This window comes from Streptomyces sp. SD15, assembly GCF_054462255.1.
The window spans coordinates 1-210,903 of sequence record NZ_JBTLMO010000011.1 but is presented as its reverse complement, the minus strand read 5'-3'; the positions used below and the strand labels follow the sequence as shown (position 1 = coordinate 210,903).

Genomic DNA, 210,903 nt, shown 5'->3' with positions numbered 1-210,903 from the left:
CAGGGGACGATGGGGGTCCCCCCTGCTCGAGCGAAGCCGAGAGCTTGGGGGAGGGTAGGGGCGGCGGGGGCGAGGAACATGGACATCGCTTCCGTGCAGGTCCCGTGGAAGGATGGCGCAACCGTCACATAACGAGGAGATGACCGCGTGCCTGGCACAAACCTGACCCGCGAAGAGGCGCAGCAGCGGGCGAACCTGCTCACCGTTGACTCGTACGAGATCGACCTCGACCTCACGGGCGCGCAGGAGGGCGGCACCTACCGGTCCGTGACCACGGTGCGCTTCGACGTCGCCGAGAACGGCACGGAGTCCTTCATCGACCTGGTGGCCCCGACCGTCCACGAGGTGACCCTCAACGGAGACCCGCTGGACGCGGCCGCGGTCTTCAAGGACTCCCGGATCGCACTCCAGGGTCTGCTGGAGGGACGCAACGTGCTGCGCGTGGTCGCGGACTGCGCGTACACCAACACCGGCGAGGGCCTGCACCGGTTCGTCGACCCCGTCGACCAGCAGGCGTACCTCTACACCCAGTTCGAGGTCCCGGACGCCCGCCGCGTCTTCGCGTCCTTCGAACAGCCCGACCTGAAGGCCACCTTCCAGTTCACCGTGAAGGCGCCCACCGGCTGGACGGTGATCTCCAACTCGCCGACGCCCGAGCCCAAGGACGACATCTGGGCCTTCGAGCCGACGCCGCGGATCTCCACGTACATCACCGCGCTCATCGTGGGCCCGTACCACTCCGTGCACAGCGTCTACGAGAAGGGCGGGCAGTCCGTCCCGCTCGGCATCTACTGCCGGCCCTCGCTCGCCGAGTTCCTCGACTCGGACGCGATCTTCGAGGTGACGCGGCAGGGCTTCGACTGGTTCCAGGAGAAGTTCGACTACGCGTACCCCTTCAAGAAGTACGACCAGCTCTTCGTGCCGGAGTTCAACGCGGGCGCGATGGAGAACGCGGGCGCGGTGACGATCCGCGACCAGTACGTGTTCCGGTCCAAGGTCACCGACGCCGCGTACGAGGTGCGCGCGGAGACGATCCTGCACGAGCTGGCCCACATGTGGTTCGGCGACCTCGTGACCATGGAGTGGTGGAACGACCTGTGGCTGAACGAGTCGTTCGCCACCTACACGTCCATCGCCTGCCAGGCATACGCGCCCGACTCGCGCTGGCCGCACTCCTGGACCACCTTCGCCAACTCCATGAAGACATGGGCGTACCGGCAGGACCAGCTGCCCTCCACCCACCCGATCATGGCCGAGATCCGTGACCTGGACGACGTCCTCGTCAACTTCGACGGCATCACGTACGCGAAGGGTGCGAGCGTCCTCAAGCAGCTCGTCGCGTACGTCGGCATGGACGAGTTCTTCAGCGGCGTACAGGCGTACTTCAAGGCACACGCGTACGGCAACACGCGCCTGTCCGACCTGCTGGGCGCCCTGGAGGAGACCTCCGGGCGCGACCTGAAGAACTGGTCGGAGAAATGGCTCCAGACCGCGGGCATCAACATCCTGCGCCCCGAGGTCGAGACGGACGCGAACGGCGTCATCACCTCCTTCGCCATCCGCCAGGAGGCCCCCGCCCTGCCCGCCGGTGCGAAGGGCGAGCCGACCCTCCGCCCGCACCGCATCGCGATCGGCCTCTACAACCTGGACGACGGCAGCGGCAAGCTGCTGCGCGACGAGCGCATCGAGCTGGACGTCGACGGCGACCTGACCGCCGTACCGGGACTGGTCGGCAAGCCCCGCCCGGCCGTCTTCCTGCTCAACGACGACGACCTGTCGTACGCGAAGGTCCGCCTGGACGAGCAGTCCCTCGCCTTCGTGACGGAGCACCTGGGCGACTTCGAGGCGTCTCTCCCGCGCGCTCTGTGCTGGGCGTCGGCGTGGGACATGACGCGCGACGCGGAGCTCGCGACCCGCGACTACCTGTCCCTGGTGCTGTCGGGCATCGGCAAGGAGTCCGACATCGGTGTCGTGCAGTCGCTGCAGCGCCAGGTCAAGCTGGCGATCGAGCTGTACGCCGACCCGACGGCCCGCGAGGCGCTGCTGACCCGCTGGACCGACGCGACGCTCGCGCACCTGCGCGCGACCGAGCCGGGCAGCGACCACCAGCTGGCCTGGGCGCGCGCCTTCGCTGCGACCGCGCGTACGCCGGAGCAGCTGGACCTCCTGGAGGCCCTGCTCGAGGGCCGGGAGGTCATCGAGGGCCTCGCCGTCGACACCGAGCTGCGCTGGGCGTTCGTGGAGCGGCTCGCGGCGGTCGGGCGTTACGACGAGGCGGAGATCGCCGGCGAGTACGAGCGCGACAAGACGGCGGCGGGTGAGCGTCACGCGGCCACCGCCCGTGCCGCGCGTCCCACCGAGGAGGCGAAGGCGGAGGCCTGGGCCTCGGTCATCGAGTCCGACAAGCTCCCGAACGCCGTGCAGGAGGCGGTGATCGGCGGCTTCGTGCAGACCGACCAGCGCGAGCTGCTCGCCCCGTACACGGACAAGTTCTTCGCCGTGGTCAAGGAGATCTGGGACGCCCGTTCGCACGAGATCGCCCAGCAGATCGCGATCGGCCTCTACCCGTCGATCCAGGTCTCCGAGGAGACCCTCGCCAAGACGGACGCGTGGCTGGCCTCCGCCGAGCCCAACGCGGCCCTGCGGCGGCTCGTCTCGGAGTCCCGCTCGGGCGTCGAGCGCGCGCTGAAGGCCCAGGCGGCGGACGCGGCGGCAGCGTCGTTGTAGTACCGGTTCCCGGTTGTACGGGAGTGGGGGCGTCCGGCGCTGTTGCCGGGCGCCCCCACTTAGGGCCTGTCCGGCGGATCATGCCGGAGACGCGGGGTGTGGCACGCCGATCTGCGGCGTTGTCGTCGGTTGCCGACTCCCCCAAGTTCTCGGCTTCGCTCGAACAGGGGGGACCCCCATCGCGTCGACGCCCTCCTCCGCCTTGCAGCTCGACGCCCCACACCCCGCTCACCTGCGCTGACAAGGCGCCGCTGCTTCCCTCCGACCTGATCCGCCGGACAGGCCCCAGCTCCTCACAGCAGCGCGCGGGCGAGCGCGAGCATGGTGCGGGCCTGGAGTTCGGTCTGGTCGGCGACCGGCACCCAGCGGGCGTCGAACGTGCTCTCCAACTCGCGGGACCACGCGCCCACGAGCGTGTCCAGCGCGGGTGCGCCGCCCAGGGCCTGGCGCATCATCGCCGCCGCGCGCAGCGGGATGCGCCGGGCGGCGATGCCGAGGGAGAGGGAGTTGCCGACAGTGGTGGCGAGTTCGGCGGCGGTCCAGGTGTCCACGACTCCGGAGCCGATGTCCATGAGTTCGCGGGCGGCGGTGAAGTGGGCGAGCCCGTCGGGCGTTTCCGGCGTACGCGGATCCAACTCCCCCACGATCTCCTCCAGTTGCTTGGCGCGGGTGAGCAGCATCTCGCTCGCCTCGGCGACCTCGCGGCGCGGCTCGGCCACGGGCCGCGGATCGCCGACGCCCGCCACGCTCCAGAAGGGCGCCTCGACGACGGCCGACACGGTGCCGTGCCGCATCGCATAGAGCCAGGTCGCCTGCGAGGTGAAGCCCGAGGGGTCCCGTTCCTCGGTCGGGCTCCCGTCCGGCAGGACGAGCACGCCCGGCCCCTCCGCGAGCCACCCCGTACCGTCGAACGGCCGGTGTTCCAGCGGGATGCCGAGGCCCGCCGCGATCCGGCGATAGACGGGCGGCACCCCAGGCACCGCACGCGTCAACTGCAGGAAGGTTCCGCCCACTTCGACACCATGCAGCGAGAACTGCACGACGGGGCGCAGTTCGTCGATGAGCCGAACGAGGGCCTCGGACTCCGGCATCGGCGGGCGCGGATCGCTGACGACGGGCGGGAACTCGGGCTGTGCGGCGAAGGCGGGGCGATAGAACCCCAGGTAGTAGCCCTCGACGGTCGGCGTTGCCGCGGTCAGCCGCGCCTCGGTCATCCACCGCTCGGCGAGGCTCGCCCCGTCGGGGTCGAGGCAGAGCAGGAAGTGCCAGGTGCAGTTCAGCTCACCGTCGCCCCGGCCCAATACGCCCGGCTCGCGAGCGATCCGCTCGGCCAGCCGAAGTGAAGTGGCCCCGCCCACCGGCTCGTTGGCGTGCGCACCGGCGACCGTGAGGACATGACGCGGACCGTGCCCGGCCGACAGCAGCCACAGCGGCCGGCCGGCGCGCGAGGCCCCGACATCACGCAGACGCAGCACTCCAGGCCACGCCGCCACCATCGCGCGAGCGCGTCGCAGCAGCTCGTCGAGGGTGGGATACGGGGTTCGCCACATGCCGGACCCCGGTCAGCCGCCGTTCGCGTCGCGGCCGCCGGTGGTCTCCTTCTCCCCGAACGGGCGGATCACCATAGTGACGGTCACGCCAACTCCTTACCGTCGTACGGATATTGAGCGACGCCGAGCGCCTGCACGCGATCCCCGACCGCGTCCCGTCAAGGCTCGACTCGGGGGGCCAGAGTGTCAAGGCATGTTCCTGTCACGGGGAGGGGGCCTGGTGGCAGTGGCAGTCGCGGGTGCCGGTGATGCGTCGATCCCCGGCGGGGGTCCAGGGGCGCAGCGCCCCGGCGGGGGTCTGGGGGCGGAGCCCCCAGGGATGATGGGGGTCCCCCCTGCTCGAGCGAAGCCGAGAGCTTGGGGGAGGGTAGGGGCGGCGGGGGCGACCCCCTCCACCCCACCCCCTACCTCCGCAAAGCCGGAGCCGCCACACGCGCCGAACCCGCGGCAGCGCCCCGCCCGGACGACCCGGGCGTCCCAAGCTGTCCGACCACCGTCGCCCCGAACGCCACCACCATCCCCGCCATCTGAACCGGCGTCAGCGCCTGCCCCAGCGCGGCCCACCCGATGACGGCCGCGGTCAGCGGCGACAGCGGGCCGAGGAAGGTGACCTGCGTCGCGGCGAGCTGCCCGATACCGCGGAACCAGAGCCAGTACGCGACCGCCGTGTTCGCCAGCGCGAGGTACAGATACCCGCCGACCGCCCGGCCGTCCAGCGCAGGCGGCGCGCCCTCGACGAGGACGGCGACCGGCACGATCAGCAGCCCACCGGCCGTCAGCTGCCAGGCGGTCAGCCCCAGCGGACCGACCCCGTCCGGCCGCCCCCACCGTTTGGTGAGCACCGTACCGGCGGACATCGACGCGGTCGCGGCGAGCGCGGCGAGGACACCCACCGGATCGAGCGCGCCCGCCGCCTTCAGAACGACGAGGCTGACGCCGAGGGCCGCGGCGATGCCGGTGAGGAGGGTACGGCGGGTCGGGCGGTCGCCGAGCAGCAGCGCCGCGAGCCCTGCGACGAACAGCGGCCCGACCGAGCCGACGACCGCCGCCAGGCCGCCGGGCAGCCGGTACGCGGAAAGGAACAGCAGCGGAAAGAAGGCGCCGATGTTCAGCGCGCCCAGCGCCGCCGCCTTCCACCACCAGGCGCCGCGCGGCAGCACCCGGGCCAGCGCGAGGAGCAGCAGCCCGGCGGGCAGGGCGCGCATCACCCCGGTGAACAGGGGCCGGTCGGCGGGGAGGAACTCGCTGGTGACGGCGTAGGTGCTGCCCCAGGAGATGGGGGCCAGCGCGGTGAGGGCTATGAGGGTGGGGCGATTGACAGCCATGAAACTAACTTAGCAGCAAGCTACTTACCATTAAGCCACTTATCACTCACCCACTTCCCATCAAGCTACTTTCTTGCGAGCTACCCGACCACGGCGGATACTCACCCCATGAGCACGAGCACGAGCACCCCGAAGGACCCCGTCGACGCGATCATCGAGCAGTGGGCCACCGTGCGGCCGGATCTCGACACCGCCGCGATGGAGGTCTTCGGACGGATCTACCGGCTCGCCCGCACGATGGGCGACCGGATGGACAAGGCGTACGCGCCGTACGGCATCTCGCGCGGGGAGTTCGACGTGCTGGCGACCCTGCGCCGCTCGGACGCCCCGTACACGCTCTCGCCCCGGCAGCTCTCGGCGACACTGATGCTCACCACCGGCGGGATGACCGGGCGCCTGGACAAGCTGGAGCGCGCGGGGCTGCTGCGGCGGTCCCCCGACCCGCACGACCGGCGCGGACTCCAGGTGACGCTCACCGACAAGGGGCTGCGGCTCATCGACGAGGCGGTCGCTGCGGGGCTGGCCGTCCAGACGGCGGCCCTGGCCCACCTGGACAAGAAACAGGCCGGCCAGCTGGCTGACCTGTTGCGCGAGTTGCTCGTCGGAACCGGAGCCGACGCCGGCTCCTGACGCCGGCTCCGACGTCGACCGGAGCCCTGACGCCGACCGTCCCTCAGCTCCCCAGCGCGGCCACCACCGCCGCCTCGATCGCCGCCGCGTCGGGGGACTCAGCGGCCCAGGCCACGTATCCATCGGGCCGCACCAGCAGCGCCGTAGCCGTAGCCGAAGGGGGCGACGAAGGCGTCACCGACGGCGTTGGCGGTCAGGATGGACTCCGGCTTCTCGTCGAGCAGGACGACCGCGAGGACGACGGACCGGATGAGGCCGCGGGCGTCGAGCTGCTCCAGGGTGCGGGCCTGGACGGTGAAGGCGCGGGAGAGGTTGCTGATCTTACGCAGAGACGCGGCGCCGTCGCTTCCCTCCGACCTGATCCGCCGGACAGGCCCTGACGGAGGCACCCCGGAAAACACGTCGAGGGAGCCCGCGCACCCGGTGGATGCGCGGACTCCCTCGACGGAGCGATGGAGGAGAGGGCCGGAACCAGCCCCCGGAACCAGTCCCCGGAATCAGCCCCGCTTCTGGCCGAGCTGCTTGTCGGACTTGTCGAGGACCATCACGAGACCCGCGATGACCAGGAACAGCACGATCGGCGCGGCGACGTAGAGACCGAGCGTGTCGATCACGCTCAGGCCCGGACCGGGGTCGTCACCGTCGTCGGGGGTCACCGCTAGCGCGGGGGACGACATGAGCAGCATCATCAGCGTCGTACCGGAAGCCAGGGCGCCGGCGCGCAGGGCGTTCTTCTTGTCCACGGTGCAAACGTAGCGAACACCTAAATGAGTCGCGCGCCCGGGGTGCCGTACGGAGGCATCACGAGGTGCCCAACGAAGACGTCAGCGCGCCGCGCGACCACCGCCCCCGCCCCCGCCATCACCCGCACGCGCCCGCGCCCGCGCCCGCAGCACCTCGATCAGCGCATGCAGCCGTGGCGACGCGGCCAGTTCCTCCAGCGTCACCGGGCGACCGTCCGCGTCGGCGATGGGCAGCCGCCAGTTCGGATACTGGTCCCAGGTGCCGGGCAGGTTCTGCGGGCGGCGGTCGCCGACCGCGTCCGGGAGCCAGACGCCGATCATGCGGGCGGGCGTACGCAGCAGGAACCGGTGCACGGCCTGGATCTCGGCCTCCTCCAACACCGCCGAGCCACCACCGCCCCCGCGGCCCGCGCCGTGCAGCAGCCCGAGCCGGGCGAACACCGCCAGCCACTCCCCCGTCTCCGCCGCGGCCGCGGCCCGCTCCTCCTCCAGGGAGCCGGTCAACAGGCCGAGCCGGTCGCGGAGTTCGACGTGGTCGCCGCTGAACCGGGACGCGGTGGGCGGCAGGTCGTGGGTGGTGGCGGTGGCCAGGCAGTCGGCACGCCAGCGCTCGGGGGGAAGGGGCAGTCCGTCGCCGTCCCAGTCACGTTCGAACCACAGCACCGACGTGCCGAGCACCCCGCGCTCGTGCAGCGTCTCGCGCACCCCCGGCTCTACGGTGCCGAGGTCCTCGCCGATCACCAGGGCCCCGGCCCGCGAGGCCTCCAAGGTCAGGATCGCGAGCATCGCCTCGGCGTCGTAACGGACGTACGTCCCCTCCGTGGGCGGCTGCCCCTGCGGGACCCACCAGAGCCGGAACAGGCCCATGACGTGGTCGATGCGCAGGGCGCCCGCGTAGCGGAAGAGGGCGCGCAGGAGGTGGCGGTAGGGCGCGTAGCCCGAGGCGGCCAGCCGGTCCGGGCGCCAGGGCGGCAGGCCCCAGTCCTGACCGCGCGCGTTGAAGGCGTCCGGGGGCGCGCCCACCGACATGCCCGCCGCGAAGTACTCCTGCTGCGCCCAGGCGTCGGCCCCGCCCGGATGGACCCCGACCGCGAGATCGTGCACGAGCCCCACCGCCATCCCCGCGTCGCGCGCGGATCTCTGCGCGGTGGCGAGCTGGGCGTCAGTGAGCCAGGCGAGCCGGCTGTGGAGTTCGACGCGGTCCATCAACTCGCCCCGGGCGCGGGCGGTTGCGGGCGAGCGGGGATCGCGCAGGCCCGCGGGCCAGCGCTGCCACTCGGAGCCGTACACCTCGGCGAGCGCGCACCAGGTGACATGGTCCTCCAGCGCCTCGCCCTCCTGGGCGAGGAAATCGGCGTACGCGGCCCGCCGCCCCGGCCCGAGCGGCACCGCGCGCACCAGTTCCAACGCCTCGCGCTTGAGCTCCCACACGGCGTCGCGGTCGATCAACGCGCCCTTGTGCAGCACGGATTCACGCAGTCGCTCGGCACGCTCCAGCAGCGCCCGCATTCGGCCCGGATCGTCGACGTGGGCGAACTCGGGAATGTCCTCGACCCTCAGATGCACCGGGTCGGGGAAGCGCCGGGAGGAGGGCCGGTACGGGGAGGGGTCGGTGGGGACGCCGAGTACGGCCGCGTGCAAGGGGTTGACCTGCACGAATCCGGCGCCGAGCGCGCGGCCCGCCCAGGCGGTCAGCTCGGCGAGGTCACCGAGGTCGCCCATGCCCCAGGAGCGGTGGGACAGGAGCGAGTAGAGCTGGACGAGGAGTCCGTACGTGCGTCCGGGCGGCGCGGGCAGTCGGGCGGGGGCGGCGACGAGGTGGACGTCGGCGGTGCGGCCGTCGGGCGCGGTGGCGTGCAACGCGTGTACGCCGGGCGGGAGTTGTTCGGCGGAGGCGCGGGTCTCGCCCTGTTCGGTCGTGATGCGCAGGCGGGTGCCGTCCGGCAGCGCGGCCAGTGCGGCGGGCGTGTGGCCGCCCCAGCACACCACCGTCGGCGGCAGCAGCCGCTCCCGCGTCTCGCTCTCCCGGGCGGCGAGGGCCACGCGGACGGCGTCCGGCGTGCTCGCGTCGACGCCGAGCGCCGCCAGGGCCGCGACGACCGCGCCGTCGGCGGCCGCGACCGTACGGTCCGGGGAGGGGCTGTAGGAGGTGGCGACGCCGTGCAGCTCGGCGAGCCGGGACAGCGGTGTGTCCCGAGGACCGTCGGACGGGCGAGGCGCCATCTAGACCCCCGACGCGTCCGCGCCGGCACCGGCGGAGCTGGGCTCGCTGGTCAGGTGCGCGGCGTCGGCCAGCGGTGGCTCGCTGGTCAGCGGCTCGGCGTCGGGGAGAGGAGGTTCGCTGGTCAGCGGCGGCTCGGCGCAGGCGCCCTCCGCGCTGTAGCTGCCGAAGATACAGACATCGGGCGTGGCGGACGGCTCCGCCGGGGGTTTGGAAAGGGCCGAGAGCAGAAGGTGTGCCGATGCGGCCACGGGGGTCTCCTTGTCGTCGTACGGCTGGAAGCGGGTTACCGCAGCCCTACCCAACGGGCGCGACGGCAGACGTACACGGACGAACAACGTGCTTGTGGTCACACTTCCGGTCGCCTTCCGTTCCGGCTCGACGCCTCCCCACGCGGACGACAACAGCTCCGACGCGGGGAACCGGTCGCCCCCCGGCGCAGTGAACCGATCGCCATTCAATGATCGATAGACGGGGTGTGAGACTGTTCCGCCCCATGAGGGGCCACCCGGAGGAAGCTACGGACGCGGCACTGCTGCGGGCCGTCGCGGACGGGGACTCGGCGGCGTTGGCCGCGCTGTACGACCGGCATGCCGGGTGGCTGCACACGCGGCTGACCCGGCGGTGCGCCGATCCCGAAGTCGTACGAGAAGTACTGCAGGACACCTTCGTGACGGTGTGGCGGTCCGCGACCTCGCACAAGGGCGCGGAGGCAGGCGGCTGGCTGTGGACGATCGCGGCGCGTCGGCTCGTCGACGCGCGGCGCGTGCAGGAACGGGCCGATCGGGTCGAGCGCGTCGAGTACACGGCGCCCGTGCCAGCGCCCTCCGCGGAGGAGAGGGTGCTGGCGGGCCTGGAGTACGGGGACGTGGGCACGGCCCTGGACCGCATCTCGCCCGAGCTGCGCGAGGTGCTGCGCGCGACGGTCGTCGACGGGCTGACCACGCGGGAGACGGCCCGGCTGCTCGGGATCCCGGAGGGCACGGTCAAGACACGCGCGATGCGGGCCCGCGCGGAACTCCGGGCGGCGCTCGCCCACCTCAACCCGACTCTGGATCCGTCTCCGCTGGGAGGTTCGGCATGACCGGCTGGCACGCACCCGACGACCTCGTCGCCCGTTACGCGGACGGCTCCCTTCCGGAGACGGAAGCCTGGTCCCTGGAGAAACACCTGGAGCGCTGCGGGGACTGCGCCGCACGGGCCTCGGGCGCGGCGCGCGCGGGGGCGGCCGGGGTGGTGCTGGCGGAGGTGCGGGACGCGATCCTCGCATCGGCGGTGGCGGATGCACCGGCTCCGGCACCGGCTCCCGCACCGCCCCCCGTGCCGAAGCGCGCCCGCGCCGTCGGGGGGCGGCTCGGGCGGATCCTCTGGGCCGCCGGGCCCGCCTTGCGCGGGGCCTGGGCCGGGGCGGTGGTGCTGGTGGCCGTCGGGGCGCTCGCGCTCGCGTACGGGGGTGGCTTCGACAGCGTGCGCTCCCTGCTGCTGGCCGTCGCGCCGATCGTCCCCGTCGCCGGGGTCGCCCTGTCGTACGGACGGCACGCCGATCCACTGCACGAGATCGTCACGGCATCGCCGTCCGGCGGCCTGCGCCTGATGCTCATGCGGACGGCGGCCGTACTGGCGGTGAGTCTGCCGCTGCTGACGGCGGCGGGGTTGCTGCTCCCGGCCGCCACCGATCCGCGCCTGCCGCAGGCACCCGTGGCGGCCGCCTGGCTGCTGCCCGGGCTCGCCCTCACGCTGGCCACGCTGGCGCTGTCCGGGTACGTGGGTTGCCATATCGCGTCCGCGGTGGTCGGCGGAGGCTGGCTGCTCGCGCTGGCGGCGCCGGTCCTCATGGCCACCGACCCGGTCCTGACGGTCCGTCTCACGGACCAGCTCTCCGTCTACTTCACCGGCGCCTCACCGCAGTGGGGCTGGGCCGCGGCGTCCGCGCTCTGCGCCCTCCTGCTCGCCGCGCGCCGCACCGCGTACGACCGTCTGGAGACGATGTGAACACCCTTGATACGAACGCCGATCCCGGCCCCGGGTCCGCCGCCATCCAAGTCTCCGGACTGACCGTCCGGCACCGCAGAACCACCGCCCTGGACGCCGTCGACCTGGACTTCGGCCCCGGCGTCCACGGACTGCTCGGGCCCAACGGCGCCGGCAAGACCTCCCTCGTCCGCGTCCTCGCGACGGTCGCGGAGCCCGCCGAGGGCCGTGTGGAGATGCTCGGCAGCGACCTGAGCCGACGACGGGAGCGCGGTGCGGTCCGCCGCGAACTGGGCTATCTGCCGCAGGACTTCGGTTACTACCCGGGGTTCACCGTGCGGGAGTTCGTGGCATACGTGGCCTGGTTGAAGGAACTGCCGGCCGCCGCCGCCCCGGCCGCGGTCGAGCGGGCCGTGGCCCGGGTCGGGCTCGCCGACCGCATCGACGCCAAGGTCCGCACGCTGTCCGGCGGCATGATCCGCCGCGTCGGCATCGCCCAGGCCATCGTGAACGACCCCCGCGTCCTGCTCCTCGACGAGCCCACCGCGGGCCTGGACCCGGAGCAGCGCGTCGATTTCCGCGCGCTGCTGCGGGAGCTGGGCCGGGTCTCCACCGTCATCGTCTCCACCCACCTGGTGGAGGACGTGGCCGCGGCCTGCACCGACGTCACCCTGATCGAGGCCGGCCAGGTCGCCTACCGCGGCACGCCCCACTCCCTCGCCACCCTCGGCGCAGACGGCGACGAGTCCGACGGCAACGCCCTCGAGCGCGGCTACACCACTGCTCTGCGCGGCCACCGCGCTTCGACGGGGGCCGGCCGATGACCATCAGCACCCAGCCGAACGGCGACCGCTCGGCAGACACGCACACCCCGACCGACGAAAACCCGCAGCTCACCACGCTGCCGCCCCGGGCACCCCGAACGCCCCTCGCCGCGAAGCCCGGCTCCGCTCCCCATCCCCTCCGCACGGAGTCCCTGCGCGGCATCGGCCCCTGGTCCGCCGCCGCCCTGCTGATCACCTTGGTGTGGATCCTCGCCGCCAAGGCGGGCCAGTGGCAGGGCAGCTGGGGAGAGACGACCAGCCTGCTGAACACGGCGGCCGGCCTGATCGGTGTGCCGCTCGCGCTCGCCGCGGGCGCCTGGCAGGGCGGCCGGGACCGCCGACTGCGGCTGACCGAACTGCGCGCCTCGACCGCTCGGACGCCGCTCGCCCAGCTCCTGACGGCCGCGCTGCCGCTCGCCTGCTGGCTGGCGGCGGCCTACGCGCTGGCGGCGGCCGGAGCACTGCTCGCCTGCGCCCCGTACGCGTCGGCCGGCGGCCCGGCTCCGCTGGTCTACGCCGGAGCCGCGGTCTCGATCGGCGCGGCCTCGGTGCTCGGCCAGGTGGCCGGACGGCTGCTGCCCTGGCGGCTGACCGCTCCCGCACTCGCGATCGCCTGCTACGTCGTCTTCGTCCTGGTCGGCGAGAGGCACTCGGGCCTGCGCTACCTCACGCCTGCCGCGTCGCTCGAGTTCGACGACGAGGACCTGCTGGTCTGGTGGCACCCCCTCGCATCGGCCCTGTGGGTGGCCGGGCTCGCCACCGCCGCCGTCCTGGCCCATACCGCGTACCGCCGCGCCACCGCCCTGCTGCCGCTCGCCGCCGCGCTCGGCGCCGCCGTTCTGCTGGTCCAGACGGGCGACGGGCTGCTGCGCGACAACCCACTCGTCCACCGTCAGGTGTGCGACGAGTCCACCACCCCGCAGATCTGCGTCAACGCCACCTACCCGGGCATGCTGCCGGAGGTGACCCGCGCGCTGTCCGGTCTCACCGGCCGGCTACGGGGCGTGCAGAACCTGCCGGTCCGCTTCGAGGACCTCGGGCGCCGCTCGCGCGAGGACGAGGCAGAGCTGCCGATGCTCACCCCGTTCGGCTGGAACACCGTACGGGGGAAGGTGACCGATCCGGAGCGGTACGCCTGGGAGGCCGCCCGGGCGCTGGTCCGCTGGGATTGCGGCGCGGCGCCGTCGGCGCAGCGGGTCCGGGTCGCGGACGAGGCCGTGCTGAAGTGGCTGGCTCCGGATTCCCTGTACGAGGACATGCGCGAGCAGTTCGTGGCGCGGGCCCGGGAGCAGGGCGACGAGAAGGAACTCGCCCGGTACCGCGCCGAGAACGAGGCGTACGCCCGTCTCACCGCCATGACCGCCGACGAGCGCCGCTCCTGGCTGAGCCGCTACTTCAGTACGGCCGGACAGTGCGACCCGAACCCGAGCGAGGTCCCGTCACTGTGAAATCCGTTCCCGGATCGAACTCCGTCCCCGGACCGACCACCGTCCCCGGATCGAACCCCGTCCCCGGATTCAAGCCCCTTGCCCTCTACAGCCGCTCCCGGCGAATCCCGACGGCCCTGGCCGCCCTGGCCTGCGCCGCGCTGCTCACCCTGGGGGCGGCGAGCCGCCCGGACGCCTTCCTCCCGTACCGCGGCGCCCCGCTCCTCTGGCTCACCCCGCTGCTGGCCGCCGCGGCGATCGGCATGAGCCTGCACTCGTACACCCGTGACCTGGACGAGACCGCCGTACGCCCCTGGTGGCCGCGGCGCCTGGCCCATCTGCTGGTTCTCACCGCGGCCACCACGGCAGCCCTGGCCCTCGCCGTGCCCGGGGATGCGCAGTCGCTCGGGGCGGCGGGGACGGTCCGCAACACACTGGGCGCCATCGGGATCACGGCGGCCGGGGCGGTGATCTTCGGCGCCCGGGCGAGCTGGCTGCCGACGGCGCTGTATTTCGGCGCGGTGCAGCTGTCGACCACCTCGCCGGGTATGAGAAGCCAGACATTTCTCACCTGGCCCCTGCAGCCGGGCTCCCAGCCTGGCGCCTGGACCCCCGCCCTCACACTCTTCGTACTGGGCACGGCACTGTACGCGACGCGCGGCGCCCGCCCCGAGGGACCCCGCGTCTGACGCGAGGCCGCACGGGGCGGACCACGGGGTACGGACCGAGGGGTACGCAAAAGCCCGGATCGTCAGGCAGAAATGCCGTCGATCCGGGCCATCGCATCCTCCGCGCCGTACGGCTGCAAGTACGGCAGCCAGCGCGGGTCCCTATGTCCCGTTCCGATGATGCGCCAGGCGAGCCCCGTCGGCGGGGCGGGTTTATGGCGCAGGCGCCAGCCGATCTCGACCAGGTGACGGTCGGCCTTGGTGTGGTTGCAGCGGCGGCATGACGCCACCACGTTGTCCCAGGCGTGCTGACCCCCGCGACTGCGCGGGATGACGTGGTCGACGCTGGTTGCGACGCCACCGCAATACATGCACCGGCCGCCGTCGCGGGCGAAGAGTGCCCGTCGGGTCAGCGGAACGGGCCCCCGATAAGGGACCCGTACGAACCTCTTCAGCCGGACCACGCTGGGTGCGGGGACAGTAACGGTCGCGCTATGCATGAAGGCGCCGGATTCCTCCAAGGAGACAGCCTTGTTCTCCAGGACGAGGACGAGCGCGCGGCGGAGCGGTACGACGCCGAGTGGCTCGTACGACGCATTGAGGACCAGGACATGCGGCACGGATGCCTCCTTGTACGCCGGCGGCGCGTGGCTCGCGCCGGGACGATCTGCAGCCAGTCTCTCCTCTTGCCTGGTGGAAGCGCCACCATGTCCCGGTAACGGGCTGGGAGTGTTTTCGACCACACCCCCTTCATCCCCACGTGAGTACGGTCTCTCCCTCGAACATTGCAACGATCCACACACGATGCCCCGTTAGTGTGGTGGTTCTGCCCGTTGGTGCCCTCACATGTCCCCATGCCTCGGGCGGACCGCTACGCCTGGAGGTACCTGCCGTGTTCTCGACCGTCCTGCGGGCCGCAGGGTCAACCCCGTCGCCCTCCCCCTCGGCGACCGACCCTTCGGTCCCCTCGCTTCAGGACGCCCAGGAAAGCGCGACCAACGCCGCGAGCTGGGTCGAGCAGAACTGGTCCACGTGGCTGGCGATCGGCCTGCGCGTGCTGCTGATCCTGGTGATCGCGGCGGTACTGAGAGTGGCGGTCCGGCGGGCGATCACCAAGCTCATAGAACGGATGAACCGCACGGCCCAGGCGGTCGACGGCACCGCGCTCGGCGGCCTGCTGGTGAACGTCGAGCGCCGCCGCCAGCGCTCCCAGGCCATCGGTTCGGTCCTCCGCTCGGTCGCCTCCTTCCTGATCATGGGCACGGCCGCGCTGATGGTCCTCGGCACGTTCGAGATCAACCTGGCCCCGCTGCTGGCCTCCGCCGGTGTCGCGGGCGTCGCGATCGGTTTCGGCGCCCGCAACCTGGTCACGGACTTCCTCTCCGGCGTCTTCATGATCCTTGAGGACCAGTACGGCGTCGGCGACACGATCGACGCGGGCGTCGCCTCCGGCGAGGTGATCGAGGTGGGCCTGCGCGTCACCAAGCTCCGCGGCGACAACGGCGAGATCTGGTACGTCCGCAACGGCGAGGTCAAGCGCATCGGCAACCTCTCCCAGGGCTGGTCCACCGCCGGGGTGGACGTGACCGTCCGCCCGTCCGAGGACCTGGACAAGGTGAAGGCCACCATCAACGAGGTCGCCGGGCGGATGAGCAAGGAGGAGCCCTGGAACGAGCGCCTCTGGGGCCCGATCGAGATCCTCGGCCTGGACAGCGTCCTCCTCGACTCGATGGTCGTGCGCGTCTCGGCGAAGACGATGCCCGGCAAGTCCCTGTTGGTCGAGCGCGAACTGCGCTGGCGCATCAAGTACGCCTTCGACGCGGAGGGCATCCGCATCGTCGGCGGAATCCCGGCCCAGCCGGTGGAGGAGCCGACCGCGGACCCGACAGCGGGCATGTCGGCCCCATCGGCCTTCGCCAACACGTCCTCACCGCAGTCGGCAGCGGCTTCACCCCTTACTCCGCCGAGTACGACGAAGTAGGAGCGCTTACGAGGGAGGCGGCACCCCGGGATTCCGGGGTGCCGCCTCTTGGCGTGTTGCGGGTGCGGGGAGGAGCGGAACGGTTCAGCACGCTCGTTCGAGTGAGAACTCCGGCCTTCGGGCCAGGCGCACCGTCCGATCGCCCCATGGTTCTTCCGAGGCGAGCGCCTCGCACCAGCAGACGAGGAGAACCTTGATGAGCACCATCGTCATCGCGAAACCGGGCACGGATCCCCTGCAAGACCCCATCGACCTGCTGATCGCCTTCGAGGAAGCGAGCGCGGCACCGATTCGACCCGAGTACGTCGAGGAGACGGTCGTCGTGCCGCGACTGCCGGATGACGGACACAACCACGGAGCCGGCGAACTGAGCTACCAGCTTCACGCCGCAGGATGCGTCCACACGGGGACGGGCAACGGCTACCGAGCCGCCGATGAGGACGCCGACACCACGGCTCTGCTCATCCCGGACTTCTACGTCCTCCACCGCGACCCGACCGAAGCCGACAAGTCGTACCGCAAGACCTACAAGGGTTGGTATCCCATCGACATGATCGCCTTGGTCGGCGAGGTCACCTCCACCCACCACTGGACGGACACCGGCCCCAAGCTCCGCACCTACGCCGCCGCCGGCGTCCCCGTCTACGTCCTGATCAACCGCCGCGCGAAGACGGCCCACTGCTACACCGAACCGATCGCCCCCGGCGACGACCCGACCGAGGCGTACTACGACTCCGACATCAAGGTCGACCTGGGCGAACCGCTGCCACTGCCCGCCCCGTACCCGACGCTCGACACGGCTTCCTTCCTGGAGACCGGGGATTGAATCCTCCCCTCCCTGAAGGGAGGGGATTCCTGGCTCAGGCAGCCATCCGGGGCGGCGCCCCGGATGGTCTTATGCCCTCGACACCAGCCGGGTTGAGACCAGCCCGGACAAGCATCACGCGTGCGGAGTTCTTGTCCCGTGGGGACACGGTGTTGCACACGGTGCAGGTGTAGATGCGCTCTCCCAGCGGCAGTGCGTGCTTGGCTCTCGCTCCGCAGTGCGCGCAGTCCATCGTGGTGTGCGCGGGGTGTACCAGGTGCACGATGCGTCCGTGCTTGCGGCCCATCTCGATCAGGGCCTGTTTGGTGGCGCCGATGGCTGCGTCGGCGGCCTTCTTGGCCATGGTGGTCCTGGCGAGGAACTTCGGCTTGAAGTCCTCGACAGCGATCGCGTCGTGGTCGGTCACGACCTTCTTCGCCCACTTGCGCCCGGTGTCCTGCCGCCGGCGGGCGATCTTCTGGTACGTCTTCGCCCGCCACTTCCTGGCCTCGCGGTAACCCTTGGAGGCCGCTTGCCCCTTGGCGGGCTTGCGGCGGGCCATCATCCGGTCGTACCGGGACAGCTTCTCCTTGGCCCTGCGCCCGTGCTGGGCGTGGGGGAGGTCATGGGCGTCGCTGGTGGTGGTCGCAGTCTCCTTCACACCCCAGTCGATGCCGATCACGCGGCCGGTCCCGGCAAGCGGCCGCACCTCGGCGGGGACGACGAAGCTGGCGTACCAGTGCCCAAGGCCGTCCTGATATACGCGCACCGATGACGGGTCGGCCGGAAGGTCTCGCGACCACACCACCGTCAAGGTGATGCCGCCCGCCAGACGCAGCCTGCCGTCTTTGAGACGGAAGCCGCGCCGGGTGTGGTTCAGCGTTGGCAGTGTCTCGCGCTTCTTCTTCCACTTCGGCATCCCGGCCCGGCGATGCCGCGTAACTCGACCGCGGATGTCCTTGTGAGCCTTGGCCTTGGACCTGCCGAAATCCCGGATGAGTTGCTGCTGCGGAACGCTGGAGCCCTCACGCAGCCACGGCGTGCGAGCACGGGCATCGGTCAGCATCTTGTCGAGCTGCGCCGGGCCGCAGGTGCGCTTGCCGGTGCCCTCGGGACGGTTCTTGTTCCAAGCGTGGGCCTGCTTCGACTTGGCCACGCACTCGTTCCACACCCACCGGCACCGGTCCCACTCCGCCATCAGCAGCATGTGGGCGGTGGACGACACGCGAAGCCGGAACGTGTACCGGGCATGCCCCGCTCCGTCGGCCCCTGCCGCTTCCGCCACACCCTCACCCCCGCCCGAAGTTCCGGTCACCCACCCCTGCCGGACGACCATACGTACGAGATCCACACGCCCGCGCCCCTCTCCCGTCACGATCACACCCATCAGCGAACATGAGCACATGCGTTCGCCCACACTCGGCTCCGCCGAGCAAGTCGCAGCGGCGCTCCGCGCCCGCGAAGCAGAATGCGGCGACGCTCCGCGCCGCTGTCACGGGATGCGATTCCTCCCCGGCGTAAACGCCGGGGCCTCCTCGCAAGAGACCAGGTGAAGGTGACGGAAAAGCTGCCCGGCACCGTCACGCGGCGCGGCCACGCCACCGTCCCCACCAGGACGGATCGTCACAAAGCCTGCCCCGCTGACCCACCCGCACGCCGACCGATCGTGACGAAGCCGTGATGGGAGTGGACCGGGCTTCTGGCGCACCGCCACCCCGGCGGCAGAATTAATCCTCTTCACAGGCCCCCCGCATTCCGGCCACATCCGCAACCGTCTACTGTCGCCCCAACAGCGGGCCCTTGTTCTGGAGCTCAACGCCCAGGGGCCCGCTTCGAATGTGGGGAATTCATGCGCAAGTTCGCCATAGGCACCGCCGTGTCCGGTGCCCTGGCTCTGTCCGCCCTGGCCGTGCCGTCCGCGTCGGCCACCACGCCGGACCTCACCTTCTCCAACGTGGTGGTGAACAGCGGCAAGGCGATCGTTGTCGGCACCACCGCCACGGTGAACATCCCGATCACGTACACCCTGACCCGCCCGGCCGACCTCGTCGTCGACTACAAGACGACGGCCGTGGGCATCGCCCTCTACCGCGGTGCCTCCCTCTCGAAGATGCAGAACGAGATGGAGCCCGTGGACGCCCCGACCTGCACCGCGACGGCGACGACCGACACCACGGTGACGGAGTCCTGCACGGAGGTCATCGCCCTCGACCCGCAGGACTACCTGTACGAGGCGGCGGACGCCACGACCTGGAAGGCCGCCGGCTTCTACGGTCGTATGGAGCAGGACCTCGACGACTCCGACGACCACATCAGCTTCGACTACGGCTACGACCTGTGGGGCGGCCTCGGCACCGCCCAGATCAAGCGCGCCGCCAAGCTCACGGTCAACGCCACCCCGGAGCCGGTGAAGAAGGGCCAGACCCTCACCGTCAAGGGCACCCTGACCCGCGCCAACTGGGCGACGGGCACCTACTCCGGCTACAAGGACCAGAAGGTCACGCTCCAGTTCAAGGCCAAGAACGCCACGGCGTACACCACGGTCAAGACGGTGACCTCCGGCACCTCAGGCGCCCTCTCCACCACGGTCAAGGCCTCGGCCGACGGCTCCTACCGCTACAACTTCGCGGGTACGTCCACCACGGGCGCGAAGGCGGCCACGGGCGACTACGTCGACGTGAAGTAAACATTCCCGAGGCCGCTCTCAGGCCTCAAGTGGCCCCCGCAGCAGACACATTCGTCGCTGCGGGGGCCGAGTTCTTCCCTCACCACCCGACCGGGCGCCCCGGCACGAAGCCGGCCGCCAGGGCTTGACCGGCCCTCGCGCGCGCCCAGGTTACGAGTTGATTGCCTGCCCCGCCTCCCATTGACGCCCCCGCCACCCCCGGCCTACGTTCCTCCATCAATAGGAAACCTTCCTAACAGTGATCGGTGGACTCCCCGGCAGCCACACTGAAAAGCTGGGCAGTCGAGAGGCAGGTGCAGACACCCATGGCAGGATCCGCCGGAACGCCGGGAACCGGCACTCCGGGAACCGGCAGCACTCCAGGAGCCGGCACACCCGGCACCCCCCGTGTCCTGCGCGCCATGAACGACCGCGCCGCCCTGGACCTCCTCCTCGCGCACGGCCCCCTCTCAAGGACCCGGATCGGGAAGCTCACCGGGCTGTCCAAGCCCACCGCGTCACAGCTCCTCGCCCGCCTGGAAGCCGCCGGGCTCGTGCTCGCGACCGGCACCAGCGAGGGCCGCCCCGGCCCCAACGCCCAGCTGTACGAGGTCAATCCGGGCGCCGCCCACGCGGCCGGCCTGGACGTCACCCCCGAGCGCATCCTCGCCGCCGTCGCCGATGTGACGGGGCGGACCGTGGGTGAGTACGAGATACCCACACCCGGGCGACGCCCCGCGCAGCCCGTCGTACGCCAGGTCACCGACGCCCTCGACGGCGCGGTGAAGGCGGCAGGGCTGACCCGGGGCGACATCCATCGGCTCGTCGTCGGGACGCCCGGCGCCTTCGACCCCAACACCGGACGGCTGCGCTACGCCTCGCACCTGCCCGGCTGGCACTCCCCGAGCCTCCTCGACGAGCTCGCGGCGGCCCTGCCCATGCCGGTCGAGTACGAGAACGACGTCAACCTCGTGGCCATCGCCGAGCAGCGGCTCGGCGCGGCGCGCGGGCACGACGACTTCGTGCTGCTGTGGAACGAGGGCGGTCTCGGTGCCGCCCTCGTGCTCGGCGGACGCCTGCACCGCGGCTGGACCGGCGGCGCCGGCGAGGTCGGATTCCTGCCGGTGCCCGGAACGCCCCTCGTACGGCAGGTGACCCGGGCCAACAGCGGTGGCTACCAGGAGCTCGCCGGCTCCCAGGCGATCCCCAAACTCGCCCGCGAACTGGGCATCCAGCCCCTGCCCACCGGGCCTCACGCCGAGGTCGCCGCCGCCCTCGTCGCCCAGGCCGCCGCCCGCAACGAAGGCCCGCACCGCAAGCTCCTGGAGACCTACGCGACCGGCCTCGCCACCGGTCTCGCCTCCCTCGTCTCGGTGCTCGACCCCGAACTCGTCGTACTCAGCGGCACCTCGCTCACCGCGGGCGGCGAACCGTTGCGCGCCCTGGTCCAGGCCGAGTTGGAGGAGCTGGCCGCGTCCCGGCCGCGCCTCGTGGTCGGCGACGTACACGAAAACCCCGTGCTGCGCGGCGCGTTGGAGAGCGCGCTGGCTGCCACCCGCGACGAGGTCTTCGACACCTCCCGCTGAAGTCCACCCTCGCCCCTTCTCCTGAATCCACCCTCCCCCCTTCTCCTGAATCCGTTCTCACCCCCCTTCGCCTGAATCCGTTCTCACCCCCCTTCGCCTGAGTCCGCCTGCCCAAGGGAGACCCCGTCATGCCCGGAATGCCCCAGAAGGTGGCAACAGCGCTCGCCGCCTCCGCCTCCATAGCCCTCCTCGCCACCGCCTGTACCGGCCAGTCCTCCTCCGGCGCGAACGACGACGCCTCCAAGGACACGACGATCAACTTCTGGCACGCCTGGAGCGCGCCCAGCGAGACCAAAGCCGTGAAGTCACTGGTCGCCGGCTTCGAGAAGGCCCACCCCAACATTCACGTCAACATCGTCGCCAACATGACCGACGACAAGATCAATCAGGCGTTGCGCGCGGGCGGCGACAAGGCACCCGATGTCATCTCCTCGTTCACCACCAACAACGTGGGCAAGTTCTGCTCCTCCGGCGCCTTCGTCGATCTCAACCCCTTCTTCGAGAAGGCGGGTATCGACCCGGCGACGACCTTCCCGAAGGCGATGAACGAATACACCCAGTTCGACGGCGACCGCTGCTCGGTGCCGCTGCTCGGTGACGCGTACGGGCTCTACTACAACAAGACCGCCTTCAAGAAGGCCGGGATCACCAGCCCGCCGAAGACGTGGTCCGCATTCGAGGCCGACGCGAAGAAGTTGACGATCACCAAGGGCGACAGCTACTCCCAGCTCGGATTCATGCCGAACTACCACGGCTGGGAGTCCACCACCGAGCACTACTTCGGCCAGTTCTCACCGACGTACTTCGACAAGAGCGGCAAGTCGAACCTCGCCGACGACCCCGCTTTCGAAGCGGGATTCACCCTCCAGAAGAAGCTCGTCGACGAACTCGGCGGCTACCGCAAGCTGGAGACGTACCGCTCCAAGCTCGGTGACGAATGGGGTCCCAAGCACCCCTTCCACACCGGTCAGGTCGCCATGCAACTGGACGGCGAGTGGAGGCTCGGCATGGCCGAGGAGGCGGGGACCGACTTCGAGATCGGCGTCGCCCCGCTGCCCGTGCCCGACGACCAGGCGGACCAGTACGGCAAGGGCTACATCACCGGCACCATCGCGGGCATCGCGGCCACCAGCAAGAAGCAGAACGCGGCCTGGGAACTGGTGAAATACATGACGACGGACACCGATGCCGTCGTCGGATTCGCCAACGCCATTCACAATGTCCCGTCCACCCTCGCGGCGCTCAAGTCACCGAAGCTGACGTACGACCCGCGCTTCAAGACCTTCCTGGACATCGCCTCCGACCCGAATTCGACGACGACTCCCGCGTCGGTCAACGGCGGTACGTACCTCGTGACGATCCAGCAGCTCGGATACGACTACGAGAGCGGCAAGGAAAAGGATCTGAAGGCGGGGCTGAAGAAAGCCGCCGCGCAGATCGACACGGACATCGCCCAGGCGAAGTAGCCCACCGCCATGAGCACCACATACACACTGCGCGCCAAGCGCCGCCGCTCGGCGCTTCGGACGCTCGCCTTCATGTCGCCCTGGCTGATCGGATTCGCGGTCTTCTTCGCCTACCCGCTGCTCTCGACCGTCTATTTCTCCTTCATGCACTACGACGGTTTCCAGCCGCCGACCTGGAGCGGAACAAGGAACTGGACGTACGTCTTCGAGCACTACCCACTGTTCTGGCCGGCGCTGCGCAACACCCTGTGGCTGGTTCTGGTGACGGTGAGCCTGCGGGTCGTCTTCGGACTCGGCGTGGGCCTGCTGATCACGAAGATAAAGACGGGCACGGGGGTCTTCCGCACCCTCTTCTATCTCCCCTACCTCGCCCCGCCCGTCGCCGCGACGATGGCCTTCGCCTTCCTCCTCAACCCCGGTACAGGACCCGTCAATTCGATCCTGGAGAAGGTCGGCGTCCCGGCGCCCGGCTGGTTCAACGACCCCACCTGGTCCAAGCCGGCGCTGACCCTGCTGGCGCTGTGGGGCATCGGCGACCTGATGGTCATCTTCATGGCCGCGCTGCTCGACGTACCGACCGAGCAGTACGAGGCCGCGGAGCTGGACGGCGCCTCGGCCTGGCAACGCTTCCGGTACGTCACGCTGCCGAACATCTCGCCGATCGTGATGTTCGCCGTGGTCACCGGCGTGATCCAGACCATGCAGTACTACACCCAGTCACTGATCGCCGGGAAAGTCGCGTCGGGCGTCATCCAGGGCGCCGGTACGCAGTTCGAGCCCGGCTACCCCGACAAGTCCACCCTCACCCTCCCCCAACTCGTCTACAACCTCGGCTTCCAGCGCTTCGACTACGGCTCCGCCTGTGTGGTCGCGCTCGTGCTGTTCGCCCTGTCCATGGTGTTCACCGCGTTCCTGATGCGGCGCCGGGGCGGTCTCATCCAGGCAGGTGACTGACGATGACTCAAGTACTCGACAAGCCGGTACAGGTGCGGACCTCCTCGGACAGCGCACGCGCCGCCCACCGCAAAGCCCTCCTGGAGTGGGTCGCGATCCACGCCCTCGGTGTCGCGGCCGCCCTCTTCTTCGTCCTCCCCTTCGTGTTCGTCCTCCTGACCTCCCTGATGAGCGACTCGCAGGCACTCAGCCGCGATCTGATCCCGCACACCTGGGAGTGGGCCAACTATCGGAAGGTCTTCGACACACCCGGCTTCCTGACCTGGTGGAAGAACACACTGCTGTACGCCGGCGCGGGCACCGCCCTGACGGTCGTGTCGTCGATCCCCGTCGCCTACGCGCTCGCCAAGTTCCGCTTCCGCGGCCGGAACCTGTCACTCATGCTGGTCATCTCGATGATGATGCTGCCGCCCCAGGTCGTGATCATCCCGATGTACCTCTTCTGGGCGAAGCAGCTCGACCTGTCCGGCACTCTCTGGCCACTGATCATCCCGATGGCGTTCGGCGACGCCTTCTCCATCTTCCTGCTCCGCCAGTTCCTGATGACCATCCCGAACGAGTACCTGGACGCGGCGAAGGTCGACGGCTGCGGGGACCTGCGGACACTGCTGAAGGTCGTACTCCCGATGGCGAAGCCCGGCATCGCGGCCGTGGCCCTCTTCCAGTTCTTCTACGCCTGGAACGACTACTTCGGACCCCAGATCTACGCCTCGGAGAATCCCGGCGCCTGGACCCTCTCCTACGGCCTGGAGTCGTTCAAGGGCGCGCACCACACCGACTGGAATCTCACCATGGCCGCGACCGTGCTGGTCATGGCCCCCGTGATCCTCGTGTTCTTCTTCGCGCAGAAGGCGTTCGTCGAGGGCGTCACACTCACCGGAGTGAAGGGTTGACCCACATGCTGTGTTTCCCCGGGGGACAACCCCCGGACCCCCGGCCGAACGACCTCGACGTCCCCAGCACCTGGAAGCGAGGAAACCTACAGTGAAACTCACCGTGGTCGGCGGAGGGTCGACCTACACCCCCGAACTCATCGACGGATTCGCCCGGTTGCGGGACACCCTGTCCATCGAGGAACTGGTCCTCGTCGATCCGGCCGCCGAACGCCTGGAGTTGGTGGGCGGGCTGGCCCGGCGGATCTTCGCCCGGCAGGGGCACCCCGGGCGGATCGTCACCACCGACGACCTGGACGCGGGCGTCGAGGGCGCCGACGCCGTACTGCTCCAGCTGCGCGTCGGCGGCCAGGCGGCCCGGCAGCAGGACGAGACCTGGCCGCTGGAGTGCGGCTGCGTCGGGCAGGAGACCACGGGCGCGGGCGGCCTCGCCAAGGCGCTGCGCACGGTACCGGTGGTGCTGGACATCGCCGAACGCGTCCGCCGCACAAACCCTCACGCTTGGATCATCGACTTCACCAACCCGGTCGGCATCGTCACCCGCGCCCTGCTCCAGGCCGGACACAAGGCCGTCGGGCTGTGCAACGTGGCGATCGGCTTCCAACGGAAGTTCGCCGCGCTGCTCGGGGTCGTGCCCGCCGACGTCCACCTGGACCACATCGGCCTCAACCACCTCAGCTGGGAGACCGGCGTACGACTCGGCGGCCCCGAGGGCGAGAACGTCCTGCCGAAGCTGCTCGCCGAGCACGGGGACGCCATCGCCGACGACGTGCGCCTGCCGCGCGCCGTCATCGACCGCCTCGGAGTGGTCCCCTCCTACTACCTGCGGTACTTCTACGCGCACGACGAGGTCGTACGAGAGCTGGGGACCAAGCCGTCCCGGGCCGCCGAGGTCGCCGCGATGGAACGGGAACTGCTGAGGATGTACGGCGACCCCGCCCTCGACGAGAAGCCGGAACTGCTCGCCAAGCGCGGCGGCGCCTACTACTCGGAAGCGGCCGTCGATCTCGCGGCCGCGCTGCTCGGCGGGGGCGGGAGCCCCTACCAGGTGGTCAACACGTACAACAGGGGCACGTTGCCGTTCCTGCCGGACGACGCCGTGATCGAGGTGCAGGCGGCAGTCGGTTCGCACGAGCCGACGCCCCTGCCGGTGCCGCCCGTGGACCCGCTGTACGCGGGGCTGATGGCAGGCGTGACGGCGTACGAGGACCTGGCGCTGGAGGCCGCGCTGCGGGGCGGCCGCGAACGGGTGTTCCGCGCCCTCCTCTCCCACCCCCTGATCGGCCAGCACGCCTACGCCGACGCCCTCGCCGACCAGCTGATCGCGCACAACCGGGAGCACCTCGCGTGGGCATGACCTCATCGGGATCCGGCGCCGGGACGGCCGCCGGGTCCGGCCCCGCGGGTTTGGTGCTCGCCATCGACGCGGGGAACAGCAAGACCGACGTGGCGGTCGTGGCGGCCGACGGCGAAGTGACCGGTACGGCGCGCGGCGGGGGCTTCCGGCCGCCGGTGGTCGGCGTCGAGACGGCCGTGGACACGTTGGCCGAGGCGGTCGCCCGGGCCTTCGCGGAGGCGGGGGTCGGCTCGGTCTCCCATGTCTCGGCCTGTCTCTCCAACGCCGATTTCCCCGTGGAGGAGGAACAGTTGGCGGCGGCGCTGCACGCGCGCGCGTGGGGCGCGAGTGTCGAGGTGCGCAACGACACGTTCGCGATCCTGCGCGCCGGGATCGCGGAGCCGCGTGGGGTCGCCGTCGTCTGCGGCGCCGGCATCAACTGCGTCGGCATGCGCCCCGACGGACGCACCGCCCGCTTCCCCGCGCTCGGCCGTATCTCCGGGGACTGGGGCGGTGGTTGGGGCCTGGCGGAGGAGGCGCTGTGGCACGCCGCGCGGGCCGAGGACGGACGGGGCGGCCCTACAGCCCTGGCCCGCACCCTCCCCGCCCACTTCGGCCTCACCTCCATGTACGCGCTGATCGAGGCGCTGCACCTGGAGCACATCGAGCAGGCCCGGCGGCACGAGTTGGCGCCGGTGCTGTTCGCCACGGCGTCGGACGGTGACCCGGTGGCCCGCGCCCTCGTCGACCGGCTCGCGGACGAGGTGGTCGCGATGGCCACGGTCGCCCTGACGCGGCTGGATCTGTTGGACCAGGAGACCCCGGTTCTCCTCGGCGGTGGCGTCCTGGCCGCGCGCCATCCCCAACTCGACGACCGCATCCGCGAGCTCCTCGCCGGCCGTGCGCCGAAAGCGGTCCCTCAAGTGGTCTCCGCCCGTCCCGTCCTTGGGGCCGCGCTGCTGGGCCTGGACCACGTCCGCGCCCCGGCCGACGTCCACGCGCGCGTGCGCGCGTTCCACGAGGGGGGCTGAGCAGATTTCCCTCGCCCCCGCCGCCCCTACCCTCCCCCAAGCTCTCGGCTTCGCTCGAGCAGGGGGACCCCCATCGTCCCCTGGGGGCTGCCGCCCCCAGACCCCCGCTTCGGCCTGGACGGCCTCGTCCTCAAACGCCGGACGGGCTGAGATGCCTGGCGGAGCCCCCAAGGGACGGGAACGGGTAGGGGCGGCGGGGGCGAAATCTCAGCCGGCCGTGAGACGCACCGGCTCGATCCCCGACAGCAACGTCGTCAGCGCCGAGTCGATGTCCGAACCCAGATACCAGTCCCCGGTGTGATCCAGCGTATAAACGCGCCCCTCCGCATCGATGGCCAGCAACGCCCGCGAGTCGGACTCCTCGCCCAGCGGGCAGACCTCGGTGTCCAGGGCGCGCCCGAGGTCACCGAGGGTGCGGGCCATGTGCAGACCGTGCAGCGGGTCGAAGTGGAGCGCGGCCGGCGCGAGCTGCCGCCCCGGCCCCGTCGCCGCGACGCGCAACCCGCCGAACTCGGCCCACGCCTCCACCGCCGCGGGGAACACGACGTGCCGGTGCCCCGCGGGCGACTCGTGTCCCCGCAGCGCGTCGGCCCAGTACTCGGCCTGCTTTATGTCCCAGCGCCCGGGCTGCCAGCCCGCGGAGCGCAGCGCGGCGTCCACGGGGACGGAGAAGCGTGTGGTGGAGGTGCGGTCGGGGTGCATCTGCCCTTCGATCGTCGAGTGACATGGAGTTGAGCGGCGTGGCCCGGCGTTGCCGCCGTGGTGAGCGAGCCAGGCTGAGGGGTGGGGGAGTTCAGACGCCCGGTGTCTCGGCCGGGTCGACGACGAGGACGCCGAAGTGGTCGCTGAGTGCGACGCAGGCGCGGCAGGGCGCGGCGAAGCTGCCGTGCAGCGGGTCGCCGTCCTCGCGGATGCGGCGGGCGGTGAGTTTGGCCTGCTTGAGCGCCCTGCGGGCCTCGCCGTTGGTCATCGGCTTGCGCGCGGCGCGTTTGCTGCGGGTGGCGTCGACGGAGGCGATGTGCCGGGAGATGAGGATGGCCTCCGCGCAGCGGCCGGTGAAGCGGTCGCGCTGGGCGCTGGTGAGGGTGTCGAGGAAGTCCTGCACGAGGGGGTGAAGGGCGGGGGGCTGGTCGCCGCGCGCCGCCGTGCCGGTGAGGGTCGCGCCGCGTACGGAGAGGGCGGCGGCGACGGTGGGAAGTATGCCGTCGCGACGGTGCAGGAGGGTGGGGGCGTGGGGCGCCTCGGCGCTGCTCCAGCCGACGCGCGGGTCCCCGGACGTGCCTGTATCTGTCTCTGTATGCGTCGCGTTCATGATCGTGCTTCCCTCCCGTGCATCCCCCGATGCGGAGACAGACTGCCAAATGGCGTGGCGGATGCGGAAGCTGGGGCGGTGCGACACGCCCGGGCTTAGTCGCACCGTCACGGCGGGGTGACGGCAGGTCACGGAACCGGAGGCCCGGTGACCGGTGTCTTCCCACCACATAGGCTGTCGACATCCGCGATCCATACAGCTATTGAGAACGCCGCAGGGGGCAACCGCCATGACGACAGGTCGGCTCGGGCAGCAAGCCGCGCCGCCGAACGCGGCCTACGCCGGGCAGGTCGTGCACTTCCCGGACCCGGTCCGGGCGGCTCGCCATCCCAGGGGCGTACGGGTCGACGCGCACGGCTACCCCGACTTCTCGGCGTACGCGCGCGGTGCCGCGGAGATCGCCGAGCCTCCGGAGGGCTTCGGCGTGGACGAACTGCGGCTCACGGACTACGTTTCCGCGAACGCCGCGCTCGCCGCGTCCGGCCACGACCTGTGGGACACGATCCCGCCGGTGGCGACCCCGCACGGCTGGACCTGGCACCACGTGCCGGGCACCCGGCGGCTGGAGCTCGTTCCGGTCGAGGTCAAGGCGCTGTTGCGGCACCACGGCGGTATAGCGACGGCTGCGGTCGACCAGAACAAGCGGGGGACGCGGCCGTTGCAGGAGACGCGGCCCGCGCACTTCGGGCTGCCGAAGTCGTCGGTCGCGGTGACCGAGCAGCAGGTGCAGGGTGTGGAGGAGGATCTCGGCTACCGCCTTCCGGGTGCGTACCGGTCCTTCCTCAAGGCGGCCGGCGGTTGCGCGCCGATCGGTGCCGCGCTCGACGCGGAGCTCGGACTCCTGGTCGACCAGCCGTTCTTCACGGTGCGTGAAGAGGCCGCCGTCAACGACCTCGTCTACATCAACAAGTGTCTGCGCGACCATCTGACCAAGGATTACCTGTGTGTCGGGTTCGTGCAGGGCGGTCTGCTCGCCGTGAAGGTGAAGGGCGACGCGATCGGGTCGGTCTGGTTCTGCGCGTACGACGACGCCCGTGACCAGGATGCCTGGCAGCCGGCCGAGCGGGTGCAGCGGCTGTTGCTGCCCTGCGGCGCCGACTTCGACCAGTTCCTGTCCCGGCTCGCGGGCAATCCGCCGGAGCTGGAGACGGTGGCGAACCTGATGGTGGACGGCGGCTTCGCGCGCGCCGTGCCCGTCTCTCCGATGTCTTCGGCGTCTTCGGTGGGGGAGTGAACGTCCGATGGTGACCTTCGCGCAGGCGCAGGAGCGCGCGGAAGAGTGGATCAACGGCGATGTGGCCGGGTACCAGCACCGTGAGGTGCGGGTGCGGGAGTTCGAACTCGGCTTCGTCGTCTGGGCGGAGGACCGCGCCGACGGCCCGCGTTCCGACGGGGGCGCGCAGCGGCTCGTCATCGCGCGGGACAGCGGCGAGGCGACGCTCTGGCCCGGGTTGCCGGTGGGTGAGGTGATTCGCCGGTACGAGGAGGAGTACGGGGTCCGGGACACGTCCCCGGAACCGGCGCCGGCGCCTCCGGCTCGGGTCGACCTGAACCAGACGTCGTTCTTGCTGACCCCCCCGGAGTGGTTGCAGGAGGCCGCGGACAAGCTGGGGATTCCGGACCGGCGGGCGGGGGCGTCCGGCGGTACGCCCGGTGGTACGTCGGGTGGTCCGGGGTCTGGCGCGACGCCGTCCGACGGGGGTTGGATTCGCCCGGCTCCGGCTACGGCGGCTGGGGCCGCCGGTCCGGCTTCCTTGGGCGGCGGCTCCGCCAACGGGGTTTCCGGGAGCGGCGGTTCGACGGCTCCGTCGTCGGGGTCGCACACCGCCCCTCCGCCTTCTCCCGCGGTTCCCGGCGGAGCCACACCGTGGCCCGCCGCAGCCGCGGCCGGTGACGAACAGGACTCGGGTCCGCGGGACGCCGTAGGAGCGCCGGGCGTGCCGAGCGATGTGACGCCGTGGGCGGGGACGGACACCACCGCGGACGCGGGCGATGACCGTTCCGTACCGCTTCCGGCGACGGTGTTCGCACCGCCGCTGACCGACGTGGACGACGACGGTATGCCGCCGCCCGGTGCGATCCCGGACGCCAAGACGGCCCTGATGTCCGGCGGCAGCCAACTCCCGCGCACGGCGCAGACCCCCGCGATCGAGGACGCCGACCCGGCATCCCCGTCCGGTTTCCCGCAGGATGCGGCCGCCGCCGGCCCCGGCGCACCGCAGACGCCCGGCGCACCGCAGGCGCCCGGCGCACCGCAGGCTCCCGTCGCGCCGCCCGCGGACGCGCCGTGGGGCCCCGGCGCCCCCCAGGGCCCGCCGTCGTACGGCTACCCGCAGGGTCCGGGCGCGCCTGGTACTCCGCCCCCCGCTGCACCTGCTCCCGCCGGCCCGCAGGGCGCGCCTCCTTCGGGTGCGTCGGGGTACGGCTTCCCGCAGGGTCCGGGTGGCGTTCCGGCGGCTCCGCCTCCGCCTCCGGGCACTCCTGCTCCCGCTGGCCCGCAGGGCACGCCTGCTTCGGGTGGGTCGGGGTACGGCTTCCCGCAGGGTCCGGGGGGCGTTTCCGCGACTCCGCCGCCCGGTGTGCCAGGTACTCTGCCTCCCGGTGCGCCTGCGTATGGGTTCCCGCAGGTGCCCGGTGGCGTTTCCGCGGCTCCGCCTCCGCCCCCGGGCACTCCTGCTCCCGCCGGCCCGCAGGGCACGCCTCCTCCGGGGTACGGCTACCCGCAGGGGCCGGGCGGCGTTCCGAACTCCCCGCAGCCGCCCGCAGGTTCGGGTGCTCCTGGCGCGCCCCCGCGGCGGCTGCCCCCGAACGCCGGTGACATCGCCGACGCCGCGACGAGCAAGGCGCAGGCGCCTCCGCGGGGCGCGCGGGGCGGTGGCCCGAGCGCGCCGCCTCCGCCGAGCGCCCCGGGCGTGCCGGGTGCGCGGCCGGGGAGTACGCCTCCGTCGTCCGGGCCCGGTGCTCCGGGCACCCCGGCGGGCGGGTACGTACCGACGCAGCTCGTCTCGCAGCTCGGTTCGGACGGGCCCGAGGGCCCGGCAGCGCCTGGTGGGCCTGGCGCGCCCGGCGCTCCGAACTCTCCGGGCACGCCGCCCCCCGGTGGTGTCCATCACGCCGCGACGATGCTGTCCGGCCCGCCGGTCGGCGTCCCCGGCCCACCCCAGCCCCCGGCGGCCCCGGGCGCCCCGGGAACTCCGGGCGCCCCCAAGCCCCCCGGCGCGCCCGGTGCTCCAGGCACGCCGCCCCCCGGTGGTGTCCATCACGCCGCGACGATGCTGTCCGGCCCGCCGGTCGGTGCCCCGGTCGGCGCCCCCGGCGCACCGCCGCCCCCACAGGCCCCCGGTGCCCCCCATGGCGCCCCGCAGCCGATGCCGGGTCAGCTGCCCATGCCGGGTCAGCCCATGCCCCCCGGTCAGCCGATGCCCCCGGGTCAGCCCATGCCCCCCGGCGCGCAGCCCCCGGCGTACGGCTACCCCCCGACCGGTCAGCCGACCGTCGGCCCCGGCTACCAGGCCGTACTGCGCTACCGCGCGCAGGACGGCTCGGAGCAGCAGCTGATCCGGCGTTCGGCGCCGGGCACCCCGCACCCGGAGTGGCAGATCCTGCACGAGCTGCGCGCGATGAACGTGCCGCCGCAGCAAGTGCTGGAGCTGCACACGGAGTTGGAGTCGTGCGAGCTGCCGGGTGCGTACTGCGCCCGGATGATCCGGGAGACGTGGCCGCAGGCGCGGATCACGAGCATCGCCCCGTACGGCACGGATCACGCGAGCCGGCAGCAGGGAATGCACCAACTCCTCGCGCATCAGGGCGAGTTGCACCAGGTGGCGGACGGCCCGGCGCGCCCGGCGCCGGTGCGTGCGCCGATTCCGCCGGTGCAGCCGGCGCCGCCGATCCCGCCGGAGGCGATCGGGCAGGAGCTGGCGGCGGCGTTCGGGCCGGGCCTGTTCCGGTTCGACCAGGCCGCGGTCTCCCGGCAGGGGGTGCCCAACATCGTGGCGCACACCCTGGTGGTGGCCGGGCTCCCGGTGGACATGGGCCCGTTCTTCTGGGCGCAGGCCCAGCCGGGCCGCCCGGTTCCGACGCTCGCCGAACTGGCGCAGGAGCGCGGGGTGAAGCCTGCCCCCGACGCGGGCTCGTACCTCGTCATGGGCAGCGACTTCGGCAAGGCGATCTGTGTCCAGTACGGCACGGCGAACATCGTGGCCGTGCCGGTGGAGGCGGGTCCCGGCGGTGCCGTGGTGCCGCCGCAGTTCGTCAACTCGGGCCTGCCCGAGTTCGCCCGCTGCCTGGCCCTGCTCGGCCGGATGTGGCGGCTGCGCTACGGGCTGAACCAGGAGCAGGCGGGCCGCTGGACCGTCGACTTCCAGGCCCAGCTCGCCTCCCTCGACCCGGCGGCGCTCGGCTCCCCGGAAAGCTGGTGGTCGGTGCTGCTGGAGCAGATGTGGGACGGACTGCTCTGATCCGACGGTAAATCTGACTGCGAGAGGGCCGGGCCCGGTCGATCGACCGGGCCCGGCCCTTTTGTGTCCCAACGTCGACTGAACGAATGGGCGGAGTGTCGCGTTATGAACACTTCAGTCCGATCCGCCAAGATGTGCGCCAAATCATGTTGTACGTCGCATGTCGGAGCAAGTCGAGCATGTCGAAGAGGGGTTCGAGGATGAGCAACGCATCGGTGTCGCCGCACGGCTTCGTGGCCGTACGGGGACGCGGGTACCGTCCCGAGCAGGCCGACGCGTACGCCGCGGCCCTCTCGCGGGACCGCGACGCCGCCTGGGAACGGGCGGCCCGGCTGACCGTCCTGGCCAAGGAGATGGACGCGGAGGCGCAGCAACTGCGCGAGGTCGTGACGCGGCTCGCCCCGCAGACGTACGAGACGCTCGGCGAGCGCGCCCGCCGGATCTTCGAACTCGGCGAGGAGGAGGCCGCGTCCGTACGGGACACCGCGCGCCGCGAGGCCCAGCGCGTCGTCGACGAGGCCCGGGCCGCGGGGCGCCAGGTGTGCGAGGCCGCCCAGGCGTACGCCGACGAAGTGCGCGCCGAGGCCGAGGAACGCGCCCGGCAGCGGCTCCTCGCCGCCCGCGCCGAGGCCGACGAGATGCGGATCTCGGCCCGCCGTGACATCAAGGAGAACCGCGGGGAGGCGCTGGCCGCGCTGCGCGAGGTGCGGCAGCGCACGGAAGGGCTCCTCGCCGAGCAGGAGAAGGAGAACGCCGAGCGCTGGGAAGAGGAGGAGCGCGCGGCGGTCGAGCGGGAGGCGGCGCTCGACGCGCATCACGTGGAGCGCGCGGCGCACGCCGAGGCGGCCCTCGCCGAGGCCGAGCGCGCCTTCGCCGAGGCCGAGGAGGCGACCCGGCACGGGCAGGAGGACGCGGTGGCCCGTGCCGCGGAGGTGCTTGCCGAGGCTCGCGTCCGTGAGGACCGCATCGCCCGCGAGACCGAGCGGGTGCTGCGCGAACACGGGGAGCGGTGGGACGACGTACAGGAGCACATGGACCACGTACGCACGAGCCTCACGACCCTGACGGGGCGGGCCCCGGTGGAGTGACATGCGCCGGGGGCTGCTGAGTGTGGTCCAGGTCTCACCGGCGCCCGCCGACGTCACACTCGCCGCCGCCTCGCCCCTCTTGGTGGCAGAACCGTCATGCACGACGTACCAGACGTGCCAGACGCACCTGACGCACCAGAGGGGCATACCAGTGAATATCGTCATCTTCGGGGCGAACGGACCGACCGGGCGGCAGACCGCCGAGCAGGCGAGCGCCGCGGGACACACGGTCACCGCCGTCACCCGCCACCCCGAGACCTTTCCGCTGAGCGGTCGTCCGCGACTGCGTGTGGTCGCGGCGGACGTACTCGATCCCGCCGCGGTCGAACGTGCCGTGGCCGGGCAGGACGCGGTGATCTCGGCGCTCGGCGTTCCCTACAGCCGAAGCCCCGTCACCGTGTACTCCGCCGGGATCACGCACATCACCCAGGCCATGACCAAGCACGGCGTCCGGCGCCTGGTCGCGGTGACCTCGACCGTGCTGTTCGGGACGGCGGCGCCCGGCGAGAGCTTCTTCTTCCGGAAGGTGCTGGAGCCGTCCATCGCGCGTTTCATGGGGCGCACCGTCTACGACGACATGCGGCGCATGGAGGACATCGTCCGCGAGAGCGACCGCGACTGGACGGTCATACGCCCCGGCGGTCTGTTCGACACGGACGTGGTCAGCGACTACCAGGTCGGCACGGCGCGACTCCCGGGCCGGTACACCGCGCGGGCCGACCTCGCGCGCGAACTGCTGCGCCAGGCCGTCGGCGACGACCGCCACGTGCGCGCCTTCGTCGACGTGCGCACCACCCAGAACACGCCGAGTTTCCTCGACCTCATCCGCCGGGAGGCGTTCAACGGAAAGGCCGGCAACGGTGCCTGAGGATCGGGCCGGTGGGGGCAGACGCTGACCTGGAGCACGTGCACTCGTGGCGGCTGACGGGCTGACGGGCTGGTGCTACGGCCTGGCTCCCGCCCGGGCGGTGACGGACGCCGTCAGGGGGCGTCGTTGTTCGAGGCAGTCAGTGGTGCGCTTTTTCTGTGAATAAACCGTGAGGAGCGCCTCACGAAACCCACTTGGTCACGGAAGTACCGCTGGTTACTCTCCCCTGGACCAAGAAACGTGACACCGGCCGTCGTCGACTTACCTCGGCAAGGACCCCGAGGCGCCCGATTGGCGCGCCACGTTGGAGTTCCTGGAGCGGCAGCTGGGACACGGGATCCCCGACGTCACCGAAGTGATCGTGACGTCGTTCCTGTGCCAACTGCCCTACAAGCACGAACCGGGACACGGAGTCGTCGAACACCTCGGCCCGCTGCTGTCCGCGAAGTACCGCGAGCTGCGGCCCTCGGGCTGACTCGCACGACCAGTGCCGACTGCGTTCCGAGGGCGCCGCGTGAATTCCTCGAATTCTGCGGGGCCTCCGGGCTTACTTTGGAACGGAAGAAATGAGTGAGACTCGTGAGGACGTGATGCCCCGCCAGGTGCGCGCGGCCCAAGTGCTGGTGTTCGCGCTGGCGGTAGCAGGGCTGGTGGTCATGCTCGCGCTGGAGAACGGACTGACGTCCTACGGCATGGGACAGCTGATGGCGCCGTGGATCCTGGTCTGGGTGTGCGCGCTGTTCGCCCTGACGTACGACGGCAGCGCGCGGGGTGGGGTTCGGATCACGACCATCGTGGTGATGGTGTTTGTGGTCTTGCCGTCGTTCGGCAAGGCACTCGGCGCGGCGGCGCCCGCGGAGTTCGTGGACGCCGCGCTGCGGATCGTGCTCGGGCTGCCCGTGGTCGTCCTGCTGTTCCTGCCGGAGGCCACGGCCTGGTTCGACCGAGAGAAGTGACGAAGGCCGACCAGGCGGGGCCGCGATGAGGAGGGCGGGGCCCAGGAAGACGCTAGGTCAGCGATCGGACGACCCGGAAGAATCTGGAAGAAACGGTCTGGTGGGCTTGCTCATCGGCGTTTTCAAGTGGCCGTCGGGGCCGCCCGCTTCTTGGTCAGTGTCGTGCTTCCGCGACCCGAGTAAAGGGCGCTGCGCTGCGCTCCGCGTCGGCTTCGCCGATCGGCCTGCGGCCGACCCTTGACTCAGCTCGCTCCAGCACGTGGGAGAAGCGAGCGGGCGGCCCGGAGAGACGGGTGGCCCAGGTTGGCTTGCGGGTGAGGTGGGTTGGGTTGCGGGCCGGGGTGGACGGGGGACGCGGTCGCGTCTCGCCTGCACGCCGGGCCGGATCGGCGGCTTGCGGCGAGTGGGGGGTGCGCGTCAGCGGGGTGGCGGCACGCCGGGTGGGCCTGGCGGCTTGCGGCCGGTTGACCCGGGGGCGGAGCGGCGGCGTGCAAGCGGAAGGAAGGCAGGAGCAGCAAGGACACACCCCGCCTGTCACACCAGGCGCACTCGGCACTCCCACCACACTTGAAGAGGTAATTGGGGAGTTTGGGCCACGACGGGCCCCGAACTGGCAGGTTCTTCTCCCGCAGGCTGGCCCATTCGTGCCAATTACTCGGTCCTGCCCCGCTACCCGCTGCCCGCATCCTGGAGGCGCCGTTCTCTGCCGTCCAGGGGCCCGGGCATCCCCTGTCCCCCACTCGCCGCCCGTCGCCGATCGGGCCCGGCGTGCCGCCACCTTGCTGGTGCGCACCCTCCCACTCGCCGCAAGCCGCTGAGCCGACCCGGCGTGCAGGCGAGGAGGGAGCGCGCCCGTCGGCACCGGCTCATCTCTGAACCCACCCGAGACGCGAACCGACCTGGGCCACCCGTCTTTCGGGGCCGTCCGCTCGCTTCTCACCCGTGCTGGAGCGAGCCGTGTCAAGGGTCGGCCGGAGGCCGATCGGCGTAGCCGACGCGTAGCGGAGCGGAGCGCCCTTTACTCGGTTCGCGGAAGCATGACACTGACCAAGAAGCGGGCGGCCCAACGGCAACCTCACCCACAGGCGCCCACAGCGCCAACCTCCAGTCCCGACCGGCGAGCAGCTGATTCGCAAGATGGGCTTAGCGCGTGGTCGCGGTGAGTGCGGTGATGAACGCAGTCCAGGCGGGCGCCGAGAAGACGAGGGCGGGGCCGGTGGGGTTCTTGCTGTCGCGGACGGGGACGTGGGCGGGGCGAACCGCGTCGTCCACTTCGAGGCATTCGCCGCTGTTGCCGCCGCTGTAGCTGGACTTGCGCCAGGAGGTCAGTACCGATGCGTCAGGGACGGTGTGCTTGCTGCGCTTCATGCTCGTAATCCTCCGCGACCGACCTGATCAGATCCAGGGACTTGCGGTGCGACAGCGCGTCGCCCAGCGCATGATCGTAGACGTCCTCGCATTGGCGCACCACGGACGGTGTTTCCCAAATCCGGCCCGACTTCAAGCCCTCCGCGTAGGCGACGGGAGGGAGGTCCTCGAACCACATGAGCTTGACCGGGCCTTCGAGCAGGGCGTGGGCACCGGCCCGGAAGGGGAGCACGTGCACGCGGATGCGACGGCTCTCCCCCAACTTCATGATGTGCTGAAGCTGTTCGCACATGGCCGACGGGCTGCCGATCACCTGGCGCAGCACCGCCTCGCTGAAGAGCACCCACACCAGCGGTGAGCCGAAGGTGTCGAGGATGTGGGTTCGTTCGAGGCGTGTGGCGAGCAGTCTGTCCCGTTGCTCGTCGCTCTTGGGCGGATAGCCGGAGCTGAGCACCTCGTACGCGTACGTCTCCGTCTGCAGAAACCCTGGGACGAGCGTGCTGGCGTACTCCTTGATGAGGGTGGCCTGTCGCTCCAGCTCCGCGGCCTCCGCAAAGTGTTCCGCCACCCTCTTGCCGTCCAGCGTCGGCAGGAACCGTACGAAGAACCCTCCCGCGTCCAGCACTTGGTCCAGCCGCTCCGCGTCCCGTACGTCCGGTCTTCTCCGCCCCGCCTCGATGTGGGCGATGTGCGTGCGTGACATCACCGCACGCTGGCTCAGCTCCTCCTGGGTGAGCCCGGCGGCCTCCCGGCGTCGCTTCAGTTCCTCGCCGTACTTCTCCCGTGAGCGCGGGTTGTCCTCGATCGCCATGTGTGCAGCTCCCCCTGGTGCGGCTTCCGTTGTCACGCTCAGCTACCTGTTGAGGCTATCCATGGTGACGCCACTCTGTGTTCGTATCGACACGGAGAGTGGAAGGCGATGTGATGGAAGCTCAGGACATGGACCCGCCCGGTGCGTACCTCACCCTGAGGGTGTCCCGCGACGGCGGGCGGACCTGGGGGCCGCGGACGACGTACCAGCCTGTCAGGGAAGCCGCCCCCATCGAGTCGCCCTGCCGTTTTCCGCCCTGTGAGTGTCCGAGGTGCCGAGCGGACCAGTGACCGTCCTGCTCGGCGCGGCGAACTCCTCAGTCCCCAGGGCTGTCGAGCACCGGAAAGCGTCGCGGTGCCACGAGCAGCAGGGCCAGGAAGGCGAGCGCGGCGGCGCCGGCCGCGCCCAGGTACACGGCGTGGACGGCGTCGGCGACCGCGTGCCGCACATGCTCGGTCGGCGTGCCCGCGTCCAGTGTCCGGGTCACCGCGTCCAGGTCGCCGGCGCCGCCGAGCCGCGCGGCCAGCACCCCGTTGGCGACCGCGCCGAACAGTGCCGCGCCCACCGTCTGGCCGGTCTGGCGGCAGAAGAGTATCGACGCCGTCGCAGTGCCGCGTTCGTCCCAGTCGACGGTCGACTGGACGCCGATGATCAGCGGGAGTTGGAAGAGGCCGAGGGCGCCGCCCAGCAACAGCATCAGCAGGGCCGGTTGCCAGGGGGAGCCCGGGTAGGGGAGGAACGGGAAGGCCAGCAGGATCAGGGTCGCCGCGCCGATGCCGATCAGCGCGGTGTTGCGGAAGCCGATCCGGCGGTAGACGTGCTGGCTGAGCGCCGCCGACACCGGCCAGCTCAACGTCCATACGGAGAGGACGAATCCGGCGGCGACGGGGGCCAGTCCGAGGACCGCCTGCGCGTAGGTGGGGAGGAAGACCGTGGGGGCGACCATCAACAGGCCCAGCGCGCCCAGCGCCAGGTTCACCGCCGCGATCGTGCGGCGCCGCCACACCCACCCGGGGATGATCGGCTCGGCCGCCCGGCGCTCGATCACCACGACGACGCCGACCAGCGCGAGTCCCGTACCGAACAGGGCGAGGGAGGGGGCGGACAGCCACTCCCACGCCACCCCGCCCTGCACCAGCGCGGTCAGCAGGACGCCGCCGCAGGCGAACACGGCGAGCGCGCCCGCCCAGTCGATGCGGGGGCCTTTCCTCCGTGGGGCGCGTTCCGGTTCGTGCAGATGGCGGACGATCAGCCACAACGCCACCGCCCCGATAGGCAGGTTGATCAGGAAGATCCAGCGCCAGTCGGCGTACGCCGCCAGGACCCCGCCGAGTGCCGGGCCCGCGACCGCCGAAGTCGCCCACACGGTGGACAGCTTGGCCTGGATCTTCGGGCGCTCCTTGAGTGGGTAGAGGTCGGCGGCGAGTGTCTGCACCGTGCCTTGGAGGGCGCCGCCGCCCAGGCCCTGGACGATGCGGAAGGCGATGAGCGCGGCCATGTTCCAGGCGGTGGCGCAGAGGAGGGAGCCGAGGAGGAAGAGGACCGCGCCCGCGACGAGGACCGGTTTGCGGCCGAAGGTGTCGGAGAGCTTGCCGTACACCGGGAGTGTGACCGTCACGGCCAGTAGGTATCCCGAGAACAGCCAGGAGAAGACCGAGAAGCCGCCGAGGTCGCCGACGATCTGCGGTACGGCCGTCGACACGATGGTGGAGTCGAGCACGGCCAGCGCCATGGAGAGCATCAGGGCGGCGACGACGGCGCGGCGTCGTCGGATGTCGGTGCGCTTCGCGGTGAGCGCGTCCTCCTGCGCGCCCGGTATCTCCGTGTCTTCCTGGCTGTCTCCCTGGCCCACTGGATTCCTTCCCCCTGCACCTATCTGCCGCACGACAGCCTCCCACTTGACCCTCACGTCGGGGGAGGGTGGACGCTGACTGGGCTTGCGGGGGGAGGTGACCCCGAGGCGGGCTCCCCCTAAGGGTGGAGAGCCCCTAGGGGTTCCTCCGTACTACGGCTCGGGGAGGGTTCGTACCGCCGGAGGAGGAGACGGGGCGGTGACCGTCCTTAACCTGGCTTTACGCCGCGGGGGTGGGGTTTTCCCCAGCAAAAGACTGCGCTGAGCACCAGCGCGCCGGAACACCCCCCGACGCCAGACTTATCGACGTAGCCAAGCACGCAGAAGTACATGCGGAAGCGCACGCACAAGCCATCAACCGGCATAGGAGATATACCGTGACATCGGCTGTGACCATTCCCAGGCACGGGGGCACTGGAGGGCGTACGGCCGTTGCCGCGCGGGCGCGGCAGGTCGTGAAGGCGTACGGGTCCGGTGAGACCCGCGTCGTCGCCCTCGATCACATCGACGTGGACATCGCGCGGGGCCAGTTCACCGCGATCATGGGCCCCTCCGGGTCCGGCAAGTCCACGCTGATGCACTGCCTCGCCGGGCTCGACACCGTGACGAGCGGTCAGATTCACCTCGACGAGACCGAGATCACCGGCCTCAAGGACAAGAAGCTCACGCAGCTGCGCCGGGACCGGATCGGCTTCATCTTCCAGGCGTTCAACCTGCTGCCGACGCTGAACGCGATAGAGAACATCACGCTGCCGATGGACATCGCGGGGCGGAAGCCGGACAAGGGCTGGCTGGACCAGGTCGTCGAGACCGTCGGCCTCGCCGACCGGCTCAAGCACCGGCCCGCCCAGCTCTCCGGCGGACAGCAGCAGCGCGTCGCCGTGGCCCGTGCGCTGGCTGCCCGGCCCGAGATCATCTTCGGTGACGAGCCGACCGGAAACCTGGACTCCCGTGCGGGCGCGGAGGTGTTGGGCTTCCTGCGGCGGTCCGTGACCGAGCTCGGTCAGACCATCGTGATGGTCACGCACGACCCGAACGCCGCCTCGTACGCGGACCGTGTGCTGTATCTCGCCGACGGCCGGATCGTCGACGAGATGTACCAGCCGACGGCCGATCAGGTCCTGGACCGCATGAAGGACTTCGACGCCCGGGGGCGTACGTCATGACTGTCCTGAAGACCTCGATGCGCAACTTCTTCGCGCACAAGGGGCGGATGGCTCTGTCGGCGGTGGCGGTGATGCTGTCGGTGGCCTTCGTCTGCGGCACGCTGGTGTTCACGGACACCATGAACACGACGTTCGACAAGCTCTTCGCCGCCACCTCGTCCGACGTCACGGTCAGCACGAAGGACGCGTCGGACACCGGTGAGACGCAGGCCGACAACGGCAAGCCGCCGGTCATGCCCGCCTCCGTGCTCGGCCGGGTGCGGGGGGCCGACGGGGTCAAGTCGGCCGAGGGCACTGTCTTCTCGACCTCGGTGACCGTCATCGACGCCGACAAGGACAGCCTCTCGCCCACCAGCGGCGCACCGACCATCGTCGGCAACTGGAACGCCAACGAAGCCCGGACGATGAAGATCTCCTCCGGGAACGCGCCGCGAGGCCCGGACCAGATCATGGTCGACGCGGACACCGCCGACAAGCACGACCTCGAGCTCGGCGACGAGATCGGTGTCATCACGGCGGTCGGTACGCACAAGGCGAAGGTCTCCGGCATCGCCGACTTCACCGTCACCAACCCCGGTGCCGCGATCTTCTACCTCGACACGAAGACCGCCCAGCAGGCCCTGGTCGGCGAGTCCGACGTCTACACCAACATCAACGTCACCGCGACGGCCGGGGTCAGCGACGCGCAGCTGAAGAAGAACGTCGCGGCCGGCCTCGACGGTGCCTACAAGGTGCAGACCGCCAAGGAGGTCGCGGACGCCAACTCCGAGGACGTCCAGGACCTCATGGGCGTCTTGAAGTACGCGATGCTCGGTTTCGCCGGGATCGCCTTCCTCGTCGGCATCTTCCTCATCATCAACACCTTCTCGATGCTGGTCGCCCAGCGCACCCGCGAGATCGGCCTGATGCGGGCCATCGGGTCCAGCCGCAGGCAGGTCAACCGTTCGGTCCTGGTCGAGGCGCTGCTGCTCGGTGTCCTCGGCTCGGTGCTCGGCGTGGGCGCCGGTGTGGGGATCGCGATCGGGCTGATGAAGCTCATGGGTGCCATGGGGATGAATCTGTCCACGGACGACCTGACCGTCGTCTGGTCCACCCCGGTGGCCGGCCTGGTGCTCGGCGTCGTGGTCACCGTGCTCGCCGCGTACCTGCCCGCCCGCCGCGCGGGCAAGGTCCCGCCGATGGCCGCCCTGCGCGACGCCGGCGCTCCGGCGGACGCCAAGGCCGGCGTCGTACGGGCCGTGCTGGGCCTCGTCCTCACGGGCGCCGGCGGCTACGCCCTGTACCTGGCGGCTGCGGCCGACAAGGCGAGCGAGGGCGCGATGTGGCTGGGCGGCGGCGTGGTGCTGAGCCTGATCGGCTTCGTCGTCATCGGCCCGCTGCTCGCGGCCGGCGTGGTCCGCGTCCTGAGCGCCGTACTCCTGCGGATCTTCGGCCCGGTCGGGCGAATGGCCGAGCGCAACGCGCTGCGCAACCCGCGCCGCACGGGTGCCACGGGGGCGGCCCTGATGATCGGTCTCGCGCTCGTCGCCTGCCTGTCCGTGGTGGGCTCCTCGATGGTCGCCTCGGCGACGGACCAGCTGGACAAAACCGTCGGCACCGACTTCATCATCCAGTCCGACAGCGGCCAGTTGATCACCCCGCAGGCGGTCGAGGCCGCGAAGTCGGCGGAGGGCATGGAGCGGTTCACCGAGTACAAGGTGCTGGACGCCGCGCTGTCCACGCCGGACGGCAAGACGTCCAAGGACGAGACCATCAACGCCGCCGACCCGTCGTACGCGACGGACCTGCGCACCAAGACGGTCGCCGGGAACCTCGCGGACGCCTACCGGCCCAACTCGATGTCGGTCTTCGAGGGCTTCGCGAAGGAGCACGGGCTCGAGCTCGGCTCGAAGGTCGAGGTCGACTTCAAGGACGGTACGACGGCCGCGCTGACGGTCCGCGCGATCACCAGCGACGACGTCGTCATCGACAAGGGCGCGATGTACGTGTCGATCGCGACGGTGGCCAAGTACGTCCCCGCCGACAAGATGCCGCTCGACGTCCTGCTCTTCGGCTCGGCGAAGGACGGCCAGGAGGCGGCCGCGTACAAGTCGCTGAAGGCGGCACTGGACGACTACCCGCAGTACGCCGTCCGTGACCAGACCGACTACAAGGAAGCCCTGAAGGACCAGATCGGCCAGCTCCTGAACATGATCTACGGGCTGCTGGCCCTCGCGATCATCGTGGCGATCCTGGGTGTGGTGAACACCCTGGCCCTGTCGGTCGTCGAGCGGACCCGGGAGATCGGCCTCATGCGGGCCATCGGTCTGTCGCGCCGCCAGATGCGCCGCATGATCCGCCTGGAGTCGGTCGTCATCGCCCTCTTCGGCGCCCTGCTGGGCCTCGGCCTGGGCATGGGCTGGGGCGCCACCGCCCAGCAGCTGCTCGCCCTGGAGGGGCTGAAGGTGCTGGAGATCCCCTGGCCGACCATCATCGGCGTCTTCATCGGGTCCGCGTTCGTGGGCCTGTTCGCCGCCCTGATCCCGGCGTTCCGGGCGGGCCGGATGAACGTACTGAACGCGATCGCCACCGAATAGCCACCGCGCACGGGGGTCGTGGGGGCGGGCCCGGTAGGGGAGGTGATCACCTCCCCTACCGGGCCCGACGTCGTCATGCGGCTCCCGGTACGTGATCACGTGTCGAGGGGTGTACGCCGGGGGCGCGGGGTGCGGTCGACAGCCGGAGGTGAAGTGTGGGGTGGGTCACTTCGGGCGACTTCCGGCGGCCGTCCGGGGCGGGGCCCCGGTACCCCGAGACCTCTTGCGCCCCACAGGGAGCGCGCCGCCGACGTACGCTGGAAACCCCCGGCCCGTTCCACGTGTCGGGCGGTTCGCGTTGCCCACTCCCCGGGATGGAAGCCCTTCATGAGCCTGCACGGTCTGCTCGACGCCGTCGTCAAGGACGCCGCCCTCGCGGAGGCGGTGAGGGCCGCCACCGACGGCAACCGGATGCACGTCGACCTGGTCGGCCCGCCCGCCGCCCGCCCCTTCGCCGTGGCGGCGCTGGCCCGCGAGGCGCGTCGCACCGTACTGGCGGTGACGGCGACCGGCCGTGAGGCCGAGGACCTGGCCGCGGCGCTCAGGTCTCTCCTGCCGCCCGACACCGTCGCGGAGTACCCCTCCTGGGAGACGCTCCCGCATGAGCGGCTGTCGCCCCGGTCGGACACGGTCGGCCGCCGCCTCGCCGTCCTGCGCCGCCTGGCCCACCCGCGCCCCGACGACCCCGAGACCGGCCCGGTCTCCGTCGTCGTGGCCCCTGTACGCTCCGTGCTTCAGCCGCAGGTCAAGGGCCTGGGCGACCTGGAGCCGGTGGCGCTGCGCACGGGGCAGACGGCCGACCTGGGTGAGATCGTCGAGGCGCTCGCGGCAGCCGCGTACTCCCGGGTCGAGCTGGTCGAGAAGCGCGGCGAGTTCGCGGTCCGCGGTGGCATCCTCGACGTCTTCCCGCCCACCGAGGAGCACCCCCTTCGGGTGGAGTTCTGGGGCGACGACGTCGAGGAGATCCGTTACTTCAAGGTCGCCGACCAGCGGTCCCTGGAGGTCGCCGAGCACGGGGTGTGGGCGCCGCCGTGCCGTGAACTGCTGCTCACGGACGAGGTACGGGAGCGGGCGGCCCGGCTGGCCGAGGCCCACCCCGAGCTGGGCGAACTGCTCGGAAAGATCGCCGAGGGGATCGCCGTAGAGGGAATGGAATCCCTGGCTCCGGTCCTGGTCGACGACATGGAGCTGCTGCTCGACGTGCTGCCCAAGGGCTCGATGGCCGTCGTGTGCGACCCGGAGCGGGTGCGGACGCGGGCCGCGGACCTGGTGGCTACGTCGCAGGAGTTCCTGCAGGCGTCCTGGGCGGCGACGGCCGGGGGCGGCGAGGCCCCGATCGACGTGGGCGCGGCGTCCCTGTGGTCCATCGCGGACGTACGGGACCGGGCGCGCGAGCTGGACATGATGTGGTGGTCGGTGTCGCCGTTCGCGGCGGACGAGACGTTCACAGCTGCCGCTGACGCGGCGGGGATCGCGGACACGTTGAAGCTCGGCATGCACGCCCCCGAGACCTACCGCGGCGACACGGCCAGGGCTCTGGCGGACACCAAGGGGTGGCTGGCCGACGGCTGGCGCACGGTGTACGTCACCGAGGCGCACGGCCCGGCCGCCCGTACGGTGGAGGTGCTGGGCGGCGAGGGCATCGCGGCGCGCCTCGACACGGACCTCGCCGGGATCGGTCCCTCCGTCGTCCATGTGGCGTGCGGTTCCATCGACTACGGCTTCGTGGACCCTTCGTTGAAGCTCGCGGTCCTGACGGAGACCGACCTCTCCGGCCAGAAGGCGGCCGGCAAGGACGGCGCGCGCATGCCGGCCCGCCGCCGCAAGACCATCGATCCGCTGACCCTCGAAGCGGGCGACTACATCGTGCACGAGCAGCACGGCGTCGGCCGCTACATCGAGATGGTGCAGCGGACCGTGCAGGGCGCGACCCGCGAGTACCTGGTGGTGGAGTACGCGCCGGCCAAGCGCGGCCAGCCCGGCGACCGCCTCTACATCCCCACCGACCAGCTGGAACAGATCACCAAGTACGTGGGCGGCGAGGCGCCGACCCTGCACCGCCTCGGCGGCGCCGACTGGACGAAGACCAAGGCGCGCGCCAAGAAGGCGGTCAAGGAGATCGCGGCGGATCTGATCAAGCTGTACTCGGCCCGGATGGCGGCCCCCGGACACGCGTTCGGCTCCGACACCCCGTGGCAGCGCGAGCTGGAGGACGCGTTCCCGTACGCGGAGACCCCCGACCAGCTCACCACCATCGCCGAGGTCAAGGACGACATGGAGAAGACGGTCCCGATGGACCGCCTGATCTGCGGCGACGTGGGCTACGGCAAGACGGAGATCGCGGTGCGCGCGGCCTTCAAGGCGGTGCAGGACGGCAAGCAGGTGGCGGTGCTGGTGCCGACCACACTGCTGGTGCAGCAGCACTTCGGGACGTTCGGCGAGCGCTACTCGCAGTTCCCGGTGAACGTCCGCGCCCTGTCCCGCTTCCAGACCGACACGGAGGCGAAGGCGGTCCTGGAGGGCTTGCGGGAAGGCGCCGTGGACGTCGTCATCGGCACCCACCGCCTGTTCTCCTCCGAAACGAAGTTCAAGGACCTGGGCCTGGTCATCGTCGACGAGGAGCAGCGCTTCGGAGTCGAGCACAAGGAGCAGCTGAAGAAGCTGCGGGCGAATGTGGATGTGCTGACGATGTCCGCGACACCCATCCCCAGGACGCTGGAGATGGCGGTGACGGGCATCCGCGAGATGTCGACGATCACCACCCCGCCGGAGGAGCGGCACCCGGTGCTGACCTTCGTCGGCCCGTACGAGGAGAAGCAGATCGGCGCGGCCATCCGCCGCGAACTGCTGCGTGAGGGCCAGGTCTTCTACATCCACAACCGGGTCGAGTCGATCGACCGGGCGGCGGCGCGGCTGCGTGAGATCGTCCCCGAGGCGCGTATCGCGACGGCGCACGGCCAGATGGGGGAGCAGGCTCTGGAGCAGGTGGTCGTCGACTTCTGGGAGAAGAGGTTCGACGTGCTCGTGTCGACCACGATCGTCGAATCCGGCATCGACATCTCCAACGCCAACACGCTGATCGTGGAGCGCGGCGACAACTTCGGCCTCTCGCAGCTGCATCAGCTGCGGGGCCGGGTGGGGCGAGGCAGGGAGCGCGGCTACGCGTACTTCCTCTACCCGCCGGAGAAGCCCCTGACCGAGACCGCTCACGAGCGGCTCGCGACCATCGCCCAGCACACGGAGATGGGCGCGGGCATGTACGTGGCGATGAAGGACCTGGAGATCCGCGGCGCGGGCAACCTGCTCGGCGGCGAGCAGTCGGGTCACATCGCGGGTGTCGGCTTCGATCTGTACGTGCGCATGGTGGGCGAGGCGGTCGCCGACTACCGGGCGTCGCTGGAGGGCGGGGTGGAGGAGGAGCCGCCGCTCGAGGTCAAGATCGAGCTTCCGGTCGACGCCCACGTCCCGCACGACTACGCCCCCGGCGAGCGGCTGCGCCTGCAGGCCTACCGCGCCATCGCCTCCGCCAACACGGAGGAGGACGTCAAGGCGGTACGGGAGGAACTCGTCGACCGCTACGGCAAGCTCCCGGAGCCGGTCGAGAACCTGCTCCTGGTGGCGGGCCTGCGGATGCTCGCGCGGGCGTGCGGCGTCGGCGAGATCGTGCTCCAGGGCAACAACATCCGCTTCGCGCCGGTGGAGTTGCGGGAGTCGCAGGAGCTGCGCCTGAAGCGGCTGTACCCGGGGACGGTCATCAAGCCGGCCGCCCACCAGCTCCTGGTCCCCCGCCCGAAGACGGCGAAGGTGGGCGGGAAGCCATTGGTGGGGCGGGAGTTGCTGGGCTGGACGGGGGAGTTCCTGGCGACGATCCTTGGGTCGTAGCCGGTTGCTGTCGGGCCGACGGTGACGGGAACGGCGGGTCGGGTGTGCCATGTCGAAGAGCGCCAGCGGGATCAGTGAGGTCGACGAGATGGTTCAGGGTGGCGGCGATATCGAGGGGGGCGGCGACATCGAGGCGGGCGGCGATACCGAGGGTGGCGGCGATGTCGAGGCGGGCGTCGAGCTCGGCGAAGTGCGCCGGCTGTGGCACCTGCTGGAGCCTCTGCACGCGGTGCTCTACTACGCGCCGGAGGTCTTCGAGCAGGCGTCCGCGCTCGGGTACGGGACGGGGGAGCGCTGGCCGACGTACTTCCCGTTGCGCGCCGCTCCGTTGGGGGCGGTCGGGAGCGGGCGCGTGACGTCCGCCTTCTACAGCTTCAGCCCGCGGATGGTCGCCGAGCACATCGACTCCGCGTGGCAGAAGGCGAGCCCCGCGGACGTACTGAGGGCGAGGGAACGGGGCATCGACGGGGCGTACCGCGCGATATTCGGCGACCGGGTGACGAGCCCCGAGCTGGTCGAGGCCGCCGGACTGCTGCGCCGGGCCGCCGAGGCCGCGAACACCGCCGGTCGTCCCCTGGCCGCCGCCAACGCGGAGTTGGCGTGGCCCGAGGCTCCACACCTCCGGTTGTGGCACGCGGCGACGATCCTGCGTGAGCACCGCGGCGACGGTCATCTCGCTGCGCTGCTCGTCGCCGGGCTCGACCCGGTGGAGGCCCTCGTCTCGTTCGCGGCGATCGGTGCGGCCTCCGTCGAGCGCTTCGAGAGCCGCGGCTGGAGCCCGGAGGAGTGGAGCGCCGCCCGTCAACGCCTCGTCGCGCGCGGCCTCGTGACCGAATCCGGCACCGCCACACCCGCCGGCCGCGCCCTCCGCGCCGAGATCGAACACCACACGGACCAACTGGCCGCAGCCCCCTGGCGCGCCCTCACCCCGGCCGACCGCACCCGCCTCACCGAACTGCTCGGTGAGTTCTGGGTCGCGGTACTGGGCTCGGGACTTCTGCCCTCGGAAACGACGCTGGGGATCGGGAAGGTTTGACACGCGGGCCCATGACATGGGCCGGCGCGGAACACAGGTGAAGCCGCCCGCGGGAGTTGCGCTGCGCGGACGGCCTCTGCATTCACGTTCTGTGGGTCTGCCGACCCTCCGTGCGTCTCCGGGTCACGGCTGTTCGCGTCTCCGGGTTACGGCTGGTCGGGCCGGCCGGGTCGGTCGGGCCGGTCGCGGTCCATGCCCATCGCGCCTTCGACCTTCTGCTGCGCGTCGTCGACCTTGTCGGTGTACTTCCCGCCCGTCCTCTCGTTGGTCTCCCGTTCCGCGGCGTCGGACATGTTCTTGCCCTTGGACTTCGCATGGCTCTTGAATTTGTCGAAGATGCCCATCCAGGAGCTCCTTCCGGAGGTGTGTCACCCCCGACGATACGCCCGGTGTGCACCTATTGCCCGTTGGATGCGGGTATGGACGGCGCCCTCCGCCCACTACCGTGAGGACCGGGGAAACACGCCCGCACAGGGCGGACCCGGGGAGGCAAGGGAGGGGCGTGCTGTGCTTTCTGAGACGCACGTGAGGCACAAGGGCGCGGCGCGGGGCTCACTTCTCCGCAGGGTGTTGGCGTTGGCGGCTGCTCTAGCTCTTGTCTCCGGGTGTGACGGACTCGACGACGGTAGTTCTTCGACGGGAGCCGGAGCAGGGGCGCCGGACGGGCGCGCGGTCAGCCCGCTGAAGAACCCGGACGGAACGAAGCCGGGCCTCGCGTCCGTGACGTCCGATGCCGACAAGGCTGCTGCCCGGAAGCTCATCGAGACCCTCTCCACCAAGGGCCGGGGTCCTCAAACCGGCTACGCCCGCTCCGAGTTCGGCTACGCCTGGATGGACACGGCAGACGGGGTGCCCCTCGCACGGAATGGTTGTGACACCCGAAACGATCTGATCCATCGCGATGGCAAGGACCTTCAATTCCGATCGGGTTCTGACTGTGTCGTCATATCCATGACGCTGCATGATCCGTACACGGGAAAGACCATCGAGTGGCGCAAGCAGGAGGCTTCCGAGGTGCAGATAGACCACGTGGTGCCGCTGTCGTACAGCTGGCAGATGGGCTCCTCTCGCTGGCCCCTGAGCAAGCGCAAGCAGCTTGCGAACGACGTGCTCAATTTGATCCCGGTCGACGGCCGTACCAACTCGGCCAAGGGCGACTCCGGCCCCGCCTCCTGGCTTCCGCCGAACAAACAGATCCGGTGTGCCTACGCGGCCCGTTTCGCCCAGGTCGCCATCAAGTACGAGATGCCGGTGACCACGCCGGACAAGCAGATGATGCTGAAGCAGTGCGGTGGATGACCCGGAGCTGAGGCCTCAGGCGCGAGCGATCACCAGGAACTCTCCGTCCCCGGCGCCCACGGGCTCGCGGTTCCAGCCTCCGTAGATGTGCTCGATGCGGAAGCCTGCGTTGTGGAGTGAGGAGCGGATGTCCGCTTCCGCGCGAAAGCGGAGCGTGGCAGTGCTCAGCAGTTCCTGACCGTCGGGGAACGTGTAGCTACGGGTGAAGCTGACTGCGCCGTCCCGGACGGCTGTGACCTCGGACCACACGGTTACCGCCCCGCCGTCCGGCAACGTGATCTGCCGTCGGGAGTCGACCGGATTCCACTGCTCCCACCGGCGGTCCCGCGGGTCGCGAGTGTCGAAGACGAGCCGGCCGCCCGGCAAGATGGAGCGCTTGAGATCGGTGAGAGTCCGTGTCCAATCGTCGTCCTCGACGAAGAACTGTGCGACGTGACTGGTCATGACTGCAACGCCGAACGACGCATCCGGGAGGTTCGACGAGGTGCCCTCCACCCAGATGACCCGCCCGGCACCCGGCTTGGCACGCGCTGCATCGAGTGATGCCCGTGCCGGGTCGACCCCCGTCACCGCGTGGCCCGCAGCCGCGATGCCGAGGGTGAGCCGACCTGTGCCACAGCCCAGGTCGAGCACCTGTGAGCCGGGGGTCTCGTTGACAACGGACAGAAAGAAGTCGTCCTCTCGTGACCACGGGCATTCAGCGTCGTAGACGGTCACGAGGGACGGGTCGCGGAACTCGGCGTGCAGCACCGGCGGATGGTAGCCAGAGCCGTGCAGGAGGGTCCACACGTTTCCATGTCCGTGCGGGCGGCGCCATCGAGGCGGTGGCCCCGGCCTCCATGACCGTGGCCGCCTCGGTGGAGGAGTGGCGCGACTGGACCGGCCTGCCTTTCACCGCGCAGGGCCCCGTCGAGGTGCCCGGCGCCCTGAGCCCGGTGCACTGCGAACCGGAGCGCGGTTACGCGGTGTACGTCGAGCCCAACGTGTGGGTGCGACACCGGCTCTGAGTCCGTGCTGCGCCAGCGACTCGACTCCGAGCCCGGCCCGGTCGTACGGCGATCGGCTCCAGTGCCCTGGGGCATCCTGGAGCCGATGGTCGTGGTGAGACGTCGTCGTCAATGCACGTGGCGTCAGCCCGTCTTCTTCCAGTCCTTGCAGCCGACGGTCTTGAAGTAGCCGTCGCCGGCGCTGATGGTGACGACGGCCGTGCCGGTCACGTTGTTGTTGGCGATGATCGAGTCCATCGACCGGGTGGCGTCCTTGGTGCGCTCCCAGTAGCACATGTCGTCAGTGTTGCCGGTGGACTTGTAGGTGCCGGGGGCGATGTCGACGCCGACTCTGTGCATGCCGCCGTCGCCCTTCATCTGCGTGGCCGGGGTACCGGACGCCTTGGCGTCGACGGCCTCCCAGTCCTTGCAGCCGCTCGACTTGAAGAGCTTGTCGCCCGCCGCGATCGTCACGTAACTGGTGCCGCTGACGTTGTCGTTGGCGAGGATCGATTCCATGTCGCCCGAGGCGTCCTTGGCACGCTCCCAGTAGCACATGTCGTCGGTGTTGCCCGTCGTGCGGTAGGTGCCGGGCTTGACGTCCGTGCCGACCTCGAAGTCGCCGTCCCCCTCGAACGCGGCCTTCTTCTCGGTCTTCTCCGCGTTGGAATCCGCCTTCTTGGCGGACCCCGAACCGGACCCCGAACCGGACCCCGAACCGGACCCCGAACCGGACCCGGAACCAGTCCCCGAGCCCGACTCGCGCTCGGCGGAGGCGGACGTGTCCTTGCCCTTGTCGCCCGAGCCCCCGTCGCCGCTGCCCGCGTTGGCCGACACCACACCGATGACGACGATGCCCACGACGGCCCCCAGCGCGACCTTGCCCTTCGTGCCCATGACAGTTCCCTCCCCAGGGTGGCAACCGCCTCTTTCCGGCGACTGCTCGTTCGGTGGGTCAATAACAACAGAGCTTGTGAACCGAGTCAACACTGTTCACGGGGAAGGTTATGTACACGCCTGTGAAGGGGGAGATCTTGCATACGTCGGTATGCTCGACGTCACAGACCAGCGCCCGGGCCGGAGTCATGGCCGGAGTCATGGCCGAGGCCAGGGTCAGGCGCAGGCCAGCACGAGGGGAGCCGGGCAGGTGCAGGACAACGCGACAGAGGTGACCTCCGCCGGGATCGCACGGCTCGCCGGAGTCGGCCGCGCGGCCGTCAGTAACTGGCGCCGCCGCCATGCCGACTTCCCCAAGCCGGTCGGCGGCACCGAGACCAGCCCGGCCTTCGCCCTCGCCGAAGTCGAGACATGGCTACGTGACCAGGGAAAACTCGCCGAAGTTCCGCTGCGTGAACGCGTCTGGCAGCAGCTCGCCGGAAACCCCGAGGGCCCGGTCACCGCCCTCGTGCACGCCGGCTGCGCGCTCCTGCTCATCCACGACCGCCCCACCGTGTGGCTGGAGCTGAGCGCCGGCTCCGACGAACGCCTCGCCGCGAGGTTGCCCGCCGCGCTCGACGAGGTGCTCACCCCCCGCTTCGGCCCACCCCGCGAGCGCCCTGTGAACACCCCCTCGGCCCCCGACTGGGCTGTGAACACCCCCTCAGCTCCCGGACCGGCTGTGAACACCCCCTCAGCCCCCGCCCGGGCTGTGAACGCCCCGACCGGCCCCCAGCTGCTCCCCTCCGCCCCGCTCCTGCGCGGCGCCGCCGCACTCGCCGCAGAGCTGGGCGCCCGGCAGACGTACGAGTTCCTGCTCGGCCGGCACCTCGACGCCAACCCGCGTCAGTACACGCTCACCCCGGCCGGTCTCGCCGCGCTGATGGCCGACCTCGCCGGCCCCGCCCGGACGATCCTCGACCCGGCGTGCGGCACCGGCGCTCTGCTGCGCGCCGTGACTCCCAAGCCCGCCCAGGAGCTGTACGCCCAGGACAGCGCCCCCGAACTGGCCGCGCTCAGCGGGCTGCGGCTCGCCCTGAACGCCAAGGCCACCACCGTCCGCACCGCCGCCGGGGACAGCCTGCGCGCCGACGCCTACGACGGCGTCAGGGCGGACGCCGTGCTGTGCCACCCGCCGTTCAACGAGCGCAACTGGGGCCACGACGAACTCGCCTACGACGCCCGCTGGGAGTACGGCTTCCCGGCCCGCACCGAGTCCGAACTGGCCTGGGTGCAACACTCGCTGGCCCACGTCAAGGAAGGCGGCAGCGCCGTCGTCCTCATGCCGCCCGCCGCCGCCTCCCGCCGCTCGGGCCGCCGCATCCGCGCCGACCTGCTGCGCCGCGGTGCCCTGCGGGCCGTGATCGCCCTGCCCGTCGGCGCGGCACCCCCGTACAACATCCCGCTCCACCTCTGGGTGCTGCGTCGCCCCGAGAAGGCCCCGGCGCAGCCCGAGTTGCTGCTCGTGGACACCGGTGAGGCGGCCACCGAAGGCCGCGGCGGTCTCGACTGGCAGGCCGTGCGGACCGCGGTGCTGGACGCCTGGCGGCCCTTCGAACGCACCGGCACGGCAACGGAGCAGCCGGGGCGCAGCCGGGCGGTGCCGGTCATCGAGCTCCTCGACGACGACGTCGACCTGGCCCCCGCCCGCCATCTGCCGCCGGCCGCCGCGGGCTCCGGCTCCGAGGAGCTGGGGACCGTACGCGAACGCCTCGGCGAGACCCTCCGGCTGACGGCCGCCCTCACACCTCCGGCGACCGATCACACACAACCCGCCCGCTGGCCGCTGATCACGGTCGGCGAACTCGCGCGCGGGGGCGCGCTGGTGCTGCGTACGGGCACACATGCGGCTCCCGCGCGCGTGCCCGTGCTCACCGACCACGACGTGCTCGCCGGAACCGCTCCGTCCGGCACCCTCCCCGAAGGGGACGAGGAGCCGGTGCTCGTCGAGCCGGGCGATGTCGTCGTCCCCGTGGTCGGCGGCGGCTCCATCGCGCGCGTGGTCGACGAGAGGACCGCGGGCGCCGCGCTCGGCCGCAACCTCACGCTCCTGCGACCCGATCCGGCGTCCCTGGACCCGTGGTTCCTCGCCGGTTTCCTGCGCGGCACCGCCAACAACCGCCAGGCCAGCAGTTACGCGTCCACCGCCACCCGGCTCGACGTGCGCCGCCTCCAACTGCCCCGACTGCCGCTCGACCAACAGCGCCACTACGGGGAACGGTTCCGCGCACTCGCCGAGTTCGAGGAGGCCCTCCGACGTGCGGGGCGCCTCGGCGAGCAGTTGGTGCGCGGCATGTACGACGGCCTCACGGACGGGACGGTCGCGCCCGGCTGAGCCACGGTTGAGTCCCTGCTGAATCCACTGCTGGGCCGCTGTTGGGCAGGGGAAGTGATCAGTATGACAACCATTCGGTACAACCGGTGACCGGTTGTCCTTGTCGGCCTATACGCTCGGACTTCGAACGCGACCGTCTCACCCGTCGGTCTCAACCGTCCGTCCTCATCAGGCCTCCAGGAGCAGCCATGCAAGGCCACGGCTACGCGCAGCCGGTGAAGCAGCCGCCCCCGACCGGGTGGCTGGTCTTCGTGCGCGTGTTCTTCGTGGTGATCTCGGTGTTCAGCATCGGCCTCCTCTCCTGGACGATGCTGTTGCGCCTGGCCATCGTGACCCGCAAGACGCTGGACTGGAGTCTGATGGTGGCCGCGCTCGCGGCCGAGGTGCTCGGCCTCGTCCTGCTCGGTTCGGAGCCGGGCGACGAGATCCACACCGTGGGTGGCTGGACGGGCCTGGCCCTGCTCCTGGGCACGCTCGTGATCGTGATCTCGTACTACCTGGCGGCGGACGTACGGCACTTCCACCAGCTCCGCTTCGCGGCGTACGCACCGCGGCAGCAGCCCCCGGCGCCCGCGTACGGCTACCCGCAGCCCCAGCAGCCGCCGTACACCGCCACGACGGTCCCGCAGACCATGGCGCCCGCGCCCCCAATACCCCAGCCCCAGCCCCGGATGCCTCAGCCCCCGGTGCCCGCCGAGCCGCCGCAGCAGCGTCCCGCGCCCGCGCGGATCGACCAGGTGCGCGCCGAACTCGACGAGCTCAGTGACTATCTGCGCAAGCGCGAGAGCAACCATGAGGGCAACCCCGAGGGCGGCAGGTGACCGGGTCGACGGGGGCGACGGGGGTGACAGGGCGCATGATCGCCGACCGCTACGAACTGTCCACGCTCATCGGGCAGGGCGGCATGGGTCAGGTCTGGACGGCGTACGACCAGCGCCTCGACCGGCGCGTGGCTGTCAAGCTCCTGCGCCCCGACAAGGTCGCGGGCCAGGAGGCCGACGAGCTGCGCCGCCGCTTCGTGCGCGAGTGCCGCGTCACCGCGCAGGTCGACCACCCCGGCCTGGTCACGGTCCATGACGCGGGCAGCGAGGGCGAGGAGCTGTTCCTCGTCATGCAGTACGTCGACGGGGCCGACCTCTCCGACCACCTCGCCGAGCACGACCCCTACCCCTGGCAGTGGGCCGTCGCCGTGGCCGCCCAGCTGTGTGCCGTGCTCTCCGCGGTGCACGCCGTCCCGATCGTGCACCGCGACCTGAAACCGCGGAACGTGATGGTCAAGCAGGACGGCACGGTCACCGTCCTGGACCTGGGTGTCGCGTCGGTGATGGACACGGACACCACCCGTCTCACGCACACCGGCTCACCCATCGGCAGCCCCGCCTACATGGCCCCCGAGCAGGCGATGGGCGGCGCGGTCGGCCCGTACACGGACCTGTACGCACTCGGCGTACTGCTCCATGAACTCCTCAGCGGAGACGTGCCGTTCTCGGGCTCGACGGCCCTAGGCGTCCTCCACCGCCACCTCTACGAACCGCCGCTCCCTGTGCGCCGGCTGCGCCCCGAGGTGCCGCCGGCGCTGGAGAGCCTGGTCCTGCGGCTGCTCTCCAAGGACCCGCAGCACCGCCCGGCCTCCGCGCAGGAGACGTACGAGGAGCTGCTCCCGCTGCTGCCCGCGCGCGGTATGCCCTCCGGCGCCCCACTCGACCCCACGCGCCCCTTCCTGCGCCCGCACGCCCCTTGGCCGGACCGGGCCCGCACGCCCGCGCCCCAGCCGCAGGCCGCCCCGGCCGTGGCGAAGCCCGATGTCGCGGGCGCGGTCGACGAGGTCAAGCGGCTGCTCGGCGAGGGCCGCATCACGCAGGCCGTCGACATCCTCGGCTCGATCCTCCCGGCGGCGGCAGCCGAGCACGGCGAGCACTCACCCGTCGTACGCACCTTGCGCAAGCAGTACGCGGCCACGCTCATGGACGACGGCCAGTACCGGCGCGCGCTGCCCGAACTGCGCCGCCTGGCCGACGAGCGCGCCGCCGAGGCCGGCCAGTCCGACCCGCAGTCCCTGCGCTTCCGCTACGAGGCCGCGCAGTGCCTGGAGCAGCTCGGCGAAGCCGCCGCCGCGCTCGCGGAGTACCGCGCACTGCTGCCGTACTACGAGAACCAGTACGTCGCCGGGGACCCCGAGCTCTCCCTCGAAGTCCGGCGGCGCATGGGCCACTTGCTGCTCGCCCTCGGCGACCGCGGCGCCGCCCACGACACGCTGGGCCGGCTGCTGCACGACGTGGAGCGGCTGCGCGGGCCCGGCCACCCGATGGCGGGGGAGATCCGACGGACGCTGCAGTGGCTGGGGCAGGTGCGGGGCTAGGGGGTGTCTGAACAGCAAGGAGACCCGCGGCGGCTACACGATCACCGTGGACCGCAACGCCTGGGACGCGCCGGTGGCGATCACGGGCTGACGCCCAGGTGACCCGTGTGCCCCATGCGGCCGGGCCCCATGTGACCCGTGTGCCGCCGATGTGATGGTGCGACGGTGCCTGAAGGCGGAGCGAATCGTTGGTCGAAAGGGTGGCCGAGAGCTGGGCCACTGCCTACCATCGATCACCGCAAGACTTTGTGCACCGTCGCACAATCTCCTCGGGAGGTTTCCTTGCACCGCCGCCGTCGCACCGCGCTAGTCCTCTCCGCCGCGATCGTCGCCGCGGGCCCCCTCCTCACCGCGTGCGGCAACCAAGCGCACCCGGGTGCCGCGGCCGTCGTCGGCGGCCAGCGGATCACGGTCGCGCAGCTGGAGAGCCGGGTGAACGAGGTGCGGTCGGCGCAACTGGCCGCCACCACGGACCAGGCCCAGTACGAGCAGGCCGTCGCCAAGACCGCCGGCCTCACCCGCGACACCCTGCACACCATGGTCCTCGAGCGGGTCCTGGAGCGGGCGGCCAAGGACGCGGGCGTGACCGTCACCCGCAACGACACCCAGCAGATGCGGGCCGCACTGGAACAGCAGGCTGGAAGCGCGAAGGCGCTGGAGGCGGCCTGGCTGCAGCAGTACGGGGTGGCGCCGGGGCGTCTCGACGAAAACCTTCACACCGAGATCGAGGCCCAGAAGCTGGCCGCCGTGCTCGGCGCCGACATGAACACCACCGAGGGCAAGGCCACGTTCTGGAAGGCCATGTCCGAGGCGTCCAAGAAGCTGAACGTCGATCTGAACCCGCGCTACGGCGCCTGGGACGTCCAGAAGAGCAGCCGGGTCGATGTGAAGACGCCGTGGCTGCGGGAGATCACGTCGGCGGGGGCCCAGCAGACGGCGTAGTGGGTGGGGTGCGGTGCGCGGGTGTGGCGCCCGGGCGCGGTGCGCGCGTGCCGTGCGAGCCGACGGCTGTGGATAAGTCGTGGGATAAACCGCTGGATAAATCGTTGGATAAACGGTTCAGCCGACCGGCCTGTGGATATTCGACGGCCAGGCCTGTGGATAACTGCTGGGCTGTCGGCGGCGTGGGTTACGTTCGATGGGTGAACGCAACCAGCTTCGACGACGCCCCTGAGGCGGCCGGCTCCGACGCCACCGGCCCCGGCTCTGAACCCGACCTCGCCCCCGGCCGAATCGTCCTGCTCACCACCAGCCACCGTGTCGCGCCCGGGCTGCTGTCCTGGCCCGCCTGGCAGGCACTGCGCGGCGCCGACCAGGTGCTGTGCGCGGACGGCGCGCACCCGCAGCTGCCGTATCTGCGCGAGGCCGGCATCACCGTCGATGAGCTGTCTCCCAGCGCCCAGGACCTGGTCGACGCCTGCGCCGGCGGTCGCACCGTGGTCGTCGTCGCCACCGGCGAGGGAGAGCCACGCCTCACCGACGGCCTGGCCCGGCTCGCCGGCACCGGCCGCATACAGATGCCGGAGCTGGAGCTGCTCCCCGCCTCGTACGACCTACCGGGTGCCCGCCTCCTCGACCTCGTCCAGGTCATGGACCGCATCCGCGTCGAGTGCCCGTGGTCGTCCCAGCAGACCCACAAGGGCCTGGCCAAGTACGGGATCGAGGAGGCGTACGAGCTCGTCGAGGCGATCGAGGAGGGCGACCGGGACGAGCTCAGGGAAGAGCTCGGCGACGTCCTGCTTCAGGTCGTCTTCCACGCCCGGATCGCCGAGGAAGGCAGCGAGGAGGACGGCGCCGCCCCCTTCTCGATCGACGACGTGGCGGGCGGCATCGTCGCCAAGCTGATCCACCGCCACCCGCACGTGTTCGGCGACGAGACGGCCACGACCCCCGACGAGGTCAAGGAGCACTGGCTGCGCACGAAGGCCGTGGAGAAGCAGCGGACGTCGGTGACGGAGGGGATACCGCTGGGCCAGCCGGGCCTTGCGCTCGCGGCGAAGCTGTCGTCGCGGGTGCGCACGGCGGGCCTCGAGGTGCCGCTGCCGCAGGGCGAAGGCGTCGGGTACGAATTGCTGGCCATGGCCGCGCACGCCGAGGCCGAGGGCGTGGACCCGGAGGCGGCGCTGCGGGCCGCGGCCCGGGCGTATCGGGACGCGATCCGTGCGACGGAGGGGAGCCGAGCTTGATCTTTATCTTCGGGTTGCCCGAAGTTCGGCAAGGGTTTCGGCGCCTTCGGCGCGTTCGGCGCGTCTGATGGTCCTTCCCTCGTCGTAGCGGGGTGCCGGGCGGCGGTTCCTGGTTCCGGGCGCGGCACTTCTCGGCGGCACCGGGAACGAGGCGGTACGACCGGCCTGGGCTCCCCGACGGGGCAGGGTTACGAGCTCGGGGCGCGCCCGGACGGGTTGTGCCAGTTCGGTTGCGGCCGGTCGAGCAGCCACTCCGCCGAGCCCAGCGGTCGGGGGCGCTCCTGCCCGCTGGGCGGCAGCAGGTCGTGGAAGATCCGCTCGGGCGGGGCGCCGAGCGCGGGAAGAGCCTCGCCGATGTCCTCGACGAGCTTGGGCGGACCGGCCAGATAGACGTCCTGCCGGGCCCAGCCGGCCCGGTTGCCCAGCGCGGTCAGCAGCCGTTCGGTGGCCTGGGTCCTGGGGCGGCCGGGCGCCGGGGTGATGAACGTGACCGTGAGCCGGGTGAGCCGGGCCTGTAAACGCTCCACGGCGGACCGGTCGTAGAGGTACGAGGTGTCCCGGGCGACGAGGAACAGCCTCACCTCGTGTGTGGCGTCGAGTTGCTGCAGCAGCGCCTTGACGGGGGCCCACCCCGTGCCGGCCGCGATGAAGGTGAGCGGCCGCACGATGGGCGTGCGCAGGATCAGCCCGCCGCCGGGCGCGCCGAGCCGCAGGATGTCGCCCGCCCGGGTGCGCCGGACCAGGGCGGTGGAGAGCACCCCGCCCTCGACACGGCTGACGTGCAGGTCGAGGGTGTGGTCGGCGCGGGGCGCGTTGCCCAGTGAGTACGGCCGCCAAATGCCCGGCAGATGGGGGATGTTGACGCTGACGTACTGGCCGGGGAAGTAGCGGAGGCGGTGCTGCGGTCGCAGGGTCAGCACGACGAGATCCTCGCCGTGCAGCGCCCGGTTCACGACCTCGGCATCCCACCAGGGCGGTTCACCCGCGTGCTGCGCCTCCCACGCGCCCTGGAGCATGACGTTGGTGATCGCCCCGTACGCCTCACCCCAGGCCTTCTCGGTCTCCGCGTTCCACGTCGACCCCGCGACGACGGCGAACGCGGCGAGCAGACTCGCCCCCACGGCGGCATAGTGTTCCGGCTCGGCCAGATACTTCCGGTGATCCCGCCCCAGCTCCCGCAAGTAGCCCGGCAGCGCCGGATCCTCCAGCCGCTCCATCACATACGTGAGCGCCGCGAACAACCGGTCGCGCTGCCGCTGCATGTCCTCCGGAAAGTCCAGCGGGAAGAGCCCGCGGACGTCCGGGTGGTGCCGGAAGAGATGCGAGTAGAAGTACTTGACCGCGAACTCGGCGCGTCTCTCGACGACCGCGAAACTGGATCTGAGTATTTCGGGGTCCACGGCGCGATTTAGGGAGGTGATGAGTCGCCGAGTCAAACGGCAGGTCATGTACGGAGAGTCTGGGGTGAAGCGGGCGCAAGGCCATCGCGGCGGGGCGCGCGCCCAACCCGGTTTCCGATGGCTCCTGGCGGCGAACCACGGAGTTGCGGGCGCCGTACCTCCGGATACCGTCAGGGCGTGACCGACCAGCCCCCACCGTTCAGCCCCGCCCCCGAACTCTTCACCTGGGAGTTCGCCACCAACCCCTACCCGGCGTACGCCTGGCTCAGGGAGCACGCGCCCGTGCACAGAACGCGGCTCCCCAGTGGGGTGGAGGCCTGGCTCGTCACCCGTTACGCGGACGCCAAGCAGGCGCTCGCCGACGCGCGGCTGTCCAAGAACCCGGCCCATCACGACGAACCCGCGCACGCGAAGGGGAAGACGGGCATTCCGGGGGAGCGGAAAGCCGAGCTGATGACGCATCTGCTGAACATCGATCCGCCGGACCACACCCGGCTGCGGCGGCTCGTCAGCAAGGCGTTCACGCCGCGGCGGGTGGCGGAGTTCGCGCCGCGTGTGCAGGAGCTCACCGACCACCTCATCGACCAGTTCGCCGACAAGGGCTCCGCCGACCTCATCCACGAGTTCGCGTTCCCGCTCCCCATCTACGCCATCTGCGACCTGTTGGGCGTCCCCCGCGAGGACCAGGACGACTTCCGGGACTGGGCGGGGATGATGATCCGGCACGGCGGAGGGCCGCGGGGTGGGGTCGCGCGGTCCGTCAAGAAGATGCGCGGATACCTCGCCGAGCTCATCCACAAGAAGCGCGAGGCCCTCTCCGACACGCCCGCCCCCGGCGAAGACCTCATCTCCGGCCTCATCCGCGCCTCCGACCACGGCGAGCACCTCACCGAGAACGAGGCCGCGGCGATGGCCTTCATCCTCCTGTTCGCAGGTTTCGAGACGACCGTGAACCTGATCGGCAACGGCACCTACGCCCTGCTCACCCACCCCGAGCAGCGACAGCGGCTGCAGGCCTCCCTCGCCGCCAAGGAGACGGCGCTGCTGGCAACCGGTGTCGAGGAACTCCTGCGCTACGACGGCCCCGTCGAACTCGCCACCTGGCGGTTCGCGACCGAGGCCGTCAACATCGGCGGGCAGAACATCGCGCCCGGCGACCCCGTTCTCGTCGTACTCGCCGCGGCGGATCGCGACCCTGAACGGTTCGACCGGCCGGACGCGCTCGACCTCTCCCGCCGTGACAACCAACACCTCGGCTACGGCCACGGCATCCACTACTGCCTCGGCGCTCCCCTCGCCCGACTGGAGGGGCAGACCGCGCTCGCCACTCTCCTCACCCGCCTCCCCGACCTCCAACTCGCGGGGGATTCAGCCGATTTGCGCTGGCGTGGCGGTCTCATTATGCGGGGATTGCGCACGCTTCCGGTGGAGTTCACACCGGGTCCGTAGGCATGTCGGGATCACGATCATCCGGTCACGAAAAGGTGACGGACGCTCAACTCTGTGATCTTCACGTGATCTGCGCTGCATCGACTTGTGACAAGTGTTCGGGTGCGGATACGTTCACTCGTCAACGCGGCTCATACGTCGCGCAGTCATCTGCTGTCACGCGAAAGGCTTCCGCATGCTCTCCGGGAACGGCCGCCATCGTCGCCCCCGTCAGGCTCCGGCCCTCATCGTCGCGGCAGGAGTGACCGGATCGGCCATCGCCATCCCGTTGCTCGGTGCCACCGGTGCGAGTGCGGCCGACGGCACCACATGGGACCGGGTCGCGGAGTGCGAGAGCGGCGGCGAGTGGAGCGCCGACAACGGCAACGGGTACTACGGCGGCCTGCAAGTGACCCAGGAGAACTGGGAGAAGTACGGCGGCCTCACCTACGCGCCCAGCGCCGACCAGGCCAGCCGCTCGCAGCAGATAGCCCTCGCCGAACGGCTTCTTGACGACAAGGGCCTCGTGGCCTGGCCCACCTGCGGACCGCTCTCCGGGCTCAGTGCGAACTCGGCCGAGTTCGAGGTCGACACGGGTGTGGTGGACGACGCGTCCGGCTCGTCCAGCTCATCCGGATCGTCGAATTCATCCGATTCTTCTGATTCGTCCGACTCGTCCGACTCGCCGTCGTCGGGCTCGACTTCGTCCGACTCGCCCTCGGGTGCGGCCGGGAACACGACGAAGGCCGCCACGTCGTCCGGCACCGAGGGTGACTCCGACTCTCAGCATTCCAACAGCCCCTCCACAGCCACGGCGAAGAGTGACGAGTCGGACAAGTCGGGTCAGAGTGACGACTCGTCGAGTACGTCCGAGGGTGCGACGACCGGCGCCGGGCGCCACCGCGGCGGCAGTGCCGACGAGGACACGAGCGGTAGTGCGACCGGCAGTTCGGTGGACGGACGTACCGGCGACTCCTCCGGCCGGCATGCCTCCCGCGACTCCGGCGCATCCCGAGACGTCGTCGACGGCTCGTACGTCGTCCGCGTCGGCGACAATCTCTGGACCATCGCCGACTCCCTTGACCTCGAAGGCGGATGGTCGGAGCTGTACGCCGCGAACGAGGGGACGGTCGGCGCCGATCCGGACCTCATCCTCCCCGGTCAGAGCCTTGCAGTTAGTGCTGAATCGGGCGAAAAGCAGCGGTAGTTCACGTCATGGTTCGACGTGGAATGTCCGGTTTGGTGAGACTGAGACATGAGTCTCAGAAGCCCTGATCGTCTTTGAAATTCCGCCGATTACCTGCCTACGGTCATCACCGCTCGCCACAGCGGGCCCCGACGATCGCAACGCCGAATCCTGCCAGCGGCCGTACGGGAACAGTCGACGCGTCAAGCGCCGTAGGCAGGAGCGGGGGACCCAAGGTAAGTGCCACGCCCGGTAGTTGACCGGGAGTGGCTTGGGGTGAAGACGTGCGCCGAGAGCGCGCGGCCGGGCACTCACCCGCCCGAACCCGACAGCTCACCTCGCAGGCGTCGGTGAGGGGATCACTCCATGCTGCTCAGCAAGGGCAAGCACCGCCGCCCGTCCAAGGCGACCCGTATCGCCACGCTCGCCGGTGTCACCGGTGTGGCCATCGCCGCCCCGCTGATGGCGGCCGGCAACGCCTCCGCCGCCACCGACTCCGAGTGGGACGCCGTCGCCCAGTGCGAGGCCGGCGGCAACTGGTCCATCAACACCGGCAACGGCTACTACGGCGGCCTGCAGTTCTCGGCCTCCACCTGGGCCGCGTACGGTGGCACCGCCTACGCGTCCACCGCCGACCAGGCCTCCAAGTCCCAGCAGATCGCCATCGGCGAGAAGGTCCTCGCCGGGCAGGGCAAGGGCGCCTGGCCGACCTGTGGCACGGGCCTGTCCAGCACCCCGTACAGCGGCGGTACGAGCAGCAGCGCGCCCTCCACCGCGTCCTCGGCCGACACGCAGAGCGCGAGCACCGGCACGAGCACCACCCGTACGACGGAGCAGCCCGCCTCCCGTTCGGCGGAGCGCCCGGCCGCCGAAAAGACCGTCTCCACCCCGACCGGCGAGAAGGTCGCGAAGGGCGACGGCGAGTACAAGGTCGTCGCGGGTGACTCCCTCAGCACGATCGCCGAGAAGAAGAACGTCAAGGGTGGCTGGCAGCAGCTGTTCAAGCTGAACAAGGACATCGTCGACGACGCGGACTTCATCTACCCGGGTCAGCAGCTTCACCTCAGCTGACCTCGGCCGGCCGGGGGTGACCTCGGCTGCCCTCAGCTGAATGACAGCCCCCTCATAAGAGGGGTCTCCACACTGGAGACCCCGATGAGGGTCCCCCCGTCCCCCCGGGCTCCCCGCTCCGGCGCGTGTTCCCCCGTACGCGCCGGAGCGGGGCTTTTTGTTCCCCCGGGGAACAATGTTTACCCTCAGTTCTGCCCAAGAGGTGGTCGACCGGCTGGCCGATCCCTCCGGGCCGGTTAGGCTCATCTCGCGTAGCCGAACGAGGCTCCGCGCCGTGCGGGCCTCGCGGCCCCGCGTACCCGCGTCACATCCCAGAAGGAGATGCTCGTGCCGTCCATCGACGTCGTCGTAGCCCGGGAAATCCTGGACTCCCGAGGCAACCCCACGGTCGAGGTCGAGGTTGGCCTCGACGACGGCAGCACGGGTCGTGCCGCCGTTCCGTCCGGCGCCTCCACCGGCGCCTTCGAGGCCATCGAGCTCCGTGACGGTGACCCCAACCGTTACCAGGGCAAGGGTGTCGAGAAGGCCGTCCTCGCGGTCATCGAGCAGATCGGCCCGGAGCTCGTCGGCTACGACGCCACCGAGCAGCGCCTGATCGACCAGGCGATGTTCGACCTGGACGCCACCGACAACAAGGGCTCCCTCGGCGCCAACGCCATCCTCGGCGTCTCGCTCGCCGTCGCGCACGCCGCCTCCGAGGCGTCCGACCTCCCCCTCTTCCGCTACCTGGGCGGCCCGAACGCGCACCTGCTGCCCGTTCCGATGATGAACATCCTGAACGGCGGGTCGCACGCCGACTCGAACGTCGACATCCAGGAGTTCATGATCGCCCCGATCGGCGCGGAGTCCTTCTCCGAGGCCCTGCGCTGGGGCGCCGAGGTCTACCACACCCTCAAGAAGGTGCTGAAGACCAAGGGCCTGTCCACCGGCCTCGGTGACGAGGGCGGCTTCGCCCCGAACCTGGAGTCCAACCGCGCCGCGCTCGACCTCATCCTCGAGGCCATCAAGCAGGCCGGTTACATCCCCGGCGAGCAGATCGCGCTCGCGCTCGACGTCGCCGCGTCCGAGTTCTACAAGGACGGCAAGTACGAGTTCGAGGGCAAGTCCCGCTCGGCCGCCGAGATGACCGAGTACTACGAGGAGCTCGTCTCCGCGTACCCGCTGGTCTCCATCGAGGACCCGCTGTACGAGGACGACTGGGCCGGCTGGAACGTCATCACCGAGAAGCTGGGCGACAAGGTCCAGATCGTCGGCGACGACCTCTTCGTCACCAACCCGGAGCGTCTGGCCCGCGGCATCGAGGAGGGCTCCGCGAACGCCCTGCTCGTCAAGGTGAACCAGATCGGCTCGCTGACCGAGACGCTGGACGCCGTGGAGATGGCCCAGCGCAACGGCTTCAAGTGCATGATGTCCCACCGCTCCGGCGAGACCGAGGACGTCACCATCGCCGACCTCGCCGTCGCCGTGAACTGCGGCCAGATCAAGACCGGCGCCCCGGCCCGCTCGGACCGCGTCGCCAAGTACAACCAGCTGCTGCGCATCGAGGAGATCCTCGACGACGCGGCGGTGTACGCGGGTCGCAGCGCGTTCCCGCGCTTCAAGGGCTGAGCGTTCCCGCAGTTCCGCTTTGCGGACCATGGGCACAGCAAGGGCTGAGCGTTCCCGCAGTTCCGCTTTGCGGACCATGGGCACAGCAAGGGCTGAGCGTTCCCGCAGTTCCGCTTTGCGGACCATGGGCACAGCAAGGGCTGAGCGTTCCCGCAGTTCCGCTTTGCGGACCATGGGCACAGCAAGGGCTGAGCGTTGCAGCCGTAGGAAGCGTCGTACGTACGTCCCCGTACTCGGTCCCGTACCGTGTGCGGGGACGTACGCACGTCCAGGTGGGTACAGGTATCGGGGAGGCGGGACTCATGGCCGTGAAGGACCGGGACCGGTTCTCCACCGCGACCAGGCTGCGGCTGCTCGGCGAGCAGACGGCCGCCCGGGTCTACCGCTCCCAGACCAAGCGCCAGGCCCGCCGTTCCCGGCTGACCGGGCGGGCCGCGCTCCTCGCCCTCGTCATCTGTTCCCTGATCGTGGCGCTCGCGTACCCGATAAGGCAGTACGTGTCCCAGCGCGCCGAGATCGCCGACCTGGAGCGGCAGCGGGAGCAGGCCCGGGCGCGGGTCGAGCAGTTGCGCGACCTCAAGGCACGCTGGCAGGACGACGCGTACGCGGAGCAGCAGATCCGGGAGCGGCTGCATTATGTGATGCCGGGCGAGACCGGATACGTCGTGATCGACCCGGACGCGGCGAAGCAGTCGCGGACGAACCAGGGGGCGGCAGCCCGGCCCTGGTACGCCAACGTCTGGGACGGCGTCGACAAGTCCGACCGCTCCGACCGGTGAACCGTCGAAGTGACGAAGTGACGAAGAAAGAGACTTGAGCACAGGCATGGAAACGCCCCCGCCGCCCACCCCGCGCACCGAGCCGACCGACGCGGATGTCGAGGCCTTCAAGCAGCAGCTCGGCCGGCCGCCGCGCGGACTGCGCGCGATCGCGCACCGCTGTCCCTGCGGGCAGCCGGACGTGGTGGAGACGGCGCCCCGGCTCCCCGACGGGACGCCGTTCCCGACGACGTACTACCTGACGTGCCCGCGCGCCGCCTCGGCGATCGGCACGCTCGAGGCCAACGGCGTCATGAAGGAGATGACGGACCGGCTGGCGACCGACCCCGAGCTGGCCGCCGCCTATCGCGCCGCCCACGAGGACTACATCGCCCGTCGCGATGCCATGGAGGTCCTGGAGGGCTTCCCGAGCGCCGGCGGCATGCCGGACCGGGTGAAGTGCCTGCACGTGCTGGTGGCGCACTCCCTGGCCGCGGGTCCGGGGGTGAACCCGCTGGGCGACGAGGCGATCGCGATGCTGCCGGAGTGGTGGCGCAAGGGGGCGTGCGTGGTGCCGTCCACCTCGACCCAGGAGGACATCCAGAAGCTCGGCGCCAACGGAGGCGGCTTCTTCGACACGGACGACACGGACGACACGGACGGGGAGGACGAGAAGTGACACGCGTCGCCGCCATCGACTGCGGTACGAACTCCATTCGCCTCCTCGTCGCCGACGCCCACCCGGACACAGGGGAACTCGTCGAACTGGACCGCCGGATGACGATCGTCCGGCTCGGCCAGGGCGTCGACCGCACCGGCCGACTCGCACCCGAGGCCCTGGAACGGACCTTCGCGGCCTGCCGCGAGTACGCGGCGATCGTCAAGGAACACGGCGCCGAGAGGCTCCGGTTCGTGGCGACCTCGGCGTCCCGCGACGCCGAGAACCGGGACGAGTTCGTACGAGGAGTCCTGGACATCCTCGGGGTCGAGCCCGAGGTCATCTCCGGGGACCAGGAGGCCGAGTTCTCCTTCACGGGGGCGACCAAGGAGCTGGCGGGGCGGGACGACCTCGCCAAGCCCTATCTGGTCGTGGACATCGGGGGCGGCTCGACCGAACTCGTCGTGGGCGACGACCACGTACGCGCCGCCCGCTCCGTGGACATCGGCTGCGTACGGATGACCGAGCGCCACCTCGTCCACGAGGGCGTGGTCACCGACCCGCCGACCCCCGCTCAGATCGACGCGATCCGCGCCGACATCGAGGCCGCGCTGGACCTCGCGGAGCGGACCGTCCCGCTGCGCGAGGCCCACACTCTGGTCGGTCTCGCGGGTTCGGTCACCACGGTCTCGGCCATCGCGCAGAACCTTCCCGAGTACGACTCGGCAGCCATCCACCACTCCCGGATCTCCTACGACCGCGTCCGCGAGATCACGGAGTGGCTGCTCGCCTCCACCCATGCCGAACGCGCCGCGGTCCCCTCGATGCACCCGGGGCGCGTCGACGTCATCGCCGCCGGTGCGCTCGTACTGCTCTCGATCATGGAGCGGATCGGCGCGGCGGAGGTCGTGGTCAGCGAGCACGACATTCTGGACGGGATCGCCTGGTCCGTGGCGTGAGTCGGGGCCGCCGTCGTGCGACCTCAGAGCGACGGAAGCGGCGGTGTGTTGAGATCTTTACGACCCGTCGACAGCCTCTCCTGAGCAGTTCGGATAACGTATGAGCGCGATCAGAGGCCATTCGGGTTCTCTCGGCGACACGCCGCCAGAAAACTTCGTGAAGTAGTTCACAAGGAAATCGGCCCTGTTGGGCGACGATAGGGCCGCCCGGGTCCCCCTAGGGGGCTCACCAGGCCCGGGAGGCTGCTCAACGGAGCGTTCCGGGCATGTTTCCGGCGGATGAAACAGGAGGCCTGTTCGACCCACTCGGGCACGCGGAGCGGCAGCTCACGGGGTGTTGACAACGGTCCGCATTACACGGTGGTTCCCGCGTACCGCCATGACCTCCGTCACGTGAGCCGCGCAGTGTAGCAGAGGCCTCACCCAAGCTTGTGAAGGGGCGCACGAGCGCCCCCCCAGGGGCGGGTGGATACTCGATGGCATGAGCACCACGGAGCGTCCCAGGATCCTCGTAGTAGGCGGTGGGTACGTAGGCCTGTACGCAGCTCGGCGCATTCTCAAGAAGATGCGCTACGGAGAGGCGACCGTCACGGTTGTCGACCCCCGGTCGTACATGACCTACCAGCCCTTCCTCCCCGAAGCCGCCGCCGGCAGCATCTCCCCGCGGCATGTCGTCGTCCCACTGCGACGCGTGCTGCCCAAGGCGGAGGTTCTCACCGGCCGGGTCACCACCATCGACCAGGACCGCAAGGTCGCCACGATCGCCCCCCTCGTGGGTGAGGCGTACGAGCTGCCTTTCGACTACCTCGTCATCGCGATGGGCGCGGTCTCCCGCACCTTCCCGATCCCCGGCCTCGCCGAGCAGGGCATCGGCATGAAGGGCATCGAGGAGGCCATCGGCCTGCGCAACCATGTGCTGGAGCAGCTGGACAAGGCTGACTCGACGACCGATGAAGAGGTGCGGCGCAAGGCGCTCACCTTCGTCTTCGTCGGCGGTGGCTTCGCGGGTGCGGAGACCATCGGTGAGGTCGAGGACATGGCCCGCGACGCGTCGAAGTACTACAACAACGTGTCCCGCGAGGACATGCGTTTCATCCTCGTCGACGCCGCGGACAAGATCCTCCCCGAGGTCGGCCCCAAGCTCGGCCAGTACGGCAAGGAGCACCTGGAGAGCCGCGGTGTGGAGATCTACCTCTCCACCTCCATGGACTCGTGCGTCGACGGCCATGTCGTCCTGAAGAACGGCCTCGAGGTCGACTCCAACACGATCGTCTGGACGGCCGGCGTCAAGCCGAACCCCGTCCTCTCCCGCTTCGGTCTGCCGCTCGGCCCGCGCGGTCACGTGGACACCCAGGCCACGCTCCAGGTGCAGGGCACGGACTACATCTGGGCCGCCGGTGACAACGCGCAGGTGCCGGACGTCGCCGCCCGCAAGGCCGGTGTCGAGAACGCGTGGTGCCCGCCGAACGCGCAGCACGCGCTGCGTCAGGCCAAGGTCCTCGGCGACAACGTGATCTCCGGTATGCGGGGCTTCCCGCAGAAGGAGTACAGCCACTCCAACGCGGGCGCTGTCGCGGGTCTCGGCCTGCACAAGGGCGTTGCGATGATCGTCATGGGCAAGGTGAAGATCAAGCTCAAGGGTCGTCTGGCGTGGTACATGCACCGTACCTACCACGGGATGGCCATGCCGACCTGGAACCGCAAGATCCGGGTCTTCGCGGAGTGGACGCTCGCGGCGTTCCTCAAGCGTGAGGTCGTCTCGCTCGGGGCCATCGAGTCTCCTCGTGAGGAGTTCTACGAGGCCGCGAAGCCGGCGCCGGCCGCTGCGGCGCCCGCCAAGGCGGAGGAGAAGGCCAAGGCCTCCTGACCTCCGGTCACTGTTCAGCGCTCAGCCCGAAGGGGCCTCCCGCCATCCGTGGTGCGGGGGGTCCCTTCGGCGTTTCGGCGTTCGGTGGGTGCGCGGGACCGAGGGTTTTCGCCCCCGCCGCCCCTACCCGCCCCATCCCGTTCCTGGGGGCTCCGCCCCCAGACCCCCGTTCGGCCTGAACGGCCTCGTCCTCAAACGCCGGACGGGCTGGGTATGTCAGCCCGTCCGGCGTTTGAGGACGAGCCCTTCGGGCGATACGGGGGTTCGGGGGCGGAGCCCCCGGGGGTGGGACGGGTAGGGGCGGCGGGGGCGAAAAACACATGGTGCGTACAACTATTTTGCTCAGTTGTAACGCGTTAGGGGGACTGCGAACCAGGTCAGTTGGTGTTTACGTGGTGTTGGAGCGTTTGGGGAGTTTTGTCTCGGAGGTGTACGCCATGCAAGACGCCGCGCTGCGGCTGAAGAGCCTTGTCGAACAGTTGCTGGGAGTCCCGCTTCCGGTGCGTATCCGCGCCTGGGACGGCTCGGAAGCGGGACCGCCCGGCGCCCCCACCCTCATCGCGCGCAACCGCCGCGCGCTACGGCACCTGCTGTGGAAGCCGGGTGAGTTGGGGCTGGCCAGGGCCTGGGTCGCCGGGGACCTCGGCGTCGAGGGCGACTTCTACACCGCGCTCGACCTGATGTCGGGGCTGGTGTGGGATCGGGGCGAGGGCGCCCGGGGGCTGGTGGACGCCCTGCGTGACCCCGAGGTGCGCGCAGCCGTCCGCGGGCTGATGGTGATGGCCAGAACCCCGCTGCCGCCGACCCCGCCCAGCGAGGAGGTCCGCAGACGTCGCCACCTGCACACCAAGCACAGCGACAAGCGCGCGATCAGCCACCACTACGACGTGGGGAACGATTTCTACGAGATCGTCCTCGGGCCGTCGATGGTCTACTCATGCGCCTATTGGGAGCCGGACGGCACCCTCGAGGGCGCCCAGCGCGACAAGCTGGAACTCATCGCCCGCAAACTCGACCTGAGGCCGGGTCAGCGGCTTCTCGACGTCGGCTGCGGCTGGGGCTCGATGGCCATTCACGCCGCCCGTGAGCACGGCGTGAGCGTCGTCGGAGTCACGCTCTCGCAGGAGCAGGCGGCATACGCGCGGAAGCGGGTCGCCGATGAGGGGCTGACCGACCGGGTGGAGATCCGGGTCCAGGACTATCGGGACGTCGCCGACGAGCCGTACGACGCGATCTCCTCCATCGGCATGGCCGAACACGTCGGCGCCGAGCGCTACTTGGAGTACGCGGACGTGTTGTACCAACTCCTCAAGCCCGGCGGCCGGTTGCTCAACCACCAGATCGGGCGGCGGCCGCGGCGGGACGAATCGGCGTACTCCGTCGACGAGTTCATCGACGCGTATGTCTTCCCGGACGGCGAGCTCGCCCCCATCGGCACCACCGTGGCGCAGCTGGAGCGGGCCGGGTTCGAGGTCCGCGACGTCGAGTCCCTGCGCGAGCACTACGCGCTCACCCTGCGCCGCTGGGTCGCCAACCTCGAGGCGCAGTGGGAGCGGGCCGTGCAGCTCACCAGTCCCGGGCGCGCTCGCGTGTGGCGCCTCTACATGGCGGCCTCCGCGCTCGCCTTCGAGCGCAACCGGATCGGCGTCAACCAGGTAGTGGCGATCAGGACGCCCGAGCCCTCCGGCGCCTCCGGGATGCCCCTGCGGGCGCGCACCTGGAACTGACACGGACATGAGAGGGGCCCCGTTCCGGCAAACAGGAACGGGGCCCCTCTCACGTATCCCGACTCGTCCCTACTCGGACTTGATCGCCGCCAGCATGTTCAGGCGGGCCGCACGCCGGGCCGGCCACAGCGCGGCCAGGACACCGACCGTCGCCGCGAGCAGCAGGAAGATGCCCATCCGGGCCCAGGGCAGGACCAGTTCGTACGTCGCCATGCTGCTGCCGATGAGTTCACCGGCCGCCCAGCCGAAGAACACGCCCAGGCCGATGCCGAGCACGCCGCCGAAGAGCGAGATGACGAGGGACTCCAGGCGGACCATCCGCTTGATGCCCTTGCGGTCGAGGCCGATCGCGCGGAGCATCCCGATCTCCTGGGAACGCTCGAAGACCGACATGGCCAGGGTGTTGATGACACCGAGGACGGCGACGATGACCGCCATCGCGAGCAGGCCGTAGAGCATGTTCAGCATGAGCGTGAACATCTGAGCGATCTGCTCGGAGATGTCCTTCTTGTCCTGGACCTGGATGGCCGGGTTGTCGCCGAGGGCCTTCTCCAGCTTGTCCTTGGTCGCGTCGGACGTGCCGCCGGCCGTCTTCAGCATGACCTGCATGTCGTAGGTGTCCGTCTGGTGCGGCGAGAGCGTCGCGTTGTCGAGGATGATGCCGTTGATCATCTCGTTGCCCTCGTAGACCCCGGCGACGGTCAGGCTCTGCTTCTTGCCGTCCTCGTACGACACCGTGAAGTCCGAACCGGCCTTCCAGCCGTGCGACTCGGCGGTGTCCTGGTCGACGACGATCCGCGTGCCGCCGACCTTGAAGGCGCCGTTGTCGATCGTGAGGTCGGTGAGCTTGGCGATGGCCGCGCCGTTGACGCCCGTCAGGTACTCGGTCTCACCGTCGATGCGTGAGGGCGAGTTGCGCAGGGAGCTGGTGTCGGTGACGTCGTCGAGACCGGCGAGGGTCTTCTCGACGTCGGGCGAGAGCGAGTTGCCGTTCGCCATCGAGACGACGTAGTCCGCCTTGATCGCGGAGCTGGCCATCTTGTCGATCGACGTCTGCAGGCTGCCCGCCATCACCGTCATCCCGGTGATCAGGGTGAGGCCGATCATCAGCGCCGAGGCGGTCGCCGCGGTGCGGCGCGGGTTGCGGACCGAGTTCTGGCGGGCGAGCTTGCCGGAGACCCCGAAGATCCGCAGTACGGGCGCGGCGGCCGCGATCAGCGGGCGGGACAGCAGCGGGGTGAGGACGAAGACGCCGAGGATCAGCAGTACCGCGCCGAGGCCCATCGGGGCCTGGCCGTCCGAGCCGCTCATGGTCGTGGCGTACAGGACTACGGCGACGCCCGCGCCGGCGAGCAGCGAGCCGAGCGTGTTCCGTACGACGAGGGACTTGGTGGTCGCCTTCGCGTGCACGCTGCTCATGGCGGCGACCGGCGGGATCTTCGCGGCGCGGCGGCCCGGCAGCCAGGCGGCCAGCATCGTGATGAGGACGCCGACGATCAGGGCCGTCGCGACGGTGCCGGGCGAGATCACCAGCGGGCCGTCCGGTACGACGCCGAGCGAGCCCACCAGGGAGCGCATGGCCGCACCGATGCCGACACCCGCGGCCAGACCGGCCACGGCCGCGACCGTGCCGACGACGAAGGCCTCGAGCAGCACGGACCGGGTGACCTGCCTGCGCGAGGCGCCGACGGCACGCAGCAGGGCCAGCTCCTTGGTGCGCTGGGCGACCAGCATGGTGAAGGTGTTGGCGATGATGAACGTACCGACGAAGAGCGCGATACCGGCGAACACCAGCAGGGCCGTCTTCATGCCGCTCATCGCCGAGGCGATCTGGTCGGCCTGGTCGTCGGCGAGCTGCTTGCCGGTGGTGGTGGAGGCGATCTCGTCCGGGACGACCTGGTCGAGGGCGCTGCGCAGTGCGGTCTGGCTGGTGCCGGCCGCGGCCTTCACATCGATCTCGTCGTACTCGCCGACCCGGTCGAAGAGCTGCTGCGCGGTCGCCGTGTCGAAGAGGGCGAGGGAGCCGCCCGCGGCGACATTGCCGTCGTCGGTGGTGAAGATGCCGACGACGGTGGGGGTGAGCACCGGGCCGTCCACGGACAGCCGTACGGTGTCGCCGACCTGGTACCCGGCCCGCTTCGCGGTCTCCGAGTCGATCGCGATCTCGTTCGTCCCCTGGGGTGCGTGGCCGCTGCTCAGCGGATACCGGGGGTCCTGCTCCCCCCAGTAGTTCCCGCCCTGCGACTGGAAGCCGCCGCCTATGAGCTTGCCGTCCTTGTCGGCGATGGCGGTGAAGCCGTTCACGACACCGATGGTGGTACCGGCGCCGGGGACTGCGGCGGCCTTGTCGAGCAGCGCCTGCGTGAGCTTCTGCTCCTTGCCGACCGTGTCGCCCCTGTCCTCCGGGGTCTCCGGCTGGATGGCGACGTCGACCTGGTCGAAGCCCTTGGCGGAGCTCTTCTGGTAGGCGTCCGAGAGGGTGTTGGTGAAGACCAGGGTCCCCGACACGAATGCCACGCCGAGCATCACGGCGAGCACGGTCATCAGGAGCCTGGCCTTGTGCGCGAGCACGTTGCGCAGGGCGGTACGGAACATGGGTTGTCTCAGTCCAGTGGGGAGGGAGGGTCGGGAGGTCTTCGGGGCGTCAGGTGTTCGGGGTGGCGCCTCTTCCCTGCCGGGACGGCACCCGCTTCCCCGCCGGGACGGCGATCAGCCGCGACGGTGGTGTTCGGCGGTGCCGAACGGGCTTGGATCGGCCGGGGGGCGGCGTCCGCCGGGGTGATGCGTCGGCCGGGACGCGGCCCGCTGCCCCTGCCTGCGGCGGTCGGTTCCGACAGGTGCCGAACCCGGGGCAGGCGGTGGTCGCGTGCGGCCGGTGCCGAACCACCGTGATCGGCGGGGGCGGCGCCACGGTGCCACGGCGGGTCGGTGGGTCAGTGGGCGGCCGTAGCGCCCGCCACGCGCGCTGTCCGGCCCGCCCGGCCGTGGTGGACCGACCCGGCGGGCCTCAGCTCGTGCGGCCCTTGGCGTCGAACTGCTTCATGCGGTCCAGGACCGAGTCCGCGGTCGGCTCGAACACCTCGTCGACGATGCGGCCGTCGGCGAGGAAGACCACGCGATCGGCGTAGGCCGCGGCGACCGGGTCATGGGTGACCATGACGACGGTCTGCCCCAACTCCCGTACCGAGTTGCGCAGGAAGCCCAACACCTCCGCGCCCGAGCGCGAGTCGAGGTTTCCGGTCGGCTCGTCGCCGAAGATGATGTCGGGCCGGGAAGCGAGCGCACGGGCGACGGCGACGCGCTGCTGCTGACCACCGGAGAGCTGGGAGGGCCGGTGGCTGAGGCGGTCGGCGAGCCCGATCATCTTGATGACCTTGTCCAGCCACTCCTTGTCGGGCTTGCGGCCCGCGATGTCCATCGGGAGGGTGATGTTCTCCAGGGCCGACAGCGTCGGCAGCAGGTTGAACGCCTGGAAGATGAAGCCGATCTTGTCCCGGCGGAGCTTGGTGAGCTGCTTGTCCTTGAGGGAGCCCAGCTCGGTCTCCCCGATGCGCACGGAGCCGGAGGAGAAGGTGTCGAGGCCCGCCACACAGTGCATCAGCGTGGACTTGCCGGACCCCGAGGGGCCCATGATCGCGGTGAACTCGGCCTGACGGAAGTCGACGGAGACCCGGTCGAGGGCGACCACCTGGGTCTCGCCCTGTCCGTAGACCTTGGACAGTTCCGTGGCGCGGGCTGCCACCGTGGTGGTCCGGTCGGCGAGGGGCGTGGTGGTCACGGGTGGGTGCTCCTGTCGGGACGACGACGTTTCTGGGGGACGGGTTCCATCGTCGCTGCCGTTCGGCGCCGTGTAGTCAGCCGCTGTTCCGGTTCCGGGGACAGCCTTGGGTCGCACTGCGGGCGGCCGTGTCATACCTGGGGATGAGGGCGCTCCCTGAGCGGTGTCCGGGTGCGACGTCGCGGAGTCCTCCCGTCGGCCACGCCAGGCATGCGTTCGGACGGTGAAATTCCGTCATTCCGTATACGCGGGCCCGCGCCACCCGAAAGGCTATTGGCAAGTGCGGATGGCCCGTACCGGGTGCTGATGCACCCTCAGACATCAATAAAATAAGACAACCTCGGGCCGCCCGCCCGCAGTTCGGGGGATGCGCCCCGATAGGCTCGGAACCTCGATGCGGAGTCCATGGTCTGCCCGGATGGTGGAATGCAGACACGGCGAGCTTAAACCTCGCTGCCCCTCGCGGGCGTACCGGTTCAAGTCCGGTTCCGGGCACCACCGTGGTCACGTGGTGTGACCAGCGAGAACAGCTTGTTGTCGCCGACTCCGTTCGTGGTGGGGGAACACGACGGGAACACACGGCTCTAACGTGCCGTCATGGCATCAGCGCACGCTCGGAAGAGTAAGGCTGGAGAGGTCACCGGCTGGCCAGCGAAGTGGCGTCTGGGCGGCGGCCGTTCGGCTCCGTGGCAGACCGAGACCTTCGATGACGAGACGTCGGCCGGAGTCTTCTGCGACGCCGTCAACGACAACGCGCAGCAGTGGCCGCCCGGCTAGGTGAAAGGCAAGGGTCTCATCGACCTGGCGGCCGGCGACCTGGAGGAGCTCCGCTTCCGCTTGCGCAAGTACGCCCTCGCGTACGTGGAGAACAAGGCCGGCATTGAGGAGCAATACCGGCGCGACTGCGTCCGTGACCTGGACCGCTGGATCTTCCCCATGCTCGGTGAGTGTGACGTGCGCAGCACCGAGCACTTCAACAGCGACACCGTCCAGGCCTGGGTGCGCGTCCCGGAGAAGGCGTTGGTCCACAAGGGCCAGATGCCGAAGAACGGCGCCGTGAAGTGGCGGAAGATGTCGCCGAAGACCATCCGGAACCTCCACGGCCTCCTGTCGGCCGTCCTGGAGCGCGCGGTCAAGGCGGAGCCACCGCTACGGTCGCGCAACCCCTGCGAGCTGACCCGCTTGCCCCGCGCCGACGACGACGGCGCCGAGGACATGGAGTTCCTCACCCCGGACGAGGTTGAGGGTGTCATCGGGCTCATGGAGCGCCGTTCCGACCAGCTGCTCGCGACGATCAAGTACGGGACCGGCATGCGGTGGGGGGAGATCAGCGCGCTCGCGCCGGAGTGCCTCGTCGGCTGGGGCACGGACCGCCCGAAAGTCCGCGTGAAGCGGGCGTGGAAGAGGGGCGGTGAGGGCGGCTACTACGTCGGCATGCCGAAGGCGCGGAGGTCCCGGCGCACCATCCGCGTCTCGCAGGCCGTCGTGGAGGCCGTCAACGAGCTCGGCGGGGAGGACACGGAGAACCCTGACCGCCTGTTCTTCACGGGCGATCACGGTCGGAGGCTGCACTACTCCACGCACTGCGACCGGTGGCAGCGGGCGGTGACGGCCGGCCTGATGCCGAAACAGAAGCGCCCGACGGTCCACGACCTGCGGCACAGCCACGCCGCGGCCCTCATCCCCGAGGGGCCCCGGTCGGGGGGAGCGCGGCGTCATGGTCGTCTCCCGGCTCGCCACCCGGCCCGGCCCCGCCTCCGTCGACTACCTGCCGCACCGCTGCGTCTCTGTCACCGTCGACACCGACGAGGGGCCGCTCGACGTCATCGGCCTGTACGTGCCGTCACGGGACGCCACCGCGGCGAAGACGACCAGGAAGCGGACGTTCCTCGACCAGTGCCGCACGGGCATTCCGCAAGCCGGCGACGCGCTGCGCCTGGCGCTCGGAGACTTCAACATCCTGGAGCCCACCCACACCCCGCGCTACCGGTTCTTCCAGCCGTTCGAATACGCCTTCTACGAGTGGCTCGGGGCCGCCGGGTACCGGGACGCTTCCGGGCGCTGAACCCGCAGGCGGCAGAGTACTCATGGGTCGGCCGTACCGGCGACGGTTACCGCTACGACCACGCGCACGCCTCCAAGGCCCTGGCGACCGCGCTGCGCGCGTGCGCGTACGTGCACGACGTACGGACCGGCCAGGACCGGCTGACGGACCACTCGGCCCTGTCGGTGTCGCTGGCCGTACGCCCGGCGGTGCCGCTCACCGTGACCGCCCCCGACCGGGCCGCCGAGCTGGCGCCCGCACTGTTCTGACAATCGAGCAAGGAGGACCCCATGGGAGACCGCACCTGGGAGCAGGTTGACCGCCTGCGAAAGTGGCTGGACGACGAGGCAGAGCAGGCGAGGCCGGCCGATGTGCGGCTGCTGCGCGTGCTGAAGATCGGCGAGGAGTACGGTGAGGTCGCCGAGGCCATGCACGGGGCCATGGGAGCCAACCCGAGGAAGGGCCGCTCCCACACGTGGTCGGACGTACAGAAAGAGTTGGCGGACGTCATCGTGACGTCCATGGTGGCGCTGGCCACGATCGCGCCGGACGCCCGGCACGTGCTGGAAGAGCGCCTCGACGCCCTGGTGGCCCGCGTGTTGCCGGACGCGGAAGCCTGAGCGTTTCGGGTGAGGTCGCTTCCAAGCTGTTACCGAAGGTACGCCAAGCCGTGCGCCAGGTGTGCCAGTTCACTGGCGCACGGGCCGTCTGAGGCGGGTTGAGGCGGCCCGAGACGGGGCGAGCCGGGATGACTTCAGGGCGCTGAACTGGCGGGACAGGGAAGCCGCAGGTCAGCGCCCTGACCTGCAACGGTTCAAGTCCGGTTCCGGGCACTGCACCACGCACGACACGTGACCAGCGGAAACGTCCGGTTTCCGCTGTCACTCTCTGCACTGTTGGGCGCACCGTGGGCGCACGGTTTGCCTAGCATCTCGTCATGGCGTACATCGCAGAGCGAAAGAACGCGTCCGGCGAGGTCACGAGCTACCAGGTGAAGTGGCGTCTTGGGGCGCCCGCACGGGCCCGTTCCAGTCGGAGCGGTTCGATGACGAGCCGTCGGCCGAAGTCTTCAAGAAGGCCGTGGACGACAACAAGCAGCAGTGGCCTCCTGGGTGGGTGAAGGGCAAGGGGTACATCGACCCGGCGGCTGGCGACGATGCGCGGTACGTCTTCGAGACGTACGCGCTGGAGTCGATCAAGAACCGGACGGGCGTCGAGGACTACTACCGCGACGCGATCGAGAAGGAGTTGCGGACGTATCTCCTGCCGACGTTCGGGAATTGCGACGTCCGCAGCACGGAGCATTTCTCGAAGGCGACGGTACGGCCTGGGTGAACCAGATGGCGAAGACGAAAGTCTGGCGCGGCTCGGTGCACAAGGAGATGTCCCCGAAGACGCTCAAGAACCTTCACGGCCTGCTGTCCTCGATCCTGCGTGAGGCGATGCAGGAGGAGCCGCCGCTGCGAGCCCGGAACCCGTGCGAACTCGTCCGGCTGCCCCGCACCGACGATGACGGCGTGGACGACGACGGCGACGACGAGGACATGAGCTTCCTCCTGCCGCGGGCACGGCAGAGGCCGACCTCACTCGACTCACCGTGCACCGCCGCCCCACCGCAGGCCGCTGGCACGGCTCAGCGACGCGCGGGCTTGTGGGGAGGTTCAACCTCTGCGGCAATCTTCGGGAGACGCCGCCATCCGGTCTGGCGCACTACGCGGTATCGGTCGTGCGACGGCTTGCGGCGCGTGTGAGCCTCCGTCCACGCCTACGGCTCAGTCGTGTGCTCGATGTCCTGCCAGTCGATGCACGACGCGCATTCGACCTACCGACGGGCGGGGAGATCGTCCACCATGGCGCGCGTGCCCAATTCCGGATCCGCATAGCTGCGGAGAGCGCCCGTCATCGCCGCGCCTTTTCGTCCAGGTGCGTCCTGATGGCGCTTCAACTCAACGACGCGGTCTGAGGCCTGGGACAGGTCGTACTCCGGGCGCTGTGTGTCCGTCGCGGCCTTCCACTGCATGACGAGTGCCGCACACACGTCGCAACCCGGCGTGGCCTCCGGATGTTCGTATAGCGGGTCGGTGAGCTGAACCGGATCTCTCGTTGTTGTCTCCAACGCCATCTCTGCACCTCCGCCACGGGCTTTGATGCTTCGACGCTACGGAGCCGAATGTTCTCGCGTCGACGTGATGTTCTCGAATGTTGGCCGAATGTTTCCCTGAAACTCCCGAGAAAGGGGCCGGACATAACTCGGAACATCCGCTGCAACGGCACCGACAGCAGTCAAGGGTCGCGTCTCTCGTTGTCGAACCGTGCAACTCGACTGAAAAGCGCACAGTTGGCGACCGGCTCATTTTGCCAACTGAGAACGCATCAGCCCTGCTCCAGCACCGACCACTGATCATCCGAAAGATCCCACGCCCCACACCGAGATCATCATGGCAAGGGGCGTGGGTCAGGAGCTCAGTTCAAAACACGGCCTGATTAGTTTACCCAGTACCAGTAGTTCGTCAGGTCGTCGGTCGGCACAGTCACGTACTTGACCAGCTGGCCGCTGTACTCGCATCCCCCCCACGGATTGCGACCGCCCTGCTCGACCCGGAGGGTCTCTCCGGCCTTGACCGACCAGTACATGTTTGTCCAGTCATATCCGAGCTGCCTCTCCACGGTGCCGGTGGACCCCGACACCTTGAGGCAGACGCCACTCCCGCTCGTGTGCGCCATCATGTTCTTGGACCACACGGTTGCGCTCGCCGGAGTGGCGGCCAGGGTGCCAAGTGCGGCGAGACCCGCAACGGCCCCAGCCACTGCTCCGATTCGACGCTTAGTCAGGAAACGCATTTCATTCCTTTGCTTTGTACTGCCCTGCCCTCAAGCGGCCCAGGGGCTAACCGAATTTTTACATGCCCCAAGCCTCAAGATCTACCAGCGGTATTCAAAACATCTATGTCGCCCATCACATAACCAAAGGGCGGCCTTGCTGTCAGTCGTCCTGTCGGCGCTCTCCGAACGTGCATCGGATCATATTTGATTTTTCATCAGGATCTGATTCTTTCGCGGTTATGCGGTGAGGTGGAACAAGTCCCGTACGGCCGTGAGCATTTGTGGGTGGGGGCTGTGCGCTGTGATGACGTTGGTGATTCGATGGTCGAGGACCTCCCGGCGCAGGGCGGCGTGCATGTCCTCGAAGCTGACGGTGGTCCTTCGTTCTCGCCCTCACCCGGCACGCGGAGGAGACGATCGCCGCCCACGCCGACGAGATCGAGCGCCTGGCGGACGAAGGCCCGTACGCGGTCCGCGTCACGGTCCGCTACCCGAGCGGCACCCGCCCGATGACCGGCGTCGCCAACTACGGCTCCCGGGTCCGGGAGAACCCGCCCACCCCGGAGCCCGCCCCGGTGGCCGAGGAGCCCGCGCCCGCTCTGCAGGCGTAGCCGTCCCGGCCGCCCCGGAGCCGCCCCCGGCCGGCTCGGTTGCGAGCAGGTTCCTCGAGGGAGCCCGTGAGCGGGCGTGGCAGCGGCAGCAGGTCCGCGCGCTCGGCTGGTCGACCGGCCAGGCCGACCTGATGGCCGCGGCGGGCTCGGCACAGCTCCTCTTCGACCGAGACGGCGTTCTGCGCCACTACCCCCGGCCCGGCTGGGCCGGACAGTCCGTCGCGGACGGCCGGATCGAACTGCGGGTTAGGTCGGGCTGATCCGGGTTGGAACGGGCTAGTTCGGTGGATCGTTTAGAGACGACTTCCGGGGTAGACGCGTTATCGCAGGTCAGACGGTCGCACACCGAAAACCTGGGTCCGGTTCAAGTCCGGTTCCGGGCACCTCCCGCACCTGCAACGCGGGGCGCGGGCCACCTTCGGGAGTGACCCGGACGTGGCCCGCTGTTCTACGGAGCTCCGTATCGCGGTGGAGGACCTGAAGGCCGACGCCGACAAGGGCGCCACCCAGGCCCTCGCCACCGGCACGGGGGCGAACTCACGCGCCGTACGGCCCCGCAGTCCTTCCGGCTGCGGGGCCGTGGTCGTCCGGTCCGGTCCGGTCAGGCGGTGCTCACCGCGCACTTGCCGCGTTCGGCCTTCATCGGGCCGTCGGCGGAGGGCCGGACATCGAAATCGAATATGGCGCTGGGTACGTACAGCGAGCAGCAGGCATTGGGGATGTCGACGATGCCGCTGATGCGTCCCTCGATGGGTGCGGAGCCGATGAGCAGGTAGGCCTGCTCTCCGCTGTAGCCGAACTTCTTGAAGTACTCGACGGCGTTGAGGCAGGCCCGGCGGTAGGCCAGCGTCGCGTCGAGATAGTAGTTCGTGTCCGTGTCGTGGTCGACGGAGATCCCGATGAAGGTGAGGAACTCCGTGTACCGCGGCTCGACGTTGCCCGGAACGAACACGGGGTTGGTGGAGATGCCGTACGTCTCCATGCCGCCCTTGATCAGGTCGACATGGAAGTCGATGAAGCCGCCCATCTCGATGGCGCCACAGAACGTGATCTCTCCGTCGCCCTGGCTGAAGTGCAGGTCGCCTCCGGAAAGCTTGGCGTCCTTGACGTGTACGGGGTAGAAGACCCGCGAACCTCGCGTGAAGTTCTTGATGTCGTGATTGCCTCCGTTCTCGCGGGCCGGCACGGTGCGTGCGCCTTCCGCGCAGATGCGGGTGGCGAGGTCTCCGGTGGCCGTGCCGGCGAGTGCGTTGTTGCTGTCCGGCGGTACGGCGAGTGGCGGGACCCGGTCCGGGTCGGTGTCGATCAGCGCCTTCTCGCGGGTGTTCCAGCGGGCGAGCATCTCGGCCGACGGTGCTGTTCCGAACAGCCCGGGGTGGGTGATTCCGGTGAAGCTGATCCCGGGCAGGTGACGGGAGACGGCCCGCTGACCGTGGAAGTCCCATACCGCCTTGTAGGCGTCCGGGAAGTAGTCGGTCAGGAAGCCGCCGCCGTTGGCCTTGGCGAAGATGCCGGTGTAGCCCCAACTCTGGCCTGCCGCATCGCCGGTCTGCTGCGGCACGGGGCCGAGGTCGAGGATGTCGACGACGAGCAGGTCGCCGGGTTCGGCGCCCTCCACGCCTATCGGACCGCTGAGCATATGAGGGATGGTCAGATCGATGTCGCGTACGTCATTGGCGGAGTCGTTGTTGCCGATCTGGCAGTCGGTCCAGTCGCGGCACTCCATGCGGAACTCCGCTCCCGGCTTCATCATGGCGACGGTGGGGACGTCCGGGTGCCACCTGTTGTGTCCGGGTACGTCCTGATCACGCATCGACTTGGTCTGGTCGATCTTGAATACGACTTCGGGCATAACAGCTCCTCATTTCCGATCAGGTCACGTTGGTGCGTGCACGCTTCCGGCCGGCGGTGCCCCCCGGGCCGCCCGGGCCGGCTGCCGAGACCTGGTGCGCGGCCACAGCCCTGCGAACACCACGACGCCGAACACCGCCAGGGCGATGGCGATCTCGGTGGGGTGTTTCCAGTAGCCGGAGAGCAGCAGCCCGGCGGGAATCACTCCGGTGACCCAGCCCTGGATCGCCGTTACCCAGCCCGTATAGGTCCTCAGGCCGTCCATCTTGAGGCCGAGCAAGAGGAAGAACAGGAACCACAGGAATGCCCAGTAGAGCCAGATGACCCCGAAGGGCTGGTCCTTGAAGAGCCGGAAATTGACGTACGCGTATCCCAGGGCCGCGACTGCCACGAACAGTGAGTAGTAGCCGACGCCGGTGCTGTCGAGACCGGCGAGCAGGCCGATACCTACGTAGAGGTAAGTGAAGCCGAACAGATAGATTCCGGACGCCGCCAGGATCTTGTTGGGGTCACCGTCGGCGGTGAAGATGAGGTAAGTCGGCGTCAGTACCTGCAGTGCGCCGATGAAAAGGTTGAACACCGCTCCAGACTTGGCGTCGACCTTCCCGAGAAGCAGCATGCCGTTGATGAAGAGCACCGCACCAACAAAGAGCAGTCCCACATTGCCCACGGGGACGCACCTCCTCAGTCCGCGTGGGGGACGGAAATTTCGAAACCCGCCTGAGACGTTCCGCCTGGTCGACCACCGCCCTCAGGGCCGGGGCAACCGCGAGAGCGCGGGGTGCGGGCGCCGCGGCACCCTTCTGCCCGGCGGTACTTCGGAAACCACTGCCGGGGCATCACGGGACTGCTCCTCCCGCTCATGGAGGGCGGTGACCGTGTGCGAAGTCAGTGCGAGGCCGGGCGAGGAGTACACGCGTTTCGCGGTGCCCGCGCAAACAGGGCAGCCATAAGCGGCGGGCGCGGTCCCGATCGCCAACTTCACGTCGAAAGGCCCACAACGGCTGCATCGGTATTCATAGGTTGCCATCACCACTCCGGATGCCGGTGGGAGGCTGGCCAACCCGAGAGGGAGGCGCGGCACTCTCGTAGGCGCACGCCACAATTCTTCTTCCTCACTTTCAAGGAGACGACTCGCGCATACGCGTGTCAAGTCCCGGACGGCCGGGCCGCTGTGTTCCGCCGGCAGGAACGCCCCCGGCACATGGACGGCGAACCTCGTCGGCGGAAACGTCCCCGCCGGTGTGGGAAAGGCCGGCCCCGGTTCGTAACGGGCCGACCCCGCCCAGAAGCCCGCCGGCGCGACCGCCCCCCGAGGACTGCCGCTGTCGACACCCGCGGGGATTGCCGCGCTGTCGAAGGGGATTGCAGCGCCTGCTCCCACTCGACTAAAATTCAAGATCATCGGTGCCGATCGGTTCAGGTGCCCGACCGGTTTTCCGGACCAGTGGCCCCACCGATGGAGGACGGCCATGGCAAAGATCCTTGCGGTGCTCTATCCGGATCCCGTGGGCGGTTATCCACCCGATTACGCCCGCGACGAGATTCCCACTATCACCGGCTACCCGGGCGGTCAGACCGCGCCGACCCCGCAAGCCATCGATTTCACCCCGGGGCAGCTTCTCGGCTGTGTCTCGGGAGAACTGGGACTGCGCCGCTTCCTGGAGGAGCGGGGACACACGTTTGTCGTCACATCCGACAAGGAAGGCGCGGACTCCACGCTGGATCGTGAGCTGCCCGACGCCGACGTGGTGATCTCGCAGCCCTTCTGGCCCGCCTATCTGACCCCCGACCGGATCACCGGCGCTCCGCGGCTCAAGCTGGCGATCACCGCGGGGATCGGGTCGGACCACGTCGACCTGCCGAGCGCGATCGGCCACGGCATGACCGTGGCGGAGGTGACCTACAGCAACAGCATCAGCGTGTCCGAGCACACCGTCATGCAGATCCTCACCCTGGTGCACAACTACCTGCCCGCCCACCAGTGGGTGACCACCCGGCAGGGCTGGAACATCGCCGACAGCGTCTCGCGCGCCTACGACCTCGAAGGGATGGGCGTCGGCGTCCTCGGCTCCGGCCGTATCGGCCAGGCGGTGCTGCGCCGCCTCAAGCCGTTCGACGTCACGCTGCACTACTGCGATGTGCACCGGCTGCCCCGAGAGGTCGAGGAGGAGCTGGACCTGACCTGGCATCCCGACGTCCGGTCGCTGGCCCCCGCGGTCGACGTGCTGTCGATCCACACCCCCCTGCATCCGCAGACGCAGAACCTCTTCGACGACGACCTGATCGGGGCCATGAGGCGCGGTTCGTACATCGTCAACACGGCACGTGCGCTGATCGTCGACCGCGACGCCGTGGTGCGGGCCCTGAACAGCGGCCAACTGGCCGGCTACGCCGGTGACGTCTGGTATCCGCAGCCGCCACCGCCCGACCATCCCTGGCGCACGATGCCGTACGAGGCGATGACACCGCACGTGTCCGGTTCGACCCTCTCGGCGCAGGCGCGCTATGCCGCCGGGACCCGGGAGATCCTGGAGTGCTGGTTCGACGGGCGTCCCATTCGCCCGGAGTACCTGATCGTCGACGGCGGCGGTCTCGCCGGGACGGGGGCGCGTTCCTACACGGTCGCCTGACAGCGCGTTTCTGCACGGTCGCGTGACAGTGCGTTTCTGCACGGTCGCGTGACAGTGCGTTCCTGCACGGTCGCGTGACAACGAATAACAACCGCGGACAAAAAATCAGCAGCGGATTCCGCGGAAGATCTACTTTTGCCTGCCGCGGGCCCAATGCCCGCTTGTGAGCCGACTCACGCCCAATTTCGCTGGACGGGCGCGATCGGGAGCTTTAGCGTCGTTAAATAGTTTGATTTTCCATTATGCGAAGGCACCGGCGCCGCGCATACTGTTTCGCAAGAAAAACAAGGCGAACGTACGCCGGGAAGGTGGATCAGTGAGCAGCATGGACGCCGTATGGGTACGGGGCGTGAACGGCATTCAGATGCATCACGTGACCGACCTTCAGGATGCCGGAAGATTTCTCGGCAACGCAGCGATGGCACTGCGGGCCGCGCATGTGAGGACCGGCGCCGACCGGTACGTCGGACTCGCCACCGAGCTCAAGGCCCTGGTGCAGCGGGTGCGGGAGCTGGAGGACGAGGCGCGCTCCAGCATGCACGAACTGCACTCCAGTGACCCCGAGCGATTCGTGCGCTGCCGGGACGGTCACGAGCCGTGGCCCGGCGAGATCCCGGCGGGATTCATTCCGCGCCACACCTGCAAGGACGAATGCCTGTACCACGACCGCGACGTCCTCGAAGCGATCATGCAGTGCACCTGCGGTCGGCCGCCGTGCCAGGCGTGCGAGATCGGCGGACAGCTCTGACGCCCTGACGGGCCCGGACGCGGCCCGCGGTGGGCTCCCCCGTTGAAGGGGGAGCCCACCGCGGGCCGTCGTCGTCCTCGGCCTTTGAGTGGCTGCTCGGTGCCGAAGAGCCGGCGGAACCGTTGACAGCGAGCGCGTGCGGTCGGAGACTTCCGGCAGCAAATGGTGAAGGAAATTTCACTAGACGAACTTTCGGATGAACTTCACCAAACGAACGAACATGCAAGCGAACATGCATGAGGAACGCGAAGGGGCGTGCCGGATGCGTACCACCGTCGGGATCATCGGGGCCGGGTCGGCCGGGCTGCTGCTCGCGCGGCTGCTGCGCAACGCGGGGATCGACTCCGTCGTACTGGAGAGCCGTGACCGGGCGTACGTGGAGCAGCGGCAGCGTGCCGGAATCCTGGAGCAGGGGACCGTGGACGTCCTGCGGGCCGCCGGGGCCGGGGAGCGGATGGACCGGGTAGGGCTGCGGCACGACGGGATCGAGCTGCGGTTCGAGCGGCAGCGGCACCGCGTCGACTTCCCGGCCCTCACCGGCGGGCGCTCCGTGATGGTGTACGCCCAGACGGAGGTCTGCAAGGACCTCATCGCTCTCCAGCTCAAGAAGGGCGGGCCGCTGCTCTTCGAGACCGAGGCGCTGGAGGTGGAGGGGGCCGAGAGCGAACGGCCGCGGGTCCGGTTCCGGTACGAGGGGCGCGAGGACGTGCTCGAGTGCGAGTACGTCGTCGGCTGCGACGGGTTCTGGGGGGTGGCCCGGAAGGCGGTGCCCGCCGCGCTCTCCCGCACCTTCGAACGGACGTACCCCTTCGGCTGGCTCGGGATCCTCGCCGATGTGCCGCCCTCCCACGACGAGCTGGTCTACGCCCGCCACGACCGCGGCTTCGCCCTGCTCAGCATGCGGTCGCCCGCCGTGTCCCGGCTCTACCTCCAGGTGCCCGAGGGTACGGACGCCGAGGCGTGGGCGGACGACGACATCTGGGACGAGCTGGAGCGGCGCTTCGAGACCGACGACGACTGGCGGCTGAGGCGGGGGCCCATCACCGCCAAGTCCGTCACCCCCATGCGGAGCCACGTCCACGAGCCGATGCGGCACGGTCGGCTCTTCCTCGCCGGGGACGCCGCCCACATCGTCCCGCCGACCGGCGCCAAGGGGCTCAACCTGGCCGTCGGGGACGTGGTCACCTTCGCCCGTGCGCTGGTCCATCTGAAGGAGACCGGATCGGCGGAACGCCTCGACGGCTACTCCGAGACCTGTCTGCGCCGCGTCTGGCAGGCCGAGCGGTTCTCGTACGACATGACGACCCTGCTGCACCGCGCCCCCGACGCGACCCCCTTCGACGACCGCGTCCAGCTGGCGCGCCTGCGTCGGATCGCCACCTCGCGGGCAGCCGAGACGGACCTCGCGGAGGGTTACACCGGATTTCCCCTCGACTGAGACCGACTGAGACCGACGGACACCGGCTGAGACCGACGGACACCGGCGCAGACCGGCTCAGACCGGCCTAAGCGCGGCCTAAGGGTGCTGTCACGGCTTGGTACCAAGCCTCGCCGGGCATGCGCCCCCCGCGTACCGTGGGCATCACAAGGGAAAGATCCTCCCCAAGCACTAGGGTCATTCTTTTGCCTACCAATTACTCTTGAGCCAAGGCCACGCAGGGTGGCCATGGAGGAGTGAAATGAGGAGCAGCAACCCGGTCTTCTCGCGACGGGGCTTCAGCCGCGACAACGGCTACGCGGGATTCAACGCGGCGCCGCAGGCCGGGGGACCCGCTGTCGGCACGCAGGCCAACCCGTATGCGCAGCAGGGTGGCAACGCCTACGCGCAGAACCCGTACGCCCAGCAGGACCAGCAGTACGGCGCCGCCCCGCCGCAGGCCCCGGTCACCACCGGCCGGATGACGATGGACGACGTCGTCATGCGCTCGGCCATGACGCTCGGCACGGTCGTCGTCGGCGCCATTCTCGCCTGGGCGCTGCTGCCGGTTTCGTCCACCAGCTACGGCCTGGCGATCGGCGCCGCGCTCGTCGCCTTCGTCCTGGCGATGGTGCAGTCCTTCAAGCGCACGGCCTCGCCCGCGCTGATCCTCGCCTACGCCGCCTTCGAGGGTGTCTTCCTCGGGGTCATCAGCGAGATGTTCAACAGCCGGTGGAGCGGCGCGCCCTTCCAGGCGGTCCTCGGCACCATGGCGGTCTCCGGCGCCACCCTGCTGATCTACAAGGCAGGCTGGATCCGTGTGACCGCGCGGTACGCGCGCATCGGCATGGCCATCGCCATCGCCTTCGTCGTGGTCATGGCGGTCAACCTGCTGCTCGTCGCCTTCGGTGTCGCCGAGGACGGCGGACTGCGCAGCATGGGCCCGCTGGGCGCGATCGTCGGCATCATCGCGATCATCCTCGGCGCGTTCTTCCTGACCCTCGACTTCAAGCAGATCGAGGACGGCATCGCGTACGGCGCCCCGCGCGAGGAGGCCTGGCTGGCGGCGTTCGCCCTGACCATGACCCTCGTGTGGATCTACGTCGAGATGCTGCGCCTGGTCGCCATCTTCAGCGGCGACGACTAAACGGGCCGGTAGGTGACGTGAAGGGCCCGCGAACTCAGTGGTTCGCGGGCCCTTTGTCGTTCGGACGCTTGTCGTTCGGATACCTGGTCGTCTCGGTGGTGCGCGCTCAGAGCAGTTTGCGCGCGGCCCTCCTCAAGTCGTACTCGTGGATGATCGCCTTGGCGTGGCCGTACGCGAGGTCGTGCTCGGCGCGGAGCCAGCTGACCTTCTCCTCGAAGCGGAAGAGAGCGGGGCCTTCGTCGACGGTGCGCAGCCAGTCGGAGATCTCACGACCGGTGCAGTGGGGGATGCGAGCGAGCAGATTGCGATGGGTCTCCGCGGAGAAGACTTGGGACATCGGCGCCTCCGGACGCAATGGGGATGTAAGCCGGTCCTTCACGCCACGGTGCCTGAGGGTTGGGTTGTTGGCAACAGTCCCGCCACGGCGCGTAGTCTCGCGGCGTGCTTGATACGACGCCGCTGACCCGAGCCGTGGATCACTTCGCCGACCGGTTGCGGGCCGCGCCGCAGAGCCGGCTGCAACGGAGCGCTGCCGCCGAGGCGCTGGGCCTGGCCAGGGAGTTGGCACTGCGTGCCCAGCGTGTGGAGGACCCTTCCGGGGAGCCCCGCGTGATGCCCGACGCGGGGATGTTCGCCGCCGCCGACCAAATCACCGTCGCCGCGCATGATTTGGCGCTCGTACTGAAAGACGAGCACGAGTTGGCGGAGGCGGTCGCTCTTGTGGCGGAGGCACAGAAACGCGCCGGGGTCTGATCCGGTGATCGACTCCGGCGCTCTGTACGTGGTGCGCTGCTTCCTGCCGCGACGTGGTTTCTACAGCGACGCTATGACGCGGTCCGCCAGGATGTAAATGTTCTCCTCGCCGCACGCGAACGTCAGCGCGTACGCGCCCGACACGCCGGAGCCGCCCAGCAGGACCGGAGACTCGCCCGCGCGCAGGGCCGCGGCCAGTCGCTCGGCGGTCTCGCGGTGGCCCGGGGTCATGCACAGCGTCGTACCGTCGGCGAAGACGTAGACGTCGAGGGTGCCGAGGGGGCCGGGGCGGACGTCCGCCAGCTCCGTGCGGGACTCGGCGAGTTCCTCCAGGCAGGCCACCGTGCGCTCATAGTCGTTCACGGCGGGTGACTGGACCGGTACGAAGTCCGGGTGCGAGGGGTGTCGGCGGCGGGCCGCTGCCAGTTCGGGCGAGTCCCCGGCGAACTCCTCGGCCTCCACGCCCGGCTCGCTCACCGGCTCCAGGTACTCCAGGCCCGGGAAGTCCGACTGCCGGGGCAGGAACAGCTCGCTGTCGGGCAGGCCGCCTAGCAGCGAGGGCGCGTCCGAGGCGTCACGCGCCTCCTGGGCGGCCCAGAACGCCCGTGCCTCGGCGAGCTCCCGCTCCCGCTCGTCGGCGAGCGCCTCGGCGACAGCGGCCCGTATCTCGTCCGCGTCCGCGGCCGAGCGCGCGGCCGGCACGAGGCTGCGTGCGGCACTGGCGCGGCTCGAGGCGAGATCCGTGTGCAGGGCCGCGACCTGCCGACGCAGACCCCGCAGGGTGCGCAGAACGGCGACGCCCACGGCCGCGGTCGCGGCGGTGGTGAGCAGCAAAGCAATTGGCATGGCGCTCACTGACGTACTCCCGTGTTCAAAGTCGACCCCCGACTTCCTATCTCAGCTTGAAGGGCGGACCACGCGGCTGTCAGTGCGTAACGTCACGAAAGGGATAGGACCTTGGGCCCGGGGTTTAGCTGCGTAATGGCTCTGACCTGCGTAAATCCCTCTCCAAGGGGAGATAGGTCACATCTTGGGGGGGATTGGATCACAAATCGGCCCAGGGTCCCGGTGGTTACGGGACGCTGGGCCGATCTGCTCACACTGGGTTCAGCGGTGGTGACGCGAACGGGATCGCTGATATGGGGTCAGCTGAGGCGCTCGATGACCATCGCCATGCCTTGGCCGCCGCCGACGCACATCGTCTCCAGACCGAACTGCTTGTCGTGGAACTGGAGGGAATTGATGAGCGTGCCGGTGATGCGGGCGCCGGTCATGCCGAAGGGGTGGCCGACGGCGATCGCGCCGCCGTTCACGTTCAGCTTCTCCAGCGGGATGTTCAGGTCGCGGTAGGAGGGGATCACCTGGGCGGCGAACGCCTCGTTGATCTCGAACAGGTCGATGTCGTCGACGGTCAGGCCGGCGCGTCGCAGGGCCTGCTTGCTGGCCTCCACCGGGCCGAGGCCCATGATCTCGGGCGAGAGGCCCGTGACGCCGGTCGAGACGACCCGCGCGAGCGGGGTCAGGCCGAGCTCGCGGGCCTTTGTGTCGGACATGATCACGAGGGCGGCGGCGCCGTCGTTGAGGGGGCAGCAGTTGCCCGCCGTGACGAGGCCGTCCGGGCGGAAGACGGGCTTCAGGCCCTGGACGCCTTCGAGGGTGACTCCGGCGCGCGGGCCGTCGTCCTTGCTGACGACCGTGCCGTCGGGGGTCGTGATCGGGGTGATCTCGCGCTCCCAGAAGCCGTTCTTGATGGCTTCCTCGGCGAGGTTCTGCGAGCGGACGGCGAACTCGTCCATGTCCTGGCGGGTGACGCCCTTGATCCGGGCCAGGTTTTCGGCGGTCTGGCCCATCGCGATGTACGCGTCCGGGACGAGGCCGTCCTCGCGCGGGTCGTGCCAGGTGGTGCCCTCCTGCTCGGCGACGGCCGCGGTGCGGGCCTCGGCCTCGGCGAAGAAGGGGTTGCGGGTGTCCGGGAGGCTGTCGGAGTTGCCCTTGGTGAAGCGGGAGACCAGCTCGACGCCGGCCGAGATGAAGACGTCGCCCTCGCCGGCCTTGATGGCGTGCAGGGCCATGCGGGTGGTCTGGAGGGACGAGGAACAGTAACGGGTGATGGTGCAGCCCGGGAGGTGGTCCATGCCCATCTGCACCGCGACGATGCGGCCGAGGTTGTTGCCCTGCTCGCCGCCGGGAAGGCCGCAGCCGAGCATGAGGTCGTCGATGTCCTTGGGGTCCAGCTCGGGGACCTTGGCGAGGGCGGTCTGGATGATCGTGGCGGTCAGGTCGTCGGGGCGTACGTCCTTCAGGGAGCCCTTGAAGGCGCGGCCGATCGGGGAGCGGGCGGCTGAGACGATCACGGCTTCGGGCATCACGGCTCCATTGGCGTTACGGGATGGACGGGCACGGCTGCTTGGGAAGTTACCCGCACGTACCGTCCAGGTCACCGCTCTGGTCGTGTGACTCCGGCCGCACTTTTCTAAGCGCTTGCTTTCCTCGCCCCCGCCGCCCCTACCCGTCCCATCCCCGGGGGCTGCGCCCCCGGCCCCCCCGCCTGGGGCGCTGCGCCCCCAAACCCCCGCCTGGGGCGCTGCGCCCCCCGGCCCCCGCCCCTGGGGGCTCCGCCCCCAAACCCCCCGCCCTGGGGGCTCCGCCCCCAAACCCCACGCCTGGGGCGCTGCGCCCCCTTGGCCCCGCCCGCGGTGCTGCGCCTCCCGGCCCCCGCCCGCGGTGCTGCGCCTCCCGGCCCCCGCCCGCGGTGCTGCGCCTCCCGGCCCCCGCCCCCCCCGCCTTGGGGCTGCGTCCCCGCCCGAAGGGCTCGTCCTCGAATGCCGGACGGGCTGGGTATCCCGGCCGGGGCTTGGAGGTTTTGGTGGCGGGGCGCAGTGTTTTAGCCCGTCCGGCGTTTGAGGACGAGGCCGTTCAGGCCGAACGGGGGTCTGGGGGCGGAGCCCCCAGGAACGGGATGGGACGGGTAGGGGCGGCGGGGGCGAAAAAACCTCCTCGTGCCTCAGCTGGACGGTGTCGGCGTGGGGGCCGGGTCCGTTTCCGGGACGCGCCGGCGCCGGCGGCGCTTGAGGAGGGCCCAGGGACCCCGCGGACCCGTCGGCATGGCGGCCGTGACCTCCGTACCGGCCTCGGACGCCGCCTCCGCCGCGGCCCGCGCCACCGGCAGGAAGCCTTCGCGACGCGAGACATCCGGCCGCTCCTCCTCGGCCGGCCAGAGGCCCAGCGCCGCGCACATCGTGGGGAGGACGGCCATCGCCGCGGTGGCGTAGCCCTCGGCGGAGGGGTGGTAGTTGTCGGGGCCGAAGAGCTCGCGGGGGTTCGCCTCGAACTCGGGGCCCAGCAGGTCGCCCAACGAGACGGTACGGCCGCCCTGCTCGACCGTACCGATCGTCTGCGCCGCGGCCAGCTGGCGTGACGCCCGCCTGGCCAACCACCGCAACGGCTGCTGGACCTGCTCGACCGTGCCCAGGTCGGGACAGGTGCCGACGACGACCTCCGCACCGGCGGTGCGCAGTCGGCGTACCGCCGCGGAGAGGTGGCGGACGGAGCGGGTGGGCGGCATGCGGTGCGTCACGTCGTTCGCGCCGATCATGATCACGCAGACGTCGGGCACCCGGGAGGTGTCCGCGAGCGCGAGCGCGACCTGCCGGTCGAGGTCGTCGGACTGGGCGCCGGGCAGCGCGACGTTGCAGAGTTCCACCGGGCGTTCGGCCACCGCCGCGAGGCCGGAGGCGAGCAGCGCGCCCGGGGTCTGGCGGGCCCGGTGCACGCCCTGTCCGGCCGCGGTCGAGTCACCGAGCATGGTGAGCCGCAGCGGCGGCCCGCCCTGCCCGCTGTACGTGTACCCGTACAGCCCGTCCGCGCGCGGCGGATTACTGTGCCCGTTGCCCACATGGCGCTTCGCCAGCTGTACCTCGGCCAGCACGACACCGACCGCGGCGGCGCCGACCAGCCCGATCCCGCCGCCGCCGTACGCCGCGCCCGCCGCGATCCGCCGTGCCACCCTCGCCCTCGACAAGCTCGACATACGTCGCCGCCACCTCCTCGTAGCCGTACAACCACTTGCTTGCCCCGTGGAGCAGGTCGGCCAATCTCAACGTCGAGTGAACGGTGACCCGGGGCCTTAGGCTGACGTGACCATCCCTTTTAGACGCAGCTCCGGAGACAACGGTGCAATTCCACGACTCGATGATCAGTCTCGTCGGCAACACCCCGCTGGTGAGGCTCAACAACGTGGCCGCAGGCATCCAGGCGACCGTCCTGGCGAAGGTTGAGTACTTCAACCCCGGCGGGTCCGTGAAGGACCGCATCGCCTTGCGCATGATCGAGGCCGCGGAGGAGAGCGGCGCCCTCAAGCCCGGCGGCACCATTGTGGAGCCGACCAGCGGAAACACCGGTGTGGGGCTTGCCATCGTGGCGCAGCAGAAGGGGTACAAGTGCATCTTCGTCTGCCCGGACAAGGTCTCCACGGACAAGATCAACGTGCTGCGGGCGTACGGGGCTGAGGTCGTCGTCTGCCCGACCGCTGTCGATCCCGAGCACCCGGACTCGTACTACAACGTCTCCGACCGGCTGGTGCGTGAGACCCCCGGTGCCTGGAAGCCCGACCAGTATTCCAACCCGAACAACCCCCTCTCGCACTATCACTCGACCGGCCCCGAGCTGTGGGAGCAGACGGAGGGGCGGATCACCCACTTCGTGGCGGGCGTCGGCACCGGTGGCACCATCTCCGGCACCGGGCGCTACCTGAAGGACGCCAGCGACGGCAAGGTCCAGGTCATCGGCGCCGACCCCGAGGGGTCCGTGTACTCCGGCGGGTCCGGGCGGCCGTACCTCGTCGAGGGCGTCGGCGAGGACTTCTGGCCGACGGCCTACGACCGGACCGTCGCGGACGAGATCGTCGCGGTCTCGGACAAGGACTCCTTCCAGATGACGCGGCGGCTCGCGAAGGAGGAGGGCCTGCTGGTCGGCGGCTCCTGCGGGATGGCCGTCGTCGCGGCGCTGCGGGTGGCCGAGCGGCTCGGGCCCGACGACGTCGTGGTCGTACTCCTCCCCGACAGCGGGCGCGGGTACCTCAGCAAGATCTTCAACGACGAGTGGATGGCCGACTACGGGTTCCTCGAGGACACGGGTCCCAGCGCGCGCGTCGCTGACGTCCTGAACGACAAGGTGGCCGGCTCCATGCCGTCCCTCGTCCACATGCACCCGGACGAAACCGTCGGCCAGGCCATCGAGGTGCTGCGCGAGTACGGCGTCTCGCAGATGCCGATCGTCAAGCCCGGCGCAGGTCACCCGGACGTGATGGCCGCCGAGGTCGTCGGGTCCGTGGTCGAACGGGAGCTGCTCGACGCGCTGTTCACCCAGCGGGCCTCTCTGGAGGACCCGTTGGAGAAGCACATGTCGGATCCGCTGCCGCAGGTCGGCTCCGGCGAACCGGTCGGGGACCTGATGTCCGTGCTCGGCAGTGCCGACGCGGCGATCGTGCTGGTGGAGGGCAAGCCCACCGGGGTGGTCAGCCGTCAGGACCTGCTGTCGTTCCTCGCCAAGGGCGGCGCCAAGCAGTAGGAGCGGGGCGCCGGACACCAGGAGCGCCGAGGTCTTCAGCTGCGGGTAAACGTCGGAGACAGGAAGAAATCTCCCGAAGTTCCCCTTCCGTGGTGGATCTTTCGGCTGTTTCGGCAGGGAACTTCGCGGAAGTGGTACGAGCGCGTCACGTCCGCGCAGCACCGGCTTAACACGGGTCCGGCACATTAGTGGGTGTCGGCAGGGCGGGAGCGGCTCCCCGCCCCGGCCGACACCGAAAACGGCGCCAAGGACCTCCGGAGCGGCTCCCGGACCTCCATGGACGCCATGGACGCGCAAGCCCGGCCCTGACCCGGCCCGCGTCCCTCGCGGGGACCGCCGTCGTCCCGCCCCCCGGTAACGGGGGTGCGGCGGTCCCCGCGCAACACGTGGGAAGGGCCCGGCACCTACAACAGGTGCCGGGCCCTTCCGCGTTGCCTGCTCTTTCCCGGCTCAGCCCTACTCTTCCCAGTCCGAGTCGGACTTGCCCTTGCGGCGGCCGAAGAAGTCCGGGGACAGCCGCGCGGCCTGGACCACGTTGACCCCCACGATGCCGGCCCAGGCGACCAGCAGGCCGGGCAGGTGTCCCACACCGCCGCCGATCGCGGAGAGGGGGATCGCCAGGACGAGCGAGACGATCCCGAATCCGAAGCGCTCGCCCCAGCTGTCGGATCCCTGCGGGGAGCGCGCGCCGCGGGCCACCACCATCTGTTGTTCGGCGAGCTGTCGTCGCACCCGGCGGTCGACCGCGCCGTCGAGCTGCTGTTCGACCTTTTCCAGGAACGAGTCGACCAGCGCGGACTCGTACTCGTCGCCCAGCTCCCTGCGCGCGTGCAGAGTGGCGTCGAGTTCCTTCTTCAGTTCGGCGTCGTCGCGGGGTTCCCTACCAGTCATAGGGTTCAGGCTAGGGATCCGAAAACCCCGTGACACTGGGGACAGCCCCCGTGTTGGGGCTGGGCCACACCCCCGCCTTCGGCGGGAGCCATCAGGGCAGCAACCCCACCCGCACGGCGGTGTGATCCGCCCAGTCGCCGGGCACCGCCCGGGTCCGCTAGTTGATTCGTCGAGACCGCCCCGCCATTACTTGGCCAGCCCGTGCTGCTTGGCGTAGTCGTTCGCCACGTCCTCCGGGTCCTTCTTGTCCTTGTCCACCTGGCGGTTGAGCTCGGTGAGCTGGGCGGTGGTGAGGATGTTGCCGAGTTTGGCCAGGGCCTTGCGGACCGCGGAGTCGGCCTTGCGGTCGGCGATGAGAGGGACGATGTGCTGGCCGGGGATCAGGTTCTTGGGGTCGCTCAGGACCACCCAGTCGTTGGCCACGATGTCGGTGTCCGTGGTGAAGAGGTTCGCCACGTCGACGTCGCCCTTCTTCAGGGCGCCCTTGACCAGCGGGCCGGAGGAATCCAGGGACTTGAACTCCTTGAACTCCACTCCGTACACGTCCTTCAGGCCGATCACGCCGACCTCGCGCTTCTTCACCTCGGGCGCGGCGCCGATGATCAGCTTGCCGTTCTGCTTCTTCAGGTCGGCGAGGGAGGTCAGCCCGTACTTCTTCGCCGTCTCCTGGGTGACCGCGAAGGCGTCCGAGTCCTCGGCCATGCCGTAGGGGAGGATCTGCAGGCCCGCCGGGAGGGCGACGGCGAGGGCGTTCTGCATCTCGCCCTCCTCCGTGGCCGTCGCCTTCGGGGAGAGGTAGTGCAGCAGGGCGCCCTGGTACTCGGGCAGCAGGTCGATGTCGCCGCTCCTGAGGGCGGGGATGAGGATCTCGCGGGTGCCGAGGTTGGGGCGGACGGTCGTCTTGATGCCGGCCGCTTCCAGGGTGGCGGCGTAGAGGTAGCCGAGCACCTGGTTCTCGGTGAAGTTGGCGGTGCCGATGGTGATGCCGTCCGCGCTGGAGCCACCGCCGCCCGCGGCGGACCCGCCGCCGTCGAGCGAGGTGACGCCGCTGCTGCACGCGGACAGGACGGGGAGGGAGACGGCCGCTCCGGCGAGCGCGCCGAGGAGGGTACGACGGTTCATGGTTGGGGTGCTCCTAGGCGGGGCGGTGGCGGAAGAGGATGCGCTGGAGCGCGGACAGAGCGAGGTCCAGGACGACGGCGATCACGGCGACCAGCACCGCGCCGCCGAGCACCTGCACCAGGTCGCGCTGGGCGAGGCCGTCGAAGACGTAGCGGCCCAGGCCCCCGAAGGAGACGTACGCGGCGATCGTGGCCGTCGCGACGACCTGGATCAGCGCGAGCCGCAGGCCCGTCATGATCAGCGGGAGCGCGAGAGGCAGTTCGACCTGGAACAGGACCTGGTGCCAGCGCATGCCCTGGCCGCGCGCGGCGTCCTTCACGTCCGGGTCGACGGCGGTCATACCGGCGTACGTGTTCGTCACGATCGACGGGACCGCGAGCGCGACCAGGGCGATGTACACCGGCCACATCGACAGGCCGCTGGCCAGGAAGACGAGCACGACCAGGCCGACGGTCGGCAGCGCGCGGCCGAACGACGCCAGGTTGATCGCGAGGAAGGCGCCGCGGCCGGTGTGGCCGATCAGCAGGCCCAGCGGGAGCGCGATCGCGGCCGCGACGAGCGTGGCGAGCAGGGAGTACTGGAGGTGCTCGGCGAGGCGGTGTGCGATGCCGTCGCTGCCGGACCACTGGTCGCCGTCGACCAGCCACTTGCCGAGGTTCTTGAACAGTTCGTACATGTCAGGCTCGCCGCCTCGTCCACGGGGTGAGTACGTACTGGATCGCGACCAGCAGCGCGTCCGCGACCAGGGCCAGCAGCAGGGTCAGTACGACGCCGACGATCACCGGCGTCGGGAAGTTGCGCTGGAAGCCGTCCGTGAAGAGCTGGCCGAGCCCGCCGTCGCCGATGTACGTGGCGACGGAGACCAGCGAGATCGACATGACCGTCGCGATCCGGACGCCCGCCATGATCACCGGGAGGGCGAGGGGGAGTTCGACGGTGAGGAGGGTGCGCAGCGGGCGGGTGCCCATGGCCTTCGCGGCCTCCTTCGTCCTCACCGGGACGGAGTCGAGGCCCTCGACCGTGTTCCGGAGCAGGACGACGAGGGTGTAGATCGTCAGGCCGATGACGGTGGTGGTGCGGGTGAGACCGGACACCGGCAGCAGCAGGACGAAGATCGCGATCGACGGGATCGTGAACAGGACGTTCGAGAGCCCGAGGAGCAGACCGCGCAGGGGGCGGATCCGGTGCGCGACCACGGCCAGCGGGAGGGAGATCAGCAGGCCGAAGAAGACGGCGGAGAGCGCGGCCTGGAGGTGGGAGACGGTGAGGGTGGTGAGGTCGTCGGTGTGGTCGCCTATCCACGACCAGTCGATGGTCATATGGCGACGCTCGCGGTGGTGTGGGCCCGGCCGGCCTGCTCGTGGATCTCGTCGCGGGAGGTCACGCCGGTGAGGGCGCCGTTCGCGTCTACACGTGCCACCAGACCGGTGGGGGAGGCGATCGACTCGTTGAGGGCCGACAGCAGGGAGTCGGTGTCCTTGAGCGGCCGTACGGGGAGTTCGGCGTCGTCGGCCTTGGAGCGCCAGCTCTGCGGCTTGCGCGCCTCATCGAGTACGAGGGTCCAGGCGCCGCCCTCGGGAGCGGGGGCCTGGGGGACGGCTTCCAGGGTCTTCAGCGAGAGGAGCTTCAGGCCGCGCTCGGCGCCCAGGAAGTCGGCGACGAAGTCGTCCGCGGGGCGGGCCAGCAGTTCGGCGGGCTCGGCGCACTGCACCAGGTGCCCGCCGGTGCGGAAGACGGCGATCTGGTCGCCGAGGCGGACCGCCTCGTCGATGTCGTGCGTGACGAAGACGATGGTCTTGCTCAGCTCCTTCTGGAGCCTGAGCAGCTCGTCCTGGAGCTGGGTGCGCACGACCGGGTCGACCGCGCCGAAGGGCTCGTCCATGAGCAGGACGGGCGGGTCGGCGGCGAGCGCGCGGGCCACGCCGACGCGCTGCTGCTGGCCGCCGGAGAGCTGGTGCGGGTACCGCTTGCCCGCGTCGGCGGCGAGACCGACGGTCTCCAGGAGCTCGGCCGCTCTGGCCCGGGCCTTCTTGCGGCCCCAGCCGAGCAGCAGCGGCACGGTGGCGATGTTGTCGAGCACCGTGCGGTGCGGGAAGAGGCCGGACTGCTGGATGACGTAGCCGATGGATCGGCGCAGGTCTGCGGCGTCCTGTTCCAGGATGTCCTTGCCGCCGACGCGGATGGTGCCGGAGGTCGGATCGACCATCCGGTTGACCATCCTGAGCGTGGTGGTCTTACCGCAACCGGAAGATCCGACGAGGACGGTCACACCGCCTTCCGGCATCTCCAGGGAGAGGTCGTGGACTGCGGTGGTGCCATTGGGGAAGCGCTTGTGGACCGTATCGAACTGGATCATGAGGTGTCCCTTGCCCGGTCTGTATATCGTCATGCAGAGTTCTCTGTATCTGAATAGGTTGTCAACGGTCCAGCGTTAATCGCCGGTTACTTATGACCGCCAGGCAAGATCCAATGTCCGGATTGAGGGGAGTTTGGGCCTTATGTCGTCTCGGAATGTGGACGCGTCGAGTGCGGTGACCGCAGGCATCGTGGTTCTCGACGGGTGCAGCACCGGCGTCGCCGACGTGGTGCGGCTCGCCGACGGGGCCGCGCGGCCGGTCCCCGGCACCGAGGCGATGAAGCGCGTCGAGGAGGCCTGGGACGCGGCCCGGCAGATCGCCGCGACCGGCCGAGTCTACGGGCGCTCCACCGGCGTCGGCGCCAACCGGAACGAGGATGTGCCGACCGAGGCCGCCGCCGAGCACGGCCTGCGCCTGCTGCGCAGCCACGCCGGCGCCATCGGCGAGGAGCTCCCCGCCCGCCAGGTCCGGGCGATGCTCGCCGTGCGCGCCAACCAGCTCCTCGCGGGCGGCGCGGGCCTGCGGCCCACCGTCGTCACGGCCCTCTGCGAGGCGCTGGAGAACGGTGCGTATCCCGTCGTCAACGAGTTCGGGTCGGTCGGCACCGGGGACATCGCGGCGCTGGCGCAGCTGGGGCTGGCACTGGTGGGGGAGCATCCGTGGCGGGGGCCGGAGAGCAGGGTGTGGGCGCCGGGGGGCGAAGGCTCTGGGCGCGGGACCGTTGCTTGGGGACCTGCGGACGGGGTGGTTGCGGATGGGGTGCCCGTGGTCGGGGTGGCTGCGGCTGACGTGCCTGCGGATGAGGTGCCCGCGGTCGGGGTGGCTGGGGTGGGGGTGCCTGCCGCTGATGCCCTGCGAACCCTTGCGCCCGAGGGTGGGCGTCCCGCTGCTGATGCCCCGCATGGCCTCGCTCCCGAGCCCCAGTCCCTCGACAACAATGACGCGCTCGCGCTGATCAGCAGCAATGCGCTGACCCTCGGCCAGGCCGCCCTCGCCCTGCACGAGTTGCGGGGACTGATCGCGGCCACGCAGATCGTCGCCGCCCTGTCACTGCTGGCCGTCGACGGGTCGCACGAGGCGTACGCGGCCCCCGTGCACGCCGCGCGGCCGCACAAGGGGTCGACCGAAGTGGCGCGGCGCATGAGGGAGTTGATCGGGGCGGCGGACCGGCCCACCCCGCCGCTCGGGCGGATCCAGGACCCGTACGGCTTCCGCTGCGTCCCGCAGATCCATGGCCCCGCGCACGACGCGGCGGACGCCCTCGAGGCGGTCCTCGCCGTCGAGATCAACGCCGCCGCCGAGAACCCCCTCATCTCCCCCGAGGACATGGCCGCGTACCACCACGGCGGCTTCTACCAGGCCCAACTCGCCCTCGCCCTGGACCACTTCAGGCTGGCCGTGACGCAGGTGGCACGTCTGTCCACGTCCAGGCTCTCCACCCTCAACGAACCCGCTTACACCCGCCTGCGTCCCTTCCTCGCCGACCACGAGCCCGCGTCCTCCGGCGTGATGATCCTGGAGTACGCCGCCGGAGCCGCCCTCGGTGATCTGCGAGCCTTCTCCGCGCCCGCCTCGCTCGGCCACGCTGTACTCTCCCGGGGCGTCGAGGAACAGGCGAGCTTCGCCTCGCTCGCCGCACGGCAGACACTGCGGGCGTGCGGTGCCTACCGTCTTGTCGTCGGCTGTGAGCTCGTCGCCGCCGTGCGGGCGCTGCGCCAGCGCGATCTGCGGCCCGATCCGGAGCTGCCGGTCGGGCGGGCGCTGGAGCTGGCCGAGTCGGTGCTCGGCCCGGACCAGGCCGACCGGCCGCTCACGGACGACGTGACGGCGGCGGCCGCACTGCTCGACCGGTTCACGGACATCTGGAGGGGGAGCGAGTCGTGAGCGTGGACAGGGACATGAGCGTGGACAGGGACATGAGCGCCGACAGGGACGCCGGCGCGGACAAGAACGTGAACGTGACGGACAGTCCCGCCGGGCGCCTGCAGGCGCTCTTCGAGGGGCACCGGCTGACACCGACCCAGCGGCGCATCGCGCACAGTATGGTGCGGCGGGCCGCCGACGTGCCGTTCCTGTCGAGCGTCGAGCTCGCCGAGCTGGCCGGGGTCAGCCAGCCGTCCGTCACCCGCTTCGCGGTCGCGCTCGGCTTCGACGGCTACCCGGCGCTGCGCAAGCACCTGCGCGAGGTCGCGCCCGCCGAACAGACGGTGGGCTCGGGGTCGTACAACGAATACCAGCAGGCCGTCGAGGCCGAGATCGAGAACCTGAGGCATCTCGCGGAGGTGCTGGCCGACCCGCGCCCGGTGCAGCGCGCCGGACGACTGCTGGCCGCCTCCCGCCCGCTTCCGGTCCTCGGCCTGCGGGCGGCGGCCTCCCAGGCGTACGGCTTCGCGTACTTCGCCGCCAAGGTCCACCCGGACGTACGGCTGTTGCACGACGGCGGCACGATGCTGCACGACCGCATCGACGCGGCCGTGCACGCCGGGGCCACCGCGCTGCTGTGCTTCGCGCTGCCCCGCCACCCGCGCGAGGTCGTGGACTCCCTCGCCTACGCGAAGGAGGCGGGGCTGAAGGTCGTCACGGTCGCGGACTCCGCGTTCGCGCCGGTGGCGAAGGTCTCGGACCTCCTCCTCCCCGCCGCTGTCGGCACCGGCCTCGCCTTCGACACGGCCTGTGCCCCGATGCTCCTCGGCCGTGTCCTCCTCGAGGCCATGTGCGACGACCTGCCGGACGCCCAGGCGAGGCTGGAGGAGTTCGACGTACGGGCCGCGGCGCGCAGCCTGTTCGTGGAGTAGGGAATCGGGGGTGTCTCCGGGGTCTCTATGGCCTGTGTGACCTGTGTTCTCAGATTCGTCTCACCTTCGGTCGTTAGCGTGCGCGGCCGAAGACGCTGAGGGAGCAGGGACAGGAACGGGAGGCGGAGCGTGGCGCGCGGAGGGCAGGGGCTGGCTCGGGTGGCGGTCGTCGTACGGGCCGGGGCCGCACCGGTGTGGTGGTTCGGGGTGTTCGCGGCCGGTACCGGGGTGCTGGTGCCGGGGTTGACCGGGCGCCGGATCGGGGTGATGGCCGGGGCGGTGCTGTTCATCGTGGCGGCCGCCGTGGTGACGTACTCCCGGCGGAAGCGGTACGTCGCCCTGGTCCGCTCCGCCGCGCGCGCGAGCAAGCACGATGTGCTCCAGGACCGGGCCGTGACGATACGCAACTGGCGCCGGGGCCACCGCTGGTGGCTGCTGCTCGCCTTCGTGGCCGCGCTCGGCAGCTCCTTCGTGGTACCCGCCGCGGGCGGCATGCTGCTCGCCGGTGCGGGCGTGGGTCTGTGGCTGAAGGCCGGCCGGCTCGGGCGCCGCGAGCGTGCCGAGGAAGCGCTGATCTGGGTGCGGGTGGACTGGCTCGGCCGGGGCGCCGGTGGCCCCGTCGGCAAGCCGGTCAAGGCCTTCCGGGCCACCGGGGTCGCGGCCGGCGACGCCGCGCCCGGAGGAGCGCGACGCCGCTGACCCGATCACCCGATCGGACCCGCTACACCTCCAGGTCCGCCTCGATCCTCTTCAACTGATGCCGGGCCATCGCCAGGTTGGACCGCTTGGCGTCGAGCACCAGGTACAGGAAGAGCCCGTTGCCGCCGCGCCCCTTGATCAGCCGGATCAGGTGGTACTGGTCGGACAGCGTGATCAGGATGTCCTCGATCTCGCCCTTCAGCCCGAGGTGCTCCATGGTGCGGAGTTTGGCGCGTACGACATCGGTGTTGCCGGCCGCCGCGACGGTGAGGTCGAAGCTCTTGCTGCCGCCGATCGTGCCCAGCGCCATTCCACTGGTGTAGTCGACGAGGGCGGCTCCGGTCGCGCCCTCGATGGAGGCCAGCGCCTCTTTCAGAGCGGTTTCGGTGTTGGTCATGATGTGGTCCTTTCTTCCAGGTTTCAGATCGACTTGCCGATCAGTTGTCGATCAGCTTTCGGATGTGGTCGGGGTGCTGGGGGTAGGGGTGGTGGGCCTACGGGGCATGCCGCGCGCCGTGCGGGAGCGCGAGGGGGCCGGGGCGGCCCGCGCGGGAGGGGTGACCGGTTCGCCGCGCGCCGTCGCGGCCTCCATGAGCTCGCCGATCCGGGTGCTGGAGCGGCGCCCCTCCAGATGCAGCCGGCCGACGTTGACCCGGTCCTGGGCCAGCAGCGTCAGCACGGCGGAGGCGCCCGCCGCGTACGTCGCCACATAGCCGTCGACGCCGCGCACGAGCAGCTCGCGGAACTCGCCCTGCCCGGTGGCGTCCGCCATCCGCATGGCCACCCCCAGCGCCGCCGCGGTGAGCGCGGCCACGCCCTCGGGCTCCACTCCCGGCGTGTCATGGGCGAGCACGAGGCCATCGACGCTCGCCGCCAGGGCGCCGGTCAACTGGGGCACGCGGGCCCTCAACCGGTGCAGTTCGTCGAGGACTTCGGGTTCCGCCGCCATCAGTAGTCTCCTCTCGGCACGCTGTCGCAGCGCGCGGATCACAGGGCCTCCCGCCGTTCCGGCATCGCAGGGACCTCCCGCGGGACCGGGGTCACAGTGCCTCCAGCGCGTCTCGGAGCCGGCGCAGCAGGGCGACGTCGGGATCGGCGGAGGACTGGGTGAGCACACTGGGTACCGGCGCCCGCTCCGGCGGGGTCGCCGCTGTCACGATCCCGGCGGCGGCCAGCCGGCGGACGTCGACCAGGGTGTGGAACGCGGGCCGCCCCAGCGCGAGCGAGATGTCCGCCGCCGTACGCAGGCCGTCCACCCGGCCGAGTACGGCCTCCTGGCGGATCGGGACCGACGGCTCGGCGGCGCGACGGGAGCGCACCAGCGGCGCCGTGTCCGTCGCCGGGTCGGGCCAGACCCGGTGCAGCAGCTCGCGGCGGCGCAGCGTCTCCCGTTCCAGCGCGGCCACCGGTACGGGGCGCACCGGGCCGAGCCAGTGCGCGGCCCCGTACCGGAAGCGGGCCGGGGTGCTGCTGGGCCCGAGCACGAAGTACGCCGCGTCGTACAGCGCCCCGAGATGGCACAGCTCCAGCGCGCCCTCGGCGATCCGGCCGCTGTCGACCAGGAACCGGCCGACCCGGCGCCGCGCCCCGGCCTCGGCGACCGCCTCCCGCCAGGCCTCGGCCGCCAGGACCCCGCGTGCGGTGAGCAGCACGTCGAGTCCGGGGGTGGCGGGGCTCTCGGCGTGCACGACCGCCCCGTCGGTGAGGTAGAGCACGCCGCGTTCGCGCACGAGTACGCCGGTGGCTCGCTCGGCGGCGAGCCGGTTGAGCATGGGCGAGACGCCGCCGCCGGGGCCGCCCGCCGTCCCGTCGCGCGCGGGAATTTCGAGCGCGGGAGGAGTTCTGACCGTGGTCATCCCAGCACCAGCCGTCCGGCCATCTCACCGAGCCGGATCCGGGCCAGTGCGAGGTTGCCTTCCTCGCGGCCCAGCCACAGATGCAGGAACACGCTGCTGTCGAACGTGGTCCTGACGAACCGCAACAGGTGATAGCTGTCCCGGTTGCTGATGATCAGGTCCTCGACCGGTGTTTCCTGCTCGGACCAGTCGGAACCGTCCGCCGGGGCGAACGCCCGGTGTTCCGCGGCGAGCCGGGCGAGCTCGGCGGCCTCGGCCGCGGTCGTCTCGTGGTCACCGCCCGGCGCGTCCCCGACGGTGCCCAGGGCCAGGCCACTGGTCCAGTCGACCACCGAGGCACCCCGGGCACCGGGCACTCTCATGGCTTCCAGCAGGCACTCGTCGATTCCGGGCACCGTGTATCCCCTCCCACCAAGGGTTCGGCCGAGTGATGCCGAAGTTACGCAACGTGTGCGCGAGGGGTGAGGCTTCCGGCATTTTCCTGTGGAACATGCCCGCGGTGACTAAGGTGGGTCAACTGGCCATATTTTCTGTCCGGTTGAAGTGGCGCGGGGGCTGATGAGGCGGTCTCGAGGGCGCGCGAGGCTGCACGATGGGGCGTTCGCCGATCCACCCGGGGCGCACGCGCTCCCGAGTGCGCCCTGCCCTACATGCCGGTGAGCGCCGACGCCTGGGCTCCGCCCGATTCCGTGACGATCTCGTCGAGGGTCTGGGGCTCCCGTACGACCGCGAAACGCGCCCCGGTGTCCGGGTCCGGTGTGAAGCCGTAAATACCGGGGCGGGCCAGGGAGTTGTAGGAGTAGTGGTGCGCGAAATAGTAGGCGCCGGTGTCCAACACGGCCGCGTAGTCGCCCTGTTCGAGCAGGGGGAGCGTGCGTCCCTCGGCGAGCAGGTCGCCCGCGAAACAGGCGGGACCTGCGATGTCCTGCACCACCTCGGCCCCCGATTTGGGGCGCCCCTTCGCGTCGTACGCGGCGATGCGCAGCGGCCAGAATGCGGGCGCGTACACCGTACGGGCCGCGATCTGCACCCCGGCGTGGGTGACGGCGACGGCCCGGCCCCCGGCGGACTTCGCGTACTCGACCCGCGCGACCGCACTCCCGTGCTTGGCGAGCAGTGACCGCCCGAACTCGGTGACCAGCCCGTACCGCCCGTCGAAGAGCCCCGGTACGGCCTCCGCGAGCAGTCGCGCGTACTGCGCGTACGTCGGGCTGGTGACGTCGGAGCCGAAGTTGACCGGCAGTCCGCCGCCGATGTCGAGCGTGTCGATCTGCTGCCGGCCGACGTGCCGGTTGATCTCCTCGGCGAGCGCGTACGTCTCCGCGATCCCCCGCGCCATCAGCGAGAGCGGGATGCCCTGCGACCCGGTGTGCGCATGCAGCCGGGTCAGCCAGGGGCGGTCGGCGTACGCCTGGACGATCCACTCCCGGGCGCCCTCGTCGCGCAGTGCGACCCCGAACTTCGAGGTCGCCGTCGCGGTCGAGAGCGCCTCGATGGAACCCCCGCCGACCTGCGGGTTCACCCGGATACCGAGGGGGGAGGCGGGGCGTGCGGACCCCAGCAGCGCGTCGACGCGGCTGAGCTCCTGCGGATTGTCCGCGTTGACGGCGATGCCCAGCGCCAGTGCCTCGCGCAGCTCGGCGGTCGTCTTGGCGGGGGAGTCGAGCACGGTCCGGGACGGTGACACGCCGGCCGCCCGCGCGAGGGCGAGCTCGCCCGGGCTCGCCACCTCGGCGCCGATGCCGTGCTCGTCCAGCAGCCGCAGCACGGGCACGAGTGGGGTCGCCTTCACCGCGAAGGCGTGCAGCACGGGCGTGCCCGGCGCCGTCACCGCGTCGAAGGCGGCCCGCAGCTCGGCCGCCGAGGCCTTGATGCCGGGGACGTCGAGGAGGGCGATGATGGGGGTCCCGGGTCCCAGCAGTCCCTGCTCCACGGCGGCCCGCACCGCTTCGTCGCGCCGCGAGACGCGATCGGGGCGTGAACGCGAGACGCGGTCGGCGTGCGCATCGGAGTGCGACTCGCCCTCGCCCGGTGGAGACACCTCGGCCCCACTCGCCCAGTCGCCCACCGAATCCCCCGACCTGTGCCTGTCTGCGCCCATACATCCCAGCCAAACATCCATGGCGCGCCCGCGCGTGGCCTACGCACCTATTGACTAGTTCTATTCAAGAGGACAGGATATGAATAGCTACTGCAACAGTCGGCAAAGGACTACAAGGACTACTGCGACAGTCCGCATAGGAGGCAGACCATGTCAGGACCCCGCCCCGTACGAGCGCCGCGCGGTACGGAACTGAGCGCCCTGGGATGGCAGCAGGAAGCCGCCCTGCGGATGCTGCAGAACAACCTCGACCCCGAGGTCGCCGAGCACCCCGACAAGCTCGTCGTCTACGGCGGCACCGGCAAGGCCGCCCGTGACTGGCGCTCCTTCGACGCGATGGTGCGCACGCTGCGGACCCTCAAGCAGGACGAGACGATGCTCGTCCAGTCCGGCCGTCCCGTCGGCGTCATGCAGACCCACGAGTGGGCCCCGCGCGTCCTCATCGCCAACTCCAACCTGGTCGGCGACTGGGCGAACTGGGAGGAGTTCCGGCGCCTTGAGCAGCTGGGCCTGACCATGTACGGCCAGATGACGGCCGGTTCCTGGATCTACATCGGCACCCAGGGCATCCTCCAGGGCACCTACGAGACCTTCGCCGCCGTCGCCGCGAAGAAGTTCAACGGCACCCTCGCCGGCACCATTACGCTGACCGCCGGTCTCGGCGGCATGGGCGGCGCCCAGCCGCTCGCCGTGACGATGAACGACGGCGTCGCGATCTGTATCGACGTCGACCCGCGCGCCATCGAGCGCCGCATCGAGCACCGCTACCTGGATGTGAGGGCCGACTCCCTGGAGCACGCCCTCCAGCTCGCCGTCGAGGCCCGCGACCAGCGCAAGCCGCTCTCCATCGGCCTCCTGGGCAACGCCGCCGAACTGCTGCCCCGCATGCTCGCCGAGGGCGCCCCCATCGACATCGTGACCGACCAGACCTCGGCCCACGACCCGCTGTCCTACCTCCCCGTCGGCGTCGACTTCGACGACATGGCCGCGGCCGCCGCCAAGGACCCGGCGGGCTTCACCACCCGCGCCCGCGAGTCCATGGCCAAGCACGTCGAGGCGATGGTCGGCTTCATGGACGCCGGCGCCGAGGTGTTCGACTACGGCAACTCGATCCGCGGCGAGGCCCAGCTCGCCGGGTACGAGCGGGCGTTCGCCTTCCCCGGCTTCGTCCCCGCCTACATCCGCCCGCTCTTCTGCGAGGGCAAGGGCCCCTTCCGCTGGGCGGCTCTCTCCGGTGACCCGCAGGACATCGCCAAGACCGACAAGGCGATCCTCGACCTCTTCCCGGAGAACGAGTCCCTGCACCGCTGGATGAAGATGGCGGGGGAGAGGGTCCACTTCCAGGGTCTCCCGGCCCGTATCTGCTGGCTCGGCTACGGCGAGCGCGACAAGGCCGGCGAGCGCTTCAACGACATGGTCGCGAGCGGCGAACTCGCCGCCCCCCTGGCCATCGGCCGCGACCACCTCGACTGCGGCTCCGTCGCCTCCCCGTACCGCGAGACGGAGGCCATGCTCGACGGCTCCGACGCGATCGCCGACTGGCCGCTCCTGAACGCCATGGTGAACGTCGCCTCCGGCGCCTCCTGGGTCTCCATCCACCACGGCGGCGGTGTCGGCATGGGCCGCTCCATCCACGCCGGCCAGGTCTCCGTCGCGGACGGCACCAAGCTCGCCGGCGAGAAGATCCGCCGCGTCCTCACGAACGACCCCGGCATGGGTGTCATCCGCCACGTCGACGCCGGCTACGACATCGCCGAGTCGGTCGCCGACGAGCGCGGTGTGCGGGTGCCGATGCGCGAGGGTGACGACGCGTGACCTTCCACAGCATGTGGGCGGAGCTGCTGCCGATCGGCCGCAGCTCCGCCTCCGGGGGGTACCGGAGGTTCGCGTGGACGGCCGCCGACGCCGACTGCCGGGCCTGGTTCCGGGCACAGGCCGAGTCACGCGGACTGACCTACGAACTGGACCGGAACGGCAACCAGTGGGCCTGGCTCGGCGACCCCGCCGCAGGGGACGCCGTCGTCACCGGGTCCCACCTGGACTCCGTGCCCGACGGCGGCGCGTTCGACGGGCCCCTCGGAGTTGTGTCCTCCTTCGCCGCCCTGGACGAACTGCGCGCCCGCGGCGTCGAGTTCACCCGTCCCCTCGCCATCGTCAACTTCGGTGACGAGGAGGGCGCCCGCTTCGGGCTCGCCTGCGTCGGCTCCCGGCTGGCCGCCGGACAGCTCACCGTCGAGCAGGCGCACCGGCTGACCGACGCCGACGGCATCACGCTCCCGCAGGCCATGGAGGCCGCCGGGTACGACCCCGGCACCATCGGCCCGGACCCCGAGCGCCTCTCCCGCATCGGCGCCTTCGTCGAGCTGCATGTGGAACAGGGCCGCGCCCTCGACCTGAGCGGCGACCAGGTCGGCATCGCCAGCGCCATCTGGCCGCACGGCCGCTGGCGCTTCGACTTCCGGGGCGAGGCCAACCACGCGGGCACCACCCGGCTCGTGGACCGCCGTGACCCGATGCTGTCCTACGCCGAGACCGTGCTCGCCGCCCGTCGCGAGGCCCAGCTCGCGGGCGCCGTCGCCACCTTCGGCAAGATCTCCGTCGAGCCGAACGGCGTGAACGCCATCCCCTCCCTCGTCCGCGGCTGGCTCGACTCCCGCGCCGCCGACCAGCCGACCCTCGACACGGTCGTCACCGGCGTCGAGAAGGCGGCCCGCGAGTACGCGGACGCACACGGCGTCGAACTCGACGTCGTCCGCGAGTCGTTCACCCCCGTCGTCGAGTTCGAGCACGCCCTGCGTGACGAGCTCGCCCGCATCCTCGGCAAGGACACCTCTCTCAAGGTGCCCGTCCTGGGAACCGGGGCCGGACACGACGCCGGAATCCTCTCCGGGACCGTCCCGACCGCCATGCTGTTCGTACGCAACCCCACGGGTGTCTCGCACTCCCCGGCCGAGTACGCCGCCGAGGACGACTGCGTGGCCGGGGTGACCGCACTCGCCGACGTACTCGAAGGGCTGGCCAGCAGGTGACACAGACCCACACGCGGACGTACTGGCTGGAACACGCCTGGCTCGACACCCACGTCGAGCCGGGCGTGGCCCTGACCGTGTCGACAAGCGGCTCCGCCGCGGGGGTGGGCGGCCGGATCGCCGCCGTCCGCACGGGCGTCGACACCCCGCCCCCCGGCGCCGAGATCCTCCGCGGACTCACCCTCCCCGGTCTCGCCAACGCCCACTCGCACGCCTTCCACCGCGCCCTGCGCGGCACGGTCCAGGTCGGCTCCGGCACCTTCTGGACCTGGCGCGAGATCATGTACTCCTTCGCGGACCGGCTGACCCCGGAGACCTACCACGCACTCGCCCGCGCCGTGTACGCGGAGATGGCGCTGGCCGGCATCACCGCCGTCGGCGAGTTCCACTACGTGCACCACGCCCCCGGCGGCACCCCGTACGCCGACCCGAACGCGATGGGCGAGGCGCTCATCGCGGCGGCGGGCGAGGCCGGGATCCGGATCACCCTCCTCGACACGGCGTACCTCTCCGCCGGCTTCGGACAGCCGCCCAACCGGCACCAACTCCGCTTCTCCGACGGCACGGCCGACGCCTGGGCGGAACGCTCTTCACTTCTCAAGGACCAGGATCACGCACGGATCGGTGCGGCCATCCACTCCGTACGGGCCGTGCCGGCCGGGCAGTTGGCGACGGTCGCGCGCTGGGCCGAGGAGCGGCGGGCCCCGCTCCATGTGCACCTGTCGGAGCAGACGGCGGAGAACGACGCCTGCCAGGAAGCGCACGGCTGCACGCCCACCCGGCTGCTCGCCGACCACGGAGTCCTCGGCCCGCGCACGACCGGCGTCCACAGCACGCACCTCACGGACGAGGACATCGCCCTGCTCGGCGGCTCCACGACCGGCACCTGCATGTGTCCCACCACCGAGCGCGACCTCGCCGACGGCATCGGCCCCGCCGTCGCCCTCCAGCACGCGGGCTCGCCGCTCTCCCTCGGCTCCGACAGCCACGCCGTCATCGACCTCCTCGAAGAGGCCCGCGCGATGGAGCTGAACGAGCGCCTGCGCACCCGCACCCGCGGTCACTGGACGGCGGCCGCCCTCCTGCGCGCCGCCTCCGGGGACGGCCACGCGGCCCTGGGCTGGGACGACGCGGGCATCCTTGAACCGGGTGCGCTCGCCGACTTCACGACGATCGCCCTCGACTCGGTCAGAACAGCGGGACCGCTGCCGCGACTCGGTGCCGAGACGGCCGTATTCGCCGCGACAGCCGCTGACGTGCGCCACACGATCGTGGGCGGCCGGCATGTCGTACGAGACGGTGCGCACACCCTCGTACCGCAGGTGCCGACAGCCCTTGCGGACGCCATCGACGCCCTGCGTGCCTGACCCGCAGTCCCGCCACCCCTGAGGACGCCATGAGCAGCACCACTACCGTCATCACCAACATCGCCAGTCTGGTCACCAACGACCCCTCCCTCGGTGACGAGTCCCCCCTCGGTCTGATCCAGGACGCGGCCGTCGTCATCGACGGCGACCGCATCGCGTGGACCGGTGAAACAAGCAAAGCACCCGCCACTGACAATCGGGTCGACGCCGGGGGCCGGGCCGTGATCCCGGGCTTCGTGGACTCCCACTCGCACCTTGTCTTCGCGGGCGACCGCACCCAGGAGTTCAACGCCCGCATGTCCGGCCGCGGCTACACGGCGGGCGGTATCCGTACGACGGTGGCGGCGACGCGTGCCGCGACCGACGCGGAACTGGAGGCGAACCTCCTCCGTTACCTCGACGAGGCGCTCCGCCAGGGCACCACCACCTTCGAGACGAAGTCGGGCTACGGCCTCACGGTCGAGGACGAGGCCCGCGCCCTGCGCATCGCCTCGGCGCACACCGACGAGGTCACCTACCTCGGCGCGCACATCGTCTCCCCGGACTACGCCGACGATCCTGCCGCGTACGTGGCCCTGGTGACCGGCGAGATGCTCGACGCCTGCGCCCCGTACGCCCGTTGGGTCGACGTCTTCTGCGAGAAGGGCGCCTTCGACGGCGACCAGGCCCGCGCGATCCTCACGGCCGGCAAGGCGAAGGGCCTGCACCCGCGCGTCCACGCCAACCAGCTCTCGTACGGCCCCGGCGTCCAGCTCGCCGTAGAACTGGACGCGGCGAGCGCCGACCACTGCACGCACCTGACGGACGCGGACGTGGACGCTCTGGCCAACAGCCGGACGGTCGCGACCCTGCTCCCGGGTGCGGAGTTCTCCACGCGCGCCGAGTGGCCCGACGCCCGGCGGATCCTGGACGCGGGCGTGACCGTAGCCCTCTCCACCGACTGCAACCCGGGCTCGTCCTTCACCTCGTCCGTCCCGTTCTGCATCGCGCTGGCGGTACGGGACATGGGGATGACCCCCGACGAGGCCGTCTGGTCCGCCACGGCGGGCGGCGCGGCGGCCCTGCGCCGCGACGACATCGGCCGCCTCACCGTCGGCGCCCGCGCCGACCTGACCCTCCTGGACGCACCCAGCCACGTCCACCTCGCCTACCGCCCGGGCGTGCCGCTGGTCAGCGGTGTCTGGCGGCGGGGCGTACGCGAGGTCTGAGCCCCCTTCCGGTCAGGGGGCGCCCGCTCCCGCCCGCCACCGCTGCTCCGCGCCCCCGCTGAGCGGCAGCAGGGACAGGCCGTCGCCCTTGCCGTCGCCCGGAGTGACCGCGGTGGCGATGGCGATGGCCGGGCGGATCACGCCGTCGTCGTCCACGGTGAATCCCAGGTTCTCTCCGTGGCTGCCGTCGACCGATGCGCACTCCCAGATCCCGACGCCGTTGTCCACGGAGCCGCGGCTGTCCAGGCACAGGTCGGAGTCGGCGTACGACTGAAGGACGCCGCGCCCGGAGTCGACCCGCCACAGCTGGGTGCGGGCCGAGGTGCAGGGGGCGGTGACGACGTCCGTGCCCTGCTCCAGGTAGCCGTCGCGGATGTCCAGGCACCGGCCCGAGGAGACGTTCACCACTTGGGCGTAGGCACCGCTCGGCGGATACGTCGGGGAGAGCGTGGGGGAGGGCGGGGCGGGGCGTGCCGTTTTCGTCGGCGTCGAACTCCTCGTGGGCGACGGGGACTTGGTGGTCGGTGAAGCCGACGGGGCGGAGGGGGTCGCCGAGGGGGTCGCCGAGACCGTCGCCGTCACCGTCACCGGCGGTGGACCGGCCGGGGTGCCGACCGAGCCCGCCGCGCCCGTGGACGGGGACGACGAGCCGCCCGACGGCAGCAGGAAGAGCAGTAGCGGGGCCAGGGCCACGCCGAGCGCCGCCGAGGCCAGGACGACACGGCGGGACGGAGGCCAAGCCCCCGTCACCGCACCTGTGGTGGCCTGCGTGGCGGTGGGCGTGGGCGTGGGCGTCGGTGTGGGCGTAGGCGTCCTTGCCGTGACCCGAGCCGGCGTCGTCCGCGTGGTGGCCCCCGACCCGCTCGCGTCGTTCATGACGTACGCGGTCCCCGCCCACGGCAGCAGCCCCTCGGCCAGGGCGGTGCGCGGGGTGTCCCGCAGCGCGGACAGCTCCTCGTACGCCGTCGTGCAGTGGGCGCAGTGCGCCATGTGGGCGTCAAGATCCGAGCTGTAACGGGGGTTGTCGGGCCGTACCGACTCCTCGATCAGCCGGCGGAAGTCCCCGCAGCGCGGGTCGTCGGAGGCGGCGAGACGGGACTTCAGACAGGCCCGGCCCATGGCCTGGAGCGCCCGGTCCGTTCCGTAGGCCACTGCCACGTCCTGGGCGAGGCCCAGCAGGGTGGCCGTCCGGTCCTCGGACTCCCGTTCCACGACTCGGTACCAGATCAGGCCCTGAGCGCGGGACGGGAGGGACCGGAACGCCGTGAGCATCGGCGGGACGGGACCGTCGGGACCTGCCGTGTTCCGTACGAGGAGCAGACCCGCGTCGAGGCCGGCTGCCCGTTCGTCCGCGGCCCACGACGCGGCCACCCGCTCGGTCAGCAGCAGGAGGTGGTAACGCCACGGGACGCCGGGGTCGGTGCCGCGGGCCGCCTCCCGGGCGGCGAGGGTGAACGCCTGTGCCGCGAGCTGCCGTGCCGTGGTCCCGCTCGTGGTGCACAGGCGGGCGTAGGCGAGGACCGCCGGGCGGTGGCGGCCGCGGAGCTCTCGCAGGGCCGGATAGACGGTGGGCGTGTCGGCGCCCAGCAGTTCGGTCAGCCGCGCGTCGGACGCGCCCGCGAGCACGCGGATACCTTCGGTCTCGGCATCGTTGTCGGCTTGGTCGCCCTGTGCCATCCTTGCGCCTCCTCGCACCCCGTACGGCCGTTCCCTGTACTGACGTACCAGCCAGTTTGGGGTGACCACTGTGATGGAGGAGGACCTTTGAGGAAAGAGGTCTCGAGCAGAGCGGTCCGACCCGGTGGGCCGGACCGCTCTCCGTGCGAAGGTTCCGTCACTCCGTCCTGGAGCGACGGCTTCGTCACTCCTCGACCGTCAGCCCCCTGCGCAGCCGCACCAGCGTCCGCGTCAACAGCCGCGATACGTGCATCTGCGAGATACCGAGCTCGTCGCCGATCTCGGACTGGGTCATGTTGGCGACGAAGCGCAGCGAGAGGATCTGGCGGTCGCGCGGCGGGAGTCCGGCGATCAGGGGCTTGAGGGACTCCACGTACTCGATGCCTTCGAGCCCGTGGTCCTCGTAACCGATGCGGTCCGCGAGCGCGCCCTCGGAGTCGTCTTCCTCGGGCTGGGCGTCCAGCGAACTGGCCGTGTAGGCGTTGGAGGCGGCCATGCCTTCGACGACCTCGTCGTTGGCGATGCCCAGGCGCTCGGCCAACTCGCCCACCGTGGGCGCCCGGTCGAGCTGCTGTGCGAGTTCGTCGCCCGCCTTGGCCAGGTCGAGGCGGAGTTCCTGCAGTCGGCGCGGTACGCGCACGGACCAGGACGTGTCGCGGAAGAAGCGCTTGATCTCGCCGATGATGGTCGGCATCGCGAAGGTGGGGAACTCGACGCCGCGGCTCAGTTCGAAGCGGTCGATCGCCTTGATCAGGCCGATCGTGCCGACCTGGATGATGTCCTCCATCGGCTCGCTGCGGGAGCGGAAGCGGGAGGCGGCGAACTTCACCAGCGCGAGGTTGAGTTCGACCAGGGTGTTGCGGACGTACGAGTAGTCGTGGGTGCCTTCTTCGAGGGACTCCAGCCGCGCGAACAGCGTCTTGGACAGGGCCCGTGCGTCCACTGGCCCCACCTCGTCGTAAGGGGGGATCTCCGGAAGTCCGGCAAGTCCGGCGAGTTCGCCGCTGCCGGCGAGTCCGTCGCTCGCGGCAAGGGGCTCCGGGCGTTCCGGAGAGGGTGCCGACGTCGCCCTCTGGGTCTGCGATTCGTCGAGCCGGGGTGACATGGTGTCCTCCATCGTTCTCGGCATATGGCCGCCGATGCCAATCAGTGCACTGCGGTGTGCGGCGCCTCCGAAGCCGGCCGTGTCGAATAGGTGTCTCTACTACCCCTACCCGCTTTCGTGACGTCATCGCAAGTTCGTTTCATTGTGAAATGTCCAACTCCGGGGGGTTCTTCGGGTGTCGGGGGACGTGAGGAAGGCGTAGTGTTCGAGTGCGTAAATCGGCAGTTGAACCAACAGTCGAATCAGCAGTCGAATCAGCAGTCGCGACGCTCGGGAGAGAGACGGCATGGACCGCGGGACGGTCGGTAGCGCACAGTCGGGCCGGCTTCTTGTCGGGGTGAGGGAAGAGGGCTCGAGTGCCGTCGTGACCCCCGCGGGTGAGCTGGATCACCACACGGCCGATCTGTTGCGTGAGCCACTCGAGGACTGCCTCGAGAAGGGGTACGCCCGCTTGGTCGTCGACTGTTCACGGCTCGAGTTCTGCGACTCCACCGGGCTCAATGTGCTGCTCGGCGCCCGGCTGAAGGCCGAGGCCGCGGGTGGTGGGGTCCATCTGGCGGGGATGCTGCCGGTGGTGGCCCGGGTCTTCGAGATCACCGGGGCCGAGGCCGTCTTCACCGTCCACGAGACGCTCGACGCGGCCCTGTCCGACTAGGTGGGGCGCGTGTCACACATCCCCCGTCGAACAAGGTCGAACAAGTGGGTGTTCCGACGGTTCGGCCGGGCAGGAGACATCCTGAATATGTCGGCAACAATCGGTGGGAACGTCGTAGAAATTCATCCCGAACGTCCTGAGTGCGAAAGCGCCTAGTACGCGTATCACATGCTGAGTACTGAGTCTTGAATCGTGAAATCTTGCACATGGTGAATCGGTGAGGTGAAGCGCTGATGAGCACCACCCGGCCTGACTCGCCGGGCGACCGCGGCCCGGAGTCGGGCGACGGCGGCGCTTCCGGGGCGTCGGGAGACGCCGTGACCGTGCCCGGAGACGGCCCGCCCATGACCGTGTCCCGAGACGGCCTGTCCGGAGGCGCGGGCGCTGACGTGACCGTCCAGTCGGCCGGCCGGCCGGCCCGCAGGCTGAACTTCGACGGCCAGAGCGCCGTCGTGCCGCTCGCCCGTGACTTCGCCCGCCAGGCGCTGCGTGCGTGGGGCTGGCTGCCCGCCGCGAGCGCCGACCAGCGGGCCGCCGCCGAGGACGTTCTGCTGGTCGTCTCCGAACTCGTCACCAACGCCTGCCTGCACGCCGAGGGTCCGGACGAGCTGCGGATCGCCTGCGACAACAAGGTGCTGCGCGTCGAGGTCTCCGACCGGGGCACGGGGCAGCCCGCCCCGCGCACCCCGCACCGCGCCGGACGCCCGGGCGGCCACGGCATGTTCATCGTGCAGCGGCTGTGCCTGGACTGGGGGGTCGTACGGACTCCGGGGGTCGCGGGCAAAACCGTCTGGGCGGAGCTCGGGGCGCCCGCGTAACTCCCACCTTGGGGTTACCCGCGGTTCGAACCCTTCTTCGGCCCTTCTTCGGCCCTTCTTCGTACGTCGCCGTATGCGCGCCGGATCTCCTCAGATCCGGCGCGCATTTTGTCTTCCCTCCACAAGACCCCGGGCGTACCTTGACGGCCGATCTGATGTTCCGTCAGGAATGAGGCCCCGTGGTGTCGTACCGGACGTACCAGAAACGAACCGCCGCGCTCGCGTTCGCCGCGGCCCTGGCCGGCTCGGCGGTGCTGATGGCCGCCCCCGCAGCCCAGGCCGATGTGGTGGACGTCAACTACCAGTGCAAGACGCCGATCGGCGACAAGAGTGCCGTCTCGCCCATCGACATCAAGAGCGTCAAGAGCGGCAGCGCCTACAAGCTCACCATGTCCTGGCAGAAGGGCGTCTCCTCCAGCCCGGTGGAACTGGGCAAGGGTGCGATGAAGCCGAGCGCCGTGATCAAGGTGGGCGGCGCGGACAGCGGCACGGTGGCCGTGACCGGTCCGGCCAACGCGGACGCGATCCCCGCCAACACCCCCATCAAAATCAGTGACTTGAGCGGAACGTACACGCCGAAGGAGACCGGCGAGGTCACCTTCACTCCGAGCGTGCTCACCATCAAGGCGCTCGGCACGACGACCACGTGCACGCCCACGAACGACCCCAAGCCGCCCCTGACCCTCGACGTCACGGCCGCGGGCGGCGGATCCGGTTCGGAGGGCGAGGGCTCAGGTCAGCCCCAGGCGGGCTCGGGCTCCGACGGGCAGCTCCCGCAGACCGGCCCCGAGGACTCGGCGATCGCCCTCGGCACGCTCGGCGGCACGGTGCTGCTCGTGGGCGCGGCGGGCGCACTGTGGCTGACGCGCAGGCATCAGACGATCCGTCGCTGATACGACGTAACGCTTCGCTGATACGTCGCCAATGTGTCGCAGATACGTCGCTGAAGCGAGCTGATCCCGTACGACGCCCAGGAGCCGCCGATGCCGTACGCCCGTGTCCTCGTCGCCGTCACCGCCACCGCTGCCACTGCCGTGCTGCTGTCGGCTGCCGCGCCGGTGGCCGTGGCCGACGGCGGCTGGTCCGTCGTACCGTCGTCGAATGCGTCCGCGACCGCGACGGACGGGCGGCCGTACGTCTACGCGGAGGGCGCGCCCGGCACGGTCCTCCAGGACACCGTGGCCGTACTCAACCCGGGCGCGAAGCCGCTGACGGTCCGGCTGAGCGGCGCGGCAGCCGACAACGTCACCGCACGCGGGGGGTCGGCGGACACCGGCGCGTGGATCGCCTTCGCGGGGGAGCGGGACGGGCGCCGGGTGCCGGTGGGCGAGCTGTCCGTGCGGGTGCCCGCGCGCACCCGCGCCGACGTGCCGTTCACCGTGAGCGTTCCGGCGGGCGCGACACCTGGCGACCATCCCGGCGCGATCGTCGCGAGCGCGGGCGGCCGGTCCTCGACGGTCCGGATCCAACTCCGCGTCGCGGGACCGACGTTGTCGGCCCTCACGGTCGAGCACGTCGCCGTTCGGGCCGGGCGCATCTCGTACCAGCTCGTCAACCGCGGCAACACCGTCCTCACCCCGAAGCTCGCGGTACGCGCCGACGGCATCCGCGGCCGGGTCCTCGACCGCACCCCGCGCACCCTGCCCGTCGAACTCCTCCCGGGCCGCCGCGTCACGCTCACCGAGCCGTGGCGCGACACCCCGGCCCTGGACGCGGTCGACGTGCGGCTGACGGTGACGGCGGCGGGCGGGGCGCACGCCACAGCGTCCGCGTCGGCGCGGTTCGTGCCGTGGGGTGCGGTGGCGGGCGTCGGGGGCGGCCTCGCGGCGGTCGTCGCGCTTCTCGTCGTACGACGCCACAGACGCCGTACGTCGGTCGGCGGGGCGTGTGAACAGCCGCGTACGGAAGTCGAGTGGACGGGAGCGGTGTCGTGAGCGACAAGGTTCGAATGACGGCGCTGGTGGCGGTGGCCGGGCTGGTCCTGGTCGCGTTCATGGGGCCCTTGGGCTCGGCTTCCGCTGCTGACCGACCGAACGTGAAGCTGTCCAAGTCCCAGGCCGGTACCGGTGGTTCGATCACCGTGTCGGGTGCCGGATGGCGGCCGAAGGCGCTGCTGATGATGGTGATCTGCGGGCAGTCCGTGCCGTCCCGGGGTGTGATCGGCGGCACCAACTCCTGTGCCAATGCCGACGGTCGGGCCGTCACCACCGACGCCAAGGGGAACTTCAGCAAGAAGCTGCCGGTCGCCGAGCCCCCCGAACCGTGCCCCTGTGTGGTGCACGTCGCCACGGTCATGGGAGAAAAGGCGGAGGCGGACGCGATCTTCATGGTGGCCGGGCACTCGGTCGAGCCGCTGCCGCAGGAGGAGAACGGCGGTCGGCTGTCGGTACTGACGGACACCCGGCTGGACGGGTCGAGCGGACTGCTCACCTGGTTCGGCTCACCGCCCGCCCGTGAGCTCGTCTTCACCGTCGGCAACGTCGGCACCGCCGCCGTCAAGGACCCCGTCTTCCAAGTCGGCACCTCCCACGGGGTGTTCGCCCCGCAGTGGGAGGAACAGCAGTGGCGGGGCACGATCGCGCCCGGCAAGAAGGCCCGGATCACACTCCCCGTCGAGCTGGCGGCCGGGGCGCACGGCGACTACACGGTCTCGCTGCGGTACGGCGGGAAAGTGCTCGCCGAGCAGCCGTGGGGCGTGGGCCGCCCCTGGGGCGTGACCCTCTTCTGGATCCTGCTCTGCGTGGTCGTACCGGCGGCGGTGTTCCGGGTCGGGATGGCGGTGGTGGACCGGGTACGGCCGCGCCGGTCGGCGGGGCGGGCCGGTCGTCACCGGGGCCTTCGACTCCCCGAACTCACCCTACGGCTACCGAAACTGACGACACAGTCGCAGACGTCACCGGCGGCTACGACGTCCGAGGCCCCGAACCCGTCCCTGCCGTGGTTCACACCGGACAACGATCCGGGGACCACAGCGAACGGTCAGCTCTCCGCACCGCAAGAGAACAGTCCGACGACGAAGGGAAAGGCGTGAGTACGCAACGGAGAGTGGTACCGGCGGCAGGACGAAGAGTGAGCGCGGCCGGGGTCGCGCTGATGCTCGGCGGCGCGGGCATCCTGCTGGGAGTGGCCGTGACCCCGGCGCAGGCCGCTGAGGTGTCGTACCTGACGGAGTGCATTCCGCCCTCGATCTCCGGGCTGCCCCCGGTCGAGGGCACGACGCAGGCGGAGATCACCGCGCCCGCCGAGGCGAAGGTGGGGGACGAGGTCACCATCACCTGGAAGTTCGTCAAGGCGGCGTCCAAGAATCCGGACGTCATCGACCTGGAGAAGGACACGGTGAAGCCGACGGGCACGCTGAAGGCGGCCGGCGCCCAGACGGCGGACATCGCGATGGAGGGGCCCCGGTCGAACCCGGCGATCCCCAAGAACAGCGACATGAAGCTGCCCGACATGACGGGCAAGCTGAAGCTGACGGCGGCGGGAGAGGTGACCCTGACCCCCGACGCGTACAACATCAACGTCAGCAAGCCGGTGTCGACGGACACGAAGTGCGCGCCGAAGGAGACGGTGAAGTCGGCGGCGACGATCAAGGTGACGGGGAGCGGAGGGGGTTCGGGCGGCACGACGGGCGGACTTCCGACGGGGACACCGACCCTGCCGACGGGGCTGCCGACGCTGCCGACGGAGCTGCCCACGGGCACCTCGACGCCGACGCCGAGCGCGAGTGACACCGGAGGCACCGGCGGCAGCGACACGGGTGGCTCCACCGGAGGTGACGACGGCGGTGGCCAGACCGACTTCACCGGCAAGGAAGTCTCCGTCCCCTACGCATGCAAGACGCCCATCGGAGACAAGGACGCCACCTCCCCCGTCCAGATCAACGCCAAGAAGAACGGCGGGAGTTACGACCTCACCGTCCAGTTCAAGAAGTCGGTGATGGACAGCCCGGCCGACATCCCCGCGGACTCCGTCAAGCCGTCGATGGAGGTGGCCCTGGGCGGCTCGGACGACGGCACGGTCCATGTCGAAGGGCCGACCAACGCCGAGCCGATCAAGACGGGCGACCCGATGGAGATCCCCGACCTCACCGGCACGTACAAGCCCGGCGCGAGCGGCCGGTCCACGCTGTCCCCAGGGGTGTTGACGATCGAGGCCCTGGGCACGACGACGACCTGCACCCCGACCACGTCCGAGGTCTCCCTGACCCTGGACACCACCGAACAGGCGAGCGGAGCGTCGGGCGGCGGCTCCTCAGGAGGCGATTCCTCAGGAGGTACGTCGTCCAGCGGCGGCCTCGCGGAAACGGGCGCCGGGAACCGCGGCGGCCTGAAGGCCCTGGGCCTGATCGCGGGCACGGTGATCCTGCTGGGGGGCGCGGTCTTCACCTTCATGCCGGGCCGACGCGTGCGCTGACCTTCCTCCGACCGGGCCCCGGCCCACATATGAGCCCCACACGAACGGGGCCGCCGTATCCCAGCGGATACGGCGGCCCCGTTCGTCGTAAGGCGTGCGTCAGTGCGTGCGTCAGTGCACGTCGCCCATGAGTTCCTTGACCTTATTGCGGTACATCCACACCGCGACACCGGCGACCACGGCGAGCGTGGCCTGGAGGGCGACGATGCCCGTCTTGTTGAGGTCGACCCCGGCGATGGAGAGGAGGCCGGTCGTGGCGTCACCGGCGGTGACGGCCAGGAACCAGACACCCATCATCTGGGAGGCGTACTTCGCGGGAGCCATCTTCGTCGTGACGGACAGGCCGACCGGGGAGACGGTCAGCTCGCCGACGGTCTGCACGAAGTAGATCGCGACCAGCCACATCGCGGCCGCCTTGTGACCGCCCTCGGCGATCGACAGCGGGGCCAGGAAGAGGAAGAAGGACGCGCCGATCAGGAGCAGACCCGAGGCGAACTTCACGGCCGTGCTCGGCTCCTTGCCGCGCCGGTTCAGCGCCAGCCACATCCAGGCGAAGACCGGGGCGAACGCCATGATCATGACCGGGTTGACGGACTGGTACCAGGAGACCGGGAACTCCCAGCCGAAGATCGTGTTGTCGGCAGACGACTCGGCGAAGATCGACAGGGTCGAGCCACCCTGGTCGTAGATCATCCAGAAGATGGCCGCGGCCACGAAGAACCAGATGTACGCGGACATCTTCGACTGCTCGACGCGGTCCAGGTCCTTGTCCCGCTTGATACGTGCGATGACCATGACCGGGATGAGCAGACCGGCGATCGTGATCGGGACCAGCAGCCAGTTCAGCGTGTAGTGGCCCGAGAAGCCGACGATGCAGTAGAAGACCGCGGCGACGGCCGCCCACAGGGCGGACTTGCGCAGCGTGGCGGACTTCTCGGCGGCGGTCAGCGGCGTCGGGACGACGCTGGAACGCGCGCTCAGGTGACGGCCGCCCAGCAGGAACTGCGCCAGACCCAGCGCCATGCCGAGCGCGGCGAGCGCGAAGCCCAGGTGCCAGTTCACGTTCTCACCGACGGTGCCGATGATCAGCGGCGCGGCGAAGGCGCCGATGTTGATGCCCACGTAGAAGAGGGTGAAGCCACCGTCGCGGCGCGGGTCGTCCGGGCCGTCGTAGAGGTGGCCGACCATCGTGGAGATGTTGGCCTTCAGCAGACCGGAACCGATCGCGACCAGGCCCAGACCCGCGAAGAAGGTGCCGGACGACGGCAGCGCCAGCGTCAGGTGACCCAGCATGATGACGAGGCCGGCGACGGCCACGGTCTTGCGGGGGCCGAGCACGCGGTCCGCGAACCAGCCGCCGGGAAGGGCGAGCAGGTACACGAGCGACAGGTACACGGAGTAGATCGCCGTGGCGGAGGCCGCGCTCATGTGCAGGCCGCCCGGTGCGACCAGGTACAGCGGGAGCAGAGCTCTCATGCCGTAGTAGGAAAACCGCTCCCACATCTCGGTCATGAAGAGAGTGGCCAGTCCGCGGGGGTGGCCGAAGAAGGAGCGCTCGAAACCGGGGGTGCCCGGGTCTGTGTCCTTCGTCAGGCTGGACGCCATGGTCGTTCCTTGCTGGTCGGGACGCGCTGCTTGAGCGTCGCGCGCCCGGTGGGGGGCGGCCGGCACCGGCGAATGCTCGACCGTCCACCCCACGCCCACGGGGAGTCCGCTCCGGATTGCGAAGCGGTGGACGCCGACCACCGGGATCCACGCCCGTCACGCGTCGATGCGCTCGGGCCCGGCCACAGGTCATTCCTTTCAAGGCTGGCAAACACCAGCCCGCACACAAAAGAGACCTTTAGCGTCAGATACTCGCCAAAGGTCCCGGTGTGGTGCTACAGGCGTGTGGTCACCATACGACAAGTCAATGCCGCATATGGAAGGACGTGAGAGATGGATCACAGGTAATAATGGAACCATGGACACCTATTCGAAGGTGCGCACCATGATCGCATCGCACAGCCGAAGGTAAGAAACCGTACAGCCGTAAGTAAGAATGGCGGATACGGATCACGCCGCAGGCGTCCTCCGTGGCGGACTACCATCACCCCATGACCCGTGTACTGCTCGCCGAGGACGACGCGTCCATCTCGGAGCCACTGGCCCGCGCCCTGCGCCGGGAGGGTTACGAGGTCGAAGTGCGCGAGGACGGACCCGCCGCGCTCGACGCCGGAATGCAGGGCGGCGTCGACCTGGTCGTCCTGGACCTGGGCCTGCCCGGGATGGACGGCCTGGAAGTGGCCCGCCGACTCCGTGCCGAAGGCCACACCATCCCGATCCTCATCCTGACCGCGCGTGCCGACGAGGTGGACACCGTCGTCGGTCTCGACGCGGGCGCCGACGACTACGTGACCAAGCCGTTCCGGCTCGCCGAACTGCTCGCCCGCGTCCGGGCCCTCCTGCGGCGCGGCGCCGCGGAGCCGCAGCAGCCGCCCGCCACGCACGGTGTGCGTATCGATGTCGAGTCGCACCGGGCCTGGATGGGCGACGAGGAACTCCAGCTCACCGCAAAGGAGTTCGACCTGCTTCGGGTGCTGGTGCGGGATGCCGGGCGGGTGGTCACACGTGACCAGCTGATGCGGGAGGTCTGGGACACGACGTGGTGGTCGTCGACCAAGACCCTCGACATGCACATCTCCTGGCTCCGCAAGAAGCTCGGTGACGATGCGGCGAATCCTCGGTACATCGCGACGGTACGGGGCGTGGGCTTCCGCTTCGAGAAGAGCTGAGCGGGGGGGCTGGTCGGCTTTCCTCGCCCCCGCCGCCCCTACCCGTCCCATCCGTACCTGGGGGCTGCCGCCCCCAGACCCCCGCTTCGGCCTGAACGGCCTCGTCCTCAAACGCCGGACGGGCTGAGATGCCCAGGGGCGCGGGGCTGTGACATCGTGCGGCTCCGCCGCGTGGGCGCGCCAAGCCCCCACCGCACGCCCCCTCAGTCCACCAGGTCCCGCACCACCGCATCGGCGAGCAACCGCCCCCGCAGCGTGAGAACCGCGCGACCGTCGTCGTACGGCCCGGATTCCAGCAGCCCGTCGGACAGGGCACGACGGGCCGCGGCCAGACCCTCCGGGCGGAGCAGCGACAGCGGGCACCCCTCGCGCAGCCGCAACTCCAGCAGGACACGCTCCACGCGCCGATCCTCGTCCGAGAGGAGCTCGCGCCCCGCGCCCGGGGAGCGACCGGAGGCCAGCGCCGCCGCGTACGCGCCGGGGTGCTTCACGTTCCACCAGCGCACGCCGCCCACGTGGCTGTGGGCGCCCGGCCCGGCGCCCCACCAGTCGGCGCCACGCCAGTACAGCTCGTTGTGCAGGCACCGGCCGGCCTCCGAGGTGGCCCAGTTGGACACCTCGTACCAGTCGAAGCCCGCCTTCGCGAACACCTCGTCGGCGATCAGATACCGGTCCGCGTGGACGTCGTCGTCCGTCATGGGAACCTCGCCGCGGCGGATCCGGCGGGCCAGCTGGGTCCCCTCCTCCACGATCAGCGCGTAGGCGGACACATGGTCGGGACCGGCGCCGAGCGCGGCCTCGAGCGAGGCCCGCCAGTCGTCGTCGGACTCGCCGGGCGTGCCGTAGATCAGGTCGAGGTTCACGTGCTCGAAGCCGGCCGCACGGGCCTCGGCGACGCAGGCCTCGGGGCGACCCGGGGTGTGCGTGCGGTCGAGCACCTTCAGTACGTGCTGCCGGGCGCTCTGCATGCCGAAGGAGATCCGGTTGAAGCCGCCTGCCCGCAGGGTCGCGAGGTACGCCGGGTCCACCGACTCCGGGTTCGCCTCGGTGGTGATCTCGGCGTCGGCCGCGAGCCCGAACTCGTCGCGGATCGCCCCCAGCATCCGTACGAGATCGTCGGCGGCCAGCAGTGTCGGCGTACCGCCTCCGACGAAGACCGTGCGGACGGGGCGCGGGTCGTCGCCGAGGACCTTGCGGGCGAGGCGGACCTCGTCGATCAGGGTGGACGCGTAGTTGTCGCGGGAGGCGAGTACGCCTCCGGTGCCCCGCAGCTCGGTCGCCGTGTAGGTGTTGAAGTCGCAGTAGCCGCAGCGGGTCGCGCAGTACGGCACATGGAGATAGAACCCGAGGGGGCGCTCGGCGGCTCCGGTCAGGGCGTGCGCGGGCAGCGCCCCGTCGTCGGGGACGGGCTCACCGTCGGGAAGTGCGGAAGGCATGCGTTCCATTGTCCCGTACGCGGCCGAGTGCCCCTCCTCTCCCGTTTCTCTGGCCCTTTCCCGTTCCGGCTACTCGGCCTGCAGCACCAGCAACGCCAGGTCGTCCTCCGGCGGCTTGCTGCCGAACTCGTGCACCAGTCGCCGGATCCTTTCCGCGACGAGCTCGGCGCTCAGCCCCACGCAGCTCGCGAGGGCCTCCGCGAGCCCGTCGTCGTCATCGAACTGGCGCGGCCCGCTGCGGCGCTCCGTCACTCCGTCCGTGACACACAGGACGGTGTCGCCGGGGTACAGCTCGAACGTCTCGGAGGTGTAGGTCGCGTCCTCGAAGACGCCGAGGAGGGTCCCCGGCTCGGCCACTTCTCGTACGTCGCCATCGGGGCCCAGGATCAGCGGCAGCGGATGTCCGGCGGAGGCGAGGGTGCAGCGGACGCCGCCTTCGAAGGGCACCAGCTCGCCGTACAGCATGGACAGGAAGCGGGTCTGCGGGCCCTCGTCGGGGCCCAGGCCCGGCCCGCCCGCGGCGACCAGCGCGCGGGCCGCCGCGTCGGCCGCCTCGGTCGCGTCGTCCAGCAGAAGCTGGTTGAGGCGGTCCAGGACATCCGCGACGTGGTAGCCCTCACGGGCCAGCAGCCGCAGCCAGGGCCGGGCGAGGCCGATCACCACGGCGGCCTCGGGCCCCTTGCCCTGCACGTCGCCCAGGACGAAGCACCAGCGCCCGTCCCCGGCCGGGAACAGGTCGTAGAAGTCGCCGCTGGGCCCGCCCTTGTCCAGCGGTTCGTACACGAGGGCGCTGCGCACCCCAGGGATCTCGGCGACCGCTCCGGGCAGCAGACCGCGCTGGAGGACCCGGCTGATGGTGGCCTGGCGCGCGTACTGGCGGGCGGCGCCGATGGCGAGGGCGATGCGGCGGCTGAGATCCTCGACGAGCCCGGTGATCTCGTCGGGGAAGGCGGTCGGCCCGGCCCGCCCGATGACGAGGGTGCCGAGTGGGCGCCCGCCCGCGATCAGCCGGTACGCGAGCGCGGCCCCACTGGACCGCCTCCCGTCACTCACCCCGCCGGCCCGGCTCGGCCCCTCCGCCCGGCCCGGTCCGGGCGCCTCGTCGCCGAGAATCTCCGAGTGCGCCCCGCCCATGGCGCCGGCTCCGTGTGGCCCGCCCAACGCGCCGGCTCCGTGCGCCTCGCCCACGATGCTCGCTCCGTAGGTCCCGCCCACGATGCTTGCCTCGGGCGTCCTGCCCGGCTCGTGGGCCCCGTCCATCACACGAGCCACGTACATCTCGCCGGCCCAACACTCCTCACCGTCCCCCAGCACCTCGCCCGGCCAGGGCACCGGCACGGCACGGGATCGCACCGAGTCCGGCAGTCGTGGCGGATCCTTCTCCAAGGCCCGGCGTAACTCCTCGATGCGGTTCTCACTGCCGTGCCAGACGCGGGCGAGCCGCGGCCCCAGGGCCAGGCCGAGACCGCCCGCCCGGTCGGTGGCCTCGTCCTCCAGCCACACCGCGCACCAGTCCGCGAGCCGTGGCACCAGAAGCTGTCCGGCGAGCGCGGCGACCAGGTCCTCGTCGAGCTGTCCAGCGAGCAGGTCGGACGCCTCGGCGAGGAAGGAGAGGGCACCGCGGTTGAGCCAGTCGTGGTCCCGCCGCGGGCTACGCCTCGGTTCGGAGGCCCGCGTTTCGGCGCCTCGCGGCCCGGTCGTCAGGGCGAGCTCATCGACGTACACCTCCGCCCTCTCGTCGACCGCCTTCTCGTCGACCGCCCCCTCGTCGACCGACCTCTCCTCAACCGCCCTCTCGTCGACCGTCTTCTCGTCGACGACAAGCCCCCCAGCCACGCCGAATCCCTCATCCGCAGCCGGCGCCCCAGCCACCACGCCAAGCTCTTCGTCCACCGCCAGCCCCCCATGAACAGGCAGCCGCGCCCAGACGGTCTTGACGCCGGTGCGGTAGGTGATCCCCCAGGCGTCCGAGAGCGCGGAGACGAGCCGCAGCCCGCGCCCGTACTCCGGTGTGCCGTACTGCCGTTCGACCACTTCCTCCCGTACCGCCCTCGAGGGGTGGTGGTCGGAGACCTCGACGACCACCGCGCCCACCGCCCCGTCGGCGGTGATTTCCAGCCGGCACAGCAGCTCGACGTCGGTGCCCGCGTGCACCACGGCGTTGGTGACGAGTTCGCTGGCGACCACGACAGCGTCATCGGCCAGCCGCTCGCCGACGATCTCGGCGCCGGGCAGCGCGAGTTCGGACCAGCCGGCGAGCGCCTCCCGCACCAGCCGACGGGCGGCGCCGGGCGCGAGAGGAGTGCCCGGCAGCGCGGCGCGCGCCATTGTTTCCTGGCCCGCGCGGTGGTGCGCGGGCGTATCAGGGGCAAGCGCCATGGAGTCCGGTTGTGACTCCCGTTGCGTCGGAATGGCCCCCACTGTGCGGCTCCCTGAGCAGTTCGGACGATTACGCCTCAGGCGACATGGACAGAGTGACAGACTGGCCGCGCCCATAAGCGCCGAGTTACCGAAGTGGGCTGCCATGAGTGAGAACAGTGCTACGCGTGCGCCCGAAGACGGACAAATTCGGGCATCAGATCTGCGTCCTCTGCTCGCCGCGATGACCGCCGCGCGCGACGGTGACTTCACCAAGGTGCCCGAGACGGGGCACGGCCTGGTGGCCGAGCTGAGCACGACGTTCAATCAGATCCTCGACCGCAACACCCACTTCAACACGGAAGTGCAGCGGGTCCGGAGGGAGTTGGTGCGGCACGGCCGACTCGACGAGCGACTGTCGGCGAGCCCGGGCCAGCGCAACTGGACGACCCGCGTCAATGACGTGAACCAGCTGCTCGACGCCCTGGTGGCACCCGCCGCGAACGCGACGCGCGTCCTCGACGCGGTGGCCGGCGGCGACCTCACCCAGCGGGTGGACCTGCACGACGGTAACCGTCAGCTGCGGGGCGACCTGCGCAGACTGGGCCGGGCCGTCAACAAGATGGTCGACCAGCTGTCCCTCTTCACCGGCGAGGTGACCCGGGTCGCCCGCGAGGTCGGCACCGAGGGCCGACTCGGCGGACGCGCCAAAGTGCAGGGCCTGTCGGGCAGTTGGCGCGATGTGACCGAGGCGGTCAACACGATGGCCTCCCGGCTCACCGCCCAGGTGCGGGACATCGCCCTGGTGACCACGGCGGTGGCGCGCGGCGATCTGACCCGTACGGTGACGGTCGAGGCGACCGGCGAGCTGCTCGAGCTGAAGCTCACCGTGAACACGATGGTCGACCAGCTCTCCGCCTTCGCCGACGAGGTCACCCGCGTCGCCCGCGAAGTCGGCACCGAAGGCCAATTGGGCGGCCGTGCGCAGGTCCGGGGCGTCTCCGGCGTCTGGAAGGACCTCACCGACAACGTCAACTTCATGGCCTCGAACCTGACCTCACAGGTCCGCAACATCGCCCAGGTCACCACGGCCGTCGCCAACGGCGACCTCAGCCAGAAGATCACGGTCGACGCGCAGGGCGAGATCCTCGAACTCAAATCGACCATCAACACCATGGTCGACCAGCTCTCCGCCTTCGCCGACGAGGTCACCCGCGTGGCCCGCGAGGTCGGCACGGAAGGCAACCTCGGCGGGCGCGCCCAGGTCCGCGGCGTGTCCGGCGTCTGGAAGGACCTCACCGACAACGTCAACTTCATGGCCGACAACCTGACCTCACAGGTCCGCAACATCGCCCTCGTCTCCACGGCCGTCGCGCAGGGCGACCTCGGCAAGAAGATCACGGTCGAGGCGAAGGGCGAGATCCTCGAACTCAAGTCGACCATCAACACCATGGTCGACCAGCTCTCCGCCTTCGCCGACGAGGTCACCCGCGTGGCCCGCGAGGTCGGCACGGAAGGCAACCTCGGCGGCCAGGCCCAGGTCCGCGGCGTGTCCGGCGTCTGGAAGGACCTGACGGACAACGTCAACTTCATGGCCCTGAACCTGACGTCGCAGGTCCGCAACATCGCCCAGGTGACGACGGCGGTCGCGAACGGCGACCTGTCGAAGAAGATCACGGTCGACGCCCGCGGCGAGATCCTCGAACTCAAGGACACCGTCAACACGATGGTGGAGCAGCTGCGCGCCTTCGCCGACGAGGTGACCCGCGTCGCCCGCGAGGTCGGCACGGACGGCCGGCTCGGCGGCCGCGCCCAGGTGCTCGGCGTGTCCGGCGTCTGGCGTGATCTGACCGACAACGTCAACTACATGGCCGACAACCTGACGTCGCAGGTACGGAACATCGCGCAGGTCGCCACCGCCGTGGCCCAGGGCGACCTCTCGAAGAAGATCGACGTGGACGCGCGCGGCGAGATCCTCGAGCTGAAGACGACCATCAACACGATGGTCGACACCCTCTCCTCCTTCTCCTCGGAGGTCACCCGGGTGGCCCGCGAGGTGGGTTCGGAGGGTCAACTCGGCGGCCAGGCAAGGGTCGAGGGTGTGTACGGCACCTGGAAGCGTCTGACGACGAACGTGAACGAGCTGGCCTCCAACCTCACCACGCAGGTCCGCGCGATCGCCGAAGTGGCCTCCGCGGTGGCCCAGGGCGACATGTCCCGCTCCATCACCGTGGAGACCCAGGGCGAGGTCGCCGAGCTGAAGGACAACATCAACCTGATGGTGGCCAACCTCCGCGAGACGACCCGCGCGAAGGACTGGCTGGAGTCGAACCTCGCCCGGCTCGCCGCGCTGATGCAGGGCCACCGGGATCTGATGGAGGTCGCCGACCTGATCCTGCGCGAGCTGACCCCGCTGGTGAACGCGCAGTACGGCGCGTTCTTCCTGGCCGACCCGGAGGAGGACGGGGCGTCCCTGCGTACGGCCGTGCCCACCAAGGGTCTCGCCTTCATCGCCGGGTACGGCTCGGCGCAGGGCGCGACCGTCGACACGGGCAGCATGCCGGTGCACGGGCTGGTCCGGCAGGCGGCGCGCGAGAAGAAGCGCATCCTCGTCGAAGAAGCCCCACCGGACTACATCAAGATCAACAGCGGGCTGGGGGAGGCTGCCCCGGCGAGCGTCGTCATCATCCCGATCCTCTTCGAGGACAAGCTGCTGGGCGTCATCGAACTCGCCTCGTTCTCCCGCTTCTCCGACGTCCACCTGGCGTTCTTCGACCAGTTCGTGAACACCATCGGCGTCGCCATCAACACCATCATCGCCAACTCCCGCACCGAGTCCCTGCTCGGCGAGTCCCAGCGGCTGGCCATCCAGCTCCAGGACCGCTCCGACGAACTCCAGTCACAACAGGCGGAGTTGCAGCGCTCGAACGCCGAACTGGAGGAGAAGGCCGCGCTCCTGGCGACCAGCTCCCAGTACAAGTCGGAGTTCCTGGCGAACATGTCGCACGAACTGCGCACGCCGCTCAACTCGTTGCTGATCCTCGCCCGCCTCCTCTCCGACAACCCGGACGGCCGTCTCTCCGACCAGGAAGTCCAGTTCGCGACGACGATCCACCGCTCGGGCTCCGACCTCCTCCAGCTCATCAACGACATCCTCGACCTGTCGAAGATCGAGGCGGGCCGTATGGACGTACGACCGAAGCGGCTCCCCCTCATCAAGCTGCTGGACTACGTCCACGCCACCTTCCGCCCGCTCACCCTGGACCGGGGGCTCGCCTTCGAGGTGGCGGTCGGCGAGGCCGTACCGCGCGAGATGTACTCGGACGAGCAGCGGCTTCAGCAGATCCTGCGCAACCTGCTCTCCAACGCGATCAAGTTCACCGCGACCGGCCGGGTCGAGCTGCGCGTCAACCGCCTCAAGGACCCCGACCACACCTTCACCCGCGAGAACAGCGACGACGTGATCGCCTTCGCCGTATCCGACACCGGCATCGGCATCGCCGCGGAGAAACTCCCGGTGATCTTCGAGGCGTTCCAGCAGGCCGACGGCACCACCAACCGCAAGTACGGCGGCACCGGCCTCGGCCTGTCGATCAGCCGGGAGATCGCCGGCCTGCTCGGCGGCCGCATCATCGCGGAGAGCGCCCCCGGTAAGGGCTCCACCTTCACGCTGTACGTCCCTGTCATCAGCCCCGGTCACGCGGCGACCGGACCCGTGGCGGAGAACCGTCCGCTGCCCGTACCGGAGCAGCTGTCCACCGAGCCCTACACCGCCCACGACACCGACGACTCCTGGCCGACACCCACCAAGTTGGAGGCCTGGAAGTCCGGCCGTGCGGGCCAGGTCCTGCCGGGGCGACGGGTGTTGATCGTGGACGACGACATCCGCAACGTCTTCGCGCTCACGCACGTCCTGGGCCGCGTCGGCATGCCCGTCCTGTACGCGGAGAACGGCCGCGAGGGAATCGAGACACTGGAGCGCAACCCCGACGTCGAACTCGTCCTGATGGACATCATGATGCCGGAGATGGACGGCTACGAAACGATCTCCGCCATCCGCCGCACCCCCCGCTGGACAGGCCTGCCCATCGTCGCGCTCACCGCGAAGGCGATGCCGGGAGACCGCGAGAAATCCATCGCGCGCGGTGCCAACGACTACGTACCCAAGCCGGTGGACGTCGACCAGCTCCTGACCGTCGTCTGCGCCCTCCTCGACCCGGAGGGCACAGACCTCGACGAACAGGGCGACGACGTTCCCGAATCCGTTGTTCCGGGACCGGGCATACCAGGGGAGGCCTCGGTCCCGCCGACGACCGAGTGAGGCACAGTCACCATGAGCGCTGAGGAAACGACCGACGAGCGCGCCAGCATCCTCCTGGTCGACGACATGGAGGACAACCTGATCGCGCTGGAGGCCGTCCTGGGGTCCCTCAACGAGCCGCTGGTGCGCGCGCGTTCGGGCGAGGAGGCGATGAAGGCCCTGCTGCGGCGGCGGTTCGCCGTCGTCCTGCTCGACATCCGGATGCCGGGCATGGACGGCTTCGAGACCGCCGCCAACATCAAGCGGCTCGACCAGACCAAGGACGTCCCCATCATCTTCCTGACCGGCACCGACGCCGACGCGGGCTACGCCTTCCGCGGCTACGCGACCGGCGCCGCCGACTACCTGACGAAACCCTTCGACCCGTGGGTGCTTCGCGCCAAGGTGACGGTCTTCCTGGACCTGCACCGCAAGAACCAACAACTGGAACGCATACTCACCCAGGAGCACACCCACGCGGCCCAGGTGAGCACCCTCCTGGCGGCCCTGGAGAAGCAACTGAGCGTCGACGACCAGCCGGACCTCCCGGACCTGCGCAGGCAGGTCCGGGAACTACAGAGGCTGGTGACCGCCTTGAGGGACAACCGCGCCCCGTAAGGGGCTTAAGCCTCCCGCGACCCGGCGTACATCTCCTCGATCAGCTCCTTGTACTCCCGCTCGACCACCGGCCGCTTCAACTTCAGACTCGGCGTGATCTCCCCGTGCTCCACATCAAGATCCCGCGGCAACAACCGGAACTTCTTGATGGTCTGCCACCGCTGAAGCCCCCCGTTGAGCTCCTTGACGTAGCCGTCGATCAGCTCGACGGTGGCCGGCGCGGTGACGACATCGGCGTACGACTTGCCCTCCAGTCCGTTCTCCTTCGCCCAGTCCAGAATGGACAGCTCGTCGAGGGCGATGAGCGCGGTGCAGAAGTTCCGGTCGGCGCCGTGCACGAGGATGTTGGAGACGTACGGGCACACGGCCTTGAACTGACCCTCGACCTCTGCGGGCGCGATGTACTTGCCGCCGGACGTCTTGATCAGGTCCTTCTTCCGGTCGGTGATCCTCAGATACCCGTCCGGGGACAGCTCGCCGATGTCACCGGTGTGGAACCAGCCGTCCGCCTCCAGAACCTCGGATGTCTTCTCCGGCAGCCCGTGGTAGCCCTCCATGATGCCGGGGCCACGCAGCAGGATCTCGCCGTCGTCCGCGATGCGCACCTCCGTGCCGGGCAGCGGCTTGCCGACCGTGCCGGTGCGGTACGCCTCCCCGGGGTTCACGAAGGAGGCGGCGGAGGACTCCGTGAGGCCGTACCCCTCCAGGATGTGGATGCCGGCGCCGGCGAAGAAGTAGCCGATCTCGGGCGCGAGCGCGGCGGAGCCGGAGACACAGGCCCGCAGGTTGCCGCCGAAGGCCTCACGGATCTTGGCGTACACGAGCGCGTCCGCGACCTTGTGCTTGGCGCCGAGCGCGAAGGGGACGGAGGCGGTGCCGGTGCGGCGGAAGTTGTCCTGGCTGGCCTTCGCGTACTCACGGGAGACCGCGGCGGCCCACTGGAAGATCTTGTACTTGGCGCCGCCGCCGGCCCGCGCCTTGGCCGCGACCCCGTTGTAGACCTTCTCGAAGATGCGGGGGACGGCCGCCATGTACGTCGGCTGCACCACCGGCAGATTCTCGATGATCTTGTCCACCCGGCCGTCGACGGCGGTGACGTGCCCGATCTCGATCTGGCCGGACGTGAGCACCTTGCCGAAGACGTGGGCGAGCGGCAGCCAGAGGTACTGCACGTCGTCGGGGCCGAGCAGTCCGGTCGCGGCGATGGCCTTCGCCATGTACGACCAGTTGTCGTGCGGGAGGCGGACGCCCTTGGGGCGGCCCGTGGTGCCGGAGGTGTAGATGAGCGTGGCGAGCTGGTCGGCGGTGATCGCGCCGACCTTCTCCTTGATCAGGTCGGGGTTCTTCTCCAGGTGGGCGGCACCGCGGGTCTCCAGCTCGGCGAGGGTGAGCACCCAGTCGCCGGTCTCCACGCCCGTGGGGTCGATGACCACGACATGGGTGAGCTCGGGCAGCTCGGCGCGCTTCTCCCGCGCCTTGGCGAGCTGGGCCGCGTCCTCCGCGATCAGGACCTTGCTGCCCGAGTCGGAGAGGATGAACGCGGACTCCTCGGCGTTCGTCTGCGGGTAGATCGTCGTGGTGGCCGCGCCCGCGCACATGATGCCGAGGTCGGCGAGGATCCACTCGACCCGAGTGGAGGAGGCGAGCGCTACGCGCTGTTCCGGCTGGACACCCAGTTCGATCAGTCCGGCCGCGATGGCGTAGACCCGCTCGGCGGCCTGCGCCCAGGTCAGCGACTTCCAGTCGTCGGGACCCTCGCCCGAGGCAGGCGGGGCGGGGTAGCGGTACGCCTCGGCGGCCGGCGTGGCCGCCACACGCTCCAGGAAGAGGGCCGCCACGGACGGCGGACGGTTCTCGATCAGGGTCTGTGTGTCGCTCACGACATCCTCCGGGGGCCCGCAACAGTGCGGCTGGCTCAATTTGCGGCTGTTGTTTAACTCGCGAGTAACTATCGAGTGATCAGAGTAGAGCGCGACCGGCCACTGCGTAAGAGGCGGCGTACTGTCGCTTCCTACAGCACTTCCCCCCGAGAAGGCCCCGGGAACGCCCCGAGAACGCCCCGGGAACAGAGACAGGGCCCGCCGCGCCGAAGCGCAACGGGCCCTTGAAATCGACGAAGTCGTCGTGCCGTGCGTGACTACTTCTTGCCCTTGGCCGAGCCACCGCTGTCGTCGCTGGACAGCACGGCGATGAAGGCCTCTTGCGGAACCTCCACAGAGCCCACCATCTTCATCCGCTTCTTGCCTTCCTTCTGCTTCTCCAGCAGCTTCCGCTTACGGGAGATGTCACCGCCGTAGCACTTGGCGAGGACGTCCTTGCGGATGGCGCGGATGGTCTCGCGGGCGATGACCCGCGAACCGACGGCGGCCTGGATCGGCACTTCGAAGGCCTGCCGCGGGATCAGCTCGCGCAGCTTGGCGACGAGCCGCACACCATACGCGTACGCCGCGTCCTTGTGGGTGATCGCCGAGAAGGCGTCCACCTTGTCGCCGTGCAGCAGGATGTCGACCTTGACCAGGCTGGAGGCCTGCTCGCCGGTGGGCTCGTAGTCGAGCGACGCGTATCCGCGGGTCTTGGACTTCAGCTGGTCGAAGAAGTCGAAGACGATCTCCGCGAGGGGCAGCGTGTAGCGGATCTCGACCCGGTCCTCCGACAGATAGTCCATGCCGAGCAGGGTGCCGCGCCGGGTCTGGCACAGCTCCATGATCGAGCCGATGAACTCGGAGGGCGCGAGGATCGTCGCCCGCACGACCGGCTCGAAGACCTTGTCGATCTTCCCCTCGGGGAACTCGCTCGGGTTGGTGACGGTGTACTCGCTGCCGTCCTCCATGTCGACGCGGTAGACCACGTTCGGCGCGGTGGCGATGAGGTCGAGCCCGAACTCGCGCTCGAGCCGCTCGCGGATCACATCGAGGTGCAGCAGCCCCAGGAACCCGACTCGGAAGCCGAAGCCGAGGGCGGCGGAGGTCTCCGGCTCGTAGACGAGCGCGGCGTCGTTGAGCTGGAGCTTGTCGAGGGCGTCACGCAGCTCGGGATAGTCCGACCCGTCGAGCGGATACAGCCCGGAGAAGACCATGGGCTTGGGGTCCTTGTACCCGCCGAGCGCCTCGGTCGCCCCCTTGTGCAGGGTGGTGATGGTGTCACCGACCTTGGACTGCCGGACGTCCTTCACCCCGGTGATGATGTAGCCCACCTCACCGACGCCCACGCCGTCGGCCGGCGTCATCTCGGGCGACGAGACACCGATCTCCAGCAGCTCATGGGTCGCCCCGGTGGACATCATCCGGATCCGCTCACGCTTGTTGAGCTGCCCGTCGATGACACGTACGTACGTCACGACGCCCCGGTAGGAGTCATAGACGGAGTCGAAGATCATCGCGCGCGCGGGGGCGTCCTGGACGCCCACCGGGGCAGGGATCTCGGCGACGACCTTGTCGAGCAGCGCCTCGACACCCAGCCCGGTCTTGGCGGAGACCTTGAGCACGTCGTCGGGGTCGCAGCCGATGAGGTTGGCGAGCTCCTCCGAGAACTTCTCCGGCTGCGCCGCCGGCAGGTCGATCTTGTTCAGTACGGGGATGATCTTGAGGTCGTTCTCCATCGCGAGGTACAGATTCGCGAGGGTCTGGGCCTCGATGCCCTGGGCGGCGTCGACGAGCAGGACGGTCCCCTCGCAGGCGGCAAGCGACCGGGACACCTCATACGTGAAGTCCACGTGCCCGGGGGTGTCGATCATGTTGAGGATGTGGGTGTTGCCCGGGTCCTCAGTCGGGGCCCAGGGCAGTCGGACCGCCTGGGACTTGATCGTGATGCCGCGCTCGCGCTCGATGTCCATACGGTCGAGGTACTGAGCACGCATCTGCCGCTGCTCGACCACCCCGGTCAGCTGAAGCATGCGGTCGGCGAGCGTGGACTTGCCGTGGTCGATGTGCGCGATGATGCAGAAATTGCGGATCAGAGCCGGGGCGGTACGGCTCGGCTCGGGCACATTGTTAGGGGTCGCGGGCACGCAGGGTCCTGTCTCTTGAGGCGCCTGTCGCCTCGGGTCGGATCGATACGTAGGCTCCATCGTCCCACGGGTGGGGAACTGCGACCGGTTTGGGCCGGTCGCGCGACGGCTGGTAGCCTGGGTGGCTGTGTCTCATGCCCTCTCTGCAGGAGGCACACCCCAAGGAAATCAAACGGCGTGTGAGACGTGCTGTCTCGCGCGCCTGAACCTGTAAAGGCTCATTCGTGGCGAACATCAAGTCCCAGATCAAGCGGATCAAGACCAACGAGAAGGCCCGGCTGCGCAACAAGGCCGTCAAGTCTTCCCTGAAGACCGCGATCCGCAAGGCCCGCGAGGCTGCTGCCGCGGGTGACGTCGAGAAGGCCACCGAGTACCAGCGCGCCGCGGCGCGCCAGCTCGACAAGGCCGTCTCGAAGGGCGTCATCCACAAGAACCAGGCCGCCAACAAGAAGTCGGCGCTTGCTTCCAAGGTCATCTCCCTCAAGGGCTGAGTCCCACTCGACTTGACCGCCGGAAGGGACCCAGCGGGCCCTCTCATCCGCTCCTGACCGGCACCCCCGGGTCTGTGCGCGGCCTGCGTTCGCCACGCGGGCACGGACCCAACATCTTGAACCGAAGGCCCCGCTCCCCCTCCTTCCCCAGGAGGAGGAGCGGGGCCTTCGTCATGGAAACGCCCCCGCCGCCCCTACCCGTCCCGTCCATACCTGGGGGCTGCCACCCCCGAGGCGGAGGTCCAGGGGGCGCAGCGCCCCTGACGGAGGTTTGGGGGCGGAGCCCCCAAGGTTGGGACGGGCGAGGGCGGCGGGGGCGAAAACCCAGTGCAGGCCGCCCCCCGGGGACTAGGGCCTGTCCGGCGGATCAGGTCGGAGGGAAGCAGCGGCACCTTGTCAGCGCAGGTGAGCGGGGTCTGGCGCGTCGAGCTGCAAGGCGGAGGAGGGCGTCGACGCGATGGGGGTCCCCCCGCTCGAGCGAAGCCGAGAGTGGGGGAGTCGGCAACCGACGACAACGCCGCAGATCGGCGTACCAGACCCCGCGCCTCCGGCATGATCCGCCGGACAGGCCCTAACCCCGTCGGGACCGAGCCGCCCGAGCAATGGCAACAACCGCCTTCTCCAGGGCGAACGCAGGATCATCCCCACCACCCTTGACACCGGCATCCGCGTCAGCGACAGCCCGCAACGCGACAGCAACCCCGTCCGGCGTCCACCCCCGCATCTGCTGGCGCACCCGATCGATCTTCCACGGCGGCATCCCCAACTCCCGCGCAAGATCAGCCGGACGCCCCCCGCGCGCGGACGACAGCTTCCCGATCGCCCGCACCCCCTGCGCCAACGCACTGGTGATCATGACGGGCGCGACCCCGGTCGCCAGGGACCACCGCAACGCCTCCAATGCCTCCGCGGCCCGCCCCTCCACGGCCCGATCGGCCACGGTAAAACTCGAGGCCTCGGCCCGCCCGGTGTAATACCGTCCGACCACGGCCTCGTCGATCGTCCCCTCGACATCCGCGGTCAGCTGAGACACCGCGGCGGCCAACTCCCTGAGATCACTCCCGATGGAATCGACGAGCGCCTGACAGGCCTCAGGCGTGGCAGACCTCCCGAGCGCCCGGAACTCACTGCGCACGAACGCCAGCCGATCCGCGGGCTTCGTCATCTTGGGGCACGCCACCTCCCGCGCCCCCACCTTGCGCGCGGCATCGAGCAGCCCCTTGCCCTTGGCCGCACCCGCGTGCAGCAGCACGAGGGTGATCTCCTCGGCCGGCGCCCCCAGATACGCCTTCACGTCCTTGATGGTGTCGGCCGACAGATCCTGCGCATTGCGTACGACCACGACCTTGCGCTCGGAGAAGAGCGACGGACTCGTCAGCTCGGCAAGCGTGCCGGGCTGCAACTGGTCCGGGGTGAGGTCCCGTATATCCGTGTCGGCGTCGGCGGCCCTGGCAGCGGCCACCACCTCCTGCACGGCACGATCGAGCAGGAGATCCTCCTGGCCCACGGCAAGCGTGACGGGGGCGAGAGGGTCGTCATCAGCAGTCTTCCTGGCCATCTCGACAAGCATCCCACGCGCCACTGACAACGCCCGACGAGTGGGCGGACCACCCGCCCCTCAACCCACGAATGCCCAGCAGCTCACGAACCACCCGCGGTCTCCGGCCCCCTCCCCCTCCCCCCTTCCCCTCCCCCACGGAGCCCTACGGCTCCTCGCGCCAGCCGTCCCACTCCCCCGCGAACTCGTCCAGTTCCTTCGGATCGAGCCGCTCCCGGGGATCCGTCAGGACCACCAGCCACTGCGCGTCCTCGGCATCGTCCTCGCCGGCCAGCGCGTCCCGTACGAGCTGCGGTTCCTCGTCGAGCCCGAACCGGTCACCGATCGCCTCCGCCGCCTCTTCCGCGGCATCGCGGTCCGGCAGCACCAACACATGTCTCACATCGCTCACGAGGACATTTTCCGCTACGCCCGACAGTCCCGACGCCCGGGTCGGTCATGACGCAGCCCAAGCCGAAACCCACCACTGCGCCCCATGGCGTCACTGACCGCGGACTTCGCGTGTGGCACCGGCTCATTGACCGCAGCGAGCACCCGGCAGCTCAGCACTCCGGCGGTGGGCGGCATCTGCACCGCGGCGAGAGGACCCGTCCGCTGCTCCCGATTCGTTCGGTTTCCCCACCCGTGGCCGATCAACGACGAGACGCCCCCCACGCGACGTGAAAACACCCCATGTGACCGCTCCGGTCAGGCTTTCCGCACCTCCGGCACCCGGTCCAACTCGATCCCGAAGCGCTCCCGATAAGTGACCAACACCTCCTCGTCCGTAGTCAGATCCGACACCTCCTTCACCCCGTCGGCCGTCGTCACCGTCAAGCTCCGACCGCTCAGCGTGATCCGTCCTCCGCCCTCCGTGACCCGCGAACAGACCAGCGACCGCACGAAATGCGACACCGGCGAAGTGCTGTTCCACCAGGCCCCCGCCACGAAGTCCCCAAGCACCCGCGGCCGCACCTCCAGGCGGTACTGCGGCCTGCCGTCCCGGATGACGTCCAGATCCTCCGCCTCGCGCCTCCCGCCGACGCCCCGCACCCCCGCCGCGTCCGGCCCCGCCTCGAGGACCCTGAAGGTGCCGCCCGGATCCGCCTGTTCGGACCGCTCCCCGAAAGCCAGCGGATAGTGGCTGTGCGCCCCGAACCCGACATCCGCCAGCCAGTCACCCCCGTCCACCGTCCGCACCCGCAGCGCGAGATGGTCGTACGGAATCCCGAGCCGCCCCTCCTCGCCATACACCCGCGCCGCGAGCAGCGTCACGTCGAATCCCAGCGCCCCCAGCAACGCCCCGAACGCACCGTTCAGTTCGTAGCAGAAACCACCCCTGCGTGCGCCCACCACCTTGTCCAGCAGTCGCTTCTCCTCCAGCACGATCTCCTCACCCAGATGGATCGACAGGTTCTCGAACGGCACCGTCTCCAGATGGCGAAGGTGCAGCTCACGCAGCACACCGGAGGTGGGCCACGCGGGGTGCGGGGCCCCGATCCGACGAAGGTAGGCATCGGCCTGTGCGGAATTCATGTCTTCAGTCTCTCGCCACGCTCAGCCCTCCGCTCCCACCGACGACGGCCAGCGCCCCGTCCTCGTCCGTGCGCAGCACCACAGCACCCCCGGCCCGCAGCGCCGCGACCGTGCTGGGCGCGGGATGCCCGTACGGGTTGTCCCTACCGCAAGAAATCAGGGCAAGCCGCGGGGCCACTGTGCGTATGAGCCCCGGATCCTGGTAGGCCGAGCCATGATGGGCGACCTTGAGCACGTCCACTCCCGCCACCTCCGCGGCCGCGGGCGATCTCAACAGCGCCTGCTGAGCCGGTGGTTCAAGGTCGCCGAGCAACAGCAGCCGCAGTCCCGCCGACCGCACGAGCAGGGCGACACTGGAGTCGTTGGGACTTTCCGCCGTCGAGGCCGGGTTCGACGGCGGCCACAGGACCTCCCAGTCGAGATCTCCCGTGCGCCGCCGTTCCCCCGCCACGGCCTGTGTCATCGTGATGCGCCGTGCGGCCGCCTCCCTCCGAACGAACTCGACCTGGTCCGGCGGCTCCTCGAAACCGGTCGTCTCGATCGCCCCCACCGAACGCCCACGCAGCACGCCCGGCAGCCCCGCCACATGGTCGGCGTGGAAGTGCGTCAGCACCACGAGCGGAATCCGGGTGATGCCGAGCGCGCTCAGACAGCGGTCGACCAGCATCGGATCGGGCCCCGCGTCCACCACCACTGCCGTGCCGTCGCCCGCCGCGAGCACCGTCGCGTCGCCCTGCCCCACGTCGCACATCGCGAGCCGCCAGCCGGGCGGCGGCCATCCCGTGATCACCTTGGTGAGTGGTGCCGGCTGCACCACGACCAGCAGGAACACGACAACGCAGGCACCGCTCAACCATGGGTGTCTCAGGAGCCGTCGGCCGACGAGCACGACGACCGCCATGACAAGGGCGAGCAGCAGGGCCCCCGTCCAGCTCCCCGGCCAGTCCACTCCCCCACCGGGCAGCGCGGCGCCGCCACGAGCGATGTCCGCGATCCACCCAGCAGGCCAACTCGCGCTCCACGCAAGCCCCTTGGCAACCGGCAGCGCCACCGAGGCAGTCGCGAGTGTCGCGAAACCCAGCACGGTGGCCGGCGCGACGGCGAACTCCGCGAGCAGATTGCAGGGCACCGCCACCAGACTCACCCGGGCCGACAGGACAGCGACGACCGGTGCGCACAGGGCCTGCGCGGCTGCCGCGGCGGCGAGTGCCTCGGCCAGACGCGGCGGCACTCTGCGCCTTTGGAGTGCCGCACTCCATCGTGGGGCGAGCGTGAGCAGGGCGCCGGTCGCCAGGACGGAGAGCAGAAAGCCGAAGCTACGGGACAGCCAGGGGTCGTACAGCACCAGGAGCAGGACGGCCGTGGCCAGCGCGGGAACCAGCGATCGGCGGCGTCCGGTCGCGATGGCCAGCAGTGCGATCCCTCCGCAGGCCGCGGCCCGCAGCACGCTCGGGTCCGGCCGGCACACGATCACGAAGCCGAGCGTGACCGCGCCACCGAGCAGTGCGGTCGCCCGCAGCGGAACACCCAGCCGCGGTGCGAGGCCACGCCGCTCAACACGCTGGGCAAGACCCGGCGGTCCAATGAACAGGGCCAACAGAATCGTGAAGTTACCCCCACTGACGGCGAGCAAATGAGTCAGATCCGTCGCCTTGAACGCCTCGTCCAGCTCCGGTGTGACCCGTGAGGTGTCCCCCACCACCAGCCCCGGCAGCAGCGCCCGCGCGTCCGCGTCCAGCCCCTCGGTCGCCTCCCGCAGCCCCTCGCGCAAGCGACCGGCGAACCGCTGCGCCCCGGACGGTTCCCCCACCACCTTCGGCGGCCCACTCCCCCGCACCCGCAACACGGCCGCGATCCGATCCCCTCCCGACAAGGCGGGCGCCAGCCGCGCGGCCACCCGCAACCGCGTGGACGGCAGCAACGACAACCAGGGCGAACGCCGATCAGGCAGCCGAGGCGAGCCCCTCGGCGAACTCGCGTCGACGATCACCAGCACCGGCGTACGCGTCTCCACACTCGCTCCGCCTCCGTCCGCGCGCGTCACGCGCCGGACCTCCGCCTCCAGCAGCACGGCCGTCGGAGTCGCGTGGTCTCCCTTGATCCGAGGACGGGTGAGCCGCGGGTCGGAGGTGACCTCCACCTCGGCGGTCACCTGGGCATACTGCCGCGCCAAGGAAGGGATCGGTCCGCGGCGCAGATCCGCCCCGTGCAACCCCGCGGAGGCGGCGGCCGCTGCCACACAGAGCAGCACGGCGGCGACGGAGACCCACGGCCACGTGGGCGACTGCCGTTCACCGTGCTCCTCCGCGGTGCGCACCCTTCTCCGCCCGGCAGCCAGCAAGGCGCCCCCCAGGATCAGGCCGCCCACCACCACACCCGTGACCCATCCGGGCGGGGCGCCCAGCGCCACCGCCGCCGTCACCCAGGCCGCGAGAGCGGGCGGCACGAGCCGCAGATCCGTTGGTCCTTCCGCCCGCGGATGCGCGGCGCCCAGACGCTTGCCCGAGGCCACGTGCACGGCACGGCGGCCCGCCGCGGCATCCACGGAAGCGGAGGGCACGGCAGGCACGGAGGGCACGGAGGGCACCGGTGCCGACGCCGAATACCCCCGCGCCACCCCGAACCCGACCCGGGTGGACCCGACCGCCCCGACCGCCCCGACCGCCACCACCGAGCGCACCCCCTTCGCCCCGCTCATAGCCGTACAAGGTTCTGCAGATCGGCGAACCGGCGGTCGCCGATTCCATTGACCTCGCGGAGTTCGTCGACCGAGCGGAAGCCCCCGTGCTGGGTGCGGTATTCGATGATGTGCTGGGCGAGGACGGGACCCACGCCCGGAAGGGTGTCGAGTTGGTCCACGGTGGCCGTGTTGAGGGGGACAGGAGCGGAGGGTGCCACCCCGGAAGCGGATCCGCCGGTGCCAGTGACCCCAAAGCCGCCACCCGTGCCTGTTCCCGCCACGGAAGCGGGAGCGCCGACCACGACCTGTTCGCCATCCACGAGGAGGCGGGCGCGGTTGAGCCCCTCCGTGTTCGCGCCCGGCCGAACCCCGCCGGCGGCCCGCAGCGCATCCTCGACCCGGGAGCCGGCCGGCAATCGTTGGAGCCCAGGACTGCGCACCTTGCCGCTGACGTCCACCACGATCACGGTCCCGGCCGAGCCGACCGGATTGAGCGCCCCGGCCGAGGTACCAGGCTGCTGAGCCGCCTGCCGCCCCGCCTCTCCGTCCTGTCCGCCCGCTCCGTTCTCCCCGTCTTCCCCGTCCTGTCCATCCTGTCCGTCCTGTCCGCCGTACGGAGCCACTGCCCGCACCACCTCGGGAGCCCGCACTGATTGCGTCCTGCCGGCCCAGAAGTGCTGCAGGGCAAAGACCGCGGCGACCGAGAGCAGCACCAAGAGCGCGACCACGCTCTTGCGCTCGAGGCCACACCTCGACTGCAACCACAGGGGCATCCGCTCCCGGACGGCAAACCCGGCCCGCTCCCGCCACACCCCCGCCGCATTGCGCGCGGGGACGTCTGATGGGGCGTCGCCTACCGCCCCCGAACCCGAAGCGTCACGCTCCACGGCCCCGTCGAGCGGAGGCGCGACGCTCCCCCACACATGGGCGGCCCCGACTCCCGCCGAGGTTCTCGCCCTTGGAGCTCCCACATCACGATCCACCCCCGGCGGACTGTTCCCCAACTCCCCGCGCACCCCGCCCGTTTCGGGGAAGAGTGCCTGCGCGCGCAAGCGGAGTGCCTCGGCCGAGGCCTCGTGACGTCGGGTGCGGCTGCCGACGCGGCTCCGCGGGTGGTTACGACGATGGCGGGTGCGGCCGTCGGAAACGGGACCGCGGCCCGGGCCACTGGTCGGAGTGGCTGTGCGTGAGCGTGATCGAAGTGCCATGCGTCGAGGATCGGGCAACCCACCACTTTCGCGATGATCTTGCTCAATTCCCGTGGACTACCTCCCACTTGTGGATAACCCGGTCACCCACACGAGTCACAGCCGACACAGCCACCCCTGTCGGCCCCTTCGGCCTCACCCGGCCCACGCCCCGAGCCTCATCGAGGCGAGACAACCGCCCCCAACAACCCAGGCCCGGTATGCGCCCCGATCACTGCCCCGACCTCACTCACATACAGATCGGCCAGGCCCGGCACCCGCGCCCGCAACCGGTCCGCGAGGGCCGACGCCCGCTCGGGAGCGGCAAGATGGTGCACGGCGATGTCGACCTGGGCACTGCCCGCGCGTTCGGCCACGATCTCCTCGAGCCGGGCGATCGCCTTGGACGCCGTTCGTACCTTCTCCAGGAGTTCGATGCGCCCGCCGTCGAGTTGCAGCAGTGGCTTCACCGCGAGCGCGGAGCCCAGCAGTGCCTGCGCGGCCCCGATGCGGCCGCCGCGGCGCAGATAATCGAGGGTGTCGACGTAGAAGTACGCGGAGGTGTCGGCGGCCCGCTTCTCGGCGGCCGTAACCGCCTCGTCGATCGTGCCCCCGGCCTCCCCGGACTCTGCGGCGGACAGCGCGCAGAACCCGAGAGCCATCGCGACCATCCCCGTGTCCACCACGCGCACGGGCACCGGAGCCTCCCGGGCCGCGAGGACCGCGGCGTCGTACGTGCCCGAGAACTCGGCGGACAGGTGCAGGGAGACGATGCCGGTCGCGCCCGACTCGGCGACCTTGCGGTACGTCGCGGCGAAGACCTCGGGGCTGGGACGCGATGTGGTGACGGGGCGCCGCTTCTGGAGCGCCTGGGCCAGGGAGCGGGCCGAGATCTCCGTGCCCTCTTCGAGTGCCTGATCGCCGAGAACCACGGTCAGGGGCACCGCGGTGATGCCGTGGCGCTCCATCGTCCGGGGCGGCAAGTAGGCCGTTGAATCGGTGACGATCGCGACATGGCGGGACATGAACTGGAGGTTACCCGGCGGGGGGCCCGGACGGCAGCCCGCCCCCTCTCACCTGCGGTCGAGGTCCGGTCAAGTCGTGTTCTCGGGACGGGCCTTCTTCTGCCAGGGGTAGCTGGGCCGTCGACCCGGCGGGGTGATGGCGGGAGGCGTCGGCTCGTCGGCGGTACGGGACTCAGCAGGCCCCGGCCAGGTCTGGCCGGAGGAAGCGGCCGCGTCCGGTGCCGGTGCCTCGGGCCAGGAGGCCGCGGACTTCGGCTCGGTCGTCCAGTGCCGCAACGCACCTGCCTCGACGTCAATCTGCGCGCTCAGCGAGTCCAGGTCGTCGTCCGCGAACCGGCGGGCCCGGTCGCGCGCCGCCCAGCGCAGCGAATCCGCGGACTGCGTGATCCGCTCCGTACGCGCACGCAGCCCGGGCAGCCGCGCGATGAGTGCACCCCTGTCAGGTTCGGACTCCAGGCGCTTGAGCTCGTCGTCCAGCTCGCGCCCGTGCGCACTGAGCCGCTCGAAGAGCCCCAGGGATTCCTTCAGGGACTCGTCGTCGGTCACGCCCGCCTGCAACGCGTCCTGTGTGGCCCGCATCGACGTGCGCAGCTTCAGCCTCAACTGGGCGATCTCGCCCGCCGGGCCCGGTTGGGCGAGGGTCTTGGCGCGCAGAGTGGTGTCCTCGACGGTGCGGCGGGCCTGCGAGATCGTGCGGTCCACGCCACGCTTCGCCGCGCCGACCACCTTCACCGTGGCATACGCGCCCAGCACCACGAACAGTAGGAAGAGCAGCGCGATTACTGCGATCACGGCTTCCACACGCTCCTCCTCGGGCCCGTCGCGGCTGTCGCCGCGGCGCTCTTCAACGGTAAACGCAACGGGCAGGTCCGGAGTTCCAGAAGAACCCCGAACCTGCCCGTAGGGGACTACCCCGACGTCCCGCCCGAACCGGGCGAGGGCGCTCGGCCGCCCCACGCGATGAACGCCGGAACCACCCCACGCGACCTCCGCGGGAGCCACCCACCTGATCTTGGCCGGAGTGACCCCACTCGATCTTGGCCGGAGTGACCCACCCGATCTTCGCCGGAGTGACCCCACCGACTTGAGGGAGCCACCCCATCCGATCTACGCGGGAACGATGTTCACCAGCTTCGGCGCCCGCACGATCACCTTGCGGATGCCGGCGCCGTCCAGCGCGGCCACGACCTTCTCGTCGGCCAGCGCGATCTTCTCCAGCTCCGCGTCGGAGATCGACGGGGAAACCTCCAGCCGCGCCTTGACCTTGCCCTTGATCTGCACGACGCAGGTCACGGCCTCGTCCACGACGTACGCGGGGTCGGCCACGGGGAAGTCCTGGTGGACCACCGAGTCGGTGTGGCCCAGCTTGCGCCACAGCTCCTCGGCGATGTGCGGGGCCAGCGGCGCGACCAGCAGCACCAGAGCCTCGGCGACCGTGCGCGACACCTGGCCGCCCGCCTTGGTCAGGTGGTTGTTCAGCTCGGTGACCTTGGCGATGGCCGTGTTGAAGCGCAGGCCCTCCAGGTCCTGACGTACGCCGTCGATCGCCTTGTGCAGGGCCCGCAGAGTGTCCTCGTCGGCCTCGGCGTCGACCACCGTGACCTCGCCCGTGGTCTCGTCGACGACGTTGCGCCACAGCCGCTGCAGCAGCCGGTACTGGCCCACCACCGCGCGCGTGTCCCACGGACGCGACACATCCAGGGGACCCATCGCCATCTCGTACAGGCGCAGTGTGTCCGCGCCGTACTCGGCGCAGATCTCGTCCGGAGTGACCGCGTTCTTCAGGGACTTGCCCATCTTGCCCAGCAGTCGGGAGACCTTCTCGCCCTGGTGGTAGTACGCGCCGTCGCGCTCCTCCACCTCGGCGGCGGGCACCGCGATGCCACGGCTGTCGCGATAGACGTAGGCCTGGATCATGCCCTGGTTGAACAGCTTGTGGAACGGCTCGGGGGACGAGACATGGCCCAGGTCGAACAGGACCTTCGACCAGAAGCGCGCGTACAGCAGGTGCAGCACGGCGTGCTCGGCGCCGCCCACGTACAGGTCGACGCCACCGTGCGGCTGCCCCTCGCGCGGGCCCATCCAGTACTGCTCGATGGCCGGGTCGACCAGCTTCTGGTCGTTGTGCGGGTCCAGGTAGCGCAGCTCGTACCAGCACGAACCGGCCCAGTTGGGCATGGTGTTGGTCTCGCGGCGGTACTTCTGCGGGCCACGGCCGTCGCCCAGGTCCAGGGTGACGTTCACCCAGTCCTCGTTGCGGGACAGCGGCGTCTCCGGGGACGTGTTGGCGTCGTCCGGGTCGAAGGTGCGCGGCGAGTAGTCCTCGACCTCGGGCAGTTCCAGGGGCAGCATCGACTCGGGCAGCGGGTGCGCGACACCGTCCTCGTCGTAGACGATCGGGAAGGGCTCGCCCCAGTAGCGCTGGCGGCTGAACAGCCAGTCGCGCAGCCGGAAGTTGACGGTGCCTTCGCCGATGCCGGTCCGCGCCAGCCACTCGGTGATGCGCTCCTTGGCCTCGGTGACACCCAGCCCGTCCAGCGCGACGGCGTCACTGGAGGAGTTGACGATCTTCGCGTCGTACGAGGCGAAGGCGTCGTCCCACGTCGAGGTGTCGGTGCCCCTGTCGTCCGAGGGTTCGACGACACAGCGCATCGGCAGCTCGAAGGCGCGCGCGAAGGCGAAGTCGCGGGTGTCGTGCGCCGGGACGGCCATGATCGCGCCGGTGCCGTAGCCCATCAGCACGTAGTCGGCGATGAAGACCGGGATCTTCTCACCGCTGACCGGGTTGGTCGCGTACTCGCCGGTGAAGACGCCGGTCTTGTCCTTGGCCTCGGCCTGGCGCTCGACGTCCGACTTCGAGGCGGCCTGCGCGCGGTACGCGGCGACGGCCTCGGCCGGCGTGGCGTGGCCGCCCGTCCACACGTCGTGGGTGCCCTCGGGCCAGGCGTCCGGGACGAACTTGTCGACCAGCGGGTGCTCGGGCGCCAGCACCATGTAGGTGGCGCCGAACAGGGTGTCCTGGCGCGTGGTGAAGATCGTGATGGCTTCGCCGTCGATCGGGAAGTCGACGCGGGCGCCCTCGGAACGGCCGATCCAGTTGCGCTGCTGCAGCTTGATGGCCTCGGGCCAGTCCAGCGCCTCCAGGTCGTCCAGCAGGCGGTCCGCGTAGGCCGTGATGCGCATGTTCCACTGGCGCAGCTTGGCCTTGAAGACGGGGAAGTTGCCGCGCTCGGAGCGCCCGTCGGCCGTGACCTCCTCGTTGGCCAGTACGGTGCCCAGCCCGGGGCACCAGTTGACAGGCGCGTCGGAGGCGTACGCCAGCCGGTAGCCGCTCAGCACGTCGGCGCGTTCGGCGGCGGTCAGCTCGTTCCACGCGCGCGCGTGGCCGTCATCGCGCGGTACGGCGCGCTCGCCGCTCTCGAACTGAGCGATCAGCGCGGAGATCGGACGGGCCTTGTTCGCCTCGTCGTCGTACCAGGAGTTGAAGATCTGCAGGAAGATCCACTGGGTCCACTTGTAGTAGTCCGGGTCGATCGTGGCGAACGACCGGCGCTTGTCGTGGCCCAGGCCCAGCGCGCGCAGCTGGACCTTCATGTTCTCGATGTTGGCCTCGGTGGACACGCGCGGGTGGGTGCCCGTCTGCACGGCGTACTGCTCGGCGGGCAGGCCGAAGGCGTCGAAGCCCAGGGTGTGCAGGACGTTGTGGCCCGTCATGCGCTGGAACCGGGCGAATACGTCGGTGGCGATGTAGCCCAGCGGGTGGCCGACGTGCAGGCCCGCACCCGAGGGGTACGGGAACATGTCCATGATGAACTTCTTGGGCTTGGCGACCAGCGCGGGGTCGCCCGCCAGGTCACCACTCGGGTTCGGCGCCTCGTAGGTGCCCTCGGCGTCCCAGAAGTCCTGCCAGCGTGCCTCGATCTCCGCGGCCATCGCGGCCGTGTAGCGGTGCGGCGCTGCCACCTCGGAGGCGGCAGCGGGGTTCGTCTCGCTCATGATCCTCAAAGCTCCATCGATCGTCTCTGCCAGCGGCTTAGAAATGAAAAATCCCCTCGCACAGGAGGGGACGCCGCGCCGATTCCGACCACGAATCGTCAGTGGTCGGGACTCATCAGCGCGGCTCGCTAAGCAGAAGGCGTACGGCACGCATGGCGTCAGGGTACCGCAGCCGCCGCGCACGCCGCGACGAGCTTCCGGCCGCGCCGAAACACCGCGCGCCACCGTCGCGATCACGCCAAAAAAACTGAACAATATTCAAATGTTACTTCGCGTAACAGAATCTAAGGGACAACACGAGGCGCTCGCAGCCCGTTGATAACAACGCAATAACTCAAACCTGGTACCCATCGGTATGGCTCGACTTAGAGTGCGGCTTCGGGACCGCTTCCCCGAACCGTTGGGAGTAACCCCCCATGAACCCTCGTCGCAACACCGGCTCGCTACCCCGAGCGGGCCGCTCGGCCTACGGGGCGGCCACTGGTGCCGCCCTGCTCCTCATACCCATGGTCGTGCTCGTAGGAGGTGACAAAGTCCGTGACTTCCTCAACTTCGGCGCCGGCGTGCTGTCGCTGGTCGCCCTCTCCTGCTCCGTGATCTGGGGGCTGGTGGCGTCCGACCGGCTGTTCCTCGACACGCGCCAGCGGCTGATCGCCCAGGCGGTACACCGGACGACCGCGGTGTCCTCGGTCGCCTTCCTGCTGTTGCACATCTCGGTCAAGCTGGCGCTCGACCACACCACCGTGATCGCCGCGCTGATCCCCTTCAGCCTGGGCGTCACGGGGACCGCCGGGCTCATCGGCTTCGGCTCCCTGGCCGGACTGCTCATGATCTTCACGGCCGTCACCGGGGCGTTGCGCAGCGCCTTCGCGTCTCCGGCACCCGTCGCGGCGCGCTGGCGCGCGATGCACATGCTGGCGTACCCGGCCTGGTGCTCCGCGCTGGTCCACGGCCTTTACGCCGGACGCGAGGCAAAGCCGATCTTCGTGATCCTGTACAGCCTGTGCCTGGTCGCGGTCATGGCTGCCCTCGCGCTGCGCATCGCGCCCGCCCCCTTCAAGCGCACGGTCGCCGACCGGGTCCTGGCGATCCTCGGCGAAGGCAACGGCCTCGGCGCCAGCTCGGCCCGCGATGACCTGACGGCATCCCGTGCCGCCCTGGCGGACACCTCCCTGCCGGGCTTCGCCCCGCGCCCCGCTCCGCAGTCCGCGGGAGACTCGTTCGTACCCCCGCAGCGCACGCCGTCCCCGGAACAGTCGCTCTACCAGACCCCGGTCGACCCCGCTGCCGCCGCGGGCGCGGGCTCCGGCTTCGCGGCCGCCTACCGGGCCGTGTCGGGCACGCCCGGCGGGAATCCCACGGGCCCCGACCCGACGGAGCGCTTCCAGATGCCCATGGACATGCAGCCCACGGAGACGATGCCCCGCATGGACGGCGGCGGCAGTACGTCGGGCAGTTGGCCCATCCCCTCCCCGCCGCCCGTCGGCGAGGCGCCCCGCTCCGCGTACGACCCGCTCGCCGACACGGGATACAACATCCCTGTCTATGACAATTCGGCCGCCAATGGGTACGGCACGAGTGACGTGTACAACACCGGTGAGACGAACCCCGCCTACGGTACGTACAACCCCAACGACACGTACGACAGCGGTCCCACGACTGACGTACTGCCGGGCGCCTTCGACGCTCCTGGCTCCGGTGAACCATGGAATGCCCCTTCCGGAGGCTTTAAGTGAACGAGGCCCTGCCCGACGTCCCGGAGGTCCGCGTCGTCGGACTTCCGCAGCTCACGTCGGGTTTCGACCTGGTTGAACGACTCGATCTACCCATGCACCTCAAGGTGCATGGGCCGCTCGAACCGATGGGCGGCGAACAGCTCGCGGGCCTCGCCGAGGCGATCTCCCTGAAGGGCCGTGGCGGCGCGGGCTTCCCCTTCGGCAAGAAACTGCGCTCGGTCGCCGAGTCGGCCATCAAGAAGGGCATCCGCCCCGTGGTGGTCGTCAACGGAAGTGAGGACGAACCCGCCTGCCGCAAGGACACGGTGCTCATCAACCGTGCCCCGCATCTCATCCTGGACGGAGCCCTGCTGGCGGCCGAGGCCATGGGCGCGCGCACTCTGGTCATCGGGGTGACCCGCGAGTCGACCCAGCGGTCCATGGAGGCCGCCCTGGCCGAGCGCGGGCTGAGCGACCGGCGCGGATCGCCCCTCCGCGCGCGCGTGCAGCGCAATCCGGTGCGGATGGTGACCGGCGCGGCCGCCTCGCTCATCCGCTCCATCGACGGCGGCCCGGCCATCCCACCGGGCCGCAAGATCAGCGCCTCGCAGAGCGGCGTCGGCGGTGCGCCGACGCTGTTGTCGAACGCCGAGACGTACGCCCAGCTGGCCATCGCCGCCCGCATCGGCCCGGACCGCTACCGCAACACCGGCCTGTACGACGAGCCCGGCACCGTCATGCTCACCGTCTCCGGTGCGGTCGCCCGCCCCATGGTGATCGAGGTCCCGACCGGTGTACCGCTGCGGTACGTGCTCCAGCTCGCGGGCGCCCCGCCCATGCCGCAGGGCGTGCTGACCGGTGGCTACCACGGCAAGTGGCTGGACGGGGCGACGGTCAACGAGGCGATCGTCTCGCGCAACTCCCTGGACGCGGTGGGCGGCGCCCTCGGTGCCGGCGCGATTCTCCCGATCAGGCAGGAGACATGCCCGCTCGGCGAGTCGCTCCGGGTGGCGCAGTGGCTGGCCGAGGAGAGCGCGGGACAGTGCGGTCCCTGCTACCTCGGCCTGCCCGCCGCGGCGCGCGGCCTGGAGGACATCCTCAACGGCGGCGGCCCTGCCGCCCTGGAGGCCGTGAAGCAGGTCGCCAAGTCCGTCAAGCGGCGCGGCGCGTGCTCGCACCCCGACGGCTCCTCGATGTTCATCGAGTCGACCCTCAAGGCGTTCACGGACGACCTGGCCGCACATGTCCTCGGAAACGGCTGCGGAAGGCCCGTGGAGGGCGTTCTGCCGCTCTTCGAGGGCGGCCAGCTCCCCACGGGCATCCCGGGCGGCCAGGCGCAGGAGGAGGCCGGTCCCAGCCGCCAGAAGATCTACGTCGACTGGACCCTGTGCCGCGGGCACGGCCTGTGCGCGGACATCCTTCCGGAGGTCTTCGAGCTGGGCGCCGACGGCTTCCCGACCGTCGCGCAGGCGCAGGTGCCCCGGTACGCGGAAGCAAAGGCACTGCGGGCCGTACGCCGCTGCCCGGCGCTGGCCCTGCGTATCGAGGAGGAGTCCTCCGCCCCCTCGCGCAACAACCTGCCGGTCCTCTCCCAGCGGCGTGGCCGTCGGGCACTCGGCAGCGGCCGCTGAACACGACGAAGGCGGGCCACCCTGATCGGGTGGCCCGCCTTCAACTTCTGTGGAGCTAAGGAGAATTGAACTCCTGACCTCCTGCATGCCATGCAGGCGCTCTACCAACTGAGCTATAGCCCCTTGTGGCCACGCGGCGGAGCCGCATATTGACCGCGTCGCCCGGTCTCCCCGGCGGCGACGCCAACATTACACGGTCCTCCCGGTGCACCACCAAATCGATTCCGCGCTGTGCTGACATTACGGACATGGGGGATAGTGTCGGCTGCCGTGACCGTGATCGCGCTTCCCCGTGTCCGCCGCTGTGCGCCCATCGCCCTGGGAGCGTGCCTGTTGTCCTTCGCGGCCTTCTGGTGCGCGCAGCGGGCGGCACACGTGTCGATGATCGACCTGATGGTGTACCGGGCGGAGGGCGAGACGGTACGCACGGGCGGCGACCTCTACGCGCTGCGCACGACCGAGGCCCATCTGCCCACCACCTACCCGCCGTTCGCGGCGCTGCTGTTCACGCCGCTGACGCTGCTGGACACCGCGAGCATGCGGACGCTTGCGACGGCCGGAAATCTGGCCCTTCTTGTGGTGTTCGTGACCCTCTCGCTGCGCCTCGTCGGCCACACGCGCGTGGAGAGCGTCTGGTGGGCGTCGGCGGCGGCCGTGTGGTGCGAGCCGGTGTGGACGACGCTGCGGTACGGGCAGGTGAATCTGCTGCTCGCCGTGCTCGTGTTGTGGGACCTGACGCGGCAGCCCGGGCACCGCTGGGCCGGAGTGGGCATCGGGATCGCGGCGGCGATCAAGCTGACGCCGGCGCTCTTCGCGGTGTTCCTGCTGCTCACCGGTGTCGTGGAACACGCGCGGCGGCGCCATGGAGGAACCTGGCTGCGGCACGCGCGCGGGGCGGCCGTCGCGTTCGCCGCGGCAACGCTGGCGGCGGCCGTCGTCCTGCCGTACGACTCATGGCGCTTCTGGAGCCGCAAGGTCTTCGAGGCGGGCCGGGTCGGGCTCGTGGAGGACACCGCGAACCAATCGCTGCGCGGGGTGCTGGCCCGGCTGCTGCACACCACTCAGCCCGGCTTCTGGTGGATCGCCGTGGCGGCCGTGGTGGGGTCTGTGGGCCTCGCGGTCGCCGTGGCCGCGGAGCTGCGCGGGCGGCGGGCCTGGGCGGTGATCGCCTGCGCGGTGGCGGCGCTGCTGGTCAGTCCGGTGTCGTGGTCGCACCATTGGGTGTGGTGCGTGCCAATGGCGATGGTCCTCGGGACGCGCGGTCGAGCGGCCGCCGGCGGTACGGCGCTGGTCTTCTGCTCCTACGCGCTGTGGTGGGTGCCACACGGCCCGGGACGGCTCGAGTTGCACCAGAACGGCGTCGAGTTGACGCTGTCGGCCCTCTACGGAGGGGCCGGTTTCGCCGTCCTGGCCCTCGCCGCGGCCCGGGCCGGCATCGTCCGGCCGCGGACGGGTCGGGTCCGGCCGCGGCGGGCTCAAGCTGTCGCGAACGAATAGAACCGTTTGAGCGTGCAGTGTTCGTCGAGGAGCCGGCCGTAGATCGGCTCGCCCTCCAGCTCGCGGTACGTCTCGATCGGGTCGCCTTTTATGATCAGCGCCCGCGCGCATTCCTCGCACCAGTACTGATAGTCGTGATTGACCGGTTCCATGTCGCGGACGATCGGCGTGCCACTGCCGCACCAATCGCATTTCCGCCTGTGTGCACCCATCGATCAGCTCCAGCTGTGGCCGCAGGCCGTGCACACGTAGGAGATCCCGCCGTTGTCGCCGAGGACCTGGGCTACGTGGACGGATCCGCAGGAAGGGCAGTCGAGGAGGGTGGCTGTTCTCCGTTTCCGTGCCGCATCGAGGAGATCGTCGACCTCCTCGAGGATGCTCGCAGGCATCGCATCTCCCTCCCGTCGGGCCGCGCCCCCTTCCGGCCGTTTGATTCTGCCACGGCCGGAGCAATACGGTCAGCGACGCCTTCGTACCAGTCCGGACACGGCACCCGACGTGGCCGTCGCGGCCAGCGCATACGTGCACAAGAGGAGCGCGTCCGCAGAGGTATACGCCCCGGGAGCCCCAAGTGACTCAAGCCGGTTCAAGAAGAGTGTGACCGCACCGTGGCCACCGAGCACGAGCGGGACGGTGAACGGCGAGACGGCGGCGGCGACATCCTGGCCACCAACTCCCCTTACCGTGACCTGTTCTTCGTGCCGTAGACCATCGACATCGCTGTGCCCAACGCGCTGTGGCCACCGCCACCCTGCATGGGGCGCACAAAAAATCCCGCCCCCCTGAAGGGAACGGGATCCTTGTCACTCGTCTTCGACGACTCAAGAGAGACGACTCAAGAGAGACGATCTGTGGAGCTAAGGAGAATTGAACTCCTGACCTCCTGCATGCCATGCAGGCGCTCTACCAACTGAGCTATAGCCCCTTGCGTTCTTCCCGCCCGGCGGGGCGAACAAGAAGAACTTTAGCCTGCGACCAGCCGGAAAGTGAAATCCGGTCCCGCCGGGCCCGCGGGACCGGACAGGGGCCGCTCAGTCGTCGTCGCCGAGCACTGGCTCCGGCAGCGTGCCGGCATTGTGCTCGAGCAGCCGCCACCCTCGCGCGCCCTCTCCGAGGACGGACCAGCAGCAGTTGGAGAGGCCGCCGAGGCTCTCCCAGTGCTGGGACTCCAGGCCGAGCAGACGCCCGATGGTCGTGCGGATCGTGCCGCCGTGGCTGACCACCACGAGGGTGCCGTCGTCGGGGAGCTTGTCGGCGTGCCGCAGCACCACCGGGGCGGCGCGGTCGGCGACCTCGGACTCCAGTTCGCCACCGCCGCGGCGCACCGGCTCACCGCGCTTCCAGGCGGCGTACTCGTCGCCGTAGCGGGTGATGATCTCCTCGTGCGTCAGCCCCTGCCAGACGCCCGCGTAGGTCTCGCGCAGGCCGTCGTCGTGCGTGACGTCGAGATCGGTGAGCGCGGACAGCTCGGCGGCCGTGCCGGCCGCACGCCGGAGGTCCGAGGCGACGATCGCGTTCGGCTTCAGCGAGGCGAGCAGCCGGGCGGCGCGGCGGGCCTGGCCGACGCCGGTCTCGGTGAGCTCGACGTCCGTGGTGCCCTGGAAGCGGCGCTCCACGTTCCAGGAGGTCTGGCCGTGCCTCCAGAGGATGACGCGGCGGCCCCGGCCCGGCTTCTGCTCGGCCGCCGCCCCCGCCGCGGTCACCGCAGTTCCTCGAGTTCGGCGGAGTCCTCCTCGGCCTGCAGCTTGGCGTGCTCGGCGGCCTTGCCGCGGGTGGCCTTGGCGTCGGCGGGCAGGTCCAGCTCCGGGCAGTCCTTCCACAGCCGCTCCAGGGCGTAGAAGACGCGCTCCTCGCTGTGCTGCACGTGCACCACGATGTCGACGTAGTCGAGCAGCACCCAGCGGGCCTCGCGGTCGCCCTCGCGGCGCACCGGCTTGACGCCGAGCTCTTTGCTCAGCCGCTCCTCGATCTCGTCGACGATCGACTTGACCTGGCGGTCGTTGGGGGCGGACGCCAGCAGGAAGGCGTCGGTGATCGAGAGAACGTCGCTGACGTCGTAGGAGATGATGTCGTGCGCGAGCTTGTCGGCGGCCGCCTGCGCGGCGGTCTTGATGAGCTCGATGGAGCGGTCCGTGGCGGTCACTACGCGGCTTTCCGTCGGCGGTCAGTTATGACACAAGGGTCTCACGGACCGCCGACGACACCCCACGCGTTTCTCCGACCACGCCCCGGGGTGCGGTCGGGACGTGACGGCTGTCACCTCCCGACCATCACTGGATCACCCGGTGGAAGTGCTCACCTTGTAGTCCTGGCCGAGGACCACGGACACGTCCGCGTTGGAGGTGTCCTTGCCCTTCTTCACGGTGCTGGTCGGTAGACCCAGGGTTTTCGCGACCTCGACGGCGTCGTCCTTCTCGGCGGCGTCGGTGTACGTGATCTGGGACACGCTCTGGGCGGTCGCGGCCGTGCCGGAGTCCAGGAAGGTGTAGCCGCCATTGACCAGGACGACACGGGCCTTCTCGGTGGCGTCCTTGTTGCCGGTGGCGTTCTTGATGCCGACGCGGACGGCGGCGTCGGCGTCGGGACTCGTCGCGGTACCGCCGAGCACCTCCTTGACCACGCTGTCGGTGGCGCTCTCGCTCAGAGTGCCGTCCTGCTGCACGGGCAGCAGCGCCGTCTTGTAGTCGCCGCCCTTGGCGAGGTCGGCGAGCTTGGCGAGGAAGGCGCCGAGGTCCTGGTCGGTCAGCGACGGGTCGAGGATCTGCGCCAGGGTCTGCACGGTGGTGGTCGCGGCCTCCTTGTCGGAGGACAGCTTGCGCAGCACGCCCTGCATGACCTGTCCGAACCGCTCCAACTGCGCGTTCTGGGACTCGCCGGAGGCCCGGTAGGTGGCATAGGCGACGGCCATCTTGCCGCTGAGGGTCTGGTTCTCGCCCTTCTTCACGAGGGGCGACTCGCCCTTCTCCTTGGAATCGGGGTCCGGCACAGCGGTGTTGGTGGTGATGTCGATGTTGCCGACGAGTTCGACGAGGTTGTTGAGGTACGGGGTGTCGAGGCGCCAGGTGCCCTGGACTTCGGTCCCGAGGACCGTGTCGATCGCGTCCCGAGTCCCGGAGGAGCCGTCGTCGTCGACGGACTTGGCGAGCGTGGTCGTCGAGCCGTTGGCGTCCGTCAGGGCAAGGGAGTTGGGCAGCAGGACCGTGGTGCCCTGCTTGGTGGTGGTGTTGTCGACGAGCAGCGCCGTGGCGGTGTCGCCGCCCTTCGTGTTGTGCAGGTGGACGACGATCACGTCACGCTTCTGGGCGCCTGTGGCCGTCGTCGCCGCGGACTCGCCCTCCGAGGACGTGCCGGGCAGCTTGCCCGCGTACCAGAGGTAGCCGACGCCGCCGACCGCGACCAGGGCGAACACCACGACCAGGGCGACGATCCTGCTGCGGGCGCGGCGCTTGGCCTCCTCACGGCGCTCGGTGCGGTTCTCGGTGAAGTTCAGCCAGTCGATGACGTCTTCGGGTTCGCCTTCCTGCTCCTCGACGAAGGCGAACTGCTCGGTGCGGTAGTCCCGGTCGGCCCGGGGCTCGCTCTCCTCCGCGGGACGCGCCTGCTGCGGGATGTAGGCGGTCTGTTCAGCGACCCGCGGCTGCTGCCCGGTGCTCGTGCTCCCGGGGCCGGCCGCGCCCGGGGTCTGTCCGCCCCACCCCGCCCGGCCGGTCTGCCCGACCTGCCCTGTCCGGCCGGTCTGCGCCGTCTGCCCGTAGGGGTCGTACGCGGTCGCCGTCCCGGCGGCTCCGGGTGCTCCGTTGCCGTACGGGTCGTAGGGGTCGTGCTCGGGGACAGCTGTTTGCCGGCCGGTGTCGTAGGACGACACGGGCTGCTGCTGACCGGTGTCATAGGACGACACGGGCTGCTGCTGACCGGTGTCATAGGTCGCGCCGGCCGCGTACGGGTCGTAGCCGTAGCCCTGATGCTGCTGTGGGGGCTGCGCATAGGGGTCGTAGCCCTGCTGGGGCTGTTGGGGCGGCGCCTGCCGGTACACAGGCTGCCCGAACTCGTCGTAGCCGACGAGCTCGTACTGGTCGCCGCCCGCGTATCCGTCGTATCGGTCGTTCACCGGTGCCCCTCTCGGCTCATGCGCCGCGGTACAGCTCGCGCTTGTCGATATAGCGCACAACACCGTCCGGCACCAGGTACCAGACGGGATCACCCTTGGCGACTCTCGCACGGCAGTCTGTGGAGGAGATGGCGAGCGCGGGAACCTCGACGAGCGAGACGCCGCCCTCGGGCAGCCCCGGGTCGGTCAGGGTGTGGCCGGGCCGGGTGACCCCGATGAAGTGCGCAAGGGAGAACAGCTCTTCCGCGTACCGCCAGGTGAGGATCTGGCCGAGCGCGTCGGCGCCCGTGATGAAGAAGAGGTCGGCGTCGGGGTTGAGCGCGCGCAGATCGCGCAAAGTGTCCGTGGTGTAGGTCGGGCCACCGCGGTCGATGTCGATGCGGCTCACCGAGAACTGCGGGTTCTCGGCGGTGGCGATGACCGTCATCAGATAGCGGTCCTCGGCCGGGGAGACCTTGCGGTCGCTCTTCTGCCACGGCTGCCCGGTCGGTACGAACACCACCTCGTCGAGGTGGAACTGGGCGGCGACCTCGCTGGCCGCCACGAGGTGCCCGTGGTGGATCGGGTCGAACGTTCCGCCCATGACGCCGAGGCGGCGCTTGCCCGGATTCGAGGGGCCGCTTCCGGGGCCGGTCGACAGACGGCTCGCCGCGCCGCTCACTGTGTTGCCCGGCGCGCCGGTCCCTATGCCGCCGAGCGCGCCGCTCGTCGTGTTGTCGGGCGCGCCGCCCTCGGCGGCGCCGTCGGCGCCGCTCTCCGTGTCACTCGCCGGACCGGTAGGCATGTCCTGCTCTCCCATGCGTGCAGACCCTACCGGCCCGGTCGACGGGCTCTGCCGGACAGGGGTCCCTCGGGACGGCTCGGGGCGGCCGAAAATACTCAGCGGTCGCGGTTGAAGCGGGTGGTGATCCACAGCAGCAGAAGCAGGATGAAGAAGGCGCCACCACCGGTCAGGTACGGGCTGAGGCTCTCGTGGTTGCCGCCTTCCTCGCCTTCGGCGGCAAGGGCGACCAACTGTGCGGCGGTGCTGTGCAAGCTCATCTCGGCAGGACCTATCCGGTGTGGGCGGGATAAAGATGTCGGCTCATCGTAAGCGGGTGCCTCGGCCGCGATCACGCCGACTCCGCCGTTGGGGACGCCGGTGGCCGTGTACGCCGCTCAGGGGCGCGCCGCTGCACGGCGACGGAGGGAGTCTCAGTCGTCGCGCTTGTACCCGCGCAGCAGGAACCAGGCGGTCAGGACCACCCCGACGACCATCACGATCAGCACGACACGCAGCAGATTGCCCGGGCCCTGCTTGTCTGCCGCGCTCGCGGCCTCGGTGAGCCAGGCGGCTGCGGGGATGTGCTCCATGGCGTACGACTCCTTCTCTGTACTGCCCGTCCACGGTATCTCCGCCTAGGCTGGACCGTGCCTTGGGGGCACATAGGGCACTCAGACGCACATGGGGGAAGACATGTCCGACGGCGACCACGAGCAGAACGGGCACGAGAACGTGCCGAGCAGGCAGCGCAGGCGCTTCGAGGGGATCTCCTCGCGGGCGTACGAACATCCGGCGGACCGCTCGGCCCTGGTGGCCCTGCGCAGGCTCAGCGGCTTCGACACGGTCTTCAAGGCGCTCAGCGGGCTGCTGCCCGAGCGCAGCCTGCGGCTGCTGTTCCTGTCCGACTCGGTGCGCGTCTCGGACGCCCAGTTCGCGCACCTCAATGCCATGCTGCGGGACGCCTGTTACATCCTGGACCTGGAGAAGGTCCCGCCGATGTACGTCACCCAGGACCCGCAGCCGAACGCGATGTGCATCGGCCTGGACGAGCCGATCATCGTCGTGACGACCGGACTGGTCGAACTGCTGGACGAGGAGGAGATGCGGGCCGTCGTCGGGCACGAGGTCGGCCACGCGCTGTCCGGCCACTCCGTCTACCGCACGATCCTGCTCTTCCTGACCAACCTGGCGCTCCGGGTGGCCTGGATCCCGCTGGGCAACCTCGCGATCATGGCGATCGTGACCGCGCTGCGCGAGTGGTTCCGCAAGTCGGAGCTGTCGGCCGACCGGGCGGGGCTCCTTGTCGGGCAGGATCTGAAGGCCTCGATGCGCGGCCTGATGAAGCTCGCGGGAGGCAACCACCTGCACGAGATGAACGTGGACGCGTTCCTCGCGCAGGCCGAGGAGTACGAGGCCGGGGGCGACCTGCGCGACTCCGTGCTCAAGATCCTCAATACCCTCCCCCGCACGCACCCCTTCACCACCGTGCGCGCCGCCGAGCTGAAGAAGTGGGCCGAGTCCCGCGACTACCAGCGGATCATGGACGGTCACTACCCGCGGCGCAGCGAGGACAAGGACACCTCGGTCTCGGACTCCTTCCGGCAGTCGGCGAGCAGCTATGCCACGGAGGTGAAGAACTCCAAAGACCCGCTGATGAAGCTGGTCAGCGACATCGCGGGCGGTGCGGGCGACCTCGGCGACCGGGTACGGCGCGGCTTCGGCGGCTTCGCGAGCGGCAGCTCGCCGAACGACCAGGCCTCACCGAAGGACCAGCCGCCCAGGGACAGCGCCCCCGGAGACGAGAGCTGACGGTCGGCGCCGCAAGGGCAGCGGGCGGTAGGAACAGGGCGGCGGGCGGTAGAAAACCGCCGGTCACAGCTTCGGCTGCGCGCTCGTCGCCAGCGCCCCGCACAGCGCCGTCGCGCTGCCTGTCGCGTAGGGGTCGGTGCCGGCCGGGCCGCCCGCCTTCGCCGTCTGTCCCGCGAGCAGCGGACGCAGCCGGCTGACCGAGTCGTCGGCGCAGGCGAGCGGCCCGGCCTGGGCGTAGGAGACGACCAGCTCGGCCTGGTGCAGCCGTAGGTCGTCGCGGTCGAAGCGGAAGTGCAGCTCGCGCCGGACGGTGAACAGCGAGGCCTCCGCCTTCGCGTCCGAGCCCGCCGGCTTCAGCGCGTACACAAAGGTGTGGTCGGCGACGACCTCGAGGGTGTTCGAGTCGAATTCGGCGGCCCGCAGGGTGCCCTGCACCCGGATCCCGGGTTCGGCGAGCTCGGTGCGGGACGGATCGAAGCGGACCAGCCAGCCGGTCGGGGCGTGCCTTCCGTCGGCGGCCGGATGATCGAAGCTCTGGTCGAACTGTTCGAGCTGCTGCGGGTCGAGCAGGACCCGTACCGGCCGGTTGGTGCCGCCCGTGAGTACCTCCGGGTCGAGGGAGGACTTCACGAGGTAGTCCTTGGCGGTGGTCAGGGCGGTGACGACCTGGCTGTCGGAGAAGTGCGCGGTGCGCCGGGAGGCGGGCAGCGCGATGCCCTCGGCGCCGACGCCGAACTGTGCGGCGGGACTGTGCGTGTACAGCTCGTCGACGTTGGCGGACCCCGGCACGGCGGTCCGGGGCGCGAGGGGTATGACCGTCATCCGGACCGGCTCGGGGGGCTGGGCGGCAGGGGTCTGGTACGGGTGTCGTACGCCCATGTAGATCGCGGTGCCGAAGGCGATGGCGATCAGCAGGACCAGGATCAGCGCCTGCCGGGACAGCCCGCGCTGCAGGGCGGGACGGCGCCGTACGGCCGGGGCGTGGTCGGCCATGCGCTCCCGCGCGGAGAACTCCTGGAGGCGGGCAGCACGGACGAACGACTCGTCGAAGACGACGGATCGGTACTCGTCCTCTCCACCAGCGGGAGCGCCCTCGGGTGTCCCCTCCGGTGGGTCTCCAGGCCGGCCCATACCTTCAGAGTAGGTCTCCCGGAGCTCCGGTAAACGCCCTGGTACACGACAAGTTCTGACAGGTTCTCACCAGGATCGACCCCGGGTTCGTCAGGGTGTTCGAGGGACCGCCGACACCGCTGGCTGGGAGTAGTCGGCCGAAGCGGAGGGGCCCGTGCCGGTGACTTCGTCCTGACCTTGTTCAAGCCCTGTGGAGGCGGGTGGCGGGACCTGGTCCTGGCGGCCCGAGGACGCGCCTCGGTAGACCGCCGTGAAGGCCAGGGCGACCATGCCGATGCCCATCACGAGGGCGAGCACCCAGGCGACGGGGCGGTGCCAGCGGGCCTGTTTTCCGTAGGCCCTGCCGTACCTGCCGCCGTACCTGCCATACGATTCCAGCGCTCCGTAGCGGCCTTCCAGGACTTCGGTGTCGTCCAGATCGTCCGCATCCGGGTCGTGGTCGAAATCGCCACGGCCGTCGGGCCCGAACCCGTCCTCATAGCGCTCGTCGTCGCCGCGGGCGCCCCGGGGGCGCGCTCTGCGCGCCTCGGCTTCGGATGCCTCTGCACGGGCCTCGGCGGCGGCGAGCAGGCGCTCCACGGCGGTCGGCTCATGGATCACCGCCGCCCGTACGAAATCCTCGTCGAAGACCACGGAGGCGAACTCTTCGTCCGCGCCCCCGCGGTCGTGGTCGTCGTCGGGCTCCCAGCCGTCAGGGAACGGCGTGCCCCCCACGTCCTCCGGCACGGATCCAGAGTAGACCTGGGGGGTCATTTTGGGCAGACGGTATGGAAATTCATCCACCTGACGAGACGCGTCTCACGCGCTCCGCACGTCAGCGCCGGATGTGCCCGTCCCCGGTGACGATGTACTTCGTGCTCGTCAGCTCCGGCAGCCCCATGGGCCCCCGGGCGTGCAGCTTCTGCGTGGAGATGCCGATCTCGGCGCCGAAGCCGAACTGGCCGCCGTCGGTGAACCGGGTCGACGCGTTCACGGCGACCGTGGTGGAGTCCACCAACTGGGTGAAGCGGCGGGCGGCCTGCTGCGAGGTGGTGACGATGGCCTCGGTGTGACCGGAGGTCCACAGCCGGATGTGCTCGACGGCCTTGTCGAGCGAGTCGACGACGGCGGCGGCGATGTCGTACGAGAGGTACTCCGTCTCCCAGTCCTCGGGCGTGGCCTCGACGACGGTGGCCTTGGAGTCCTTGGCGTAGGCGAGGACGCGCTCGTCGGCGTGCACGGTGACCCCGGCGTCCGCGAGGGCCTCCAGGGCGCGCGGCAGGAACTCGGGGGCGATGGCCTGGTGCACGAGGAGCGTCTCGGCGGCATTGCAGACGCTGGGCCGCTGGGCCTTGGAGTTGATCAGGATGTCGATCGCCATGTCGAGGTCGGCGTTCGCGTCGACGTACACGTGGCAGTTGCCGGTGCCGGTCTCGATGACCGGGACGGTGGACTCCTGGACGACCGTACGGATCAGTGAGGCGCCGCCACGCGGGATGAGGACGTCGACCAGGCCGCGGGCCCGCATCAGCTCGCGTACGGACTCCCGGCTCTCGCCGGGCACGAGCTGGATGGCGTCGGCGGGCAGCCCCGCCCCGCCCACGGCGTCGCGCAGGACGCGGACCAGCGCGGTGTTCGACTCGAAGGCCGAGGACGAGCCGCGCAGCAGCACGGCGTTGCCGGACTTCAGGCAGAGGGCGGCCGCGTCGACCGTGACGTTCGGGCGGGCCTCGTAGATGATCCCGACGACGCCGAGCGGGACACGGACCTGGCGCAGGTCGATGCCGTTGGGAAGGGTCGAGCCGCGGACGACCTCGCCGACCGGGTCGGGCAGGGAGACGACGTCACGGACGTCCGAGGCGATCGCACGCACCCGCTCGGGCGTGAGCGTGAGCCGGTCGATGACGGTCTCGCTGGTGCCGGCCTCGCGGGCGCGCGCGATGTCCTTGGCGTTGGCCGCGACGATTTCGCTCGTACGGACCTCCAGCGCGTCCGCGATCGCCAGCAGCGCGTCGTCCTTCTCGGCCCGCGGCAGCGGCGCGAGGTCGGCGGCGGCGGACTTCGCGCGGTAGGCGGCCTGGGTGACCGGGGACATCGAGTCGTACGGCGAGAGCGTGGTCATGTCGGCAGCGTAATGCTCCGAACGGGTCCGTCCACCCGCTGTCCCAAACTCCAAGACAGCACCCTTTTGCGCCTAAACCGGCGCCGCTCTCGCGGACCTGGTTGCTCGCCGTAGGGGTTCCTCAATCAATGGTGACGGTGTGTGGTCGTCAAAAATCAAAAGGGATGTACGCCTACGGGAGTCGCCGGCAGCGGTCCGTAGCCCTCCGCGATCCGCTGGTGGTAGGTCCCGCGGTCGATGACCTCCAGGCCGACGATCTCCCAGGGCGGGAGCTTGGCGGTCTGTCGGTGCTCACCCCACAGGCGCAGCGCGACGGCCGCGGCGTCGTGCAGGTCACGGGCCTCTTCCCAGTAGCGGATCTCCGCGTGATCGTTGGCGTACCGGCTGGTCAGCAGGAAGGGGTGGTCGTGGGCCAGCTGTTCGAGGGCACGCCGGACCTCCTTCAGCGGGGCCTCGTCACCCGAGACGCTGAGCGTGACGTGCCACAGCCGGGGCTGCTCCACCGGCTCCCCGCCCTCGTAGGTGTCGCCGGCCGCGACGCTGGTCAGGGCCCGTTCCTCGCCCGCTCGAGCGGAGCCGAGGGTGGGGGAGGCACCACCGCGGGACGCCGCCGCCCCAGGGCGCACTCGTCTCACGACGGCCTCCTTTTCGCAATGGTCGTACGGAATCTCGGGGTCTCCCTGCAACAAAGTTGAGCAGGTGGTGAGCCTCCGCGTGGCGGTTTTACGGAACGTCCCCCGGCGGGGGCAGGGGAATCGGCCGTTTACGGGCGCAGCGGACAGCTCCAGGGGGCTGCGAGCGCCCCCGGGCCGACAGCGGCCTCGGGAGCAGCCCGGCGGTGGTCTCCGGAACAGCCCGGCAAGGCTCCCCGGAACAGCCTGCCCGTGGTCTCCGGCAGTGGCCTTATGGATGCAGGATCACGAGGTCGTCCCGGTGGATGACCTCGCGTTCGTACGCGGGGCCCAGCTCGCGGGCCAGCTCGCGGGTCGAGCGGCCGATGAGCTGCGGGATCTCCTTGGCGTCGAAGTTCACCAGGCCCCGCGCGACCGCCCGGCCGGCGCTGTCGCGCAGTTCCACGGGGTCGCCCGCGGTGAAGTCGCCCTCGACGGCCGCGATGCCCGCCGGCAGCAGCGACGTGCGCCGGTCGACGACCGCGCGCACGGCCCCGTCGTCCAGCGTGAGCGCGCCCTGCGGCGTCGAGGCGTGCTGCAGCCACAGCAGCCGGTCGGCCGAGCGCTTGCCGGTGGGGTGGAAGTACGTGCCCGTGTCCCTGCCCCCGAGGGCGTCGTCGGCGTGGACGGCGCTGGTCAGCACGACGGGAATGCCGGCCGCGGCGGCGATCCGGGCCGCCTCGACCTTGGTGACCATGCCGCCGGTGCCGACGCCGGCCTTGCCCGCGCTGCCGATGTCGATGCCGTCGAGATCGGCGGGCGCTTGCACTTCCGCTATCCGCGAGGTACCGGGCCTGCCGGGGTCGCCGTCGTACACGCCGTCCACGTCGGAGAGGAGGACCAGCAGGTCGGCGCGTACGAGATGGGCTACGAGCGCGGCGAGACGGTCGTTGTCGCCGAAGCGGATCTCGTCCGTGGCGACCGTGTCGTTCTCGTTGACGACCGGCAGGGCGCCCATCGCGAGGAGCTTGTCGAGGGTGCGGGAGGCATTGCGGTGATGGGCGCGGCGGCTGGTGTCGTCGGAGGTGAGGAGTACCTGTCCGACGCGGATGCCGTAGCGGGCGAAGGAGGCGGTGTAGCGGGCGACCAGGAGGCCCTGGCCGACGCTCGCGGCGGCCTGCTGCCGGGCGAGGTCCTTGGGGCGGCGGCGCAGCCCGAGGGGGGCGAGCCCGGCCGCGATGGCACCGGAGGAGACGAGGACGATCTCTCTCTCGCCACCGCTGCGGTGCTTGGCCAGGCCGTCGACGAGGGCATCGACGCGGTCCGCGTCCAGGCCGCCCGCGGCCGTGGTCAGTGACGAGGAACCCACCTTGACGACGATCCTGTGGGCCTGCGCCACAGCCCGCCGTGCCTCTGCCGCCTGCCCTGCCACCTGCGGTGTGTCCCCTCGCGTCGGTCCGGCTGTCCCGCCCGGCAATCTACGCGAAGGAGGCGGCACGACGCCCGTCGGTCCAGCAGGCGGACGCCTCCACGTAACCGCTCGCTCACGTCTTGCGCATGCCGGAAAGGTTGTACAGGTTCCTCATATGAAATAAAGAGCATGCAAATATAAGTTGAACGCCGTGGCATCTATTGTTCATCCCGTGAAGCGCATACTCCTGAGATCAGGGAAAAGCCCGTACGACGTCGTCCCTGTGGAGCAGGCTCTCCACCAGGACGTCATCGCCACCAACGCCGGCAACCTGATCTTCAGCGACGCCGCGCACAAGATTCTCGAGACGCCGACCACCGAGGTCGTGTCGAACGGCATCCGCACCGACGTCTCCGCCGCGGGCCGGATCAACGAGGAGTTCGACGCCTTCGTCATTCCGCTGGCCAACGCGTTCCGGCCGTCGTTCGAGCCCCAGCTCAGGCGGCTGACCCAGCTCATCAGCAAGTTGAAGATCCCCGTGATCGTGCCGGGGGTCGGCGCGCAGACCGGACTGGACTACAACCCGGCGCGGCTGAAGCCCATGGAGCCGGCCGTCCGGGAGTTCGTCGGCGCGGTGCTGGAGCGCAGCGCGTCCATCGGCGTGCGCGGCGAGTTCACCGAGCGGTACCTGAAGGACATGGGCTTCAGCGATGTCGAGGTCATCGGCTGCCCGTCGATGTTCATGTACGGCAAGGATCTCGACGTCCGCAAGCGGGTGGACGCGCTCGGCCCCGAGTCCCGGATCGCGATCAACGGGTCGCACAGCGCGGTGAAGTCCCAGGGTCTCGACCGGGTCATCCGCCGAACGCACGCCCGCTACCCGCACCTGCGCTTCATCGGCCAGAACCTCAGTGACGCCCGTCAGCTGCACTGGCGCGACCTGTCGGATCCGAACGGTTCCGTCACCGCGATGCCCACGCACCCGGACCACCCGATGTACGGCGAGGACAAGGTCCGCGTCTACATCGACCCCCTCACCTGGATCGACGACCTGCGGGACTTCGACTTCTCCTTCGGTTCCCGCATCCACGGCAACATCGCGGCGCTGCTGGCGGGTACGCCCGCGACCGTGCTGTGTGCCGACTCGCGCACCCTGGAGCTGTGCCGCTACTTCGGCATCCCGCACCGCACCATCAACTCACTGCCCGAGGATCTCGATCCGGCCGAGCTGTTCGCGGACGCGGACTTCGGCGCGCTGACGGGCGGTCACCAGGAGCGCTTCGAACGCTTCACCGGGTTCCTGGACCGCAACGGCCTGCAGAACACGTTCACGCACGGGGACGGGGGCGCCGCCCACGAGGCGCGCCTCCGCTCGCTCACCTTCCCGGCCGGCGTCCGCCCGTGGAACGATGCCGATGTCGCCGCGCTCACCACTCGGTTCGGCTGGCTCCAGACCCGTATCACCGAACTGTCCACGGACAACGCGAAGTTGAAGCGCGAGCTCGATCGGGCCCGGAAGTCCGCGAAGTCCGCAAAGGCGGCGAAGCCCGCGGTGACGGCCGTGCCGCCGCGTTCCGTCTACCGCATGGCACGCCGCGTGGTGGGACGCCCGCTGCGCAAGGCACTGCAGTCGGGGCGCCAGTAGCACCATCCCATCAGCGTGTGCTCGCCCCTCAGCGCGTGCTCACCTCGTGAAACGCCCGCTCCGTGCGCCTCTTGGGCGCAGGAAGCGGGCGTTCCCGTTCACCCCGGGCGCCGCGGCCCCAGCACCTTGCGGGCCACGCGGCGCGCGGTGCGCATGCCGGGGAAGTGGCTGCCGGGCGCGAAGTGGAAGCTCTCGATGGTGACCGTCTCGCGGGAGGTGGGGATGAACCAGCTGTCCGGAATGCCCGCTTCCCGGTCGCGGAAGTGCGGGTAGGCGAGGTAGGCCTTGCGGCTGCGGGCGTCCACGTGGAGCGTGGGCGCCTTCTTCTTCTTGATGAACTCCAGGACGTCGACGAGCAGATCGGCCCGGCCGTGACCGGCCAGGTTCACCCGGAGCCGCTCGTTGACCTTGAGGCGGCCCGCGACGCCCTCGGTCCAGTGCGCGTCGATCAGCGGCTTGGCCAGCTCGAGCTTGTTGCGCCTGACCTCGTCGCTGTCCTTCAGGAAGACGGGGCCGAACTGCGGGAGCAGGGTGACGAGGAAGGGGCGGACCATCAGGGCGTCGCGGCGCGTACCCGCGGGCACGTGCTCGGCGATCAGGCCCATCAGGGCGCGGGCCGAGTCGAAGCGCAGCGTGTAACTGCCGCTCTTCGTCACGTGCTTGCCGTCCTCACGACCGACCAGGTGGTAGCAGTCGTAGTCGGCGACCACGGAGACGCCGTCGGCGCGGAGGTAGGCCTCCATGGTGAAGAGGGCGTCCTCGCCGGTCTTCAGCGACTCGTCGAAGTGCATGCCGTGCCGCGTGAGCAGCTCGCGCCGGAAGAGCTTCTGTGCGCTGAGCGTGAACTTGATCTGCGAGGAGAAGACGTCGGTACGGGGCTGGTTCTTGCCCCACATCGACTTGGGGGCGTTGCGGTTGACCCCGATGACCTTGCCGAGTACCACGTCCGTACCCTGCGCGTCGGCCATGGCGACCATGCGCTCGAGGGCCTCGGGGCCGAAGTAGTCGTCGGCGTCCAGGAAGAAGACGTAGCGTCCGCGGGCCTTGTCGAGGCCGACGTTGCGCGGGCCGCTGGGGCCGCCCGAGTTGGCCTGCCGGATCACCGTGACGGTCATGGCCGCACGCTGCGCGAACTCTTCGAGGTACTCCCCTGTGCCGTCCGTCGACCCGTCGTCGACGGCGACGACCTCGATACGGGCGGGATCGAGCGTCTGCGCGTCCACCGACTCCAGGCACTTGACCAGGTAGGGCATGGCCTCGTACGCCCCGATGATCACGCTCACATCAGGCTGCGTCACGGTCACGTTTCTCCAGTGTCATCCGAATATTTCCCCCGTTTCACCTCAAGGGCTACCTATAAGACGGTTGGGCGCACTATCAGGTTGCCTGACGCCGCCCTCCCTGTGGCGCATTTCACAGAAAGGGGCTGGTTTGCTCACAGCGAAAAGGGCCCGGCCCCGAGGATGTTCCTCGGGGCCGGGCCCTGTCGCGGGTCGGGCGGAGTTGATCAGCCCTTGACCGCGGCACCGTCCGTCGTGTCGGCCGTGCCCACCCGCTGAGCGGGGAGCGCGTTCGCCAGTTCCACGGCGGCGGCCGAAGTGCCGGTCTCCTGGCCGTGGTTGCGCGCCCGGGACTTCTTCGCCAGGTCCCGCACCGCGGCGTTGAACTGGTCGATCGACGCCGGCTCGTCGGGACCGAGCAGGTACTCCTTCAGCTCCCGGCGGTCGGCGGCCAGCGCGTCGCCCGCCGGGTCGGTGACCTGGGCGAGCAGCTCGCCCAGCTCGCTCGCCGAGTTGGAGAGGATCACGGCGGCGCGCACCGCGGTGTTCTGCCGCTTGAACTCCTCGACGCCCAGCTCCGCGGAGTCCGTGACCGCGTACGGCTTGCCGCTCGCGATGAAGTCGGAGACCACGCTGGAGATGTCCGAGACCATGGCGTCGGAGACGTTGAAGCAGTCGTACAGGCGCGGCTCGGCGCCCGTGATGACGCGGTGTTCCCAGCTGCCGAAGGAACGCCAGTAGGCGTCGTTCCACTCGGCGCGCAGCCGGGCGACCTCGGCGTGCGCCGCCGTGTCGACGAGGCCGTCGCGGGTGGCCTCGGCCTCGTCGCCCTTCTCGGCGACGCCGGTCAGCTCCGCGATGCGGGCCTCGATGCGGGCGAGTTCGGCCTTGGCCGCGCTCCGGTCCGCCGCGTCGGCGGTGAAGCTCGGGTCGGCGGCGCGCTCGGCGGCCGCCTTCTCGACCAGCGCGACGATCTTCTGGTGCGCGGCCTTGGCCTGCGGGCTGCGGGTGCCGGTGAAGGGGTGGGGCTTGTAGAGAACGCGGACGGGCTGCTCGGCCGTCAGCAGCGCGTGCACGATGTTCGCGCCCGCGAGCAGGATCGAGGTGTTGCCCGGGTTGTCGTCCCAGCCCTCCCAGGTGGGGGCGTAGAGGACCGTCGGCATGCGCCCCTCGGGCGCGCCGCGCCAGGTCTGGATCGGGGCGAGCTGCGGGCGGCCGACCTCGACGATGTCGCCGTCGCGGACGCCGACGTCGGCGATGGCGTAGCGGTCACGGCCGGCCCGGCCCGCGGTCCACACCTCGTCGTACGCCTTGCTGAACGGATTCACGCTGGCGAGCTTGTCGCTGTCGCCGTGGCCGATGAAGACGTGCTTCATGGTCGGAACGCGCAGCATGTGGATGTTCTTGCCGACGTTCGCCGCGTACAGCGCGACGCGCACCGTGGACAGGTCCATGTTCATCAGGTGCACCCCTCCGGGCACACAGATGACCGGCACGGTGGTGGGTGCCATGCGCTCCAGGATGGCCCGCTCGCGGAGGATGATCAGCGGCCGGGTGTCCAGCTGCTCCATCGTCTCCAGCCACATGTTGACCTGGTAAGCCGAGTCCTTGGAGCCGGAGAAGTACAGCACGGTCTCCGGGCGGTACTCGCGCAGCCAGTCGTCGACGGACTCCAGCACGAGTTCCACGTTCGGCGGGGTCTTCTTGCCGCGGACGTACGGGACGAGCGCGATGACGTAGACGAACGCCAGCGCCAGGGTGACCGCGATGCCCGCGAAGCCGTACACGTCGGAGTCGGTGGCCCCGGTGACCAGCACGCCGGCGACGGCCACCAGGTCGAGGTGGAGCATCTTCTCGGCGGCCCGGTTGAGCAGGCCGCGCGGCGGCGCGTCGGGGATGCGGATGCGCGAGGCCAGGTCGACGTTGCGGGTGGCGACGGGCATTCTGCGGCGCGAGCGGATCATCGCGACCAGCGCGCTGTGCGGGGCCTGGAAACCGTAGAAGGCCAGGAAGCACGCGATCGCCGCGTAGAAGACCACGCTGTCGGACAGGTCGAGCCGCGCCAGGAGCAGCACGAGCAGCAGCTGCCGTACGAGGAACCTGATGGACAGACCGGCACGCACCTTGCTGAGGCGGTTGATCAGATAGCTGCCACGCCGGTGCAGATAGTGGTCCGCCAGGTACGTCACGGCGGCCGCGGCGGCGAAGGCGCCGACGCTCGGGAGGAGCGCGGCCAGCATCAGGCAGGGGAAGCCCAGCATCATGAGGGCCGCCGCGGCCAGCTCGGCCCCACTGCCCACCCGGGCAACGCGTATAGCGGTGGAAATCACGGAGAAACCTGCTCTTGAGGGAGTGCCGGTTTGGTACAGAAAATAACCTTGACGCAGAAAGCGTGTAAAGCGCAGAAGGTGCAGAAAAGGTATGTACGGATTCAGGCCTCCGTGAATGCGCGACAAACACGCAGCCACAAAGGCCTGAATTACCGGAAGCTAATTGATGTAATTATGCCACGCCGTCCTGACGGTCCAGGACGCTGGCCAGGGCCGCCTCGAAGCCGGAGGCCCGGCCCGCGCCGGCCGTCGGGTCCTGCTGGCGGACGTCGATGACGTGACCGGTGAGCTCGGAGAGGAGGACGTCGAGCGAGGTGCGCGCCACGGCCTCGGAGGACAGCAGCGAACCCGAGGGCTCCTGACCGAAGGCCTTGGTGCGCATCGGGGTCGCCGTGCGCTCCGGGTTGATGCAGTTGACGCGGATGCCGTCGCCGGCCCACTCGTCGGACAGGGCCTGGGTGAGGTTCACCATGGCGGCCTTGGTGGAGGAGTAGAGGCTGTACTCGGCGCGGCCGCGGGTGTAGCTGCTGGAGGTGTAGAGCAGCAACTGGCCCTTGGTCTCGGCCAGGTACTTGTACGCGGAGCGGGCGATCTGCACCGGGGCCAGGTAGTTGACCTTGAGCGCTTCCTCGATGGTCGCGTTGTCGGTCTCCGCGAGCTTGCCTATGCGCAGCACGCCCGCGGTGTTGATGACGTAGTCGATGCGCCCGGTCTCGGCGTACGCCGTGGACAGCGCGTCGTCGACCTCCTCCGGGTTCTCGACGTGGGTCCCGGTGGTCGAGCGGCCCAGCGCGTAGGTCTTCGCGCCGTACCCCTCGGCGAGTTCGGCGATGTCCTTGCCGATGCCGTACGAACCGCCGAAGACCACCACGGTCTTGCCGGTGAGCAGCTCGCGGTAGGCGGCCTCGTCGGCCTGCTCGGGCGCGGCGGTGGAGGCGAGCTGGAAGAGCTTGTCGGCGATGAAGACGTCGACGGGCTGGGTGACCTTCATGTTGTACTCGTCGCCCGCGACGACGTGGATCGGCACGTCCGGCAGGTACTTGAGTACGACCGAGCAGTCGTCGGTGGCCTGGAAGTTGGGGTCGCCGGCCGCGACCTCGTACGCCCGGCGGATCGTGGACAGCTTGAACGCCTGGGGCGTCTGGCCGCGGCGCAGCCGGGAGCGGTCCGGGATCTCGGTGATGAACTCCCCGTCCTCGCCGTGGGTGCGGGTCACGATGATCGTGTCCGCGGACGGGATGGCGACGTCGACGGCCTGGTAGCGCTCGAGCGCCGTCACGCAGTCGTCGATCACGCGCTCCGACAGCAGGGGGCGTACGGCGTCGTGGAAGAGGACGTTGGCGTCCTCGCCCTCGGCCAGGCCCTCACCGAGGGCGGCGATGGCGCGCTCGGTGGTCTCGTTCCGTGTCGAGCCGCCCTCGATGACCCGGGACACCTTGGTGAAGCCCGCCTTGGCGACGATCTTCTCGACGTCCGGCACATAACCGGGGGCCATCAGCACAATGATGTCGTCGATGGATTCGGCCTGCTCGAAGGTGGTCAGCGTGTGTTCGATGACCGCCTTGCCGGCGATCTTCAGCAGCTGCTTCGGAATCGACAGACCCACGCGCTGACCGGTACCCCCGGCCAGGATCACTGCGGTGGTACGGGGCTTGGCAAAGTGCTCAGACACAGGTGACCTACCTTGGGGCGACAGGGAACCTTGGAATGCTCCCACTTACGGTTACCGAGGTGCAAGGTGAGCGCCCTCTGCTGCATATGTGCGCGCAACCCACTATTCACCTTGCACGCAGGCGACCCCCAGGAATCCGGACCGGATCACGACCGAATTGTCCGGATTTGCTGTGAGTAACTCCACACGGTTTTTGTACGTTTTCTCCTCGCCTCCACAGCGGAAGCGAGGCCCGTCCGTTACTTACTACTTCCGCTACTCGCGCTTCAGCCGCTTGAGGACCCGGTGGCCGAGCACCCGGACGAGTTCCTTGGACGGGGTCTGGTGAACCGAGCGGACAGCGGCGGCGCGCACGGCGGGAGTCGCGGCCGCCACGGCGAGCGCCCCGTACAGCGCCTGGGCCGCCACCTCGGGATCGATCCGCGGGGCCGCCGTCCCCTCGGCACCGCCCGCGACGGGTACGGCGGACAGCAGCGCGGGGTCGCCGAGTACCCGTACGCCCATGGTGCCGATCCGCTCGGCCATCTCCGCGCCGATGCCCGCGGCCGCCTCCAGCGCCCACATCGGCGTGTGGATCCGCGCGTCGTCCGCCGCGGGACGACAGGCGTTCTTCATATGCATGACCGCGCCATTGCGCACCAGCTTGGAATACACCTCGTCGGGCAGCCCATTGCCGCGGAACTCCATATTGAGCTTTCGCAGCATTTCGGTCTCGGCGAGGGTGAGTGAGCGATTCGCCGTGTCCGGAACCGGCACCAGGAGACCGTCCGGCAGACCGAGGAGGGATTCGAAGGTGCGCATGAGGCCGCCGCGGTCGCTGTCGTCGACCACGACGACGGTGACGTTCTCGGCGCCGACCACCCGCACCCAGCGCTCCACCAGCCGGTCGTGGCGGTGGCGGCGCCAGAAGCTCGGGTTGGGCTTCTCGTAGGGGGCCTTGCGCAGCATGTGCGTCAGCCAGTCCTCGTAGCCCATGCGCAGACCGTTCTGCACGTACTGCTGCCACTGCGAGGGCATGATCTTCGCCAGCGGGCGGAGGGTGACCAGGACGTGCACCCGGTCCCGGCCGAGGTCGTCGACGATCCGGGCGATGGTCTCGTCGTCGGGCGCGTCGGCGAAGAACTCGCTGCTGACCACCGAGGTGCGCTTGCCGGTCGCGTGCACCGCGTCCACGAGCCGCTTCCAGTGGCCCTCGGTGGGCCTGGTGTCGCCCATCATGCCGGGCCGGGCGCAGACGCCGAGGGCCGCCTCCATGGGATGCCTGCTGCGTGCCGGGAAGTCGACGCCGTGCCCGGCCATCGCCTCCTTCGCCGCGAACAGCGCGCCCTGGATCGACGTGGTCCCGGTTTTGTGCGGGCCGATGTGCAACAGCCGGGTGCCTACGAGGAGGGCGCCGGGGGCACCCTTCGCGACGGTTTGCGCCACTTCCTGGACGGCTTCTGTTTCCGTCCCGGTGGCTGCCGCGTCATGAGTCGTACAGTCGGTCTCCATGGTCAAGGGAGGTTAAATCTCTTACCTGAGTATTAACTGAGAGTGCTCTGGGACTCATATGAGCTCCAGAGCTCCCCCAGTTGGTCCCGGGTGATCAGACCAGTCGCACTCCCGGCGCCCCCGCCTCGACCCGCAGCCGGGCCAGCGTGCTGGAGGCGGCGTCGGGCTTCAGGACGGTCTCCGGGACGCGCACCTGGGCGTCGATGCCGTCGCGCCGGATGTCGAAGAGGTGGTAGCCGCGATGGGCGTCGATGAACTTCCAGTGCGGGTTGTCCGCCATCCGCGGGTCCCAGTCCTTGTGGAAGGCCGCCTGGTCCTGGTCGCCGCCGCTGGAGATGGAGGTCCCGACGAACTCGGCGCCGACGACGTCGGAGTCCGGGTCGGCGAAGTCCTTCTTGAGGTCGCTGATCATGCTGAGGTGGCGGTCGCCGGTCAGCACGACGGGGTTGCGGATGCTCGCGAACTCCCCCATGAGGGCGTTGCGTTCGACCTGGTAGCCGTCCCAGGCGTCGTAGTACCAGAGCTTGCCCTCGCCGACCTGGAGATCCGTCTCGGCCATCATGATCTGCGAGGCGATCAGGTTCCAGCGGGTCGGCGACCCGTGCAGGCCGTCGAGCAGCCACTCCTTCTGCTCGGCGCCGAGCATGGTGAGCGCGGGGTTCGCGGCGCCCGCCTGGCTGGTCGCCTGGTCGCTGCGGTACTGCCGGGTGTCCAGGACGTTGAGGCGGGCCAGCCGGCCGAAGTCGAGCCGCCGGTACATCTGGATGTGCGGCCCGTTCGGGATCGCGCTCGCCCGGACCGGCATGTGCTCGTAGTACGCCTGGTAGGCGGCGGTCAGCCGGGCCACGAAGGCGTCGTGCGACTGACTGGCCGGGTCCTGCGGGATGTCGCCCGCGAAGTCGTTGTCGACCTCGTGGTCGTCGAAGGTGACCACCCAGGGCGCGGCCGCGTGCATCGCCGCGAGGTGCGGATCGGTGCGGTACTGCGCGTAGCGGTTGCGGTACTGGACGAGGGTGTACGGCTCGTTGCTGCCCTCGTGCGTACGGATGGCCGTGGCCGACGGCCTGGTCTCGTAGATGTAGTCGCCGACGAAGACGACGACGTCCGGATCCTGGTCGCGCATGTCGGCGTACGGCGTGAAGTAGCCGTTCTGCCAGTTCTGGCAGGAGGCGAGGGCCACGCGGAGCGTGCCGCCCGAGCTGCGCGGGTGGGGCGCGGTGCGGGTGCGGCCGGTCGGCGAGAGCTGTCCGGAGGTGCGGAAGCGGTACCAGTAGGCGCGGTCCGGGCGCAGTCCGCGTACGTCGACGTGAACGCTGTGCCCGTACTCGGGCAACGCCTGCGCGACACCCCGCCGCACCCGCTTCCTGAACCGGCTGTCCTCGGCGAGCTCCCATTCCACCGGCACCGCGCGGTCGGGCATACCGCCGCCGTTGAGTGGGTCGGGGGCGAGCCTGGTCCACAGCACGACGGCGCCCGGCAGCGGATCGCCGGAGGCGACACCGAGCGCGAACACACCGTCAGGCAGGGGTGTTTCGGCGGCTCCCGCGGTGGCAGGCAGCCACAGCTGCGTGGTGGCCGCGGCACCCAGCACCCCGGCACTGGCGGTCAGAAAGCGGCGACGATCGCGTGAGACAGCTCCGGACATCGGTGAACTCCCTTGCGTCGGTGGCCCCTTGAACACCGGGAAGCTCACACGGCGCAACGGCCCGCTCGCTGAACGGGGTCCATCACGAACATGACAACTGAGCGAGCAAAAAGAGACCCGCCGCGGTGCGGGGAAAATCCCTGCACCGCGGCGGGCCTGACGTTCTTTCAGTACGGGGCCACCCAGCCCGTCCGGCGTTTAAGGACGAGCCTTTCGGGCGAAGGCGGGGTCCGGGGGGCGCAGCGCCCCGAGCGGGGGTCCAGGGGCGCACCGCCCCGAGCGGAGGTCCGGGGGGGGCGCAGCAGCGCCCCTGGCGGGGGTCCGGGGGCGGAGCCCCCGGGGACGGGACGGGTAGGGGCTGCGGGGGCGCGAAACCCCTCAACCCCCAGCCGGCCCTGGACGCCCGAGCCGCCCCTAGAACGGCTCGAAGTCGTCGTACTCCTTCTCCGACTCGTCCCGCTCCGCCTGCTTGTCCCGGCGACGCTGCGTGGCAGGCCGCGGCGCGTCGAACCGGTGGTCCTCACCACGCCGCCCCAGCATCTCCGCACCAGCCATCACCGTCGGCTCCCAGTCGAAGACGACCGCGTTCTCCTCGGGCCCGATGGCAACGCCGTCGCCCGAGCGGGCGCCCGCCTTCATCAGCTCCGCCTCGACGCCGAGGCGGTTGAGGCGGTCGGCGAGGTAGCCGACGGCCTCGTCGTTGCTGAAGTCGGTCTGGCGGACCCAGCGCTCGGGCTTCTCACCGCGCACCCGGAAGAGGCCGTCCTCCTCCTGGACCACGGTGAAGCCCGCGTCGTCGACCGCCTTCGGGCGGATGACGATCCGGGTCGCCTCCTCCTTGGGCTTGGCGGCACGCGCCTTCCCGATCAGCTCGGCGAGGGCGAAGGACAGCTCCTTGAGGCCCATGTGCGCGACCGCCGACACCTCGAAGACGCGGTAGCCGCGAGCCTCCAGGTCCGGGCGGACCATCTCGGCGAGGTCCTTGCCATCGGGTACGTCGATCTTGTTCAGGACGACCATGCGCGGGCGGTTGCCGAGGCCGCCGTACTGCTTCAGCTCCTCCTCGATGATGTCGAGGTCGGTGACCGGATCGCGATCGGACTCCAGGGTCGCCGTGTCCAGGACATGGACGAGCACGCTGCACCGCTCGACGTGGCGGAGGAATTCAAGGCCGAGGCCCTTGCCCTGGCTGGCGCCGGGGATGAGTCCGGGCACGTCGGCGATCGTGTAGACCGTCTCGCCCGCCGTCACCACGCCCAGGTTGGGGACGAGGGTCGTGAACGGGTAGTCCGCGATCTTCGGCTTGGCGGCGGACAGGACCGAGATCAGCGAGGACTTACCCGCGCTCGGGTAGCCGACGAGGGCCACGTCCGCGACGGTCTTCAGCTCCAGGACGATGTCCTGGAGATCCCCGGGCACCCCGAGCAGCGCGAAGCCGGGCGCCTTGCGGCGGGCCGAGGCCAGCGCCGCGTTGCCGAGGCCGCCACGACCGCCCTGCGCGGCGACGTACGACGTGCCGTGGCCGACGAGGTCCGCGAGGACGTTGCCCGCCTTGTCGAGTACGACCGTGCCGTCCGGCACCGGCAGGATCAGGTCCTGCCCGTCCTTGCCGGACCGGTTGCCGCCCTCGCCGGGCTTGCCGTTGGTCGCCTTGCGGTGCGGGGAGTGGTGGTAGTCGAGCAGCGTGGTCACGGACTGGTCGACTACCAGCATCACGTCACCGCCACGGCCGCCGTTGCCGCCGTCCGGGCCGCCGAGCGGCTTGAACTTCTCCCGGTGAACGGAGGCACAGCCGTGGCCTCCGCTACCCGCGGCGACGTGCAGCTCGACGCGGTCCACGAAGGTGGTCATGTGGGGTGCCTCCAGCACTTGGGTTACTTTTCAGCGCGTACGGAATGTCTCTCGTACGGGGGGTCTCTTGTACGGAATGTCTCTTGGGTAACAAACGAAAGGCGGACCCACTTCCCGACCGGGAAGTGAGGTCCGCCTCGCGAAAGAACCGGTCAGGCGACCGGAACGATGTTCACGACCTTGCGGCCACGGTGGGTACCGAACTCCACCGCACCGGCGTCAAGGGCGAACAGCGTGTCGTCCTTGCCACGGCCGACGCCGTTGCCCGGGTGGAAGTGCGTGCCGCGCTGGCGGACCAGGATCTCACCGGCGTTGACGACCTGACCGCCGAAGCGCTTCACGCCGAGCCGCTGAGCATTGGAGTCGCGACCGTTCCGAGTGGACGATGCGCCCTTCTTGTGTGCCATCTCTCCTCAGTCCCTTACTTCGCAGCCGCGGGGATCTCAGTGACCTTGATCGCCGTGTACTGCTGGCGGTGGCCCTGACGACGGCGGTAGCCGGTCTTGTTCTTGTAGCGAAGGATGTCGATCTTCACACCCTTGTGGTGATCCACGACCTCGGCCTGGACCTTGATGCCGGCCAGGACCCACGGGTCGCTCGTCACGGCTTCGCCGTCGACAACGAGCAGGGTCGAGAGCTCGACCGTGTCGCCAACCTTGGCAGTGGAAATCTTGTCAACCTCAACGATGTCGCCGACAGCAACCTTGTGCTGGCGGCCACCGCTGCGCACGATGGCGTACACGCGGATCTCACTCTCTCGCTCGGGAACGGCACCCCCGCAGTCCAGCCGCCACGCATATGAACGCGGGCGGCCTCTCCCGGCCGTGCCTGGCCCGGGAGGATGAGGTTTACGGGGACGTGGCGGGTCAGTCGACACGCCGACGGTCAAGGTTACGGGGCCCGGCTTGAGGGGTCAAACCGGGCCCCGCTCCCTCACTCGCCATCGCCCGGCGAGAACCGGGCGGGCCGCCAACTGCCTTGTGCGGTAAGGGGATCAGCCGATCAGTCCTCGGCCGAGACCGAGACGGTGGACTGAGCCTGCTCCGCCGCCGCGGTCTTCTTCGCCGTCGACTTGGCAGCCGTCTTCTTCGCGGTCGCCTTCTTCGCCGTGGTCTTGGCCGTGGCCTTCTTGGCGACCGTCTTCTTGGCCGCGGTCTTCTTGGCGGCCGTCTTCTTGGCCGTCGCCTTCTTCGCCGTGGCCGTCTTGCGCGCGGCCGTCTTCTTGGCGGGGGCCGGAGCCTCGGCGTCGACCTCGGTCACCGTGTCGGTCACCGTCTCGGCGACCGGCTCCGCCGAGACCGACGGGACGACCACGACGGCCGCCTCCTCGGACGCGGTGGGCGCGGTGGCCTTGCGGACGGCACGGCGCCGCGGACGGGCCGGCGCGGCGCTCTCGGCGGCAGGCTCAGCCACGGGCTCGGGCTTCGGCTCGACGACCTCGACGACCTCTACGACCGCCTCGGAGGGCACCGCCGCGACCGGCTCCGTGACCGTCACCACGGCCTCCTCCGCCGCCTTCGGGGAACCGGCCGGGGCCGACACCTTCCGCGTCGCACGACGGCGTGCACGGCCCTTGGGAGCGGCCTCTTCCTGCTGTACGGCGGCCTCGGGGACCGCCACGGCCTCGGGTGCCTCGACGACCGGCGTCTGCACAACCGGCGCCTCGACGACCGGGTCCTCGACCGCGACCGGCTCGGACTCGGCGGCCTCACGGGACAGCAGAGTCCGCTCCGCCCGCTCCTCACGCCGGCCCCGGGGAGCCCGCTCCTCGGTCCTCGGCGCACCCGCCGGAGCCGACGCCCGCCGGGTCGCCCGGCGCCGCGAACGGCCACGGGAAGCCGCGGCCTCCGCCTCGGCAGCGCTGCTGTACAGCTCCTCGTCCGGTACGAACTCGGGCACGGCGAGCGCCACGGGCGCGGCGACCTCGGCGGCCACCTCGGCCTCGCTCTCGACCGTCTCCAGCTCCTCCTCGACCTCGTGCACGAGCTCGTGCTCGTGCTCGGGGGCCAGCTCGACGCCGCCCCGGCCGCGCTTCTTGCGCTTGCCGCCGCCTCCGACGGAGGTCGGCTGCTCCATGTGCACGATGACGCCACGGCCGTTGCAGTGGACGCAGGTCTCGGAGAAGGACTCCAGCAGACCCTGTCCGACGCGCTTGCGCGTCATCTGCACGAGGCCGAGCGAGGTGACCTCGGCGACCTGGTGCTTCGTCCGGTCACGCCCCAGGCATTCGAGCATCCGCCGCAGCACCAGGTCCCGGTTGGACTCCAGGACCATGTCGATGAAGTCGACGACGACGATTCCGCCCAGGTCGCGCAGCCGCAGCTGGCGCACGATCTCCTCGGCCGCCTCCAGGTTGTTCCTGGTCACGGTCTCTTCGAGGTTGCCGCCCTGGCCGGTGAACTTGCCGGTGTTGACGTCGATCACGACCATGGCCTCGGTCTTGTCGATCACCAGCGAGCCGCCGCTGGGCAGCCAGACCTTGCGGTCCAGCGCCTTCATCAGCTGCTCGTCGATCCGGTACGTCGCGAAGACGTCGACCTCGGAGGTCCACTTCGACAGGCGGTCGGTCAGGTCGGGCGCGACGTGGGAGACGTACCCGTGGATGGTCTCCCATGCCTCGTCGCCGCTGACGATGACCTTGGAGAAGTCCTCGTTGAAGATGTCGCGGACGACACGGACGGTCATGTCCGGCTCGCCGTACAGCAGCGACGGTGCGTTGGAGCTGCCGCCGCTCTTCGCCTTCTTCTCGATGTCCTCCCACTGCGCCTGCAGTCGCTCGACGTCACGGCGCAGCTCGTCCTCGCTCGCACCCTCGGCTGCCGTGCGCACGATGACGCCCGCGTCCTCGGGGACGATCTTCTTGAGGATGGTCTTCAGACGCGCGCGCTCGGTGTCGGGCAGCTTGCGGCTGATGCCGGTCATCGAACCCTCGGGCACGTAGACCAGGTAGCGGCCGGGGAGGGACACCTGGCTGGTGAGGCGGGCGCCCTTGTGACCGATCGGGTCCTTCGTGACCTGCACGAGGACCGACTGGCCGGACTTCAGCGCGCTCTCGATGCGGCGCGGCCCGTTGGCCATGCCCAGCGCCTCGAAGTTGACCTCACCGGCGTACAGCACGGCGTTGCGGCCCTTGCCGATGTCGATGAAGGCGGCCTCCATCGAGGGCAGGACGTTCTGCACCTTGCCGAGATACACATTGCCGACGTACGAGGTCGCCTGTTCCTTGTTGACGTAGTGCTCGACGAGCACGTTGTCCTCGAGGACGCCGATCTGGGTGCGCTCGCCGCTCTGGCGGACGACCATCACGCGCTCGACGGCCTCACGGCGGGCCAGGAACTCGGCCTCGGTGATGATCGGAACGCGCCGACGGCCCTGCTCGCGACCCTCGCGACGGCGCTGCTTCTTCGCCTCCAGGCGGGTCGAGCCCTTGATGGACTGCACCTCGTCCGTGCCATCGCCGGGCCGCTCGTCCTTCTTGCTGCTGCGGGGCTCGCGGACCTTCACGACGGTGCGCTCGGGGTCGTTGTCGCCGGGCTCGACGTCGGTGCCGGAGTCACCGGCGCGACGCCGACGGCGGCGCCTGCGACGGCTGCTGCTGGAGCCGGAACCACCGGACTCCTCGTCCGCCTCCTCGGCGTCCTCCTCGGCCTGCTCGGCGGTGTCCTCGGCATCCTGCGCGGCCTGCTCGGCGGCATAGTCGTCGTCGCCGGACTCGCCGTCCAGCTCGGCGGACTCACCACGGCGACGACGACGGCCACCACGGCGGCGACGACGGCGCGACCCGGCCGACTCCTCCTCGGACTCGTCACCCTCGACGACGTCCTCGCCGGACTCCTCGGGCTCCTCGACCTCGTCGACGGCCTCCGCGGTCACAGCCGCGGGCTGCTCCTCCTCGACGGCCCGGCGACGACGGCGCCGACGCCCGCCGGTCGCCTCCTCGACGACCTCGACAGCCTCAGGGGCCTCGACGACCTCAGGAGCCTCGACGACCTCCGCCGCCTCGGCGGCAGCCGCGGCAGCGGCCCGCTCCGGGGTCTGGAACATCGGCTCGGTGAACACGGGCGCCTGGAACACGGCGACAGCCGGACGCCCGGGACGCCGCCCGGACTCGTCGGTCTCCTTCGGCGCGGGGGCGGAGAAACCGCCGGCGGCCTTACGGGTGGCACGGCGGCGGGTGGCGCGACGCGGGGCGCCCTCCTCGGCCTGCGCGACCTCGGCGGTCTCACTCTCGGGGCTCGCGGCAGGCACAGGGGGCTTGTTCTCGCTGGTCACGGGCGCCTCCACACGCTCGTCGACGGTGTCGCCCTCGGGCGCACCGGCGGGTGCGGAGACGCGCCGGGTGGCGCGACGGCGGGCGGTACGGCGCGGTGCGGCTTCCTCGGCGGGCTCGGCAACGGCACTCGCCGACTCCTCGACGGCCTTGGTGACCTCAGCGGCCTCAGCGACCGCCGCAACCTCCGCGACCTCAGCCGTCTCGACGGTCTCAGCCGCCGCGGCCGCCTTGGGGGCCCCGGTCGGCGCGGAGGCGCGACGGGTCGCACGGCGGCGCAGCCGGGCAGCGGGCGCGGCCTCCTCGACGGACGGAGCGGGAGTGTCCTCCTCAGCCCCGGCCTCGACGGGCGCGGCCGCGGGCACGACGGTCTCCGCCGCTTCGGCCGCCACCGGCGCACCGGCGGGCGTGGACACCCGCCGCGTGGCACGACGACGCGCACGACGCGGAGCGGCGTCCTCGACGGCGGCCTCAGCCACCGCCTCCACCGCTGCCTCTTCGGTTTCTACGGTCTCGACGACCTCTGTGGCCTCGGCGAGCTCTGTGGCTTCGGCGAGATCGGCGGACGCCACCGGCGGTATGGCCGGAGCCGTGGTCTCAGCCACGCTCTCGGCCGCGCCCGTGGGCGGGCCCGCCGGGCGCGACGCTGCGCGGCGGCGGCGCCGCGGCGGCAGGGTGTCGCTGGGGGTGTTGTTGGCTTCGGAGCCCCTGGAGGGCTCAGCGGGTTCGGTTGACTCGAGCATGCGGGTGGATCTCCCGTCAGGCTCCCGGGCGCCGCACCTGGTCCGGATGATCCGGTGACGTCCGCGGCTCGCGCGATGCGCGGTGCCGCCGTCCGGGGCGCGGGCGCCGCACGGGAGCTCTCTGTGTCCTGTCCCACCGGTTCCGTACGCCATGTGTGCGTACGGCCTGGCGAAAGTCTTCTGGTCGGTGCGCTGCCCGACCCAGGTGGCTCCCGGATACGAGGGCGGCGCTACGACATCCGTCCTTACGCGGGACCTACGCCGACGCCTTCGCGGCGGCAGATGCGGCGGCCCCTGTGCGATCGGCTGGGGCGGCCGTGACTGCCTCGCGGTCGGGCGCGAGCGGGTCGGTCACCGTGCCGGTCTCTTCATCGAACAGCCCCTGCGCCAGCCTGGTCACCGCTGCGGGGACCGGCGGCGCCAGGTCGGCCACGGCGCGAAGACCGGACAGGACGTCGTCGGGTCGTACGGCAGGCGTCACGTGCCGAACAACCAGCCGCAGTATCGCACAGGGCTGGTCGGTCGGCCTATCGGCCTGCGGACTGTGCGCCTCGAGGCTCGCTACAGCACTGCGGGCGTCGAAGGTGCGCATCCCGTTCTTGGTCCTGCGCTGGACCTCCACCGTGTCGGCCGACTTGAAGGCGTCGACCGCGCGCGACACGTCCTCGAGCGCCACGCCGTCGAGGCGCAGCTCCCACACGGACGCGGTGAGCCGGTCGGCGAGCCCGGACGTCCGGGCCTCGACCGCCTCGATGATGTCGAGCCCTACAGGCATCGACTCGTCGAGAAGCTCGCGCAGCTTCTCGGGGTCACGCGCCGCGGTGAGCGCAATCTCCAGGTACTCCGCCTCACTGCCCGTGCCGGTGGGTGCGGCATTGGCGTACGACACCTTCGGATGCGGCGTGAACCCCGCCGAGTACGCCATCGGCACCTCGGCGCGGCGCAGCGCACGCTCGAAGGCGCGCTGGAAGTCACGGTGGCTGGTGAACCGGAGGCGGCCGCGCTTGGTGTAGCGCAGTCGGATGCGCTGCACCGCGGGTGCGGGCGGCGGGCCTTCGGGCTGTCGCTTGCCCAGTGTCGTTCAGTCCTTCGTGAGAGCGGTCTTACTGCTACCAAGACTACGTGTCGCGGCGGCTCCCGGTTCCCGCTGGGCCACGGGCTGTGGCTCGCGAGGCGCGCCGAAGAGCATCCGGCGGACGTCGGCACGCGCCTGCCGCGCGGACTCACGGGCGGCGGTCAGGGCCTGCCGCGTCACCCGTCCCACGCTGCGCGCGGCCTCGGCGGCGGGCCGCAGAACGGTGTCCCGTACGACATGCCCGAGGGGCGTCAACAGGCTCCGGTACACCCAGCGCACCGGCTCCACGAAGATCCACCGGAAGAGTCGCCCGAGGAACCGCCCGACGGTGTGCGAGATGTGCCCGGCCACCCGCCACGCGTGCCCGAGCGCCCCGCCGACCTCCCGCCCGATGACGGCGAGGACGCGCCCGACCGGCACCAGCACCCAGCGCCACACGGCGAGCGCGGGCAGCACGAGCAGGATGCGCAACGTCCAGTAGAGCGCCGCACCGATCCCGGTGAAGATCATCCGTACGAGCCACACGAGTCCGCGCGCCGCCCACGCGATCGCCCGTCCGACGGGCGCGAGGATCCACTCGTACAGCCACACCGCCGGTACGACGATCAGATACCTCACCAGCCAGGCCACGGCGTTGTACACCCCGATCCCGACCACCGCGAGCCCGATCCCGACGCCCTTGAGCAGCCAGGCGACCGCGTGCCCGAGGGGCGCCAACAGCCGCGCGTACACCCAGCCGAGCCCGGCACCGATGCCGCGGCACACCCAGCCGAGCCCGGCACCGATGCCGCGGCACACCCAGCCGAGCCCGGCGCCGATTCCTCGCGCCGCCCAGGCGATGGCGTGCCCGACCGGTGTCAGCAGGTTCCGGTACAGCCACACCAGGGGCACGACCAGCAGCACGTACCCGAGCCACCCGAGCCCCTTGCCGACCGGCACGACGGCGTACCGCCACAGCGTCACCCACGGCCAGACGAACAGCGCCCACGCCACCCACCCCAGCGCACGCCCCACCGGCCGCAGCACGGTGTCCCGCAGGAACCGCCCGCCGACGACCAGCGCGTCCCACACCATGCGCACGGGCACGACGAGCACCAGCACGACGATCCGCACGGGCAGCCGGATCGCGACCGTGAGGCACCCTTCGGCCCGCGGTACGGGTCGCTCGGCAGGCGGCTTTTCCAGGTCCATACCGACATAGACGCATCAGCGGGCCTCTTGGATGCAGACGGCCACGATCCTGATGCCCAAGGCCAGAGGACCACTTACGCTGAAATAAGGGGCCCGATTCAGGAGATGGCCCTATGACAGCATCATCCGAGACTCCTGTCCTTGACACCCTGGCCGCCATGACTCTCGACTCGATCGAGCGGTGCGGGCTGCCTTTGGACACGCTCATCCTGACGCGCATCGCCGCCCTCGCGGCCATGGATGCGCCGCCCGTTTCCTACGTCGCCCACATCGGTCCCGCCATCGAGAACAACGTGACCGTGGAGCAGATTCAGGACGTACTGGTCGCCGTGGCACCCGTCGTGGGCACCGCCAAGGTCATGGCCGCGGCCACGAACATCACCGAGGCTCTCGGATTCGCCATCGCCGTGGTGGAGAGCGAGCCAGAAGGGTAGTCGCACTCGCCAAGGTGGCCGAGGCTCAACCGGCCCCGCCCACACGACAGAAAGGGGTGTCCGGCAGGTCGACAACAGACCCGTCGGACACCCCTCGCGGCACCCCACAACGGGTTGCCGCCGACACTCAGTGGCTGTGCCCACTCCCCGTCGGCTGCTTCACCGACAGCGGCAGCAACTTCTTGCCCGTCGGGCCGATTTGGATACTCGTGTCCATCTGCGGACAAACACCACAGTCGAAGCAGGGCGTCCACCGGCAGTCCTCGACCTCCGTCTCGTCGAGGGCGTCCTGCCAGTCCTCCCAGAGCCAGTCCTTGTCGAGGCCGGAGTCGAGGTGGTCCCAGGGGAGGACTTCCTCGTAGGTGCGCTCGCGGGTGGTGTACCAGTCGACGTCGACCCCGAACTCCGGCAGCGTCTTCTCGGCGCAGGCCATCCAGCGGTCGTACGAGAAGTGCTCGCGCCAGCCGTCGAAGCGGCCGCCGTCCTCGTAGACCGCGCGGATGACCGAACCGATACGGCGGTCGCCGCGCGAGAGCAGGCCCTCGACGATGCCGGGCTTGCCGTCGTGGTAGCGGAAGCCGATGGAGCGGCCGTACTTCTTGTCGCCGCGGATCTTGTCGCGGAGCTTCTCGAGGCGGGCGTCCGTCTCCTCGGCGGAAAGCTGGGGCGCCCACTGGAAGGGGGTGTGGGGCTTGGGGACGAAGCCGCCGATCGAGACCGTGCAGCGGATGTCGTTCTGGCCGGAGACCTTGCGGCCCTCGGCGATCACGTTGACCGCCATGTCGCCGATCTGCAGGACGTCCTCGTCCGTCTCCGTGGGCAGGCCGCACATGAAGTACAGCTTCACCTGGCGCCAGCCGTTGCCGTACGCCGTGGAGACCGTGCGGATCAGGTCCTCTTCCGAGACCATCTTGTTGATGACCTTGCGCATGCGCTCGCTGCCGCCCTCGGGGGCGAAGGTCAGACCGGAGCGGCGGCCGTTGCGGGTCAGCTCGTTGGCCAGGTCGACGTTGAAGGCGTCCACGCGGGTGGAGGGGAGGGACAGGCCGATCTTGTCCTCCTCGTACCGGTCCGCCAGGCCCTTCGCGATGTCGCCGATCTCGCTGTGGTCCGCGCTCGACAGCGAGAGGAGGCCCACCTCCTCGAAGCCCGTCGCCTTCAGGCCCTTCTCCACCATCTCGCCGATGCCCGTGATGGAGCGCTCGCGGACCGGGCGGGTGATCATGCCCGCCTGGCAGAAGCGGCAGCCGCGCGTACAGCCGCGGAAGATCTCCACCGACATGCGCTCGTGGACGGTCTCCGCGAGCGGGACCAGGGGCTGCTTGGGGTACGGCCACTCGTCGAGGTCCATGACCGTGTGCTTGGACACGCGCCACGGGACGCCCGACTTGTTGGGGACCACGCGGGCGATACGGCCGTCGGGGAGGTACTCGACGTCGTAGAACGCGGGGATGTAGACCGAGCCCGTCTTCGCGAGACGGAAGAGGACTTCCTCGCGGCCTCCCGGGCGGCCCTCCGCCTTCCAGGCGCGGATGATCTCGGTCATGTCGAGCACAGCCTGCTCGCCGTCGCCGATGATCGCCGCGTCGATGAAGTCGGCGATCGGCTCGGGGTTGAAGGCGGCATGCCCGCCGGCCAGCACGATCGGGTCGTCGATCGTGCGCGCGCGGGACTCCAGCGGGATGCCCGCCAGGTCCAGCGCCGTCAGCATGTTGGTGTAGCCCAGCTCCGTGGAGAAGGACAGGCCGAAGACGTCGAACTCACGCACCGGGCGGTGGCTGTCCACCGTGAACTGGGGGACCTGGTGCTCGCGCATCAGCGCCTCCAGGTCCGGCCACACGCTGTACGTGCGCTCGGCGAGGACGCCCGGGCGCTCGTTCAGTACCTCGTAGAGGATCATGACGCCCTGGTTGGGCAGCCCGACCTCGTACGCGTCGGGGTACATCAGCGCCCAGCGGACGTCACAGGCGTCCCAGGGCTTGACCGTGGAGTTGAGCTCGCCGCCGACGTACTGGATCGGCTTCTGCACATGCGGGAGCAGAGCTTCGAGCTGCGGGAAGACCGATTCGACAGACATCTCGCGAACCTTCGTGAGCTGACAGGGGTGACCATCTAGCCTAACGCGGCCGAAGAGGCCCCCCGCACCCGTCCAGGGCCTGTCGTTTGGATCACGCCGCGGACGCGGGGTCTGGCACGCGCATCTGCGCCGACAAGGCATCGTCGATCCCCCGCGACCTGATCCAAACGACAGGCCCTAGCCGTCAGACCGCGCCCTGCCCTTCGATCGCCTCCCAGGCGTCCGGCAGCTCCGCCTCGTCCGCCGCCGCCCGCTGCTCCTCCCTCCCGTACAGCACCCCGTACGTGAACGCGCTCTCCCCCGCCGCGTGCGCCTGCGTCGCCAGGTCCCGCAGGGCCTCGCGGGCCATCACGGAGTCCTGGTGGTCGCCGAGCAGGCTCTGCAGCGACTTCATGGACTTGACCAGGCCGGCGGCGGGATCGCCGAGCGCGGGGGTGGCCGCCTCGGCCGCGTACCGGGTGCGCTTGGCCTTCTTGCGCGCCTCGTGCATCGCGAGGCTGCGGTCCTCGCCGGGCGGCTGGTCGAGCGCCTCCGCGATCAGGTCGGAGACCTTCTTGAAGTCCTTCCGTACGGCCTTCGCGAGCGACTTGGACGGGTCGGCCGACGCCGCCTTCAGGAGCGGTGGGTCGGCTACCACCGCGTCCAGCGTCGCCAGCAGGTCCAGGTAGCGCTTCCCGTCCAGTACGGCGATCAGGCGGCGCCGGGAGCCGCCGCTGCGGGCGGTCGACCAGGTGCGCAGGCGGGTGCGGACGGGACCCGCGAGCACGGTGCGTGGCAGTTCGTCGAGCGCCGCCGTCAGGCGTTCGGTGAGCACTTCCTGGTCGCGGTCGACGCCCAGTTCACCGGCCAGCCACTTCAGTTCGTCACCGATCGGGTCGGTGACGGTGCGGTCCAGGACCTCGCCGTACGAGCGGAAGGTGCTGCGCATGCGACGGGTGGCGACGCGCATGCTGTGCACGGAGTCGTACGCGTCGCGGCGGACGGCGGGGTCCAGCTCGACGATCGCGTCGCGCTGGGCGCGGACATAGGCGAGGACGTGGTCGCCGGCGCTCTCCGCGGCCGGGGCCGACTCCGTGGCCTTCTTCTTGCGCTTCGGGCCGGTCTCGTCCAGCGCCCGCGCCAGCTTGGACGCCGAGGACGACCGGTTCAGGCCCGCCTTGCGGAGCTTCTTCTCCACCTTGTCGAGAAAGGCCGGATCACCGTCGTCGGCGAGCTCCACCTCGATCTCGGTCCATTCGGCGGTGCCCACGCCGCCGCTGAGCCGCTCCGCGCGGACACGGTCGACGCTGACCTCGGCGAGCAGGGCGCCGGAGGCGTCGACGAGATGGCGGATGTCGCGGGCCGACCGCAGCCGTACGACCGGGACGAGCTCGGCCTCGCGCACCCGGGAGCGCACGAGGCCGCTCAGGTACCGGGGCACGGTGTCGGAGAGCGGGGCGTGTATCTCGTCGCGGACGCCCTCGGCGACCGGCAGTTTGAGGTGCCAGCCCGCGTCGTCGCCGCCGGTGCGGCGGCGCAGCGTGAGGGAGGCGGCGGCGAGCCGCTGGTCGGCCGTGTCGTAATAGGTGGCGTCGAGTTCCGCGACGCCCTTGTCGACGACGCCCGAGACGCCGGAGACGCCCGTCAGGTCGGGAAGCTCGCCCGCGGCCGGGGCTTCGTACTTCCGCTCGATCTCGCGCTTCGTGTCCGCCATGAACCGAATCTAGTGGCTGCGCGCCCGGGATGGCAGGGCCTGGCCGGGAACAGCCGCTATCTCCTCGCCACCCGGACGTCACCCGGAGGCCACCGACAAGCCACCTGACGGCCATCAGGGCATGATCGGAGCTCGCGTTCCCGGCCCTCGCCTACGCCGACATCGGCCGCTGCACCCTGATCGACTGCAACAGCCCCACCGCCACCCACACCGCGAACATCGACGAGCCGCCGTACGACACGAAGGGCAGGGGGAGACCGGCGACCGGCATGATGCCGAGGGTCATGCCGATGTTCTCGAAGGACTGGAAGGCGAACCAGGCGATGATGCCGGCGGCGACGATCGTGCCGTACAGCTCGGTGGTCTCGCGGGCGATGCGGCAGGCCCGCCACAGAACGACGCCGAGCAGGAGCAGGATCAGTCCGGCGCCCACGAAGCCCAGTTCCTCGCCCGCGACCGTGAACACGAAGTCGGTCTGCTGTTCGGGAACGAACTGGCCGGTGGTCTGCGAGCCCTGGCCGAGGCCGGTGCCGAAGAGGCCGCCGGAGCCGATGGCGATGCGGGCCTGGTTGGTGTTGTAGCCGACGCCGGCCGGGTCGAGCTCCGGGTTGGCGAAGGCGGCGAAGCGGTTGATCTGGTACTCGTCGAGGATCTTCAGCTGCCAGACCGCGATCGCGCCGAGCGCACCGGTGCCGAGCAGGCCGAACACCCAGCGGTTGGAGGCGCCGGAGGCGAGCAGCACGCCGAGCACGATGATGACCATGACCATGACCGAGCCGAGGTCGGGCATCAGCATGACGATCATCATCGGGACGGCGGCGAGACCCAGGGCCTGCAGGACCGTGCGGTGGTCGGGGTACGACCGGTCGCCCGCGTCGACCCGGGCCGCGAGCAGCATCGCCATGCCCAGGATGATCGTGATCTTCACGAACTCGGAGGGCTGGAGGGAGAAGCCGCCGCCGAGCACGATCCAGGCGTGCGCGCCGTTGACTGTGGCGCCGAGCGGGGTCAGCACCGCGAGGATCAGGAAGACCGAGAGGCCGTACAGGATCGGCACGGCGGTGCGCAGGGTGCGGTGGCCGAGCCAGACCGTGCCGATCATCAGGCCGAACCCGATGCCGGTGTTCATGAGGTGGCGGATGAGGAAGTAGTACGGGTCGCCCTGGTTGATCTCGGTGCGGTTGCGGGTCGCCGAGTAGACGAGGGCCGAGCCGATCAGCGAGAGCGCGATCGCCGCGAACAGTATCGGCCAGTCGAGTCGACGGGCCAGCGAGTCACGGGCGAACAGACGCGTCCAGCCGGCGCGCTCGGGCCCGTACCCGGAGACGGAGAAGTTGTTGGCTCCCGTCATGTCAGGATCCTCCGCCGCTTCTTCGGGCGTGCCGTGCGCCTTCGGGCGGTGCGGTTGCTTGCGGTCGGCGACGGTGTGGTGGCCGCGGGCTGGGTGTCGTCGTCGGCGGCGAGGTCGCTCTCCTCGCTCGCCTGCTGGTCCTTGGCCGGGTCCTTGGAGATCGCCGGGGCGTCGATCGAGCCGTCGGACTGGATCTTCGGCAGCTTCTTCTCTGGGGTGGGCAGCAGCGCCTTGCTCTTGTCGATCGCGCCCTCCTCGGAGACGCCGTACAGCGCGTTGTAGATCTTGCGCACGGCGGGGCCCGATGCGCCGGAGCCCGTGCCACCCTGGGAGATGGTCATGACGACCGTGTAGTCCTTGGTGTACGTGGCGAACCACGAGGTGGTCTGCTTGCCGTAGACCTCGGCCGTACCGGTCTTGGCGTGCATCGGGATCTCGTCCTGCGGCCAGCCTCCGAAGCGCCAGGCGGCGGAACCGCGGGTCACGACTCCCGCGAGGGCGTCGTCCATCTCGGCGAGCGTCGCCTTCGAGACCGGCAGCTTGCCGTGCGACGTCGGCTCGATCTCCTTCACGCTCTTGCCGTCGGCGCTGACGATCGCCTTGCCGACGGTCGGGTCGTAGAGGGTGCCGCCGTTGGAGATCGCCGAGTAGATCGTCGCCATCTGTATCGGCGTGACGAGCGTGTCGCCCTGGCCGATCGAGTAGTTGACGGAGTCACCGGCGCGCATCATGTTGCCTTCGAGGCAGTTCTCGTAGGCGATCTTCTCCGCGTAGGTGCCGTTCTTCTTGCCGTACTTGCACCAGGCGTTCTTGTTGGCCTTCCAGTAGCTCTGCTTCCACTGGCGGTCGGGGATACGGCCGGTGACCTCGTTCGGGAGGTCGATGCCCGTCTCGGCGCCGAGGCCGTACTGGTGGGCGGTCTTGTAGAACCAGTCGTTGGCGTTCTTCTTCGGCTTGGTGCCGCCGTCCCTCTTCCACTCCTGGTGGGCGAGGCGGTAGAAGACGGTGTCGCAGGAGACCTCCAGGGCGCGGCCGAGGCTGATCGGGCCGTACCCCCGGGACTCGAAGTTCTTGAAGACCTGGCTGCCGACGGAGTACGAGCTGGAGCACTCGTAGTTCCCGTCGAAGGGGTAGCCGGCGTTGACCGCGGCCGCGGTGGAGACGACCTTGAAGATCGATCCGGGTGCCGCCTGGCCCTGGATCGCCCGGTTGAGCAGCGGGTAGTTGGACGACTTGCCGGTGAGCGAGGCGTAGTCCTTGGCGGAGATACCGCCGACCCAGGCGTTCGGGTCGTAGGTCGGGTTGGAGGCCATGGCGACGACGCGGCCGGTCTTGGCCTCCATCACGATGACCGCGCCCGAGTCGGCCTTGTACTTCACGCCGGTGTTCCGGTCGAGCTGCGTACGGGCGGTCTTCATCGCCTCGTTCAGCTGGTACTCGGCGACGCGCTGGACGCGGGCGTCGATGCTGGTGACGAGGTTCGCGCCGGGTTCGGCCGCGTCGCTCTTGGCCTGGCCCATGACCCGGCCGAGGTTGTCGACCTCGTAGCGGGTGACGCCGGCCTTGCCGCGCAGTTCCTTGTCGTACTCGCGCTCGAGGCCGGAGCGGCCGACCTGGTCGGAGCGCAGGTACGGCGAGGCGGTGTCCTCGGCCTTGGTGATCTCGGCGTCGGTGACGGGCGACAGATAGCCGAGCACCTGTGCGGTGTTGGCCTTGCCGGGGGCGGCGTAGCGGCGCACGGCCTGGGGCTCGGCGGTGATGCCGGGGAAGTCCTCGGAGCGCTCACGGATCTGCAACGCCTGCTTGGCGGTGGCCTCGTCGGTGATGGGGATCGGCTGGTAGGGCGAGCCGTTCCAGCAGGGCTGCGGGGTCTCGGAGTCGCACAGCCGGATCTTCTGGATGACGTCCTCGGGCTTCATGGCCAGCACACCGGCGAGCTTGGTGAGGACCGCCTTGCCGTCGTCCTTCATCTTCAGCAGGTCGGTGCGCGAGGCGGAGACCACGAGCCGGGTCTCGTTGTCGGCGATCGGCACCCCGCGCGCGTCCAGGATCGAGCCGCGTACGGCAGGCTGGACGACCTGCTGGACGTGGTTTCCGGAGGCTTCCTTGGCGTACTCGTCGCCGTTGCGGATCTGGAGGTACCAGAGGCGGCCGCCGAGGGTGCCGAGGAGGGAGAGAACGAGAATCTGGATGACGACGAGCCGGATCTGAACCCGTGGGGTCCTGCCGGTCTCGGGGATGTTGGTCACTGCTGCTGCCTCCCCCTCTCAGTGTGTGTACGAGGCATACGAGTACACGGCGAACCTGTGTACGAGGGTCGCCAACTGGTGTGTTCTCACAGCCGCTTGACCCCCTTGATGCGTCCCGCGCGGGCGACCCGCGCCTTGGCCGCCTTCACCCGGAGCCCACCGCGCTGACCGCCGATGCGCAGACCGGTGCCGGAGGAGAGCCAACCGGAGGAGACATCGGCCGACTTGGCGGACGTACTGGACTCGGCGAGCGGGTTGTTCTCGGAGCGTCGGGCCAGCGCCATCAGCCCCGGGACCACGAAGGGCGCCAGCAGCAGGTCGTACAGGGCGGCGGTGAACAGCAGGCTGCCGAGGCCCACATGGCGGGCGGCGGTGTCGCCGACGAGGGCGCCGACGAGGGCGTACAGCAGGGTGGAGCCGATCGCGGCGGCAACGACCACGGCCATCGGGCCGGTCGCGGACTTGAGCCGGCCGTTCTCCGGCTTCACCAGGCCGGCGAGGTAGCCGATGACGCACAGCACGAGGGCGTAGCGCCCGGCGGCGTGGTCGGCGGGTGGGGCGAGGTCGGCGAGCAGGCCCGCGCCGAAGCCGATGAAGGCGCCGCCGACATGGCCGTAGACCATGGCGAGGGCCAGTACGGTCAGCAGCATCAGGTCCGGGACGGCGCCCGGGAGGTGCAGTCGGGCGAGGACGCTCACCTGGATCACCAGGGCGACGACCACCAGGGTGGTGGAGAGCAGCATCCGGTTGAAACGCATGGGATTCGGCTCCTACCGCTCTTGCTGTTCGTCGTCTTCGGACAGGCTCTCCGAGGACGGAGTGACCGTCACGGTCACGGTCGGCGTGGGCGTCGGTTTGGGCTTGGGCGGCAGCACCTCGTCGCGCGGGTCCGTGCGCGGGGCCTCGACGACGACGCCGACGATGTCGAGCTTGGAGAACGAGACGTACGGCGTGACGTAGATCGTGCGGGTCAGGTCGCCGCCGGAGGGGTCGACACGGGAGACCACGCCGACCGGGACGCCGGGCACGAACGGCTTGTCGGCCTGCGAGCCGAAGGTGACCAGCCGGTCCCCCTTGTTGATTTTGGCCTTGCCGTTGAGCATCTCCACCCGCAGCGGGCGGTCGCCCTGCCCGGAGGCGAAGCCGAGTTCGTCGGTGGACTCCATGCGCGTACCGACGGTGAAGTCGGGGTCGTTGGCGAGCAGCACGGTGGCGGTGTTCGGGCCGACGGTGGTGATCCGTCCGACCAGGCCTTCCCCGTTCAGGACGGTCATGTCGCGCGTGACGCCGTCGTTGGCGCCGACGTCGATCGTCACGGTCCAGGAGAAGCCCTGGGCCGCTCCTATGGCGATGACCTCGGCGCCCTTGATGCCGTACTGCCCGGCGCCGGCCGTCTTGAGCATGCTGTCGAGCTGCTTGAGACGGCTGCGGTTGCGGTCGTCGCTGCCGAGCTTCGCCTTCAGCGCCGCGTTGTCGTGCTCGAGTTGGGCGATGCGGTCGTGCCGGTCGCCCGAGTCGCGGACCGCCGCGATCGCGTTGCCGACGGGGTCGACCGCGGACGCCACCCCGTTCTCGATCGGGCCGAAGACGGTCGCGGCGGCCTGGCGGGCACCGTCGACCGGCGAGTCCTCGCCACCGCGGATGTCCACCGTGATCAGAGCGAACGCGATGGCGATCAGCAGCACCAGGAGCAGCCGGCTCTCTCGTGTGTCCCTCACGTGCGGCGGCCGTGCCTTCCTCGTCGAAAGCCCGCGGGTTGGCGGGTGTTATGGGGGAGCTTATGCCTGAATATCAACGATCCGCCGTACGAGAAGGGATCATCTCGTACGGCGGAATCGAAGAGTTACCTCATCTGCGCGGCTGGGCGTCCAGCACCTGCTGGAGTGCCTCGAACTCCTCGACGCACTTTCCGGATCCGAGCGCCACGCTGTCCAGCGGGTCCTCGGCGATATGGATCGGCATGCCGGTCTCGCGGCGCAGCCGTTCGTCGAGGCCGCGCAGCAGGGCTCCGCCGCCGGTCAGAACGATTCCGCGGTCCATCACGTCACCGGACAGCTCCGGCGGGCACTTGTCGAGCGTCGTCTTCACCGCATCAATGATCGCGTTGACCGGCTCTTCGATGGCCTTGCGGACTTCGGCCGCGGAGATGACGACGGTCTTGGGCAGCCCGGAGACGAGGTCCCGGCCGCGGATTTCGGTGTGTTCGTCATTGTCGAGGTCGTACGCCGAACCGATCGTGATCTTGATCTGTTCGGCCGTCCGCTCACCGAGAAGAAGGCTGTACTCCTTCTTGATGTGCTGGATGATCGCGTTGTCCAGCTCATCGCCCGCGACGCGGATGGACTGGGCGGTGACGATGCCGCCGAGCGAGATGACCGCGACCTCCGTGGTGCCGCCGCCGATGTCCACCACCATGTTGCCCGTGGCCTCGTGGACCGGCAGGCCGGAGCCGATGGCCGCGGCCATGGGCTCCTCGATGATGTGCACCTGGCGGGCGCCGGCCTGGGACGACGCCTCGATGACGGCGCGACGCTCGACGCCCGTGATGCCGGAGGGCACACAGACGACGACACGCGGACGGGCGAGATAGCGCCGCTTGTGGATCTTCAGAATGAAGTAGCGGAGCATGCGCTCGGTGATCTCGAAGTCGGCGATGACGCCATCCCGCAGCGGACGCACGGCAACGATGTTGCCGGGAGTCCGCCCGATCATCTTCTTCGCTTCCGAACCGACCGCGAGGATGCCACCGGTGTTGGTGTTGATCGCGACGACGGACGGCTCGTTGAGTACGATCCCGCGACCCCTGACGTACACCAGCGTGTTGGCGGTCCCGAGGTCGACAGCCATGTCACGGCCGATGAACGACATTGAGTTCCCCATCAGGATTCGTCTGGCCTTCCCAAGTCGAGCTTTGATGGCTTGTCAGGTAGGCGAGGTGGGTGCGGTGGCGTGAAGGCTTCCATCGTAGACGCGCCTTCCCGAACACCGCGCGAGGGTCTTCGCCATTGTCAGCATGCGCGGCGCCGCCTCGCTTCTGGAGACGGGCCATCGGAGGCACCCGTTCCCCCGATCGGCACGCATATGCCGCGGGACGGCCGGAATCTCACGGCCGTCCCAGGTCAGGCATCCAAGTGACGTGACGGTCCCTCAGAAACAAGCGCAGAAAATTCTCAAAAAATTGATGCTCGTCGCTTGGGCCGTGGCCCTAGAGGTGTCGCTCAGACGCGGCCGGGGAAGAAGATCTTCAGCTCGCGCTCGGCGGACTCCTCCGAGTCCGAGGCGTGGATCAGGTTCTCGCGGACGATGACTCCGAAGTCGCCGCGGATGGAGCCGGGGGCGGCGGCGATCGGGTCGGTGGGACCGGCGAGCGCGCGCACGCCCTCGATCACCCGCTCACCCTCCACCACGAGGGCCACGACCGGGCCGGACGCCATGAACTCGACGAGCGGCTCGTAGAACGGCTTGCCCTTGTGCTCGCCGTAGTGCTGCTCCAGCGTGTCCTGGTCCAGCGTGCGCAGCTCCAGCGCGGTGATCTGCCAGCCGGCCTTGCGCTCGATGCGGCTGATGATCTCGCCGGTCAGGCCGCGACGGACGGCGTCGGGCTTGAGCAGGACGAGGGTGCGCTGGCTCACGATGGTGGCTCCTTCGGGTCACAAGTGTGCGGGTGACTGAGGCTACAGGGCCTGTCCGGGGCCCTGTCACGCAGCGTCAACTTGGCCCGGTGGCCCTCTGCCGGGGGCTCCACCCCCAGACCTCCGCTCGTCCCGAACGGGCGCTTCCTCAAACGCCGGACGGGCTGGACGACTCCGCCTGCGCCGCGAAGCGGGCCTTCGCCTCGTCGATCTGCCGGCCGTACTTCACCGACGCCCACCACAGGGCGGCGAAGATCGCGCCCAGGACGAACATGGACGTCACGAAGAACCCGCTGGCGATCAGCGCGATCTGCAGGGCCCAGCCGAGCTGGACGCCCCCGGGCCGGGTGATCACGCCGCAGAGCAGGACGCTCAGCGCCATGAAGATCCCGCTGACGGTCCAGACCGTGGCCGTGGACAGATCGGGGTCCTTCATGGCGACGAGCCCGGCGAAGCCGATGACGAAGAACTCGCCGATCAGAGTGGAAGCACAGAGCGTACGCACAGCGGTCAGCCCCTCCCCAGGAGCAGTCGGGCCTCGCCGACGGTGATGACGGAACCGGTGACGAGTACGCCGCCGCCGGCGTACTCGTCCTCTTCCTCGGCCAGCGTGATCGCGGCCTCGATCGCGTCGTCGAGCCGGGGCTCGACCTGCACCCGGTCCTCGCCGAAGATCTCGACGGCGATCCCGGCCAGCTCGTCCGCGTCCATCGCGCGATGGCTGGAGTTCTGGGTGATCACGACCTCGGTGAAGATCGGCTCGAAGGCTTCCAGCAGCCCTCGTACGTTCTTGTCGCCGCTGGCACCCACGACCCCGATCAGCCTGCTGAAGTCGAAGACCTCGCTGACGGCGTCGGCGGTCGCGCGGGCGCCCGCCGGGTTGTGCGCGGCGTCCAGCACGACGGTCGGCGAGCGGCGTACGACCTCCAGGCGGCCCGGCGAGGTCGCCGAGGCGAAGGCCTTGCGGACGGTGTCGATGTCCAGTCGCTGGGTGTGTGCGGAACCGACGCCGAAGAACGCCTCGACCGCGGCCAGCGCGACGGCGGCGTTGTGCGCCTGGTACGCGCCGTGCAGCGGCAGGAAGACCTCCTCGTACTCCCCGCCGAGCCCGCGCAGCGTGAGCAGTTGCCCGCCGACGGCGACCTGCCGGGCCACGACCCCGAACTCCAGCCCCTCGCGGGCGACCGTGGCGTTCACTTCCACGGCCTTCTTCAGCAGCACCTGGGCCGCGTCCACCGGCTGCTGCGCCAGGATCACCGTCGCGTCCTGCTTGACGATGCCGGCCTTCTCGGTGGCGATCTCACCGTGCGTCTCGCCGAGCCGGTCGGTGTGGTCGAGGTCGATGGGGGTGACGACGGCGACGTCCCCGTCGATCACATTGGTGGCGTCCCAGCTGCCGCCCATCCCGACCTCGACGACGGCCACGTCGACGGGTGCGTCCGCGAAGGCCGCGTACGCCATCCCCGTGAGCACCTCGAAGAAGGAGAGCCGGTACTCCTGCTGGGCGTCGATCATCTCGACGTACGGCTTGATGTCGTTGTACGTCTCGATGAACCGCTCGGCGGAGATCGGGGCGCCGTCCAGGCTGATCCGCTCGGTGATCGACTGGACGTGGGGGCTCGTGTACCGCCCGGTGCGCAGGTCGAAGGCGCCGAGCAGGGCCTCGATCATGCGGGCGGTGGAGGTCTTGCCGTTCGTGCCCGTGATGTGGATCGAGGGGTACGCGCGCTGCGGCTCGCCCAGTACGTCCATCAGGGCGGCGATGCGGGTGACGGACGGCTCCAGCTTGGTCTCGCCCCATCGGGTCGCCAGCTCCGTCTCCACCTCGCGCAGCGCCTTGTCGACCTCGGGGTCGGCCGGGCGCGCGGGGACGTCGGCCTGGGGGCCGCCGGTGCCCTGGGTGCGCAGGGTCCTGCTGCCGGCCTCGATCACCGCGAGGTCGGGGGTTGGGGTCTCCCCTGGTCGAGCGGAGTCGAGAGCTTGGGGAAGGTCGGTCTCGGCCTCGACGATCTCGTCGAAGAGACCGAGCGGGTCGCTGGGTTCCGGCTCGTCCGGCGCGCTGCTGTCGTGCGGGGGGAGGTCACTCACGGGGCCAGTCTACGGAGCCGGGAGGAAGACGGTGTTTTCGCCCCCGCCGCCCCTACCCGTCCCGTCCTTGGGGGCTCTGCCCCCAAACCCCCGCCAGGGGGCGCTGCGCCCCCTGGACCCCCGCCATCGCCCGAAGGGCTCGTCCTCAAACGCCGGACAGGCTGACCTGCGGGGGTCTGGGGGCGGAGCCCCCAGGGATGGGACGGGTAGGGGCGGCGGGGGCGAGAACCCCCGCCGCCGGCTACGCCTCCGGCAGACGGTTCAGCTGTTCCTGGATGCGGGCGATGTCCTCGTCCGCCTTGGTGAGCCGCGTACGGATCTTCTCCACGACGTTGTCCGGCGCCTTGGCGAGGAACGCCTCGTTACCGAGCTTGGCGTTCGCCTGGGCCTTCTCCTTCTCGGCGGCGGCGAGGTCCTTGGCGAGCCGCTTGCGCTCGGCCGCGACGTCGATCGTGCCGGAGAGGTCCAGCGCGACGCTGGCCCCGCCGACCGGCAGGGTCGCCGTGGCCGCGAAGCCGTCACCCTCCGGCTGCAGCCGCAGCAGCTGCCGGATGGCCGCCTCGTGCGGGGCCAGGGCGGTCCCGTCGAGCGTCAGCCGGGCCGGAACCCGCTGCCCGGGCTGCAGACCCTGGTCGGCACGGAAGCGGCGGACCTCGGTGATGACCGACTGGAGAGTCTCGATCTCCTTCTCGGCGGCCAGGTCACGGAAGCCCGAGTCCGTCGGCCAGTCCGCGATGACGACCGACTCGCCGCCCGTGAGCGTGGTCCACAGCGTCTCGGTCACGAACGGGACAACGGGGTGGAGGAGCCGCAGCGTGACGTCGAGAACCTCGCCGAGGACCCGACCGGAGACCTTCGCGGCCTCGCCGCCGCCCATGAACGTCGTCTTGGACAGCTCGACGTACCAGTCGAAGACCTCGTCCCACGCGAAGTGGAAGAGGGCGTCCGACAGCTTGGCGAACTGGTAGTCGTCGTAGAGGGCGTCGACTTCGGCGACCGTGGCGTTGAGGCGGGAGAGGATCCAGCGGTCGGTGGCCGACATCTCGGACGGCTCCGGCAGCGGGCCCTCGACGGTCGCGCCGTTCATCAGCGCGAAACGCGTGGCGTTCCAGATCTTGTTGGCGAAGTTGCGGGAGCCCTGGACCCAGTCCTCGCCGATCGGGACGTCGACGCCGGGGTTGGCGCCGCGGGCCAGAGTGAACCTCAGGGCATCGGACCCGTACTTGTCCATCCAGTCCAGCGGGTTGACCGCGTTTCCGAAGGACTTCGACATCTTCTTGCCGAACTGGTCGCGGACCATTCCGTGCAGGGCGATGGTGTGGAACGGCGGGGTGCCGTCCATCGCGTACAGGCCGAACATCATCATCCGGGCGACCCAGAAGAACAGGATGTCGTAGCCGGTGACCAGGACGGAGTTCGGGTAGAACTTCGCGAGGCTGTCGGTCTGTTCGGGCCAGCCGAGCGTGGAGAACGGCCACAGGCCGGAGGAGAACCAGGTGTCGAGGACGTCGGTGTCCTGCCGCCAGCCCTCGCCGGTCGGGGCCTCGTCGTCCGGCCCGACGCACACGATCTCACCGTTCGGCCCGTACCAGACGGGAATCCGGTGGCCCCACCACAACTGCCGCGAGATGCACCAGTCGTGGAGGTTGTCGACCCAGTCGAAGTACCGCTTCTCCATCTCCTGCGGGTGAATCTTGACGCGCCCGTCGCGCACCGCGTCACCGGCGGCCTTGGCGAGCGGGCCGACCTTGACCCACCACTGCATGGACAGTCGCGGCTCGATGGTGGTCTTGCAGCGCGAGCAGTGGCCGACCGAGTGGACGTAGGGCCGCTTCTCGGCGACGATCCGGCCCTCGGCGCGCAGCGCGGCGACGATGGCGGAACGGGCCTCCAGGCGGTCCAGGCCCTGGAAGGGGCCGGGGACCGTGATGACGGCGTGCTCGTCCATGACGGCGACGTTGGGCAGGTTGTGCCGCTGGCCGATCTCGAAGTCGTTCGGGTCGTGGGCCGGGGTGACCTTGACGGCACCCGTGCCGAACTCGGGGTCGACATGCGTGTCGGCGACGACGGGGATGAACCGGTTGGTGAGCGGGAGACGGATGGTCTTGCCGACGAGGTGCTGGTACCGCTCGTCGTCGGGGTGAACAGCGACGGCGGTGTCACCGAGCATGGTCTCGGCGCGGGTGGTGGCGACGACGATGGAGTCGTCCCCCTCCCCGTACTTCATCGAGACGAGCTCGCCGTCGTCGTCCTGGTACTCGACCTCGATGTCCGAGATGGCGGTGAGGCAGCGCGGGCACCAGTTGATGATGCGCTCGGCACGGTAGATCAGCTCGTCGTCGTAGAGCTTCTTGAAGATGGTCTGGACGGCCTGCGAGAGCCCCTCGTCCATGGTGAAGCGCTCACGGGACCAGGCGACGCCGTCGCCGAGGCGGCGCATCTGCCCGGAGATCTGCCCGCCGGACTCGCCCTTCCACTGCCAGACGCGCTCGACGAACGCCTCGCGCCCCAGGTCGTGCCGGGACTTGCCCTCCTTGCCCAGCTCCCGTTCGACGACGTTCTGCGTGGCGATGCCGGCGTGGTCCATGCCGGGCTGCCACAGCGTCTCGTACCCCTGCATGCGCTTACGGCGCGTCAGGGCGTCGATGAGGGTGTGCTCGAAGGCGTGCCCGAGGTGCAGGCTGCCGGTGACGTTGGGCGGCGGGATGACGACGGTGTAGGGCGGCTTGTCGCTCTTCGCGTCCGCTTCGAAGTAACCGCGCTCTACCCAGCGCTCGTACAGCGTCCCCTCTACATCGGCCGGCGCGTACTGGGTCGGCAGTTCGGTGATGGGCGCTGATGGCTGCTGCTGAGCGTTCTCGGTCACGGGGTCAGTTTAGGGGCGTCACCGCCCTGTCCCGAAACACAGTTCTTTCGTAACGGTCCGCCCCCTGCTGCCGTGGCACCCCAGGGGTTGCGCCAGGATGTCAGGAACACATAAGCATCTGGAGGGGAACCCAGAAATGAGCTACAACCAGCCGGGCCCGTACGGCGGGCCGCCCCAGCAGCCCGGACCCTACGGTCAGCCGGGCGGTCAGCCGGGCCCCTACGGCCAGCCGCCGCAGGCCCCTCAGCCGGGCCAGCCCGGCGGACAGCCCGGCCAGCCCGGTTATGGCTACCCGCAGCAGGCTCCCCCGCAGCCCGGCTACGGCTACCCCCAGCAGGCTCCCCAGGGCGCCCCGCCCCAGACGCCGGCGTACGGCCAGCAGCCGGCGTACGGCCAGCAACCCCCCTACGGTCAGCCCCCGTACGGCCAGCAGCCCTACGGCGTCCCGCAGCCGCCCGCGCCGGGCGGCGGCAAGAAGAAGACCGCCCTCGTCATCGGCGCGGTGGCGGTCGTGGCGGCGATCGCCGTGGGGGCGTACTTCGTCATCGGTGACGGTGGCGGGAGCGGTTCGATCGCGGACGACGGCGCGCACAAGCTGACCACCCCGGCGGCGGTGCTCGACGGGACGTACAAGAAGTCCGCCGGCGCGGACGCCGACGACCTGTCGGACGACGACATCAAGGACGTCGAGAAGTGGGGCGTCAAGGACCCGAAGGACGTCAGCGGCAGCTATGAGAGCGGTTCCGGTCTCACCGCGAAGAACCTCACCTTCAATGGCGTGTACGGCACGATCGACGACCCCGAGGCCGTCGTGGACGCCATGTTCGCCAAGCTGAAGTCGGAGGCCGCGAAGGAAGACGGTTCCGAGGACACCACGGGCAAGCTCATCGGCAGCCCGGAGGAGGTCACGCCCACCGGCTTCGAGAACGGCATCATGAAGTGCCAGGTCGCCGAGATCACGAACACCGACCCGACCAGCACGAGCAGCACGACCCCCCAGACCGTGAGCATGCCGGTGTGCGTCTGGGGTGACCACAGCACCGTGGCCCAGGTCCTGGCGATCGACATCGCCACCTTCGCCACCGGCAAGGGTGGTTCGGTGGACGACACCGCCGAGCTCGCCGCCAAGCTCCGCAACGACGTCCGCGTCAAGGCCTGACCGGACACGTCAACGCCGAAGGGGCCCTGGTCTGTCGACCGGGGCCCCTTCGGCGTAAGTCGTGCGCGTACCGGCGGCTACGCCGTCTTCTGCTCGCCCGGGCCGCGGCCTCGCGCATCGCGCGGGATCAGCGTCGGGTTGACGTTCGACAGGACCACGTCGGCGGTGATGACGACGCGGGCCACGTCCTTGCGGGACGGGACCTCGTACATCACCGCCTGGAGGACCTCTTCCATGATGGCGCGCAGCCCGCGCGCGCCGGTCTGGCGGAGGATGGCCTGGTCGGCGATGGCCTCGAGGGCCTCGCGCTCGAAGTCCAGCTCCACGCCGTCGAGTTCGAACAGGCGCTGATACTGCTTCACGAGCGCGTTGCGCGGCTCCACCAGGATCTGGAGGAGCGCCGGCCGGTCGAGGTTGTGGACCGAGGTGATGACGGGCAGTCGGCCGATGAACTCGGGGATCATGCCGAACTTCACCAGGTCCTCGGGCATGACGGCCTCGAACTGGTCCTTCGACTCGAGTTCCCGCTTCGAGCGGATCGTGGCACCGAATCCGATGCCCTTGGCGCCCGCCCGCGACTCGATGAGCTTCTCCAGGCCCGCGAAGGCGCCGCCCACGATGAACAGGACGTTCGTCGTGTCGATCTGGATGAACTCCTGGTGCGGGTGCTTGCGCCCGCCCTGCGGCGGGACCGAGGCCGTGGTCCCTTCGAGGATCTTCAGCAGGGCCTGCTGGACGCCCTCGCCGGACACATCACGCGTGATCGACGGGTTCTCGCTCTTGCGAGCCACCTTGTCGATCTCGTCGATGTAGATGATCCCGGTCTCGGCCTTCTTGACGTCGTAGTCCGCGGCTTGGATGAGCTTGAGGAGGATGTTCTCGACGTCCTCGCCGACGTATCCCGCTTCCGTCAGCGCCGTCGCGTCGGCGATGGCGAACGGAACGTTCAGCATGCGGGCGAGGGTCTGGGCGAGGAGCGTCTTGCCGGAGCCCGTGGGGCCCAGCAGGAGGATGTTGGACTTCGCCAACTCGATGGCGTCCTCGCGGTTTTGACCGCCGCCGTTCTCACCGGCCTGGACCCGCTTGTAGTGGTTGTACACCGCGACCGAGAGGGCTTTCTTGGCCGACTCCTGGCCGACGACGTACCCCTCGAGGAACTCGTAGATCTCGCGAGGCTTGGGGAGTTCCTCCCAGCGCACCTCGCTGGTCTCCGCGAGCTCTTCCTCGATGATCTCGTTGCAGAGATCGATGCACTCGTCGCAGATGTACACACCGGGCCCTGCGATGAGCTTCTTGACCTGCTTCTGGCTCTTGCCGCAGAACGAGCACTTGAGCAGATCGCCGCCGTCACCGATGCGTGCCACGGTGTGCTTCCCCTTCGCCTGGGAGACGCCTAGGTCCAGCGGCTCCTGGTGCTGCCTTATGTCCGACGGTACCTTGCCGAGCCCCCCGTTCGGGCCCCCCTTGGCGCGGTTCACTTTGTCGTGAACCACGCCAAGGAACGGCAGACGAGCGGTAGACGATACAGCGATACGTCAGACCACAGCGGAGTTGTTCATCTTCCGGGTGGAGATGATCTGGTCGATCAGGCCGTACGCCAGCGCGTCCTCAGCGGTGAGGATCTTGTCGCGCTCGATGTCCTCGCGGATCTTCTCGATCGGCGTGGTCGAGTGCTTGGCCAGCATCTCTTCCAGCTGCGCACGCATCCGGAGGATTTCGTTCGCCGCGATTTCGAGGTCCGAGACCTGGCCGCGGCCCGTCTCGCTGTAGGGCTGGTGGATCAGCACGCGGGCGTTCGGAAGCGCCATGCGCTTGCCCGGCGTACCGGCGGCCAGCAGGATCGCGGCGGCCGAGGCGGCCTGGCCCATGCAGACCGTCTGGATGTCCGGCTTCACGAACTGCATCGTGTCGTAGATGGCCGTGAGGGCCGTAAACGAGCCACCGGGGCTGTTGATGTAGACCGAGATGTCGCGGTCGGGGTCCATCGACTCCAGGCACAGCAGCTGCGCCATGACGTCGTTGGCGGAGGCGTCGTCGATCTGCACGCCGAGGAAGATCACGCGCTCCTCGAAGAGCTTCGCGTACGGGTCGTACTCACGCACGCCCTGCGAGGTGCGCTCGACGAAGCGCGGGATGACGTAGCGGGACTCCGCGCGAGGACCGGTGTACTCGGCCTGCGTGCGGGCGTAGAGGCCGCTGCCGGGGAAGTCGTTCACTGTGTCTCCTGAAGAGCCTGAAAAGGGCCGAGGCGGTGGCTGGGGGCGCTGGAGAGGCCCTGCGCCGCCCTCGGAGGGCCATGGAGCCCGTGGAAGGCGATGCGAGGCCCCGCGCCGCCCTGGGGGCGCTGGAGGGGCTTACGCCGCCCCGGTGCCACCGCCGCCCGGCATACCGGCAGCGGTGGGCATGATGTCGTCGATGAGGCCGTACTCCTTGGCCTCGATCGGGTCGAACCAGCGGTCGCGGTCCGAGTCGCGGGTGACCTGCTCCACGGTCTGGCCGGTGTGGAAGGCGGTCAGCTCCGCCATCCGCTTCTTGGTGTGCAGCAGCCGCTCGGCGTGGATCTTGATGTCCGACGCGGAACCGGCGAGGCCGGCCGAGGGCTGGTGGATCAGGATCTCGGCGTTCGGCAGGGCGAAGCGCTTGCCGGGGGTGCCCGCGCTGAGCAGGAACTGCCCCATCGAGGCGGCCATGCCCATGGCGATCGTCACCACGTCGTTTTTGATGTACTGCATGGTGTCGTAGATCGCCATGCCGGCGGTGATCGATCCGCCGGGGCTGTTGATGTAGAGGTAGATGTCCTTGTCCGGGTCGGAGGCAAGGAGCAGCAGCTGCGCGGTGATCTTGTTGGCGATGTCGTCGTCGACCGCCTGGCCGAGGAAGATGATTCGCTCGCCGAGCAGCCGGTTGTAGACCTGGTCACCGAGACCACCACCGATGGGGTCGCCGGCGGCGGAGGGCATCAGATTCGTCACGTATCCACCTGCTCGTCTTACGACGGCGCCGGGCCGTCTCACGTCTTCTGCTGGGGCGTGGGACCCCGGTGCTCACCGCTCCGGGCGGCTTCGGGGACTCCCCTGCCCTCGTATTCATGGACCCTAACGCGCGGGCCCCTTCGGGGAATCCCGGAGAGGGAACTGTTCGCTGTGAGCGCATGCGCTCCGCTGGGTTGGGCAGCGGGTTTGACGGGGCTCCGCCCCGTCAGGGGCGCGGGGCTGTGCACCTATGCGGCTCCGCCGCATGGGCGCGATCCGCCCCTGCAAAGCCGCGGTCGTGTCTGCCACGGACTGCGTCTCGGCGGGTGCGGCCTGTCGTGGGCTGAGCGCGCCCACGCGGCGGAGCCGCACATGTCACAGCCCCGCGCCCCTGATGGCCGACGGCCCCCGGGGACACAGGTGTCCCCGGGGGCCGTCGTACAGCTGCTGGAGCGCCGCAGGCTTACGCCTCGGTCTTCTCCTCGGCGGAGCCCTCGTCACCGTCGGTGACCTCGGCGGCGACCTCGGTCGCCGTCTCCGTCTCGTCCTCGTCCTCCAGGTCCACGATCTCGCCGTTCGTGTCCTTGACCGTGGCGGCCTCGACGACGACCGCGAGGGCCTTGCCGCGGGCTACCTCGCCGACGAGCATCGGGACCTGGCCGCCCTCGACGACGGCCTGGGCGAACTGGTCGGGGGACATGCCGGAGGAGGCCGCACGCCGCATGAGGTGCTCGGTGAGCTCCTCCTGGCTGACGTTCAGCTTCTCCTTGTTGACGAGCTCGTCAAGGACGAACTGCGTCTTGATGCCCTTGACCGCGGCTTCCTTGGTCTCGGCGTCGAACTCTTCCTCGGTCTTGCCCTGGATCTCCAGGTACTTCGCGAGGTCGAGGCCCATCTGGCCGAGCTGGTGGTGCTCGAGGTTGTGCTTACGGGTGTTGATCTCGTCCTCGAGCAGCTTCTCGGGGACGGGCACCTCGACCAGCTCGAGCAGCTTCTCCAGGACGCGCTCCTGGGCCTGCGTGGCCTGGTCGTACTGCTTCATGTTCTCGAGGCGCCCACGGCTGTCCGCCTTGAGCTCCTCCAGGGTGTCGAACTCGGACGCGAGCTGCGCGAAGTCGTCGTCCAGCTCGGGGAGTTCGCGGGCGGCGACCTGGCTGACCTTGACGGTGACCTCGGCCTCCTTGCCGGCCGCGGAGCCGCCCTTGAGCTCGGAGGTGAAGGTGGCCTCGCCACCGGCCTCCAGGCCCTTCACGGCCTCGTCGATGCCCTCCAGCAGCTCACCGGAGCCGATGGTGTAGGAGACGTCGGAGGCGACGCCGTCCTCGAGCACCTCTCCGTCGACCTTGGCCTCGAGGTCGAGCGTGACGACGTCGCCGTCCTGGGCGGCGCGCTCGACCGGCGAGGTGGACGCGAAGCGCTCACGGAGCTCCTCGACGGCCTTCTCGACGTCCTCGTCGCTGACCTCGACCGCGTCGACCTCGACCTCGATGCCGGAGTAGTCCGGGATCTCGATGGTCGGGCGGACGTCGACCTCGGCGGTGAAGTTCAGCGTCTCGCCGTCCTTCAGCTCGGTGATGTCGACCTCGGGCTGGCCGAGGACGTTCAGCTCAGCCTCGTTGACCGCTTCGGTGTAGAACTTCGGGAGCGCGTCGTTGACGGCCTCTTCGAGCACGGCACCGCGACCGAACCGCTGGTCGATGACGCGCGCCGGGATCTTGCCCTTCCGGAAGCCCTTCACCGTGACCTGCTGGTTGATCTTCTTGTACGCCGCGTCGAGGCTGTCCTTGAGCTCCTCGAAGGGCACCTCGACAGTGAGCCGAACCCGGGTCGGGTTCAGGGTCTCCACGGCGCTCTTCACGGTTCGGTCTCCTTGTGGCTGACTTCTTGGGGGTTCTGCTGCGGGGGTTCTGCTGCGTTCTTCTGCCGAGTCGAGCAGAGCCTCAGCGGATTCGCGGCCCTTGAGAGACGTAACAGTGCAGACACACGGGCGCGCAACCTGCATAGTAGCCGCAGGCAGTACGCGCCCCAAAAGGCGATCTTGAGATCTTGGCCGTGACCTGCCAGTTCTCGCTGATGGTCGGGGTGGCGGGATTTGAACCCACGGCCTTCCGCTCCCAAAGCGGACGCGCTACCAAGCTGCGCCACACCCCGTCGGTGCGACACGTAGGGTACATGCCCGCAGACGGTGCGGCTGCCGCATTTCACGAGCGCCCCCGGCGCGGTGGACGGGGTGTGCGGTGAAGGGGGGCGACCCGCTACGATGCCTCCTGTGCCGCGCTCGCTGACCAGCGGATGAGCGTCGTGCGGTGCAACCTGTGCGGGCGTAGCTCAATGGTAGAGCACTAGTCTTCCAAACTAGCTACGCGGGTTCGATTCCCGTCGCCCGCTCTGTACGGCTCAGGGCCAGGTCAGAGGTTCGATTCTCTGCCTGGCCCTGATGTGTTTCTGATCTTCGTTTCGGTCTACGTGCCCGTTCGACTTCGGATCTTGCTTCCGAGCCTGCTCGACGACCGCGCCCACGGCCTGGCCGATCAGCCGCTCTCGCTCGGCCGTGGCGCGCTGGTAGATCAGCGCGGCACGGCCGTGCTGTGGCCCATCCTGGTCATCAGCTCCCGTGCGCTTGCACCGGTCGCCGCAGCGAGGGTGTTCCCCGTGTGGCGGAGATCATGAAAGTACAGGCCCTTGATACCAGCGTCGCAGCTGAGCCGAGGTTTCCTCGGCGATCCTGGGTTTTCCTCGGCTGCGGTGCTTCGGTGACTGGGGTAGCCGCCCCGCCGGACGCTTTCCACCCGGTTCGGACCCGGGTGGGGCGGGGACCCCGCGTCGCATTCCTGGGCACGGGGCGGATTCTCAAGGAGACCGGAATCGTGATTGCTGCTCCCACCGGCCTCGCAGTGACACGCACGCTACCGGGCCCACCACCACGCTCCTGCAGCTCAGCGGAAACACTCACCGAAAGGTGTCACACGAGTCCGCTCATGTCGCATCGGGCAGCAAGCCGTGTTACAGAGCCACGCCCAGGATGCACAGGCCAATCGGAGCTGCGCATGACCCTGGTCACACGCCTTGCGCCACAGGTTGTTGAAGTGGTCCCGGCGCGGTGTCGACCAGGTCCACAGACCGCCCGACGCGCCGGAAGCTACGGGGCCATGATTACTCGCGCCAAAGCAGCTCCAGCCCAAAGCCGCTCCGCCGACCTGGCCGGCAGCGCCACCCGCCATGCCCATACTCATTGCGGCGAGCCTCGCCCTCACAGGCGGACGACCATCAGGGCGATGTCGTCACTGGCGCCTTGCCTGACATCAAGGTGAGTCAGGAGGGTGTCGGCGACGTGCTCCGGGTCGAGCCCGACGCACCTTTCCACGAGGGCGTCGGTCAGTCGGCGAATGCCGGCGTCGATGTCCTCGTCGCGGCGCTCGATCAGGCCGTCGGTGTAGAGCACAAGGGTGCAGCCTCGGCAGTACTCGATCCCGACCTGAGGGCGGGGGACATGTTGCGGGCGGGCACCCAGCGGCGGGTCTGTGGCCCGGTCCAGCAACGTGCAGCGCCCATCCGGGTGCAGCAGGACCGGAGGGGGATGACCGGCGCTGCTGTAGATGATCAGTTGGGAGCGCGTGTCGATCAGCGCGGAGACGACAGAGGTCGCCATTGCCCCCTCGACCGAGCGTGCATAGAGGCCCAGCAACTCCAGAGCCTGGGCGGGCCCGGCTACGGCCCGGCTGGCGGCGGACAGCGCGCTGCGCAGCCTGCCCATGACGGTCGCGGCCTCCAGACCGTGACCGACCACGTCCCCGACCGCCACAGAGAACCGGCCCTCGGGCAGATCCACAGCGTCGTACCAGTCGCCGCACACATTCAAGGAGTCGACCGCGGGCAGGTAGCGCACCGCGACATTCGAGTGCCGGGCCAGGTCGGGCGAGTTGAGCATTGCCTCCTGCAACTTGATGGCGACCAGCCGCTCCCGGGCGTTGGCCCGACGCAGCTCTTCGTTCAGGCGCTGCACCTCCCGGGCGCGCTCGTACAGCTCAGCCTCCATCTGCTGCGTACAGCCCGTCTTGGTGCGGTCGCGCCCGTGATGAGCGAAGGCGGTCACATCCTCCGCCCGGAGGAGGATCCACCTCACCTGCCCGTCCGGCCCCAAAACTGGCGTGTTGATCACGGACCACCAGCGCTCCTCGAACACCCCAGGTTGGCTCGCGGCAGAGATGTCGTACTTCAGCAGCGCCATCGTGTCCGGCTTCCGGGTGGAGAGCACCCGCTCCAGCGAGGCCGCCACCAGGTTGCGCACCTGTTCTGCGTCGGGGTCCGCAGGGTTCGCCGGGAGGGTGTCGAAGTAAGGCTGCCCGACCAGATCCTTGCGGGCGCGCCCGCCTCCCTGGCAGTACGCCCTGTTCACATCGATGATCACCAGGTCCGGAAGAAGCACCAGGCATGGGCCCGGGGCGGCAGCGAAGAGCGCTGCGTAGTCGACCTCCACTGTGGCCGCACGCACCGCCTCAGTCGCCAAAACGCCCACCTCTTCACTCTATGAGTGCATAATCGCCTTAACAACCACCCGCGCCCGCAGGCCCCAGCACTGATCAGCTTTGCGGCAGGCGTGCCGGTTACGTGCCCGGTCCGGCGGGATCTTCCGGAGACTCACGGGGAACAGCGGCGACAGTCGCGCTCCAGGCCAGGTCACTGACTTGGCAGGTCAGCCACGATCCGTATACGGGGTCTTCCGAACCAGCTACGCGGGTTCGATTCCCGTCGCCCGCTCTGTACGGCTCAGGGCCAGGTCGGAGGATGATTCCTCCGACCTGGCCCTGATCGTTTCCGGGGACCTCGTTCACCCCGCCGTGTCACGTCTCTTGGGCTTTCGATTTTGCTTTCTCTTTGCCACACGGTGACTCTTGCGGGCCGGATCGAATACGGCGCGGCCGCCGATGACGACGACGTCGCAGTCGGCCTTCATCGCAGCAGCGGTTCCATGTGGAGCGCGGCGTCGCCGGCCGCCTCGTCGGGAGTCCGGCCGTTCTCACGGGCGACCATGTACGCGGCGTACCAGTCCCACCAGTGATGCTCCGGGGCCGTCGCCTCGTACGACCCGTGGCGCTCCTCGGTCTCACGCAGAAGTTCTGTCAGCGTGGGAATGTCCATGGCGAAGTCTCCTCGGTCGCGCGGGCCTCGTCACCGTCCGGGCAGTCGCACCTGGACCTCTTGCAGCAACCACCCATTGCCGTCCGGGTCACTGAACGAGGCGTACGAGGCGTAGCTGCGACGCTCTGGATCGGGGCCCTCCACCTGCTCCTGGACGCCGTTGTCGTAGATACGGTGGAAGACTTCGCTCACGTCAACGCCCCTGCCGACCAGGTCGGCCCGGGCTCGGTCGACGTCGAAGACCACGAGGTAGAGGCCCTGGGCGGAGCCCGGTGCGACGGTGGTGACCCCACGGCCGAAGATGACCGAGCCCACGGACCCCGGTGGCGTCACCTGCACGATCCGGAACTCCGGGCCGGTTTCGTAGTCCGCGTCGAGCCGCCACCCCAGGCTCCGGTAGAAGCGCAGGGCACGGTCGACGTCAGCCACCGGGATGACGATGACCTCGAGGCTCATATTGATGGTCGGATCTTTGACGACGTCCGTTGCGCCGTCCTGAAGTGCGTCCAGGGTGCTCACGTCGACCTCCTGTGACGGATGCCCGGTTCGGCCATGGCCCCTGACAAGCCACCAGCGACGGGAACCCGAGCGCCGACTCTGGGCCATCCGTGGACCGGCTGATGTCACAATTGTCGCCTACCGGACAAAGCCCGGCGCGATGAGCTCATCCTCCCCTGCGTGCCCGACCGAGGGGCGACCGACGGGGGACCACGGGGAACGTCGGCGGCATGTCGGCGGCATGTCGGCGGCATCTCGAGAACGACGCGGAGCGTCGGCAACCGACGACAACGCCGCAGATCGGCGTGCCAGACCCCGCGTCTCCGGCATGATCCGCCGGACAGGCACTAGTAGTGCTTCGTTAGGTTCTGGTTCTGGTTCTGCGTGTGGTGAGGGGGCGGCGGCAGGTGGTGCAGGTGCCGGT

Annotated in this window: 173 protein-coding genes, 5 tRNA genes, 3 pseudogenes and 1 riboswitch; of the genes and pseudogenes, 80 read left to right on the top strand and 101 right to left on the bottom strand. The window is 70.0% G+C overall.

Translation table 11 applies throughout. The features are described 5' to 3' along the window. Positions 1-147 precede the first annotated feature (147 nt). Positions 148-2,727 (top strand): aminopeptidase N, encoded by a 2,580-nt coding sequence (gene pepN / locus ACX28W_RS14015; protein WP_458999243.1) that lies wholly within the window; start codon positions 148-150, stop codon positions 2,725-2,727. Between the two features lie 293 nt (positions 2,728-3,020). Here the strand turns inward: pepN and ACX28W_RS14010 are convergent, their stop codons facing one another. Then, on the bottom strand, positions 3,021-4,277 hold the full coding sequence (locus ACX28W_RS14010; protein ID WP_458999242.1) for a M14 family zinc carboxypeptidase: 1,257 nt from the start codon (positions 4,275-4,277) through the stop codon (positions 3,021-3,023). A 404-nt stretch (positions 4,278-4,681) separates the two neighbouring features. Further along, positions 4,682-5,602, bottom strand: coding sequence for an EamA family transporter (locus ACX28W_RS14005; RefSeq protein WP_458999241.1), 921 nt, complete (start codon positions 5,600-5,602; stop codon positions 4,682-4,684). A gap of 108 nt (positions 5,603-5,710) precedes the next feature. Between ACX28W_RS14005 and ACX28W_RS14000 the strand changes: the two genes are divergently transcribed. After that, positions 5,711-6,232, top strand: a complete 522-nt coding sequence (locus tag ACX28W_RS14000) for a MarR family winged helix-turn-helix transcriptional regulator (protein WP_458999240.1) — start codon at positions 5,711-5,713, stop codon at positions 6,230-6,232. Positions 6,233-6,275: 43 nt separating this feature from the next. On the opposite strand, the gene ACX28W_RS13995 is transcribed toward ACX28W_RS14000, so the two are convergent. The 5 genes from ACX28W_RS13995 to ACX28W_RS13975 form a co-directional block, all read right to left on the bottom strand. Next, on the bottom strand, positions 6,276-6,347 hold the full coding sequence (locus ACX28W_RS13995; RefSeq protein WP_458999254.1) for a hypothetical protein: 72 nt from the start codon (positions 6,345-6,347) through the stop codon (positions 6,276-6,278). Next, positions 6,331-6,621, bottom strand: a complete 291-nt coding sequence (locus ACX28W_RS13990; protein WP_458999255.1) for a hypothetical protein — start codon at positions 6,619-6,621, stop codon at positions 6,331-6,333. Before ACX28W_RS13990 ends, ACX28W_RS13995 begins: the two co-directional genes overlap by 17 nt. A 108-nt stretch (positions 6,622-6,729) precedes the next feature. Further along, a complete protein-coding gene (locus tag ACX28W_RS13985) occupies positions 6,730-6,975 on the bottom strand; it encodes a hypothetical protein (RefSeq protein WP_362082323.1) in 246 nt (81 codons plus the stop codon). Between the two features lie 81 nt (positions 6,976-7,056). Next, complete coding sequence (malQ, locus tag ACX28W_RS13980) at positions 7,057-9,198, bottom strand: 4-alpha-glucanotransferase (protein ID WP_458999239.1); 2,142 nt, start codon at positions 9,196-9,198, stop codon at positions 7,057-7,059. Continuing rightward, a complete protein-coding gene (locus tag ACX28W_RS13975; RefSeq protein WP_458999238.1) occupies positions 9,199-9,447 on the bottom strand; it encodes a hypothetical protein in 249 nt (82 codons plus the stop codon). It lies immediately after the preceding gene. Positions 9,448-9,692: 245 nt separating this feature from the next. Here ACX28W_RS13975 and ACX28W_RS13970 point away from each other — a divergent pair, with 245 nt between their 5' ends. From ACX28W_RS13970 to ACX28W_RS13950, 5 genes are read left to right on the top strand one after another with little or no spacing between them, the layout of a single operon-like run. Further along, positions 9,693-10,280 (top strand): RNA polymerase sigma factor, encoded by a 588-nt coding sequence (locus ACX28W_RS13970; RefSeq protein WP_458999237.1) that lies wholly within the window; start codon positions 9,693-9,695, stop codon positions 10,278-10,280. Then, positions 10,277-11,188 (top strand): zf-HC2 domain-containing protein, encoded by a 912-nt coding sequence (locus ACX28W_RS13965; protein ID WP_458999236.1) that lies wholly within the window; start codon positions 10,277-10,279, stop codon positions 11,186-11,188. The genes ACX28W_RS13970 and ACX28W_RS13965 overlap by 4 nt, the downstream gene beginning before the upstream one ends. Then, positions 11,185-11,991 carry an ATP-binding cassette domain-containing protein gene (locus ACX28W_RS13960; RefSeq protein ID WP_458999235.1) on the top strand — a complete coding sequence of 269 codons (807 nt, stop codon included), beginning with the start codon at positions 11,185-11,187 and terminating at the stop codon, positions 11,989-11,991. The genes ACX28W_RS13965 and ACX28W_RS13960 overlap by 4 nt, the downstream gene beginning before the upstream one ends. Then, on the top strand, positions 11,988-13,439 hold the full coding sequence (locus ACX28W_RS13955; protein WP_458999234.1) for a hypothetical protein: 1,452 nt from the start codon (positions 11,988-11,990) through the stop codon (positions 13,437-13,439). Before ACX28W_RS13960 ends, ACX28W_RS13955 begins: the two co-directional genes overlap by 4 nt. Then, on the top strand, positions 13,436-14,107 hold the full coding sequence (locus tag ACX28W_RS13950; RefSeq protein WP_458999233.1) for a hypothetical protein: 672 nt from the start codon (positions 13,436-13,438) through the stop codon (positions 14,105-14,107). Before ACX28W_RS13955 ends, ACX28W_RS13950 begins: the two co-directional genes overlap by 4 nt. A 62-nt stretch (positions 14,108-14,169) precedes the next feature. On the opposite strand, the gene ACX28W_RS13945 is transcribed toward ACX28W_RS13950, so the two are convergent. Further along, positions 14,170-14,706, bottom strand: coding sequence for an HNH endonuclease (locus ACX28W_RS13945; protein WP_266699227.1), 537 nt, complete (start codon positions 14,704-14,706; stop codon positions 14,170-14,172). A 272-nt stretch (positions 14,707-14,978) separates the two neighbouring features. On the opposite strand from ACX28W_RS13945, the gene ACX28W_RS13940 reads away from it, so the two are divergent. Together ACX28W_RS13940 and ACX28W_RS13935 are read left to right on the top strand one after the other, a co-directional pair. Beyond that, complete coding sequence (locus ACX28W_RS13940; RefSeq protein ID WP_458999232.1) at positions 14,979-16,067, top strand: mechanosensitive ion channel family protein; 1,089 nt, start codon at positions 14,979-14,981, stop codon at positions 16,065-16,067. A gap of 196 nt (positions 16,068-16,263) precedes the next feature. After that, complete coding sequence (locus ACX28W_RS13935) at positions 16,264-16,893, top strand: Uma2 family endonuclease (protein WP_458999231.1); 630 nt, start codon at positions 16,264-16,266, stop codon at positions 16,891-16,893. Positions 16,894-16,927: 34 nt separating this feature from the next. Here ACX28W_RS13935 and ACX28W_RS13930 read toward each other — a convergent pair whose 3' ends face one another. Next, a complete protein-coding gene (locus tag ACX28W_RS13930; RefSeq protein WP_458999253.1) occupies positions 16,928-18,157 on the bottom strand; it encodes an RNA-guided endonuclease InsQ/TnpB family protein in 1,230 nt (409 codons plus the stop codon). 564 nt (positions 18,158-18,721) lie between these two features. On the opposite strand from ACX28W_RS13930, the gene ACX28W_RS13925 reads away from it, so the two are divergent. From ACX28W_RS13925 to ACX28W_RS13895, 7 genes are all read left to right on the top strand, one after another. Next, positions 18,722-19,558: a hypothetical protein gene (locus ACX28W_RS13925; protein WP_458999230.1), complete on the top strand. Its 837-nt coding sequence runs from the start codon at positions 18,722-18,724 to the stop codon at positions 19,556-19,558. A gap of 305 nt (positions 19,559-19,863) precedes the next feature. After that, the gene (locus ACX28W_RS13920) at positions 19,864-21,123 is read left to right on the top strand and encodes an ROK family transcriptional regulator (RefSeq protein WP_458999229.1); all 1,260 of its coding nucleotides are present in this window, start codon (positions 19,864-19,866) and stop codon (positions 21,121-21,123) included. Positions 21,124-21,251: 128 nt separating this feature from the next. Continuing rightward, the gene (locus ACX28W_RS13915) at positions 21,252-22,589 is read left to right on the top strand and encodes an ABC transporter substrate-binding protein (protein WP_458999228.1); all 1,338 of its coding nucleotides are present in this window, start codon (positions 21,252-21,254) and stop codon (positions 22,587-22,589) included. A gap of 9 nt (positions 22,590-22,598) precedes the next feature. Next, the gene (locus tag ACX28W_RS13910; protein WP_458999227.1) at positions 22,599-23,543 is read left to right on the top strand and encodes a carbohydrate ABC transporter permease; all 945 of its coding nucleotides are present in this window, start codon (positions 22,599-22,601) and stop codon (positions 23,541-23,543) included. Positions 23,544-23,545: 2 nt separating this feature from the next. Continuing rightward, entirely contained in the window at positions 23,546-24,436 is an 891-nt protein-coding gene (locus tag ACX28W_RS13905) for a carbohydrate ABC transporter permease (protein WP_458999226.1), read from the top strand. A gap of 91 nt (positions 24,437-24,527) precedes the next feature. Next, positions 24,528-25,793, top strand: coding sequence for a family 4 glycosyl hydrolase (locus tag ACX28W_RS13900; RefSeq protein ID WP_458999225.1), 1,266 nt, complete (start codon positions 24,528-24,530; stop codon positions 25,791-25,793). Then, entirely contained in the window at positions 25,790-26,803 is a 1,014-nt protein-coding gene (locus ACX28W_RS13895; protein WP_458999224.1) for an N-acetylglucosamine kinase, read from the top strand. Before ACX28W_RS13900 ends, ACX28W_RS13895 begins: the two co-directional genes overlap by 4 nt. A gap of 207 nt (positions 26,804-27,010) precedes the next feature. On the opposite strand, the gene ACX28W_RS13890 is transcribed toward ACX28W_RS13895, so the two are convergent. Together ACX28W_RS13890 and ACX28W_RS13885 are read right to left on the bottom strand one after the other, a co-directional pair. After that, positions 27,011-27,505 carry an SUKH-3 domain-containing protein gene (locus ACX28W_RS13890; protein WP_458999223.1) on the bottom strand — a complete coding sequence of 165 codons (495 nt, stop codon included), beginning with the start codon at positions 27,503-27,505 and terminating at the stop codon, positions 27,011-27,013. Between the two features lie 91 nt (positions 27,506-27,596). Beyond that, a complete protein-coding gene (locus tag ACX28W_RS13885) occupies positions 27,597-28,115 on the bottom strand; it encodes a YwqJ-related putative deaminase (protein ID WP_458999222.1) in 519 nt (172 codons plus the stop codon). Positions 28,116-28,344: 229 nt separating this feature from the next. Here ACX28W_RS13885 and ACX28W_RS13880 point away from each other — a divergent pair, with 229 nt between their 5' ends. From ACX28W_RS13880 to ACX28W_RS13855, 6 genes are all read left to right on the top strand, one after another. Further along, complete coding sequence (locus ACX28W_RS13880; RefSeq protein WP_458999221.1) at positions 28,345-29,349, top strand: SMI1/KNR4 family protein; 1,005 nt, start codon at positions 28,345-28,347, stop codon at positions 29,347-29,349. A gap of 7 nt (positions 29,350-29,356) precedes the next feature. Then, on the top strand, positions 29,357-32,575 hold the full coding sequence (locus ACX28W_RS13875; protein ID WP_458999220.1) for an SUKH-4 family immunity protein: 3,219 nt from the start codon (positions 29,357-29,359) through the stop codon (positions 32,573-32,575). Between the two features lie 200 nt (positions 32,576-32,775). After that, positions 32,776-33,663 (top strand): cellulose-binding protein, encoded by an 888-nt coding sequence (locus ACX28W_RS13870; RefSeq protein WP_458999219.1) that lies wholly within the window; start codon positions 32,776-32,778, stop codon positions 33,661-33,663. Between the two features lie 151 nt (positions 33,664-33,814). Continuing rightward, positions 33,815-34,531 carry an NAD(P)-dependent oxidoreductase gene (locus ACX28W_RS13865; protein WP_458999218.1) on the top strand — a complete coding sequence of 239 codons (717 nt, stop codon included), beginning with the start codon at positions 33,815-33,817 and terminating at the stop codon, positions 34,529-34,531. 304 nt (positions 34,532-34,835) lie between these two features. Next, a complete protein-coding gene (locus ACX28W_RS13860) occupies positions 34,836-35,006 on the top strand; it encodes a hypothetical protein (RefSeq protein WP_458999217.1) in 171 nt (56 codons plus the stop codon). 91 nt (positions 35,007-35,097) lie between these two features. Continuing rightward, complete coding sequence (locus ACX28W_RS13855) at positions 35,098-35,487, top strand: hypothetical protein (RefSeq protein WP_458999215.1); 390 nt, start codon at positions 35,098-35,100, stop codon at positions 35,485-35,487. Positions 35,488-36,630: 1,143 nt separating this feature from the next. Here the strand turns inward: ACX28W_RS13855 and ACX28W_RS13850 are convergent. The 3 genes from ACX28W_RS13850 to ACX28W_RS13840 form a co-directional block, all read right to left on the bottom strand. Next, positions 36,631-36,855, bottom strand: coding sequence for a DUF397 domain-containing protein (locus tag ACX28W_RS13850; RefSeq protein ID WP_458999214.1), 225 nt, complete (start codon positions 36,853-36,855; stop codon positions 36,631-36,633). Next, a complete protein-coding gene (locus ACX28W_RS13845) occupies positions 36,827-37,666 on the bottom strand; it encodes a helix-turn-helix domain-containing protein (protein ID WP_458999212.1) in 840 nt (279 codons plus the stop codon). Before ACX28W_RS13845 ends, ACX28W_RS13850 begins: the two co-directional genes overlap by 29 nt. A 316-nt stretch (positions 37,667-37,982) precedes the next feature. Beyond that, positions 37,983-39,485, bottom strand: coding sequence for an MFS transporter (locus tag ACX28W_RS13840; RefSeq protein ID WP_458999252.1), 1,503 nt, complete (start codon positions 39,483-39,485; stop codon positions 37,983-37,985). Between the two features lie 410 nt (positions 39,486-39,895). Between ACX28W_RS13840 and ACX28W_RS13835 the strand changes: the two genes are divergently transcribed. From ACX28W_RS13835 to ACX28W_RS13820, 4 genes are all read left to right on the top strand, one after another. Beyond that, positions 39,896-40,684, top strand: coding sequence for an ABC transporter ATP-binding protein (locus tag ACX28W_RS13835; RefSeq protein WP_458999211.1), 789 nt, complete (start codon positions 39,896-39,898; stop codon positions 40,682-40,684). Then, positions 40,681-43,260 carry an ABC transporter permease gene (locus ACX28W_RS13830; RefSeq protein ID WP_458999210.1) on the top strand — a complete coding sequence of 860 codons (2,580 nt, stop codon included), beginning with the start codon at positions 40,681-40,683 and terminating at the stop codon, positions 43,258-43,260. Before ACX28W_RS13835 ends, ACX28W_RS13830 begins: the two co-directional genes overlap by 4 nt. A 327-nt stretch (positions 43,261-43,587) precedes the next feature. Beyond that, a complete protein-coding gene (mfd, locus tag ACX28W_RS13825) occupies positions 43,588-47,142 on the top strand; it encodes a transcription-repair coupling factor (RefSeq protein ID WP_458999209.1) in 3,555 nt (1,184 codons plus the stop codon). A gap of 49 nt (positions 47,143-47,191) precedes the next feature. After that, complete coding sequence (locus ACX28W_RS13820) at positions 47,192-48,178, top strand: SCO6745 family protein (protein WP_458999208.1); 987 nt, start codon at positions 47,192-47,194, stop codon at positions 48,176-48,178. A 146-nt stretch (positions 48,179-48,324) separates the two neighbouring features. On the opposite strand, the gene ACX28W_RS13815 is transcribed toward ACX28W_RS13820, so the two are convergent. Further along, positions 48,325-48,522, bottom strand: coding sequence for an Rv0909 family putative TA system antitoxin (locus tag ACX28W_RS13815; protein WP_458999206.1), 198 nt, complete (start codon positions 48,520-48,522; stop codon positions 48,325-48,327). Positions 48,523-48,745: 223 nt separating this feature from the next. On the opposite strand from ACX28W_RS13815, the gene ACX28W_RS13810 reads away from it, so the two are divergent. After that, on the top strand, positions 48,746-49,477 hold the full coding sequence (locus ACX28W_RS13810) for an HNH endonuclease family protein (protein WP_458999205.1): 732 nt from the start codon (positions 48,746-48,748) through the stop codon (positions 49,475-49,477). Between the two features lie 15 nt (positions 49,478-49,492). Here ACX28W_RS13810 and ACX28W_RS13805 read toward each other — a convergent pair whose 3' ends face one another. Then, positions 49,493-50,227, bottom strand: a complete 735-nt coding sequence (locus tag ACX28W_RS13805; protein ID WP_458999203.1) for a class I SAM-dependent methyltransferase — start codon at positions 50,225-50,227, stop codon at positions 49,493-49,495. A gap of 38 nt (positions 50,228-50,265) precedes the next feature. Between ACX28W_RS13805 and ACX28W_RS13800 the strand changes: the two are divergent. Continuing rightward, positions 50,266-50,484, top strand: a pseudogene (locus ACX28W_RS13800) (N-acetyltransferase); the annotation flags it as partial. A gap of 123 nt (positions 50,485-50,607) precedes the next feature. On the opposite strand, the gene ACX28W_RS13795 reads toward ACX28W_RS13800, so the two are convergent. Continuing rightward, positions 50,608-51,360 carry a hypothetical protein gene (locus tag ACX28W_RS13795; protein ID WP_458999202.1) on the bottom strand — a complete coding sequence of 251 codons (753 nt, stop codon included), beginning with the start codon at positions 51,358-51,360 and terminating at the stop codon, positions 50,608-50,610. Positions 51,361-51,610: 250 nt separating this feature from the next. On the opposite strand from ACX28W_RS13795, the gene ACX28W_RS13790 reads away from it, so the two are divergent. The 5 genes from ACX28W_RS13790 (at position 51,611) to ACX28W_RS13770 (ending at position 58,279) form a co-directional block, all read left to right on the top strand. Continuing rightward, positions 51,611-53,734, top strand: coding sequence for an N-6 DNA methylase (locus ACX28W_RS13790; RefSeq protein ID WP_458999201.1), 2,124 nt, complete (start codon positions 51,611-51,613; stop codon positions 53,732-53,734). A 188-nt stretch (positions 53,735-53,922) separates the two neighbouring features. Continuing rightward, entirely contained in the window at positions 53,923-54,555 is a 633-nt protein-coding gene (locus ACX28W_RS13785) for a hypothetical protein (RefSeq protein ID WP_458999200.1), read from the top strand. Between the two features lie 35 nt (positions 54,556-54,590). After that, entirely contained in the window at positions 54,591-56,093 is a 1,503-nt protein-coding gene (locus ACX28W_RS13780; protein ID WP_458999199.1) for a serine/threonine-protein kinase, read from the top strand. 282 nt (positions 56,094-56,375) lie between these two features. After that, on the top strand, positions 56,376-57,035 hold the full coding sequence (locus ACX28W_RS13775; RefSeq protein WP_458999198.1) for a SurA N-terminal domain-containing protein: 660 nt from the start codon (positions 56,376-56,378) through the stop codon (positions 57,033-57,035). A 200-nt stretch (positions 57,036-57,235) separates the two neighbouring features. Then, a complete protein-coding gene (locus tag ACX28W_RS13770; RefSeq protein WP_458999197.1) occupies positions 57,236-58,279 on the top strand; it encodes a nucleoside triphosphate pyrophosphohydrolase in 1,044 nt (347 codons plus the stop codon). Positions 58,280-58,467: 188 nt separating this feature from the next. Here the strand turns inward: ACX28W_RS13770 and ACX28W_RS13765 are convergent, their stop codons facing one another. Further along, the gene (locus ACX28W_RS13765) at positions 58,468-59,679 is read right to left on the bottom strand and encodes a globin domain-containing protein (protein WP_458999196.1); all 1,212 of its coding nucleotides are present in this window, start codon (positions 59,677-59,679) and stop codon (positions 58,468-58,470) included. 177 nt (positions 59,680-59,856) lie between these two features. Here ACX28W_RS13765 and ACX28W_RS13760 point away from each other — a divergent pair, with 177 nt between their 5' ends. The 9 genes from ACX28W_RS13760 to ACX28W_RS13720 all read left to right on the top strand — a co-directional run bounded on the left by ACX28W_RS13760 (position 59,857) and on the right by ACX28W_RS13720 (position 70,941). Beyond that, entirely contained in the window at positions 59,857-61,128 is a 1,272-nt protein-coding gene (locus ACX28W_RS13760) for a cytochrome P450 family protein (RefSeq protein ID WP_458999195.1), read from the top strand. Positions 61,129-61,303: 175 nt separating this feature from the next. After that, positions 61,304-62,314, top strand: a complete 1,011-nt coding sequence (locus ACX28W_RS13755) for a transglycosylase family protein (protein ID WP_458999194.1) — start codon at positions 61,304-61,306, stop codon at positions 62,312-62,314. A 177-nt stretch (positions 62,315-62,491) separates the two neighbouring features. Continuing rightward, positions 62,492-62,655, top strand: a riboswitch (cyclic di-AMP (ydaO/yuaA leader). A 4-nt stretch (positions 62,656-62,659) separates the two neighbouring features. Further along, a complete protein-coding gene (locus tag ACX28W_RS13750; protein WP_458999192.1) occupies positions 62,660-63,364 on the top strand; it encodes a transglycosylase family protein in 705 nt (234 codons plus the stop codon). Between the two features lie 321 nt (positions 63,365-63,685). Continuing rightward, positions 63,686-64,972 (top strand): phosphopyruvate hydratase, encoded by a 1,287-nt coding sequence (eno, locus tag ACX28W_RS13745; RefSeq protein ID WP_028803896.1) that lies wholly within the window; start codon positions 63,686-63,688, stop codon positions 64,970-64,972. 302 nt (positions 64,973-65,274) lie between these two features. Continuing rightward, complete coding sequence (locus tag ACX28W_RS13740) at positions 65,275-65,751, top strand: FtsB family cell division protein (RefSeq protein WP_458999191.1); 477 nt, start codon at positions 65,275-65,277, stop codon at positions 65,749-65,751. 46 nt (positions 65,752-65,797) lie between these two features. Next, positions 65,798-66,409, top strand: a complete 612-nt coding sequence (locus tag ACX28W_RS13735) for a DUF501 domain-containing protein (RefSeq protein WP_458999251.1) — start codon at positions 65,798-65,800, stop codon at positions 66,407-66,409. After that, positions 66,406-67,347 carry a Ppx/GppA phosphatase family protein gene (locus ACX28W_RS13730; RefSeq protein WP_458999190.1) on the top strand — a complete coding sequence of 314 codons (942 nt, stop codon included), beginning with the start codon at positions 66,406-66,408 and terminating at the stop codon, positions 67,345-67,347. Before ACX28W_RS13735 ends, ACX28W_RS13730 begins: the two co-directional genes overlap by 4 nt. Before the next feature lie 481 nt (positions 67,348-67,828). Then, positions 67,829-69,214: an NAD(P)/FAD-dependent oxidoreductase gene (locus ACX28W_RS13725; protein WP_458999189.1), complete on the top strand. Its 1,386-nt coding sequence runs from the start codon at positions 67,829-67,831 to the stop codon at positions 69,212-69,214. A 437-nt stretch (positions 69,215-69,651) separates the two neighbouring features. Beyond that, positions 69,652-70,941 carry a class I SAM-dependent methyltransferase gene (locus tag ACX28W_RS13720; RefSeq protein ID WP_458999188.1) on the top strand — a complete coding sequence of 430 codons (1,290 nt, stop codon included), beginning with the start codon at positions 69,652-69,654 and terminating at the stop codon, positions 70,939-70,941. A gap of 69 nt (positions 70,942-71,010) precedes the next feature. Here ACX28W_RS13720 and ACX28W_RS13715 read toward each other — a convergent pair whose 3' ends face one another. Next, positions 71,011-73,536 (bottom strand): ABC transporter permease, encoded by a 2,526-nt coding sequence (locus tag ACX28W_RS13715; protein WP_458999187.1) that lies wholly within the window; start codon positions 73,534-73,536, stop codon positions 71,011-71,013. A gap of 412 nt (positions 73,537-73,948) precedes the next feature. Then, positions 73,949-74,719, bottom strand: coding sequence for an ABC transporter ATP-binding protein (locus ACX28W_RS13710; RefSeq protein WP_362085745.1), 771 nt, complete (start codon positions 74,717-74,719; stop codon positions 73,949-73,951). 412 nt (positions 74,720-75,131) lie between these two features. Here ACX28W_RS13710 and ACX28W_RS13705 point away from each other — a divergent pair. The 6 genes from ACX28W_RS13705 to ACX28W_RS13680 all read left to right on the top strand — a co-directional run bounded on the left by ACX28W_RS13705 (position 75,132) and on the right by ACX28W_RS13680 (position 78,514). Beyond that, positions 75,132-75,217, top strand: a tRNA-Leu gene (locus tag ACX28W_RS13705). A 99-nt stretch (positions 75,218-75,316) separates the two neighbouring features. Beyond that, complete coding sequence (locus tag ACX28W_RS13700; RefSeq protein ID WP_458999186.1) at positions 75,317-75,496, top strand: hypothetical protein; 180 nt, start codon at positions 75,317-75,319, stop codon at positions 75,494-75,496. Further along, positions 75,497-77,032 carry a tyrosine-type recombinase/integrase gene (locus ACX28W_RS13695; protein ID WP_458999185.1) on the top strand — a complete coding sequence of 512 codons (1,536 nt, stop codon included), beginning with the start codon at positions 75,497-75,499 and terminating at the stop codon, positions 77,030-77,032. 21 nt (positions 77,033-77,053) lie between these two features. Continuing rightward, on the top strand, positions 77,054-77,383 hold the full coding sequence (locus ACX28W_RS13690) for a MazG-like family protein (RefSeq protein ID WP_458999184.1): 330 nt from the start codon (positions 77,054-77,056) through the stop codon (positions 77,381-77,383). A gap of 376 nt (positions 77,384-77,759) precedes the next feature. Continuing rightward, positions 77,760-78,098 carry a hypothetical protein gene (locus ACX28W_RS13685; RefSeq protein WP_458999183.1) on the top strand — a complete coding sequence of 113 codons (339 nt, stop codon included), beginning with the start codon at positions 77,760-77,762 and terminating at the stop codon, positions 78,096-78,098. A gap of 5 nt (positions 78,099-78,103) precedes the next feature. Then, entirely contained in the window at positions 78,104-78,514 is a 411-nt protein-coding gene (locus ACX28W_RS13680; protein WP_458999182.1) for a hypothetical protein, read from the top strand. A 71-nt stretch (positions 78,515-78,585) separates the two neighbouring features. Here the strand turns inward: ACX28W_RS13680 and ACX28W_RS13675 are convergent, their stop codons facing one another. Continuing rightward, on the bottom strand, positions 78,586-78,885 hold the full coding sequence (locus ACX28W_RS13675) for a hypothetical protein (protein WP_458999181.1): 300 nt from the start codon (positions 78,883-78,885) through the stop codon (positions 78,586-78,588). Between the two features lie 362 nt (positions 78,886-79,247). Further along, the gene (locus ACX28W_RS13670) at positions 79,248-79,571 is read right to left on the bottom strand and encodes a hypothetical protein (protein WP_458999180.1); all 324 of its coding nucleotides are present in this window, start codon (positions 79,569-79,571) and stop codon (positions 79,248-79,250) included. 757 nt (positions 79,572-80,328) lie between these two features. On the opposite strand from ACX28W_RS13670, the gene ACX28W_RS13665 reads away from it, so the two are divergent. Further along, the gene (locus tag ACX28W_RS13665; RefSeq protein ID WP_458999179.1) at positions 80,329-80,457 is read left to right on the top strand and encodes a hypothetical protein; all 129 of its coding nucleotides are present in this window, start codon (positions 80,329-80,331) and stop codon (positions 80,455-80,457) included. Positions 80,458-80,798: 341 nt separating this feature from the next. On the opposite strand, the gene fmdA is transcribed toward ACX28W_RS13665, so the two are convergent. The 3 genes from fmdA to ACX28W_RS13650 form a co-directional block, all read right to left on the bottom strand. After that, a complete protein-coding gene (gene fmdA / locus ACX28W_RS13660; RefSeq protein WP_458999178.1) occupies positions 80,799-82,049 on the bottom strand; it encodes a formamidase in 1,251 nt (416 codons plus the stop codon). Between the two features lie 24 nt (positions 82,050-82,073). Beyond that, on the bottom strand, positions 82,074-82,718 hold the full coding sequence (locus tag ACX28W_RS13655; protein WP_458999177.1) for an AmiS/UreI family transporter: 645 nt from the start codon (positions 82,716-82,718) through the stop codon (positions 82,074-82,076). An 81-nt stretch (positions 82,719-82,799) separates the two neighbouring features. Beyond that, entirely contained in the window at positions 82,800-83,078 is a 279-nt protein-coding gene (locus ACX28W_RS13650; protein ID WP_458999176.1) for an FmdB family zinc ribbon protein, read from the bottom strand. Positions 83,079-83,520: 442 nt separating this feature from the next. On the opposite strand from ACX28W_RS13650, the gene ACX28W_RS13645 reads away from it, so the two are divergent. From ACX28W_RS13645 to ACX28W_RS13630, 4 genes are all read left to right on the top strand, one after another. Further along, entirely contained in the window at positions 83,521-84,681 is a 1,161-nt protein-coding gene (locus ACX28W_RS13645) for an NAD-dependent formate dehydrogenase (protein ID WP_458999175.1), read from the top strand. A gap of 325 nt (positions 84,682-85,006) precedes the next feature. After that, positions 85,007-85,429, top strand: a complete 423-nt coding sequence (locus ACX28W_RS13640) for a hypothetical protein (protein ID WP_362085790.1) — start codon at positions 85,007-85,009, stop codon at positions 85,427-85,429. Between the two features lie 262 nt (positions 85,430-85,691). Continuing rightward, complete coding sequence (locus ACX28W_RS13635; RefSeq protein WP_458999174.1) at positions 85,692-86,867, top strand: 4-hydroxybenzoate 3-monooxygenase; 1,176 nt, start codon at positions 85,692-85,694, stop codon at positions 86,865-86,867. 241 nt (positions 86,868-87,108) lie between these two features. Further along, entirely contained in the window at positions 87,109-87,993 is an 885-nt protein-coding gene (locus ACX28W_RS13630) for a Bax inhibitor-1/YccA family protein (protein ID WP_458999173.1), read from the top strand. Positions 87,994-88,099: 106 nt separating this feature from the next. Here the strand turns inward: ACX28W_RS13630 and ACX28W_RS13625 are convergent, their stop codons facing one another. After that, on the bottom strand, positions 88,100-88,330 hold the full coding sequence (locus ACX28W_RS13625) for a DUF4287 domain-containing protein (protein WP_217452571.1): 231 nt from the start codon (positions 88,328-88,330) through the stop codon (positions 88,100-88,102). 104 nt (positions 88,331-88,434) lie between these two features. Between ACX28W_RS13625 and ACX28W_RS13620 the strand changes: the two genes are divergently transcribed. Further along, positions 88,435-88,746 carry a hypothetical protein gene (locus ACX28W_RS13620; RefSeq protein ID WP_458999172.1) on the top strand — a complete coding sequence of 104 codons (312 nt, stop codon included), beginning with the start codon at positions 88,435-88,437 and terminating at the stop codon, positions 88,744-88,746. 60 nt (positions 88,747-88,806) lie between these two features. On the opposite strand, the gene ACX28W_RS13615 is transcribed toward ACX28W_RS13620, so the two are convergent. The 3 genes from ACX28W_RS13615 to ACX28W_RS13605 all read right to left on the bottom strand — a co-directional run bounded on the left by ACX28W_RS13615 (position 88,807) and on the right by ACX28W_RS13605 (position 92,776). Then, positions 88,807-89,592 (bottom strand): hypothetical protein, encoded by a 786-nt coding sequence (locus ACX28W_RS13615; RefSeq protein WP_458999171.1) that lies wholly within the window; start codon positions 89,590-89,592, stop codon positions 88,807-88,809. A 299-nt stretch (positions 89,593-89,891) separates the two neighbouring features. Then, on the bottom strand, positions 89,892-91,112 hold the full coding sequence (locus tag ACX28W_RS13610) for an acetyl-CoA C-acetyltransferase (protein ID WP_458999169.1): 1,221 nt from the start codon (positions 91,110-91,112) through the stop codon (positions 89,892-89,894). Between the two features lie 638 nt (positions 91,113-91,750). After that, the gene (locus tag ACX28W_RS13605) at positions 91,751-92,776 is read right to left on the bottom strand and encodes an SGNH/GDSL hydrolase family protein (RefSeq protein ID WP_458999168.1); all 1,026 of its coding nucleotides are present in this window, start codon (positions 92,774-92,776) and stop codon (positions 91,751-91,753) included. A gap of 143 nt (positions 92,777-92,919) precedes the next feature. Here ACX28W_RS13605 and ACX28W_RS13600 point away from each other — a divergent pair, with 143 nt between their 5' ends. Next, complete coding sequence (locus tag ACX28W_RS13600) at positions 92,920-94,314, top strand: cystathionine beta-synthase (RefSeq protein WP_458999167.1); 1,395 nt, start codon at positions 92,920-92,922, stop codon at positions 94,312-94,314. 456 nt (positions 94,315-94,770) lie between these two features. On the opposite strand, the gene ACX28W_RS13595 is transcribed toward ACX28W_RS13600, so the two are convergent. The 5 genes from ACX28W_RS13595 to ACX28W_RS13575 all read right to left on the bottom strand — a co-directional run bounded on the left by ACX28W_RS13595 (position 94,771) and on the right by ACX28W_RS13575 (position 98,683). Next, complete coding sequence (locus ACX28W_RS13595) at positions 94,771-95,205, bottom strand: hypothetical protein (RefSeq protein WP_458999166.1); 435 nt, start codon at positions 95,203-95,205, stop codon at positions 94,771-94,773. Between the two features lie 186 nt (positions 95,206-95,391). After that, positions 95,392-96,327, bottom strand: coding sequence for an ABC transporter substrate-binding protein (locus ACX28W_RS13590; RefSeq protein ID WP_458999164.1), 936 nt, complete (start codon positions 96,325-96,327; stop codon positions 95,392-95,394). 13 nt (positions 96,328-96,340) lie between these two features. Then, positions 96,341-97,003: an ABC transporter permease gene (locus tag ACX28W_RS13585; RefSeq protein ID WP_458999163.1), complete on the bottom strand. Its 663-nt coding sequence runs from the start codon at positions 97,001-97,003 to the stop codon at positions 96,341-96,343. Position 97,004: 1 nt separating this feature from the next. Next, the gene (locus ACX28W_RS13580; protein WP_362075279.1) at positions 97,005-97,646 is read right to left on the bottom strand and encodes an ABC transporter permease; all 642 of its coding nucleotides are present in this window, start codon (positions 97,644-97,646) and stop codon (positions 97,005-97,007) included. Then, positions 97,643-98,683: an ABC transporter ATP-binding protein gene (locus ACX28W_RS13575; protein WP_458999162.1), complete on the bottom strand. Its 1,041-nt coding sequence runs from the start codon at positions 98,681-98,683 to the stop codon at positions 97,643-97,645. The genes ACX28W_RS13580 and ACX28W_RS13575 overlap by 4 nt, the downstream gene beginning before the upstream one ends. A gap of 142 nt (positions 98,684-98,825) precedes the next feature. Between ACX28W_RS13575 and ACX28W_RS13570 the strand changes: the two genes are divergently transcribed. From ACX28W_RS13570 to ACX28W_RS13560, 3 genes are all read left to right on the top strand, one after another. After that, complete coding sequence (locus tag ACX28W_RS13570; protein ID WP_458999161.1) at positions 98,826-100,568, top strand: aromatic amino acid ammonia-lyase; 1,743 nt, start codon at positions 98,826-98,828, stop codon at positions 100,566-100,568. Positions 100,569-100,600: 32 nt separating this feature from the next. Next, the gene (locus ACX28W_RS13565; RefSeq protein WP_458999250.1) at positions 100,601-101,479 is read left to right on the top strand and encodes a MurR/RpiR family transcriptional regulator; all 879 of its coding nucleotides are present in this window, start codon (positions 100,601-100,603) and stop codon (positions 101,477-101,479) included. 129 nt (positions 101,480-101,608) lie between these two features. Beyond that, positions 101,609-102,178, top strand: a complete 570-nt coding sequence (locus tag ACX28W_RS13560; RefSeq protein ID WP_458999160.1) for a hypothetical protein — start codon at positions 101,609-101,611, stop codon at positions 102,176-102,178. A gap of 22 nt (positions 102,179-102,200) precedes the next feature. Here the strand turns inward: ACX28W_RS13560 and ACX28W_RS13555 are convergent, their stop codons facing one another. The 5 genes from ACX28W_RS13555 to ACX28W_RS13535 form a co-directional block, all read right to left on the bottom strand. Continuing rightward, on the bottom strand, positions 102,201-102,575 hold the full coding sequence (locus ACX28W_RS13555; protein WP_458999159.1) for a roadblock/LC7 domain-containing protein: 375 nt from the start codon (positions 102,573-102,575) through the stop codon (positions 102,201-102,203). Positions 102,576-102,626: 51 nt separating this feature from the next. Next, positions 102,627-103,127 (bottom strand): roadblock/LC7 domain-containing protein, encoded by a 501-nt coding sequence (locus ACX28W_RS13550; RefSeq protein WP_458999158.1) that lies wholly within the window; start codon positions 103,125-103,127, stop codon positions 102,627-102,629. Positions 103,128-103,218: 91 nt separating this feature from the next. After that, entirely contained in the window at positions 103,219-103,950 is a 732-nt protein-coding gene (locus ACX28W_RS13545; RefSeq protein ID WP_458999249.1) for a transcriptional regulator, read from the bottom strand. Positions 103,951-104,030: 80 nt separating this feature from the next. Further along, positions 104,031-104,429 carry a hypothetical protein gene (locus ACX28W_RS13540; RefSeq protein ID WP_362075297.1) on the bottom strand — a complete coding sequence of 133 codons (399 nt, stop codon included), beginning with the start codon at positions 104,427-104,429 and terminating at the stop codon, positions 104,031-104,033. Between the two features lie 251 nt (positions 104,430-104,680). Further along, complete coding sequence (locus tag ACX28W_RS13535; protein WP_458999157.1) at positions 104,681-106,135, bottom strand: type III PLP-dependent enzyme domain-containing protein; 1,455 nt, start codon at positions 106,133-106,135, stop codon at positions 104,681-104,683. A gap of 150 nt (positions 106,136-106,285) precedes the next feature. On the opposite strand from ACX28W_RS13535, the gene hutU reads away from it, so the two are divergent. The 4 genes from hutU to hutI are packed head-to-tail and all read left to right on the top strand — an operon-like array spanning position 106,286 to position 111,739. Beyond that, positions 106,286-107,950, top strand: a complete 1,665-nt coding sequence (gene hutU / locus ACX28W_RS13530) for a urocanate hydratase (protein WP_458999156.1) — start codon at positions 106,286-106,288, stop codon at positions 107,948-107,950. After that, positions 107,947-109,164 carry an allantoate amidohydrolase gene (locus ACX28W_RS13525; RefSeq protein ID WP_458999155.1) on the top strand — a complete coding sequence of 406 codons (1,218 nt, stop codon included), beginning with the start codon at positions 107,947-107,949 and terminating at the stop codon, positions 109,162-109,164. Before hutU ends, ACX28W_RS13525 begins: the two co-directional genes overlap by 4 nt. Beyond that, a complete protein-coding gene (locus ACX28W_RS13520) occupies positions 109,161-110,531 on the top strand; it encodes a formimidoylglutamate deiminase (protein ID WP_458999154.1) in 1,371 nt (456 codons plus the stop codon). Before ACX28W_RS13525 ends, ACX28W_RS13520 begins: the two co-directional genes overlap by 4 nt. A 29-nt stretch (positions 110,532-110,560) precedes the next feature. Then, positions 110,561-111,739 carry an imidazolonepropionase gene (gene hutI, locus ACX28W_RS13515; protein WP_458999153.1) on the top strand — a complete coding sequence of 393 codons (1,179 nt, stop codon included), beginning with the start codon at positions 110,561-110,563 and terminating at the stop codon, positions 111,737-111,739. Positions 111,740-111,751: 12 nt separating this feature from the next. Here the strand turns inward: hutI and ACX28W_RS13510 are convergent, their stop codons facing one another. Then, positions 111,752-113,416, bottom strand: coding sequence for an RICIN domain-containing protein (locus ACX28W_RS13510; RefSeq protein ID WP_458999152.1), 1,665 nt, complete (start codon positions 113,414-113,416; stop codon positions 111,752-111,754). 184 nt (positions 113,417-113,600) lie between these two features. Beyond that, on the bottom strand, positions 113,601-114,521 hold the full coding sequence (locus ACX28W_RS13505; RefSeq protein WP_458999151.1) for an RNA polymerase sigma factor SigF: 921 nt from the start codon (positions 114,519-114,521) through the stop codon (positions 113,601-113,603). A gap of 286 nt (positions 114,522-114,807) precedes the next feature. Here ACX28W_RS13505 and ACX28W_RS13500 point away from each other — a divergent pair, with 286 nt between their 5' ends. From ACX28W_RS13500 to ACX28W_RS13475, 6 genes are all read left to right on the top strand, one after another. Continuing rightward, positions 114,808-115,176, top strand: a complete 369-nt coding sequence (locus tag ACX28W_RS13500) for an STAS domain-containing protein (RefSeq protein ID WP_362075318.1) — start codon at positions 114,808-114,810, stop codon at positions 115,174-115,176. Positions 115,177-115,409: 233 nt separating this feature from the next. Next, the gene (locus ACX28W_RS13495; protein WP_458999150.1) at positions 115,410-115,994 is read left to right on the top strand and encodes an ATP-binding protein; all 585 of its coding nucleotides are present in this window, start codon (positions 115,410-115,412) and stop codon (positions 115,992-115,994) included. A 182-nt stretch (positions 115,995-116,176) separates the two neighbouring features. Beyond that, the gene (locus ACX28W_RS13490) at positions 116,177-116,887 is read left to right on the top strand and encodes an LPXTG cell wall anchor domain-containing protein (protein ID WP_458999248.1); all 711 of its coding nucleotides are present in this window, start codon (positions 116,177-116,179) and stop codon (positions 116,885-116,887) included. A 90-nt stretch (positions 116,888-116,977) separates the two neighbouring features. Beyond that, on the top strand, positions 116,978-117,928 hold the full coding sequence (locus ACX28W_RS13485; RefSeq protein ID WP_458999149.1) for a COG1470 family protein: 951 nt from the start codon (positions 116,978-116,980) through the stop codon (positions 117,926-117,928). 14 nt (positions 117,929-117,942) lie between these two features. After that, entirely contained in the window at positions 117,943-119,025 is a 1,083-nt protein-coding gene (locus ACX28W_RS13480; RefSeq protein ID WP_458999247.1) for a hypothetical protein, read from the top strand. Between the two features lie 38 nt (positions 119,026-119,063). Further along, positions 119,064-120,407 (top strand): hypothetical protein, encoded by a 1,344-nt coding sequence (locus ACX28W_RS13475; RefSeq protein WP_458999148.1) that lies wholly within the window; start codon positions 119,064-119,066, stop codon positions 120,405-120,407. Between the two features lie 111 nt (positions 120,408-120,518). On the opposite strand, the gene ACX28W_RS13470 is transcribed toward ACX28W_RS13475, so the two are convergent. After that, the gene (locus tag ACX28W_RS13470) at positions 120,519-122,012 is read right to left on the bottom strand and encodes an oligopeptide:H+ symporter (RefSeq protein WP_458999147.1); all 1,494 of its coding nucleotides are present in this window, start codon (positions 122,010-122,012) and stop codon (positions 120,519-120,521) included. 491 nt (positions 122,013-122,503) lie between these two features. Between ACX28W_RS13470 and ACX28W_RS13465 the strand changes: the two genes are divergently transcribed. Further along, the gene (locus ACX28W_RS13465; protein WP_458999146.1) at positions 122,504-123,181 is read left to right on the top strand and encodes a response regulator transcription factor; all 678 of its coding nucleotides are present in this window, start codon (positions 122,504-122,506) and stop codon (positions 123,179-123,181) included. Positions 123,182-123,384: 203 nt separating this feature from the next. On the opposite strand, the gene hemW is transcribed toward ACX28W_RS13465, so the two are convergent. Further along, on the bottom strand, positions 123,385-124,617 hold the full coding sequence (gene hemW, locus ACX28W_RS13460) for a radical SAM family heme chaperone HemW (RefSeq protein ID WP_458999145.1): 1,233 nt from the start codon (positions 124,615-124,617) through the stop codon (positions 123,385-123,387). Positions 124,618-124,686: 69 nt separating this feature from the next. Beyond that, complete coding sequence (locus ACX28W_RS13455) at positions 124,687-126,996, bottom strand: SpoIIE family protein phosphatase (RefSeq protein WP_458999144.1); 2,310 nt, start codon at positions 126,994-126,996, stop codon at positions 124,687-124,689. A gap of 145 nt (positions 126,997-127,141) precedes the next feature. On the opposite strand from ACX28W_RS13455, the gene ACX28W_RS13450 reads away from it, so the two are divergent. Both ACX28W_RS13450 and ACX28W_RS13445 read left to right on the top strand, forming a co-directional pair. Then, complete coding sequence (locus tag ACX28W_RS13450) at positions 127,142-131,296, top strand: HAMP domain-containing protein (protein ID WP_458999143.1); 4,155 nt, start codon at positions 127,142-127,144, stop codon at positions 131,294-131,296. 12 nt (positions 131,297-131,308) lie between these two features. Further along, the gene (locus tag ACX28W_RS13445) at positions 131,309-131,893 is read left to right on the top strand and encodes a response regulator (protein ID WP_458999142.1); all 585 of its coding nucleotides are present in this window, start codon (positions 131,309-131,311) and stop codon (positions 131,891-131,893) included. Between the two features lie 5 nt (positions 131,894-131,898). On the opposite strand, the gene ACX28W_RS13440 is transcribed toward ACX28W_RS13445, so the two are convergent. Both ACX28W_RS13440 and lepA read right to left on the bottom strand, forming a co-directional pair. Continuing rightward, complete coding sequence (locus ACX28W_RS13440) at positions 131,899-133,773, bottom strand: AMP-dependent synthetase/ligase (protein WP_458999141.1); 1,875 nt, start codon at positions 133,771-133,773, stop codon at positions 131,899-131,901. Positions 133,774-134,030: 257 nt separating this feature from the next. Then, positions 134,031-135,899, bottom strand: a complete 1,869-nt coding sequence (lepA, locus tag ACX28W_RS13435) for a translation elongation factor 4 (protein WP_458999140.1) — start codon at positions 135,897-135,899, stop codon at positions 134,031-134,033. 224 nt (positions 135,900-136,123) lie between these two features. Between lepA and rpsT the strand changes: the two genes are divergently transcribed. Beyond that, positions 136,124-136,390: a 30S ribosomal protein S20 gene (rpsT, locus tag ACX28W_RS13430; protein ID WP_458999139.1), complete on the top strand. Its 267-nt coding sequence runs from the start codon at positions 136,124-136,126 to the stop codon at positions 136,388-136,390. 571 nt (positions 136,391-136,961) lie between these two features. Here the strand turns inward: rpsT and holA are convergent. From holA to leuS, 8 genes are all read right to left on the bottom strand, one after another. Further along, positions 136,962-137,948 (bottom strand): DNA polymerase III subunit delta, encoded by a 987-nt coding sequence (gene holA, locus ACX28W_RS13425; protein ID WP_458999138.1) that lies wholly within the window; start codon positions 137,946-137,948, stop codon positions 136,962-136,964. 145 nt (positions 137,949-138,093) lie between these two features. After that, complete coding sequence (locus tag ACX28W_RS13420) at positions 138,094-138,339, bottom strand: hypothetical protein (protein WP_458999137.1); 246 nt, start codon at positions 138,337-138,339, stop codon at positions 138,094-138,096. Between the two features lie 296 nt (positions 138,340-138,635). Then, complete coding sequence (locus ACX28W_RS13415; RefSeq protein WP_458999136.1) at positions 138,636-139,463, bottom strand: arylamine N-acetyltransferase family protein; 828 nt, start codon at positions 139,461-139,463, stop codon at positions 138,636-138,638. A 4-nt stretch (positions 139,464-139,467) separates the two neighbouring features. Next, the gene (locus tag ACX28W_RS13410) at positions 139,468-141,981 is read right to left on the bottom strand and encodes a ComEC/Rec2 family competence protein (protein ID WP_458999246.1); all 2,514 of its coding nucleotides are present in this window, start codon (positions 141,979-141,981) and stop codon (positions 139,468-139,470) included. A 176-nt stretch (positions 141,982-142,157) separates the two neighbouring features. Then, entirely contained in the window at positions 142,158-143,351 is a 1,194-nt protein-coding gene (locus tag ACX28W_RS13405; RefSeq protein ID WP_458999135.1) for a helix-hairpin-helix domain-containing protein, read from the bottom strand. A 158-nt stretch (positions 143,352-143,509) separates the two neighbouring features. Then, positions 143,510-144,355, bottom strand: coding sequence for a DegV family protein (locus ACX28W_RS13400; RefSeq protein ID WP_458999134.1), 846 nt, complete (start codon positions 144,353-144,355; stop codon positions 143,510-143,512). A 69-nt stretch (positions 144,356-144,424) separates the two neighbouring features. After that, complete coding sequence (locus tag ACX28W_RS13395; RefSeq protein ID WP_458999133.1) at positions 144,425-145,156, bottom strand: hypothetical protein; 732 nt, start codon at positions 145,154-145,156, stop codon at positions 144,425-144,427. Between the two features lie 306 nt (positions 145,157-145,462). Then, complete coding sequence (gene leuS, locus ACX28W_RS13390; protein ID WP_458999132.1) at positions 145,463-148,351, bottom strand: leucine--tRNA ligase; 2,889 nt, start codon at positions 148,349-148,351, stop codon at positions 145,463-145,465. 416 nt (positions 148,352-148,767) lie between these two features. On the opposite strand from leuS, the gene ACX28W_RS13385 reads away from it, so the two are divergent. Together ACX28W_RS13385 and ACX28W_RS13380 are read left to right on the top strand one after the other, a co-directional pair. Beyond that, positions 148,768-150,087 (top strand): cytochrome b/b6 domain-containing protein, encoded by a 1,320-nt coding sequence (locus ACX28W_RS13385; RefSeq protein WP_458999131.1) that lies wholly within the window; start codon positions 148,768-148,770, stop codon positions 150,085-150,087. Continuing rightward, positions 150,084-151,697 carry an NADH-ubiquinone oxidoreductase-F iron-sulfur binding region domain-containing protein gene (locus ACX28W_RS13380; RefSeq protein WP_458999130.1) on the top strand — a complete coding sequence of 538 codons (1,614 nt, stop codon included), beginning with the start codon at positions 150,084-150,086 and terminating at the stop codon, positions 151,695-151,697. Before ACX28W_RS13385 ends, ACX28W_RS13380 begins: the two co-directional genes overlap by 4 nt. 50 nt (positions 151,698-151,747) lie before the next feature. Here ACX28W_RS13380 and ACX28W_RS13375 read toward each other — a convergent pair. Continuing rightward, positions 151,748-151,820 (bottom strand) — tRNA-Ala (locus ACX28W_RS13375). 147 nt (positions 151,821-151,967) lie between these two features. Here ACX28W_RS13375 and ACX28W_RS13370 point away from each other — a divergent pair. After that, on the top strand, positions 151,968-153,194 hold the full coding sequence (locus tag ACX28W_RS13370) for a glycosyltransferase 87 family protein (RefSeq protein WP_458999129.1): 1,227 nt from the start codon (positions 151,968-151,970) through the stop codon (positions 153,192-153,194). Here the strand turns inward: ACX28W_RS13370 and ACX28W_RS13365 are convergent. The 10 genes and pseudogenes from ACX28W_RS13365 to ACX28W_RS13320 all read right to left on the bottom strand — a co-directional run bounded on the left by ACX28W_RS13365 (position 153,173) and on the right by ACX28W_RS13320 (position 158,655). Further along, positions 153,173-153,406, bottom strand: a complete 234-nt coding sequence (locus ACX28W_RS13365) for a hypothetical protein (RefSeq protein WP_010986886.1) — start codon at positions 153,404-153,406, stop codon at positions 153,173-153,175. The genes ACX28W_RS13370 and ACX28W_RS13365 overlap by 22 nt on opposite strands. Before the next feature lie 3 nt (positions 153,407-153,409). Then, complete coding sequence (locus tag ACX28W_RS13360; protein ID WP_458999128.1) at positions 153,410-153,583, bottom strand: hypothetical protein; 174 nt, start codon at positions 153,581-153,583, stop codon at positions 153,410-153,412. 69 nt (positions 153,584-153,652) lie between these two features. Beyond that, positions 153,653-153,793: pseudogene (locus tag ACX28W_RS13355) on the bottom strand (MFS transporter); the annotation flags it as partial. Positions 153,794-154,046: 253 nt separating this feature from the next. After that, positions 154,047-154,119: transfer RNA gene (locus ACX28W_RS13350), tRNA-Ala, on the bottom strand. A gap of 106 nt (positions 154,120-154,225) precedes the next feature. Beyond that, a complete protein-coding gene (locus ACX28W_RS13345) occupies positions 154,226-154,897 on the bottom strand; it encodes a histidine phosphatase family protein (protein WP_458999127.1) in 672 nt (223 codons plus the stop codon). Continuing rightward, complete coding sequence (gene rsfS, locus ACX28W_RS13340; RefSeq protein WP_458999126.1) at positions 154,894-155,337, bottom strand: ribosome silencing factor; 444 nt, start codon at positions 155,335-155,337, stop codon at positions 154,894-154,896. Before rsfS ends, ACX28W_RS13345 begins: the two co-directional genes overlap by 4 nt. 135 nt (positions 155,338-155,472) lie before the next feature. Then, positions 155,473-157,302, bottom strand: coding sequence for an LCP family protein (locus tag ACX28W_RS13335; RefSeq protein ID WP_458999125.1), 1,830 nt, complete (start codon positions 157,300-157,302; stop codon positions 155,473-155,475). A gap of 16 nt (positions 157,303-157,318) precedes the next feature. Then, positions 157,319-158,101: a nicotinate-nucleotide adenylyltransferase gene (gene nadD / locus ACX28W_RS13330; protein ID WP_458999124.1), complete on the bottom strand. Its 783-nt coding sequence runs from the start codon at positions 158,099-158,101 to the stop codon at positions 157,319-157,321. Positions 158,102-158,181: 80 nt separating this feature from the next. Further along, positions 158,182-158,343 (bottom strand): hypothetical protein, encoded by a 162-nt coding sequence (locus ACX28W_RS13325; RefSeq protein WP_458999123.1) that lies wholly within the window; start codon positions 158,341-158,343, stop codon positions 158,182-158,184. Between the two features lie 153 nt (positions 158,344-158,496). Next, complete coding sequence (locus ACX28W_RS13320; protein WP_458999122.1) at positions 158,497-158,655, bottom strand: hypothetical protein; 159 nt, start codon at positions 158,653-158,655, stop codon at positions 158,497-158,499. A gap of 103 nt (positions 158,656-158,758) precedes the next feature. Between ACX28W_RS13320 and ACX28W_RS13315 the strand changes: the two genes are divergently transcribed. Then, entirely contained in the window at positions 158,759-159,874 is a 1,116-nt protein-coding gene (locus ACX28W_RS13315; protein ID WP_458999121.1) for a M48 family metallopeptidase, read from the top strand. Positions 159,875-159,937: 63 nt separating this feature from the next. Here ACX28W_RS13315 and ACX28W_RS13310 read toward each other — a convergent pair whose 3' ends face one another. The 5 genes from ACX28W_RS13310 to proB form a co-directional block, all read right to left on the bottom strand. Beyond that, positions 159,938-161,005, bottom strand: coding sequence for an SCO2583 family membrane protein (locus ACX28W_RS13310; RefSeq protein WP_458999120.1), 1,068 nt, complete (start codon positions 161,003-161,005; stop codon positions 159,938-159,940). 90 nt (positions 161,006-161,095) lie between these two features. Beyond that, the gene (locus ACX28W_RS13305; RefSeq protein WP_458999119.1) at positions 161,096-161,731 is read right to left on the bottom strand and encodes an SCO2584 family spore wall biosynthesis protein; all 636 of its coding nucleotides are present in this window, start codon (positions 161,729-161,731) and stop codon (positions 161,096-161,098) included. A gap of 88 nt (positions 161,732-161,819) precedes the next feature. Continuing rightward, the gene (locus ACX28W_RS13300) at positions 161,820-163,106 is read right to left on the bottom strand and encodes a glutamate-5-semialdehyde dehydrogenase (protein WP_458999118.1); all 1,287 of its coding nucleotides are present in this window, start codon (positions 163,104-163,106) and stop codon (positions 161,820-161,822) included. Positions 163,107-163,261: 155 nt separating this feature from the next. Next, positions 163,262-163,732: a hypothetical protein gene (locus tag ACX28W_RS13295; protein WP_458999245.1), complete on the bottom strand. Its 471-nt coding sequence runs from the start codon at positions 163,730-163,732 to the stop codon at positions 163,262-163,264. Positions 163,733-164,009: 277 nt separating this feature from the next. Further along, complete coding sequence (gene proB, locus ACX28W_RS13290) at positions 164,010-165,116, bottom strand: glutamate 5-kinase (protein WP_458999244.1); 1,107 nt, start codon at positions 165,114-165,116, stop codon at positions 164,010-164,012. A 244-nt stretch (positions 165,117-165,360) separates the two neighbouring features. Between proB and ACX28W_RS13285 the strand changes: the two genes are divergently transcribed. Next, the gene (locus tag ACX28W_RS13285; RefSeq protein ID WP_458999117.1) at positions 165,361-166,773 is read left to right on the top strand and encodes a polysaccharide pyruvyl transferase family protein; all 1,413 of its coding nucleotides are present in this window, start codon (positions 165,361-165,363) and stop codon (positions 166,771-166,773) included. Between the two features lie 98 nt (positions 166,774-166,871). Here ACX28W_RS13285 and ACX28W_RS13280 read toward each other — a convergent pair whose 3' ends face one another. From ACX28W_RS13280 to ACX28W_RS13230, 11 genes are all read right to left on the bottom strand, one after another. After that, positions 166,872-168,077: a glycosyltransferase family 2 protein gene (locus tag ACX28W_RS13280; RefSeq protein WP_458999116.1), complete on the bottom strand. Its 1,206-nt coding sequence runs from the start codon at positions 168,075-168,077 to the stop codon at positions 166,872-166,874. A 203-nt stretch (positions 168,078-168,280) separates the two neighbouring features. Beyond that, positions 168,281-170,383, bottom strand: coding sequence for a hypothetical protein (locus ACX28W_RS13275; protein ID WP_458999115.1), 2,103 nt, complete (start codon positions 170,381-170,383; stop codon positions 168,281-168,283). 172 nt (positions 170,384-170,555) lie between these two features. Continuing rightward, positions 170,556-172,055: a D-ribitol-5-phosphate cytidylyltransferase gene (locus ACX28W_RS13270; RefSeq protein WP_458999114.1), complete on the bottom strand. Its 1,500-nt coding sequence runs from the start codon at positions 172,053-172,055 to the stop codon at positions 170,556-170,558. 255 nt (positions 172,056-172,310) lie between these two features. Beyond that, positions 172,311-173,546 carry a hypothetical protein gene (locus ACX28W_RS13265; RefSeq protein ID WP_458999113.1) on the bottom strand — a complete coding sequence of 412 codons (1,236 nt, stop codon included), beginning with the start codon at positions 173,544-173,546 and terminating at the stop codon, positions 172,311-172,313. A 94-nt stretch (positions 173,547-173,640) separates the two neighbouring features. Beyond that, complete coding sequence (locus tag ACX28W_RS13260) at positions 173,641-175,191, bottom strand: alkaline phosphatase D family protein (RefSeq protein WP_458999112.1); 1,551 nt, start codon at positions 175,189-175,191, stop codon at positions 173,641-173,643. Between the two features lie 414 nt (positions 175,192-175,605). Continuing rightward, on the bottom strand, positions 175,606-177,042 hold the full coding sequence (gene obgE, locus ACX28W_RS13255) for a GTPase ObgE (protein WP_458999111.1): 1,437 nt from the start codon (positions 177,040-177,042) through the stop codon (positions 175,606-175,608). A 152-nt stretch (positions 177,043-177,194) separates the two neighbouring features. Further along, on the bottom strand, positions 177,195-177,449 hold the full coding sequence (rpmA, locus tag ACX28W_RS13250) for a 50S ribosomal protein L27 (protein ID WP_028802588.1): 255 nt from the start codon (positions 177,447-177,449) through the stop codon (positions 177,195-177,197). A 14-nt stretch (positions 177,450-177,463) separates the two neighbouring features. Beyond that, entirely contained in the window at positions 177,464-177,784 is a 321-nt protein-coding gene (gene rplU, locus ACX28W_RS13245; RefSeq protein ID WP_030601628.1) for a 50S ribosomal protein L21, read from the bottom strand. A 260-nt stretch (positions 177,785-178,044) separates the two neighbouring features. Continuing rightward, on the bottom strand, positions 178,045-182,055 hold the full coding sequence (locus ACX28W_RS13240; RefSeq protein WP_458999110.1) for an Rne/Rng family ribonuclease: 4,011 nt from the start codon (positions 182,053-182,055) through the stop codon (positions 178,045-178,047). Between the two features lie 256 nt (positions 182,056-182,311). Then, positions 182,312-183,088, bottom strand: coding sequence for a TIGR03936 family radical SAM-associated protein (locus ACX28W_RS13235; RefSeq protein WP_458999109.1), 777 nt, complete (start codon positions 183,086-183,088; stop codon positions 182,312-182,314). Between the two features lie 48 nt (positions 183,089-183,136). Then, positions 183,137-184,321 carry a hypothetical protein gene (locus tag ACX28W_RS13230; protein ID WP_458999108.1) on the bottom strand — a complete coding sequence of 395 codons (1,185 nt, stop codon included), beginning with the start codon at positions 184,319-184,321 and terminating at the stop codon, positions 183,137-183,139. 113 nt (positions 184,322-184,434) lie between these two features. Here ACX28W_RS13230 and ACX28W_RS13225 point away from each other — a divergent pair, with 113 nt between their 5' ends. Beyond that, positions 184,435-184,755, top strand: coding sequence for a carboxymuconolactone decarboxylase family protein (locus ACX28W_RS13225; protein ID WP_458999107.1), 321 nt, complete (start codon positions 184,435-184,437; stop codon positions 184,753-184,755). Between the two features lie 127 nt (positions 184,756-184,882). Here ACX28W_RS13225 and ACX28W_RS13220 read toward each other — a convergent pair whose 3' ends face one another. The 11 genes from ACX28W_RS13220 to ACX28W_RS13170 all read right to left on the bottom strand — a co-directional run bounded on the left by ACX28W_RS13220 (position 184,883) and on the right by ACX28W_RS13170 (position 200,711). Next, on the bottom strand, positions 184,883-186,832 hold the full coding sequence (locus ACX28W_RS13220) for a TIGR03960 family B12-binding radical SAM protein (protein WP_458999106.1): 1,950 nt from the start codon (positions 186,830-186,832) through the stop codon (positions 184,883-184,885). A 184-nt stretch (positions 186,833-187,016) separates the two neighbouring features. Next, entirely contained in the window at positions 187,017-188,525 is a 1,509-nt protein-coding gene (locus ACX28W_RS13215) for a CYTH and CHAD domain-containing protein (protein WP_458999105.1), read from the bottom strand. Between the two features lie 151 nt (positions 188,526-188,676). After that, entirely contained in the window at positions 188,677-189,876 is a 1,200-nt protein-coding gene (gene rodA / locus ACX28W_RS13210) for a rod shape-determining protein RodA (RefSeq protein WP_458999104.1), read from the bottom strand. Beyond that, on the bottom strand, positions 189,873-192,125 hold the full coding sequence (mrdA, locus tag ACX28W_RS13205) for a penicillin-binding protein 2 (protein ID WP_458999103.1): 2,253 nt from the start codon (positions 192,123-192,125) through the stop codon (positions 189,873-189,875). The genes rodA and mrdA overlap by 4 nt, the downstream gene beginning before the upstream one ends. Before the next feature lie 86 nt (positions 192,126-192,211). Beyond that, positions 192,212-192,883, bottom strand: coding sequence for a rod shape-determining protein MreD (gene mreD, locus ACX28W_RS13200; protein ID WP_458999102.1), 672 nt, complete (start codon positions 192,881-192,883; stop codon positions 192,212-192,214). 12 nt (positions 192,884-192,895) lie between these two features. After that, positions 192,896-193,843, bottom strand: a complete 948-nt coding sequence (gene mreC / locus ACX28W_RS13195; RefSeq protein ID WP_458999101.1) for a rod shape-determining protein MreC — start codon at positions 193,841-193,843, stop codon at positions 192,896-192,898. Between the two features lie 130 nt (positions 193,844-193,973). Next, on the bottom strand, positions 193,974-194,993 hold the full coding sequence (locus ACX28W_RS13190) for a rod shape-determining protein (protein WP_362076270.1): 1,020 nt from the start codon (positions 194,991-194,993) through the stop codon (positions 193,974-193,976). A gap of 350 nt (positions 194,994-195,343) precedes the next feature. Then, complete coding sequence (ndk, locus tag ACX28W_RS13185; protein ID WP_060901952.1) at positions 195,344-195,757, bottom strand: nucleoside-diphosphate kinase; 414 nt, start codon at positions 195,755-195,757, stop codon at positions 195,344-195,346. Between the two features lie 148 nt (positions 195,758-195,905). Continuing rightward, entirely contained in the window at positions 195,906-196,262 is a 357-nt protein-coding gene (locus ACX28W_RS13180) for a DUF4233 domain-containing protein (RefSeq protein ID WP_458999100.1), read from the bottom strand. A gap of 5 nt (positions 196,263-196,267) precedes the next feature. Beyond that, the gene (gene folC, locus ACX28W_RS13175) at positions 196,268-197,845 is read right to left on the bottom strand and encodes a bifunctional tetrahydrofolate synthase/dihydrofolate synthase (protein WP_458999099.1); all 1,578 of its coding nucleotides are present in this window, start codon (positions 197,843-197,845) and stop codon (positions 196,268-196,270) included. A 241-nt stretch (positions 197,846-198,086) separates the two neighbouring features. Next, positions 198,087-200,711: a valine--tRNA ligase gene (locus ACX28W_RS13170; RefSeq protein ID WP_458999098.1), complete on the bottom strand. Its 2,625-nt coding sequence runs from the start codon at positions 200,709-200,711 to the stop codon at positions 198,087-198,089. A gap of 136 nt (positions 200,712-200,847) precedes the next feature. On the opposite strand from ACX28W_RS13170, the gene ACX28W_RS13165 reads away from it, so the two are divergent. Further along, entirely contained in the window at positions 200,848-201,870 is a 1,023-nt protein-coding gene (locus tag ACX28W_RS13165; RefSeq protein ID WP_458999097.1) for a hypothetical protein, read from the top strand. A gap of 77 nt (positions 201,871-201,947) precedes the next feature. Here the strand turns inward: ACX28W_RS13165 and clpX are convergent, their stop codons facing one another. The 5 genes from clpX to ACX28W_RS13140 form a co-directional block, all read right to left on the bottom strand. After that, the gene (gene clpX / locus ACX28W_RS13160; protein ID WP_362087707.1) at positions 201,948-203,234 is read right to left on the bottom strand and encodes an ATP-dependent Clp protease ATP-binding subunit ClpX; all 1,287 of its coding nucleotides are present in this window, start codon (positions 203,232-203,234) and stop codon (positions 201,948-201,950) included. Positions 203,235-203,405: 171 nt separating this feature from the next. Further along, a complete protein-coding gene (locus ACX28W_RS13155) occupies positions 203,406-204,086 on the bottom strand; it encodes an ATP-dependent Clp protease proteolytic subunit (protein ID WP_362087703.1) in 681 nt (226 codons plus the stop codon). A gap of 138 nt (positions 204,087-204,224) precedes the next feature. Continuing rightward, positions 204,225-204,830, bottom strand: coding sequence for an ATP-dependent Clp protease proteolytic subunit (locus ACX28W_RS13150; protein WP_362087717.1), 606 nt, complete (start codon positions 204,828-204,830; stop codon positions 204,225-204,227). Positions 204,831-205,305: 475 nt separating this feature from the next. Beyond that, complete coding sequence (gene tig / locus ACX28W_RS13145; protein ID WP_458999096.1) at positions 205,306-206,700, bottom strand: trigger factor; 1,395 nt, start codon at positions 206,698-206,700, stop codon at positions 205,306-205,308. Between the two features lie 216 nt (positions 206,701-206,916). Then, positions 206,917-206,993 (bottom strand) — tRNA-Pro (locus ACX28W_RS13140). A gap of 166 nt (positions 206,994-207,159) precedes the next feature. Here ACX28W_RS13140 and ACX28W_RS13135 point away from each other — a divergent pair. Further along, positions 207,160-207,230 (top strand) — tRNA-Gly (locus ACX28W_RS13135). Between the two features lie 9 nt (positions 207,231-207,239). Here ACX28W_RS13135 and ACX28W_RS13130 read toward each other — a convergent pair. The 4 genes and pseudogenes from ACX28W_RS13130 to ACX28W_RS13115 form a co-directional block, all read right to left on the bottom strand. Next, positions 207,240-207,520, bottom strand: a pseudogene (locus tag ACX28W_RS13130) (hypothetical protein); the annotation flags it as partial. A gap of 572 nt (positions 207,521-208,092) precedes the next feature. Next, a complete protein-coding gene (locus ACX28W_RS13125) occupies positions 208,093-209,349 on the bottom strand; it encodes a PP2C family protein-serine/threonine phosphatase (RefSeq protein ID WP_458999095.1) in 1,257 nt (418 codons plus the stop codon). 443 nt (positions 209,350-209,792) lie between these two features. Beyond that, positions 209,793-209,981: a bleomycin resistance protein gene (locus ACX28W_RS13120; protein WP_458999094.1), complete on the bottom strand. Its 189-nt coding sequence runs from the start codon at positions 209,979-209,981 to the stop codon at positions 209,793-209,795. 30 nt (positions 209,982-210,011) lie between these two features. Continuing rightward, entirely contained in the window at positions 210,012-210,500 is a 489-nt protein-coding gene (locus tag ACX28W_RS13115; RefSeq protein WP_458999093.1) for a VOC family protein, read from the bottom strand. Between the last annotated feature and the right edge of the window lie 403 nt (positions 210,501-210,903).

Bases quoted from the DNA above. Each gene is read 5' to 3' on its own strand.
- ACX28W_RS13325 (WP_458999123.1), bottom strand. From the start codon at position 158,343: ATGAGCTTGCACAGCACCGCCGCACAGTTGGTCGCCCTTGCCGCCGAA.
- ACX28W_RS13150 (WP_362087717.1), bottom strand. From the start codon at position 204,830: ATGCCCTCCGCCGCCGGCGACCCCATCGGTGGTGGTCTCGGTGACCAG.
- ACX28W_RS13795 (WP_458999202.1), bottom strand. From the start codon at position 51,360: ATGGGCACGAAGGGCAAGGTCGCGCTGGGGGCCGTCGTGGGCATCGTC.
- ACX28W_RS13320 (WP_458999122.1), bottom strand. From the start codon at position 158,655: ATGGAGCACATCCCCGCAGCCGCCTGGCTCACCGAGGCCGCGAGCGCG.
- ACX28W_RS13580 (WP_362075279.1), bottom strand. From the start codon at position 97,646: ATGACCATCGACTGGTCGTGGATAGGCGACCACACCGACGACCTCACC.
- ACX28W_RS13315 (WP_458999121.1), top strand. From the start codon at position 158,759: ATGTCCGACGGCGACCACGAGCAGAACGGGCACGAGAACGTGCCGAGC.
- ACX28W_RS13885 (WP_458999222.1), bottom strand. From the start codon at position 28,115: ATGAACGCGACGCATACAGAGACAGATACAGGCACGTCCGGGGACCCG.
- ACX28W_RS13965 (WP_458999236.1), top strand. From the start codon at position 10,277: ATGACCGGCTGGCACGCACCCGACGACCTCGTCGCCCGTTACGCGGAC.
- ACX28W_RS13455 (WP_458999144.1), bottom strand. From the start codon at position 126,996: ATGGCGCTTGCCCCTGATACGCCCGCGCACCACCGCGCGGGCCAGGAA.
- ACX28W_RS13385 (WP_458999131.1), top strand. From the start codon at position 148,768: ATGAACCCTCGTCGCAACACCGGCTCGCTACCCCGAGCGGGCCGCTCG.
- hemW (WP_458999145.1), bottom strand. From the start codon at position 124,617: ATGCCTTCCGCACTTCCCGACGGTGAGCCCGTCCCCGACGACGGGGCG.
- ACX28W_RS13680 (WP_458999182.1), top strand. From the start codon at position 78,104: ATGGCGAAGACGAAAGTCTGGCGCGGCTCGGTGCACAAGGAGATGTCC.
- ACX28W_RS13895 (WP_458999224.1), top strand. From the start codon at position 25,790: ATGACCTCATCGGGATCCGGCGCCGGGACGGCCGCCGGGTCCGGCCCC.
- ACX28W_RS13215 (WP_458999105.1), bottom strand. From the start codon at position 188,525: ATGGCGGACACGAAGCGCGAGATCGAGCGGAAGTACGAAGCCCCGGCC.
- ACX28W_RS13955 (WP_458999234.1), top strand. From the start codon at position 11,988: ATGACCATCAGCACCCAGCCGAACGGCGACCGCTCGGCAGACACGCAC.
- leuS (WP_458999132.1), bottom strand. From the start codon at position 148,351: ATGAGCGAGACGAACCCCGCTGCCGCCTCCGAGGTGGCAGCGCCGCAC.
- ACX28W_RS13675 (WP_458999181.1), bottom strand. From the start codon at position 78,885: ATGGCGTTGGAGACAACAACGAGAGATCCGGTTCAGCTCACCGACCCG.
- obgE (WP_458999111.1), bottom strand. From the start codon at position 177,042: ATGACCACCTTCGTGGACCGCGTCGAGCTGCACGTCGCCGCGGGTAGC.
- ACX28W_RS13700 (WP_458999186.1), top strand. From the start codon at position 75,317: ATGGCATCAGCGCACGCTCGGAAGAGTAAGGCTGGAGAGGTCACCGGC.
- ACX28W_RS13500 (WP_362075318.1), top strand. From the start codon at position 114,808: ATGGACCGCGGGACGGTCGGTAGCGCACAGTCGGGCCGGCTTCTTGTC.
- ACX28W_RS13845 (WP_458999212.1), bottom strand. From the start codon at position 37,666: ATGGCGATCGAGGACAACCCGCGCTCACGGGAGAAGTACGGCGAGGAA.
- ACX28W_RS13815 (WP_458999206.1), bottom strand. From the start codon at position 48,522: ATGGGCATCTTCGACAAATTCAAGAGCCATGCGAAGTCCAAGGGCAAG.
- ACX28W_RS13905 (WP_458999226.1), top strand. From the start codon at position 23,546: ATGACTCAAGTACTCGACAAGCCGGTACAGGTGCGGACCTCCTCGGAC.
- holA (WP_458999138.1), bottom strand. From the start codon at position 137,948: ATGGCCAGGAAGACTGCTGATGACGACCCTCTCGCCCCCGTCACGCTT.
- ACX28W_RS13300 (WP_458999118.1), bottom strand. From the start codon at position 163,106: ATGACCACGCTCTCGCCGTACGACTCGATGTCCCCGGTCACCCAGGCC.
- ACX28W_RS13925 (WP_458999230.1), top strand. From the start codon at position 18,722: ATGCGCAAGTTCGCCATAGGCACCGCCGTGTCCGGTGCCCTGGCTCTG.
- ACX28W_RS13625 (WP_217452571.1), bottom strand. From the start codon at position 88,330: ATGTCCCAAGTCTTCTCCGCGGAGACCCATCGCAATCTGCTCGCTCGC.
- ACX28W_RS13220 (WP_458999106.1), bottom strand. From the start codon at position 186,832: ATGTCTGTCGAATCGGTCTTCCCGCAGCTCGAAGCTCTGCTCCCGCAT.
- ACX28W_RS13605 (WP_458999168.1), bottom strand. From the start codon at position 92,776: ATGTCGAGCTTGTCGAGGGCGAGGGTGGCACGGCGGATCGCGGCGGGC.
- ACX28W_RS13785 (WP_458999200.1), top strand. From the start codon at position 53,923: ATGCAAGGCCACGGCTACGCGCAGCCGGTGAAGCAGCCGCCCCCGACC.
- ACX28W_RS13665 (WP_458999179.1), top strand. From the start codon at position 80,329: ATGGCCGCGGCGGGCTCGGCACAGCTCCTCTTCGACCGAGACGGCGTT.
- ACX28W_RS13850 (WP_458999214.1), bottom strand. From the start codon at position 36,855: ATGAAGCGCAGCAAGCACACCGTCCCTGACGCATCGGTACTGACCTCC.
- ACX28W_RS13360 (WP_458999128.1), bottom strand. From the start codon at position 153,583: ATGCCTGCGAGCATCCTCGAGGAGGTCGACGATCTCCTCGATGCGGCA.
- ACX28W_RS13535 (WP_458999157.1), bottom strand. From the start codon at position 106,135: ATGGGCGCAGACAGGCACAGGTCGGGGGATTCGGTGGGCGACTGGGCG.
- mfd (WP_458999209.1), top strand. From the start codon at position 43,588: ATGAGCCTGCACGGTCTGCTCGACGCCGTCGTCAAGGACGCCGCCCTC.
- ACX28W_RS13575 (WP_458999162.1), bottom strand. From the start codon at position 98,683: ATGATCCAGTTCGATACGGTCCACAAGCGCTTCCCCAATGGCACCACC.
- ACX28W_RS13165 (WP_458999097.1), top strand. From the start codon at position 200,848: ATGAGCTACAACCAGCCGGGCCCGTACGGCGGGCCGCCCCAGCAGCCC.
- ACX28W_RS13240 (WP_458999110.1), bottom strand. From the start codon at position 182,055: ATGCTCGAGTCAACCGAACCCGCTGAGCCCTCCAGGGGCTCCGAAGCC.
- ACX28W_RS13445 (WP_458999142.1), top strand. From the start codon at position 131,309: ATGAGCGCTGAGGAAACGACCGACGAGCGCGCCAGCATCCTCCTGGTC.
- ACX28W_RS13480 (WP_458999247.1), top strand. From the start codon at position 117,943: ATGACGGCGCTGGTGGCGGTGGCCGGGCTGGTCCTGGTCGCGTTCATG.
- ACX28W_RS13465 (WP_458999146.1), top strand. From the start codon at position 122,504: ATGACCCGTGTACTGCTCGCCGAGGACGACGCGTCCATCTCGGAGCCA.
- ACX28W_RS14010 (WP_458999242.1), bottom strand. From the start codon at position 4,277: ATGTGGCGAACCCCGTATCCCACCCTCGACGAGCTGCTGCGACGCGCT.
- ACX28W_RS13870 (WP_458999219.1), top strand. From the start codon at position 32,776: ATGAGCAACGCATCGGTGTCGCCGCACGGCTTCGTGGCCGTACGGGGA.
- ACX28W_RS13550 (WP_458999158.1), bottom strand. From the start codon at position 103,127: ATGGCGGCGGAACCCGAAGTCCTCGACGAACTGCACCGGTTGAGGGCC.
- ACX28W_RS13570 (WP_458999161.1), top strand. From the start codon at position 98,826: ATGTCGTCTCGGAATGTGGACGCGTCGAGTGCGGTGACCGCAGGCATC.
- ACX28W_RS13970 (WP_458999237.1), top strand. From the start codon at position 9,693: ATGAGGGGCCACCCGGAGGAAGCTACGGACGCGGCACTGCTGCGGGCC.
- ACX28W_RS13565 (WP_458999250.1), top strand. From the start codon at position 100,601: ATGAGCGCCGACAGGGACGCCGGCGCGGACAAGAACGTGAACGTGACG.
- ACX28W_RS13630 (WP_458999173.1), top strand. From the start codon at position 87,109: ATGAGGAGCAGCAACCCGGTCTTCTCGCGACGGGGCTTCAGCCGCGAC.
- ACX28W_RS13230 (WP_458999108.1), bottom strand. From the start codon at position 184,321: ATGGACCTGGAAAAGCCGCCTGCCGAGCGACCCGTACCGCGGGCCGAA.
- ACX28W_RS13740 (WP_458999191.1), top strand. From the start codon at position 65,275: ATGGCCGTGAAGGACCGGGACCGGTTCTCCACCGCGACCAGGCTGCGG.
- ACX28W_RS13260 (WP_458999112.1), bottom strand. From the start codon at position 175,191: ATGTCCGGAGCTGTCTCACGCGATCGTCGCCGCTTTCTGACCGCCAGT.
- ACX28W_RS13495 (WP_458999150.1), top strand. From the start codon at position 115,410: ATGAGCACCACCCGGCCTGACTCGCCGGGCGACCGCGGCCCGGAGTCG.
- malQ (WP_458999239.1), bottom strand. From the start codon at position 9,198: ATGGCGCCTCGCCCGTCCGACGGTCCTCGGGACACACCGCTGTCCCGG.
- ACX28W_RS13505 (WP_458999151.1), bottom strand. From the start codon at position 114,521: ATGTCACCCCGGCTCGACGAATCGCAGACCCAGAGGGCGACGTCGGCA.
- ACX28W_RS13715 (WP_458999187.1), bottom strand. From the start codon at position 73,536: ATGTTCCGTACCGCCCTGCGCAACGTGCTCGCGCACAAGGCCAGGCTC.
- ACX28W_RS13365 (WP_010986886.1), bottom strand. From the start codon at position 153,406: ATGGGTGCACACAGGCGGAAATGCGATTGGTGCGGCAGTGGCACGCCG.
- ACX28W_RS13405 (WP_458999135.1), bottom strand. From the start codon at position 143,351: ATGGCACTTCGATCACGCTCACGCACAGCCACTCCGACCAGTGGCCCG.
- ACX28W_RS13485 (WP_458999149.1), top strand. From the start codon at position 116,978: ATGCCGTACGCCCGTGTCCTCGTCGCCGTCACCGCCACCGCTGCCACT.
- ACX28W_RS13590 (WP_458999164.1), bottom strand. From the start codon at position 96,327: ATGAACCGTCGTACCCTCCTCGGCGCGCTCGCCGGAGCGGCCGTCTCC.
- ACX28W_RS13915 (WP_458999228.1), top strand. From the start codon at position 21,252: ATGCCCGGAATGCCCCAGAAGGTGGCAACAGCGCTCGCCGCCTCCGCC.
- ACX28W_RS13225 (WP_458999107.1), top strand. From the start codon at position 184,435: ATGACAGCATCATCCGAGACTCCTGTCCTTGACACCCTGGCCGCCATG.
- ACX28W_RS13755 (WP_458999194.1), top strand. From the start codon at position 61,304: ATGCTCTCCGGGAACGGCCGCCATCGTCGCCCCCGTCAGGCTCCGGCC.
- ACX28W_RS13650 (WP_458999176.1), bottom strand. From the start codon at position 83,078: ATGGCAACCTATGAATACCGATGCAGCCGTTGTGGGCCTTTCGACGTG.
- ACX28W_RS13735 (WP_458999251.1), top strand. From the start codon at position 65,798: ATGGAAACGCCCCCGCCGCCCACCCCGCGCACCGAGCCGACCGACGCG.
- ACX28W_RS13855 (WP_458999215.1), top strand. From the start codon at position 35,098: ATGAGTGAGACTCGTGAGGACGTGATGCCCCGCCAGGTGCGCGCGGCC.
- ACX28W_RS13910 (WP_458999227.1), top strand. From the start codon at position 22,599: ATGAGCACCACATACACACTGCGCGCCAAGCGCCGCCGCTCGGCGCTT.
- ACX28W_RS14005 (WP_458999241.1), bottom strand. From the start codon at position 5,602: ATGGCTGTCAATCGCCCCACCCTCATAGCCCTCACCGCGCTGGCCCCC.
- eno (WP_028803896.1), top strand. From the start codon at position 63,686: ATGCTCGTGCCGTCCATCGACGTCGTCGTAGCCCGGGAAATCCTGGAC.
- ACX28W_RS13640 (WP_362085790.1), top strand. From the start codon at position 85,007: ATGGACGCCGTATGGGTACGGGGCGTGAACGGCATTCAGATGCATCAC.
- ACX28W_RS13555 (WP_458999159.1), bottom strand. From the start codon at position 102,575: ATGACCAACACCGAAACCGCTCTGAAAGAGGCGCTGGCCTCCATCGAG.
- ACX28W_RS13190 (WP_362076270.1), bottom strand. From the start codon at position 194,993: ATGTCGTTCATCGGCCGTGACATGGCTGTCGACCTCGGGACCGCCAAC.
- ACX28W_RS13595 (WP_458999166.1), bottom strand. From the start codon at position 95,205: ATGACTGGTAGGGAACCCCGCGACGACGCCGAACTGAAGAAGGAACTC.
- ACX28W_RS13690 (WP_458999184.1), top strand. From the start codon at position 77,054: ATGGGAGACCGCACCTGGGAGCAGGTTGACCGCCTGCGAAAGTGGCTG.
- ACX28W_RS13610 (WP_458999169.1), bottom strand. From the start codon at position 91,112: ATGCCCGAAGCCGTGATCGTCTCAGCCGCCCGCTCCCCGATCGGCCGC.
- ACX28W_RS13780 (WP_458999199.1), top strand. From the start codon at position 54,591: ATGATCGCCGACCGCTACGAACTGTCCACGCTCATCGGGCAGGGCGGC.
- ACX28W_RS13310 (WP_458999120.1), bottom strand. From the start codon at position 161,005: ATGGGCCGGCCTGGAGACCCACCGGAGGGGACACCCGAGGGCGCTCCC.
- ACX28W_RS13415 (WP_458999136.1), bottom strand. From the start codon at position 139,463: ATGAATTCCGCACAGGCCGATGCCTACCTTCGTCGGATCGGGGCCCCG.
- ACX28W_RS13880 (WP_458999221.1), top strand. From the start codon at position 28,345: ATGACGACAGGTCGGCTCGGGCAGCAAGCCGCGCCGCCGAACGCGGCC.
- ACX28W_RS13400 (WP_458999134.1), bottom strand. From the start codon at position 144,355: ATGTCCCGCCATGTCGCGATCGTCACCGATTCAACGGCCTACTTGCCG.
- nadD (WP_458999124.1), bottom strand. From the start codon at position 158,101: ATGGGAGAGCAGGACATGCCTACCGGTCCGGCGAGTGACACGGAGAGC.
- ACX28W_RS13545 (WP_458999249.1), bottom strand. From the start codon at position 103,950: ATGCTCAACCGGCTCGCCGCCGAGCGAGCCACCGGCGTACTCGTGCGC.
- hutI (WP_458999153.1), top strand. From the start codon at position 110,561: ATGAGCAGCACCACTACCGTCATCACCAACATCGCCAGTCTGGTCACC.
- ACX28W_RS13830 (WP_458999210.1), top strand. From the start codon at position 40,681: ATGACTGTCCTGAAGACCTCGATGCGCAACTTCTTCGCGCACAAGGGG.
- ACX28W_RS13750 (WP_458999192.1), top strand. From the start codon at position 62,660: ATGCTGCTCAGCAAGGGCAAGCACCGCCGCCCGTCCAAGGCGACCCGT.
- ACX28W_RS13450 (WP_458999143.1), top strand. From the start codon at position 127,142: ATGAGTGAGAACAGTGCTACGCGTGCGCCCGAAGACGGACAAATTCGG.
- ACX28W_RS13470 (WP_458999147.1), bottom strand. From the start codon at position 122,012: ATGGCGTCCAGCCTGACGAAGGACACAGACCCGGGCACCCCCGGTTTC.
- rpmA (WP_028802588.1), bottom strand. From the start codon at position 177,449: ATGGCACACAAGAAGGGCGCATCGTCCACTCGGAACGGTCGCGACTCC.
- fmdA (WP_458999178.1), bottom strand. From the start codon at position 82,049: ATGCCCGAAGTCGTATTCAAGATCGACCAGACCAAGTCGATGCGTGAT.
- ACX28W_RS13820 (WP_458999208.1), top strand. From the start codon at position 47,192: ATGTCGAAGAGCGCCAGCGGGATCAGTGAGGTCGACGAGATGGTTCAG.
- ACX28W_RS13875 (WP_458999220.1), top strand. From the start codon at position 29,357: ATGGTGACCTTCGCGCAGGCGCAGGAGCGCGCGGAAGAGTGGATCAAC.
- hutU (WP_458999156.1), top strand. From the start codon at position 106,286: ATGTCAGGACCCCGCCCCGTACGAGCGCCGCGCGGTACGGAACTGAGC.
- ACX28W_RS13920 (WP_458999229.1), top strand. From the start codon at position 19,864: ATGGCAGGATCCGCCGGAACGCCGGGAACCGGCACTCCGGGAACCGGC.
- ACX28W_RS13720 (WP_458999188.1), top strand. From the start codon at position 69,652: ATGCAAGACGCCGCGCTGCGGCTGAAGAGCCTTGTCGAACAGTTGCTG.
- ACX28W_RS13615 (WP_458999171.1), bottom strand. From the start codon at position 89,592: ATGCCAATTGCTTTGCTGCTCACCACCGCCGCGACCGCGGCCGTGGGC.
- mreD (WP_458999102.1), bottom strand. From the start codon at position 192,883: ATGCGTTTCAACCGGATGCTGCTCTCCACCACCCTGGTGGTCGTCGCC.
- rodA (WP_458999104.1), bottom strand. From the start codon at position 189,876: ATGACGGGAGCCAACAACTTCTCCGTCTCCGGGTACGGGCCCGAGCGC.
- ACX28W_RS13645 (WP_458999175.1), top strand. From the start codon at position 83,521: ATGGCAAAGATCCTTGCGGTGCTCTATCCGGATCCCGTGGGCGGTTAT.
- ACX28W_RS13725 (WP_458999189.1), top strand. From the start codon at position 67,829: ATGAGCACCACGGAGCGTCCCAGGATCCTCGTAGTAGGCGGTGGGTAC.
- ACX28W_RS13120 (WP_458999094.1), bottom strand. From the start codon at position 209,981: ATGGACATTCCCACGCTGACAGAACTTCTGCGTGAGACCGAGGAGCGC.
- ACX28W_RS14000 (WP_458999240.1), top strand. From the start codon at position 5,711: ATGAGCACGAGCACGAGCACCCCGAAGGACCCCGTCGACGCGATCATC.
- ACX28W_RS13585 (WP_458999163.1), bottom strand. From the start codon at position 97,003: ATGTACGAACTGTTCAAGAACCTCGGCAAGTGGCTGGTCGACGGCGAC.
- ACX28W_RS13935 (WP_458999231.1), top strand. From the start codon at position 16,264: ATGAGCACCATCGTCATCGCGAAACCGGGCACGGATCCCCTGCAAGAC.
- ACX28W_RS13890 (WP_458999223.1), bottom strand. From the start codon at position 27,505: ATGCACCCCGACCGCACCTCCACCACACGCTTCTCCGTCCCCGTGGAC.
- ACX28W_RS13635 (WP_458999174.1), top strand. From the start codon at position 85,692: ATGCGTACCACCGTCGGGATCATCGGGGCCGGGTCGGCCGGGCTGCTG.
- ACX28W_RS13510 (WP_458999152.1), bottom strand. From the start codon at position 113,416: ATGGCACAGGGCGACCAAGCCGACAACGATGCCGAGACCGAAGGTATC.
- ACX28W_RS13265 (WP_458999113.1), bottom strand. From the start codon at position 173,546: ATGGAGACCGACTGTACGACTCATGACGCGGCAGCCACCGGGACGGAA.